Source organism: Pseudoalteromonas sp. M8 (assembly GCF_018141365.1).
In the GTDB taxonomy this organism is placed as follows: domain Bacteria; phylum Pseudomonadota; class Gammaproteobacteria; order Enterobacterales; family Alteromonadaceae; genus Pseudoalteromonas.
Genome location: NZ_CP047240.1, coordinates 3,270,713 through 3,501,398, shown reverse-complemented (window position 1 = coordinate 3,501,398; position 230,686 = coordinate 3,270,713). Strand labels below are relative to the sequence as shown.

The following is a 230,686-nucleotide window of genomic DNA, read 5'->3' as shown; positions in this document are numbered from 1 at the left end:
ACAATATCATTGGCGCTAGTCACAACAGAAGAAAAGTTATTTTCTAAGTTATTTGCAGCTTGAAAAGCACGTTTGTCAGCATCTTCTAAGCCATCCAAATCAATGATATCAACCGTCACCATAGTCGCATCTTCTGCGGCAACATCGATAGTAGATAACTGCTCTTTTAATTTGTCCCGTAACGAAAGCTCAGTTGTTTTCTCGTTTACCAAGCTGTTCATGGCTTTTACGAACGCATCATAACTTTTGCCAACATCACGACTGCTTGAGGCCAATTTATTATTAGCGGCAACGACCTGTTGCAGCTCTGAATAGGTTTTGTCGAAGATCTTCTGGCGCTCTTTAAATTGCTGTTTTAGCGTCGCCAGTTCAGTCTCTGAACGCGCGTAAAAACTTCCCTGAGCCATTTTGCTCATTAAAGTAAATTCTACTTGCAGCGCAGAGCTTTTAGAGAGTGCTGGCAAAGACAGGTTATTAACCTGTTGAGTTGAGTTGTCAATGTTCGCAATTCTAAATAAAGAATTGCCCCCGATAAGAAGAAGCAACAAGGTGATGGTAATAAAACCACCCCAAATACGTTGGCTAACAGTCAAATTCATAGCTGTCCTACAAAATTTACAAAGCAATACGGATACTTATCGGATTTATTGCGGATAAGTTAAGTATTTTATAGCAGATGTGACAAAAAAATTCAGTAAAAAAGGTCGGATTACAAAAAATAGCAGCTCAACGGATAAAAAGTATAAGCTTCACGTTTTCTTCGAGTGTAGCTTAGTTTTGTAAAAATTAAAGTGGGTGATTACCCTAGATTCGACTTAGGAAAGTTAAATAACCTGAGCTTCGGATAATTAATGCTTTTCTAGCAGCCAGTTTTAGCGCTAACTGCGTTGAATTCACTTCCAATAGCCAGCTATTGGTGCGTAAATTCGCCTGGTTATCCCCAAAACTCTCTGGCTAGATAAGGAAATAATTTAAAAACAACGAGTTAGCTCATTTCTTATCCAAACCTCAGGTTAAATAGCTTAATTGTGCTGGTACTTTTCACCACTGTTGATATTTATCATCGTCATAGGACCTCCCCACACGCAGCCAGTGTCTAAGGCTATAATATTTTTCTTGTTGGTTTCGCCTTCCAAAGCAGCCCAGTGGCCGAAAAGTAGGGTAGTTTCGGCTGGTGTTTGGCTGAGCTCAAACCACGGAGTGAGACCTGCCGCATCTTTTAGGCCAGATTTGTTCTTAAGATCCAGTTCGCCATTTTGTTTTAGAAAGCGCATTCGAGTGAAGACGTTAACAATGGCTTTAAATTTATCTTGTTCACTGAGCTTGTTGTGCTCAAGTCCTGGGTGAGCACCGTACATATTGGCGTAAAACTCAGGGGCTTTTGTTGATTGATAAATGGTTTCGGCAAAGCGTGCATATTCTAGCGCTTGCGTAATATTCCAGCTTGGATGAATACCTGCATGAGAAATAAAAGTTTGCTGTGTTTCAAGCCAAATAGCGAGGGGCTGTGCACGTAATAAGTCAGCATATTTTTGGCATTTAGGGCTGGCAAAAACCGCATCTAATTTATCTTTTGGGTTCGGAGCGACACCCAAAGCAAGACATGCTAAAAAGTGGAGATCGTGATTGCCGAGTGTAATGCTAATAGAGCCTGCGTGTTGATAGAGAAACTCTAGGCAAGCAAGTGAATCGGGTCCTCTGGCGATGATGTCACCGACAAAGTATAAATGGTCTTGGCTTGGGTTAAAGTTGACTTGATCGAGTAGCCCGATGAGTGGAGTGAAGCAGCCTTGCAAGTCTCCAATTGCGTATTTTGCCATTTATTACCTGTGGTTTTTTATAACTCAATGTTTTTATTCTGATGTCTAGCATGTATGAGGAACGCGGGGTAAGCCCGCTTCCGCAAAATAAAAATGGTATTAATGCAAAATATTTGGACAGGAAAGTCTAAATACATTGATTGGCGCTTTAAACTCAGTGCCAAACTCATTACGCATTAAATAAAACCCTTCCATTGTACCAACGGGAGTATCGAGCACCGCGCCGCTGGTGTACTGATAGCTCTCGCCAGGACGAATAGTGGGCTGCTCACCAACGACACCTTCACCTTCGACTTCAGTCTCTTTGCCATTAGCGTCGGTAATGAGCCAATAGCGGCTATGTAGCTTGGCATTACATAAGCTATGGTTTTTGATGGTAATTGTATAGGCAAACACATATTTATCCTTTTCAGGCTGTGATTGCGCTTCAACGTAAAAGGTCTCCACCGATACTTTGATAGGTGAGCCAATATTAGTTTGAGTTGTCATATATCCAATTTGCAATTTCAATAAACTGGTTAAGCGACAGGTTTTCAGCGCGAAGTGTAGGGTCGATACCTAAGTTTCGCAGCTGCTCTTCGGTTAACAGGTTCGATAAGCTATTTCTTAGTGTCTTACGACGTTGGTTGAACGCTTCTAAACAAACAGTGTTCAAAAGCTTAGTGCTCTTAGCTGTACGTTGCGACGGATCTTTTGGGATCAATCGAACAACGGCCGAGTCAACTTTAGGTGCTGGTTTAAAGCAATGTGGTGGCACTTCGATCACAGGAATAGCGTGACAATAGTACTGCGTCATTACGCTTAAGCGACCAAAGGCCTTGCTGCCAGGGCCTGCAACCATACGGTTAACCACTTCTTTTTGCAGCATAAAGTGCATATGCTCGACCTGATCTGCAAACTCAAATAAGTGAAATAGCAAAGGGGTTGATACGTTGTAAGGTAAGTTACCAAAGATCTTCAGTTTTTCCCCTTCTTTGATTAAAGAAGAGAAGTCAAACTTCATCGCGTCGCCTTGGTGAACCGTTAATTTAGGTCCCAAGAATGGGTGATGGATCAAGCGCTCGGCAAGATCTTTATCGAGTTCTACAACGGTTAGGTGGCCACTTAAATCACAAACAGGTTCAGTGATAGCACCTAAACCAGGACCGATTTCAACCAGATTGTCTTCAGGTTTTGGGTCGATAGCAGTTACTATCTTGTCGATAATATTGTTGTCATTTAAGAAGTTTTGACCAAAGCGTTTACGCGCTCTGTGTCCGAGATGTACTTTATCTGTCATGCATTCTGTGCTTTTTTGGTTGCGAGCTTAATTGCTTCGCGGATCGCTAATTCAAAACTACCCACTTCAACATCACCAGAGCCGGCTAAATCAAGCGCTGTACCGTGATCAACCGATGTGCGAACAAAGGGTAATCCTAGGGTGATGTTTACTGAGTTTCCAAAACCTTTATATTTTAACACAGGTAAGCCCTGATCGTGATACATTGCGAGCACAGCATCAGCATTATCTAAATATTTAGCTTGGAAAAGGGTGTCAGCTGGCAGCGGTCCAACCAAGTTCATGCCTTGTTTATTCAGCATTTCCAGTGTTGGCTCAATGGTTTCTATTTCTTCACGACCAAGATGACCACTTTCTCCAGCATGCGGATTTAATCCACAAACTAATACCCTGGGTTGTTCAATACCAAACTTGGTTTGTAGGTCGTGATGTAAAATATGAATGACTTTGCTGAGACGCTCAGGCGTAATTGCCTTTGATACGTACGCCAGTGGGATATGCGTAGTTACTAGCGCTACACGCAGCCCTTCGGTTGCGAGTAGCATTACGACATCAGCGGTATCAGACTGTTGTGCAAAGTACTCAGTATGGCCGCTAAACGAGATCCCAGCTTGGTTAATAATGCCTTTATGAACTGGGCCCGTGACTACCGCTGCAAATGTCCCATCCATATTCTTTTCAGAGGCAATGCGCAAGGTTTCGAGCACATAATGGCCATTGGCTTCATCTAATTGACCAGCGACCACTTCAGCACCTTTGTCTACTTGAAGGTAGTAAATGGCACCAGCAGGTGCCGCTTCAGGCGCAGCTTCGCTGTCAAATGGCAGCAACTTGATTTGCTCACCGAGTTCTTTGGCGCGTTTTTCTAGAATACTTTTATCAGCCACCGCAACCAACTGAGCAGGCCATGCGTGCTGAGCCAGTTTGATAACAAGATCTGGGCCAATACCTGCAGGCTCACCCGGTGTAATTGCGATTCTGAGTGTCATAGCCGTTATTCCGCTTCGATAATTTCAATATGCGCTTGGTCACGCATTTCTTTAATCCATTTAAAGCTTTCTTCTTTAAATTTACGGTTAAACAACAGACGGTGTGCGCGATTTAACTTGGCTTGTTCTGTTTTATCGGCTACGCGTTTATCTAGCAGTTGTACAATATGCCAGCCAAATGTACTTCTAAATGGTTCACTGATCTGATCTTTTTCTAGCGACAACAGAGTGTCTCTAAACGCAGGTACGTATGTAGTTGGATCTGTCCAATCGTACTCACCACCTTTAAGTGCAGAGCCTGGATCTTCAGAATATTCTTTAGCCAGCGCTGCAAAGTCAGCGGTACCTGCGCGCAAGTCTTTTACAAAGCCAGTTAGCATTGAGCGTGCTTTTTCTTCACTTAGGATAATAGACGGCTTGATTAAGATATGACGTGAACGCACCTCAACAGTTTCAACGACTTCACGACCACGAATATCTTGTACTTTTAGAATGTGGAAACCTGCACCTGAGCGCAGTGGACCAACGATGTCGTCTTTTTTCGCACCTTTTATGGCCTCAGCGAATAAGGTTGGCATTTCGTTAATTCCCATCCAGCCTAATTGACCACCATCGAGCGCTTTTGAGCCGCTAGAAGAAGCAATTGCGATGCGCTTGAACTCTTTACCTTCGTTCAAAAACTTAATCACGTTATCAGCGCGCTCACGAGCGTCTTCAATTTCTTCTGGAGTCGCTTTATTTGGGATCTTAATCAAGATATGGCCGATATCATACTCTTCCGAGTTACCCGTTTGCTCACTCAATATTTTTTGCAGGTTAGTCACCTCTTGAGGGCTAATATAAATACGGCGGTCAACACTGGCACGGCGCACTTGGCTTGTGGTTATTTCTTTACGGATCTCTTCTCGGTATGCCGGGAAGCTTTCGCCGCTAGCTTCAACTGAGCGACGTAAATCAGCGATAGTACCACCTTGGTCTTGGGCAATATTCGCAATGGTCTGATCCAATTGAGCATCTGAAATTTGCATACCCATACGGTCACCCAGTTGCAACATTAAAGATTGCTCAATGAGTTTATCGATGGCTTGTAAGCGTAATGTTCTATCGCTAGGAAGTTCGGTACCTTGCTGCTCAGCCTGTTCTTTTACACGATTTATTATTTGATCGACTTCGCTTTGTAAAATTACACCATCATTTACTGTGGCAACAACTGTATCTAGCTTTACACGCTCAGCATGTGCTTGAGTAAACAGGCCTGCACTTAAGGAGGCCACTAATAACAACTTTTTTAAATTCATACGGCTTTCTAAATTCTATTTATTCAAAAAATACGGTCTACGGTAACCAAAAATACCCTGTCGAAGGAGTTTACTCGCATCACCACTGCTTTGGCTTCCAAGCCCTGTAAGGACAAATTTCAGGCTGAAGCCAGAATCAAACACTGCTTCATCATTTGTAAGTGTTTGGTTTAAGTTTGTTTCAATTTGACGATTCGCAGTCACCTGAATAGCCCAACAACAAGACTGGTATTGAACACCAACAAAGGATTCAACACTTCTATTTGCCGTCATATCTCGGTGATAGCTTGCTACAAATTGCCAGTTATCGTCAATTGGTAAACTTGTAAAGAGACCGACTTGGTCAATTTCATAGTCTGAGACATCATTAACATAACGATGGTTCAATTGCACTAACTGCTTATCGTCACCTTTATAGTCCAAAGTAAAGTGAGACTGCACTAACTCTTTGCTATCCACATCATATTGCACCCCACCTGAGAGGTACCAGCGCTTATGCCAATGTAACATGGATTCAGCGGCAAATAGTGCATTATAGTTGGTATCATCAGTAAATAGCTGTTCAGAAGGCTTTACAGATGACTCAAGATAAATGATCTGACCTGCACTGAAGTTAAAGCGTTCGACATTACTGTTATCGAATACACGCGTGGTTGCACCCACGGTGAATTGATTGGCTTCTGCAATCCGGTCATAACCAGAGTAACGGCGTGCTCTAAACAGACCAATAAAGTCATCTTGTAACTTAGCGGTATCGTACCAGCCAATTTGGCTTTGTTCTCTGTGAGGTGTGTAAAGGTACTGAATTTGTGGCTCAAGCGTTTGCGTACCTTGTTCAAAAAAGAACTCGGTACTGCGTTCAAAATTCAGTTGTCCGTGTACCCTTAAACTAGGCAATGTACGCGTGACAGACTCCTCATACTCTGTATCAGGCATATCTATATTTTGTTCATAACGCGTGTGAAGTAGGCGTGCCTCGGAGGTAAATGACCAAGCGTAGTCGCTGCGTGAAAAAGACACGCGAGGCTCTAGGTGTAATCGCGACGCCTCTGAGATTGGCAAAGCATCATTTTGAAAATAGGCAAACTCACCCTCAAAGTCCCAATCAAGGCCAACAAGTTCATAGCTGTCCCGTGTACGGAAGCTAATTTGCGGTAGTGCAGTGTAGGATTCTCTGTGGTCACCCAACACTTCAAAATCTTGCAACTTTAAGTCGACTAACCAGTCTTCACCAAGGTAACTTAGACTGCCGGTGCGATATAACTGAGTGTCAGTTTCATTGGCGTATTCGGATGTTAAGTCAGTGAGATAGTTATCGTCACTCACATTTGTAACATCAACAAACGCACGCCATTTATCACTTAAATAGCTTTTTTGTTGCCAATGCACTAAATAGCGATCGTCTAGCTGTGGCTCGGAATCATCCTTACTGAGGTATTCGACGCCAATTTTACCTTGATGTTGTTCAGTTAAATATCTGAACTCGGTAATAAGCTGAAATCCTTTATTAGCCATGTACCTTGGTGTTAGGGTCGCGTCGTAGTTAGGAGCTAGATTGAGATAATAAGGGGTGATCAGCTCCAAGCCAAACTTATTTGAGCTGGAAATTGTCGGTGTCAGCAGGCCAGATTTTCGTCTATCATCGATTGGAAACGTAAAGTAGGGTAAATAGATAATTGGCGTGTCCATAATTTTGAACACCGTATTATAGGTTTCACCCCAACCGTCTTCTCGAGAAAGTACAATACTGCTTGCCTCGATACTCCAAAATGGGTCATCAGCAGGACACGTGGTGAAGCTAGAGTTGTCGAGTGAAATTTTGCTGCCAGAGGCATGCAACTTTTCTGCACCACCGCGCCCCAGCTGGTCTGTTAATTCATATTCAGCACCAAGCAAGCTCACGGTGTTAGCATTTAAATCCGCGAATAGCCCATTGCTGTGAACTTTGGTAAATTGGTCACGATAGAGTAGCGGTCCAGAAGCGCTGAGCAGGCCTTCTTTTTTATCGATTAGCGCACGTCTAGCTTCTAAGCTCATGGTTTCAGTGTTAATCACCACATTACCCGAAAACTCAGCACTATCAGTACCTTGTAGTTCTAAGTCATCGGCAACGATATCAATGGCATGTTTGGGCAGCGAGGCTAACGGCTTCCAGTTTTCTGGCTGCATATAGTCTTTACATTGTGCGGCGACAATGTTCGTATTAGCAAAAGCTGTAGAATGAATCGCGGATAATACAGCCAAGCCCCAAATTTTGCGCATTTAATAACCTATTAGCTGAGCATTTAATAATAAGCTCATCATGATAAATGAAAACTGTCGGAAATACAGTAGCATTTAAATATTTACAAGTAGAAGGTGTAATAGTTAATCCATGAATAGTCAAAACCAGCGCGTCGAGTTTATACAGCAAGCAATACATAGCGACGATTTTACGTGTGAGGCTATCACCTCGGATGCCAGTTTCCGGCGTTATTATCGCGTCAAACAACAAACGATGTCGTGGATCTTAATGGAGACACCGGTCGATAAACTCGATAATGCCCCTTTTATTGGTTTAAATACGGTGTTTGCAGAGCAAGACCTTAATGTGCCAGAAATTCTTGCGAGTAATGAAGAACAAGGGCTGTTACTGTTACAAGATTTAGGCTCTGAGCATTTGGCCGATAGGTTAGCATTGCCTTCTCGGCTAGAGGATTATCGTGCGTTGATAGCGCTTATTCCAGAAATAGCCAAAACACCAAAGAGTGAATGGATGAAGCCCTATGATGCTGAGTTCGTTGATATGGAACTTAATATCTTTTACGAGTGGCTTGTAACAAAATGGCTTGGTTTAACACCCACCGAATATCAACAAGTGCAATGGCATAATGTGAAGTTGAAACTCGTTGATGCGATGACTCGTCAGCCGCAGGCCACGATGCATCGAGATTTTCATAGCCGCAACCTGATATGTCATCAGTCTCAGTGGTATCTCATTGATTATCAGGATGCGGTACAAGGACCTGTCACTTATGATGCGGTTTCTCTGTTGCGGGATTGTTATACTCGTCTTGATGTACATGAGTTTACCGAGCTTCAGCAACATAGTTTTGATTGTTTAAAAGCGGCAAATTTATTAGGCGGCATGGATTTTAGCACCTATCAACATTACTTTGACTTAACGGGGATGCAAAGGCACCTTAAAGCTGCCGGGATTTTTACTCGCCTATTGCAGCGAGACGGCAAAGGCGGGTACTTAGAAAATATTTTGCCAACGTTACGCTACCTCGTTGAAGTAGCGAATAAGTATAAAGAATTTCAGTGGCTTGCAAGCTGGCTAGAGAATGACATAATGCCTCAAGCGCAGGCCAAATTAGGCACAAAATAGAAGCAACAATGAAAGCGATAATTTTATCTGCCGGTCGTGGTAAACGCATGATGCCACTGACCGCGAACCAACCAAAACCTATGCTTAACGTCGCAGGAAAACCACTACTTGAGCATCATATCGAGCGTTTAAAAGCGGCTGGGATCTGCGATATCGTGATAAATCTTGCATGGCAAGGTCAGGTGATAAAAGACTATTTCGGCAATGGTAGTCACTTCGGTGTCAATATTGAGTACAGTGATGAACCTGAGGGTGGATTAGAAACCGCAGGTGGAATCATTCAAGCACTGCCGATGTTATGTGAACAGGATGACAGCTTTATTGTACTCAATGGCGATATTTTTACGGACTATGATGTCAGCAGCCTAATGCAGTTACAGCTCGGCAGCACAGCAGAGGGCCATTGCGAGGCGCACATTGTGTTGGTAGAAAATCCCGAACATAATCCTGAAGGTGATTTTTGCCTTGCCCATCAACCGCTCAATCAGCAAAAGTATACCTTGTCTGGTATTGGCAAATATCACCAAAGTTTTTTTACCGAGCTTGGGACTGGCTTTATAAAACTAGGGCCGTTGCTGCGCAGTGGGCTTGAGCAGCATAAAGTTTCTACTGAACTGTATTTGGGCGCATGGGACGACATCGGCACGCCAGAGCGACTAAAAATGATCAACGAAAAGTTAGGGTATAGCGATGTGGGGTAAATTATTAGGCACAATTTTCGGCTTTTTATTTGGTCGTTGGTTAGGCGCTATTTTAGGGTTTTATCTCGGCCATTTATTTGATAAAAGTTTGCGTCAGGATTTTGATAAAGTCGGTGGCTTTCAAGGTTTCATGAAAGGTGAAGATCTGCATGAGCGCCAAGCCTTGTTCTTTTCCAGCTGTTTTTCTGTGATGGGACATATTGCGAAGTCTAATGGTCGAGTCAGCGAAATCCACATTCAAGCTGCGTCTGCATTTATGAGCGAAATGGGCTTGCAGGGTGAAGAGCGAAAAGAAGCACAACATGCGTTTACTGCGGGAAAAAGCAGTGACTTTTCGATAAAAGAAGCGGTTACCGATTTTAAAGAAGCTTTTGCCAGACGCTATGACTTGAGGCAGCTGTTTTTAGAGATTCAAATTCAAATGGCATTTTGTGATGGTCATGTGTCTGATGCGGAGAAGGCCTTACTTAAACAGGTGAGCAAGTATTTAGGCTTTGCAGAAACACACTTTTTATTCCTGCTAAAACGCTACCAAGCAGAATTTGAGTTTCGCCGCTCACAGGCGTCGGGGAGATCGCAACATCAATACCAGCAACATGGCGGCCGTCAACCAGCATCACAAGATAATGGCTTAAGCCGTGCTAAAGCTTTGGCTGTACTGGGATTGAGTGAAGAGGCAAATGAGCGTGATATCAAAAAAGCTTACCGCAAACTGATGTCGCAGCATCACCCTGACAAATTGGTGTCTCAGGGATTACCTAAGCATATGATGGAAGTTGCAAAGCGTAAAAGCCAAGATATTCAGTCTGCCTATGAATATTTAAAAAAGAGCTAACTTGAAACACTATAAGACGCGTAAAAAGCCGAGTAACTCCTTTCTGAGCCTTTGATGTTGGAGCGGATCGGTTTTTTCTCCAAAAAGCTCCCGTTGGCGATAATCAAATTTACTGTTTTTTCTCGCCCAGCGCGCTCTGTCCGGCGTATTGTCGACCACAATAGGATTGTCAAAACTGTAGTAAACATCCAGTAAAGCAGGGCTTATCAGAGAAAGGTTGGATGCTAAGTGCTTTTGCCGCGTTGCATTAGGCAGTTGTGGGCTAACAACGGCAAAGGCATCGATACGTAGATTGGGCAGGGTAGCTAAGTGCTCACCGAATAAACCTGCGCTATTACCAAATGCGACAACCACCAACTTTTCTGTTTGAGTCATGGACAGGGTGTTGTAAAGCACCTCAAAGCGGCTGATCAGGGCCATTTTATATTCGTCGAGATTAGATTCTGAAATGGGTGCAAGCGTTTGCTGAGCCGGTTTTTCAGCATCGGGGAGCGCGATGTCTTGCTCTAGCAGACTCGGTGCATAAGAAAGGTCCGGCGGAGTAAGGGTATAGGTGTCGTAGCCATCATCGCTTAAGCGCTTTGCAAGAAAGCTTATGCCGCTGTTATTGAGCGGTGGAGTTTGCATGTCTGGTAATAAGATCACGATGCCTTCACGAGCAGCTGCCATATATTCTTGATGAAATACATAAAAGCTTTCGTTTTCGCTTTCCAGTTTCATCAGTTGCGATGGCTCGTAGAAGCGATTAGCGTCTTGCTGATAAAGAGAACCAAGTGGTGCTGCGTCAATATGTTCTGCTGCAAAAGTCGTCGCGGGTAAAGCGGTAACAAGTAATAAAAGCGTTCTGATGATCATGGTACAAGCGCGTAAAATATCATAATTGGTTATCGACCAGTTAAGTGAAAGCTTTAGCTGTCGCTATTTTTTAGCGTTTTAAGTTAAACTGCTCGGCAGTGGAAATGAAAGGAGAAATTTGTGCAGTATAAAGATAGCAAGCGAGACTATCTCTTTATGTTTTTAAAAGGGGCCGGAATGGGGGCTGCGGATGTTGTCCCTGGCGTTTCTGGCGGTACTATCGCTTTTATTACCGGTATCTATGCACGTTTTTTAAATGCCATCAAAAGTGTGAACTTACAGGCTTTGAGCACATTGCGTCGTGACGGCCTAAAAGCAACGTGGCAGTACATTGATGGTAGCTTTTTACTGGCGGTATTTTCTGGTTTGCTCATCAGTGCAGCGTCTTTGGCGAAGGTGATCACTTATTTATTGGAAGCACACCAAACACTGGTATGGTCATTTTTCTTTGGTCTTATCGTCGCTTCTTTTATTTATGTTGCAAAACAGGTCTCTCATTGGAACGGCCAAAATATTATCGCCTGCGCAGTTGGTGCTGTCGTGGCCTTTGCTATTACTTCCCTTTCACCAGCTGAAGCACAAGCATCTCATTGGATGTTTTTTATCTCAGGTGCTATTGCCATTTGCGCGATGATCTTACCTGGGATCTCAGGGAGCTTTATTCTACTGTTATTGGGTATGTATGGCCATGTACTCAGTGCGGTGAACCAGCTTGAATTTGGCTTAGTGAGTCTATTCTTACTAGGTTGTATTGTGGGGTTAATGTCGTTTTCGCGTCTACTCAGCTGGCTATTGGCGCACTATCAGCAAGTAACGTTTTCGCTACTAGCTGGCTTTTTACTTGGCTCGCTTAATTTATTGTGGCCTTGGAAACAAGTGCTTACGACTTACGTGAATTCCAGTGGTATAGAAAAGCCATTGAGTCAGGCCAATATTTTGCCAGCACAATACAGTACGCTGTATGGTCAAGACCCGAATACGTTGGCATGTATTGCGCTTGCCATTGCAGGCCTTGCGCTGATCTTAACCATTGAAAAGATAAGCGAAAAATATTAATAACATAGACATCTAGAACAATAGGTACGTGTTGAGCTTACGTGTCTATTGTTCTAAACCACCCAGTCACAGAAAGTCGCGGCGCTTTTGTAAATGGCGCGACGTAAGTCACAGAATGAATTTTACTTACATCAAAAACCACCAGTGAATTGAACTTAGGTGCATAACTTTTAGTGGGTGTGCCATCACGTTCAAAAAACTGCAGTAGCCCGCCCCAGTCAGGGTGCCAACTTTTGCTTAGGCTAAGTACATAGGCATAAACCCGGCCCTCAGCTTCAACAATGTCATTATGTCGCGTTAAATACTGACCACCAATAAATCGTGTTGCTTGGGCAGAGGTACGGATAATGTTCTGTCCAGATATCGCGGAAAAGCAGGACTGTACAGCGCTACTATTGAGGTTATTGTAGAGCTTTTTCAGCGCGTCAGGGCTCGTCGATTCTATGGAGTGGCGGCCATACATAAAACCAACGCCACGTGATGCATAGCTATGTATATCTTCGAGCAAGGCTTGCTGCTCTTGCGGTGTTAAGGCAAGAATATCACTGTCTTTGACTGATTTTGCTGCCCCGTTATGAAAAAGTGCGAGTTGGTAGTCTAGGTTACAGAGGCACTCATGTAGTTGTTGAGCGTTTGTATCGTCTAGAATATTTTCAATCCGTGCAAAGCCTTCGTTGCTCAATTTTTGCTGTAATTTAATTTGTTGTTGCTGCGAAAGTTGAAGCATAAATACCTACTGCTGATGTATGGGCCTGTTTGTAATATTGTAAACAGTCTGCCTTAGACTTCAGTCCAATGCTGATTATTTTTTATCTATGCTAAAGTGAGTTTGGCTGAAATGCCATCCCTCTGCACTCATCGATAGGCAAAAAAATGAAAATCAATGGACTACTGCTATTCTGTTGCGCATGGGTCATATCCGTGATCCCATCACCAGCCTTGGCGGCTCAAGGCACTTTAGATCTTACCAGCTCGACACTCGGCTTGGTTTGTATTGTTGTCTTCGTTTTAGCATACGCACTTGTAATGCTCGAAGAAAAACTCCATATGCGAAAATCAAAGCCAGTGCTCGTGGCGGCAGGCGTCATTTGGCTCATGATTGGGGCGTATTACGTCAATCAGGGGCAACCCGATGTTACCGAGCATGCATTTCGGCACAATTTGTTAGAATTTGCGGAGCTGATGTTGTTCTTGCTGGTTGCGATGACTTATATCAACGCACTAGAGGAACGCCGCCTTTTTGATGCGCTACGAGCGTGGATGATCCAAAAGGGTTTTAGCTATAAGAATCTCTTTTGGATCACTGGGTTTTTATCCTTTTTTATCTCTCCAATTGCAGATAACCTAACCACAGCCTTACTGATGTGTGCTGTGGTGATGAAGGTGGCTGAAGGTGACAAAGAGTTTATCAATTTAAGCTGTATCAATATTGTGATAGCAGCCAATGCAGGCGGTGCATTCAGCCCCTTTGGTGACATTACCACTTTGATGGTATGGCAAGCTGGTATGGTACATTTCAGCGAATTTTTAGCGCTATTTGTTCCTTCACTGGTCAATTACATCGTACCAGCACTCGTAATGAGTTATTTTGTGGCGGATAGAAAGCCCAGTGCAGTTTACGAAAGAGTAGAGCTTAAACGCGGCGCTTTGAGAATTTTAACTTTGTTCCTACTGACTGTCGCAACCGCTGTGCTTTCACACAGCTTGCTGCATTTACCACCGGTTCTTGGCATGATGATGGGCTTGGGCTACCTACAGTTTTTTGGTTACTTCCTAAGAATGACATTGCCTGGGTCATTAGCAAGAAAGCGAGCGATGGCCGAGAGAGAAGGGGATCAAGAGCGTCTCGAGAAGTTAGGAAGTGTTGTGCCATTCGATGTGTTTAGCAAAGTTTCACGCGCTGAGTGGGATACCTTATTATTCTTCTACGGCATCGTTATGTGTGTTGGTGGTCTTGGGTTTCTCGGTTATTTAAGTTTAATGTCAGAGATATTATACGGTGAATGGTCTGCAACCTATGCCAACGTATTCTTAGGCATTATTTCTGCGGTCATCGATAACATTCCAGTGATGTTTGCCGTGCTGTCGATGCAACCTGAAATGTCACATGGCCATTGGTTGTTGATCACGCTTACGGCTGGGGTAGGGGGAAGTTTACTTTCTATTGGCTCTGCGGCAGGTGTTGCGCTTATGGGGCAAGCTAGAGGCTATTATACTTTTATGGGGCACTTAAAGTGGGCACCTGTGATCTTGCTTGGTTATATCGCGAGCATTTTATGTCACCTGTGGCTTAACGAATCTGCTTTTAGCGTGTTTGGCTAGCGCTTACACAAGGTGTAGTGAGAGTGAATAATCAATATGTGCTTCACTCTCACTGCTTTTATTGCTCGGCGAGGTAATGCCGATAACGTTGTACCCATTCCTGTGATACTGGTTTATCCATATTCAGCACTTTCTCTACTTCAGTAATTACAATTGCACCATGTATTTTTCCTACCATAACGGGCGTCGCAACATCAGTGTTTGGTTTGATGCTACCATTAATCACTTCCACGGCCGTTACTCCTAATTCCGTGGCGAGCATTCTATCTTCAACAGATGGTGCCCCACCTCGTTGAATATGGCCTAACACGCAAAGTGCACAATTGATATCGTCATTGCTATTTAACTCTGTCTTAAGCGCTTGAGCGCCGCCTGGCCATAAATTTTCGGCCAGTATTATCAAAAAGCTACCGTGTTGATGTTGTTGCTCTATGGCATTTTTGAGATGAGCTAAGACCTGAGAGGTATTCTCTACCGTGCAATTTTCAAATGAAATGATAGCCTCAGCACCTGTCGCAATACCTACATGGTAAGCAATATGCCCGTTATGACGACCCATCACCTCGGTGATAAAAACTCGCTCAAAGGCATTTGCGGTATCACGGATTTTATCTATTGCGGAGGTGGCAGTATTGATGGCTGTGGAAAAGCCAATGGTGTTGTCACACCCTGAAAGGTCGTTATCTATAGTACCGGGAATACCAATTAGCTGACCTTGCCAGTGAGCTGCCAGCGCCTGCATTCCCCTAAACGAGCCGTCACCACCAATCACAATAAGTACGTCAATATGGAGCTTTCTCAGGGCATTTGCTGCTTGCAGCACGCCTGAGGGTTCTAGCATCGCAGGGCAGCGGGCACTTTTTAGAATTGTGCCACCAAGTTGGGTGATATCGGTGACGGAAACCGCACTTAGCTCGGTGTACTCTTGATTAATTAGACCATTGTAACCATGAAAAAAGCCAAAGCACTGAAATCCAGACCTCAGGGCACTTAACGTGATAGCTCTAATCGCTGAGTTCATCCCCGGCGCATCACCGCCACTTGTCAATACTGCTATCCTTTTCGTCATGTCGTCACTCTAACATTGCTTGGTTATTCTTTTTGTATACTATCAGAGTGATTTGAAGACAAGTTGATCGACATTAAATATAGAGATTAAGTGCGAGGATATATATAGAAAGGTAAAACGGCATTTAGGTTTACCTAAATGCCGTTTTAATTAACGTTGCGTGACTTTGCTAGCAAGTTCTTCACGTTGTGCGGTCGGTAGGTTATCCACGACGATTTGATAAGAATCATCGATCATTTTCTTTATTTCGTCTTCTGGAATAGTGCCATCTAAGATGACTGTATTCCAAAGACGCTTATTCATGTGATAACCAGGCACAACAGACGAATACTTATCTCTAAGCAATAATGCTTCGTCAGGGTCGCATTTTACATTTAACCACCAAACAGGTTCACCATTTTCATTTACTTGCCCCTCTTTCCCCTCAGTCAGAGTTGCAAACATTTTATGTTGAACTTTGTACACATCTACGTCTTGCGCAAAAGGCTTAGTGATAAAGGTTGCAGGCTTGGCCTGCAAATATTCATGTACGCTTTTCTGATCCATAGCCCGTGTCCTTGAAGTAACAGTTAATACTACATGAGAGTAAGTTTAGCAGCTCTTGTGATAATACTGTAATCGTCTATCAGTAAAAACTATCAGAAAGTCTATACTATGGCGTTATAACGCAGACAATTATTGAATAACTGACCGTTTTATATCGGTTTAACTCACAGTTGACGATTAAAATAAGTACAGTGTGTAAAAGCACTAAAATTTCAGTCGTCTACAATATTAGAAAAGCTAACTTTTAATTTCCAGTTAAGGACAAAGTCTGCTCAACACAGTACGCTAAAAATACACTCATAACCTAAGTGGACTAAGCTAGGAAATCATTGGCATTTGACCGTAAAAAATTTCCCACTTGTCTCTATTTCCCAAATTAGGAAAGTTACGGCATAACACCCCTTGTGCAATGCTATACCTCTAAACAGTCCGCTATTAAATTAAATAATACAAAAATATGCAACAATAATTTCTTCATTGATTAAATATTGAACGTTGTGTAGACTCATCGCCCGCATTAGTAAATAGTATCGAAATGTGATGTTTCTTTCCCAATAAAGAATGTTTTAGTTTTCTTTTTGAATTAAAAAACCGAGGTGTATCAGTGGCTTTTGGAATTATTTCAGCTTTATGTGCGATGGCAATGTATCTTCAAACTCTGTGGACTGGAATGCCGAGAAAACGCTGGTTAAGTTTGGCTTTAGTGGCAGGTCCCGCGGCGCTGGTTCTTTTTCGAGTGCACTATCGCAGAGCGTGGATGCGTCGATGCGCAAATTTAGTTAGTTGGAAAGCATAAACGTAGTTAGGTCAAATGAAATAAGGCTATTGTACGAGCTGTAGGTTTGGTTTTTCACTCGGGGTGTGTTGCTTTAAAAATTGCTCAAATTCATTGCTTGAAAGCGGTTTTGAATAGTAATAGCCCTGAACTGTTTGGCAGTTTAACTGTTCTAAAATATTGAGTTGCTCTTCATTTTCAACACCTTCTGCGACAACATGAAGGTCTAAGTTGTGCGCGATAGTGACAATAGAGTCCACCATGTTTCTGCCGCGCTCGTTACCCATGTCATCGATAAATGCCTTATCGACCTTGAGTGTATTCAGTGGAAATTGCTTGAGATAAGCCAGTGATGAATAACCAGTACCAAAGTCATCCATGGCTAAGTGTATTCCTCTAGCACTGAGGGAGCGCATTATCGAAATTGCTTCTTTTGGATCGTCCATCACCGTTCCTTCTGTGATTTCTAACTCAAGAAAATAAGAAGGAAGTTGATTTTTTTGCAAGATAATGTCGATACGAGTGGTCAAATCCGGCAAGCTAAACTGTTTTGCTGATAAATTCACCGCAACTCTGCCATTAAACAATCCTTTATCAATCCAGCGCTTCACATCACGGCATGCTTTGTCTAAAACGACCTCTCCAATTTCGATGATCTGTCCAGTTTCTTCTGCGATGGGGATAAATACACCAGGACTTATCACCCCCTTTTTTGGGGTAATGAAACGTACTAACGCTTCCATACCAACCAGTTCGCCGGTTTTAATGTTCATTTTTGGCTGATAGTAGACAACAAAGTGATCCTCTTTGAGGCCATAACGCATTAAGTTTTCTATCTGCAGACGTTTAACCGCTTGCTCATTCATTGAATCATTAAAGAATAAATAATGGTTACCCTTTTGCTTGGCATGATACATAGCGGTATCTGCATTTTTCAGCAGGCTTTCAGGAGACTTACCATCTTCAGGGCATAGTACAATCCCAACAGAAGAGGTGATCACTAACTCGTGGTTAGCAATTTTAAAAGGCGTAGCAATCGCAGCTAGAAACTGTTTTGCAGTACGTGTAATAGTGTGAATATCATTGGTGCCTGAAATTACCAATGCAAACTCATCACCACCCAGCCGGTAAAAGGTATCTTGTTGGCGAGCAAGTTTATTTAGCCGCATTGCCAGTTTTGCTAGTAGCGTATCACCTAACTGGTGGCCCAGCGAATCGTTGATCTTTTTAAAGTTATCTAAGTCGAAGACAAGTAGGGCATGATGCGCCCCTTGTAACGATAGCTTTTGTAGATTGGTAAAGAACAGGTTGCGATTGGGGAGACCTGTCGTACGATCGCGATTTGATAAATTGTGGAGTTGTGATTCTGCTTTCTTACGTTCGGTTAAATCTGAGTAAACAACCACATAGTTGCTGATCTGGCCGTGATTATTTTTAATCTCGTCAATCGTAATTTCTATAGGCAAGAGTACGTCTGCTGCATTACGAAGTTTGAGTTCTTCTTGCCAATGCTCTGTTTGCTTTAGCTGAGCTTTTACTTGGGCGACAAACTTCTGATCATAACCCGGTAAGTTAAAGTGCTTATTCAGATAATGTTCCCGTTGACCACCAAATAGCTTCAAGTAGCTTGGATTTAGGTCGACTAAATTATAATGTTTGTCGTAAATTGCGATTGCGTCAGTAAGTGATTCAACACATTTTGCAAACAGATTTAACCTTTCTTCGGTACTCTTGAAGTGACTAATATCGCGAACCGTACCTGTCATTCTTAAGGGGTTGAGGTTGGCATCTTTCTCGATAATTTTGCCTCGGTCTAACACCCAATGATACTGACCTAGTTCATCTTTAATACGATAGCTTGCTTCAAAGAAAGGTGTCTTTTCTGCGAAATGCTGTTTCATCAGCTTTTCAACGATTAATAGGTCTTGCGGATGGATCCTATGCTGGTTGGGGATGATGCTGCCAGGCTTGGCAGAGTTCATGCCGTATTTGTCGTTGATCCGAACAATCTCACCTGATTGAATATTCCAGTCCCATAGTGTATCGCCACTGCCTTCAATCGTACTTTTAAATCGTTGTTCTGAGTGCTTAAGTTGAAGAGTGGACTTTTTGAGTTGGTGATTCGACCAAACTAAGTAAGGAATGCTGAGCAGAGCAATCACGCATGGTACAAGCCAGGCTAACTGGGCACCAGTTAATACACTTGCTTCACTGGCGTAAGTTACATGCGGAGTCAGTGATAAAAGTAGTGCATTGATTGTTATTGTTTTTATTTTTAGGCTCATATTATGCGTAATTCATAACTGCAATCTCTAATCTAAATCAAGCCATTGTAGTAGTCAAAAGGAAAACGTTGATTAAGGGTAAATTCAGGTTAATTGCGGTTTTTCACAACAGCGAAACAAAGTTTCAGATGAAATTCATTGCGCTAACGAATATGGTTGCGCATTTTTTGAGCTTCAGTTGAGACTTATATGGATGCGCTAGGTGAGGAAAGTCTTATTAGGTATCTGAAAACTTGATAAGCGCTCCTTGCTTACACTAAAGCATTAATTGCACTTTAAAATCAATCGTGGAGCATTTGGCTCTAGCATCTTATCTATATAGGCAAGGATGTCTTCTAGTTCCAAATCGGCCAAAGCATGGATTAATCTTTGTTGCATATCAAACTGGTGAAAGTCATTGGTAATTGAAATCCACAAACGCTGCGCTCTTAGCCTCAGGTTTTTGTCTTGCTCCGAAATATGTAACAACAAGCTTTCTTTAGAGCGCTGCCAACTTTTCTCATCTAACTGATGTAATTGCTTTGCAAATTGTTTAAGAAATCTAGTATGCCTTGTAAGTAGGTGTTTACTATCAAAGTTGGGGGATTGAATATAAAAAGCGATACCCGCACGCGTATTGAATGGTGCATATCCAGCGCCAACCAAATAACCAAGTTGTTCCTTCGTTCTTAATTGCTCAAAATAATCTTGATTAATGAGATTATTAACCGCCATCATGGTGACTTTTTCTTCAACAGAATCGGTACGTGATTGAAAATATTCAATGAAGGCATAATCACTGCCTTCACGTTCGATATGTTGTTCCGTTAGTTGCGTCAACTCGTTTAAGGGACGTTTCAGATCTTCCAAGATTTCGCTGCTTGAAAACAGCCCGTGTACTGATGTTTTTAATTTTTCAGCATGTTTTAGTTGCCAATTACCATGCATAAAAGCTTTGACGTGAATGGCTGAAAAAAACTGCTTTCTGAACAATTGAAATTCGTTAAAGCTGGCACTTTTAAGTGCGCTGGCTAAATCTTCAGGACTTGGATTCCATGGCATCAAGTGAGCCCCAAGTCTGCTAAATAGTTCGCTCACTGGTTTATTCTTATTGTGATTTTTCCAGTGGCGGATAAGTTGCTTTTTATATTCTGCAAAGCGAGCTGCATGGATAGGTTGGTTCAGTAGCGCCTCGACTAGCTCTAAAACCAAGGTAATTTGATTACCTGTAAGTCCTGCAGTGTGCAGGGTTAAGCCTCCTTGATGAGAATTAATATGATAACTAAGGCCTGCCAATTCTGCGCTATAAAAACGCTCTGCAACAGCATCCATAAAGAGATCGGCAAACAGGCGAGATAGTGCCATATGTTTATGACAGGTGACGGACGGGGCGGAGTCTATTTCGAGATAAAAATGCCCCTTGGTAACTCTAAAAGTCAGATCTTGTTTAAACCAAAATTCAAATCCAGGCTGATCAGCAAGGCGGATCGGCGTATCTTGATCGCTCTCTACATCATGAAGTGGATTTTTCGCGCTAAGGTATGGATTAATTAATGGCAGCGACATTTGTGGCAAAGGCATATGCACATTATAAAGAGACTCAATCCAGTCTGTAGCTATCGGCGAGACACTATATGGCGTGTTGTACCACTTGGCCTTTTTATTTACCTCTACATTAGGGTGGATAAGCACAAGGCGCATATTGGTAGGACACAAATGCATCAGTAGTTTTTCGTGTTGCTCTTGAGAAAAGCCATCCATGCGATAATCACCATAGAGAAAATCTTCTTCCTCATAGTGGTGCATATTAACGCTGATTGAATTTACCCAGTCTAACATGCGGCCAACTTCTTGGTTATCGAACGCGATATCCAGTAAAGTACTTTTGTCTTGGTAAAGGCGTGGTAGTGCGGCGGTATTTTGCTTAATTAATGCTATGTACTCGAACAGCATTTCCACTATGTCTTCATAGTATTCAATCCCTTCATCGGTAAGTGCAAAACTGATGTTAAAGTCTCTGAAATTACTACCCGTGATCCCACCACCAGCCGATAGTGCATTGATCCAACCTTGTGACTTGAGGATAGAGTACAGCGAGCCTTTACCTTCATACCCTAACAAATGGGCTAAAAAGCTCACACTCTTATGGCGGTATAAATCTGTAGGGTTGGGCATAGCAAAACTGACAATGAGTTTTTGCATATGCTTTCGGGGTTTGATTTTTAACTCCAATTGCAAGTCGCATTCACGATACATTGGAACTTGTATCGCTGGTTTTTCTTCTTTGGAGCCAATTATTTTCGCAAACGGTAAACTGTAGGATTCCAAGGCTGTCAACGGTTGTGGTCCGGCAACAACTAGTGTCATCCACTGAGCTTTATAATACTTATTAAAAAATGTGCGTAATTCACGGGCTATATTGCCATTACGATCCGCGAGAGTGTCTCGCGTACCAACAGAAAACTTGGCGAATGGGTGTTTAGGATTGATGGTTTCTTTATGAACTTGATAGATGCGACGGCCATCATCTTTGACTTTCATTTTAAACTCAGCGTCAATCGCCTCTCGTTCTTTTTCTGTGTCGCTATCACTCAATAAAGGAGATACAAAGAATTGGCTAAAACGCGCTAATGCTTCATCTAATCGTTCGGCGTCACAGTCAAAGTAATAGCTTGAATGCTCAGTACCTGTCCATGCGTTGCTTTGACCACCATATTGACTAATAAATTGCGAAAAACCACCAGAGTCAGGGTGTTCAACAGTACCAAGAAACAGCATATGTTCTAAAAAGTGTGCCATCCCTTGGCGATCTTCAGGATCGTCAAAGTGACCAACATTAACGGTTAATGATACGGCGCACTTAGCGGTTGAATCGTCATTGATCAACAAGACTCTAAGACCATTGTCCAGTGTTAGTAATTGGTACTGCCGACTATCATTATTACTCAGTTTCAATATGCTGCTGCCGATAAATTAGTTAAAAGATAACTGAAGGTAATTAGAATTTCATTTCATGTTAATCCTTCATTTGTTTTAATATAGCGAACAAACCAGTGAGATAGCTACCGGTTTAGAAGAAAATAATATCCAGCTGCATATATTGAGAAGTCAGCAAGCATAAGATCCTCTGTTGTGAGTGGTACAAAAGGGAAAGACCATTAGCGACAATAGTTTAAATGCGGATCTCATCACGCTTAAGTAAATATATGTAGGATGATATAAATAGAAGGTGCTGAACAGTATGAAGACTATCTTAATAATGCGTCATGGTGAGGCTGAACCTATGCAGGCTGATGATGCGAGTAGAAACTTAACCGAGCAGGGGCTAAAGCAAGCCAAGGATATGGGTCAGTGGTTGAAACAGTACTTTGAGATAGATGCTGCGCTTGTAAGCCCCTTCGTCAGAGCACAACAAACAGCGGAGCAAGTACTTGCACCTCAAACTCCCAAATTTATTGAAACCTGTTCAGACATAGTGCCGAGTGGTTCAGCACACACAGCTATCGATTATCTAGAAACGCTTATGTCTATGTATCCCGTATATCAAACTTGGATTTTGGTTGCACATATGCCGATTGTCAGCTATTTAGTCGATCGTTTGTGTCCTGATACGATGCCTATCTTCTCGACTGCTGCTGTAGCTATAATTGAATACAATGAACAGACTGGACGCGCCGAATTTACATCAATGCAGTTACCTTAAGCTTTTTATTCATAATTGGCATAGAAAGGCTAAAACTTCCCTTTAATCGGTCTAATGTCCTCTTTTTAATTTTGTTTGAACTTTATCATTACACCGGTGTCATATCATTGGCATTGCAATCATGGTTTCCGATATGGCCAATACGTTTGTTTGGGCGCAAATTTGTATTGTTTAGGTAACCGGCACAGTTTCGACCGCTGTGTTATGGTTCTGTTATCGGTAAAGGTGGTTTTTTTGAACTTATATACTATTAAGTTTAAAGGACAATTGTCCGCTTTTTTGTGTTTTTTGTTGCTAAATGTTGTAAACTGTCAGCTAACGTCGCTGAAAGTTGCAAAAAAATTGATTTTTTAGTTCGGTTTATAAAGCAAAGTAGAAATTACCTGCTATAATTACCGCCGTCTCGTTCAGCCTTACAAAGTTGTATCGCACTCTCGACTGTAAGGTCCGCGTTATTATATTCAAATCGCGAAAAATTGAACGTTCACGCCTAAGTGAAACGGCGCCCAAATTTTAAACCGTTGAACAAAGAGTGCACTAAAAGGTCGAAAACCAACATGAAAGCAATGAAAAGATCTACGTTAGCTACCCTTATTAATGCTACGTTGTTCTCTGCTGTGGCAGGTACTTCATTTTCTGCACTTGCTGAAGAAGAGCAAGCCAAAAAAAATCAACTAGAAGTTATTCAAATCACCGCACGTAAACGTGTTGAAAACGCACAAGAAGTACCTGTGTCTGTTTCAGCGCTCCAAGGTGATAACTTGAATGCTTACAGCTCAGCGGGTATGGACATTCGCTTTATGAATGCGAAGATCCCAAGTTTATCGGTAGAATCTTCGTTTGGTCGTACTTTCCCACGTTTTTACGTACGTGGATTAGGTAACACAGACTTCGATCTAAATGCTTCTCAACCTGTATCTTTGGTTGTTGATGAAGTGGTTCAAGAAAACCCTATTCTAAAAGGCTTCCCTGTATTCGATATTGCACGTATTGAAGTATTACGTGGTCCTCAGGGCACGCTATTTGGTCGCAATACGCCAGCAGGTCTTGTTAAATTTGACACAGTTAGACCAAGCCAAGAGTTTGATGGCTATGCTGCTGTTTCTTATGGTAGCCGCGGTGCGGTAGACTTTGAAGGCGCAGTAGGCGGCTCAGTAACTGACCGTGTATCAACGCGTATTTCTGCATTGTGGCAGGAACAAGAAGACTATATCGATGTAAAAGCGCCAGGCTTCGAAAAAGAAGATTCTCTAGGTGGTTACAGCGAGCAAGCCGTTCGTGTTCAATTCCTATATGAAGGCGATGATTTTAACGGCCTACTTAACTACCACTACCGTGATTTAGATGGTCGTCCAATTGCATTTCGCGCAAATTTAATTGAAGCTGGCACAAACAACATTAACCCATTGTATGACAACGATGTGGTATATCACGATGCAGCCTCTCGCTCAACGCAACAGGTTGAAACTCAAGGTTTGAGTCTAAAGCTTGAGTGGGATTTACCTGAGCATACTGTAACGTCAATTACTGCTTGGGAAAGTGCTGAAATCTATTCTCGTGCAGACGTTGACGGTGGTTACGGCCCAAATAATGCTGGCGTTTCAGGTCCTGGTTTGATTATTTTCACTTCTGAAACAGCTGATGTTATTCCTGAGCACAACCAGTATACGCAAGAACTTCGTTTATCAAGCAACTTTTCAGGCGACTATAACTATCAGGTAGGTCTCTTCTTATTTGAAGAAGATCTCATGATTGAAAGCTATAGCTTCGATACGAATGGCTATGATGCCGCGTATGCCCAGTATGGCGTGCAAAACGGTTACGCTTACCAAGATCAAGATACATCAGCATGGGCGGTATTCGGCTCTTTTGATTACACCGTATCTGATGACTTAAAAGTAACAGCTGGTTTGCGTTATTCTGACGATGAGAAAGAGTTTTACGCTAAACGTACTAAAAACCCAACACCTTGGAATGGCTCTCCTGATGTACTTGATGGTACCGCTAACCCAAGCGATAGCCATGTAAGCTGGGATTTAAGTGCCACTTACAAGCTAACTGATGACGTAAACTTGTTTGGTCGTCTTGCTAACGGCTTCCGTGCTCCAAGTGTTCAAGGCCGTATTTTGTTCGGTGATGAAGTAACTGTTGCTAAGTCAGAAACTACCAACTCGATTGAAGCTGGTATTAAGTCAGACGTACTTGATGGCCAAGGTCGTGTAAACGCGACGGTATTCTACTATCAGATGGACGACCAACAGCTAACGGCTGTAGGTGGCGGCTCAAACTTCAACCGCTTAGTGAATGCTGATAAAACAACAGGTTATGGTTTCGAACTTGATACAGAGTGGGTGTTAACGGATGAGCTAAATGCAACGTTTAACCTAAGCTACAACAAAACTGAGCTTGAAGATAAAAACCTTGCAGTTCAGGTTTGTGCTCAATGTACCGTCACAAACACAGTTAACGGTCAGGGCCTAGCAGTACTTGATGGTAACAGCCTACCTCACGCTCCTGAGTGGATTGCAAACGCAACACTTCGCTACACCAAAGAGTTAGAAGATGGCGAGTTCTTTGTATATGGTGATATGTCTTACCGTAGTGAAGTAGACTTCTTCTTATACAAATCAGTAGAATTTGAAGGCGAAGCGTTGTTTGAAACAGGTCTTCGTGCTGGTTATATGTGGTCTGAAGGCGATAACGAATATGAAGTATCTGCTTTTGTTCGTAATCTATTTGACGAGCAAGTGGTTATCGGTGGTGTAGATTTCAATAACAACACCGGTATGCTAAATGAAGCGCGCTTCATTGGTGCTGAATTCAAGGTGAAATTCTTCTAATTCACGCTACAGTGATTATAATAGAGTATCTAAAGCCCGCATTAAGCGGGCTTTTTAATGAAATTTTTATGTTAGGAGTGGATATGTCAGGTTTTTGGAATTATCGAGTGATATATTGTGAAGCAACAAAAGACGAAGCGGCTTTATATCAAATCCATGAAGTGGAATATAACTTAAATGGTAAGGTAACGAATTGGTCTGAAACGGGGGCTGCACCCTTTGGTCGTTCGATGGAAGAGTTGCAAGCGGACGCTGATAGACTGAAGTCAGCTTTCGATAAGCCAGTTCTAAAAGTGATTAGACAGCCACGAGGCTATACATTAGTTGAAGTTGATAGCGGTGAAGAAGCCACAGCTGAGCCACCAGCAGGGATCAATGGTTAATTAATACAACCAATTTAAGGAGTGTAAATGCGTTTTCAGGCAGTTTTATTTGATTTTGACGGTACATTAGTTGACTCAGAAGCACTCCATTACCAAAGTTGGATGAAGGTGTTAGCCCCGTATCAGATTACTTATACGGAGCATGACTTTTGTGATGAGTTTTCGGGTGTACCAACGCTTAAAGCCGCGCATATACTCAAAGAAAGACACCAACTTGCGCCTTCTGCCCGCGATTTATGTGATGAAAAAAATGTCGTCTTTGTCGCAACCGCTGCGGAAGTTCTCCCTAGATTGATGCATTTTGCAAAGCAAGTCGTTGAATTAACCTCAATGCGTTGTCCAATCGCACTCGTGACAGGAAGTAGCAAAGCGGAAGCGCTTCCTGTTTTACAACACTATCGGTTATTAGAGTTATTTTCTGTCATTGTGTGTAAAGACGATGTCGAACAGCCGAAGCCTCATCCAGAACCTTATCGCAAGGCGCTCGCTGCGCTAAACATTGCGCCACACGAAGCGGTGGCAATAGAAGACACCTGCACAGGACTAACCTCCGCCAAGGAAGCTGGGTTAACTGCGGTTGTCGTACCAAATATACACTCTAATAAACAAGATTTAAGTCTTGCTGATCATTCATTTATCGATCTCGAAGCGGTTTTTGACTGGCTTTGCCCTGAAAGGTAATAGCAATTGGTATAAACAGGGACTGTTAGTCAAAGCTATTCGATTTTACAAACGTCGATTCTTATGCAATCTTTAAGCATGAAATTTGTTAACTTTTGATATCAGTGACTCTAAACGGCTCAAGAGTATGCCAATCGGTATTAGTACAGGGCACTGGTCTTAACTATCCACTGCAAAGGATTATGCTATGCGATATGTACCATTCTTGTTCTGTCTATTATTAGGTTTTTCCAATCTCCTTTATGGAAATGAAACCCACACAAAAATCCAGCTCGCTTCGGTATATCAAGGCGACGAAGATATTTCTAATTATCTTGTTAGTGAAAAATTTGATGGTGTTAGGGCCATTTGGGATGGCTCGCAACTGCGTACGCGTGGCGGTCACTTAATTAAGGCGCCAGACTGGTTTACGCAAGGGCTACCTGATACATGGTTAGACGGTGAGTTGTGGGCTGGGTACAATAACTTCGCTTTTGTGAGCGCGATAGCAAGACGCCATTCGCCTAACAATGAACACTGGCGTCAAGTGACTTATTATGTATTTGATGCGCCAAATTCTACAGAAATATTCTCTCAGCGTCATGAGCGTTACTTAAGCCTACTAAGCCATATTGAGTTATCACACATTAAACCCGTCAAGCAGCTATCATTTGGCTCCGTTGATGAGCTAAACGACTATTATCATGGTGTCTTAAAGCGAGGCGGTGAAGGGGTTATTTTGCATGCTAAAAATGCAAAGCACGAAGATGGAAGAACAACCAACGTATTAAAATACAAGCCGTACCTTGATGACGAAGCCATCGTGATTAAGCATTTACCCGGTAAGGGAAAGTACCAAGGGATGATGGGATCGCTATTGGTGAGAGATGAACAAGGTATGGAGTTTAAAGTTGGGTCGGGGTTTAGCGACGAAGAGCGCGCATCACCACCACCGATTGGTAGCCAAATTACCTATCGATATCAAGGATATACTAAGTTTGGTAAACCGCGTTTCGCGCGATTTTTAAGAGTAAGGCCAAAATTATAGAATGGCACTACTGCTGCAAAGAAAACTTAGGGATTTTTAGACGCTAGCGAGCACTACGGCTCGCTATCAAAAGTGCAATGGAGTTATTCTGCACGGCCCATGAACTTAGATTCAGCAGTGTTGATCTTAATTTTGTCACCGCTTGAAATATGCTCAGGAACTTGAACAACAAGGCCTGTCGTTAATGTCGCTGGCTTTGTTCTCGCGCTAGCAGATGCGCCCTTGATTGAAGGAGAGGTATCTTCAATGACAAGCTCTACGCTGGAAGGCAAGTCGATAGAAACAGGCATGCCTTGAACTACGACGATAGATAAACCTTTAGTTGATTCATCGATAAATAGCAATTGCTCAGCAACAGACTCTTTATTTAGGTGGTATGGCGTGTAATCTTCATCATCCATAAACACATATTCATCACCATCTACATATGAAAGCATTGCAGGGCGGCGGTTAAGATCTGCAAGTGTCAGCATCTCTTCCGCTTTAAAAGTTTCATCTACTTTAGAGTTATCTACTACATCGTACATACGCATACGGTATAGGCTACCACCAGCGCGACCTTGTGGTACTGAGCGCTCAATGTCACGAACAATCATTACGCGGCCGTTATACTCGATCGCGGCATGTTTTTTTATTTCACTTGCCTTTGGCATAGCTTAATTCCTAATACAAATAAAGTTGGCACAATATAATCATTTTTCGGCTTTTTGGCGAGTTTCAAAACTCATTCTAAGCTTTAAATACCGTATAAAGTCGTCATTTCTGAGTACTTGATCCCAAAGTGCTGGTCAAACCAACGGTTGATATAATCATGCTCGGGCTCAAGCTTGGCACAGCGTAGAATATTTTCACCTTTATTGGTGCCAAGTGCCTGTCCACAGTAATTTTGCTTCCAAGTCAGCGTAAGATCTTGAGAGAACTTTTTGAGTAATTCGTCAAAGGTCTTTTCTGTTATCTGTGAAAGATTAAGAAAGTCGGGAGACAGCGGGGTGATATCAAGTTGCTCAAAATCAGCCTGATGTGCACGTGTTTTATTATGCTTACTATCGCTTGCACTGCCTTTGATATAACGATGGGCTAAACTCGCCTCATAATTAACATTGATATCAAATTTCTCATCATAGATGGTCACCGGATAAGTAAATTCTCGTGTGACTTCGACAGTGTGTGTGTTATCTGAATTATTTGGGTCTGGTCGTTCAACTTCCTGCTGATAATGCTTACGCTGAATATATTGGTTGCTATTGCGGTAATAGTCCGCATCAACGTATAGTTCTAATGAAAGCTGTTTACTGCCTTCGCTATCAAACCAGAGGCTATTATTAAATGCCGTATTTAGGCTTGAGATAAATGCACTGTATTGTCCTCTGATTGAGTTGCCAAAGCGCAAGCCAATATCAACACGATCTCTTATGTTCATTGCAAAATAACGACTTTTATCTTGGTTATCTACACGTAAACGCTTTGGAGTTTGCCACGCTAAACAGTATTTTTCCGTAAAACTTTTTAAATAGAAGCGCTGTCCGCTGACTTGTCCTGCAATTTCATCACACTTTTTCTGCGCTTGCGTTCTTAGCGTGTCATAGTGGGTGCTCATGGCGCTTGCTAATTGCGCATTGCTGATCAGATGGCGATAATTATGTTCAAACAGCTTAAACTTGTCGGGATAGGGCGTGTTTGATAGCGAGCGGGCTTCGTCGAGTAGCCATTGCCTCACGTAATCCAGCTCTTCTCTTTGGGTATTTGCCATTGCGCCATTCGGTTTCATTTGCCATTGAGCTTGGTTTTTTACGATTTCTTCTAGCCTAGTTGCAGCTGCGGTGTAGTTATTTGCCAAACGCAGCATACGGACATCGATAAGACCTTTATCTATAAGCTTATCTCGCGCCAGTGTTAAACCTTGTTTCGCTTCAAGATCCTCAGGGTCTTCCGCGAGTGCTTGTGAATAGTATTCAGCAGCTTGGCGGTACATTCCTGCTTCGTAAAGTTTATTACCTTTATAAACCAGCGATTTACAGCCGCTAATAGCAGCCAATATTGCAATGATGATGGCGGTTTTCTTGATCATAATATCATTCCATTCGCGCAAAAAGTTCCATAAGCACAGTTATTGATTTTAGTATCCATTCGCTTCAATTACAGGCGCACCCGTTCCAAAGCTTTTAACTGGCTTATAATACAGGGTTCTGGCGAAATCTACATCACTGAATTGTTAAGATTTTGTTTTGGGTAATATTGAATCATTATGCTCAACGTAGCCTAAAAGTTCAGCTGCTTAAGTAAGAACCGAGCTCACAAACTACAGCATTTTCCCTTCATCACACCCGAAAAACATAACAGCTCGGCGGGTGAACCACCTCCCACAAAGCTGTCTGCAATGCTAATTAGGAGGCTATGCTGATAGTTTTTGTAACCCTTGCAAACAGCTTCACCGTAAAAATCGTAGACGATCTCACAAGCAACTTATTCCCCCTCCATCACTCCCGAAAAGCATAAGCCGATATGCAATGTGCCAACAGGATGTCGGCCAAGTCTTGTCAGGCACAAGGACGTGCCTTACAAGGCGGTTGCACTATATCGGCTTAGGGTTTGAGGATTTAGTGTGATGCTGGGGCGACGTTTTCTTGGTTCGCTCGATCGCGTCGTTTCAAAAGAATGAACGAGGAGCGCATGGATGCGCTTTGATATTAAACATGGAGGTTTATGTTGCTAACGGCTGATAGCTTGAAATTTATCGTGAAGTCAGCCTGTCCTCCTGACTGGTTTCGACGCCCATCCATGGGCTACGACTTACTTTTCTTTGATGCCCAAAGAATCGTTGCGCAAAAGAAAGGGCACTCCCGACATTACACTGACTCCTCAAGTAAATTGCCAATATGAACGTCACCGCGGTGTAAGGGACATCCCTATCCCTGTCACAGCTTTTCACGCATCCATGCGTTGAAATGACTCATTGGTAATTTACTTTCGGGTGTGATGAGGGAGACACAAGGCGCTGATAGTTTTGTTTGGTGCTTGTAGGAAAATTAGCTGCTTTTGAGAGAAAAACTAGAACTTGCAGTCAATACTAATCCCCCTTTACCACACCCGAAAAACATAACAGCTCGGCGGGTAAACCACCTCCCACAAAACAATTTAGACTGTTAATTAGGAATTCACACCGATCGTTTTTGTGGTGCTTGTAAGCAACTTAATCATAAAAGCCGTAGAAGATCTTGAAAGCAACTTATTCCCCCTCCATCACACCCGAAAAGCATAAGCCGATATGCAATATGCCGACAGGATGTCGGCCAAGTCTTGTCAGGCACAAGGACGTGCCTTACAAGGCGGTTGCACTATATCGGCTTAGGGTTTGAGGGTTGAGTGTGATGCTGGGGCGACGTTTTCTTGGTTCGTTCTTTTTGGTCGTTTCAAAAGAATGAACGAGAAGCGCATGGATGCGCTTTGATATTAGCCAAGGAGGGTGTGCTTGATTAGGAGTGATTTGTAAAATCAAGCACTTAGCCTGCTTAATTGCTCAGGCTAACAGCCTCTGTACGCGTAAAAAATATAATTGCTTATTAAGGCAAATTTAGGTGTAATGAATACATAATAAGCGCTGAGCAATGTAGGGAAAGCTTACATAACACTAGCTAAACTGATTACACTAGCTAGGAAAGTGAGAGCCTCCGAAAAGCCTATTTTTTCTAAGTAAGCCATAGCATAAACAACACCAACTCTGTCACACCGAGCAGGTAGCAGCTCAGTCCAACAAGCGATTATGCAACACAAACTGTGTGTCGCATAAATACTAAAATGTTATTCGACTTAAAATTTGCGCAATGGAGGTTCAAGTTAATGCAGTTAATCGTTGGTACTGATTCGACATGGTCTTTGAGAGCCTGGATATGTGGTCAAATCGCAAATGTCGATTTTGACGTAAATGTGATTGACTTAGCCAAGACAGACTATTGTGATTCGTTGGGTAAGGTTTCTGATACGGGATTAGTTCCTCTACTAATCGACGAAGACTTGAAGGTTCATGACTCGCTTGCTATTGCTGAGTATTTTAATGAACTGTCAGAAGGTACACTATACCCCAAAGCTCGTACTGAAAGGGCTGTTGCAAGGAGTCTCTGCTCAGAGCTACATTCTGGGTTTGTTAACCTCAGAAATGCCTGTCCTTTCACTTTAGTTTCAGTGGCTCCCCTGCAAAATATTGGTGATGCTTTCAATCGCGAGTTAGGAAGAGTCGAAGAGATTTTTGGTTCAGCCAAACTTCCGTTTATGTTTGAATCTGCCAGTGCTGTAGATGCATTTTATTCAATCCTAGCGTTTAGGTTGAAAAGTTACGGGATTACATTTAACGGTAAGGCGGGAGAGTATCAAGCGAGCATGTTGAGTTGGCCAGTGTTAGAAAAAGCGATCCAGTCGGCGAAAGTCTGGAAAGGCGCATAACAAACACATATAGGGGCGTTACGCCGTAATCTCTTATTGCGATCTCATCGCTGCCTAAATCAGTCGATACAACTTATCGTTTAGGGCCACTAGACATTCATCGGTTAACCTTAATCTTGCACTACTCAAGGGGATGGCTTATTCGTCCAGTTTAGTTAAAGGCTCAGCTAAGGTGTAAACGATTCAATTCATTGCTAAATAAATGCGCACCAGTGGGGTGTCTAATCAAGGCCAAAGAGCTTATTACTTCGACAACACTTACCTGTAAAATTCAGCTATTACTGACAAAAACACAAATAATGCATGGTTTTTCGTGCTTCTCTAGTTAGGTGTAGAGCTCACCCCATTGTACGACTTAGCTTTTTAAAAAACGTTCATCGTCGAATACCGTTTTGTTCTTAAGCATAAAATAAACTAACACGATTCTTTTCTGATACACAGACAACCGGGTTTGATTAAATCTGATTAATCAAACCCGGAAGATAAAGCTAACCCCTGTTAAACCAAGAATTAAACCAAGAATTAAACCAAGATAAGGTTATGGTGCTAGTTTGTCTTGGGTGCTGGTATCAAAGTCGCTGGCGTCGTGCCTTTCATGAAGCTGCTCATGAGGTTCTCCCCATGTTTTATTTACCATTTTTCCACGTTTGACCGCTTCTCTTGAGGCGATGAGTCCAGCCCAGCGGATCACGTGTTCATAGCCATTGACGTCTAAAAACTCTGCCGCATCGTATAGGTGCCCTTGGGCTAGCACGCCATACCACGGCCAGATTGCCATATCAGCGATAGTGTATTCATCGCCACAAATATATTCTCTTGTGGCTAAATGTTGATTTAGTAAGTCCAGTTGGCGCTTCACCTCCATCGTGTAGCGGTTGATTGGATACTCGTAGTGCTCGGGTGCGTAGGCATAGAAGTGACCAAATCCACCACCAAGTAGTGGCGCAGCCCCCATTTGCCAAAATAACCAGTTGAGGCACTCTGTGCGTTTTGTAGGATCCTGAGGAATGAACTTTTGAAACTTTTCAGCTAAATAAAGCAAAATTGAGCCAGATTCAAAGATTTTGGTAGGTTCCTTGGTGCTGGTATCTAATAACGCGGGGATCTTAGAATTTGGATTAAGTGCAACAAACCCTGAGCTAAATTGTTCACCTTCCATGATATTAATTAAAAAGGCATCATATTCTGCTTCTTTTACCCCGGCAGCTAAAAGCTCTTCTAGCAAGATAGTCACTTTCACGCCGTTTGGGGTCGCGAGGGAGTAGAGTTGTAACGGGTGTTTGCCTTGCGGTAGGGACTTTTCGAATCTTGCGCCTGCAGTAGGGCGGTTGATATTCGCGAATTTACTACCATCGCCACTTTGCCATGGCCACTGCCAAACTTTAGGTGGTGTATAACCCGATGTACTCATTTCATGAACTCCTTCTGTGACTGTCCAAATCCATTATAGAGTGTAGAAGTGAAATGGAAATGAACAAATTTCTGTGGTCACAGGTTTACCCGTTTTATCCAGATCTTAAGAGAGATCCGAACAAGCTATCAACAAAAGATGGGGGAGAGTAGTAGAATAAAAAATGCCGATCAAAAGACCGGCATTCTTGAATTGGTTGGTTGGGAGTTAAAACACAACAGTTTGTGTTGCTGAACAGGCCGCAGTGCTACCTTGTTCGCACACTTGGTAGCCGTAAGTACCGCCGCCTTTAACACTGATGCTGTCTGTATGACTATTATCATTGTTAGTTGTGACAATTTTACTACCGTTACGATAAATATCGACTTGTGACGTGCTTGCACCGTTCCAGCTTAAGTCAACATAACTGTTACCTTTTTGCTTATAACCTGAAGCTGAAAGCTCAACGCTCGTTGTGTTATCACCGTCACCTGAACCACCGCCAGCACAGCCATTAGCGGTTAAGTAAGCGCTTGCATCTGCTGCTTTAACGATACCGTAACCAAAGTACACGTCTTTACCTACAGCGCCAGCATCTGCTGCGGTTGCTTTTAATGCACTACGGATTTCTTCACCAGTACACTCTGGGTGGTTAGACCATACCAATGCAGCAAGACCAGCAACAGCAGGAGTTGCCATTGACGTGCCGCTCATTAAGCCATAATCACTCGTACCAATGCTGATATTCGCGTTTGTAGCGGCCATCAACGCAGTGCGATCTTCAAATGCAGCGCCAACCGCTGGGATTGATGTGCTGTTAGTATCACCTAAAGTGCCGTATAGCATGCCAGCCTCATTATTTACGATAATCGCGCCGATACCACCAGATGCTTCACAGTTTGCTACTTTATCGTGGAATGAAACATTACCGCGGTCAATTAGGCACACCTTACCGATTGCAGCATCATCGGTTGCTTCTGCGGTGCCCATAAAGTAAAGCGAGCCTGAAGCGTTACCACTGTTTTCCATTGCTGAACTTGCAAACGCCGCACCGTCTGCGGTCATGCTTGAAGAAGTTGCCATATCTGCTGGGTAAGTTGAAAGTGTATCAACACCGCCTGCAGTTACCTCTACACAAATATGCTCGTCGTTAGTCGCGCGTTTTCCACGGCCAGAAGTACAGCTTGGATACTGGGAAAAGTCTGCAATTTGATTATCTGCATCGTTTGCACCGATCATCATTACTGAAGGATAGCCAGCAGGATATGAACGAACATTGTTGCCATCGTTACCAGCTGCCGCAACCACTAAGCCACCAGCATTACGGAAGTTTTCAAATGCGTTTGATTCTGTATTGTTTGAGCCACCACCACCCAAACTCATATTGATGATGTTTGCACCTGCTTGTGAGCATAGGTTTGCTGCGTGAGCAAGGTCAGAAGAGTAGCCCCAGCCTTCTGCGTTAAATACTTTAATAATGTGCATTGGCACGCCAGGAGCCATGCCGATAACACCAATATTATTGTCAGCAGCACCGATAGTACCAGCCACGTGTGTGCCGTGTGGGCCACCATTTTCATACCAATTACCTGTGCCGCTGTCATTATCACCGGTGATATTACCCCAAATGAAGTCAGGGTTTGATTGGTCAAGACCTGAGTCAATCACACATACTTTCATGCCAGCGTTCGCATCGAAAGTAAGTTGATTTGCTTGTGATTGGTACACAGCATAAGGCGTAACCTGTTGCTGCATTGGGTTACCTGCGTCGTCGTTATAAATCCCCAGTGGGTAACGCTTTTGGTCTGCTTCAACGAGTTTGATGTGTGGGTTGTTTAATAAGCCTTTTACTTGACTAAGATCTTTGCCAGTAAAAGTTGCAGCAAAGAAGCCATCGCCATCAACGTGCAGCTCAGCGCCAAGCTTTTTAGCAAGTGCTTTTACGACGCCTTTTTTCGAATTGTCGACCTGAATGATGTATCGATCGTCAGATGCCTGTGCTTGTGCCATAGCGCAAGCGCCAGCGATGAGTAGTGCCCCAGTTAACTTGTTTAATTTCATTGTTATTTTCTCAGTTACATTGCGTGAATATTGTTGTTAATAAAAACTAACAACTTCTTAACAGTGATTAGCATATAACCAATAACAAGAACTCGTAAAGAGTAAATTATGCAGATTTGTGGAATTAATAAGAATATTTAATTACTTTAATATAATGTATGGTTATGACAGGACGTCTAACCATACACCGTAGTTATTAATAAAGGAACTGTACTGATAATTGCTATTATATCAATTACAATTAAGCTGCACTGTGAAGCTGGTGGCGATGCTTCGTAGCCAGCAGCAGTAAGAAAGGTAATGCGAGTAGTAAGTGCAACGCGAGTTGCATCGGGGCATCCAATGCCAGTGGTTGCGTCATGGTTGCAAGTACCCCCGCGCCACTCATCTGTAATACCCCAATCAACGCTGAAGCCGTCCCAGCTTGTTTCGCAAACCCAGATAACGCTTTACCTGCCGCTGCTCCAATCGTAAATGCAAAGCCGACTGACGCCATATACATAGGCAGTACAAAATGCGCTATTTTAGTTTGTGGCAAAGCCAGTAACAACAGGCCACTAAAGCTAAAAACGGCGAGGCCAAAGGTGAGCGACTTCTGGCTATTGCGCTTGATGAAGTGGGGCGCAATGAAACTTGCGACAATACTCAGCGCTGCATTGCCAGTAAACCAAAACGTGAAGTCGGAAACACTGCCACCCATTTTTGCCATGATCCACCCCGGAGCTGAAATCACAAATACCAGCATGGCAGCCATACCAAGCATCGCTAAGGCGGCATTGTAAATGAAAGTCGTGCTACTGAGCATCGGCTTAAAACGTCTCAAATCTAGGATATGACCGCTGTAATGTGTATCTTCGGGGCGAGTCTCTTTATAGATAAGAGAAACCAAGATGAGACCAACAATAGCAAAACCAAACAAAAAGCTAAAATTACTCTGCCAGCCAAATTCGACAGTGAGCCACGCACCTAAAAGAGGCGCTAACGCTGGGATAAAACATACAATACCGTTGAGGTAAGTGATCATTTGGCCACTGCCTTTGTGTCCAAAGCTATCACGAACGATAGCAAAAGCGCTGACGAATGTGGCACAAGCGCCTAGGCCTTGTAACACTCGAGCTACCATCATGAGTGGCCAAGTGGAGACTGTGCTTGCCATCACTGCGCCAAGCGCAAATAAAATTATTCCAACCAGTGCAACCGGCTTACGGCCATATTTATCCGCAAGCGGACCTGCTATCAATTGTCCAAGACCCACAGCTAACATATAAATACTCACGGTTTGCTGAATTTGACTTTCTGATACTTGAAGGCTGGACTGCATGTCCACAAACGCAGGTAGATAGAGATCGATACCTAAAGGGCAAAAGATAACAAGTAAAGCGAGAATAAAAATCAGTGCTTTTGAATTTGATTGGGTCATGGCGTCTCCTTTTGGCCGTTATTGTATTGTGGAGAATGAGAAAAGACAGGACAAAGCGCCGATTTAGCAAATTTTTAAGATATTTTATTCGCTGAGAATTGCAGACGGTTGATTGACTGGTCAGATGTGTTAATTTTAAGCAAAATCATTTTAGAAAAATCTTATGTCTGCACCACTTTTAAAAATTTATAAAAGGATGAGTTGGTTGCCATTTGGTAAATGGATGTTCAGTAAGGCGGTATGTCGTAAGGCTCCTTACTTTGGCACCATTAAGCCTAAAATCACACAATTGAAGCCCGGCGTTTGTAGGGCCACAATTCGTAACCGTAAAGCCATTCATAACCACATAGGTACGGTTCACGCTATTGCTCAGTGTAATCTTGCGGAGTTGTGTGCTGGAGTCATGACAGACGCAACCATCGACCATAAAACCCATCGCTGGATCCCTAAGGGGATGTCAGTGCAATATTTAGCTAAAGCTGAGACCGATCTGCATGCCGTGGCGCAAATAGAATACCCGCGAGCATGGCAAGATAAAGAAGAGTTAGTTGTACCGGTGGAAGTTTTTAATACTGCGGGAGAGAAAGTGTTTCACGCCGACATTAACATGTATATCAGCGCGAAAAGATCTTAATTGTTTATGGTTTGATCACCGGTAGAGTCAATTGCCGTGACGTTATTGGTTCGCTCGTTACGGTGCGTCAGTTTACCATCGACATGCGCACCAGCTTCAATCGTTAAGGTCTCGTGTTCGATGTTGCCAAATACTTGAGCGCTAGGAAGCAGCGTGACCTGTTTGGCATGAATATCACCTTCCACTTTGCCTAATATCGTCAGTTCATTGGCTTGGATATTACCTTGTACTAAACCTTTATTGCCGATGATTAGTTTTTCGATGTCGAGATTACCATGGATGGTGCCATCTAATTGCAGTTCACCTTCACAGACAATATCGCCCGTGACTTTAGTGCTTTGAGCAATAATGGCTGGGACGTCGTTTCGTTGGTTTTTAAAAGAATTAAACACGAATGCCTCACTATCGCAGCGTAATTGCAATTAGATGTTACTTATTGAATGCGCGGGCGATTTTAATTGGGTTTAGGTGTTTTTTACCTTGAATCACTTCATAGTGCAAGTGCGTCGCTGTACTTCTTCCTGTGCTGCCCATTAGTGCAATTACGTCACCTTTATTGATTTGCTGGCCTTTTCTTACCTTGATGGTGTGAAGGTGGCCGTAGCGTGTGGTGATGTCATTTGCGTGCTCAATTTCAATAAAGTTGCCATAGCCGCCATTTTTCCCAGCTCGTTTAACAGTACCAGAAGCGGGGGCTACTATCTGTGTTTTGTGCCAACCTGCGAGATCGATACCTTTATGATAGGCACGGCGGCCAGTGATTGGGTCTTTACGAAAACCAAAAGCACTAGAGACATAATATTTTTCCTGAGCGACAGGTAATGTATCTGGCAGTTGGCCAATCATAGTCGATAACTGCGCATAAACTGCGTATTGGTCAATGGCATTAATAAAGCTGGCTTCTACCAATTCTAAGTCGGCTTGGAAGTAGGGGCCACCTTGCGCTTCTGAGAAGTCAGATGATAGTTGTAATCCCGCACTGTCGATGGACTCTTGCATCGCTGCAATTTCAGCGCCGAACGATTGCCCAAGTTGTTCGCTGAGCTGTCGTTGTTGAATGAGTAGGAGACTGGCTTGTGGAGCAAATTCGGTTGTGGTGCTTGGTTGTGAGCTACCAAGGTCTGTCGGTGTTTCTTCTAACTCGCTTTCCGCTACGTTGTCGTCAGTTGTTTGAGTCGAGTCAACCAATGACTCAAGCACACTGTGCTGCTGTGACAGTTGGTCAAGCATGCCTTTTTGCTGTGCTAATTGCGCTTGAAGCTGTGATTTTTCTGTTTGCCACTTGGCTTGCAGCTGCGCTAAGTTTTGTTGCTCTTTAGTAAGCTTGTCACCGTTTTCTTGTAATTTGAGTGAGGCATTGGCTATCCACATAGCGACAGCGAGCAAAATCAAAATCGAGCAAGCTTGAACCCAAGATGGTAATTTTAACATCTTGACAGTTGCGTCTTGACGAACAATTAATTGAGTCGGCTTAAACAGCTTTAGATATAGGCGCTTGAGTACTTGCAACATTCAACCTCAGATTTAAATCAGCGCTACACTCTAACAATTTTTAGTCAAATTTCCAGTTTTTAGAACTAAAAAAAGGCATGAAATCATCATGCCTTTGATTTAAAAGTAAATAAAATTGCGATTAACTCACGAATAATTGCGATTATTTTGCTGGAAGTACAGTGCCTTCAACACAGCCAAAACCGATACGGTTATAGCCTTGGGCTTCACACCAACCGCGCATAATCACTTTATCGCCATCTTCTAGGAACTTACGCTCTTCGCCGTTTGCAAGCGTGATAGTTTCTTTGCCGCCGCGTGATAGTTCGAGTAATGACCCCGCTTCTACATGCTCAGGGCCTGATTGCGTGCCTGAACCTAGCATATCACCCGGTAAGAAGTTACAGCCATTCACAGTGTGGTGTGTAACCATTTGCGCAACTGTCCAATAGCTGTGCTTGAAGCTGGATTCAGACAGTTTGCTTGGTTTAGCGCCTTCACTACGCATTTTTTCAGTCTCTAGTAAGACATCCATGCGAATATCAATAGCACCAGACTCGCGGTTTTGCGTTGATTCTAAGTATTCTAGCGGTTGTGGATCGTTTTCATCACGGTGCCATTGAGTACGGTATGGTGCAAGTGCTTCTGTGGTTACAACCCAAGGAGAAACCGTTGACGCAAAGTTTTTCGCAAGGAATGGACCTAATGGTTGATATTCCCAAGCTTGCAAGTCACGTGCAGACCAGTCATTGAATAAACAGAAACCAAAAACGTGATCTTCAGCATCTTTAATTGCAATAGAGTCGCCAAGTTCATTACCTTTACCTAGGTAAATACCTAGCTCTAATTCGTAGTCTAGACGCTTACAAGGACCGAATGACGGCGTATCTGCATCTGGTGCTTTGGTCTGGCCTTTAGGGCGAGGGAACGTTTGACCTGAAACACCAATAGACGATGCTCGGCCATGATAACCGATTGGTACCCACTTGTAGTTTGGTAGCAGTGGGTTATCAGGACGGAACAGGCTACCTACCGCTGTTGCATGGTAGATTGAGGTATAAAAGTCAGTGTAATCGCCAATGTGGCAAGGTAGAGCGTATTCTACGTCATCCTGTGCAACCAATGCACCTTCAAGGCTTGATTGCAGTTCAGAACCTTCACGTAATGCACGAGACAGGGCAAGTCGAAGTGCTGACCAGTACTGCTGGCCCATTCCCATAAATTCATTTAATGCAGGGGCATTTGCAGCTTCGGCGGCCTTAGCAGCGTCACCTGAAAATAGGTTAGCGTCAACAACTGCGCCAAGGTCTAGTACTTGATCGCCAATCGCAACACCGCCACGAAATTCTTCGTTACTGTTCTTACGACGGAATACTGCAAAAGGTAAGTTTTGAATAGGGAAATCAGTTCCAGTCGCATTCGCACTAGCTACCCAACTTGTTAATTGGATGTCGTGTGTTTCATTAATTTGAGACATTGCCTTTCCTTTAATTTTGGCTTTCAACTTGAGTTATGGTCAAAAGTGAAAAACTCAAGTCGTAATAGCAATTTGATAAACCACAAAAAGCAGCTATCGCTAGCTGCTTTTTTATTAATTTGATGTGTGTGTTTAGATTACACCACGGCGCTCTTGGTCGCGTTCAATTGACTCGAATAACGCTTGGAAGTTACCTTCACCAAAGCCGCCATCGTCAACACGTTGGATCATTTCGATGAAGATTGGGCCAAACAGGTTTTTAGTAAAGATCTGTAGTAGGTAGCAGTCTTCGCTTTGGCTATCTACTAGGATTTGGTGCTGCTTGATCTTTTCTTTATCTTCTTTAACCCAAGGCACACGGTCAAAGATAGTGTCGTAGTAGTGATCTACGATATCTAAGGTAGCAATAGTGCTCTTGTCTAGTTTATCTAGTGAACTAACCAAGTCGTCAGTCAAAAATGCTAAATGCTGAACACCTGGACCATTGTACTCATCTAAGTACTCATCGATTTGGTTGTTGTTGTCGTCTTTACCTTCGTTGATTGGAATAGAGAAGGTGCCACATGGTGACTTAAGTGCATAAGAAAGCAGCGCCGTTTTTTGACCTTTGATGTCAAAGTAACGAACTTCAGTAAAGCCAAATACGTCTTTATAGAAGTTAGCCCAAGTTTCCATCGTCCCTTTGTAAACATTGTTTGTTAGGTGATCGATGCGCTTAAAGCCTTTGTCTTCAACAACCTTTTGCTCGTCTAGGTCAACGAAGTCTTGCTCGTAGATTGACCCTTTATCGCCAAAGTTTTCGATGAAATAGATAAGGCTATCGCCGATACCGTAAATCGCTGGGTATGGTAAGTCTTTGTGTGTTGAATCAGTCGCAGGTTTTGCACCACGCTCAACTGCGGTTTCAAACGCTTTTTGCGCATTTTCTACACGCCAGCCCATAGAACAAATAGCCGGGCCGTGACTTTTAGCAAACTGTGCTGAGAAGCCTTCACGCTCGTTATTCAACAAAAAGTGAATATCGTGCTGGTTGTAGTAAACGATATCTTTATCTTTAAATTTCTTTAGTTTTGAGAATCCAAAGTCAGTGAATACCTTATCCATGTAATCAGCGTCTGGTGTTGCATATTCTGTAAACTCGATGCCGACTAGGCCTAGTGGATTATTTACTTCACTCATTGTTTTACTCCCGTATTAAGCACTGGGTGACTTGTTAGTATTTATGACTGGATGATTAATCAAATTACTGCAAAGGGGAAGCTAGAGGCAGTAAATAGCAGTATGAGACTTTGTAAATTTAGTTGCACAATTGCCATGTAAAAGACACAAAATTGACACAGGCGTGACGATAATTATTTTTGCTTGAATTTTGACTAAAAACAGCAAGGAGTTTTGTGGGGTATTTTGTAACTTTGTTTTTGTATTGTTTTGATTTTATTTGCTTTTTATGTTTTTGATTGGTGAGTTATATGAGAGGGAGGATTTTTATCACACGACTAAATTGAGAGGGGAAATGATGCTAAGTGTATTCAAAGCTTTACATTTGGCTGTTGTGGGAGAGGTAAACCACGCTAAATCAGCGTGGTTTACAGCAAATATTATTGCTTCTCAGCGGATACTTCTAGTTCTTCCGCTAGGTAATGCTCTTGCGTATGAGGCTCGTGCTTGCCCTCAGCGCCGTGCATCCAATCTACAAGCTTGTTGCTTAATAGATACATTAACACAGCAGACAGCAAGGCTACGCCGCCTAAACCAATGAAGATGCTCATCGCATTTTCCATTGCTTCTTGGCCTTCACCGATGAAAGAGCCAACAAGACCTGCAAGCTTGTTTGCAACAGCCGTACATAGGAACCAAATACCCATTAGCAGTGATGCTAAACGTAGCGGTGCCAGTTTACTTACCATAGAAAGACCGATTGGTGATAAACATAGTTCACCAAGTGTGTGGAACATGTAGAACAACACTAACCAAATCATGCTGATCTGAAGTGTGCCACCCGCTTCACCACCTTCTGTTGCAAGCGCAAGCATCATGGTTAAGAAACCAAGTGCTAAGAACACCAGACCAATTGCGAATTTCACTGGAGAGTTCGGTTCTTTGTTATCTAGCTTTAACCAGATCATCGCTACTAATGGCGCAAATACAATGATGAAGATAGAGTTAAGCGACTGGAACCAAGAAGCCGGGATCTCAAAGCCCATAAACATACGGTTGGTATAGTCGTTTGCGAATAGGTTCATCAGACCACCAGCCTGCTCGAAACCCATCCAGAAGATAATTGAGAAAACACTCATGGTGAAAATAACACGGATACGATCTTTTTCTTTCTTCGTAAGCGGTTCTTTAGTCTGTGAGTCAGACATCTGTTGAGAAAGTTTAGCCGAAGGTACTTTACCGATATCGCCAAGGTATTTCTGGCTTAAGATAAGCTGCATAACCACAGAAATGATCATACCAACACCGGCTGCGATAAAGCCTGCCTGCCAGTTAACGACTGCTGCTACATAACCCGCAACAAGTGGACCTAATGCACCACCTAAGTTGATACCCATATAGAAGATAGTAAATGCACCGTCACGGCGCTTATCACCTTCTTGATATAGATCACCAACCATTGTTGAGATGTTTGGCTTGAATAAGCCATTACCTAAACAAAGCAGTGCTAAACCAAGGTAGAAGACATTTACTTCTTGTCCTGCCACAACGCTGTGAGGAATACCCATAATAAAATGGCCTGTAGCCATTAAAATACCACCAATAATGATGGCTTTGCGCTGACCTAATACGTTATCTGCAAGCCAACCACCAAACAGTGGGTGAGATAAACGGCCATCGTAAATGTGCCGTAAAGGCTTAGTGCGTCGGCATTGCTCCAACCGAAGCCACCATTTTGAACTTGTGCTACAAGATAAAGAACTAAGATGGCACGCATACCGTAGTAGCCAAAGCGCTCCCACATTTCGGTACCAAATAATAAGAAGAGGCCTTTAGGGTGACCCAGAAATTCTCCGGCCTTCGGAACTGAATTCATATGTACTTCCTAATCTAATCAATGTGTTGTATCTGGCCATTTTTATAAAGGATGCGTTATTGCATCTAATGTTTTTCAATCAACACTGAATAATGAGCCATGTACTTAACATGCAACGTTTGAAGCGATGCGCGGTAAATAGAACACTTTTCAATGCAGATTGGCATTGCTCATCGAGTCACCGAGTAAAAATCTTAATCAGATATTTGCTTGTATGAACTCTGGCATGCCTGTACTTTTTTTGAACGGGTGACCAGTACCTATTTCAACTAGCGTTTGTTGTATGTAACGACTAACTAATTTAAAAAAGTGCGTCAGTATACTCAGTGAGAATTAATAGGGGAAGTGTTTGGAGTCAGAAAGCGCATAAAATGCGGTCAGTGATTCAGGGGAGGATCATTCTTTTAGGTGGCGGTTATATCTCAATGAATGGCGTAACCATTAAGGTTATGTATCTTTTTATCGCTGATATTTACCATTTATTGCAGGTGTGGGAGCAGGTTGTCCCTGCGATCCATTTATCTTTACCTAGTCGAGAAAAACGCTTCCAACCAATTAGCGATAAGATTTGTGGGGGCAGTGCTACCCACCCCCATATCATTACGCTTCTTGACTCAAATATTGTTGAATAAACTCGGTTGCAGCTAAAAAGTCCTGCTCCAATTTATCACGCATTTGGATCAGCTGATCGGTGGTCAGCGTGCCTTCCTTACATAAAGTCTCAAACTCTATGGCAGTTTCTGCTACTTTTTCGGCACCGATAGTTTTGGAGATGGACTTAAGTTGATGACAAGCTTCAATGATTTCCTCTTGGCTCATCGTGATCACCGCACCATTTACATCTCGTGTTAACTGGCTACTTTGTTCTAAGTACATTCGGAAAAAGCGATTTCGTTTCGCTTCATCATGGTTCACATACTTGTTGAGCATGTCCATATTGATAGCGGGAGCTGGTTCGCTGGCCTCAGCTTCAATAATTTCAGACTCTACAACTATAGCCTCATCAACAACTGGCTCTAACTCAGCCGCTTGCTCTGATCCTACTGGTACTTGGCTAACGGCTACTGGTGCGACAGTTGATGGCTCAGTACTTTGTCGTGGTTGCTGTGTTTTTGGTAAGCTTTCAATACATTTATTGAGCGTTGCTTCTAGTACATTTAACTCTACTGGTTTGGTGATATAGTCATTCATACCACCCGCCTCACAACGTTCTCGTTCACCTTTTAGTGCATTAGCTGTCACGGCAATGATGTATGGTTGCTCAATGGTATCGGTTGCGGTTTCTACATAGTCTCTAATATGTTTTACCATGTCGTAGCCTGACATCTTAGGCATATGTAAATCAGTTAGTACGATTGGGAAGTGCTCTTTTTTCCAAAGTTCTAAGCCTTCCTCACCATTTTCTGCAACCTCGACACCATAGCCTAACAGGTGTAATTGGTCGGTCAGCACTTGCTGATTTAATACGTTATCTTCAACTAACAACACCAGCTTGTTGGTTGCTCTGGCTTCATCAACGCTTAAAAAGTCGTTGATGGTGCGAGAAGGTTTAATTTCCTTTGGTTTATGCAAACCAGCAGCGACCAAGATAGCCGTCATAAAGCTAGACTTACACAACGGTGATGCATTGAGATAGAAAATATTTTTGTGATTAAGCGCTGCTTCGTCCATTTTACTTAAGACAACAACTTGCTGTTCGTTTTTCTCAAGCGAGTAGACTACGGTTCTTAGCTCTTCATTGACTTTATCCATGCCGTCTAAACCGTCTAACACCCAAATCAATTTGTCCTCGTGTTGGTGTTCGGCTATCTCGCTTTCATCAATAGTAATCACGTTCGCACCCATAAATGAAAGGTAGCGATTTAAAATGGTGCGTCTCTCATTATTTGGGGTGAGCAGAGCAACAGTGCGACCGTTTAACATTTGTTTGTTTACGTAATTAACTTTGCCATCCACACTAAATGGTAATTCCACAACAAACTCGCTTCCCATGCCAATATCTGAGTTAACATGGATACTACCTAGCATGAGTTCGATTAAACTTTTACAAATAGAAAGGCCAAGTCCTGTACCGCCAAATTCTCGGGTGATAGAGCCTTCAGCTTGAATAAACGGATTAAAAATTTCTCTCAACTGAGCTTTTGTCATGCCTTTACCATTGTCAGTGACGGTAAAGCGTAGGGTGTAATGCTCCGAGGTGTTTTGTGCAACTTCAACGGAGATTTTTACATAACCTTGGGTTGAGTCGTCTGTAGTCGTGAATTTAATGGCATTACTGCAAAGGTTATAAAGTACTTGTCTAACGCGAACTGTGTCACCAACTAAATTTGTTGGAATGTCAGGAGCAACAAACAGCTGTAAGTCTAATTTACGCTTTTTCGCTACTGATGAAAGCACACGTGCGACTTCCTCTGTGGTTTCAGCCACCGAGAAAGCACTATTGTCTATACGTAATTTACCTGCCTCAATTTTAGAAAAGTCGAGAATATCATCAAGAATACCAAGTAAAGAAAATGCCGAGTCGCGAATAATCGTGGTGAGGCGGTGTTGAGCACCGTCAAGATCGGTTTGGCGCAGTAAATCAATGGTACCAATGACGCCGTTCATTGGTGTGCGGATCTCATGGCTCATAGTGGCTAAGAAAGTGGTTTTGGCATCACTTGCACGCTCCGCATTTAAAATCGCTTTTTCCAGCGCCAGCGTGCGGGCTTGAACTTCGGTTTCGAGACTTTCTTGAAGCTGTTTTAACTCGTTTTGCGTTGCTTGATCGGACTCTATGGATGACTGTACTTGCTTTAACAGTGCATTTATTGCTTCTGCAACCTCAGCCAGACCGCCACTATAATAAGTACCAACCGTCGACTTGTAGTTTTTATCCATCGTTAGGTGATTGATTTCTGCGATGAGTTCTTCAGTATCGTTGCTTGATGCGCCAGAAAGCCGACGTGCTGCAATCACAACGATCATCAAGGCACTAATAATAGCAGCAGCGAGTAATACATAAGCAATGAATGGGTCGCTTGATGGCGCAGCTGCAACGGGTGGCGTATAGGTCAAAATGAGTTCACCGACGTTTTGCTCATCTAGTAGCAGTGGCATGTGATAAACCTGCATTGTGTCTTTGTTATAAGACTCTTCACGATTCAATGCAGTGATTCGCTCACTTGCACTTTGTTGAAATACCAGGTTTGGTTGCCCCATCCCTGTATTGACATACAAATAGGCGCCCAAATGCTCGTTAGAAGCTAATAATGCGGATACAATTTGCTTGGCACTGTCAAAACCGTGTTGTGTGACCACCTTAGCAAGGGGAGTTGCAACTGTTGTTGCTTGCTGCTGCAGATTCACGGTTGGTGCGGTAGGGACGTCAGCCTGCTTTGGCAGTAGGTAAGCACCTACGGCGCTGCATAGTCCAACAATCAATATTGCGATAAATAAAAAAAGTATCCGTCCATTTGCATTGGTGTTCGCGCTATTTGGCATGCTTAATCCCGAAAGAATTATTTATACTTATTAGTTGTAGCAATCCTATCACCTTCGGCAAGTTTTTACCTCTCGTTTTTCAATCAATAGTGGCAATAGCCTAAGATTATCTGATTGTTTTAAATCTTAAAATAATCAGGTTGTTATCTCGATAATTTTCACTACGCCTGCGATGTGCAAAGCAGTAAGCTTTAATAAAAATTAAATTTTACGTAACGTTTTTATAAAGTAGTATTCGTTCAACCTAATACTTATAAGGATATCTCATGTTTCTACGTCAAAGTCGGCTGGCGTTTGGTTGGCTTATTACACTGCTGGGCTGCGCCTTACTAACAGGCTGTAATAACAGTGACAATTCTATTGTTATTGAAAAGAGTGCTCGCGAAGACATAGCCGTCACTCCGCCGCGCTATGGCAAGGTGGGAGACGGGCTACTCAACGAACAACTGGAAGCAATCCGAGCTGAGTTTGCTATGCCCGCACTTGGCGGGTTTATCGTTTATGGGGATGAGTTGATTGAGCTTGATGTAGCTGGTGTGCGAGTGAGTACAGGGCAAGCTCTGGTCACCAAACTTGATAAGTGGTCGATTGGTTCGTTCAGTAAATCCATGACAGCAACCGTCGCTGCTCGCTTGGTTGAGCAGGGGTTAATTCAATTTGACAGTCGGGTGAGTGATGTTTTTCCTGAGTTAATCGGAAAAATTAACCCTGAATTTGAGTCTGTTACATTAACGGCACTGCTTTCGATGACTTCGGGCTTAAAGCGTGATCTTGACTCCATGTATTCTGGTAAGTGGCATTTAGATCAACGTGGCATGGTCGAGCAAAGATATGCCTGGACTCAAGAGGTGTTAACGACGCAACCAGAAGTGACTCACGGAACCTATCTATATAGCAATGCAGGTTATGTTGTTGCAGGCCATATGTTGGAGCGTGTGACGGGGCAATCATGGGAAGCGTTAGTGAAGCAAGAAGTATTCATTCCTCTTGGAATGGAAAATATTGGATTTGGGCCTGCTAGTTATGGAGACCCAGAAGGACAGCCGAGTGGTCATCAGATGCGAGAAGGGCAGTGGCATCCAATAACACCGGCCGACAGGGTCGATCTACCAAACGTTGTTGGACCTGCTGGGTTAGTCAGTACGACCTTGACCGATTTGTCATACTATTTACGTGCTTATCTCGCGGGTGCCAGAGGTGGTGATAATTTGATTGGTGCTAATTCATATACGCGACTGCTCACACCGGTTAGCCCAGAATATGGCTTAGGCTGGATCCTTACTCCAAACAACAATAGCTTTCATCACAATGGCTTTACTGGGACCTTCTATTTAGACAACTTAGTGTTGCCAGAAAAGAACATCGCGATACTAGCGGTAACAAATGGCGATACAAGTAATGCAAAACAAGCGGTAGAAAAAGCGATACAGGTCATGCAACAAAGATTTGAAGCTCAACATAAAGACAATCTCTAAACAGGATTGATAAACCTTGCTGCCGAGCTTCGCTATAGGAATGAGATAGAATATGTATTTCCATTCTATTTTATTCCTTTAAGCACATATTCCTCTTAAGTGACGCCTTTTTCTTTGTTATAGGCCTAGAGCAGTTTGCGTTATTTATAGATATAAGTCGATAAATACAGTAAAACATGGCTAGCCGGGTGTTTTTTCATCGAAAAAGCGGTATTTTAACCGCTTTGTCTGAAAACTGTGCAAACGATAAATGTATTTAAAAAAAGGGTTGACTTAGAACCGCAAAACCCGTTTAATACGCCGCACGCCCAGATAGCTCAGTCGGTAGAGCAGAGGATTGAAAATCCTCGTGTCGGTGGTTCGATTCCGCCTCTGGGCACCAGATTAAAATCATTGCATTAGCAATGTGGTGCATGCAGAAACTGCATGGTACACGAATTAGTGTGCCGACTTAGCTCAGTTGGTAGAGCAACTGACTTGTAATCAGTAGGTCATCCGTTCGACTCGGATAGTCGGCACCATTTAATTTAGGCGTCAGCCAATAATTTCTAGTTAGCTTAGTAAGAAGAGTTTCCTAGACATTAAAAAAGATTTGCCCAGATAGCTCAGTCGGTAGAGCAGAGGATTGAAAATCCTCGTGTCGGTGGTTCGATTCCGCCTCTGGGCACCAATAATTTAGTGTGCCGACTTAGCTCAGTTGGTAGAGCAACTGACTTGTAATCAGTAGGTCATCCGTTCGACTCGGATAGTCGGCACCACTTTATTTAGGCGTTAGCCTGTGTTTTCTAGATAGCTTAGTTATTTAGATACTAAAAAATTTGCCCAGATAGCTCAGTCGGTAGAGCAGAGGATTGAAAATCCTCGTGTCGGTGGTTCGATTCCGCCTCTGGGCACCATCCTTTAAAAAGCCTCGCAATTGCGAGGCTTTTTGCTTTCTGGCATTTGCAAACCATAACTTAGTGCGGGATTCTACCTACACTAAGCTACAACTCTTATTAGCCTATCACTCAATTCCCATGCAGCTGGCGTAAAAGCTGGTAGTCGCAGGCCAGTCACTAAATACAGCAACTACGCCAACTTGTTTTGCCAATATGTCCAACACCCTAAGTATATCGCCATCATGCTTAACTGCGTTTTTTACAGATTGATAATACCAACCGCCGCCGTTCGTTAAAGGGCCTGAGCGCTCTAAAGACCAAGCAACTATCTTTAATCCTGCACGTTTAGCGGCTAGGGCGTACTGCGACGGAATGATATCGCCGTTTTTATCTTCGCTAATTAACATCCAAATTGGTGGGGCGATAATTTTTACCTTATTTTTGGCTAAGTCTTCCATTGACGGTTGCCAAGTACTTGGTTTGTTAATATCAAAATGTTCGCCAGCTTCTCTACCATCAAGAAATACGGCATGGTTTGCAAACTCTGGTGCATGCTTTATCCAGTACTGAATATCTTGGTAAGAAAAGGATTGTGGAAAAACTTGAGATGGGGGGACATTGTGCTCAGTATATTCGTCTAACATTTTTTGTGCGAGCTGGTTTTGGCTTAACCCATTAAATGGCATTGGCACTTCTGGTGTTTTTAACTCAGGAGTCATATTTACACCAAGTTGCTTAAATAAAACAATGCTTTCACTGTGGGTCATTAAGGTTCCAGAACTGGCATAAAGATCTGTACGCCAATTGGGAGTGCCTTTGACAAACTCTGCTACTGTGGTTGCTTGAGTATTCACACCATCCATTTTTCCTTTTAGTTGCTTGAATTCTGCTAAGGTAATGTCTGAGGTGCAGCATTGAGCAGACGCAAGTTTACCAGAGTCTGGATCCGCTGGTGTGAAGGGTTGTCTACACGTGCTAGCAAGCTTAGGTTGTAACAAGATATCGGTTGTCGCATGAAGGTCACATTGTGCATGGCGGCAAACGAGAGTCTTGTCTTTCGTAAAAGTAACATCACATTCGAGCGTGCCTGCTCCCATTTTTGCGGCGGCAATGTATGATTCTTTGGTGTGCTCAGGGTAGAAAAGTGGTGCACCGCGATGTCCAATGGAAAAACGTGTGCGCTTGATTGGTTTATCTAAACAGCTTGCAAGCTTTTCCTTAAGCTCACCGTCTGGAAGTTGCGAGACTAAAAATTGAGTCCGTGTACCGACATCAAACTGCTTTGTTGCCTGGCATCCCGTTAGCGTAACCACCAACCACGTCATCCATATTATTTGGCGCATACCTGCCTCATTCTAACAAAGCGTAAAAGGCGTAAGTAAATCATGGAATTTTTACAGTCCGATGTCATACCTCAATTTGTTTAACGATATTGTTGACGATAGTTCTCTACCCACAATTTAGTGGCGCCACAAACGGCAACGGGCATCACTATGAGGTTAACAAATGGGATTGAGGTTAGTACAAACACCGCAAAGCCAAAGCCATAAGACAGCCCTTGTTTACTCTTCAAATCATCTTTCATTTGCTTGAAATGAATTTTATGGTTATCAAACGGATAATCATTGTATTGCACGCTGTACATCCAACACGTAAACATAATCCATAAAATTTGCCCAACGATAGGCAGCATCCAAAGTAAGATGAAAAAGCCGAGTGCACGTGGAAGGTAGTAGCAGAGTTTGGTCCATTCTCGACCTAACATTCGCGGCACATCTTTTATGGTATCAATTAACTTATCATCATTGATATGTTGGTTGGTCAGGTAAAGTTCTACTTTTTCGGAGAGTAAGCCATTGAAAGGTGCAGCAATAAAGTTGGTTATCACCGTGAAAATCATACTATAACTGAAAAGTATCACTAAGATAGCAATGGGCCACATTAGCCATTCCAGCCAACTGAGCCAATCTGGTAATAATCCGTTGAGATAAGTAAATCCTTGAGTCAGCCAGTCATAAAGAAAAAAGAGTGATGCACCAAATAGCAGTACATTGATTGTTAAAGGAATAAATACAAAGCGTTTTAATCCTTTTTGGGTGATTAAAGAAAAACCAGCAATAAAGTACTCGATACCGCGTGATAGTTGCACTGTACACCTCGTGTTGTAATACCAATTAGTCTTAATACTTGCTCAATTTGAAGGAGCAAATCTGACGCTAACTGCGTTAAAAATTTCTCATTTAAAACAAATAAATAGTAAAGTTTTCGCCTGGTTATCGACAAGGTTTTCTCGCCCCAAAATAGCTCACTTAATTAAGCAAATTGGTATGATTTAATTCTTTTGATTTAAGGCACATATCAAAAATGTCAGCGTTAGTATAACGCTAAACAGCGCGCCACAAACAGGAGATTAGTAACAATTCATCTCAGCTCACACAGTGCCTGAGTGTGCGTATGAAAATTAACCTTAGTATATTTAGAAGCTTAGTAAATAGATTAGAAATAATACTTGTAAACGCAAGAAACTGCCCATACACTCAAAGTAAGGCAGTAGAAGTGAGAATACTATGCGGTTAATTCGTTGGATGATTACATTTTGTATGTTGAGTCTGTTGACAGTGTCAACGGCCGATGCTGCTAAATGTGATACCACGCTTTCAATCGCGCCTATCGTTGTTGACCTAGACAATTCGAACTCCAGCCCTGATTTAGATGATTGCGTTGTATCAACAACCCATCGTTTCGTGGTTGCTAGTAGCTTTATCATAGCGCAATCGCAACCCACCTATTCTTATTCAAACTCAGTATGTGAGTCTATTAGAGCACCACCTGTCGCAAATTAATTTAGTCCTTTTCCGTGCTTAATTAATTTTAAAGATAGAGGTGATCTATGAACACTTACACAGTATTGAAAACTCAACCTGTTGCAAATTATGAACTTGCTGAAAATAACTTCCCAGCTTGTAACACTGACAACCTAGAGCAAGCGCCAGCACATTGCCTAATGCACAATCTACATTTAGCACCTATGCAGCATATTGATGAAAACAGTAGCATAGATGAAGCTACGTTAGTGCTGGATAAAACGCACCGCAGAGCAAGCTTTGTCGTTGATAGCAAAGAAAAGCTTATTGGTATGATCTCTAATGCAAGAATTGGCAGTCGCTACGTGTTGAGTATTGCAGAAAGACGCGGTTGTACAAGACGTGATTTAAACGTCAATGATGTCATGATCCCACTATCAGATCTTCGTCAAATCACCTTAAAACAAACTAGCCAAACTGTGGTTGGCAATGTGCTAAAAACAATGGAAGAAGGTGGCTTCGAGTTTTTACTTGTTATTGATGAAGTGACTCAGCATCCAGTCGGTTATTTTGACCTAATCGATATGATGAAAGCCTGTGGACGTGCAGTAAATTCAATGAAACCAGCAAATAAATTCAGTGATATTGTTGGTACGATTTTGCACCACGCAGAAATTTAAAAGAATCCCTATAGTTAATGTAAATTAAAGTTAGCAAGGCGTCGTAAGGCGCCTTTTTTGTGCCTCAAGTTTGCTCCTATGCAGCAGAGGCTAGGCGCTATTTTTACTTTGCGCCAGCAAACCCAAGTTGTCGCCAAGACTCATAGACAAAAACGGAAACAGCATTAGATAGGTTCATACTGCGACTATCGGGGCGCATTGGAATGCGGACTCGCTGAGGCTCAGGCAGTGAAAAAATAATGTCTTCTGGCAAACCACGAGTTTCAGGGCCAAACAATAGGCAGTCACCTGCTTCATAGGCTACTTCATGATGGTATTTGCTACCTTTTGTCGTGCAAGCAAATACTCGCTTTGGATTTCGTTTGGCTAAGTATGCTTCAAAGTTTGGGTGGCGCTCTACTTCGCTAAATTCATGATAATCAAGGCCTGCACGTCTTACCCGTTTATCATCCCATTCAAATCCTAGCGGCTCTATCAGGTGTAGTGAATATCCTGTATTGGCACACAAACGAATAATATTGCCGGTATTAGGCGGGATCTCGGGTTGGTATAAAACGATATCTAACATGATAGGCCTCAATTAAATTTTGCCCGGCAGTATAGCTGATACTTGTCGACATTTATATGTGCTGCGTTCGATAGAGCGAAATCCATTACCCAGTTTTTAAAGTACGACTGTTGAGAAAAACTATACAACCGTAATCTGTTTTTCATTTCAAAGCATTACCCTGTAATATAACAGCATCGCGATGCCGTGGCATTTTGCGAGTGGTTTGACGACTAATCATTTCAGTTAGCCAAACGTCAGATTAAATAATATGAAGAAATGAGGTGCCAGTGGATCGCAGCTATGAGTTTTGGGTTAGGTTTTCAAGTGTCTTTACCATCATAATGGTGGGATTGATGATCGCAGCTAAGTGTTGGGCTTGGCTGTCTTCAGGTAGTGCCGCTATGCTCGGTTCTTTAACTGATTCACTGCTTGATATTAGCGCCTCTTTAATGAATTTCTTTGTACTGAGCTACGCACTGCGTCCTGCGGACGATGATCATCGATTTGGTCATGGAAAGGCAGAAGCATTAGCTGGGCTTGGACAAGCGGCCTTTATCGCGGGCTCTGCGAGTTTATTGGCTTTTCATGGCGTAGAGCGCATTATCAATCCAACCCAAATTCCACATTCGTTGTTTGGTGTGTGGGTGAGTTTATTTGCGATAGTTTGTACTTTGTTGGTGGTTGCGGTGCAGTATCAAGTCGTTAAACGCACGCAGTCCATCGCCATTAAGGCCGACTCGTTACATTATAAGGGCGATATTTTATTAAACCTCGCGGTGCTCCTAGCGGTATTGCTTAACTTTTATGGTGTAGGTTACGCCGATCCGATTTTTGGTATTTTGGTGGCGATGTATTTACTTTATAACAGTTGGGATATTGCCAAGGAAAGTGCTGCGCACTTAATGGATAAAGAGCTGCCAGATGAAGAAAAAGCACAGATCATACTTATCGCGTCGAGTCATGAGGACGTTTATGGAGTACATGATTTGCGTACCAGGCAAGGTGGCAAAATCAAGTTTATTCAACTGCATCTAGAGCTTGATGATGATATGCCGCTAATGCGAGCGCATCAGGTTGCGGATGAGGTGGTTGCTAGCATTAAAGAAGAGTTTGATTGTGAGATGGACGTGCTTATCCATCAAGACCCAGTTTCTTTAGCGCTAAGTAGCTCGGCTGTAAACGCATAAAAATCATCTAGCACGGCTTTGCGGGTATTATCTTGCTCGCAAAGTAGTTCGTGTTTCCCGATAAACTCTGTAACTGTCACATTGTCTCTGTGCGCGGCAAATTGACTTTGCGCCTGATTATCAACAATGCTGTCTTCACTGGCTGTCGCGATACGGATTGGCAGATCTAGCTTAATATCTTGAAACGAGCGGCATTTATGTAGAGCCGTGTATAACCAAGCAAAGCTAACACCACCGAGTTGTAGCTCGGGAAATTGATCGTACAAACCTCTAAATAGCGCATATCTAATTGGACAATCAGTAAGGTCATTATCTTGAAAAGGTTTGTTGTGGTAGTGCACCTGTCCCAATGCATAATGCTTACCTAGTCCAAATAAACAAGCTGAGCCCGCAAGTCCCTCGGCAAACCAAGTCGGGTAGGGAGTCGTATTGATCCCAAGCATCGGGGCTGATAAATAGACTCCCTCTATGTTATGAGGCGCAAATAATGTTAAATAATCGCAGGTAATGGCACCGCCCATTGAATGTGCCAATATAAAAAGTGGCAAGGTGTTCTGCTTGGCAACGATTTGATCCATAAAGCAGTGCAGCGTTGCAGCATAATCTTCAAAGCGTCTAACATAGCCGATTTGCTTATCTTTAAGTAATCGCGGCGAGTAGCCTTGTCCTGGATGGTCATAGGTAAATACCGCTATGTTGTTTTGCGCAAACTCCCACAGCAATTCTCTGTATTTATGAGCAGACTCAATACGGCCATTAACCAACACCAGGCTGAACGTTGCCCTTTCTGGAATGTGGTAGGCGTAAAATAGCCTACCATGAGGGGTATCAAAAAAGCCTTTTTGGCAGCCTTGCCAGTGCTCATCAATTTCCGGAAGGTGTGATTCAAGTTGCTGACTTTGGCTATAAAACATGGCTACCTGTGTAATGGAATTCGAATGCTGACTTGCAAACCAACATTATTACTAAATTCGATATGGGCATCATGTACTTTTAACGCGTGCTGCGCAATGGCAAGACCCAGCCCAAACCCGCCCATTTGATTTTTGCTTGGCGTACGTGCGCTCGACACTCTGAAAAATGGAATGCAAAGCTTGTCGAGCATGTCTTCACTTACGCCTTTACCATCATCACTGATAGTGCATAGCAACTGATTACCGTCACTCTCAATATCGACATTAATAAGGCTAGTCGCATACTTAATTGCGTTACGAATAATGTTTTCGAATGCGCGGTTAAGTAGCATTGGGTCGCCATAAAGTGTTGCCTCGGGTAGTGCTGTGACGACAAGGTCCTTCCCTAATTGTTGTGCCTCAAACAGTGCATCTTCCAATATCGGGTCGAGCAGCTCATTGAACTTAATTATCTGCTTATCGATTGGCACTTGATCCGCTTCGAGCTTAGATAAATGCAAAATATCGCTGAGCATATTTTCAACTAACTGAGCTTCACGTTCAATGCGCTCGATATAACTTTGGCTTTGCGCTGTGGCATGGCCTGCAGCGAGGCCTGTGGCCATTTGTAAGCGGGTGAGCGGTGAGCGTAGTTCATGGGATATATCAGCAAGCAAGCGTTTTTGATTGTTAACTAAAGACTCTAATTTATCAGCCATTAAGTTAAAATCATGACCCAGTTGACCGAGCTCGTCTTGGCGCTTGGTATTTATATCGGCTCTGCTCGACAATTCTCCACGGGAAAGTTTTGCAGCGGCTTTTTGTAGCTCTTTAATTGGCGACAATAGATCTCGAGTAAACCAAAAACACAGTAATAAGCTTGCGCCTAGCACGACCGCGATTTTTACCCAAAGCGGTAGGGTTCTTAATTTGATGAGTGCACTTGGGGTATGGTTTTCAAAAATTAAATAAAGACGATAACTTTCACCTTGAAGTGTAAGTTCTAGGGGGCCAAAAGCCTTGTACTCTGGGGTAAAAATAGCGACCGGTTTGGCATCTTCGGTAAAGCTGAGTAAATCTAAATTCAGCGTTTTTATATTGGGATCGGCGGCAACGCTTTTTTCTGCATCGCGGTGGCTCAAGTAGATATTTCGAGCCTTTCTTTTACGCAGTTTGGCAACCTTATTCAACTCAAAGTTGGGGCGCTCGCTTGCGCGTATTAACGCTTGTTCTAATTGTTTTAGATTTTGCAGCATGGGTTTTGAGATGCGGTGAGTTTCTACAACATCAGGTTGTAGCATGCTGATCCCAAGCAACAACAACATAGTGGCAATGATAGTGAGCCAAAACCAGGCAAAAACCTTAACAAGTAAGTACCGCTTCATTCATTACGCCTTTAGGAAAATATAGCCAGCGCCGCGGATCGTTTTGATATAAGTGTGTTCACTTAATGCGGCAATTTTCTTGCGAACGTTAGAGACATGCATATCGATAGAGCGATCATAAGGCACGAGTGGCCGGCCTAATACTTGTCGTGAAATTGTCTGCTTGTCGACCACTTCTCCTGCAGTTCTGACCAGCAAGTGTAGTACCTCGTATTCGGTGCCCGTCAGCGACAGCACCTCGCCATTAACAGTAGCGCTTCTCGAAGCAACATCTAAACGCAGCTGGTGGATAGTAAAGGTATCATCCGGGCTGTGTTGTTTATAATGATCGACGCGACGGGTAATAGCTTTAACGCGTGCGAGTAGTTCGCGGTGGTTAAACGGTTTTGGAATATAATCGTCAGCACCTAGCTCCAAACCAAAGATGCGGTCAAAGTCATCGCCTTTTGCCGTTAGCATAATAACAGGTGTCATCTTCTGGACACGTAACGCCTTTAGTACTTCAAAACCATCCATTTCGGGAAGCATTACGTCTAACAATATCAGGTCGAAATTTTGCTTTAATGCCAGCTGTAGACCTTCTGTTCCTGTGTGGGCCATCGCCACTTCAAAGCCTTCTGCAGTAAAGTATTCTTTTAACAGGCTGCAAAGTTCTTGGTCATCATCAATAAGTAAAATGGAATGTTTCATTGTCATACTTAGTCCAGCATTGTTGATTGGCGTTGGCCTGAATAGTTCGGCTCTAGCATATTACACCTTACTTCAACGCCTTATGTAAATTGCCTTTGCTTTTTTTTGCAAAGCACTGACAAAACTTTACCTCTGTCTGACGTTCCTTTTCTTTGTGCTTGCTAAATTTGGAAGTGACAAAGCAATGGCGAACAAGGAGCCAATACCATGAAATTACTATCTACTTTAGCATTAGTTACAGCACTTGGTGTATCGACTTTTAGCTTCACTGCAAACGCGGGACCTATGGGCGGGCAGCTTGAGCACTCAGCAAGGTTGCTACTATCTGATAAAGGCCAGAAGTTATTAGAGCTAACAGAAGCGCAGCAAGACCAACTAAAGACAATTTATGCGGATTACAAAACTGCAAAAAAAGCGCTAAAAGAAAGCGGGAAAGAAGCACATTCAACTTATCGTGAAGAAATGAAAGCACTTATGGCAGCCCCAGCCTTTGATAAGGTTCAAGCGCAACTTTTACTGGAAAAAGGCCAAGATAAAAAGCAAGCGTGGGCGCTACTTTCAATGGAAACTCGTCACAAAGTATTCCATGTATTGAATGAAGAGCAGCGCGATAAGCTCCAAGCACTTAAGTCACGTCGTAGCCACAAAGGCCATAAAAAAGCAAATTAAGTCTTTCTAACTTAGTCCTTACCTTCCCAGTAAGGACCTTATCATTTTCAAGCCTTTGTCACCTTCCTATAAAATGAGAGCTTGTATTCCAGATTGATGTAGAGAACTGACTCCTTGGAATCAGTGTATAAAATATTACAACGGTTTGTACTGGTTTAAGTTACATGTTGATAACATGTTTGCGTTGTGATATTTTTCGATTAAGAGTACATCTAGCAAGTCTGCGGACAACTCTTTGAAATAGTGTCGAATTGAAAAATTCTTAATTTACGCGCACAAACTTTCCAATAACTTTTGCTTTCTTCTGAGTAACTAAGGGTATTCTTTGTTGTTGGCTGTTTGTTACTAGGTATCACTGAGGGAGACATGCAGACACCTGAAGAATACGAGGTGACACTTAGGATCCGAGAACTGCTAAAAGAACTCAAAAAGCGTAAAGGCTATACTAAAAAAACCATTAGCCAGAAGCTCGGAATAGGTCTCACCACACTAGACGACTATCTTAACGGAACAAGCTCATTTCGCTTAGGTACCTTAATTAAATTGTCGGAAATTTGTCGGATCCAATTAAGTGATATTTTGGAAGGAGCAGGGCATATTGCTAAAACTTACCAAAATGAAGTGAGAAGTTCAGAGTCAAAGACGGAAGAAGAGCAAGTAGAACAAGGTGACTAGTGATTTTACTGTGCTTGGTTTTTGCTTTTCTAAGCAAGTAGTTATGAGTGAGTAAAGGCCGAGATACTCGGCCTATAGATTTATTCTTTAAAAAAGTTTTCGTTGTTTTTTGCCAGCATCGCTTCTATATCTTCAATCAAACTTTCCGCATCTTGAGGCGTAAGTTCACCACTTTTCATCGGTGTAGAAATCGTATTTGATTCGTCAGACCAATCACCTAAATCAATTAATTGACAGCGTTTTGAGCAGAACGGACGAAATGGACTTTTATCCGACCATTCAACAGCCTGTTGGCAGGTTGGACACTTTACTGTGGTTGTCATAATACACTTACTTTTTACTTCGTGATTGTGTAAGTCTAATCGCATTTTATCGCTTTGTGAACTGAACGCATATCTACTCTGAACAGCTTGCATGCTAGGTGGGGATCCGTGATAGGATGGTAAAGCTAGGTAAAAGGAGAGGATGTATAAAAGGTGGAGAAGTTCGAAGCAACACTAGACAATTGTCATAAAGAGCCAATTCATATTCCAGGTTCAATTCAGCCGCATGGCTATTTATTGCTATTCGACACCAACACATTAACACTACGCTACTTTAGCGAAAATTTTGCCGAACTTGTAGGGCTTGAGCCTAGCGCTTTAGTCAATACTCATGCTGAAACGATTTTTGAGTCTCCTTTTTTTGAGTTGTTAGCCAGTAATGCTAACTCCTCTGAAATCCATCGTTTGAATCCGATGACGGCCACCATAAAAACCAAGGATGCAAAGTGGGTTGAACTTTCTGTAGTTGCAAGTCAAAACGAAGCTGGTCTCATTTTAGAGCTTGAGCAAAACACGGCGCAAGGCGTTGAAATCAATCATTCAATGCAACACCTTATGAAGCACTCACTGTCTAGTATGGTTGACTCTCAATCTTTACAAGCTTCGTTCGAGATGGCTGTGGAAGAAATTAGAGAGTTAACGCAATTTGACAGGGTGATGCTGTATAAATTTGATCACGAGTATAATGGTGAGGTGGTCGCAGAATCGAAGCGTAATGATCTTAATTCCTTTTTAAACCAACATTTTCCTGAGTCTGACATTCCAAAGCAAGCAAGAGCGCTATATTTAAGAAACCCTATTCGTTTGCTTGCTGATGTTGACAGTGAAAATTCACTGCTTTATCCGCAAGATAAGCCAATTGACTTAAGTGCCTGTATTTTACGTAGTGTTTCGCCAATTCACTGCCAATATTTACGCAATATGGGTGTTCAGGCAACCATGTCTATCAGCATTATCGTTGCTGGTAAGCTTTGGGGGCTGATTGCCTGCCACCACTACGAAAAGCACGTAGTGCCATTTAACATCCGTGAAGTCGCTCAGTATATGGGGCTGATGCTATCTTACTTAATTTCTCTTAAAATTTCGTCTTTAGAAGCAATGGCAGAAGCCAAAGCCCTGACATTGAGCTCGTCTGTTACTGAGCGTATGGCAAAAGAGATCTTTTTTGTAGATGGCCTGCGCTATGAATCCGCGGCATTGCAAGAAATGATGAAATCCAGCGGTGTTGCGTGGCGTGTTGAAAGTGATTTGGAGTGCTACGGGCAAACTCCTGCAAAGGCGGATATTGAGAGTATCTACCGCTGGCTTGCGGAGCATCAACTTGGTGATGACTCCATTTTTTATTGTCATAGCTTAGGTGAACTTAACGAAACATTTAAAACATTTGCGAAAACGGCGAGTGGCGTGCTATTGATGCCACTTTCTGCGGATGCTAATCACTTTATTATGTGGTTTAGAAAGGAAGTTATTCAAACCAAAAACTGGGGAGGGAAGCCTGAAAAATCCATTGAGTTTTTGGATGATGGTAGCCACCGTTTAATGCCGCGTAGTTCGTTTAAGTTGTGGGTCGAGAATGTTAAGTGCAAATCTCACCCTTGGACGGAAGCTGAAGTAAGTTGTGCATTGAAGTTTCGTAATACGTTGGTTAATTATGTGCTGGCTAAATCTGAGCGATATAAAAAGCTTAACGCAATTCTAGAGCAAAAAGTTACCAAGCGTACCGAGGCGTTGGAAAATGAGATCACTTCGCGTCGTACTGCTGAGCAATTACTGACGATAGCACTTGAAAAAGCACATGAGTCGAATCAAGAGCTGGAGCGTTTTGCCTTTTTAGCATCCCATGATCTACAAGAGCCGCTTAGAAAAATCCAAATGTTCGGTGATCGGATCCAATGCTCTGCAGAGGGACTAAATGAAAGACATGCGTCCTACCTTAAGCGTATGATGGATTCTGCGGAGCGAATGCAAAAGTTGATCAAAGGGCTACTAAGTTTTTCACGGATTGACCGTAAAGGTGAGTCATTTAAATCATTTGATGGCGATAATGCGTTAGCTGAAACCTTACTGGATCTTGAGTTAGTGATTAAAGAGTCAAACGCTCAAGTGGATACCACAGGGCTTGGTGATGTTTTTGGAGACCGTAGGCAGTTGCAACGCGTGCTGCTAAACTTAATCAATAATGGGATTAAATTTAGTGCGCCAGAAAGAACGCCGCGGGTCTCGATTAGCAGCGAACGTAAAGCAAATGAACTGATCGTTGCCGTTAAGGATAACGGGATTGGTTTTGATCCTGAATTTAGTGAGCAGATCTTCAATCTTTTTGAAAGATTACATGGTCGTAGCGCATATGCCGGTACAGGACTTGGACTTGCTATTTGTAAAAAAATCGTCGAAAGACACCATGGTCGCATATGGGTCGAAACGGAAGTAGGGAGAGGCTCTACTTTCTATTTTAGCTTGCCGATTTCGGCGCAAGAGAGTTAACTTAGCTGTAGAACCATTGATGCGGTTCTGATATCAGCATACAAACTCGAGGTTAATGCGAGTTTAAGGAGAGTGTGTATGGTTCATCATCATGATTTAATTAAACAGCTTCACTCTGTAAACTATATCTTGGTTGCGGATGATGATTTCGACGACCAAGAATTAATCCGTGATGCATTTGAAGACAACGGCGTGATGGAGGCTAAGTTACAATTCGTAAGTGATGGCGTTGAGTTGATTGAGAAACTCAATAGCACTGAGCTATTACCTAGCCTTATTATTCTTGATTTAAATATGCCACGAAAAAGCGGTAAAGATGTATTGGCTGAGATGCGCGGGGCTGCAAACCTTAAGCATATTCCGGTTATTATGTTCAGTACATCGGATTCTGAGCTAGATATAAAACAGTGTTACTTGCTTGGGGCAAATTCTTATATGACCAAACCGTCTCAATATCATGAGCTGGTTGATTCAATGAAGTCCTTGCTGTCCTTTTGGCTTGGCACTGCAAAGCTCGTGATCGATTAGAAGTGAAGGGCCAGAATAACTAGCTGGCCCTTAAGCTGTTATAGCACTAAATAGCTTCGTTGGTATGCTTTTGCTTTAACAAGCGACTTGTCACTGTACCTGCGGTCATTGAGCCCGATACATTGAGTGCCGTTCTTGCCATATCAATTAGTGGCTCAATAGAAATAAGCAGCGCTGCAATTGTCACTGGTAGTCCCATCGCAGGCAGTACCACCAACGCCGCGAAAGTGGCACCACCTCCAACACCCGCAATACCAAACGAACTAATTGCAACCATAGCCACTAATGAGACAATAAAGTCGAGTGCGAACGGGTCAATTCCTACAGTCGGCGCAACCATTACAGCAAGCATTGCAGGATAAATGCCAGCGCAGCCATTTTGTCCGATTGTCGCACCAAACGATGCAGAAAGGTTTGCAATCGCAGGGGGAACATTAAGCTTGTGGATCTGCGCTTCAACATTCAATGGGATGGTTGCCGCGGAGCTTCTAGAGGTGAAAGCAAAAGTTAAAACAGGCCAAATTTTTTGGAAGAAATGCTTTGGGTTTTCACCAACCAAAGTAACTAGTAAGCCATGCACCACAAACATCAGTAAAATGGCAACGTAAGAGGCAATAATAAAACCGAGTAAGCTAATAATGTCAGCCATGCTTGATGTGGCGATCACTTTGGCCATCAAACCAGCTACACCATAAGGTGTAAGGGCGATGATCATACGTACTAATCTCAACACAACTGCCTGTGCGCCTTCAACTGCATTTTTTATTGGACTACTTAAATCTGACTCTTCCATGATGGCTCTACGAGCAGCAATACCAGTTAACACACCAAAAATCACCACTGCGATAATCGAGGTCGAGCGCTCGCCAGTCAAGTCAGCAAACGGATTGGTTGGTACAAAGCTAAGCAGCATTTGTGGAATGGTTAAATCGGCAACGGTTGTTGCACGTTCTTCAAGTACCGCTATTCTGGCCGTTTCGCGTGCACCTTCAACTAAGCCTTGTGCGCTTAAACCAAATGCTTGAGTGATAAAAATACCAATGAGCGCTGCAATGGCCGTGGTAAAAACTAAAATTGCGATGGTGACAAACGAGATCTTTCCAAGAGAGCCTTGATTATCTAATTTTACGACCGCGGCAATCATAGAAACTAAGATCAATGGCATAATCACCATTTTGAGAAGATTGACATAGCCGCTACCAACAATCGCAACCCAATCTAGTACGGTCTGTTTGGTGGTTAAATCACCTGAGAAAACAAATTGTAAGGCGAGTCCAAATAGGCTACCCGCAACTAAGCCTAGTAATACCGTTCGTGACAGGGTTTCGGAGCGCTGTTGAAAGCGATAAAGACCGAAAAGTATGGCAATAAAAACCGCAAACGCGGCGATAACAGCAAAAGACATCAGAATACCTTTCGAAATATATGAAAATAACGCGCTACTATAGAGGTTTTGTTGATTTGGCTAAAATATTCTTTGACTATGGAATAGAACAAAAGGTTATCAATAAAAATGAAAGTTTTTAATGGTTTTTCCTTTCATATAAAGATGTTTTGTAGTGAGTTGGTACTAACTCATAGTAATTAAAAAACACTGAGATATGCGCTTAGCTTACAATAATCTTTCGTAGCAGCGAGTTTATCTCGCGACTCTTTTCTAGCGTTATCTCGCGACTCTTTTCTAGCGTTATCTCGCAATTTCTTTTGCTTTACGACGTTAACCGTGTAGCTGTTTTTAGTATGAAGTTGAACATGTGGTTTATTGAGTATATGTAAAAGCGAGTTAGCTTTGAGGCGATGACATGCGTAGAGTGGGAAAGGTTGTTCCCCGGCTTCGCGGATGCCGATGTCAGCCCTTGAACCCTGAGGTTCAAGGCGGAGAGCAACAGCCTACCGTAGGCTTCTCGGTACATGCCGAGCATGCTCAATAGTAAACAAACTGCTATCCTAAACGAAATTTATCGGCTCAGGGACTTAATCAGCTGTCCTACGAGCTAGGGAACAATTACAGTATATAAAACATCTGCCGATCACGAAACCATAGTAATGCAATTTATGTGTTAACCGCGTGCTTTTTACTCGCTTTGTTTAGTGACTAAGCAAACGTTAATCTGAGCGTTTGCTGGCAACGCTAAATTTGCTTAATTTTTCGAAGGCCACAGTTTCTGGACCGTTTCTAACTAACAGAGTAAACAGGTTACTTAGAAAGGAACCGGTGCGGTAAAGGCCATCATCTCAGCAGTTGTTGGATGCGAAATTTGCAGCATCTCTGCATGCAACTGTAGACGTGAAGCCGCCGCTAACGCCTCTCCCGTAGCGTATAGCCTATCACCTAGGATAACGTGCCCAAGCGAAAGCATATGTACTCTGAGTTGATGAGAACGTCCTGTGATGGGGGTTAGCTTTACGCGTGTTGCTTGTGCTTCATATTCCATGACTTCAAAATACGTTAATGAAGGTTTTCCGGTCTCATGACAAACCATTTGCTTTGGGCGGTTAGGCCAATCACACACCAGCGGTAAATCAACAGAACCCGTTTGCTGTTGTAATTTACCATGAACTCGGGCGATGTAGTGTTTGCGGGTTAAGCGGTCTTGAAATTGAATGCTCAGATGGCGATGCGCTGCTTTATTCATAGCAAGGCACAGCACGCCGGATGTTGCCATATCAAGGCGATGCACAATTCTTGCCGTAGGGTAGACAAAATTCACTCTGGCGATAGCGCTGTCCCAATGCTTTGGATCTTTACCAGGTACGGTGAGTAACCCGCTTGGTTTGTTGATCACCAGCATATCTTCATCTTGGTACAAAATATCAAGATAGGGAGAAAGGGGGGAGCGTAATTTAGTAACACCAGCTGCCTCAGCATGAACAGAACGAAGCCGGGTATTATATATGAGTTGCTAAGTGAGCGGTAGCGAGAAAGAGAGCCGCAGCTCTCTCTCGGTGTGGGAGGTTTACTGGTTTGCAACCACAATTAAACGAATCGCATCCAACTTAAGCTGCGCTTTTTCAATGTGTGTGCTCAGCTCAGCTCTTTGTTTATCAAATACTTGAACTTCTTCATCACGGATGTTCGGATTGATAGCCTTAAGTGCTTGTAAACGACCTTGCTCATCACCTAATTGCTTTTGCATTTTATCCATCGCGTTGGCTTGAATGCTTTCAAGTTGAGTTTGTGCAATATCGCCAGCTTGAGTAATAAGTGGGTGAATAGCACTTTGTAGCGCATTAACTAGCTTACTGCCGGTTTGTCTGCCAACGGCAGAAAGCTGTTGATTGAATGCATCAAACGCCACGTTTTGGGCTAAGTCATTGCCACCTTTATCCATTAGAACACGAATTGGTGTTGGTGGTAAAAAGCGGCCTACCTGGAGAGACTTAGGCGCAGAAGCTTCTGCAACGAAGATCATTTCAACAAAGAAAGTACCGACAGGTAACTTGTTGTTTTTAAGCAGTGCTACCGACGCACAACCAAAGTCATCGTTACAGATCATATCCATTACGCCGCTGACCATGGGGTGATCCCAGCTGATGAAATGCGCGTCTTCTTGTGACAGTGAGGTGTTACGGTCAAAAGTCACTGTGATGCCATCGTCTTTCAAACAAGGGAAAGAAGGATTTAGCATGTGCTCGGTTGGTTTGAGAATAATCGTATTCTCGCCTTTGTCTTCTTGGTTAACACCAAAAGTATCAAACACATTAATCATAAACGCAGGCAAAATTACGTCGTTATCAAGAGCTTCAAGTTCAGCAACGATATTATCTGTTTTACCTTGACCACTTGAGTGAAGCTCAAGTAGGCGGTCTCGACCTTGCTCCATCTTTGTGCGCAGCTGTGCGTTTTCTTTTGCGGCTTGCTCCAATAGAGGATCTAATTCGTCTTCGTCACAGTTGTGCTCAGCGATCAGCGCTAACAAATCATCAGAGAAAGACTTATACAGCATTTGCCCCGTGGTGCTGGTGGTTTCAAACGCATCTAAGCCCTCGTGATACCAACGTAGTAATACTTCTTGTGCGGTACTTTCAAAGTAAGGCACGTGAATATTGATGTCGTGCTTTTGACCAATGCGGTCAAGACGACCAATACGTTGCTCAAGTAAGTCAGGGTTAAGCGGTAGATCAAATAGCACCAAATGATGTGAGAACTGGAAGTTACGACCTTCAGAGCCAATTTCAGAGCAGAGCAATACTTGCGCGCTATCATATTCATCAGCAAAAAACGCTGCCGCGCGGTCGCGCTCGATGATAGACATGCCTTCGTGGAACACCGCCGCTTTAATCGCTTCGCGCTCACGTAATACTTGTTCAAGGCTAATTGCGGTTTCCGCTTTGGCACAAATAAGCAGTACTTTTTCGTGCTTTAACTCTTTTAATTTAGCAATCAACCACTCGACGCGCGGGTCAAACTGCGCCCAGCTGCTTCCTTCACCTTCAAACTCTTGGAAGATTTTTTCAGGGAACAAAGCACGCATCGCGTTAAATTCAGGACTTTGAATACCACCAATGTTACCCATTACCGACATTGCTGTTTTGTATTGCTTTGGTAAAGGTACTGGGTATTGATGTAGCAAACGACTTGGGTAGCCATCAATGCCACTGCGGCTATTTCTAAATAGAATACGGCCAGTACCATGACGGTCTAGTAACATAGACAAGATTTCAGCTTTGGCGTCGCTATCGCCACTTTGTGCCTTTGCTAGTAGCTCAGAAATATCGGTTTCTTTTAGCAGTGTACAAAGTGTTTGTTCTTCTTTTGCATCTAACTTTTTGTCTTGCAGTAAGTTGTTCGCGGCTTCTGCGACTTCTTTATAATGACTTTCTTCTTCAACGAACACGTCGTAGTCGTAGAAGCGGTCTGGATCGAGTAGCTGTAAACGCGCAAAGTGACTGCGGTGACCCAGTTGGTCAGGTGTTGCAGTCAACAAGATAAGTCCAGGAATGTCCTGAGAAAGCTCAGCAATACGTTGATATTCAGTGCTTGGCTTTTCCTTTGTGACCGTCAGATGGTGTGCTTCATCAACAATCAGTAGATCCCAATCAGCGAGTGTGGCTTGTTCAAACCAGCGGCGCTTTTTGGTAATAAACTCTAGGCTAACCAGTACTAGTTGTTCTGTTTCGAATACATTCGGTGCATCTGCATAAGCTTCGCTACAACGCTCTTCGTCAAAAATAGAGAAGTGTAGGTTAAAGCGGCGTAGCATCTCAACTAACCATTGGTGTTGTAAGTTTTCTGGAACCACAATCAACACGCGGTTGGCACGACCAGAGAGAATTTGCTGGTGTAAAATCATGCCTGCTTCAATGGTTTTACCTAGGCCCACTTCATCAGATAGAAGTACGCGAGGTGCAAAGCGCTTACCGACTTCATCGGCAATATAGAGCTGGTGTGGAATCAGGCTAGCGCGCTGACCTATCAATCCTTTAAGGTGAGATTGTTCTTTATCAAACTGGTGTTGCCAAGTTTGATAGCGCAGTGTGTAGCGATCAAAACGGTCGATTTGGCCTGCAAATAGACGATCTTGAGGTTTATTGAACTTGAGGAAGTGATCAAGAAAGGTCTCTTTGAATGAAGTCTCTTCTTCATTATCAACTCGAGTACCATGATAGCAAAATAGTCCATCTTGCTCTTCCACGCTGTCAACACGTAGTTCCCACTCTTCAACATGGCGGATCACATCGCCTGGGTTGAATACAACTCGAGTTACAGGCGCTTCCTGTACTGAGTAAACACGGTTTTCTCCGCTAGCGGGAAATAAAATAGTCACTTGACGCCCCTCAAGTGCCACTATTGTACCTAATCCCAAATCTGATTCCGTATCACTGATCCAGCGCTGACCTAAGGAAAAATTCATGGTTATCTCGTCTATGCAGAAAAAAGGCGGCTATGTTACCTATTCATGTCGGTTTGTTCAATACACAACAGTGACTCAAGCCTTTATTTATCAAGCGCTGACGCCTTTTCTATTTAGTTGGCATGGCAATCGCTAACTAGTTGTTTTTTATAAATATGCAAGTTGGATTTTCTACTGTCATAAAAGCGACTTTTGCGACAAATAGACTAAACTTGAACTATACCCAAAACATAATTAACCGCAGTGTTGTGTATTGGGTATAGCATAATAATCTGTAAACAACAGGAATGCGCTATGGTAAAACAAGACAAAGACCATAAAGTGTACGTGCTCGACACCAACGTACTTCTCCATGAACCACTCGCTTACCTTTCTTTCCAAGAACACGATGTTGTGATTCCCATGACTGTCCTTGAAGAACTCGATCACATTAAAGATCGAAAGAGTGACGTGAGCCGAGACGCAAGAGTTGCCATTCGTGGGTTAGATGATGTGCTTCGCGATGCAACACCAGAGCAAATGCTAGAGGGGGTAGCGCTACCAACATTGAGGATAGAAAGTCACCGAACGCCTTGTTCAGGTAAATTGATTATTGTAAACGATCACTTGTTTCCTGATTCCATCTCCGGGTTACCCGGCAACGAAAATGATCACCGCATTATTAATTGTGCGGTACATTTGCAAACTCAGTACAGCGACAAAAAAGTGGTGCTGGTTACCAAAGACATCAATATGAGACTGAAAGCGAAAGGCGCTGGACTCAAGTATGTTGAAGATTATCGTACCGATCAGCTGATTGACGACATTGCGCTGTTAACCAGTGGCTTTAAAAAGGTTGAAGGCGATTTTTGGCAAAATGTTGGTGAGTGTCAAACGCAGCAGGAAGGGCGATACACGGTTCATGATGTGCCAAAATCACTCGTACCAGATGTGTTCTGTAATGAGTATCTGATAGATGATACTAATCACTTCGCAGCTCGGGTTGTGGGATACGATTCTGAGCACATTCGATTAAAAGACTTAGGCGTTGAACGTTTGATGCACCGTCAAGCATGGGGAGTGAAACCGAAGAATATCAACCAAGGTATGGCGCTGGATGCATTACTTGATACTGACATTGAGCTGGTGATATTAACAGGACCTGCGGGGTGCGGAAAAACAGGTATTACTGCAAGCTTTTTTTCAATATTTGTGCAGACCTCTTCGAAAGCCAATAGATTACTTAATAATTTAAGTTATAGGTTTAAGCTAAATCAAACTTCAGCTTGTCTTTCATTAGGCGTCGCTTAATTAAAGTAGTCGCTATACAAAAAATAAATCAAGGATTTAACCTGCAAGAAAGCACTAATAAAAATAATAAGCAAAGGTAAATCTTAAATGCTAGTTAATCAAAATTGTTCTCAAAGGAGAACTAATATGAAGAATTCAAATGAAAATAGAAGTCCACGTGTATTAGATACATCTGCATTGGTACATGATCCAAAATCTCTTCTTAGCTACAAAGATGATATTTACATCTGTCTAACGGTTCTTGAAGAGCTTGATAACCTAAAAGAAAGAACCAATAAATCTGTAAGTGCTGATGCTCGTGTTTGTATTCGAATGCTTGAAGATATAATAAATGGGCACAGTGCGGAAGAGATGGAAGCTGGCATTCCACTGCCTTCTACTGAAACAGCTAAAAGAGGCAAGCTATTTATTGGAATTGATACCCAACTCGATATGGCTAAAGAGTTAAAGCACGGTATTGGAAGTGACGCTGACAATAGAATAATCAACTATGCACTGTATCTTCAGAAGGATTTAGATAAAGACGTAACAATTGTTAGCCGTGACATTAATATGCGCTTGAAAGCCCGAACCGTAGGGGTCATGGCAGAAGATGTTGCTGTAGATAATCAAATTGCAGATATAGATTTGTTGTATACGGGAGTGCAAGCTTTTGACGGCGATCTGTTTGATCGAATTCAATCAGATAAGGATTTTAAAGTTTCGGGAGAGGTTTATACATTCCCAATAAGCTTGTTTAACGACGAAGTGCAGCCCAACATGTATTGGTATGATGAGGCTGGGCATATTGGGCGGATTTCAGAAGTAACTGATACTGAAGTTTACACAAAGTTATTGCCGCGTAAATATGAAAAAGTATGGGGCATTTTGCCTAAAAACCAGCGTCAAGCTGTAGCTTTAAGTCAATTAACAGACCCTTATTATGACTTAAATATCATCCTTGGCCCTGCTGGCTCCGGAAAAACTTTTTTAGCAGTTGCGGCGGGGCTACATCAAGTATTGGAGTTGAAAAAGTACAAAAAAATAGTCGTTGTGCGCTCAAGAGACTTCATGGACGACGATCCGGGATTCTTACCGGGGGATTTAACAGAAAAATCGATGCCTCTTCTTGCGGGCATTACAGACGCGCTTATTTCGATGCACTCTAGTGATAATCATGAAGGAAATATTCACGCTACAGTTGAACATGTGATCGAAAGAGCTAATATAGAATTTACCAGTATGGCTTACTTTAGAGGTCGTTCAATAGACGATGCTGTGTTAATTATTGATGAAGCTCAAAACATGACACGTGCTCAGATCAAAGGGATGCTTAGTCGGGGAGGAAAGAACTGTCGTACAATCGTACTCGGTAACCTAGCTCAGATAGATGATAAGTTCGTAACAGCCGCCTCAAGTGGAGCCTCTGCTGCCGTAAATGTATACCGTCATTATGAAAAAGGATCAGTTCTTATCTTTGATGAAGTTGAGCGCAGTAGCTTGGCTGAATTCACCGAAAAGAACATGTAGAGATCAAACTACAATTCACTTTTCATTATAATATTGCGACAATAGCCACTGCTTTTTGCAGTGGCTTTTCAGAGAAGCCTGTTTCCACATATGCGGACGAAATGGATTTACTCTGGGTTTAAAAGATTAATCATACATTGAAGATGTAATGACTTAGGTGCTGTGGACCTTAGTTGTTATATTTTGGTGTGCGTATGTCTTTTGAATCAGAAGCGCTTATAAGCAATGTAAAGCGTCAGGCAAAGAGGTTGTCAAAAAAATTATCAATTCCCCTTGGGCAGGCCCAAGAAGGAGTATCTATTTGTCTTTATGGTTGTGATAGTTACAGCGATTTACTAGTAAAAATAAAAGCTGAATCTTTTGACAATCCATTGATAGCACTGTCTGCTCTCTCACCAAACTCGGAAATATTTTTGGTAAAAATATTAGCTAGCCACCTAGATAGCATCATTGGAAATTTTGAAAAAAAATTTCCCGGTTCCAATATAAATGAAGAAATGGTCGTATCCCTTTTTGGGCTTGAGTTTGACGAGTTTAAAGGCAAATTATCTACCTGAGAATTGTACAAATACGTAAGTTGTCATTTTATTTATTTGAGATAATATGAAATTAAGGCTGATCGGACAGCCTATGCCTACACATGATTTTCAAAGCGTTAATCATGAACAATGAAGCGGAGCATCCGAAAAAATTTGGTGATTCAAACTGAGTAAACATCGTGTCCTGTAGGCCGTTGTTTGTTCGTAATTTCGTTTGGAGAACTAAATGATTTCACTTGAGCAATTGCATACTAAACTTCAATATCAGACTAAGCTTTTTGCTTGGTTACTTGAGATTCCCGAATTGATAGCAGAAGGCTTATTCGCGAGATGTGTTTATAATTTCGCTAATTTCTCGGCTGCTGAACAAGCCCTGCGACTAGAGTATTCAAAAAATCATCTACATGGGATTTTTGAACATGACTCACTCAAATATCTTTTCATAGGTGAAGTCGATGACGATGAGTTGATTGATGAACTTCATGAAAAAATAGAAGTGATGTCAGCGCGTATATTGGCTCTTAACCTCATAGAGAAGCCACAGTTAAAATTAATATCTGCTATCTACAAATCAATGGGTTTACTTGATGAATCTCGGTTTATTGTAAATACAGGCGCTGAATTCGAGTTAAATTGGAAGCCTTATTTTAATACTCTTATTGATACTACAGAAGTGCTATTTGCTGATTTATTGGTTAATAGACGAACATTTAGATTAATAGCGTCAAAATATCCTCTGAGCAAATTATCTTACGACAATTTAAATACATATCTTTCAAGAAGGCTGAAACAAGACAGTAATCTCCATAAGGCTACTTTAGGCGCAGAAAGAACTAAAATAGAGAAACATAAGAATTGGCTTCAGAGCAATTTGAAAAGTGCCTTTGGTGATGTGCTACAAAACGGTGGTGAAACCCCTTCATTTTACAATATACAACGTAAGCGATACCTCATATTTGGTTTTATGTTGCTCTCAGAAAAAGCTAGAAAAGTAGATGAAGAGCTACCAAAGTTAAATCTATTGATCAAAAACACGAAGGAATTTCAGAAATATCTTATTAAGATTGAACAAGAGTCTTTAATTTTTGAAACGCATCGTATCAGTACGTCATTCGCAAATCATGACGTTCTCACAGATATGCAAATTGAGCAAAAGAAAAACTTAATGTCACACACTGATGCTAGCAGTGACTGGTTTGCGTTAAAAGGTAATTGCTTTTCCGTGGGTTTTAGACCGATCAAAGTAAAAGAAGTGGTATGAGTTAGATAGCATACTCCGGTTCTAATCGCGCATTAGCTCAGATTAGACGGTATTTTAATTCAGCAAACAAATTTCCTTGGGGAAACTGATCACACTGAAGGAAAAAATCAGGATTAGCTCCATGCATTTGATATGTTTTTAATCCATATTTTTCTACCATAAATCATCAAGCAAAAAGCGAGGGGCCGCTTATGATCACCTCAGTAAGAAATTGGTATATAGTTGCTGTAATGAATGGGGAACAATTGGTAGGTGAAGTGTTACACGGTACGGTTGCAGACGATCAAACTTTTCGTTTTTATGAAGGGGACTACGTTACAACATCTCGGATCGTATCTATGGACGTTGTGGCTCAGCAGGTAATAACTTCCAGTAATTCTTATTATGCGCTTAGGGGAAGCGGCAAACGGGCCATTATCGATTTAGATGATTTCGAACTCCTTCGTCACGGATTTTCGCCAGAGCAAATTAGGGCGTTAGACAGCTCATCGCCTCTTTTAGCCCATTAACTTTGACACCAAGTGGATTTTCATCAATTAACCACAACTAAGCTGGAGCAAATGATGCCGACAAACAATATTGATTTTCACAATGCTGAATGCTCGGCCTGCCATAAAAAGCATGTCGATATTAGAACTGAGATAGTTGCACCATCACCTGATAGACCAAACGCTATTCGCAAGAAAATTATCTTTCGATACAAAGATAATCTCGATTGCGATGTTGATGAGATAGAAAAGCTTGCGCTAGTCAAAAAACGTTTTCAAAATCTAGACGAAAAATGACCTTGTTGATGGCGAAACATTCTTTAATCAATTGGACTCTGAGTAGATAGAGAAGGACCTGCCAGCCTTGGCACCAAAGCAAAGGAAGCTAAACGCCAGATACATTCAAACTAAGGAGATAGAGGACGTTCAACCAACCCATTTGTGGAAATAGATGAGTTAAAATGTAAGCGTGCTATGTGGTATGTAAAACGAAGCGTAGTAAGCTCACGAATCCGACTTTATTGCTTTGTTAGAATAATATGCTGAATAGTGGCTTAAATTATTTGAGGCTATTAAACCCCAAACAATCGAGAGTACTCACTAAAAATAAAAAGGTCTAGACAGTTAACAGTGATTAAACTTAAAAAACCAAAGATCGTGCAAAGATTTCCTACCATAGTTACCTCCTCTCGAATGCCAGTTATTGAATCGAGTCCCCACTAATTTCCTATACTTTTCAACCTCTCGATTGAATGGGGCGGGACGGGATTCAGACTACCTTTATCGACTTGCCTTGTCAATTGCGTTGCATAATCCATTAGCAGTAACGATACGATATGGTAAATTACCATTAAGCTTTTTGAGACCTATAACAAGCTTCTCCTCACCAAGCCGCTCAAGAAGGCTAAATAGTGTTAATGAATTTAGTTTTCCTCCTTTTAAATGCAATACACGGCTATTCTGAATTTTTGGATGGAACCTCAGTTCTTCAAGTAAACTTATTGTACTTGCTGATACAACGGGTAACGGGCGCTGTGGAAAAAAGCGATTACTATCGCTAATAATCATATTCTTAGCAACATTCACGTTTGTATTTACAAAAATACAGTTTTCAAATGTACTGCCTTTGAAATTACTTTTTTTCAGTAATGCTGCTGAAAACACACAATACTTAAACTTAGCATTAGTAAAATTAGATTTTTTCAGATTAGAACCCAAAAACTCAACCTGCGAAAACTCTGCGTTTTTAAAGTTACTACTAGTTAAAATAGCCCCTTTAAAGTTTACATTTACAAATGAAGCATTTGAGAAGTTAGCTCGAAAGCACTGAGCTTTAGAGTAAAACTTATTCCGTATATTTTTGACCCGACTTTTGCGGTAAAACAGAGATAAGCGGCTCAAACCTTTTTGTTTTTTTGGAAGCATATTACTCTCATATTACGAATTCTTCTAACGCACCACTTAAATAGTGAACATCGCTATCACAGCACTCAATTATTACACCATAATTAACCTAACGCCTGTCTAACCGACGCAAAATAGTAGGCTAAAATTAAATTAGCTACGAAGGAGCGCAAGCCTACTGTTTTTCGTCCTTTGGTTTAGGCATTTTTTAAAAGTTAGTAGTTCGGCTCAATATTCTACCGAGCTTTTTATTAGCGATAGCTAGTTCATCAGTATTTTTCTCTAAATGTTTTAGAAACTGTCTAGATGCCTCAATTAATCCAACATGCAAATGGCCAACATTGACATAGACTTGTTCACTAGAGTTTTTTGCTGTTACTTCAATTTGGCCACCATAATAGAAAACAGAACGAGCTTTACCACTTTTTACGTCTCTTGCTTCTGCTGTTCCAGTATGTAATAAAGCACAGCGTGATGCCCAAAGATCATTTGCATTACATGGTAATGTTTGACCTTCAACAAAAAGATAAGTGTTTAGCCAACGTTTGAAATCTTGACCAGTAGAGTGTTCATTTTTGATAGATAACCACGCCAATCTATCAACCCATGAAAATAATAAAATTAGAGCTGATTCATGATGCTGATTTCGGAATAAAACTTCCATAGCCGTGTTTGACTTAACAATATGCTCAGCCAAACTTTTTGCACTTTGTTCCAAGAGTCCTCCTGACTTTTAACAATTTTATAATGCTCGTCGCGTATCTTTCTGTCGAGATCACGCTAATGTATTTAATAAATCTACTATTAATAATTAACGTAATCCATTACCAGTTATAAATTTTTTATTGATGATGACATGAAAACACGCTCTCCACTTCTAAATTAGATATTGGTGCTGTAACTGTTTTGTAAATCAATTGATTAGCGATTTATAAACTCTAATACATCTACCATCAGTGTCATGCAGCTCGCTAACTTTACTTGGGTGTTGAGTTGAACCTTACCGTGAATAACAGCTTTGTGCCTTGAGTCAAACAACTCACTTCTGGACAATTATATGTTAGACCAGATTTTAAAAACGAGTTTGTTCAATCGTATCTCCTCCTCAGATACCTACTATCAGATGAGTGCCGAAAGCGGGCAGTGATAACACTTGCTTTAGGTGTCAAAATCATTACTAAATGCATAAGAATTATCTACTAGCTCAGGTATTGTAATCGGTGATACACAAAAATGTGCAACAGAAGAGGTTGATGCAGCAGAAAAATTTAAACGAACCTTTATAGCTAAAGTGAACTAGCTAAGACTCAAACTGACTGAGGAGAGGTTGCCATTGACAATTATCAGCTCAAGTTTTAGCTAGTAAATTTAATGAAATTATAACAATATAATTATAAACATCATGTCATATCATATCATATTGTAAAAGTTAAAATACCATCCTTGCACCCAACATAATAACTCGACCCGGTGCAACCGTTGTATCAGAACGATCCGAATCTTGATCTCTAAGCAGGTTATCTACACGAGCTAATAATGTAAGTGTATCATTTATTGGCTTCTCAGCTCTTAAGCTCACGCGTTTTAGTTCTGGTAAGTAACCTCCGTAATTCTTAGGTCTCTCACCTAACCAATAAGCATTTGCACTGACAGTACCACCCCAAACATCAACGCTGGCTGTTAAGCTTGCTGTATAATCAGGGACACCAACGCGCTTATCACCTTCCTTAAAGTCTTCATAAGGGTCATTTATATATACGTCACTTAAATGCTCTATACGATTGTCGATAAGTGTTAAATTACCATTTAATGAAAATGGACCGTGGTGTAAGTCAAGGTCAAACTCCCAACCTTTATTTGAGACAACACCGACATTCTGATATTGGTGAACAGGAGGAACGGCATCGGCGTCTAGGGCAACAGGCATAATAAGAGAGCGGCCTTCTTCATCAAAATGAGTGATAGAGAAAGAACCAATACCGCGCCAATATAAGTCTACCCCGGCATCCCAGCCAACTTTTTCTTCTGGACCAATATTATAATTAGGAGTGAATTCAGGTACTGTTGGATACCAACTACTACTTCCAATCATTGGGTTTTGATTAATCGGCGGTTTAAAGCTTTTACCCCATTGACCTCTGACTTTTACAGTTGCATCTCCTTGCTCTATGACATACGTTAAACCTGTTCGAGGCTGAAACTTCTTATCATTTTTTGCACCGACGTTACGAATATCATCGTCAACACGAGCAGCGAGAGTGAAGAATAACTTATCCTGATACCCAAACTCAGCTTGTCCAAAATAGCCAAACTTGTTCCATTCTCCATCACCGTGGCTATGAGGTGGGTTATAAGGGTCTATAATCATTTCTCCATTTTCTCCCCACGTAAACCCTGATATTTCTAATGATGTGCTTTCATACATTACTGAATCCAACCCTGTAATGTATGTTGCTGTAAGATCAGGATTATAATCAACATCATAAGTATGCGAATAACGAACTGTTCGCATTCGATAGTTTGATTTTGAATAGAAATTAGTTGTTGGGTATGCACCAAAATATGAAAAAGTATTTTCATTTTGTCCCACAGTCAAAGTGTGAGTTGAGTTTTCACTTGCTTGAAAATTTGTTGTTAAAGCATACAAATTTTCTTCCATTGGGTAATCTAAGCCGTATTGAGAGTTTTTCCCTGACTGTCTCTGCTCTTTGCATCGCTCTGAGTCATAATTTTCTGGTTTTGTGCATGACATAGAAAAGTCAGCTTTTGCCAAATCACGATCATTTTTAAATGCAGTGAAATCAAACGAGAATCGTCCTTTTTCACCATGAATTCCTGCGGAGTAAGCTGTTCCTGATGAGTCATATCGATGAACCCACTCACCCACAGATTGATGACTAACACCAAATCTATAGGAAAACTCTTCAGAGCCACCGGCAACTTGAATATAGTGGTCTTCAACTTTTGGTGTAACACCATCAGGTGTATATTTGCTGTCCATCACACCCCCGTTTAATTGAAGAGTAATCTCAGGTCGAGTCAGCGTTCCTCCATAACTCCCTTTCTTGGTTTTTATTTTCATCACTCCAGATGCACCTTCAGAACCATATAACAGCCCCGAAGTAGGTCCTCGTACAACTTCAATAGATTCAATCATGCTTGGTGATAGCGTAGACAGCAAGGTGGGGCGAACTAATTCAATACCATCTATGAAAATCTTCATGTAGTCTTCATTTAAATCACTAGTACCATAATTCCAAGAGGTATTACCGCGAGAAAACACCTGTGTAGTCCAGTCATTCATGCCTGAGTTAAGGGCAAATATCCCTTCAAATTCACCACGAAGCAAATCAGTCATAGTCGTGACTTGCTTTTTCTCTATATCTACCGATGTCATGACTGAGACTGGGCTAGGTGAAGCCTTCTCTGATTCATTCAAGAGCCTACTATGCACCTCTATTCTTTCAAATTCTTTATCGTCTTTAGCTTTATTAGAAGCATCTTCATCTGCATTTGCCACAGACGTTATTGTTAACGATAATAATGCATAAAAAGCGGCTTTAAGCTTTCTATTTGAACGCTTTGTTGCGTTTGCACTAAACCTGTTGTATTTCAATGTTACTCTCCAGAATTCAATGATATAACATAACTGTTTGGTTTGAGTTTTATTTAGATTTTAAAACCTAACCCACTCTAAATAATTGACCTTCTGAGGCCCAAAACACTATTTAAGAGAATTAAAAACGACCTCTAAAACCGACACTGAAGCTTCTTCCAGCCCTTGGTGCTACATCTTTAAGAAAAGAAGTATGTACTCGAGCTTCTTCATTCGTCAGATTTTTTATTTTAAAATACATTGCTGTAGAGTTATTAAAATAGGGAAGATCATATAAAACATCAGCATCAATCATCGTATAGCCATCAGTTTTTGTTTCCAAATAAGATACGCGATCTGCTTTTTGATATCTAATAATATCTAAATTTGCACTCCAGTCTGTTTGTTGGTAATTGAACTTTGCACCAAAACGTAAAGGTGGGGTTCTTGGAAGATTATCTCCGTCCTTAATACGTGCACGTACATAGTCACTAAAAAGAGTAGTGTTCAATGACTTAGTAGCTTGCCAAGCTAACTGTGCTTCAAAACCATTTAAAGTGACGTCGTCAGATTTAAATGCATAGACAGGCAGGTCATCAGAGTGTTCATCTGCTGAACCATCATCGTGTTCGTGGCCACTTGGCGCAAAAAGGCCTGTAGCACTTTGATAATAAAAATTATCTACTTCGTTGTGAAATACGTTTAAAATTAGACCAATGTCTCCATCCGTTTTTCTAAACGTTAAATCAATGTTGTTTGAAGTTTCAACATCAATACTTTTATCTGATAGCTCAAAGTATTTTTGCCCACCTTCTTCATTCAAAGAAAATAATGCACCAACTTCGTAAGATCCTGCTCCGATGTGAGGACCAAAAGAAAATACTTCAGAGGCTGAAGGTGCACGCTGTGACCGAGATAAAGAAAGCCCTAAGTTATAGCCCTCAGTGAAATCCCATACAACTCCACTTGATAAACTTACCGGAGAAAAGTCATACTTATCATTAAATGTAGTTGACTGTTGAATGTTAATATCAGATTGTTCACCTTCATTATGAGAGTGAATGTTTACCTGAGGTAAACGAATTGACTTCGCAGACAGCTCAACATGCTCAGCTCGACCACCAAGTTGAACCAAAAACTGACCAAAACGTTTCTCTTCCATTAATGCAAAAGCAAATAACGTATCTTCTGAAGGTGGTGTGAATGCCTCAAGCCCTTGCGCTGATACTTCACTGTTTTTGTAGTGAAAACTTAGAGCACCATCCCATTCGTCCCAACCGTTATGTTTCAGATCAACACGCAACTCTTTACTTTCATTCTTGAAAGTTGTGCCAACTTCCCCATGTTCAATTTCAGCGTGTTCGTAGTCGGTATAAGCTGCTCGTGTATTTAGTTGGCTAAAAAGGCTATCATTAAATCGTATTTCACTTTGAACTTGAACTCGTGTTTGATCGAGATCTGCAACAACTCCCTCGTTCTCATGATTATGATCATGAGCACCTTCGTGGTTGTGTTCATGAGTATGTCCCGGTACGCCATAATTACGGTTAAACTCTTCAACAGCAACTCCTAAATAACCATTGTTGAATAGGTAACTGGTGCCCACTGTAAATCCACTTGATTTTTCTTGGCTATTTTCGACCTTGAAACTATTTTCTATCGACGTGGTTCCTGCTTTTGCTGGAACAGGTATGGTGTAACTATCAGATTCACGCCAATATCCATCAGCATATACTGCAAATGACCCAGCACCACTCGTAACATTAAATGATCCTTGCTTACTATTATCAACGGAAGTTGTTTCAACTAGCCACTCACCTTGCGTTTCATTACTTGTAGGCACTCTAGTATCAACCACATTCACAACACCTCCGATAGCTCCACTTCCAAACATTAGAGTCGAAGGCCCTCTTAAAATTTCAATCTGCTGAGCAGTCGAAACTTCAGAAGCTACAGCATGATCTGGCCCTACGCGCGAAACATCACCAACATCCAAGCCGTTCTGTGCGATGAGAACTCTCGGACCACTAAGTCCTCTAATTATAGGTGTACTAGCGACTTTTCCATGAAAACTACTTTGGACACCGACAGTTTTTTCTAAAGTATCCCCCAACGTGGCACTTTGTTGTCGGCGTAGCTCTTCACCAGCTAAAACACTCACAGGCATAGCTGATTCCATATTAGAAAGGTGCAATGGTGATGCGACCACATCAATAATTTCTATCGCTGAGCGCTTAAGAGTAAGTTCAAGAGGTAAAGCTCCATCTTTATTTTTGACAACATGCGTCAAGTGACTAAAACCATCAGCTGTTATATTTAGCTCTATTGTATCACCATCGATATTTTCAATTTTAAAAGCACCAGAGTTATCTGTCTCAATTCGATTAGGCATACCTTCAACAGTAATGTTTGCGTGAGCGATTCCATTACCTTTTACATCTTTTATACTGCCTTGTATCGTCTGGGCTATCGAGTTTGTAGATAAAAGTGCTCCCATTGCAAGCGCAATAGGTGTTAGTTTGTTCATTTATACCTCAAAATGAAATGTTATACTGTAATATAATATAGTATAAAATTGTCCTTAACTTGGCTACAGTTAATTTTTAAAGGTGTTGAATCAAGTAATTTGGGTACTTATGTTAGATATGAAAGTAGTTTTAATAGATTAGGTTTAAAGGCTGCTTCTAACTCAAAGCAACCTTTAGAGTATTTACGTTAACGCGTAATGGGGCAGAATGTATGGTACGCCCCGTTTTGCAAGTTAATAATTAAAAATAACGGAGATGGTTTGCGCTAATGTATTCAGAGTCTATTAGAGACTTTCATTAGTCCCAGCTCTACGATGAGATCCGCGCCAGATTGTCCTCATAAACGAGAAAGCATTTTTTTATGCTGCTCTGCCCCTCAGGTTTTCAATCTGGTGGTCTAACCGTTTTGTCATCAATAATTATCATTGCAAATCTGACTTTTACACTTTTAATTCGAATGGTTGTTTTGTTGACATCACTGACCACGCAATTCGGGCCAATTTATTAGCTAAAGCAACAACTGCTACATTAAAGGGTTTTCGACATTTAAGGTCTAATAACCACTGTCCAAAAAACTTATTGGCGGTGTTATCTCTCCATATTACTGCTCGTGCTGCATGAACAAACAACTCCCTTAATTCCTTGTTACCTCGCTTGGATATTCCAAGGAGTCTTGGTTTTCCACCTGTACTATGCTGATATGGAACCAAACCTATCCATGCTGCAAAATTTCGGCCGTTCTTGAAGTCATTTGCATCCCCAACAGCAGATACGCAGCATGAAGCTGTCATTGGCCCTATACCCGGAATTGTTTGAAGTAGTGCAACAACTTCATTCTCTTTATTTAATAGCTTTAATTTAGCTTCTTGCTCTTTAATTAAGTGATTCAAATGATGGTAGTAATCCATTTGACTTTTTAGTTCAGCTATAAGTAAAGCAGGTAAAGACTCCCCTGATCTGCTAACCATTGAAAAAGGTTTTTCATGTGATGGTGACCTCTAGGAAAACTTAGGCCAAACTCTGTCAAGATAGAGCCAATTCTGCTCATGCAAGCTGTTCGCTCTTTGATGAAGCCAGAACGAATACGTCTAATCACGATCCCTAATTGAGCTTCTTCTGTTTTAGGAGATACAAATCTCATACTCGGTCTAGTAGCAGCTTCGGCGATTGCGTTTGCATCTATAAAGTCATTTTTATGTGTCTTAACGTAGGGTTTTACATACTGGGCGGGTATAAGTTTAGCCTGATGACCCATTTGGATACATTTCCTAGCCAACCAATTTGAACCACAACAAGCTTCCATTGCAATTAGAGTGCTTGGAAAATTTGAAAGAAAACTAATTAACTTTGCCCTAGAGAACTTGTGACGAAAAACTTCTCGACCAGCGTGATCATGGCCACTTAAATGAAAAGTTGATTTACCTAAATCAATACCTATAACTTTAACAACTGACATAATGGTTTCCTCCAATAATAGCCAACTCTGTTAGTTTAGCTAATGGGTGGGGCGTACCATCTAATTAACGTGTTATCCGAACGTCCGCTTTATGGAGTTAATTCCACCAGATTACTTTGATTGTCTTTTACTCTTTCATAGCTGGCTGTCAAAATAAAGTCAAAAGCTTAATGACGGTGAAAAATTAAATTGAGCATTCATGAGAACAATATTTTTTGTTGGATGAACGAAAGTTTGGATTTTTTATCGTTCATGTACGTAATTTGTTTTATTGACTTACGTACATCTGATTGATAGTGTGTACGAAAGTTATAGGTTTCGTACATATGAAAGTTGGTTTTGCACGAGTATCAACTCAAGAACAAGATTTAGCAGCTCAACTGTCAAGATTAAATGACTTCGGTTGTGAAAAGGTTTTTCAAGGAAAGCAGTCAGGTGCTTCAGTTATAAATGAAGAAAAGCTTAAGGAACTTGTCGATTTTATCAGGGAAGGTGACGAAGTTATTGTTACTCGCCTCGACCGTCTTGGACGGTCGTTAAAATCTATTCTTGAGGCTATTGAAAGCATCCACAATAAAGGTGCTTGTTTAAACATTATTGACGGTTCACTCAATACAAAGAATGATAATCCGTTTTCCACCGCTATGATTAACTTGTGTGGAGTATTCGCTCAACTTGAGCGGGATTTAATAAAAGCAAGAACCGCAGAGGGAAGAGCAGACGCAAAAGCCAAAGGCAAACATATGGGAAGATTGCCAGCTTTATCTGATAAGCAAGCGAGAGAATTATACAAAGATAAATTAAATGGTGAATCTATATCAGGATTAGCTAAAAAGTACTCTGTTAGTCGCCCAACAGTTCACCGTACTATTGAAAGAATTGGAACTCAAAATAATAAAAGTAAGGAATAGCTATGTGGTCTGATAAAGAATCTGATATTGATTTTCTTAATTTTAATGAGACAGCAGAGTCGATAAAAGATTTAATTACTGAAAAGAATTTAATGCCAATATCAGTTGGTGTATTTGGTGACTGGGGAGCGGGTAAGTCAACAATACTAGAGCTAACAAAGCATTTATTAGAAAATGACACGAAGGATTATATTCAGGTTCATTTTGATGCGTGGACTTTCCAAGGATACGATGACGCTAAAGCTGCATTATTAGAAACAATCGCATCAACTTTAATTAAAAAAGCGGAAGACGACAAAGATCTTAAAGCTAAGGCCAAAGAATTTGCAGGACGAATAGATAAGATAAGGCTAATGGGATTTCTCATGGATGGAGGTGCGGCGTTAGCTGGTATACCAACAATGGGAGGCTTTCAGAAGTTTTTAGGATTATTCAGTGGTGGTGAGGATGGTGAACTTGATGCTGGTGATGTCAAAGGTGCAGTTGATGGCGCTAAAGATATCGCTAAGCAAAATAAAGATCTAATCAAAGCCAAAAAATCATTCTCCCACCAAAAGAAATTAAAGAATTTCGAAAAGCATATTCAGATCTCCTAAAAGAGTTTGATAAGCCGCTTATTGTCTATGTTGATAATTTAGATCGTTGCTCTCCGTTTAATGCTATTTCTACATTAGAAGCGATCCGATTATTTTTATTTTTACCTAACACGGCATTTGTTATTGCAGCAGATGAGGACATGATCCGGTTAGCTGTCCCTGAGTACCACAAAGGCGCATCGCAAAGACATCAAACTGACTATTTAGATAAGTTAATCCAAATTCCTGTTCATGTGCCGCGTCCGGGCACATATGAAATCAGAGCATACTTAATGATGTTAACTGCTTTAGATCATGGTATCAGTAAAGAAGCTATTGAATTGTTAAGGTCTCAACTTGAGGGGTCATTAAAGCTGTCTTGGAAACAACCTCAAGTCACAGTTGATGAATTATTGGATGGTGCAGATATAAATGAGCTAGATGAGTTTAGAAGTAAGCTTAAATTAGTTGAAAAATTAGCACCTTTACTCGCAGAGTCTACTAACATCAATGGTAACCCCAGAATTGTTAAGCGGCTTCTTAACCAAGTAAAAATGCGCAAAAAGACCTCATTGCGCAGAGGGATGAACCTAGATGAAAAAACTATAACGAAACTGGTTATATTTGAGCGATGTCTTGGTACTGAGGCTACCAATAAACTTTATGAGTTAATTGACCAACAGCAGGGCAAGCCTAAGGTACTGGCAGATCTAGAAAATCCAGAAATAAGCTTTGATGATATAGATATACCTAAAGAATGGGAAAATGATTTAATCTTCCTTGATAAATGGTCAAAATTACCCCCTCTATTTTCTGATATAAACCTAACACCCGCAGTATATTTAAGTCGTGAGAGCATTCATATGGGTGTTGTGAATGCAGTTATGTCAGGTGCAGCACAAAAACTTGTTGAAGAATTGACCAAGCAAACAACTAGATTAAGTCAAGCTAGTGAAAATGCAATAAAAACCACACCTAGAGAAGATTACTTGGCTGTAATGGATAGTTTGATAGAAAACTTCAGAAGGATTACTGACTGGTCAGTTGCACCATCAGGAATATATGGTGCAAGACTCTTGGCAATTAAAGAACCAAGGTGCAAAAGTGCATTGTTAGCTTATATAAAGGAGCTACCAAAACAAAGGTGGCTAAATACTATAATAAAAGAATTAGAAGGAACTAAGTAATGGGTACGTCCGCTTCATCAACAGGGCCTAATGGTCAAAGCCCTTTAATACCATCATGGGCTGAACAAGGCGAACCAGTTATAGTAGAGCCTGCGTCAGGTACTGACGGGGATGGTCAATCGCAGGATGGCAATGATGGTGACCAGAATAATCAAACAGATAATGAAAAAGTGCAAAATGAGATTGGTGGCCCTACAGCTACGCCGTCTCCCAATCGATTTGCGAATGCCAGAAGGGAATTCGGCAAGTATGCCAGATCAGGTGGTTCAACGTCAGACTTACGTAGATCACTAAAAAGTTATTCTAGAAAAGGCTCTGGTGGTGGAAAAAGCACAAGTAGAAGGTTAGCTAGCGGTATTACGGCTGGTAGTGGTCTTCTAGGGGTAATGCGTGGCGATACGGTTACCATTAATAATAAAAGCTTATCATTAGGTGACTTAAAAGGACTCTCAACAGACCAAGCTATTGATAAAATTGCATCTCACTTAGCTCCTGAGAATGCCGACTCTGATTCTGTAAGAATCGCACTGGACTATGCGTTGGAGGAAGCTCTGCCTGATACGGAAGAATTTGATCCAAACAGCTTTACAGATGAAGTAATTCAGGAAGTTATCGGTTGTTATCTCACAGACTTAATCTTTCAGGATGTGGTTGAAGGAATGGGGAAAGCTTGGTTTCACGTTGAACCTGCAAGTAAACACCACAGTATGGAAGTTGAGTTAAGAGAACTTATAAAGGTAATAACTCAAGAAAAATTAGATAAAGAAACAAATGGAAATCCAAGTAGTGTCACAAGAGATAATATTGTCAAAATTCAAGCTGACACTATAACTGCGACAGTAGAAGAATGGGAGAGCTTCGATGACTGATTTTTATTTTAACCACGATCCTGCTGAGTTACCTGATTTTTCTGAAACTTGTCATCCAGTTCAATTATTTCACACACACCAGCATAATGCATATAAGCACAGTATTGCCTCAAGAGCATTGCTTCAAACAATTCGTGATCTTGGAATCAATATAGATGCTGATGCAATAGACTTAATTACTATCGCCTCGGCTGTAACTGCTGCTGATACATTTGAATTAAGAGATAAAGCAGAAAATGCATGGGCAAGACGCATGCAATTATATATACCAGTAACAGAACCCGATATGTGGAACTTTGAGGCCGATGAGCTAAGTTCGATCCTTAATTTCCTTACTGGTGATCAATGGAGCTTTACTTTTAATAAAACCAAATTAGAAATGCCAAAACCCAAGACAAGTGAGCAGGCAAAAGCAAAAGCCAAAACTCTAATTGGAAAGAATGCAGTTTGTTTATTCTCAGGTGGATTAGATAGCGCTGTAGGAGCCATTGATATACTCAATGGTAAATCACAATATAAGCCATTATTGGTTAGCCATGCTTATAGAGGGGATGGTGCTAAACAAGAAGATATTAAATCCCTATTGTCATCATCATTTGCAGAACTCTCTTACTCGATTTCTCCACGTATTATCAAAGAGTTGGAAGGTCAAACTGATATCAGCATGAGGGGAAGAAGTTTTAACTTCTTAGCAATGGCTGTATTAGGTATTTCAGCATTAAGAAACGCCAATTGTGATGGTAAAATTGATACTATAATTGTGCCCGAAAATGGCTATATATCAATTAACCCTCCTCTGACTAGAAGGCGCATTGGAAGTCACAGCACGAGAACTACGCATCCCAATTTTTTAGCAAGATTTGAAGGATTATTAAAAAGAACGGGATTCAATGTAAGATTTTTCAATCCATACCAGTTTAAAACTAAAGGTGAAATGTTAATTGAGTGTGTAGACCAAGATGCAATTAAAAAAGCAGTTCCTTTGAGTGTATCCTGTAGCCACTGGCATCGAGAACACATTCAGTGCGGTCATTGTGTACCATGTTTGATAAGACGAGCCTCAGTTCATCATGCAGGCTTTAAATCGGATACACCATACAAGACTAAGCGACTAAAAGGGCTGATAAAAGAAAAAGTCACCAGAGATGATCTGCAAGCTGTTCAAACAGCCATAATAAGATTGAAACAAACTGGTAATTACCGCTCATGGCTCAGAAAATCAGGCCCTATACCACAAGATGCGGATATGCGTGAAAAGCTAGAGTCAACAATTAAACGTGGCTTGGCGGAAGTTGAAGCTTTCATTCAGGCAGATTTAAAATCATGATGGATATGCATTGTCATGTTGATTTATATCCTGATCATGCGCGGATATTAAATGACATACAACAAAGTGATTATTACGTACTATCAGTAACAACAGTACCCTCTGCTTTCGAGGGTACTGAAGCACTGACAAGAGACATGTCTAAATGCAAAACTGCACTAGGTTTGCATCCTCAATTAGCACATTTACGAAAAAACGAGTTGGCGTTATTTGATCAATTAGTACCTAGAACTAGATATATAGGAGAAATAGGTCTCGATGGTTCAAAAGGGTATAAAGAATACTTTAATGATCAAATTGAGGTATTCACACATATTTTGAAAACATGTGAAGTGTATGACGATAAGATACTAACAATTCATAGTCTAAACGCTACTGCTGAAGTTCTTGATAAATTAAAAGCATACCCAAAAGCTGGAATCCCGGTTCTTCATTGGTTTTTAGGGACTAAGAAACAGGTTGTTGAAGCAGTTGAGTTTGGTTGCTTTTTTTCAATCGGACCTGCTATGTTGACTTCAGCTAGGGCAAGAAAAGTAATATCATGGTTACCTCAAGATAGGATTCTATTGGAAACTGATGGGCCATTTGCAAAGGTTAATGGGGAGTTGATTTTTCCATCAAACGTTGATTCAGTCATCGATTATTTGACATCTGAGTGGGGTGTTAATAAAAATCAGGTAGTTAAGCTATTGCTGAGTAATTTAAACTGTTTAGTCTCTTTGAAAGGAAAATGATTGCATTGAAATACACAAAGTGATCCCCAATAAGTAAGTTAAAGGAATAAGAATCTAATAAAATGGCAGCAACAATTCAATTTAAGCCGCAGGTTAAAGATCGCTGGGTATCGGGTTACCAACTTGAGCAGTTATTAGCTAACGTTAAAGAAAAAATTTATAAAAATAAGAAAGCGTTAACTATCGTTATCCAATCTAGGGCAAATGCACCCATAAATACACTAATACGTTTGATTAATGTGGTGAATCAGCTTGATGAAAAAGGTGTTAAAGTCACTTTAGATTTCAGCGGAAAAACTAATAAGTTACTTGGTTACTGCGAAACGATGGGGTTCTTTGACTGTTTAGCCGATGGAGTAAAATTTAAATCTCCAAATGGTGTGAATACGGTTAGCCGTGTAAAAAAATCCGGCAACTCCTATATTTCAATTAATAAAATTTCTGGTTCGGTGCATGACAAAACTTTGCCTCAAAAGTTAGCAAAGAAAATTACCGATAAAATCCCGAATATTTCAGAAGACCAAAGAAGTGAGTTATATATTCAGTTTTTTTCACTGTTTAGTGAGCTAACACGAAATGTTTGTGAGCACAGTAAAACTGAATTAAACGGCTTAGCTGCATTACAAATCTACAAAAATAGAGCCGAAATTGTTGTATGTGACAGCGGTATTGGATTACTAGAATCACTTAAGCCAAGCTTAGCTAGCCACAACACCAAATATGCTGGGTATTCGGATATAGAGCTTATTTTGGAAATGTTGACTAAAGGGATTTCAAGTAAAGAAGGTGACCAAGGTGGTAACGGGCTTTGTACTTGCTTTCATCATGCAAAGCTAACCAATTCAGACATGCATATAAGACTTGCCGATACTTACTATCACTTTTTTAAGGTCGCTGAAAAACCGAATCTAGTGGATTCACTGAAGATTAGTGAAGAGTTACTTGAATTGTCGGGAACATTCATTTCTTTTGCAGTTCCGTTTAACAAATAATATTGACAATATCCCAACTTATCTGCTTCAATATAAAATATGAAACAGAATGAAAATGTTATAAGTCTCGCAAGAATTTTTAGCGAAAATTCTTTGACAGGGATCGGGGACGATGAAGGCAAGCAAGTTTTTAACGAGCTTGTTTTTTTTATCGAGAAAAAACCTGAATATAAGATCTTTTATATCTCAATTAAGGATGTTGTGTTTGACGCATCCTTTGCAAGAGAAGCTCTTGTTCGCCTAGCTAAACACTATAGAAAAAACCGTGGAATCTGCCTTGTTGATGCTGAGAAAGAGATGTTAAGACTTAACATTTTAGCTCCAGTTCTAAGTTTAGATCAGCCCATGCCTTTTTATGCTGGAGATCGTTTTGATCATATTAAAATGGATAAAGTAGGCAGTCCCTCTAAAACAAATAAACCGATATTTGATTTCGTTTTTAAAAATGGCATTTCTACAGCAAGTGATGTTGCCGAATACCTTGATTTTAAAGTAAATAATGCAAGTACAAAGCTTAAGTCGCTTTATGAAGAAGGTTTCTTACTTCGTGTAGAAGATAAGTCAGAAACGGGTGGTGTCGAGTTTAAATATTACGCCATAAAATAACCCATCAAAAAAAACTTTGATCCTTTTGTTCAAATATGTATACTGAGACCATCAAAATTTATTTTGATGGTCTAGCTTTGTTGAACATTAGATTGAATCTCTAGATTTATGAAAGTCAAAGAAGCTTATCAAGGAAAGGACTGCCTGATCGAGTTACCAGCAAGATCAGGCAAAGATGAACCACACTTGAGAGGCACATCTAAGGAATTTTTTACGTTCCAAGCACGGCTAAATTTAGTCTATTTCGTAATTAATTTCAACCTTTAGCCTCTCTTTAACACTTTAAGGAGTCGGCTATGGCTGATAAGAAAAAGAAGATCCGTGTCCCCAAAGGCATGAAGTTGATTTTTCGCAGATACCGAAAAGACCCCAAGTCTAAACAACTATTAGATGCTAGAAAATATGGTTGCAAGGCTTGGCCTATTTTGGTGCCAGCGAAATAAAACTAACTGAACTAGGGCATTAAACCTGAAGTTTTATGCCCATATTCTTTTAAAATTTACGGAGTAGTTATCATGACTAACACAAAACAATCATCTAAAGCGCTAGCTTCAAAAGCTGCATCTACGTTAAATGATCCATCTGCATCTAAGGTACAAAAATCACTTGCTGCATCTGTACTGAGTCAGTCAAGTACTGGAAACCAGACAAGTAGTGAGATGGAAACCAAAGCCTCTGAAGTATTAAAGAGTAGTAAATATAGCGATGAAACTAAATCATTTGCTGCGTCAGTGCTATCTCAGGCAAATAAAGCTCGATAGTTAATATTCAATATTATGAACTGCGCTTTTTAAGCGCAGAAGGGGGACGAATGTCTGTAAATAATTCAGCAGCAAATATCAATAGCTCATCTAATTGGGAAGATAAATTTAAACGTTGGTCAACTGGTCCGGGTAAGACAGAACAGGAACGCTGTGAAAATGCAATAAGCATGATTAAAAGTGCGATTGACGCATCTGATAAGTTGAAAACTAAATCTATTCGAGTGTTTCTACAAGGGTCATATCGAAACAAGGTAAATGTTCAAGCTGACTCTGATGTTGATGTTGGTATTGTTTGTTCCGATGTTTTTTATGGGGATTACCCTAAAGGGTATACCAGAGATTCATTTGGCTATGTCGCTGCATCTTACAGTTTTGATGATTTTAAAGATGATGTTGAGGCTGCTTTAGTAGCAAAATTTGGTAGGGCTGCGGTTACTCGTGGTAGTAAGGCGTTTGATATTAAAGCCAATACTTATCGAGTTGAAGCTGATGTTGCGCCATTTATGGAGCATAGACGCTTTAGAACGGATGGTAGCTACATAACGGGCGTTCAACAGTTTTCTGATGATGGCAAAAAGATCATAAACTGGCCTGAGCAACATTACGAAAATGGCGTTGGCAAAAATAATCTTACGTCACGGAAATATAAACGAACCGTGCGCGTACTAAAAAAATTAACAAATGAAATGGCGGCATCTGGAATCGATGAAGCCAAGAATGTTCCGGGCTTTTTATGCGAGTGTTTGATTTGGAATGTGCCCAATAATTACTTTAACTGTGCAACGTATTACGATGTTTTACGCAACGCAATCATATACTTGTATCAAGAATTAGGAAAAGACTCGTCTGATGATTGGGGAGAAGTGAGTGAACTAAAGTACTTGTTTGGGCCTAGCCAGAAATGGACTAAACAGCATGCTCGGCAATTATTAGTTGCAGCATGGAATTACGTGGGGTACGAATGATGAAAAATATCGTACTTAAAAGCACGATTTACTTATTAATTGGCGTATCAGCACTTATATGGTTTGGACTCGCTTGGGCAAGTGATCTTAACCTGTCCTTGGCTAAAGACTTTTTTAGTCTTGTGCCTAAAGTCGTTAGTGCAGATTTATTGCTGATAGCTATTTTCGTTAAATGGGGTTGGAAATTTAAAATATTCAGAGGCTGGTTAGTTCCGTTTCCTGACTTAAATGGAACATGGGTTGGTTACATCTACTCAAACTGGGTTGATGATGCCACAGGTAATAAAATAGCTCCTATCCCCGCAATGCTTACAGTAAAGCAGACATTTTTCACAACATCATATGTTGTTCGAACCTCTGAGATGCAAAGTGATTCGTATGTTGAAGGATTTTTAATTGATGAACAACGTCAGCAAAAAGAGCTTACTTACAGCTATACGAGTAAACCTCGTGTTAGTTTGGCCCACAGGAGCAACCCTCATGATGGTGCTTGCGTCCTTTCAATAATTGAGAATCCAAAGCGTAAATTAAAAGGTCGTTATTGGACTGAGCGAAAAACGACTGGCGAGATGATTTTCGATTTCTACAGTGATGAATTATTAGAAGAGTTGCCTGAAGAACAAAATAAGCATCCCAAAACTGAACTTGAAAACAGGAGGTAGGATGAAACGTATTCTGAACCATGCACCTGTTCTCATCAGTCTTGTACTCGCGACATTTTATGCGCTTGGCTTAATGTATCATCATAGTTTCTCAAAGGCTTTTGGTATTGAGGAAACTCAATTTCCGCTGTCTATCGACAGAATTTTCTATCAGGGGTTCTTTGCGTTTGCTGAATTAACTGCTCCTAATGTGCTTTTTGTCGTTTTCTGTGCATCAGGAGTCGTAATAACAGCGTATTTGGCGATTTTAGTTGTTGAATTAGCTAAGCGAGTCAATGTTGTAAAGCCAATTCTTTCAACGTTACAAAAAGCATTTAAAAAAGACACAAATAAAGTCGAATTCTCTCCTGCACTTGAAAATTTTGCAGAGTTTTCGACCAAGGTGTTTTGGTATGTCTGCGCTGGTGTGCTTGCTTATATGTCAGTTTTACTCGTATTGATTGCTGCTGAGCATGCAGGAAAATCCAACGCTAAACGTTACAAAGATAAAATCATCAACAACCAAGTTGCAATCGATAGATTAATGGTTGAAGTGTCCAAAGGTGAATTTGAATCATTTGAAGGTTACTCAATTATATGTAATAGCTTGCAATGCGCATATTTTGACGGTGTTAACTCGTCTGTATTCAACCATAGCGCGGTATATTCTCTGCGCTCAAAGCCCATATCACAGTAAATATCTCTCATCCGGTGTACAAATCTAAAGGAATTAAAAATACGATGACACAGCCGTTAATTAACACTCAGTCTCACCAAGCTATGGCAGCAGCCTTTTCCATGTTGAAATTTCCTCACAAGTACTTTGCTAACCCTGACAACATTCCTAAGTTGAAAAAAATATTAGAAGGCAATGAACCTGCGGAGAGACTTATTGACTTGCTCAATGAAGTCCAACTTACACATGCTCAATATATGGATTTCTCGTCTAAAGACGTGGACGGGTATAAACGAATTAAAGATGTGATTTCTGATCAAACTACTAAATACGTGAATATCCGCTCGGAAATCAAAAATGATGCACCTAAAGAATTAACTTTAGCTGGGTTTGATAGTCATATCCGTAACGTAAATATGAATGTAGCGGAACTCATTAACGACCAACAGATTAAATTAATTAATGGAGGATTAGATGCTGATGTGTTGTCAAAAATTGTAGATGTCTCTTGGGTTGTAGAGCATTTTGCGATGTTGGTATCTGGTACATTGACATTAGAAGTACTAGAAGATGGTTCACTTGTATTTAAGCAAAGAGAGCCTGAATTACTAACGCCTATATGGTTTGGTAGCGCATTGGAATTTATCTCTTTAAAAGCTGCGACCAATGCGATTGGAAGTTTTGCAGTTGCAACACATCAGAAAAATGGACCGATGGATGAATCTATTGCCCAGTTGCACGCTAGAGTACTTTCTATTATTCCTCAGCACTGGAGATTAGGTTTTGGCCGCAAGACGCAGGAGCTGTTTCCTGAGATAGCAGATCTCGTTATTTTCCTAACCAATATTATTCAAAGAAGGGAAATTGATAAGATAGAAAAACCTTTGAGTAGAGGTGAAGTTAAGCGAATGGTTCGACAATATCCAGAGAGAAAAGGATTGTTGAAAACCTATGAGTTAATTAAAGAGTTTCAGAAAAGCAATAAACCCGAAGATAGACTGTTTGATATCAGAAATGGTGGGCTAGTGTTAGGACCACTTCAATTGGTTCGCGGCCTAATCCAACAGATGGAATATTTTGCTTTGAAAAAGCAAGGACCAGATTGGCATTCATTGCTTGAAGACGAACAAACCCGATTTCTACTAGATGATTTAATAAAATGTGATCACCTTGATGTTCTAGAGTTTGAATTAAAACCTGAAAAGTTTGACGCTTCAGATTTTCCTGAATTAAGACTTGATGTTGATTTTTTTATCCGAGACAAATCAACCAAAATTGTATATGCGGTTCAACTAAAACATGTTACGACTGATAATGAAGCTGGTTTATTGTCTTGGTTCAAACTAATTGGAAAGAAAAATTCCAAGTTAAATAAAGGGCTTCTTCAAATAGAGCGGTTAAATGAGGTAGTAGCTAACTCTAGCTCAGCTAGGGAGTATTTGATTAAAAATGGATTGACTCAAGATGAAGTTTTAAACCTAAAACCAATAGTCGTTCACAATGTCGGCACTCTAGATTGTGTAAGCCTTCACAATGGCATCTGCCTTTACGATTTATATACATTTAAAAACGTACTCTCTGGAAATTGGGGATCAATTGAGTTCTACAGAAATGGCTACTACGAAAGTAATTTTACTGAGCAAAAGAATAGGAATAGTGTTGATCTATCTAATCCAAGCAATGTTATCGATGTTTATATTAACGAGGCTAGATTTTCCGAAATAAAGTATTTTGATGGTGCTAAATATATTACGAGGAGCGTAAACATAAACGGAATTAAGATTAGTGCTGAAGGAATTGGTATTTAATAAATATCAACAGCCAGAATGAACAAAGGAGAGCAAAAGCTCTCCTATAGTTACAAATACGACAACAAAAAAGTTGAAGGGTTAGCCGCTGCCTAACCTGCCAAATACGCGCTCTTTACGAACCGACCTTTAGCAAAGGTGCCTACGCGGGTCTCGTCTGGATTTTAAGAGCGGGGAGACTCAAGCACACTCTGTATATAACATTATGATGATAATTGACGCATTCGTCAAGATTATTTCGTAGATGAGCTTATTAGACTCGCACCATGAATTTCAGCATAAGGAAAGCAAGATTGTACTAGATCATGCGCTGTTTTCAATGTGGTTCCTGTTGCAAGCAGGTCATCAACCAGAAGAATTCGTTTTGGCTCTAAGTTTTCTATTTCTATATTATTTAGGCATAAAGGTGGGAACTCTGATCTAAATTCAACAGGAATTCCTTTGAGTGAAAATGCTCCTTGAAATCCACTTTCCTGTCTTTGCTTTCTTAACCTAAAAGATAAAGCCTTGTGTTCATCTACACTGATGTCAGCTCTATCCAAAAGATTAAATGCTTCATCAATTGTCAATTTACGTAAAAAATCATCGGAATGGTGAGCTGAAAAAGTTCCTGCCAAACGTTTCCCGATAATACGGCTTATATTATGTGCAGATGGCATTGAAATGACCAGATCGTAACCGTTTGGTTCACGAGCTTGAAAAATACTTATAATAGAGTTGTAGCTAATTCTAAGTTTTTTAATGCTCGTTAAATCTGTAGTTAGGTTATCTTTACCTTTGAGTGCGTAGATGATGGGACAGTTATCACCGGGAATTTTGTTTCGATATTTTCTTCGAATTTTATTAGAAGTTCGTAGTCTTTTAAATAGAGAATAAACAGTAAGCCCTTCTATAACTTCTTTAGTGGGATTTCCGTGAGGTGTTGTTTTTAACCACTCTTTGTTACTGTGGTCAACCTTAACTACGTTCCCGTGTACTATTAATCCCAATTACAGCCTCTTTCGCCTAACACTTTAACAATTCAGTCTAACCATTTATTAATTAAAAATAAATTTATATAATTATTTGCACTAACTTTGTTGTGTCAAATTAGCTTTTAACCTTTCTATCTCTAATAGTAATTTCTGATTCTCACTATCTTTCTGTTCGGCAATTTCAATCATTTTTTTCTTTTCCAATTCAAGACGTGTTTTATCTGATTCTAATTCACTAATCTTCAATGCCTTTTTAAAAGACTCCGTTTTTTGCATTGTTCTTTTTCGACTTGAAATATAATCTTCTAAGGAGCCTGAACTGCGATGGGTCATTTCTCTTTCCAACTGAAGTGCAATAGCGGTTTCACTTGCACTAAAACCTAACTCTATTGCAGCGTCCAGATGTTTATCAAGGCTATTTCCTGCAAACTTATGACGTAAAGAATAAATTGATTTACCTTTAGGCCAGCCAAGTTCTGTGGTGATTTCACTAAAGATCTTGCTAATATTCTCTGCCGTTAGTGGTTTAAAGCTGTTAGGGTCTAAAAACAAGTGCCCTTCATAGCTACCTGTATCAACATTGCTAAGAAATTCATTCAAATCATTCTTAATGAAATGACTAATTGCTAGCACAGTAGATAACCTAAAGTTTATCGGCATAGTATTACCTTGCTTTGCTAGCTTCGGAACAATCGACAAGTAATCTTGTTTGTTTAGGTCGAATTCTTTAGTGATAATTTCATCTGAAAATTGAAGTCTTTTATAACTACTAACTGATATTGGGCGACTACCAGTTTCATTCATAATCTGCGCAATTAGCAACAATGACGTGCGTTCATAACCATCATATTCATTAATGATATAATTGTTTAATTCTTCTAGTTCGTATTCGCTAGCATCCTTCTTTTGTCTACTTCTTTTATCACAATCTCTGAATAATTCTGGATAAAGTGAATCATTGTTTGGCTTTTCGTTTCTAGATACGGCGATTTCCTTCAACAATAATGATGATGTTATTTGATATGAGAACTTATTAGCCGGATCAAAACCAAGAATATTTGGGTGATATGTTCCTTGCTTTTGAACCCAATGATAAAAGTTATAGATCGGCATCAAAAAATCACTATTGACTGTTTGCTTGGCAATGTTTTCATTACCTCTGTAGCGTGAATCTGACATTGTTTCATTTAAACAAAATAACCTAAACTCCTTCATGCGTGAGTCGTTCATCTCAAGCCAGTTCACTCTATGCTTACCAGAGTTTAAAAACTTAAATAATCGTCTAAACGCTTTTCTATAGGTACGCTTGGTTTTAGGATCTCTATCAAGATCGATTAGAAAATCAGTAGGTCCCCAAAGGACCTCTCCGTTGATATCTTGGTAAACATAGTGGTCTTGACGATCATAGCGTACCTTTGTTTCGGTAATCTTGCTACTCACCTGAAACCTCCAATTTCAAAGGGATGCCGTGATGTCTTTTAGCACTAAAATCAGTTGTATTAACTTGACCGACTAGCTGGCTCTTATTGCCGATAAACAGAATGGAATCACTAGAAGCGTTAATACATGTATAAAGCCAAGGTTTATTAATCAAATAGAAATTATCCAAAACAACTAAGGAATGAGTAAATTGATTAGTTTGAACCTTATGCGCCGTAATTGCATAACACAGCGAAATACTTTCAATATCATCTGATGACAAATTGATACAATCATCGCCAATGTTTATCTTCATCCAATACTCACGCCCATATATAACGACAGGCTTTTCGTATATCTCTGCTATGTTTGCCAACGTACCAACTGGTACATCAACAAACTTATTAGATTTAGCAAAAATAATAGGCTCCCCCGCATAGAAAACAGATTCTCCAATTTCTAGCTTTGCTACTTTTTTTCGGTTAAAACGAATACGCTGAATTTGAGAATTTATGTCATCGCACAATTGTGGACTAGAACAAATGATCTTAGGTACATCACTTAACATTGGAGTCAATTCGAACCAAATATTGATTGTAATGGCACTAAGCATCTCGTGAGATTTATCTTCAGTATGGTAAATACTTAGGCTTTGTTCTTTTGACATGTCAAATGCAGGAATAGCATCAAATACTGATGATGCCGTGCTGCCCATTAAAGAGCGATACAGCCGCTGGATATTAGGCTGGGACTCGGCACCATTGACCTCAACTAACTCTGTTACGGCTTCACTTTTCCATTCAACAGCTTGTTTAAAAAACGATCCCGGACCTATAGGCGGTAATGTAAATTTGTCACCAATAAAACAAATGTGAGTGTTAAGAGGAACTACCTTTAACAGTTTATACAACGTGAACATATCAATTGAATTTGAATTTTCTACCAGTATAAGTGTCCCAGACAATGTGCCTTTTAGGTTTCGCTTTTTTGCTTTTGAAATAAAGCGATTAATAGATTCGCCCTTCAAATTAGGCAGTATATTTTCATTATTACTAACAACTGAATTAACTTTCCAAATGTTAAAACCATTATTAAGGCTTACATCAATGATGATCTGAGATAGTAAAGACTTTCCTGTTCCGGCTTGTCCTACAATGAAAGAAATAGGTAAATTGAAAACATTATCCAAGGCTTTTAACTGAAGAGAATTAAGCTCAACATTGTTGTGATCTAATATTGATAATGTTTCGTCAAACGCCAACGAATTTGTATCAAATAGCTGCTTTATCTTAGATAAACGACTGTGAAATAATGTATTAATTGCTTTTTCAATAGCCTGATGACCCAAGATTTGTATAGTGGTATTTTGTTTGTTGAAACAAAGAGTCTGAAAGGCACTATCTTCAATTTTATTAAGTTCAAGCTCAATGCCAGCTTCCATCAGTTCAGCTTTTACTTCATCAGCAGGTAATGCCATATCACCGTTATTGCTATGTGCGGAATAAAGTAGTGATTCAACAAATGAAATAGCTCTACGCTTATCGTTTAAATTGATATCAAAATTAGTTCTTAATTTTTTGTCTAGTGATTTCCATTTTTGCTTTGGAGCACTCACCGAAATTATTGGATAGAGCAGATATGGGTTCTTTTTTAACAGGCTAGTTGCGTCACGCCCTAATAGCTGACGAGTAGTTTCAACATACTCAACTGGTAAGTTGTATCGTTCAAAAAATTGATTTAACTCATTCTCACCAACTGCTTTGGTCCAACCATCGCAAAGATTTTGAGCCATAATGGGTGAGATTTTTAACTTTTTACAATTGGATAGCTTTTTAGCTGAGTAACTTTGTAAAACTGCAAATAAGCCTTCACCAAAAGCAATCTTGAGCTTTTTAGTCCAATAACTATTTATCCCGACAAAATGAGGGTTGTAGATAAGGAAATCACACAGTACATCAGTTGAAACTTTTGCACTGGGATGCTGCTTTACAGCCTCGTTAACAACAAACTGTGAACCATATTCCTTATCAAAGAAATAATCACCTGCCACTTTCCAAATCTCCCCAGTTTGCGGTACTGAGGTGATTGCGCCGAATTCAGCCTTAACGACTATTTTCTCGCTCGTAACCTTTAATAAAAATATGGATGAAATGCCACGTTTATCTTGTGTATAGTGTCGAATTAAAGTGACTACGCCTATTAATTGCTTAACTTCTTCGTTAAACGATATATTATTTATTTGCATCACACGTCACCAACATCCATGTATAGCTTTGGAATATACCGACCTGTTGCCAACAAAAACTGTTCCGAAGCAAGATCTAGTTGAATAGAGTTAAGCTGGGTCTCTAATGCCTTAACTTTCAATTCAAGCTCATTATTGGAAACCGTGTTTTCTACTTCTTCTTTTGCTGAATTTTCTTCTAGCACATCATCAGGTTGCTCAATCTCCAGCCTTTTTTGTTCTTGTACTAGCTTTTCTATTGGACCATCAGGCGCAAATATCTTTTGTAGATCTTCATTTGTATCAAGTGTTGATTTAGGCACATTATGCATCTTGAAAATTTGAGTCTTGTTAACTCGACCTTGATACAAAGGGATAACAGGTGAAGTATTTACCCAATCTGCTATCTTTTTAGCATTCTGTTTACCGATATCCTGAGAAGATTTTCTGCGCTTATTCACCATGATTTACTTCCCCGGAAAATCAATAATAGAGGTGATTTCGTCAGCATTTTCGTAGTCGATACCATGTTCGTCTAAAAGCTTTTTCAGCTTTGCATTTTCGATGCTAAGCTGCTTGCTCTTTAGATCAGACTGCTTAAGCTGTTTTTTCTTGAGATCAAGCTGGGATTTTATAGACAAACGTACACTTTCAATCTGGTTCTCTAGCGTGCTGTTTTCTTCTTCTAAGTGCCTGTTAGTCACTCGAAGTTCAATTAACTCGTATGCCAGCCCTTGGTGATTAGCTTTAGATATTTTCAGCTCTTCCTCTAGCTCTTGTAGAGCGTTCTTTTCTTTAGTGTTGGCTTGCAGCTTGGCCTTAAACTTCAGCCTTTCCCAAAGGTTAAGTTTATTTTTATCGCCATAAATTTTTAATTTTAAGCTCGCGGGTATAGCATCTAAAGACTTTGCAGACGTTGTATATGGCGGAATATCATATTGCTTAACAACTTCCTTACTATTTTGTTTACCGTTCCACTTTCTAAGTCCTGTAGGGCTGGTAGGAAAGAATTCAAGGACATATTTTCCTTTGTCATCAACTTGTTTATTACCTTGAACCAATACAAAGGGGATGCCTTCGTTTGCCCACTTTTCAAGTATTTCTACTTTTCGTTCAATACGCTCAAAGGCTTCTTTTTGTTGAGGATCTTGGTTTTGATTTGTCTTAGCCATTAGGTTGCCCCCTTTGAAAATACTTTTACTTCTTTCCATTGCGCGTTCATGGCTTTCTATCAAAATAGATAAGTTATCGCTTTGCTCCTTTGCACGCATACGTTCAATAGGAAGCATTGAAAAATCAGTTAGGACAGCCTTTAGCGCGATTAAGTCTTCTTTCATTATGTTTAGTTGAGTTCGTTTTACTTCTTGGTATGCACAGCCCTTACAAACAGAAGGCTCACAAGGAGACTTATGCTTTTTAGCTTCATTCTCTTTTTTATGGCAAGTTGCGTGTGGTTTAGGTTTGTGTTTGTGGCCTCTAGCATCAAGAACTTGAGCCATTTCATTACTTTTTTCTTCGTCAGGTAATTCGCTAAAGTCTTTCCCATATTTGTCTTTTGTATAGTTATTGAACCTGACACTCTTCTGTAAAACCCGGTAAACCTTTTTCAAATAAGATGTATATTTGCCAGCCATCTCTTCGGTGCCCATGAGCAAAGTCAGAATGTCTTTTGCCGTTGTTTCAACGCCTACTTCAGCAATGACTTTATCTAGAGCCTTATTTTCTTCTTTTATCGCAATGGTTGATTCTGCTTTCTCATTTCGAGTCAGTTTAGTTTTATGATGAAGTTGCTCATGTGTTTCTCTTGCTGCTGGCTCTGTCACATACACCGTTGTTTGTTCGGGATCGATATGACCTAGTTGATGACATAAGGCCAATAAGTCTGCATTTTTATATTGATAGTGGTAAATTACAGCGTAGATACGTCTGAATGGGTGGCTTTTCATATCCACTTCAGCATCACCTAGCATCATTTTTAAGAAGGCATTGCCAGTGATTTTTGAATCTTTACCCTTATTAAAATGATATTTGTAGTGTTTGAAGTTACCCTGTTCATCAATTCGAAAACTTGGCACATTAAACAAACCGTCAACATCAACAGCGCCCCATGCTTTTTTCAATTTGATTAAACATTGAATTGCTTTAGTGCTACCGTTATTAGTTGTGTACCAACGGCGCTCACCATTTTTTTCGTTATAAAAGCATGCTTGATACCAATTGAATTTTTTATCTTTGCAGCGGAAGAACTCTTCCGTAATACCAATTAGAGGGTGCTGGATTTCTGCTTGTCTTCTTGCGTTGTAAGTTTGCAATATGACATAACATGCAGTCATCAATAATGTGATTACCTCAGTTACAGAGAGCGCCTCAGAATCTATATTTGAAGCGGTTAAACTCGATTTATGGATTTCAATGCCGAGCAGCTTTTCAAGCTCCTTAACTTTTTTCGAGCTAACTAAATATTCTGGAAACTTATGTTCGGTAAGTGTTCGATGGCGAAGCCCTTCAGCAATATAATGATTTTTCAAGCTGGTAATCTCATTTACCAAAGAGATTATTTTGGATGAGTATTCGTATACCCAAAGATGCGACCCACCCAATAGATCAACAACATGTTCTAAATCCAAATTTTTTGTGCGACCAGCAACTTTACCTAGTTTTTTAGAAAGCTGGTTAGGGTTAGGAAAAGGAATAAATTGCATCCGATCTTCATTATCTAGTTTTGCAAACCTATTCCAAGTTCCAAACCAGTTATTCAAAGATTTAACGGCTGGCTGAGAAGGTGCGGATGTGCCTTTGGAAGCTAAATGAGTACCAACTTTAACTCCCTTTGATTTTAGGTGTTCTGTTATTTTTTGGTAAACACTAGTTGGAACTTGATTTTCAAGACTAACAGCACCGATACACTGAGCAATTTTAGGTACTCTTATGCTAGTTACTTTAGAGTTTACGGTGTTACCGTCTTTGATTAAAAATGGCTCTATTTCGTCATTCTCGATTAACAAATCGACAAATGAATTAACTCGTTCTTGCAAGGCTAGTGTAGTTGGGATTCCGCCTTCTTTTAGCGTTACCTTCATCTTATCAATTTGCTTTTGATTTACTCCATTTAAAACGAGATGACCATGTAAACACATATATTCAATGAATTGCGCTGCAATGTTGAGTTGCGACATTACCCCTGTTTTTACAAATGTTGGCGTATGCTTGGCCCTGTTTGCATAAATATCGACGATTTCAATAAGCGCCTTTGCGTAGTCAGGGTAAACCAATATAGGCACTGGGTGCTGCCATCCCGCAGCACCGGGAACCCATATATCACGTAGATCTACAGAGCCTTTTTGCAATACCGTTTCATTGGCTTTCGCGCCAGTGATCTTCGCATGATAATGTAAAACAGTACCTTCAATAGCGAGTTTTTCATCTGTAACTTGCAACAGTTTTGCATTTTCTAAAAGTAGATCATCATGTTCTTCCAGTATATCTTCTGGCTTTATATCTTTTAAGAATTGGTACTTAAGATTACTGTTCATTTTCTAATCTCCATTTAGCATCTTTGAACATTAGAGGATTGGATAACTCTACATATTTTACTAATCCAAACGTAAATCGCATTTCCGGTGCAATATACTCATCAAAATATTCTCTACCATACTTTGCTAATAACACCTCTCCACGTGCAATGTAATAAGCCTGATGTCGCAGGGTTCGTACAAATTCATCAACACCCAGTTCAACGCGATTGAACTCGCAACCTTCTCCTGAATGGCATTTTCGACCTTTGCAGATACTGTCCTGTTTAGATTTATCAACACCAGCAAAGATATCTGTGCATGATGAGCCGTCCGCTAAAATGAACCAGTCGGGCAATTCTTCTTTATGATCGGCTGGTGCTACGATCAAATCCTCGTCAATGTTGTTGCGATCTAAGCCGTATTTCTTTATTGATGCTTCTTTATGTCTAAACTGAACGGTTGTCTCAAATTTTCGCTGAAAGTCTGCATTGTTGGCTTCATATTCAATTACAGCGATAGGGTGAGTAAGATAACCAGAAGTTACTCTACTGGTTGCATGATTCCGCTCTCGTTGTGAATTAACCAAGCTACCGTCGATACCTTTTCTAAGATTCATTTGATGTTTGGCTAATAACTCCATCCGAAAATATGGAAGGGTGTAGTGATCACGTAGCCTGTCTATAATACTTGCCGATAGGAAATTTAGTTTTGTCGAACCCGGAGTATCCCAAATACTCTCTGGTTGAAAGCCCATTCGTACCATGTTGGCATGATGTTGGGTAAGAAAACTAACCACCTCACGAATTTCTTTTTCATGTGGTTCAATCGTAACAGGCGAAGTATCTTTACCTACTTTTCCTTTGAATCCAGCAAGTACAAAAGCACCTTCTGATAATTGCTCTGGAAAATTTGCACGAGTCAATGTTGCTATTACATCTTTATTCCAAGTAGTTCTGATAACTAATCTTATAAAGCACACAAGCAGAATATTTTTAGGCAAAAATAAACCAGACCAGAAAAATTCTTTCATACCAGTGCCAGTGCTACGAAACCAATGTTGCACATATGGTGGAATTAACTCTGATTTTTGTAGGCAGTAAGTGGTATTTGTTACCCCTTTTGATAGTTGATGCCTTAGGTAGGCTCCCATTACCAATTCACTAGTAAATTCCTTTTTAATCGCGCTTACTCGTGATTGTAGGACTTTCCTTCCGTCTTCAATTTGGTTGTCATTAACTAGCTTTGTAACTGTTTCTGGAATATCTTTGATATAAAAGCCGTTTACGTCTTTTTTCGTGTATTTGTCAAAAGTGGCTATAAGCTGCTTGTAGTATTCAACCTCTTTCTTACATGCACTCAGTATCTGGTTTATTGGCTTTTCAAAATACTCCTGTACATTTTTTCGTAGTTCAGATAATGATTGTTGCTGATTAAGAATAGGACAAGGTAAGACATCTCCATTTTCATCGACAGGTTCTATTAATTTTTGCGAATCCAGCTCTTCGGATGCACTGAATCGAGATTTAAATCCACAGTTTTTTATTTCGATTTGATTGTTAATTTTTCCTGCATGTTTACTTAGGAATGTTCGTATAGATTGGCTTTTAGCTGCCTTTAGTTTTATATCCTGTTTTTCAATGATATCTTCAAGCTGAGCAAAACCTAATCTGAAATCTCTTTGTTCTAATTCAGATATTGGGCTAGAAAGGATATGTCTTACTTGAGCCACCTCAAATGAAGTATCAACGATATAGCCTAAAGTTCGCTCTATGTCAGATAAAGACGTGGAAGGCATCGGCGTGGTTGTTGTGTAAGTTTGTAGGTTGTTTAACGCTGTTACTAGCACGCTGTTCAGTTTTAATAAGGGCTTTAATTTGGTCAGGTTAAATTTAACGGTCACATCACTCTTTTTGCCGTTAGTTTTGGAATAACCTTGAAAAGCCATTGTGTTAATTTTTTCTTTTGGATTAATAGTCGAATCAATCTCAAAATCTTTTAGTAACCTTCCACTTTTAGTTGGGGTTTCGCATAGGTTCAGAAAGCCACGAATGAGTTTTAGTCTTTCGAACTTGTCGTCAGGGAAGTGATTGGTGATAAACAACTCTAGCTCTATTAAACCCTTGGAAACATTATAAGTAATCAAGTCTTCGGGCTTTTTAGCAATAAGTAATCGAGCGTAGTTGTAGCCTTCTTTTCGAATCAGCATTAGGACTTCTACTAGCTTTTTTACCTTATCGCTATCATTAGGGGTAACAGTTGAGTCAGCCTCTAGCTTGTTTAGGCAGCATTCACCAACACTTCCAGATGGTAAAATAGATCCTATTAAGAAAGTGTCAATTCTGTGATCTACGTCCGAACAATTTACGGTATATTGTGGCTTAAATTTTAACTGGCCTGAGCTGTTGAAATTGGTTTTGAAGAGGTCTTTTGCTTTTTTTAGCTCAGGAGCAATTAGTCCATGATCAAATAGTTTCTGTCTAAATAGTGTACTTAGCTGATTCAACTTTCTCCTTGGCAATGCCTTATGTAAATTTTTCTCAAAATCGATTAGCGCTTCGATAATGTTATCTGGCGTTAATTGGCTTAATGGAGAGTTAAGTAATGTTTTTATTTGAGAGTTTTTAGGCCACTGGTCAATTTCACGCAACAGTTTTTTAAAGCTCGCAATGACGGAGTATTCAAAGGGCTGTTCTTTCGAGGCATTTTCTAAATTGATTAGAAGATTGTGTAAAACCGATTCCTTAACAAATAGGTGTGGGAAAATATCGGGATCTATAACCGTAAACTTAATCTTATTTTTTACATTAATGGTAAAAAGGTCTATGTTAGGGTTTTTCTTAAAGTCTACATTTGTTGATAGCAGTGTTGCATAAGCTAATTCTGATGCATTAAAACCATTTTCTATAGGAACACTGAATGAGTTGAAAAAGTTTCTTACAGCGGTGCTGTAGCTTTTGGCGCCAGTTAAAGGAAAGTGGTTTATTAATGTCAATTCAATTGACTTATAACCTTGGATGAGATCTGTGATGGTTATAGCCTCTGGTTTACTTACTAATAAATGGATTAACGCTTGGTGATCTTCTTCGTCAGCATTTATTAGTTGCAATAACTTTGATATCGCTAATCGTACATTGTAATGCGCAAGAGATGAGGTTTTTTCGTTTTCATCATCCCATTTAGAATTAATTAAACAATGTTGTAAAAAGCTGCCTTTGGGGGCTAATCTTTGGAAAATGGCATTGTCGATGTTGAGGATGCTTTTATTTTTATAGTTTTTCATGGGGCTGACTTAGGTATACCTTAAAGTTTACATCGACTTTCAAATAAGTGAATAAAAATAATAGCATTTAATCGGTCGGTCGGTGTGTCTATTTTTAATTTATAATACCTAAAAACCTTATTGGCGCTTGCCAGTGCGCTTGAAATGATCATCGAAAAAGGAATTTACGATAAGGTAATTGTGACGCGAAATACGCCTGAGATAGCTGAAAGTATTGGCTTTTTACCAGGCACGGAAGAAGAGAAAATGGCCCCTTGGCTTGCGGCAATCACAGATACCTTAGAAGTGCTTCACAAACACGATGAAAGCCCAGTGACTAGCCGAAACTATATTATGGAAAAGGCGAACATTCAGTTCAAATCGGTGAACTTTATGCGTGGCCGAAGTATTCAAAATGCGGTCGTTATTTTAGATGAGAGCCAAAACTTAACGGCATCACAGTTAAAAACCATCATCACTCGCTGCGGTGAGGGAACCAAATTAATTTGTACGGGAAACCTCGCCCAGATTGATAGTAATTATCTCACCCCAGTGACATCAGGGTTAACTTATATTGTCGAGCGCTTTAAAGACTTTGAAGGTAGCGCTACCATTAACTTAAACGGTGTAGTACGAAGCCGCTTGGCAAGTTTTGCTGAAGAAAATTTATAACTTGCCTTGAGCCGACTGGCTCGTTACTCTTTTGCTAACACTGTGTGCAAACGGGAACGAGCCAGTAAATGGATGCGACAAAAGAATTTTTACCACTAAAAAGTTACCGAAAGGGAATTTTAGTGGCGGTAATAATACCCATCCTACTTGTCCTCGTCTTAGCTTACCATCTCTATCAAATTAAACTCGAACGCCAGTACAAAGTACGTTTTGGTCAGTATGAATATGTTTCTCAGCAGCTGAAACAAGAGTTTTATGCTGCACATGTCGTTCTTGATAGTATCGCCGTTAACCTAGCGCAGCCCATTTCTTTTCAAAAGCCACCAGAGTGGTTAGAAGATATAGAGCAACACCCTGAACATTATTATCATGCGTTACCAAACAATGGTGGAGAGATTGTTGGTCGTGGGCAAGTCAGTGAAGCGCTTTTTGCCACTAAACGATGGCAAACCGTATTATCGCTTAATACCGCTTTTGATGCCGCACTCGCATTGCAAGGTGGATTGTATGCGGTCGCATACATAGAAGATGATGGTTTTGCGTATGTTAAGCGTCGAGATGCGTCAAGCAGCCATTTCATCACCCGGTTAGTTCAAGGTAAGTTCGAACCCGACTTTAGCTTGGGCAATATAGTCGTTGGTCCACCCGTGAAGTTTTTCGATAGACAAATGTTTGCGCTCGGCAAGAAACTATCAACGGTGGATAACGCTCATGTATTGATGATCTATGATAGCGATATTATTGATAGGTGGTTGTTAAACATCGGCTCCTTAGACGGTACGATGGAATTTAAAAACCAAAGTGATGAGATTATCGCGGGGAAGCGTTATGACCACGACCACGATGGGCTTGTAAACTCATCAGCACCTTGGCAGTACGGACTGCACTTTATTGCAAAACCCGCCAAAGAGCCTATTAGTTTAAACTATCATGAAAGCTATGAGCAGTTTGCCGCTCCGCTACAGCGGGAGATCTTGCTCGAACTTGCACTATTACTGTTTTTTATTCTTTTTACCTTTGTGACTATTGTATGGTTAAGCGGACAAGTATTTGTCCGACCTCTAAAGCATTTTGTGAATTATCTATCTTTGCAAGAGCATACACCACAAGCCACTTTAAACTATCCTATCCCCTCAGAATGGCAACCTTGGTTTATACAAATCAAACAGGTGGTGGAGCAAAAATCGCGCTTAATGCATGCCCTTAAGCAACATAATCAAGAACTAGACGACGAAATTAAGCGTAAACAACAGGCATTAAAGCAAAGCTTTGAGGCAAAAGAGCGTCAAGCTGCTTTGCTAAATGCAGTGCTTGACTCTGTGCCCGATATTATCTATTTCAAAAATATAGACGGTTCATTCATAGGCTGTAATCGCGCGTTTGAAGAGTTTATGGGGGTTGATAAGTCGGATTTAGTTGCGAAAACACAACCTGAAGTGACATCTGGATTAACCATTTTACTTGAGCAAGAAGCGGCGATGGAGCGCTCGCAAGAACAAGTGGCAACTAATTTTGTCCTTGGGGCAAATACCTACTTTTTGACTATCACGCCATTGAAATCGGAAACTGGAAAGCTCATCGGTTGTTTGGGGGTTGCGAGAGATATTACTGCCGCACAAGAGGCATATAATGCCCTAAGAGACTCTGAAGAAAACTTTAGGGCAGCGACTGAGTTTGCACCTAATGGCGTTATTCTAGCTGCGATCAGCGGTAAAATTTTGGAGATGAACAAGGCTGCCAAACGTTACTTATCACTTGATAAGAATACCGGAGAAAAGCAGCTGGAACGCTTGTTTGATGAACAAAACTGGCAAGAGCTGAAGCCTGTCTTGGCTGGGCTATTAAAAGAGCAAAAGAAAGTCGTTGAGCACATGATTTCACAGTCGGGTAAGCACCGCTGGTTACAATTGAGTATTTCTTTAGTTTGGGATAAAAATAAGCGCCCTAAGTATTACGTGATCCATATTCAAAATATCACTGGTCTGCTGTTAGCGAAGCAAGATGCTGAGCGCGCAACGCTTGCCAAAAGCCGCTTTATCGCGAATATCAGCCATGAAATTAGAACGCCAATTAATGCCATATTAGGTCTGGCGGATATGATCAAAAGTGAGGCGCTGACTCGAGTTCAGAGTAAAAAATTGCAGCAGCTTTCTGGGGCTGCAAACGAGCTGCTTACCATGCTCAACAGTATTTTAGAGTTTGCCAAAGTAGAAAGTCATCAAGGCACAATTCAATACGAGACATTTCAAACCTGCCATGTATTTACCACTATAGAATCACTGATTAAGCCTTTATGTATACAAAAAGGCTTGGAGTTTGAGTTACAGGTCGACCCTCAAGTTTGGCCTTACCTTTACAGTGATGAAGATAAAGTAAAGCAAATCTTAGTAAACCTACTTGGTAACGCCGTAAAGTATACCAACCATGGTAAGGTGGGTCTGAAAGTAACGTTAACTAATGATAGAGCTGCAAAACAAACCATAAAGTTTGCTGTTTGGGACACTGGCGTTGGGATCAAATCGCAAGAAATTGAACACCTTTTTGATGCATTTACCCAAGGTGATGAAAGCTTCACACGTCGTCACGAAGGCATTGGTTTGGGGCTTGCGATTGTGAAGCAAGAAGTTGCACTCTTAGGTGGCGATATTGCGGTTAACTCAACCCCGAACGAAGGAAGCTGCTTTTTCTTCGAATTGGTGCTAGATAAAGGCGCTTGTCCAGTTGTGGATAGTCACAAAGAAGTTTACTGTCTCACCACCGAAGCACATAGCTTACCAAGCTATTTTGCAGGTCTTGCGGAACCTTTATCTGTTGAGCGATTGCACGGGATGCATGCTCAGCTCGACAAGTCTATTGTTGTTATTCCACCAGAAGCAGCACTTGACCCCGCTTATACGCTACCTGGAAATACCGCATTACTACTGCATTGTGAAGGGGAGTTTCCTGAGCAAAGTAACCATATTGCGCTTAATCAAAGTGTGTTTTACCAATCAGCTTATACTTGGCTTGCTGAATTTGCCCATATGACGCAAACCGTCGACAACGTGTGTATGCAGGTTGCCGGTGCACTTTGCTTGGTGGTCGACGATAACAACTTAAATTTAGATATTACTGAAAATATGTTGAAGCAGAATGGTATTTCTACCGTAGGGCTCCAAAGCGCCGAACATATTGAGGAAGTTTGTCGCTCACTGCAACCCGATATCATCCTGATGGATATCCATATGCCAAATATTGATGGCTATCAAGCGACCAAGCAGATCAGAGCCGTGTGGTCTGAAACTGAGCTTCCCGTTATCGCCTTGACCGCCAATGCAAGCAAAGAAGAGCGGGCGAAAGCCACAGCCGTTGGCATGAATGATTATTTGGTAAAACCAATTAATAGCACACAGGCGTGCAAGGCATTGGCAAGTAATATTTTCCAGTCGGATAAAACAGAAGAAGCCTTTTTTGATTATGAGTTTGCTTTATCACAAATGATGCAAAATGAAACGTTTTTGCAAACAATGTTAGATAAATTTGCTAAACTTTGCCATGATTACCTAGAACAGGTTGCTGAAATAGAGCAAGGTTCAGCATTATTTGAGTTAGCACACGGAATTAAGGGCGCTGCTGCAGGTCTGGGCTTTAAGCGACTAGCGAAAGTTGCAAAAGACCTTGAAACGCAAAGCAAAACGATCACAACAATAACAAATCGCACTGACTTGGATGTGTTAACAAATGCACTTTCACAGGTGGTGTGCTTTATCGAGCTAAAAAGGTAGCGTCATAAGATGCAGCAAGCTGAGCACATTTTTATTATTGATGATGACCCAATAAATAAGATGGTCCTAAGCAATACATTAGGTGACGGCCATCGGTTATCCCATAGCACTGACGCTAAGTTATGTATTGATGAACTAAAAGCAAGTAAACCAGACCTTATTATTTTAGATGTGTTAATGGCTGACGGCGCTGGATTTTCTGTTTTAGAGTGCCTAAAAAAGGATGCGAGCACTTACGGTATTCCCGTTGTCGTGATCTCTGGTAGTGTGAGCTTTAAAGATGAAGCACGAGGTTTGGAGTTAGGGGCTGTGGATTATATTACTAAACCCTTTAACCCTTTGATTGTAAAAGCCAGAATCAAAAACCATTTAGCAATAAAAAAGAAAAATGACCTGCTAGAAAAGCTAGCCTCTATCGATGGTTTAACGGAGTTGCCCAATCGTAGATATCTAGATGAAGCGATGAAATCAGCATTAGAAAGCGCAAAAGCTGATGGCAGTGCGTTTACCGTTATGCTGGTTGAGGTGGACTATTTTAAAACGTTTAATGAGCATTATGGCTACATGCACGGTGATGATTGTTTATTTAAGGTCGCCAAAGCGCTAGAAGAAGGCGCTACCCGACGTTCTTTATTTATTGGCCGTTTTGATGGTACTCGTTTTGCGTTGGTACTAACTCAGCATAATATCGACGTAATTAATGAGATAGCAGAAGCGCTGCACGACTCGGTTAATGCGTTAAAAATCCCCCATATTGCTTCACCGATATGTGCGCATGTGAGCGTTAGCATTGGTGCAGTTCATATTGAAAATCACTGTAGTAGTGAGCTTAGTGAGCTGATAAAAATGGCCGATAGCGCACTTGCCGTTGCACAAAAACAGCAAAGTACGGTTTTTATTAAAGTGTTATAAATATCTAAAGCCATATGCGGGGGCTAAAGCATATCCGCATTATTCACCATCCTTGGTGCGATAAAGTCTTACTGAATTTGCTTTAGTGCGTTGTCGCCAAAGCCAACCAGTTGGTTGTTTTTGAATACCAATGGCGTGCACTCATCTTTTGTTACTTTGCCGTCTGAGTGTTTGCTGTTGGTTGCATAGTACAGCACTTGATAGTTGTCGCCGTCTTTTGACACCAACTCGCTAAAGTCAGGAGTTGCAAACATGTCTTTTACTGATGAGTAAGACGCGCCCATTTCAAGGTTAGCAATCTTTTCACGATTTTTACGCTGTTTATGTTCCCAGTTAGACGAGTTGTATTCAGAAGCCCAACTGTGTTCTACTTCACCGTCGGATACAGCAACGATACAGCCTGATAATAGAGTAGAGCTAAGCGCAGCCACTAACATTAATTTTTTCATTGTTGTTTTCCTTTTTAATTTTGTTGCTGAGCAAGTAATGCAAACAGCCATTTATTTTTTGCTTGAATTATCACAAGAGTTGCAAACTCTTTGCCAACTAATAAAGTTTATAAATATCAGTTTGTTGTTGTTTTTTAATCAGTTTGTGGTTGATGGTTTTCACTAACTTTTAGCGATATCACTCACTAAAACAATAATCTAGACCACTCGGTTTCTCGTTGTGCCTGCCACAAAACTTTCAATATTAATGGCAATTTCGCCGACTAAACGTTCGATGGCTTCTTTACTTGCCCATGCCGTATGCGGTGTTAAAAGCAAGTTTTCCCCTTGGTATTGAACAAGTGGGTTGCTTGCTTGGGCCGGCTCTTGAGTGAGGACATCCACAGCAGCACCAGCTATTTGCTTGTTAGTTAGCGCATCCACCAGCGCTTGCTCATTGACTATTCCGCCTCTCGCGGTGTTGATAAGATAAGCATGATTTGGAAGTAGAGCGAATTCAGCTCTCGAAATCAGGTTTTCTGTTTCAGCGGTAAGCGGGCAGTGAATCGATACAATATCCGCAATCTGCAGTGCTTCTTCAAAAGCCATTCGTCCTGCTCTAACCTCAGTTACGCCCCTACGTTCGGCAACAATTACCTGAGCTCCAAATGCTTGTGCGACTTTTGCAACGGCTTCTCCTAACGTTCCATGGCCTACGATCACAAAGTTTTTGCCTGCAATTTCGTTGATGCTGTAGTCCAAGCGACAAAACATATCACTTTGCTGCCAAAGCCCTGCACGGCAGTCTTGCTGGTAACGATGAATATTTGTCATTAAGTTACCAAGCATAGTAAAGGTGTGCTGCACGACAGAAGGGGTCGAATAACCAGCCACATTAGCCACCGCAATTTGATGGGCTTTTGCGGCTGCCAAATCGATGTTGTTGACGCCTGTGGCCGCAACACAAATCAGGCGTAATTGCGGTAACGCCGCGATTGTTTGTTCAGTTAACTGTACTTTATTGGTGATGATGACTGCTGCATCTTTACAGCGTGTGATGATGTCCTCACTGGGTGTGGTGTCGTAAGACGTTAATGTGCCTAGTTTGGCAATGGGGGAAAGATCGGTTCCTGCAAGGGTTTTAGCGTCTAATACCACGATTTGCATTATTTTTATCCTTTTCTTGACTTTGGAGTTAACTCTAAGGTTTATACTTGTGATGTCGACTAGGATAATCTTCAGGACTTGGGAGTGTAAAGTGGTAAAGATTGGTGAGCTGGCAAAGCGGCTTAACGTATCAACTGACACGTTAAGGTATTATGAAGCAAACGATCTTCTACACCCTTGCACAAGGAGCGAGGGCGGGTATCGGTTGTTTGATGAGCAAAGTGAAAAGCAAATGCGCTTTATTCTTCGCGCGAAGGAAGTAGGGTTTAGCCTCAAAGAAGTGCAAGACTTGCTGAAGATAAAGTTTGAAAAGCATCAGCACAGTTGCGAAGAAGTGAAAACGCTGACTATCACTAAACGGGACTTAGTGAGAGCGCGGATCGCTGAGTTACAAAAATTTGAACAATCATTATCGACGCTAGCAGAGCAATGCTGCGGCGGTAAGGAAGCGGCAGTGAGCTGCTCGATTTTAACGGCCTTGGAGGCTATCGATGAATGAACTGATAGTAAATTTTTGGCAGCTATTTTTAGTATCTGCCCCGTGGTTACTGCTTGGCCTAATATTGGCTGGGTTACTTAATGTATTTATTCCAAAAGATTTATTGCAAAAGCACTTAGGAAAAGAAGGATTTTGGACAACGATAAAGGCAGCGCTGATTGGGGCGCCTATGCCACTGTGCTCTTGCGGCGTTATTCCTGCTGCGGTGGGACTGAGAAGAGCGGGGGGCTCGAAAAGTGCGACAACCGCATTTTTAGTCTCAACGCCTGAAACTGGAGTGGACTCTATCTCAGTTTCTTATGTACTACTTGGTCCTTTTATGGCGATAATTAGGCCAATTGCGGCTGTGGTTAGCGCAATTGCGGCCGGGTTACTCGTTGGCAGTGAGAAAGATGATAAGCCTGTGCCACTAAAGCACCTTAATACCTCAGAGGAACCAAGCGCGACTAGCGGTTGTTGTGACGCTAATCATCACTCAGAGCCAAAGCCTGCTGAAAAGCATCACAGCCATAATAGCTGTTGCGCCAGCGCTAAAGTGGAAACCGCAAAAGTAAGCTCAAGCTGCTGTGCGCCTGCAAGCCCGCAATTAGCAATGGTAGGGACGAATATGTCTTGTTGTGATACTACGGAGCCTACCGTAACCAGTTGTTGCGATTCTTCATCAGCCACGACAAGCTGTTGTGAGCCAGCTCCTAAGCCTAAAAATCAAGGGGCTTTTGGCAAAATTATGGAAGCTGTTAAGTTCAGCTGTAATCAATTACTGTCCGACACCGCAGTTTGGCTACTTATCGGTTTATTCTTTGCAGCGTTAGTGCAAACCTTTGTGCCTGAGTCTTTCTTATCTCAGTGGGGCGACGGTATTATCGCCATGCTAGTGGTTATTCTTATCAGTATCCCAATGTATATTTGTGCGACCGCTTCAACTCCAATCGCTGCGGGTTTATTAATGGCAGGTGTGTCACCCGGTGCTGTATTGGTATTTATGCTCGCAGGCCCTGCAACTAACATCGCCACAATTGGGGTGGTTGGTAAAGAATTAGGGCGTCGTGCCGTGTTTGCCTACTTGGGCGGTGTCATCGGGATTGCACTTATCTTTGGCTATTTAACTGATTACTTAGTCAATACTTATGGTTTTGTTGTAACGCCGATGATAGGTGAGGAACACGAAGTGCTACCACATTGGTTAACAGTATCGATGGGCGCATTATTAGCAGCACTCTTACTAAGATTAGCTATACTCAAATTAGGTAAAGTTGTTAGAAGATAAACTATTGTGGTACTTTTTACCGTATTACAATTGCATGACGCTTAAGCATTTATTGTTCCAACTTGGTATATTGCCTTGGTGGTCAGACATGAAATGCTTAGCGTCTGTTTATTTGACACGATAGAATGCGTTCCAGTATTCGTTAATCCGACAATTTGAGAAGTAGAGTGGATAAATACGCTGACATTAGACCGTATAATGATGATGAAGTAGTGCCAGCACTGGCACGTCTACTAGGTGATGATCAATTCATTGATGTGATCGCCAAATATAACCTGCCAGCTTGGTTAAATGCTTGGCCTGCTATTGCACGCCCACTCGTAAGAATGAAACTAAAAAAGAAGTGGGGAGATTTTTGTACGATTGAACAAGTACAAGATGAAGTGGCGTACTATCTGCAAATTTTAATCAATAAAACGACGTCTAAAGTGACTTATTCTGGCCTTGAAACATTAGACTCGAATACCTCGTATTTATTTATTTCAAATCACCGTGACATCGTATTAGACCCTGCACTTGTTAACTGGGGCTTGCATCAGCAAGATATGCGCACGGTGCGTATCGCTATTGGTGATAACTTACTGCAAGTACCTTATATCACTGAGCTTATGCGCCTTAATAAGAGTTTTATTGTAAAACGCTCGGCAAAGGCGCCGAAAGAAATGCTAAAAGCATTAACCCAGCTTTCAGCCTATATTTCTGACTCATTAAGTGAAGGTAACTCCATTTGGATTGCGCAAAAAGAGGGGCGTGCGAAGGATGGAGTGGATCAAACCGATCCGGCACTGTTAAAAATGCTACAGCTCAATGGCCGCAAACAGAAGCTAGATTTTTCAGAATATGTAAAGCAGCTCAGGATAGTGCCCGTTGCCATCTCCTATCAATATGAGCCATGCGCGGTTGCTAAGGCTAAAGAGCTATACCATAAAAAGCAGTTTGGCCAATATGTGAAAGCACAAGGCGAAGACATTGCTAGCATTGTTGAGGGCTTTAGTTCAGATAAAGGCCATGTGCATATCGCATTTGGCGACCCTATCACTGCGGATGTTGAAAACCCAGATGAGCTGGCGAATGTCATTGATAAACAGATTTTAGATTTATACTATCTGCATTCAACCAATCACCTAGCAGCAGGCGATGATGCGCAAGTTAGTCCAGAAGATAAAGAGGACTTTATCTCTAAACTAGAGTCTGTACCGGAAGAGCTGAAGCAATTGGTGTTGAGCATGTATGCCGAACCACTGCGTCGCAAAGGCATTTAATAGTAGTGAGCATGCGCAACCGTGGTGTTAAGTGGTTGCGCTTTTGTTCGGTTAATTAAGAGCTTTATGATAATAAACGACTTCCATATCTCCTAAAATATCTTTGTGAAGCCCTTTTTTCACATAGCTCATCCCAAGTTTTTTCATAATATTGATGGAGCCAAGGTTCTCTTCTTCAGCGATAGCGCTCAAGTGTGTCAAAGTAGGATTTACTGCTATTAGGTCTGGAATAAGATGTTGTGCGGCCTCTGTTGCAAACCCTTTGCCCCAAGACGCTTGTTTAAAACGCCAACCGAGCTCTAAATCCTGATCGTTTCTTTGTTCTGAAAAGAAGTTAGCAGGGCGAACCAAAATCCAACCAATAAATGCCTTGTTTGGCAGCTCGAAACAGCCCCAAAGCCCCCAACCTTTGATCTCGTCCGTATACTCGGTTAAACGTGGAATATATACGGCTTTTACTTCTTCAAGTGAGTTAGTCTGACCGCCTGTGATGTATTTCATTACTTCAGGATCGCTATCAAGATCGGCGAGTAGCTGTGCATCTTGTGGGGTGAGTAGGCGATAACTCAGTCTTGCAGAATCCTTTACTTGCATTTTTTACTCCTAATGAAACCCAATAAAACTTTAGAGTACAAAAGCTTATGTCATGAGTAAATATGTTACATAAGTTTGCGTAGACGCCAGCCGAGCGCTTTACTAAAATACGCCGGCATTTTTAGAGGGGGAACAGAGTGAATAATTCAGTACTAGCGCTTAGACAGCGTCAAATCGCTGCGGCTCAACGCGAATATAAGGCAAGGGGATCAAAGCTTGCGCGTTGTGAATGCTGCTTATTAGCCACGACTCTATGTATTTGCGATAAAGTCGAAATGGCCAAAGCAGACTGTGCAGTGTGTTTGCTTATGTATCATAATGAAAGCTTTAAGCCCTCTAACACTGGACGCTTAATTGCCGATGTGATCCCTGATAATCATGCCTTTCGTTGGGACAGAACTGAGCCTGACGCTGCGTTATTAGCGCTTCTTTCGGACGAGCAATATGCACCAATAGTCGTTTTCCCAGAGCAGGGCGTAGAGCCTGAACGAGTAATTACTAAGGTGACTCGCACTGAAAGTAAAACACCACTATTTATCTTTTTGGATGGCACATGGCGTGAAGCTAAGAAAATGTTCAGAAAGAGCCCCTACCTCGATAATTTACCTGTGTTATCCATCGCCCCTGAAAAGCTCTCGGATTACAAGCTTCGAGTAGCGCCGCATGAACATCAACTTGGTACGGCAGAAGTCGCGTGTGTATTGTTTGCCGAATGCGGCGAGCAGGATGCGGCAGATAAATTAACCGCGCATTTTATCGATTTTAGAGATGCCTACTTAAAAGGTAAGCGCAGCAAACTGTAGGTCGAAATTTATTTCGACAAAAAGCTGAATTGTTTAGGCGCTACAGCGAGCAAGATGATGGTAGGTCGAGATTTACCTCGACAAAAACAGCATTGTTTACGCGGTATGGCAAGCTGATGACGGTCGGTCGAAATTTATTTCGACAAAAAGCTGAATTGTTTACGCAGTACGGCGAGCAAGATGACGGTCGGTCGAGATTTATCTCAACAAAAAGCTGAATTGTTTACGCAGTACGGCGAGCAAGATGATGGTAGGTCGAGATTTACCTCGACAAAAACAGCATTGTTTACGCGGTATGGCAAGCTGATGACGGTAGGTCGAAATTTATTTCGACAAAAAGCTGAATTGTTTACGCAGTACGGCGAGCAAGATGACGGTAGGTCGAGATTTATCTCGACAAAAAGCTGAATTTTTTACGCTGTACAGCGAGCAAGATGACGGTAGATCGAGATTGATCTCGACAACACACACCTCGACAACACAAACGTAATATCACGCGATAGATAGGAATAAAATAAGAAGCGCGCGACTCATTGCTGAGTCGCGCTTACGGAATCTTCTAAATGCATCCTGCAAAGTTGAGTAGTTCAACGTCCTGAATCTTTCCTCTTCCATGGCATCGCTTGGTGTTCTCGTTTTGCGAATAAAGGCATCTTGCCCTGTGTCCATCTTCCTTTTACACGTCCGCTGTCTTATCCATTGCCATCCACTTGCTAAGAACAAGCCCTTGTTCTAATTGTCCTTGTTTGCTACTTTCCAAAATAGCAGTGCCAATCATCACCTTGTTTTACCTTGGCACTTGGTAGCCTGAACGTGTTGCTTCAAGCTAGGTGTTGCACTGTTAATTGCAACAATTGGCATCTCCTAAGCCACATTTTACCAGTACATCCAATGTACCTTCCTTCCTCATCCTTAACCACCTGCATATCCAATGCAGTAACGTTATCCCTCAACGTTTAGCCTCTCCCCTGAAGCAATCCTTAGGTTCATCATGAACCTTTAATCCCTGTCCTTTAATGTAATCACACCATGTGACATACAATCTCGCTCGCTTTTCCCTATATTCCTTTAAGTGGGTGCTTATCCATTAGCAAATCCTGCCCTGAGCGTATCCTGTGTATCCTTTATCTCTCTTCCTGAGATGTTTTTAAGTATAAGCAGACTAAAAAAAATCGGGAGCAGTGAAATTCAATCTTTTTTGCGTCTTTTTCTAGTAATAATAAATAACTTTTTATTTTTTAATTAGTTACCTTAATTCTGAGTGTTATTTCAACACGTCTTTACTCAATTTCGGGTAGCTAAGTGAGATATATCTCACAGGTAATTCTCCCGTTTTCTACAACGCTAATTTTATCTTGAGCGTAGTTTCAAATATTCAGGGTGTAAAACGGCACAATTACAGGTAGAATTAGTTGATAATAATTATTGTTTACCTAATGGAGTCTTTATGAAAAAAGCACTTGTTACTATACTGGCAACGCTTACTTGCCTACCAGCAATGGCTGCAGAGGAAGTTAATATCTACTCGTTTAGACAACCTTTTCTGATCCAACCTATTTTGGATGACTTCACCAAGCAAACCGGTATCAAGACCAATGTGGTTTTTGCAAAAAAAGGCTTAATCGAGCGTGTTAAGCGTGAAGGCAAGCATAGCCGTGCCGATCTTGTACTCACTTCAAACTTCAGTGCGCTAATTCAACTTGAAGACGAAAACCTAACACAAGCAATTAACAGCGAAACCGTCACTAAGAATATCCCAGCGAACTTCAGAGATCCTGAAGGCCAGTGGGTTGCGCTTACTAAGCGTGTACGCAATATATATTCTGCAAAAGACCGTGTAGGCAAGTTAGATGCGCTTACGTATGAAGCGCTAGCAGATGAACAATACCGCGGAAAAATATGTACGCGCTCAGGTAAACATCCCTATAACCTTGGTTTAGTGGCCTCTATGATTGCCCATCATGGCGAAGCAAAAACCAAAGAATGGCTTGAAGGCGTGAAGAAAAATTTAGCTCGTAAGCCTCAAGGTAACGACCGTGCACAAGTCAAAGCGGTAAAAGAAGGACTGTGTGATTTGGCCATCGGAAACAGCTATTACTTCGGTAAGATGATGGAAGATGAGAAACAAAAAGCCTGGGCCGAAGCGGTATATATCAACTTCCCAAATCAACAAGGTCGTGGTTCACATATCAACGTTTCTGGTGTTGTCTTGACCAAGCACGCTAAAAATACAGAAAATGCCTTGAAACTCATTGAGTTTATGACCGACAATAAGGCGCAAAATATGTATGCGTCGATGAATATGGAATACCCGGTTAAACCTGGCGTCGAGTTATCGAAACTTGTGGCATCTTGGGGTGAGTTTAAGGAAGACAGCCTACCATTGTCAGAGATCAGTAAATACCGTCCGTTAGCGCTTAAGCTAATCGATGAGGTAAAATTTGACCTTTAATGCAATTATCATTTTCACTGTCTAAATGGCAGAGTTTTGCGTGGCTGATAGGGCTTAGCCTATCAGTCCCGCTGATGTTTTTAATCTTTGAGTCGCTACAACCTGACTCCGAAGTCTTTGCTCACCTTTGGGATACCGTTCTGTGGGATTATGTCCGCAATACGATTTTGCTGATTGTGGGGGTATGCATCCTTTGCGCTTTAATCGCGCTACCACTTGGCTGGCTAACTGCATATTGTGAGTTTCCTGGACGGCGCTTTTTCGAGTGGTCGTTGATGCTACCCCTAGCGATGCCAACCTATTTGATTGCTTACGTGTATACCGATTTGCTAGATTATGCAGGGCCTGTACAAATAGCGCTGCGAGAGTGGTTTGGTTGGCAATCTCCAGACGATTATTGGTTTTTTGATATTCGCACTTTGTCAGGTGCTATCGTGATGATTGCACTGGTGCTTTATCCTTATTTGTTTTTGATTTTTAGAACGGCGCTAAGAGAGCAGTCGTTTAAGCTGGTGCAAGCCAGCCAATTGATGGGCAAGTCGCCTTCACAGAGCTTCTTTAAGGTAAGTTTACCTTTGTCGCGAGGGGCGATTGTGGCGGGGCTGGCACTGATCGCCATGGAAAGCATGGCAGATTTTGCAACCGTACATTACTTTGCTGTGAGCACACTAACCACCGCCGTTTACGATACTTGGTTGGGCTATTATTCACTTACCGCAGCGGCTAAAATTTCAGGCATTATGTTACTGTTTTTATTTTTAGCCCTAACACTGGAGCGAGTGAGCCGCCCAACTCAGGTAGTGCATGAGCGCCAGTCGAGTGTTAACAGTACCACGCTTTATCATCTTAAAGGCGCGCAGGCTTGGCTCGCTAGCGCTTTTTGTTGGCTTATTCTTATTGCGGCTTTTATCGTGCCTACATGGGTGCTTGCAGATTACGCCGTCGACTATTTTGAACAAGCTTGGAATGACGATTTTTTCTTGTATGCGTGGCAAAGTTTAAAAATAGCGTTTTGGGTGAGCGTGGTATTAATTATCATGAGCATGCTGGTGGTGTTTAACCAGCGAGTTAGCAGTGGTAAACGGGTCACGCTACCGGGCAAGCTTGCAAGTACCGGATATGCGCTACCGGGCACGGTGCTGGCAATTGCGGTACTTATTCCACTCACTTTATTAGACGACAAGCTAAATGCTTGGCTTGAAGGTACTTCATTTGAGCCTGGCTTGCTGTTCAGCGGGACGATTTTTGCGCTGGTTTTCGCTTACGTTGTACGATTTTATGCGATTGCGCAAGGCGCGGTCGAATCGAGTTATCAGCGGATCAGCCCAAGTCTAGATATGGCAAGTTTTTCGTTGGGTCGCAATCGTTTCAAAACCATGTTATCAATACATTTGCCATTGCTGCGTCGCGGTATTTTAACCGCAGCACTGCTGGTTTTTATTGAGTGTATGAAAGAACTTCCAGCGGCATTGTTATTACGACCCTTTAATTATGAAACACTAGCAACACATGTTTTCCAATATGTGAGTGATGAGCAGCTGGAGTTGGCTTCTGTCTCTGCGTTATTTATTGTGTTGGTTGGTTTAATTCCGCTTTATGTTGTAAACCGTTCTATGGAGCAGCGAAGTTAATGCATAGTTTAGTGCTTGAAAATCTCTCTTATCGCTATGACGGTGAAGCCGTTGTGGATAGCCTAAATCTGACTGTAGAACAAAACGAGATTGTTTGTTTGCTTGGTGCCAGTGGCTGCGGTAAAACGACCACGCTGAAGGCGATAGCGGGCTTGATTGAACCATTTCAAGGCTCGGTGAGTATTTTAGGCAAAGCCATGAATGGTCATGGCACTTTTGTACCTCCACAAAAACGCAATATTGGTATGATGTTTCAAGACTATGCGCTGTTCCCACACCTCACTGTGGCGCAAAATGTGGCGTTTGGTTTAACCTCAAAAAGCAAGCGTGAACGTCAAGACCGAGTAGCTGAAATGCTCCATTTGGTGCAGCTGCAAGACTATAGCGACCGCTTTCCACACGAGCTTTCAGGTGGCCAGCAACAACGTGTGGCAATTGCGCGAGCACTGGCGTACAAGCCAAATCTGTTGCTGCTTGATGAGCCGTTTTCAAATATAGATGCTCAAGTGCGGTTTCAGTTAATTAACGATATTCGCCGTATAATCAAAGATCAGCAAGTTTCCGCGATTTTTGTTAGTCACTCGAAAGAGGAAGCTTTTGCTTTTGCCGATCGGTTGGCAATTATGGATAAAGGGAAGATCGCACAAGTGGGCGAGCCGAGAACGTTATTCCAACGACCAAAGAGCAAAATGGTTGCCGAGTTTTTGGGTCAGGGAATTTATATTCCTGCACAGCGAGTGAATGGCGCTTCGGTAGAAACCCAATTTGGTGCCGTAAAATCACTCGTTGAGCTCGGTAATATCGACGCGAAAGGTGAAATGTATGTGAGGCCACAGCACATTACGTTAGAAAACGCTGAGCTTGGCAGCGTTAAAGTACTCAATCAACGCTTTATGGGAACAGAGTACATTTATCGTGTTGCATTAGAGGGACAAGAGCTCGAAATCCCGCATCCAGCGCATGAACCGCTCGACTTAAATCAACCAATCTCTTTAAAAATTAAGGCACATGCTGTAAATTTCTTTTCTTAATAGCAAATGAATAAACGCAGGGAGTAGAGCATGGCGCTTGCCCAATCAGGTGTGTGTGCTGAAGCCAATTTGCACGGCTTACACTTGTTCTTCAATGTGCTTGAAGGACAAGACGAGGCGCTAAGAGCGGCGCTCGCCAATTGTGGGCGCTTGCAAGAGGAGTTAGAAGATAGATTCTCTGAGTCTATGCTGTCGAGCTTTGTCGCGGTTGGTGCGCAATACTGGCCGCACATTTATCCTGAGTTTATTCCTAAAGAGCTGAAAAGCTTTCCACATATTGTTGAGGCTGAGCACACCGTGCATACTCAGCCTTTTGACTTGCTTTATGTGATCCGCTCCGACCGAGAAGACGTTAATCATATCTTTGCTCAAAGTGTGCTACACATGCTAAATGGCCTAGTCGAAATGGTGGCACATGTGCGAGCTTTTCGTTTCTTAGACGGTCGAGATTTTAATGGCTTTATTTATGGCGCAGACATCCCTAGAGGGCGTAACAAACGGGAAGTTGCACTTGTGCACAACCCAAATGCAGCCGACCACCTTGGTAGTTATATTCACGTACAGCGGGTGAAGTTTGATTTACTGCGCTGGCAGGCGTTGCCGCTCGCTGAGCAAGAGCAATTGATGGGGCGTACACGTCTAGACAATGACCTAATTGAAGATTGCGAACCCTGTAATCATGCAGCATTAACCGAATTGAAAGACCTAAATGGTAATGCACTACTGCTTAACCAAAGCATGCCATTTGGTGATGTATTTGAACAAGGAAGCCTGTCGCTAAGTTGCAGCGCCAAAGGCGATGCTTTTGAGCAGGTACTAAGAAGCCGATTGGGTGAAGGGGATGAATACGACCCCATATTAGATTATTCCAGTGCCGATATGGGTTCTGCGTTTTTTGCACCCTCACTAGAGTTTTTGGCGGTGATGGCAAAAATGCCGGAGTAAGTTACTTTTTAACCCGAGTTCAGGTTTTTTAGCTTTACATCTCCAAAGCCCATCCATGGGCTTTGACTTGTTTCGCAAGCGTTTTTTTGCCGTTACAACATATACGGGTTTTTCGCAGGTGATCCGTTACTAACACCAGGTCTTGATTGAATATCCTCCAGCTTTTGTAAAATGTCTTTTAGCTGTTGCTGCTGGACTTGTTCAGCGCTTGAGTTTGCTAAGGTATTTGTCAGCAAAGTGGTAACGGCTTCAAGCGCTTTTGTACTGCTATCATCAACGTGATTGTCGACTTGAATATGCGGTTGTGCCACCGCTTCTAAGCGCTCAGACAGGTTTTCAAATAGCGTATTTTGCTGCTGACCTTGTTGACCCAACGCTTGTTGTATTTGCGCTTGGGTGCTGAGTAAGTCATTGAGTTTGCCAAGGTTAGCGAGTAGCTGCTCGTTGTTCGCAGTGCGTTTGATAGCGTTTTGCAGCCCCGCAATTTCTTCTGCGACTTGTTGCTGTGAAGCTATCAATTGCTTTAGCGGTGTAGCGTAAGGTTGCTGCGTTAAGGCCTCACGTAGCTCAGTTAACTGCGTGGCAAACTCTTGCTCGTTAAGCACTTGAGCCAATTGTTGCAACAGCGCACTGTAATCAAAGCTAAGCTGCTCTTTATCGAGTTTAGCGGCGATTTGCGAAAGGGATTTATTGACAAAGCTCAGCTGTTCAACGGCCAGCTGCGCTGGGCTTCTCTCATCGCTATTGCGGTGCAGGCGGGCATATTCGGCCTTGATGTCATGCCAGCGCGTTGCTTCTTCAGCCGTTAAGGTACCGCGTAATTCAGCCAGTTTCAGTAAGTTTTCTTCGCTGCCTTTGCTAAGTGTTTGTGCTTCACCGCGATAGTGATCTTGAATTAGGTTTTCAAGTTCACTGTCATTCATGGCAGCAACCACCTTTTCAGCCATCTTATTCATGTTACGGTAACTGCCTTGTAGCTTAAACGGCGGCTCGGTTCGATAGTTATCATCTTGCGCTGCTGAGGCTATATATTGGGCATTTACTTTGAGCACGGTGTTGCGAATGGTGAGCAGCTTTTTCAGTACGCTGACAATTTCATTCACTTGCGCTTGAGAGTAATTAAATTCCAATTCATTGATGGAGATGCCTTCTCCGTCGGCAATACGTACTAGCTTGTACAAGTCTTCCATACCACGATTGGCAAGTGGCGCGAGCACCGCATTGGAAGTAAGCGTATTTTCAATAAAGCTCATGGCAAATTCTTGTTCGCAGCCACTGAGGGTGTCACCGAGGTTGTAAATATCAGCACGGTTGGCAAGCATATCTGGGATCTTAAAAGATTCACCGGATTCGGTGTAGGGGTTTCCTGCCATCACAACGGCAAATTTTTTGCCTCTCAGATCATAGGTTTTACTGCGGCCATTCCACACACCATCTATGCGTCTTGAGCCGTCACATAAAGAGATGAACTTTTGTAAAAATTCGGGGTTGGTGTGCTGAATATCGTCAAGGTACAGCATCACATTATTGCCCATCTCAAAGCTTTGGTTGATCTTCTCAATTTCTTTTGCGGCGGTCGCGTTGATGGCTTGAGCAGGATCCAAAGAGACTTGGTCGTGACCAATGGATGGACAGTTGACCTTAACAAAGGTGAGTCCTAAGCGGTTGGCCACATACTCTATTAACGTGGTTTTACCATAGCCCGGAGGGGAGATAAGCAGCAACATGCCCATTAAGTCGGTGCGTTTATTGTTTCCTGCAGCCCCTATTTGTTTTGCTAAGTTATCGCCAATAATAGGGAAGTAGACTTTGTCAATCAGCTGGTTACGTACAAATGAGCTTAGTGGTCTGGGTTTAAACTCATCCAATTGCAAGCGCTGCTTTTGTGCCTCAAGCACTTGTGCTTTTAACTGTTGGTACTGTTTGTAGGCCGGAACATGAACCGTGAGATACTCGTTACTACGGGCAAAAAAGTCTGCGTAATCTAGGTGTAGCACTTGGTTCTCGATCCGTGGGTGTTGGCCCATTAAACCTGAGATCTCGGTTTTTATTTCGGCTTCTTTGACTTGGTAGGTGATATCTAACTGGGTGGAAAGCAAAATGCAGTTAGCTGCCTCAAGCAAGGTCTCAGCACTTTCATTTTGCTTACTGCCATAGGCGCGCAGCCAGCTGCTTAACAGGCGGCATTTGTCCGCAAGTTTAGTCAAATGTGTTAATGAGTCTTCAAGCTGTTGCCAGACGCCTTTGGCCTTTGCCATCGAGATAAACTGCTCGCTGGTGTGTTTTGCAGGTGAAGCCAAATCAAATTGTCTCGGCTTGACTTGCTTAGCAAGGGCTTTAATTAAGTAAGTTGCGCTTAACTCGCCTGAAAAGCGGTGTAGCTCGGTTAAATAGCTCGATAAATTTTGTTGGCAAAATGCCGTGATTTTTTCACTTAATTCTTTGCTTAGCTGTTGGCTAAAACTATGGTCATCTAACTTCGTTGCCATCAGCTCTGCTTGTGTGGCCTGAAACGCCAATTCAGCTAGCTCAGCCTTGCTTTGTTGAGTATAAAATAGCTGTGCCGCAATTCGACAGCTGGCAGGGTAGACGAGTAACTCAAGCTGTCGTTTTTGTTTTAGTAAATTTGCTAAGATCAGGCTGGCATCTTGATCATGAATGCCTTTTTCATAGCCTTCTTGATATCGAGGTTCTGCAAATTTTTGTACGATAGACAGTAAACTTCCCTCATCAACGGCAAGTTCTAAATCCGCTAGACTAAAGTCGTTGCCATCTTGCTCTGCAGCCGCTAATACTTGAGCTGCAAGGTACTCGCCTCGATATAAGTGACGATTTTCTGAGATCAGGTTTTGCTGCCAGTATGTGCTTGCGTCATTGAGTTGTTGATTGACCTTGGCGTCAGGAATGGTATCAAAATACTCAGTGCCAGTGAGGTGTAACATCAGCTGTTCACCACGAGGCAGCAAAGTCAAATCAAGGATTTGTTTATTGAAACTAAACGCATGTTTGCCGACTTTAACGGTATTGCCACCATCAATATAAATATCTTGCTTGTCTCGCAAAGCGCGGATCGCTTGAACTTTGCAGGCCTTGAGTTTGGCTTGAATATCATCCGCCTTCACTTCATCGCTTAGGCTTTTTAGCTCTTGCGTTAAATCGCGAAGCTTGCCAATCATAGGATCGGAGGCAAAATAGCTATTGATGTCATCTAAGGTTTTAAAACTTTGCGAGCGTCGCGTCACCCCCTGTAAAATCCGCTCTGCTGCGTTTGCTAGGCTCAGCGCGCGGCGCTGTCTTTCGTCAATGAGCTGCTGTTTGTGCGCCTCAAAGCTTTCATAAACGTCATCACGTTTAGCCAAGATCTCCGTTAAAAATTCATCATACTGACTAAATTGAGACTCGAGCTCTTCTAATTGAATGAGTAAGCGAGATAGTTGGTCGTCACATTGCTCTGGGGTTTTGGCAGCGCTTAGACCGCTGGTAATACTTTGGCTGAAAAGCTTAAAACGAGCCGCAAATTCGGCTTTTGCTTCAACACTGCCCACGCTCTTTTTCTGGATTTCTAACGCTGCTTTGGCGCGGTTTACTTGACCATAAATGGCGCTGACATCTTCCAAAATTTTAGTGCGAATGCGGCTATCGTCAATGTCGAGATCCAGCATGGTATGGTTGAGCAAATCAAGTTCAGCGCTTAAGGTTTCCAAGGTCGCCAAAAAGCCGTTAAGCTCGGTGACACTCTCTGTTTGCGCTCTGGCTTGCTCTAAGGAGTCTAGCTGCTCGTAGTAGGGCGCCAAAGCACTATCTTGCTGCAAAAACTCCGCGGTTTTATGGCTTAAGCTTAAGGTTTGCTCATCAACCTGCTGCTGCATGGCAGATAGCGCGTCAAGATTGATATACTTCACTTCTTCAAGGCTTATCACTTTGCCTTTTAAGCGTTTGAGAGATTCTAAGCTCTGAACGAATTGCTCTGCTGTTTTAAAGCTATCAGGTCTCACCTCGCGAAGCACATCTTGCATGGCTTGCTCTATTTCGGTTTCTGCGCGCCGAGCGTCGGCCTCAATTTGGCTTACCTTTTCAAATTCGTCTAGTACCTGCTCCGAGGTTTCAAAAATTTCATGTAGTTTTGCTGTGACATCTGCAAAGTCCGCTTCAGCAAGCCAATGATAGCGGTCTAAAATACTGCGGGTGAGAGCAATTAAATCTTCATAATGAAAGACTGTGGGGCTTTGTTCGTTAATGGCCTTGAACACACTGTATAAATCAGAGATTGCGCGTACTAAATCCGGGTTGCCGATCCGGCCAAATAAGCCGGTTGCGCGAGGGGCTTGTGCGGCAAACTCGCTGCCACAAAATGGGCTTTGCCAGATCTGAATAGGGTGCACGCGCTCAGGCTCAGGCTCTGCTTTAAAGGTTAGCGTTAAGCCATCGTCATAAATTCCATAGCCATGACAATAAATGGGATTTTGCAGGTTTTTCTCAATAATATTGTAAGAGAAAAGTGCGTAACGACCCTCGTTTGGTTCGTAGAAGATATACAGTACATCTTCACCATTGGGTGATTTGATCTGGCGATGGAAAATTAAATCGTCCAGTTGGTCGTCAAAATAGCGTGTTTGCCCAGATTGTAAATAATAGCCACCAGGAAAAATAATTCCCTGGTTCTCAGGTAATTGAACACAGGCACCACCCAATGCATCTTGGCGCAATACCTGCTGGGTGCGGCAATTATAAATAAAATAACGCCACTGTTTTTCTCGGTAGGGAAGTAATTTTAACAACACCATTTCGCCAACTTCGGCAAAACGTAAATCGCAATCTGCGAGTGATTGACTGGCGTCATCAACGGCTTCTTGATAAATACCTTCACCGCTTTGGGTATTGTTTTCTATTTTTACGGTGAGTTTGCCACTCGATACTTCAATAAATACTTTGTCGTTTACATTAATATGTGGGTGACGGCCTTCGACGTGATCGGCGCGATCGGTTTTTTGCCATTCAAAGTCAAAGTTTTCCACTTCGCCTAGGTCACGCTCTCCTCGATTATCAATATAATCTAAGGTGTCATCTTTGGCGATTTGCCAGCGGAACACACGAACATCGGAGAGTTTTTCGCCAATCTGAAATAGCGCAAAGAGCTTGTTTGATTTAACAAATAGGTGTTGTAGCCGGGTGTCTTTGTAATACGTGTATAGTTCATCAAAGTCCCGTAAGAAACGCTGGTCAGTGAGGAATTTGGTTTCTTGCGGATAAGGTTCTATTTCGTAGTGGTCTTCTTGCAAGTGTAGCTTTTGTACGGTGAATACATCGCTGACTTGGGTATTTTGTTTAAGCCCCATAAAGACATTATAAGCAAAGATAAGCTTGTCGCCGATCAGTACGATGTCGCGCGGTACGCAGTTATGCTCAGTACGAACTCTTGCTCGACCTTTCACTTTAAGCTCGGTGCTGCCAAAAGTATCAACACGCTGTTGGTTGAGTTTATCTATTTGACTTTTCAGTTCGCTGCCAAAGTTACTAAGTCGGCGTTTAATCAGTTGATAAGAGTCTTGTTCGAGCGTTCGCTCTGGCGCTTGTTGCGTTGCTTCCGTCATTCTTTGCTTTCCTATGTGCGCTGTCGCAAATGGGGGAGAGGAGCCAAGCAGATTGACTCCTCAGGGTTAATTACTCTAGTGGTTCGCTTTGTTTACTGCCATTTAACGAGCCGCCAAGTAACTTGAGTAGCTGCTGTTTGTCCGCATCTGAGCTATTGCTTAGTTGTTGGAAGAACTTACTCATGTTGATGTTTTTTAGCGTTTCCGACGACGCATTTGCACCAGCCAACACCCCTTTTAGGTCGTCCATCAAATTACGCTCACCGTTTAGGTGATCTTTAAATACTGTTTGTACCGTCTTACTTTCGCCGACTAAGCCGTCAATTGACTTGCCCACTGTGATGGCATTCATAAACTGGTTAAAGAACTGGCCGTCGCCGCCCATAAAGTTGATATCAGCACCGCTTAGTGCTTTACCTAATACTTCAGCCTGACTTGCAGAAACTTGTTTGTTTGCCTCGATACTCGCAAGCGTCAGCTCTTTCTGTTGATTTAGCTGTAGTGTAAAGCCTTCGTATTCACGGGCGTCTTTATCCATCTTATTAAGTGCTTCCAGCTTCTCTGTAAGACCTTTGGCTTCTGCTGACATCTTACGCTCAAGGTTGATAGCTTCTGCTTCACCTTGTTTTTCAATTGCTTCAGCCATTGCTGATTGAACCTCAGCTTCTGCTAAACCAATTTCACGTTTGCCTTGTGCCTCGGCTTCACTTTGCTTCTTGGTTGCCTCTGCCATTGCAGCTTGTACTTCGGCTTCGGCGCGGCCAATATCACGTTTGCCTTGTGCTTCGGCTTCTAGTTTTTGCTGTAGCACTTTAGCGTCTGTTTCGCCTTGTATCGCACTAGCAGTTGCTTTTGCCTTGATGATATCTGCTTCTGCAAGACCAGGCGCAGCCGCTTCAACTTGGGCAGCTTCGGCAAGAATCTTCTTCGACTCTGCGGTTTGGTTCGCAATACGTAGTTCTGCTGCGGCCATTTTTTCCATTTCACGGGCTTTAAATTCGGCAGCTTGCTCTTTAGCTTTAGCCGCTTCAATATCTTTAACCAGCGCTTCTTCGGCCTCAGCTTGAGCAAGAATAATTTTCGCTTGCTTCTCACGCTCGGCTTCAGCAATACATTGCACGTCTTTGATGCGCTCTTGTTCCTCGGCAACGGTTTTCTCTACGGCAACCCGTTCACGCTGAACATCGGCGATTTCTTTTTGCTCGACTTCCAGTGCTTTGGCTTTTTGGATACGTAAAATTTCGGTTTCGCGTTCGCGTTCGATAATTTCAATTTGGCGAGAACGCGTGACTTTTTCTTCTTCTATGCCGAGTAAGCGAAGGCGATTTTGCTCTGCAACATCGATTTCGCGTTGTTTGTTGTGTTCTGCAATTGCAATTGCTTCGTCTGCTTTGAGGCGTGCTTCTTCGGCTTTTAAGCGCTCTTCATGCTTAACACGTTCAGCTTCAGCGGCTTCACGAGCGCGCACTGATTCGATTTCACGGCGCTGTCTCGCGCTGGCATCTTCTCGTTGACGCTCGACTTCTGCGGCTTTTTCAAAGGCTGCTTGGTTTTGGTTGTCGATTTGCGCTTTTTCATCGCATTTAAGTTGGTTAGTTTCCACGTTTTGGCGCGAGGTTTTTTCGGTAATACGGCGAATACCTTCAGCGTCAAGAATGTTATTTGGATCTAACTTTTCGATAGAGGTTTGTTCAAGATAATCAATCGCCACATCCTCTAACGTATAGCCAGATAAATCTTGTCCAATCACTTCTTTAATAGAATCTCGGAACTCATTACGATGTGTAAATAGCTCCTCAAAATTCATGCGCTTACCAACGGTTTTCAAGGCTTCGGAGAATTTTGCCTCAAATAATGCTTGTAAGGTTTCTGGTGCAGATGCGCGGGCACAGCCAACTTGTTTCGCAACACGTAGGATATCTTCTTTGTTTTCGTTTACGCGAATGTAAAAAGTAATGGCGATGTCAGCACGGATATTATCTTTACAGATCAGGCCGCTGTTTTCACGACGCTCTAATACCATGCGATTAGTTGAAATATCCATGACTTCCATTTTATGGATCACAGGTAGTACGATGCCGCCCGTTGTCGTAACATCAGGTTCGTTTTTCATCTTGTTGATGATCAGTGCCTGACCTTGTTCAACCTTGCGGTAGAACTTTCCAATCAGAAGTAGAATGGCAAAAATAATGACGATGGATATACCCACGATTGTGAGCACTGGTCCGAGGTTGTTTAGAAATTCCATGTTTTTTCCTGCGTTGCGCTATGTTGTTTGAGTTGGTATTAGCTGTATCAACTCGTTCCTAAATTCCGTTATTTTCTGTATTATTACCAAGGTTTAGCCACAATAGTGTAGCTATGTGTAAGGGGGTCGTGTTCGATAAGTAAGGCACTGTCTCCTAGTGTGAAGGTGTTATCTTCATCCGAGCGTACTTCAATGAGTTGATCCGTTCCTTGAATATATACTCGGGCTTGGCCAAAAGTGTTACTGACTCTTGATGTTGCAATGACGCATTCGAGCCCAACCAGCGCTTGCTTCGATGTGGTTTCTTGGCTTTCGAAAAAGCGCCGTAATGGCCGTACAATCACGGCGGTTAGTGGTAGTGCAACAATGAGGCTGACGAGCATAAATGCCGTTCCCACCAGGTAGTAAAAAATGCCATTACCCAGTAGGTAAGCAAAAAATTGTTGTACATAAATACTGACAATCCAGCCCAGCGCGATGATTAGGCTCAGTGAAATACTCACTGGGACGCCACCAAAAGCAACCTCCCAAAAAGAACCAGAACTTGCGCCTTCGGCTTCAATATCAACATCGCCTTCTAAGATATCGATATCAGCAAAACCGAGTAAAGCAATTAACCAGAACAATAGCACTATGAGTAATAGTGTTGAAAAAATAACAGTGGGAAACGTAAATACAGTATTTAAAAATTCCATTGTTGCTCCTTGACTCCTTGCTTTTCCTTTTTAAGTGGTTAAGTAAGCAAGTAAACTGGCCCACTCAACGTCATCAGGCGCTTTTTGGGCCTATCAAAGCGGTGAGTTCCGCATCATAGGATAGTGAGATGAATGAGTGAAAAGAATAGCGTGCGTGTCCGATGGGTTATCGACATCGCAGGAAACAAGTCCGAGAAGCTAGTCAATCAGCTTAAAAACTATCCATGCGTAGTGAGAAAAATCTCACCTTGCGTTTCTAAAGTTGCCACACAAGGACATATTATGTCAAACATTTTTTTGCTGTAAAGATAAGCAGTTTATTCTGTTTATTGTGATAGTGGGAAAGCGTGTTTGTTGGGAGGAAAGTACCAGAGTAAGTGCTAACTTGTGAGTTAGCACCGATAAAAATAATAGACTAAACGTTATCGAACAGGGTTTTTACTTTATCTAAAGTAACGTCGATTTCAGATACTTTGGCAGGGGCAATAAAAATCGTGTCATCGCCAGCGATGGTACCTAATACGCCGTCTGCGGTGCCTAATGAGTCAAGTAGTCTCGCAATTAACTGTGCAGCACCAGGACTGGTTCGAATAATAATCATCATTTCGTTGTGCATAATATCAACGACTAACTGACGCAAAGGGCTTTTTGCTGTTGGCACGCTCATTTCTGCGGGTAAACAGTAAACCATTTCTTGCTTAGCATTACGTGTACGTACAGCACCAAACTTGCTCAGCATGCGCGATACTTTACTCTGACTGACGTTGTCAAAACCTTGTTGTTTTAGAGCATCAACAATTTCACCTTGAGAGCCAAAGTTTTCTTCTTTTAAAATGGCTTTAAATGCTTTGATCAGTGCTTCTTGTTTTTCTTGCGGCTGCATAGTCTGTCTTCTTTTACGGCTAATCTTTAAATTCTACACAAAACCACCGAGATTCCCAAATTTGCGCGACCAAAATGGCAGTCGTAAAGCATAAGTGGACAAAGTGTCGCGATCTTTACACTTTTATTTAAGACATTAGTCAAAAAATCTCGAAAATAACCGTGATTAATTTGTGTTTAACAGCGCTTTTCATTATCTTTACTGCACACTCAATTCCACCTTCAAATTATGGAGAATTCAAATGAAAGTTGCTGTATTAGGTGCCGCTGGCGGTATCGGTCAAGCTCTATCTTTATTGCTTAAAAATGGTCTTCCAGCTGGCTCGGAGTTAGCGCTTTATGACGTTGCACCTGTTGTACCTGGTGTTGCAGTTGACTTATCTCACATCCCAACTGCGGTAAAAGTAGCGGGTTATGGTAAAGACGACCTAGACCCAGCTCTTGCAGGTGCTGACGTAGTGCTTATCCCTGCTGGTATGCCTCGTAAGCCTGGTATGGACCGTGCTGACCTTTTCAACGTTAACGCAGGTATCATCAAGACACTTGCTGAAGGTATCGTTAGAAGCTGCCCTAAAGCACTTGTTGGTATCATCACAAACCCAGTAAATGGCACGGTACCAATCGTTGCTGAAGTGTTCAAAAAAGCAGGTACTTATGATCCAGCTCGCGTATTCGGTGTAACAACCCTTGACGTTATCCGCGCTGAAACCTTCATCGCAGAGCTTAAAGGTCTAGACGTTGCTGAAGTTAAGATCCCAGTAATTGGTGGTCACTCAGGTACTACAATTCTACCTCTACTTTCTCAAGTTGAAGGTGTTGAGTTCACTGACGAAGAAGTTGCTGCACTAACGACTCGTATCCAAAACGCGGGTACTGAAGTGGTTGAAGCTAAAGCGGGTGGCGGTTCAGCTACACTTTCAATGGGTGCAGCAGCAGCACGTTTCTGCTTCTCACTAGTGAAAGGTCTACAAGGTGAAGAAGTACTTGAGTACGCATACGTTGAAGGTAACACAGGCGATGCAACATTCTTTGCACAGCCAGTTATCCTTGGTAAAAACGGTGTAGAGAAGTTACTTCCTTACGGTGAGCTAAGCGCGTTTGAGCAAAAAGCAAAAGACGACATGCTAGCGACACTTGAAAAAGACATCAAAGAAGGTGTTGATTTCATGGCGTAAGCCAGATTGATATAAAAAAACCAGTCGCCTCACAGTGACTGGTTTTTTTATGTGTGATTATTCTTAGTGAAGAATACGTGCTCTGATAGTTCCTTCAACTGCACTTAACTCTTTCAACGCCACTTCAGAGTGGTCGCTATCGACGTCGATAACCACGTAACCAATAGATTCATCCGTTTGTAGGTATTGCGCCGCAATATTGATACCGTGCTGAGCGAACGCTTGGTTGATTTGCGTTAGTACACCTGGGCGGTTTACGTGTACGTGTAATAAACGACTTCGGTTTGATAATTCTGGTAGAGAAACCTCGGGGAAGTTGACTGCCGTGACTGTTGAACCATTATCTGAATACTTCGCCAACTTACCCGCGACTTCTACACCGATGTTTTCTTGTGCTTCTTGGGTAGAACCACCAACGTGTGGGGTTAGCAGTACATTGTCAAACTCGCGTAGTGGTGAGACGAATTCTTCATGATTAGATTTTGGCTCAACGGGGAATACATCAATAGCAGCGCCGGAAAGTTTCTTTGCCGCTAATGCTTCAGCTAAGGCGTCGATATCAACAACCGTTCCGCGTGATGCATTAATTAGGATTGCGCCTTGCTTCATCACTTCAATTTCGGCCATGCCGATAAGGTTTTTGGTCTGCGACGTTTCTGGTACATGCAAACTGACCACATCCGCTCTTTGTAGCAGTTGCGTAAGCGTGTGTAACTGGGTTGCGTTACCAAGCGTGAGCTTATCTTCGATGTCATAAAACTCGACGTTCATCCCGATATTCTCAGCCATAATGCCAAGCTGGGTGCCAATGTGACCATAACCGATAATACCCAGCGTTTTACCACGAGCTTCGTATGAACCGTCGGCAGATTTATCCCACTCACCGCGATGCGCCTTTGCGTTACGCTCAGGAACACGGCGCAATAACAAGAGAATTTCACCTAGTACGAGCTCAGCCACAGAGCGGGTGTTAGAAAATGGTGCGTTGAATACGGCGATACCACGTTTTTTAGCGGCATCCAAATCCACTTGGTTGGTGCCGATGCAGAAACAGCCAACAGCGACCAGCTTTTCAGCCTGTTCTAATACTGCTTCCGTAAGGTGGGTACGTGAGCGGATCCCGACAAAGTGAGCATCTTTGATCCGCTCGATCAGCTCAGGCTCCGGTAAGGATGTTTTAACGTAGTCTATGTTGCTATAACCGTTGCGCTTTAGTGTCTCAACGGCGCTTTGGTGCACGCCTTCTAACAACAAAATTCGAATTTTATCCTTTGATAACGAAACCTTGCTCATCTGTAATCTCACTAGTTGATTTTAGGCCCTTCTGGAGTGCCTGTTATTACAACGTCAGCGCCACGCATGGCAAATAAGCCATTAGTCACGACGCCAACAATCTGGTTAATTTTTTCTTCAAGCGCTTTTGCTGCGCTAATTTCTAGGCCATGCACATCAAGAATGACATTGCCGTTATCAGTGATAACGCCTTGGCGGTAAACTGGATCGCCACCTAATTTTAGTAACTCTCTTGCCACGTAACTACGCGCCATTGGGATCACTTCAACAGGTAGTGGAAATGCGCCTAGCGTCTCAACATGCTTCGTATTATCAACGATACAAACAAATTTCTTGGCAACGGCTGCAACGATTTTCTCGCGTGTCAGTGCTGCGCCACCGCCTTTTATCATTTCATTGGTGCTGTTGATTTCATCTGCGCCATCAACATATACCGCAAGCTCTGACACATCGTTTAGCTCGAAAACTTCAATACCAAGTGCTTTTAGCTTCTCTGTTGAAGCTTCAGAGCTTGATACTGCCCCTTTGATTTGATCCTTGATACTGCCAAGCGCATCAATAAAGTGGTTTACCGTTGAGCCTGTACCAACCCCAACAATGGTGTTTTCTTCTACATAGTTCAAAGCTGCCCATGCCGCGGCTTTTTTCATTTCATCTTGAGTCATAACGCTACACTTAGTTGTCATTGAAGTTGTATGGAGTATAACTCAATCAAAGTGTCAGCGTCATGGTCAAAAGCGCCTCAAAATGCGCTTAACTATTTGCCTGCTCAATTATTTTTTGGCCAAGTGTATAGTTGGGTTGGAGTGAGGATAGTTGGGAGCGGTACATCCCAAGCTGCTGTTGGTAAGCTCGGAACTTGCTGGCAATCATGAGCAAGGCCAACAAGTGCTGGTTTAGCTCGCTGCTCAGCGTAGTGTAACGCCAATGTTCTATCGTAGTACCCACCGCCCATACCGAGGCGATTACCTTGCTCATCAAAAGCAACCAGAGGCATCAAAAGTAAATCCAATGACGCAAGCGGTGCCACTGCTGAACAATCTAACTTAGGCTCCAAGATAGCATAGCGATTTGCCTTCATGGGTGAGTTTTTTTCATACTTCTGGAAGAGTAAATTAGCAGGGTTGAAGGGGTGGATTACGGGTAAAAAAACCTGGTGATTTTTATCCCAAAGTGATTGAATTAAAAGGGATGTATCTAGTTCGCCATCGTTTTGAATATAGACCCCTATATTGGCATTTTTTGGGAGGTTTATTTGTTGAAAAAAATTAATGTTTAGATGTGCCGCGGCTGTCTTCTGTTGCTCTGCTGATAGCGAGTTTCTTGCGTTTCTAATCATTTTTCTCAAATCAGCACGAGTAACTTGAGATTTATTTATGTTGTTATTAGTTTTATTCATTCTAACGCGAGCCACTCAGGGAAAAACAAACTTACACCAAGCAGAATAAATAAAATAATTAATACAGCGAGCAGATAATATAGCCAAGTTTTAGATTTAGCCGGAGGGCTAGGCTCAAAGTCCAGCTCATCGAATAGCTCCTTCGTCTCCCACTCTTCGTCAGTTGTATCTTCAATTTCAGTATGAGCGGTTGGTGCTACGCGTTGCTCAAGTTCTTCTAATCGCTCTTCGATACGTATTAGACTGCTTGTGATGTAATCCAGCGCTTCAAATACGCGCTCTTGATCTGCGTTAGTTGGGGTAGCGGCTGTTTGGCTTTGTAGCTTGGCGTTGATCCCCGCGCTTGCAAGTAATTTTACCTGTTTTAGTGCTTTGGCTTTATCTGCAGGAGCAAACAAGTTCTTGCCAGCGTAAAATTGCTGGATCTTTGAAGGTGAGGTTTTCAACCTGTCTGCCATTGCGATAGCGGCGCTTTGTTGATCCTTACCGTCGGCCATGCCAACGAAGACGACTTTAAACTGCTCGTTCATGGTGCGTGCCTAAGTTGTAGAGAGATAGTATTGAGTATATCTAGATTATAGGTAACTGTAGAAGGATAAAAGGAAATTTTTACAACCCGGTGAGCATTAAGATAAGTGACCGCTTGCGCGGCCACAATGGGTTGGGAATTTAGTAAAGCGCTGACTGATCTGCTTTGGGTGTTGTTTTTAAGATAAAGTCGCGGAGATCTTCGTTCGATTTTTGTAAATCTTCATGACGCAGGTACATCATGTGCCCGGAGCGGTAACCTTTAAAGCTTAAGCGATCACGCATTTTTCCGCTCGGATCGAGTTGCCACATATTGTACTTGGCATCAAAGTAATTCGTTGCGCCATCGTAGTAGCCAGACTGGATCATCACGTTTAGGTAAGGGTTTTGTGCCATCGCTAATCGTAATTGTTCACCGACATTATTATCGCTGCTATCCCAAGGGTGAACTGAACCAAACATATTATATTTTACATCGGTTTTATAGTTGAGTTCTGTAGCGAAGTAATGATTAATCGCTGGCGTAAATGAGTGCAACCAAGAGGTCAGCTCAGGCCAATAATCAGGGCGAGAACCTGCATCTCTTTTATCAATACCAAGATAGCGTGAGTCCAACCGACCTAGGGTATAGCCACGCTCACGCAATAGCTCTTTCCAAAATGCGGCAGTAGGAATATCTAGGTTGTTTTGAGCTACAAAGCGCTCGCTTAAGCCACTATATTTAGCAACGGCCTGTGTCACACTTTGCTTTTCTTGGGCACTGATAAATGCGCCTTTGGCGAGTGCGGGAAGATACTGATCAACCGTATATTGTTCAACCTCTGCAAGTACTTCGAGTAAATCTTTATTTTGCAATTCAGAAGACAGCGCTTTGTGGTACCAAGCGGCGGCAGCGTAATACGGTAAACGGTTTGCCACTTCAACCGGACCTTCTCGTTTAATGCCGATTTCTGTAGGAGATACCAACACCACGCCATTGAGATAAAGCCACTGATTGTTTTGCATCGCGTGCGCAAGACCTGACACTCGAGTCGTGCCGTAGCTCTCACCAATCAGGTACTTAGGAGAAAGCATACGCTCATTGCGATGAATAAATGTATTGAGCCATTCGGCTAAGTACTTCACGTCCGCGTTGACGCCAAAAAACATCTTTGTTTGTTCGGCTTTACCCGGATATTTACCTTCAGCATTTTTGAGTACGCGAGAATAACCTGTGTTGACTGGGTTTACATAAACAATATCGGCAACATCTAGCACTGAATATGGGTTGTCTTTCAAGCCGTAAGGTTGCAGTGGATATCCTTCGTCATCAATTTTTAATACTCTTGGGCCAGTATAGGCAATGTGCATCCACACGGAAGCCGAGCCCGGACCACCGTTAAATGAGATCAGCAGCGGACGTTTGCTCATATCTTTGATTTTTGTGCGCTTGTAGTAGGTGTAATGCAACGTTGCAACTGCGTCGCCGTTTTCATTCCACACCGGCTGCGTGCCTGTTGTCGCGGTGTAGTTAATACGTTCACCTTTTATTTCGGCTCTATGCTCAGTTGTTATTTTATGATCTATCTCAATTGCGCGGTTGTGCTCCTCAGCTATGCTTGGTGCTGAGAGTAGGGCACAACTCATGAGCAATAGTGGTAGTAGTTTTTTCATTGCTTCCTCGGTATTGCATTAGGTATGTCTGCATTAAAGAAGTATTTCATCTGAAATTCAAAGCCGTTGAGACAAACTCAACAAAAAAAACGGCAGGTTTGAAAAATAGGCTGTTGTAACCTCGTTTATCGAAAAGTAACGAATTTGAGCCGATTTGGTTTTTTTTAGTGCAAGATTCGCGTATATTTAATACTTAATTATGTAGTAATAAAGTATTTAGCCTCGTTAAATTCTTGTTTCACTGCGCTTCTCGTTGTACTTAAGAGATCTCAATCCATGCAAAGAATTTTAATTGTTGAAGACAGTAAAGTCGTACAACAGGTATTGCGACACCTTGCTGCTCAGCATCTAGATGTCGAAATCGATTTTGCTTGGTCCCTCAAGGAAAGTAAGGACTTCTTAGCACAGCACCAATATACATTGGCGCTGGTAGATTTAACGCTGCCCGATGCGATGGACGCAGAGGTCGTGCAGCTCACGCTTAGCCACAAAATACCCACCGTGGTGTTGACCTCAAAAATAGATGAATATAGCCGCCAGCAAATGCTTGAAATGGGTGTGGTGGATTATGTGATTAAAGATAACCGCGATTCATACCTATACGCGGTCAAGTTAGCATCTAGACTATTGAGAAACCAAGGTTGCAAGGCGCTGATCGCCGATGATTCTGTGATCAGTCGCGCGGTAATGAAGCAGATGCTTGAAAAGCAATTATTTACAGTGCTTGAGGCGCAAGATGGCGAACAGGCATTGGAGATGTTGCTATCTGACCATGAAATTAAGCTACTGCTGACGGACTTTGCGATGCCGACGATGGATGGCTTTGAGTTGGTAAAATCCGTTCGTAATAGTCGTGGACGAGATGAGTTGGCGATTATTGGTCTGTCTGGCGCAGGAAGTCATGGTTTGTCAGCAAAGTTTATCAAATACGGCGCCAATGACTTTTTGGCAAAACCTTTTATGAGTGAAGAGTTTCATTGTCGTATCATGCAGACGATGGAACAGCTCAATTTGATCGCAGAAATCAAAGAATACGCGCATCGAGACTATTTAACAGGGCTTTATAACCGCCGCTATTTTTGTCAGCAAGCAGAGCGTTTAATCAAGAACAAACCGAGCCAGCATATATTGGCATTGTTAGACCTCGATCACTTTAAGTCTATTAATGATCAATATGGCCATGAAAGCGGTGATGATGTACTTAAACAAGTTGCTGATTTACTGCGTAGTGCATTTGGTCACTACATTGTCGCACGTATCGGTGGGGAAGAGTTTGCTTTGCTTATTCCAAGCTCAGATATGAAGATGGCAAAGCACATGCTAGAAGACTTTAGAGAGCGCCTTGCACAGCAAGCATTCAAAATTCCTGAGGGTAAGCATTATTGCACCATCAGTATTGGCCTCGCGGCTTGCCAATCAAAGAGTTTAAGCGAAGTAATGCGCAAGGCAGATAAGGCGCTCTACAAAGCGAAGGACAAACAACGAAATTGCGTTATCGCGCATTAGCTTTTCGTTATTTGGGTGTTTATGCACCAATTCAGTTCAGACTTAATATCAATGCACCTAGATGGTGCATTTTTTATGCGTGAAATTCCACCTCTCACTTTAATTCATTGTTAATTAAGGAATAAAAAATTTGGCATAAAGGTTGGATTACTGCATACAACAGGATCAACTGTCCTAAGGGGACTCAGCATGAAAATGATAAGTGCAATAATAAAACCATTTAAGCTTGATGAGGTACGTGAAGCGTTAGCCGATCTAGGGATTGAAGGTATGACGGTTGTTGACGTTAAAGGGTTTGGACGTCAGCGCGGTCATACCGAACTGTATCGCGGTGCAGAATATCAAGTCGATTTCATTCCAAAAATAAAAATAGAAATTGCGACATTAAGCGAAAACGCCGAGCGCGTTGTGGAAACGGTTACAAAGGCTGCGTTCACTGGAAAAATTGGTGACGGAAAAATCTTTGTTTACGACTTAGACCAAGTTGTTCGGATCCGTACCGGCGAACTTGATGAAGAAGCCATTTAAGGGGAGCCGAACAATGGAAAATACAATAATAGAACTAAAATTTTCATTAAATACCTTTTACTTTTTGATCTCTGGTGTCTTAGTTATGTGGATGGCTGCCGGATTCGCTATGCTTGAAGCGGGATTAGTACGCTCAAAAAATACCACTGAAATCCTTACCAAGAACGTCGCACTGTACGCCATTGCTTGTACTATGTATCTGCTTATTGGTTACAACATCATGTATGTCGATAATGCCGAAGGTGGGGTTTTACCAAGTCTCGGTGCGCTCATTGGCAGTGCAGCTGATGATGCCGACCATGCACTGCAATCCGACTTTTTCTTCCAAGTGGTATTTGTTGCAACGGCTATGTCAATTGTCTCTGGCGCTGTTGCCGAGCGTATGAAATTGTGGGCGTTTTTAGCATTTTGTGTGGTGTTAACTGGTTTTATCTACCCGTTAGAAGGCTATTGGACGTGGGGCGGTGGTTTCTTATCTGAGCTTGGCTTTGTTGACTTTGCCGGTTCAGCCATTGTGCATGGTGCCGGTGCTGCTGCGGCACTAGCGGGTGTTCTGTTACTTGGTGCGCGCAAAGGAAAATATGGCAAAAATGGTGAGATTTACCCAATTCCTGGTTCCAACATGCCACTGGCTACACTAGGCACCTTTATTTTGTGGATGGGATGGTTTGGCTTTAACGGTGGCTCTCAACTGTTCCTTGCCGACAAAGAAAATGCCATCGCGGTCAGCCAAATCATGCTAAATACCAATGCGGCGGCGGCGGCAGGTGCGGTTGCTGCACTGTTGGTGTGTAAATTAATGTGGGGCAAGGCGGATTTAACTATGGTACTTAATGGTGCGCTAGCAGGTCTGGTGACTATTACCGCTGAGCCTGCCTCTCCAACACCTGTATTAGCGCTTATTCTCGGTGCCATAGGCGGTGCATTGGTGGTGTTTAGTATCGTTGCACTAGATAAGGCAAAAATTGATGATCCTGTCGGTGCTATCTCTGTTCACGGTATATGTGGTGCGCTAGGTGTGATGATGGTGCCATTTTCAAACTCAGACGCTACTTTCCAAGGTCAGGCTGTGGGACTTATCACTATTTTAGGTTTTGTTTTCATTGCTTCTTATATTGTCTGGAGTGTATTGAAAGCGAGCATGGGGATCCGCGTTGGCGAAGAAGAAGAACTAAGCGGTATGGATCAACATGATTGCGGCGTAGATGCCTATCCCGAGTTCGTGACAGTTCGCGGACAATAATACCAATTTGGCTCTCAGTCAATATTGTAAAGTTCTCGTTGTCTAAACAAAGTGAGTCCAACAGGGCTCACTTTTCTTTATATATATTATTCTACTTTCAGCAGTTGTTAATTTAGGTTACCCTACCATCTTGCGATTCATTTTTTAGTTTTACTTGGGTCATGACGGATAAAAAGAAACGAAAACCTGCCAACAAATCAAACGTCAAAGCGAACACTTCGCGTAAAAACAATACCCAGCAAAACGGTTCTAAGATGCAAAGAGTTAAAAGCCGTGTACTGAGCACGTTGTGGTCTTTCTTTTGGAAAGGGACTATTGCGGCGATATTCCTTGTTGCAATCTATATCATCTACTTAGACGCCAAAATAAGCCGGCAGTTTGAGGGCAATAAGTGGGAACTTCCCGTTCAGGTTTATGCCAGATCGATGCAGTTTTTCCCCGATCAATTCCTTAATGAGGATGAAGTGCTGTGGGAGCTGAAGCGGCTTAACTATTCTCGTGTAAATCGTATCAGCCGTACCGGTCAATATATCGTTCAAGGTCGCACAATCACCATCCATCGTCGCGCGTTCGAATTCTACGATGGCCCAGAAGTGGCGCGTATTTTTACGCTTAATTTTGCTGGTAAAAAGCTTGCCAATATTGTTGATAATCAAGGTCGGCGCTTAGCCGGCGCTCGCTTAGAGCCGGTGCAGATTGCTCGGATCGGCAATGAATCGCGCCAAGACCGAGAGTTTGTTCCGTTCGATAAATTCCCTAATATTTTAAAAGAAACACTGCTGGTGGTAGAAGATCGAGACTTTTACGAACATCATGGTGTTTCTGCGCTGTCTATTTTGCGTGCGCTGTATGCCAACATCAAAGCGGGGCGAACTGTGCAAGGTGGCAGTACGCTTACGCAACAGCTCGCAAAGAACTTTTATCTCACCAGAGATCGCACCTTAATCCGCAAGGTGAATGAAGCATTCATCGCATTGATTTTAGATTTCCGTTATAGCAAAGATGAAATCCTTGAAGCCTATTTAAACGAAGTGTTTTTGGGACAAGCCTATAATCAAGGCGTTCATGGTATGGGGCTTGCGGCCGATTTTTATTTTGGTAAACCAGTGGACGAGCTTGAGTTTGACCAAGTCGCTATGTTAGTTGCAATGGTTAAAGGACCGTCTTTTTATAACCCAAGACGATATCCTGAGCGGGTAATGGAAAGGCGCGATTTAGTCTTAAGGTTGATGGTGGAAAATGGCCTCATCACAACCCCTGAGTATCGCGCGGCGCTCTCTAGGCCGATTGATGTACAGCCTTTAAAAGCGAGCCGTATGCAGTCTTATCCTGGATATTTGGAGTTGGTGAATCGCGAGTTAAAGAAACTGGTGCCTGATGATGACATTGTCGACTCTGGAATTCGGATTTTTACTTACCTAGATTTACAAAAGCAAACGGCGATGGAAGATGCTGTTAAAAAGGGCTTACCTTACTTAGAGCGCCGTTTCAAAACGGAAGAGCTAGAAACCGCGATGCTGTCAGTTAATGTTGAAAAAGCGGGCGTATCGGCGTTAGTTGCTGGTCGCCAGTTGAAGTTTTCAGGTTTTAATCGGGTATTAGACACCGAGCGCAATATAGGTTCACTGGTTAAACCCGCTATTTATTTGAGCGCTTTGTCGAATCCAAACTACCATTTGGGTATGCTACTTGATGACAGTCCACTCGAAGTGACTGACGGTTCAGGTAAAGTTTGGTCTCCAGAGAACTTTGATCATAAATTCAGAGGCCAAGTACCAATGTTTGAAGCGTTCAGCAATAGTATCAATATTCCAGCAGTAAACCTTGGCTTGGATGTGGGTGTGAATCGAGTCGCGCAAACTTTGAATGACCTTGGTGTTTCTAAGTCGATTCCACTTTATCCTTCTTTATTGTTGGGCGCGTTAGAGTTATCCAGTTTTGATGTTGCACAGGCGTACACCACACTTGCTGCAGATGGTAAGCAGAGCGAGTTGACTAGTGTCATGGCGATCACCGATTCACTGGGTAAGCTGGTATACGAACATCCCGTGCAAAAAAACCAAACGCTAGACAGCGATGCGGTATACATGACGAAATATGGCATGAAGCGTGTAACTAAAAAAGGCACTGCTAAACGTCTTAACCTTCACTTCCCCTCAATTCAACTTGCAGGGAAAACGGGGACTAGTAATGATTTAAGAGATAGCTGGTTTGCAGGTTTTGACCAAAATACGGTCACCGTGGCTTGGATTGGCCGTGATGATAATAAGCCAACGGGATTAACGGGCAGTCAAGGAGCGCTTGAACTTTATATTCGGTATCTCAAGCCGCTGAATCCACAAGCGATTGTTGATGAGCGTCCAAAGTCCATTCGCTGGGCCTTTATCAATCCGAAAACGGGTAAGCAGTCGCCTCCGAGTTGTGGTCCTGTATTACAGCTACCTATTAGAGAGAGTATGTTTGAACCCAGACCTGGTTGTTAGTAATTTAGGAACTTGAAAGTATTTTTGTAAACTAATCTTTAATTATTCTCTTGTTTGTCATAGTATATTTCCGTTCAGGGAACAGAAACTGAACATATAACAATTACAATGTTCAAAGGAAATATAATAATGAAGACATTTCAAAGAAATATCCTTTCTTTGGCTGTAGTTGGTGCCTTGGTTTCAGGTACCGCGATCGCAGCCGACGCCACATCTTCAGGGTTTCTATACGGTGTTGTAGAGAACACTGCGGGAGAATCAGTATCAGGCGTTACTATTGAGATACTTAATAAAGATACTGGACTGCAGCGTGTAGTTACTACAGGTAATAACGGTAGTTACCGATTCCCGTTGTTGCCAGCGGGTACCTATGATGTGACCGTTAAAAAGAATGGCCAAATATTACACCAGCAAACAGATGTAAATGTTAGAGTGGGTACACGTACAAATATTCCACTCTCTGTTACTTCTAGCAATGGTACTGAAGTGATTGAGGTTGTAGGATCTCGCATTAGTTCGATAGATGTGGCATCCAGTGAAGCGGTGACTATTGTCGACCAAGAGTTCCTTGCTCGAGTTCCTGTTTCGCGAGATATTGCCTCAGTTGCAATGTTAGCACCAGGCACGACAAAAGGTGATGAATCATTCGGTAATATCGCTTCGTTTGGTGGGTCATCAGTAGGTGAAAACAGCTACTATGTTAACGGTATGAATGTCACAAACTTCCGTAATGGTCTAGGTGGTGCAGATGTTCCGTTTGACTTTTACGATAGCTTTGAGGTGAAAACAGGTGGTTACTCTGCCGAGTTTGGTCGCTCAACGGGTGGTGTAATTAATGCCACAACACGTCGCGGTAGCAATACTTTTGAGTACGGTGGCGGGGTAGTTTTAGAGCCAAGCTCACTGCGCGAGACTAGTCCTCAGGCTTATCGTTCGGCGGAAGGTGAAGCTCTTTATGGTACGGATATTTATCACCGTGACCAAGAAGAACGAAAAGTAGGTAAAAACGAATATACACTGTACGCTGGTGGTGCGTTGATAGAAGATAAACTTTTCTTCTTTGGCCTTGCTAATTATAACGAACGTGATTCTGATTACGCAGAGGAGTCAACAAAATACGTTCGTGAATCAGGCGATTTGTTCCTTGCTCTTAAATTAGATTATTACATTACAGATGATCACATTATTGAGTTTACTGGGTGGGATAGCTCAAGTGATCTTGATAGTGTGAAATATAACTGGGATTCAAAAGCGCACAAAACGACTTCTCGTCGAGGAGACTACACTCAAAAGCGTGGTGGTAAAACTTACTCATTCAAATATACAGGTATTTTGACTGATACATTCACAATGAGCGCAATGTATGGTGTAAATGAAGCAAACTACAGTAACGTTAACGCAGGTAGTTCACCTTTTGGTGAGTATCCACGTGTATACGAGCGCTTCTCTAGTACTGATCTGGGTGATTGGGCACTAAGTACACCTAGCTTGGAAGAAGATAAACGAACAGCTTACCGCTTAGATTTTGATTGGTATGTGACGGATAATCATACTCTACGTTTTGGTATTGATAGAGAAGAGTTAGAGGCGGTTAACCAGACACAGCGTGCTGGCGGTGCTTCATATCGTTACGAAGGCTGTGCGGATATGGACGCTGTACGTGCAGGAGACCCTTCATCGTGTACGTCAGTACGTAAAGAGATATACCGCAATATCGGTGATTTTGAAACCAATAGTTCAGCCTATTATATTACTGATACGTGGACTGTCACTGACGATCTAACTGTTACTTTAGGCTTAAGAAACGAAACCTTTGAAAACTATAATAAAGCAGGTGAAAAGTTTATTGATGTGAGCGACCAATGGGCTCCTCGAGTTGGTTTAAGTTGGGACCCATACGGGGAAGGTGAGTTTAAAGTATTTGCTAATTTTGGCCGCTATTTCTTACCGGTTGCAACGAATACAAACGTTCGTATGGCAGGTGATGAGCTTTATACTCGCCAGCAATTTGAAGTACTTGGTATCGCCGATGATATTTCTAAAGAGCCAATTTTAGGTGAAGCGACAGGTGGCTTATTGGTACTAGCAGATGGTACTTTGAAAAACACCGCTGAAACCGTTAATCAAGACCTAGATCCTATGTATCAAGATGAATTTATTTTAGGTTTTCAGATGATGCTTGATGATGATTGGAGCTTAGGTGTTAAAGGGACTTACCGTAATCTTGGTAGCTCGCTTGAGGACATTGCGGTTGACAAAGGCTTTGACGACTATTTAAAAGCTGAGTTTGGCAGTGGTTGTACAGTGTGTGATGGTTTCCATTACTATGTGCTAACCAACCCTGGTTCAGATGTAACCTTTGCGACTGACCCTGATGGTGATGGACCGCTAGCAAACCAAGAGTATACTATTCCAGCTTCATACCTAGGTTATCCAGAGTCAGAGCGTCAATATGGGGCAGTTGACATCAACCTTAGCAAAGCTTGGGGCGATGGTTGGATGTTAGATCTAACGTATACTTGGGCGCATAGCTGGGGTAATAATGAAGGTTTCGTACGCTCAGATAACGAGCAAGATGATGCGGGTGCAACAACCAACTTTGACCAACCAGGCTTGACTGATGGTGCAAAAGGCAACTTGCCTAATGACAGACGTCATCAGATCAAAGCTCAGTTTGCTTACGAAATCACAGAAAATATTCTGTTAGGTTCAAACTTCTTATGGCAGACGGGTCGTCCATATGGGGCTTATGGATATCACCCGACAGATGTATTCGCATCTTACTACGATGCAGAGTCATTTTATCGCGGTGGCGAGCTCGTACCTCGTGGCTCTTTAGGGACTACCCCTAACACTTGGAGTCTAGACTTGAGCTTACAATATAACACGACTGTTTATGATCACGATCTGACATTCAGAGCGGACGTGTTCAACGTGTTTAATAACGATAAACCGACCAAGTATAATGAAGTTTCTGAAATTAGAAAAACAGTACCTGATGAAGGTGATAATTTCGAAGGGTATCGTGGTGATCCAGATCCAGACTACCTGTTACCTAAGTACTTCCAAGAGCCTCGTAAGATTCGCTTGAGTGCGACATTTAAGTTTTAATACTTAATACCATGTTATAGGGGAAGCTTAGCTTCCCTTTTTTATTCCGTTTTGTACTTAGTTATATTTTCCTCCATAACGGCTGCAGTATCGGTAAGTAAGAACGCATTAGCTTGAGTTTCTCGTGCTGAACTCAATGTGTGTTGAGCAAGCTCGTTAATCTCAGAGGATTCATTTAAAGCCTGCTCTGTTGCTTGAGTTTGTTGTTGTACCAGCTGACTTATCAGTTTCCCTTGCTCGTCTATGTCTCGCATGCTTTGCTCGGCGTGCTGTAGGACTTCATTAGTATCATTCGCGGCGATAACGCTTTGTGCCATATTGTCTTCACTGCTGCGCATTTTGTCTTGCGTGTCTCTGGATGCAGCTTGTAAAGATTGAATAATATTGTGTATTTCCTCTGTTTGTTGCTGCGTTCTTTGCGCAAGCGTTCTAACTTCATCCGCTACTACTGCAAACCCTCGGCCCTGTTCACCTGCACGAGCAGCCTCAATTGCGGCATTGAGCGCGAGTAAGTTGGTTTGCTCGGCAATTTCTCTAATCGCGGAACTCACCTGACTAATGTTTTGCGTGTCTTCTGCGAGCTTATCTAAGGCCGCACGACTTTGTTGAAACTCAGTTTGTAGCTCGGTCATTTGTTCTGCTAGGGCTGTGGTATTGACACTACTTTGCTTTACTTGTTTGGCTGCTACGGAGGCCAGCTCTGTGGCGTTAAATGCGGCATCCTCAACCGAGCGAGCGGATTGTGCCATATTCTCGAGTGAGTGGTGAATAGACTGGATTTTATTCTCTTGCTGGGCGACGTCCTTCTCAGTATCTTGGCTTATCTTATTGAGTGTTTTTGTTGCTTGCTGTAGCTCGTCACTACTTAATCGAACGCTACCAAGTAAAGAGATAAAGGCATGTAGTACCGCATTAAATTGTTCAATAATTTGGCTAAGCTCGTCAGAGCCAGTTGCCTGCGCTTTGATGCTTAAATCCCCTCGAGAGGCGGCCTGCGCGGCATGTGAGAAAGTCGTGATGGTGCCCATGACCGACAAGTAAAAGCCAACCATAAGATAAATAGCGATGATCAGTGAGAGTAGCGAAGCCATGGCAACGGTGTTTCTGATCCACCGTTGCTGGTTTTGTTTTTCGGCGACAAGCCCGGCAAGCGTGGGTGTTGCAACATTAACAAACTGCTTGATAGCATCACTTGCACTTTGGTAGTAACGGTTAAATTGCGCTTGTGAGAGTGCCAGTTCATCAGGGTCTAACAAACCTGTTTTCACCGCTTGCTGGTAATCAGAGAGGCTAGACTCAAGCTCAGCTAAGGGCTGACTAAGCTGCTTTTTGAGTCGCTGATTATCATTGATAGCAATGTTAAGCTTGCCTGAAAATAGTGTCGTGACGCCTGGCAATCCTTTGTTTAAATTGGACAGCGCAATAAAACTATCTGGAGTAAAACTGCCTCTACTGATGATATCGCTTGCTTGCGCTTCAATTGCATTGATTTGCGACATAAGTCTTGGCGCAGACTCAACAAGTGTGCGATTCAGGTAACTGCGTCCAAGATCATCATCGACGGCAAGTTGAGAGGCAATTGAGAGCTGCTCAAGGGCGCTTGCACCTGCGGCGCTCACTTTGGGTAACTTAGCGCGTTGCAATAAAATTGAATTATCGGAAGCTTTACCCGCTAAAATGTTTTCCAACATACTAGGGTAAAGCGTGAGCCCTTGCCTTTGCATCTCACTGACAGAAATAGAATGGTTAAGTACACTGTTTAGAAAAAACAAGCTGAGGCTTAGCGGTAGTAATAAAATACCAAATACAACGGCCATTTTGGTTTTGTATCGCAACCGCGCCATCAAACGGGTTGCAGGATTAATTAGTGTATTAAATCCAGCCATCACTTCCTCTGTATGATAGTTTTAACTTAGCACAGCGTTATTAATTAAGTACGCCTTGGTTAACTAGACCGAAGCTTTTGAAAAGCTTATTCAAAGCGTAGCTGAAAAAACAAAAAAAGCCCTGAACGGGCTTTTTAAATACAAACTAATGTGGGTTACAATCAGTGATTACAACTTGGCAAATGCACACTTTGCAGCATTAATAGTGTTAGCAATTTCTTTGTCAGAATGCATTGTGCTCACGAAACCCGCTTCGAATGCAGATGGGGCCAAATAAACGCCTTCATCTAGCATCAGATGGAAGAACTTTTTGAAGCGCTCTAGGTCACATTCAGTTGCTTGTTGATAGCTGGTTACTTTCTTAGCGTCAGTAAAGAAGAAGCCAAACATACCACCTGCGTAGTTAGTCGTAAGTGCGATACCTGCTTCATCAGCAGCCGCTTGGAAGCCTTCACACAGGGCTTTACTCTTAGCTTCAAGCTCTGCGTGTAGCCCTTCTTTGGAAAGCAGCTCTAGCGCTTTTAAACCGGCAGCCATAGCAATTGGATTACCAGATAGCGTACCTGCTTGATAAACGGGACCAACAGGTGCGATGTAATCCATGATCTCTTTTTTACCACCAAACGCACCCACTGGCATACCGCCACCAATCACTTTACCTAAACAGGTCAAGTCTGGGGTGATGTTGTAGTATTGTTGAGCACCACCAAGTGCAACACGAAAGCCTGTCATGACTTCATCAAAGATAAGCACACTTTGATTGTTAGTACATACTTCGCGCAGGCCTTCTAAAAAGCCTTCTACCGGTGGAATACAGTTCATGTTTCCAGCAACTGGCTCGATGATCACACAGGCGATTTGATCTTTGTACTGCTCAAAAATCGCTTTTACTTCATCAAGATTATTAAATGAAACCGTTAGCGTATGCTTGGCAAAATCGGCAGGAATACCCGGTGAGTTAGGCACGCCCATGGTTAGAGCTCCTGAGCCTGCTTTAACAAGCAAAGAGTCAGCGTGACCATGGTAGCAGCCTTCAAACTTTAAGATTTTATCGCGGCCGGTGTAACCACGAGCAAGGCGAATAGCGCTCATGGTCGCTTCTGTACCAGAGCTTACCATGCGTACTTTTTCAATAGATGGTACTAGCGCTTTTACTTTTTCCGCCATTAGGATTTCAGTTTCCGTCGGCGCGCCGTACGATAGGCCATTTTCAACCGCTTCAAGCACTGCTTGTTTAATCTCAGGATGGTTATGACCTAAGATCATCGGGCCCCAAGAACCCACATAATCAATGTACTGTTTACCATCGGCATCAAAGGTGTGAACGCCTTCGGCTTTGGTGATAAATAGTGGCGTACCACCTACACCATTAAAAGCGCGAACAGGAGAGTTAACGCCTCCAGGGATTGAGTTTTGGGCGCGTTTGAATAAGTCTTGACTGATTGTCATTGTCGATCCTTTTTAGCTTTCACGTTTGCGGCTAAACCAAGGTACTTCTACCTCGTGTTTTTCCACTTGGTTTTCAACACCTAGCGTTAGGGCAAAAAGTGCCATACGGATCAATACACCATTTTGAACTTGGCGGAAGATAGCTAGGTTGTCATTGTTATTTAGGTCGTTGTCTAGCTCGTTTGCATCGCTACGGCTGTCGCGAGGTAATGGGTGCATTAATACTGAGCTAGGTTTACAGTGAGCGTCATAAATCGCTTGGCTGATCCTAAAACCACCACGGTATTTGTTTGCTTCTTCTTGAGAAGGGAAACGCTCTTCTTGAATACGGGTCTGGTAAACGATATCGGCAGCTAAATTGCCTTCCATCTTAGACACTACTTCGACACGGTGACCGGCATTGTCTACGACATCTAAAATAGACTGAGGCATTTGTAAGCCATCCGGTGCAACCATTGTAAAGTGGATATCTTTGTAGTGGCTAAGTAACTTTGATAAAGAATGCACGGTGCGGCCGTATTTTAAATCCCCGACTAGGGCGATGTGCATGTTATCAATTCCAGTACCAAAGCGGCTAAGCTCCCGGTCAATTGTCAGTAAGTCCAACAGAGCTTGGGTAGGGTGCTCATTAGGGCCATCGCCCCCGTTTATGACAGGAACATCGGAACCGGTTGCAAACTCGGCTACTGAACCTGCATCTGGGTGGCGCATTGCCACCGCGTCAGCATAAGCGGAAATCACACGGGCGGTATCATACAACGATTCGCCTTTTGTCAGTGCTGAGCTTTGCATACCTGTGGTTTCACGGACTAGGCCGCCGAGCAGGTTAAATGCGGTGCCGAAACTTACGCGTGTTCTCGTACTTGGTTCAAAGAATAGATTTGCCAAAATCGCCCCATTGAGTACTTGGGTACGTTTTTGCTTTTTAGCATAGGGTTCCATTTTTTTGGCAATGGAGAAGATGTGTTCAATAGAATCTCTGTCTAATTGATTGACAGAAAGAATGTTTTCACCTTGGAAACTGAACATTTGGCGATTCCTAAAGACAAATTGACTACCGGGTTGCAGGTCGCTTACCCAACCAGATAACACGCAGATTGTGGGCGGTTACTTGGGCGCATATTATACCCAAGTACCCCCAATAATGCACGGTTACAGTGCAGGTTTTAAAACGGCAAGAAAGACAATGGCTAATAGGATTAGCACGGGAAATTCGTTGAAAAAACGATAGAACTTGTCACTTTTACGATTGCGATCATGTTTGAAATCGGCAAGCAATTTAAAGCAATAGCCATGATAAATATAAAGTAAAATCACTAAAGTCAGCTTGTAGTGCAGCCACATACTGTGCTTAAACCATTCGCGTCCGTATTCTGTAATCGTTAAGACCCCAAACACAGCGGTGAGAATAGCAAATGGGGTTACAAAATAGAGTAGGCGGCGCTCCATGATTTTGAGCATTGAGCTGCAAGATTTTTCTTCAGTCATCGCGTGATATACAAAGAGACGTGGCAGATAAAAAATCCCTGCAAACCAGGCAATCATAAAAAAGATATGTAAGGCTTTATACGTTAGCAATAAGCTCATTAGAAATTCCACTTTTTAGGCTAGAGTAAACTGTTTCTGGTGGTGAGTATGTGACGAATTTGGTCCCATCGCAATAATCCAAGTATTTGTTTATCATCCTTTTGATTGTATATATACACCGCGCCTGAACGTTTATCTTTTAGCACATCAAAAGCATCTGCTAAGGTCGCTTGTGTGCTTAATCCTTGCAGCTCGATATAAGAGACCGATACGCTGCCCTCGGAGATTAAGTTCAAATCGTATTCGGCTAAGCGGTAGCCGCTTTGTTCGTCATAAACAATAAGCGGTGTTTGGCTATCAACCGCGGATAGGGTTTCTTTTATTTGCTCTTTGTCGTCGGAATAGAGCAGTTTAAAATTCTCATCCATCTCAGCCACTATCCCCACTTTCTGCAATGCCTCTTTTGCGGGCGATACTTGGTAAGGTAGTCCTTGAAAGTCCAGTTGTTGAATAAAAATGGAGCGATTGCCAAACGCCTGTAAAGCCGTAACGTAAGCGGTGGTGATCACCAGCATAGCTGGAACGATTATTTTTGGGTTTGAAGTCAGCTCCATCACCGCAGTAAGCGCAGCAAGCGGGGCGTGCAAAGTCGCAGCAAGTAAGCCTGCCATACCGAGTACACCATAAGTTCCTGCAACATCAACGCTTGGTTCTATAAACTGGGCAAAGAAAGACATTAAGGTGCCCATGATAACTCCAAGCCCAATCACTGGACCAATAATACCACCGGGAATACCAAGTCCAATCGCAAATAAAGTTGCCATCAGCTTGGCAATCAAAATTGTGGTAAGTAGTTGTAAATTATGCGGAGATTCAACTGCTTGGGTGATAGCGCTCATACCTGAGCCCATGGCCCCTGGTACGGCATAGCCAATTAATCCCGCAATTAAACCCGCTAATAGAAGACGAGGAAACATACTGATGGGCTTAAAAGTTTTGATGATCAGCATTAGATTTTGATTAAAGGCAAAAGCAACCGCCCCTAATGCTGCACCACAAATAATTAAATAAGGGTAATGCCAAAAACTCAACGGGGTGATATGAATGAGTGCCAGCTCGGAACTGTTACCAAACACATATTGCGTGCTCATCGCACCGATCACTGAAGCCAACATCACGGGAACGAAAATGTGGATTTTATACTCCCGGAGCACGACTTCCATGACGAATATCACTGCCGCGAGTGGGGTATTAAATGAGGCGGCAATACCTGCAGCTACACCGCATCCGGCCAAAGTTCGCGCAGCATTGAGTGGTAGATGTAAACGCTCTGATAGAACGCTTGCAGCTGTAGCCCCCATGTGTACAGATGGTCCTTCTCGACCAACAGAGAAACCACTGATCAAAGCAACAGCACCACCAAAAAACTGGTTGGCAGAATTCCAAATTGGCATATGACCGTAGTGGTGTTTGATCCGATTGATCACATATGGAATGCCCAAACGGTAGTGCTTAAACCCTGTCAAAGCAGCAAAGACAGCGATGAGTAGCGCGGCAAGGACAGGCAAAAATAGTCGATGTAGCTCAGAAAGCTCAGTAAAGTCATCTGGTTTATCGAGAAATGTGCCTTGGATTAATTCAATAGTAAGACGAAAAGCAATGATAAGTATCGCTGCAAGCAGGCCTGCACCGGCACCAAGTAGGCACAGTTGCGCTGAAGTTTTAGGTTTTGCAAGGCTTCGTCTTAATGTATCCAACGACATGAACGTCATTCCACAATAGTAAACCGTTTAAGAATATCAAATTTTTTATACTAAGTCCTTGTGCCAACGCAACTTAACTAAGGCAATAGTCATATTTTCCTTGGTTAAACGTGCTGTTACCAATTTATATCAATATGGGCGCATAAGTTTGCAGCACATAGAGTTAAAAGTTTCTCGATGGGAAAAAGTAGAAAAATTTTGCGGTGTAATCAATGGGGCTCTCTTTTTCTTTAAAAAAGAGGTAGCTTAACAAATGTGACTGGTACAAACGCTATACTTGATTAAAATACTCAGGTATTAGATAATTTGCAGATTACAGGATTAGGGGTCTAAATCTATGTCTGAACAATTACCAATTCAGTTTTCTGACGCTGCTGCAAGCCGTGTAAAGGAACTTATTGAAGAAGAAGAGAATGCCAATCTTAAGCTACGCGTGTATGTAACGGGTGGCGGTTGCTCAGGCTTTCAATATGGTTTCACTTTCGATGAAAAAGTAAATCCAGGTGATTTGGAAATCGTAAAAAACGGTGTCACTATGGTTGTCGATCCAATGAGTATTCAGTATCTAATTGACGGTATCGTAGATTATACCGAAGGGCTTGAGGGCGCACGTTTCTTTGTGAATAATCCCAATGCAACAACCACTTGTGGCTGTGGTGCAAGTTTCAGCGTCTAGACATTATTCGCACTACGTTCTGCTAAGCTAAAGAGTCATGCTTTTGTCATGGCTCTTTTTGTTTCTGCCCATCAAAACTCAATTTGCTTTATTTGTCACAAACTACCTGTTAGATACATCATTAAGACAAAAAAACCTAAAACAAAAGATGAAAATACTAAGATGTAGATAAAGCCTTTTTTCCCTTGCTTGAGCGGCACGCCGTTTGAACGAAGGAAGTAAACCCAGCCTAAGCACAATAGAATTGGCAGTAAAAACAGTAATCGAATCATCTAGTAATAGCCTCTTTTTTAACCACTTGGTAAATGTTAGCTGTAAGTTTTTATTTTTTAAAGAAAAATAATTTATTTCAAATACTGGTACATTTTTTAAAAAATTTGTTAAAGTGTTACTGGATATTACAACCCTTAATGAATTAATAAAAAGTAAAAATTAATTAGGTGTTACGCGTGTTTTAGTCTATACCTAATTGGGTACATAGGGACAAGTTAACATTTTGTCTACGTGTCACTGGTTTGGCACAATTTATCGCAGCTAGCTGGTAAGTTGTACCGCATTCGGGGTAAACTGTAGGCTTGATCGAGTTCTAAAGACAAAATGCTGAGTTCATACAGGCTTAACATTTTGCATTGTAGAGTTCTTCGATAAGCTACAACTGTAATATTTAGATAATAGCTAAATGAGACGGGCATATTTCATTTAGATAATTTAGTCTTTCATCTAGTAGGAGATGTTTAATTATGATGGGTAAAACGGTTTCTTCTGAAGAAAACGGCAAACTAACGAAGTGGCTAAAATCGAAACGCCACGAGAAAGGTCACACAATGCGTAGTCTTGCGCAGGTGTTGGGTACGCCTCATTCATTCATCGGTAAAATTGAAAACCAAGAGCGTCGATTGGATGTCATTGAGTTTTTACGTTACTGCGAAGCGTTAGAAGTTGATCCTTATGAGGGCTTACAGCTAATCAAAGAAGATCAATAAGCGTTTAGTTAGCAATAACGTAAAAGGTGCAAGGACCTGCACCTCTAGTCTTTGTTAGCATGATACGCCTTTTCAATAGCATAAAGCTTGTGCCGAATTAAATATAAAAACAATAACGACGGAAGCACCATAAGCGCAGTTAGCGCGAAGAAGAGTGCCCAATTACCTCCAAGCAAATCATCTATCACAAAACCACTATAGCCTGACAGCACAGTACGGCCTAAACTGCCAAGTGATGCAAGTAAGGCATAGTGGGTTGCGCTAAACGCTCTATCACAGAGCATAGAAATAAATGCTACCATCGCTACTAGTGACCAAGCTTGGGTAAAGCCATCCACTACAATTGCCAGTGCGTAAAGGTGTTCTTTAGGTCCTGCAATTGCAATCCAAGAGAACATTAAATTTGATGCGGCCATAGCAACGCCGCTAATAAATAAGCCCTTTACGATACCGTATTTATGGTTAAAGATACTGCCAAGAAAAGCAAATACGATAGTGATCACACCGGTACCAAGCTTAGAATATTGCCCAATTTGGGTGTTTGAAAACCCCACTTCTTTATAAAATACGATGGACATACGGGCTAAGAAAGCTTCTCCTATCTTAAATAGGAAAATAAAGGCGAGTAGTGCACATGCAGTTTTAACCCCATTCTTTTCAAAAAATCGCTTAAAGGGTTCAACCAGAGTCACAGCAAGCCAGGCATAGATCTTTTTAGAAGCATTTGATGATGCGCTGTGGTTAAGTTTATGCTCGTAACTCTTCTGTAGCTGTGCTTGTACTTGCTCCCGATGAGATTTTGGTTCTTTTGCCAACAAAGTGACAACTAATAAACACACTACGATGACGCTTAGCATCTGATAGATAATGGGCCAACTAAAGCCAGGTAAATCAGCCATAAAGAATGGAATTGCACCAAGTAAGGCATAGCCAGACCACCAACCTGAAGTCGCCATCGCTGCCGCTGCCGTTGCCTTTTCACTTTCGTCTTCTGGTAAAATGTCGATGCGATAAGCATCTATTGCAATATCTTGGGTAGCTGAAAATAACGCAATAATAAAGCACAATAATGCGGCATGTGAAAGATGGTCTTTAATTGAAATAGTGGCTAATGCAAAGGTGGCAATAATAATAATAAACTGACAACCTGCTATCCAACTTCGTCGTTGCCCTAAGCGATTGTACAGCAGGGGGATTTTTATTCGGTCAACGAGTGGGGACCACAAAAAGTTGATTGTATAGGCACCATATACTAGGCCAAATAGGCCAATGGTGCTACGGCTTAACCCTTCATCTTTAAGCCAAGCTGACATCACAGAGCCAATCAATACCCAAGGAAAACCGCTACTTATTCCAAAAGCAAAGACAGTTAATAGACGTTTGTCTTTGTAATAACCGAGATATTGCGAAAAGCTAGATGATATCAACATAAAAGGTAATTACTCTGGCTGCTTTAATACTTCAACTGAAAGAATAATGACGGGCTCTTTAGGTATAAAGGTATAGCCAAGTTTTTCATTGTAGCCGGTTTCCACCTTCATAATTGCGTCCAGTGTTTCATAACCTTCAGAGACGTTCCCGAATACGGCAAAACCCCAGCCTCTACCCGGGTTCAAGTGATCGTTGTCATCCATATTAAAGAAAAACTGCCTAGTACCTGAGTGTGGTTTGTTGTCTTGGTAGGCCATGGCAATAGTATACATATCATTTTTCAAGCCGTTACCGCTTTCATTGAAGATAGCTTCGCGCTCAAACATACCATCGTACTCTTTGTCGTAACCTCCACCTTGGATAACAAAGTCTTTTTCGTTGGCTTCATCACGCTCAACTCGATGAAAGACAGAGCCGTTATAATCTTTGTTAATAACGTAAGTTAAAAAGTTATTTACTGTTATAGGCGCTCTCGATCTGTCTAGTTCGACAATAATAGGCCCTTTACTAGTATTGATTTGAACTCGAGGGAATAGGTTATTCTTTTGTACAAATTTACCGTTCATTTCGGCAAATACATTCATACTTAATAATAGGATGGTTAAGCTTAGAATTATTTTTTTCATTAACTTCCTCTCACAAATTGAATAAATTCAGGATCTTGAATGATTCGAGTAACAACCTGTTGAGCTAGATTGTTGAGCTGTTCTTCGATTTTAGCTTGGTCGTGTTTTAGTGGACCATTTAAATTAGCGCTACCTTTATATTGCTTTTTGAAACTGCGAGTGCCTTGCTTTATCAGTACGGTGACGTCAGCTTCAGCATCACTTTGGTGAGTCGAGAAAGACTCCTCAATAATGGCTTTAAAGCGATTGATATCCACAGTGACTTGCGTTGCTGCAACCGGTGTTATTTGCGCGCCATGTGCAGTGAGTGCTTGCGTTAATACCTGATTGAAGTTAACCGGTAAATTAGCATCAGGTACGTAAAGTGCGGGTTCTTGGTTCTTCACGCGAATGGTGTATTTTGTAGTCCGTAGGTCGTTTACTTGTACCGCCACGTTGGCGGCAAGCGCGTTTGACGAAGGACCTTGATATTCCGGATGAAGAATGACACTGCGTGGTGAGCTTTCACAGCCCACGAGTATCAAGGTTAGCAGAATAATCAGCAATGAAAAACGCATGAAGTTAGCTCCTTTTTATTGCACTTAAAACAGTGAATTTTTTGTTGTTGCCTAGTGTCTTGCTGTTACCGAATAAGCGCTTGAGTTTGTCGTCATATTCCAAGTGGCGGTTACCGATAATTCTTAACTCTCCCCCATGGCGAAGCGCTGCCTTAGCTTGTAAAAACATCTGCCAAGCGATGTGATCGGTGATTGCATTGGCCTGATGGAATGGCGGGTTACACAGTATCAGATCCGCACCGTAATTTTCAAAACCCGTAAGGCAGTCGTTTTGTACGAACTGACAATCAGCAACACGCTCGGGTAGGTTATTGACGATATTTTGCTCCGCGCTATGCACTGCCATCGCGGACTCGTCGATAAAGGTGACGGTGGCATTTGGCATTTTTGCGAGCGTCATCAATCCAATAACACCGTTACCACAGCCGAGATCAATGACCTTCAATGGTTTTTTCCCCATAGGAAGGTAATTGATAAAAAAACGTGCGCCAATATCAAGAGAATCTCGTGAGAAGACATTTGCTTCATTCGACAAGGCAAAATCGGTTTTTTCCAGCGGCCAAGACACAGGGAATTTACTATCAATGGCTTTGGCTGACGTCTTGCTGAACACTAAACGCGATTTTTTTACCGCTAAGCTAGTCGTTGGCTCCGTCAAAAAGTGGCTAAAGCTTTTTAATGTTGAGGTGTGAATTTCTTTTGCTTTGCCAGCCGCAATTACGGGAATGTCTGTAGTCAGTTTACTTAATTGTGCAAGTTGCGATTGCAATAGCCCTGAATTTTTGGGAATTTTTATTAATATCAGATCGATATCTTTTGGCAGCTCATCCATGCTAGTGAGTACATCAACCTTAGCGTCCGCAAGTTCGTTGGCCTCTAAATTATACTCATAGGCGAGGGTACTTACATAAGAGTCGGTCACTACCGTACAGTGCTTGTCAGCAAGTGCACAGCATAATGCGCCAAAACTATCGTTGAGAATGAGAATACGATTTGCATCGCGGTGATGTTCAAAGACATAATCTAACAGGTATTCGTCGGCTGAATCCCAAGCTTGTAAGCTACGATTTTTTTGATCGAGTGGAAACCTATGTAGCGTAAAAGGGTTTCCGGCTAGAATTGCATCAGTCGTCATGTGAATGTTCTATAAATAAAAGCAGCGGGTAGTTTAACATGAGAGCAGTAGACAAAGCACGGAACTTGCCGTGCGGTTTTAGCTATCAAGCACAGGCTATTAGCTTCGATAAAAGTCTAGCGCTATATAATGTACTACTGAATAGCCTTGCGTGGCAGCAAAATACCATCACCTTATTTGGTAAGACCCATCAAACGCCTCGACTTGAACGATTTATTGCCGACCCTGACGTGCATTACAGTTATTCTGGAAAGCGACTTGAAAATGCTCCTTGGCCTTCGGTATTGCTTGGGATGAGACAAACGCTAGAACGCAGATTTAATATTCCTTTTAATGCGGTATTGGCTAATTTTTATCGTGATGGTCAAGACAGTATGGGCTGGCACAGTGATGATGAACCCGAACTTGGTTTGACGCCCACAATCGCTTCACTGTCGCTTGGCGCGACCCGCAAATTTAAAATACGCCACAAAGTAAGCCACTCTGTAACCGACATTTTATTGGAAACTGGCAGCCTATTGGTAATGCAAGGTGATAGTCAGCGCGACTATCAACATGCTTTGCCAAAGCAGGCCAAGGTGACTCAGGGGCGTATTAATCTTACTTTTCGAAGTGTTGGAAATACGCGCTGAACGGCGTATAGTAGCGTCACGAATTGCTCAAGGAGACAAAGTATAATGTCAATGCAATCACAGATTTATGACAAAATAGCTGAAGCCGTTGCGTGCAAGCATCTGAACGTTATCAATGAAAGCCATATGCACAGCCGTGGCGAAGAGTCTCATTTTAAAGTCATTGTTGTAAGCGAACAATTTATCGGCCAGAGGTTGCTGCAACGTCACCGAAAGATCAATGAAGTGCTAAAAGATGAATTACAAAACCATATTCACGCTTTGGCCATTCATGCCTATACACCAGAAGAGTTTTCGGACAAAGAAGGTCAGACGCCAGAGTCACCAAAATGCTTGGGTGGCTCTAAGTTCGATAGCTGATCAGATGTGTGTTTTACATATCTGCCAGTACACTACGCAGTAATTTTAATAAAGTGAGACCAATCTCACTTTTATTTTGTATCAAATCAATGGATAGGATCTCTTATGGTCATCAAACCAAAAATTCGTGGATTTATTTGTACTAATGCGCATCCAGTAGGCTGTGCTGCACACGTTCAAGAACAGATTGAATACGTAAAACAACAAGGCCAAATCGAAAATGGTCCTAAGAATGTATTAGTAATTGGTGCATCGACAGGCTATGGCTTGGCGTCGCGTATCACCGCTGCATTTGGTGCCGGTGCGAAAACGCTAGGTATCTTCTTTGAAAAAGAAGGCTCAGAGAAGAAAACCGCGTCAGCGGGTTGGTATAATACGGCTGCATTCCAGCAAGCTGCAGAAGAAGCGGGTTTATGGTCTAAAAATATCAATGGTGATGCGTTTTCTGATGAGTTGAAGCAAAAAACTATCGACATAATCAAAGCTGAATTGGGTAAAGTAGATTTAGTGGTATATAGCCTTGCGTCTCCTCGTCGTAAAGACCCTAAATCTGATGAAGTTTACTCTTCAACACTTAAGCCAATTGGCTCAGCTATCACAACTAAAAACCTAAATACTTCAAAGCGCGTCATTGATGAAATGACAGTTGAAGCTGCTAACGAAGACGAAATTGCTAATACGGTTAAAGTGATGGGTGGTGAAGACTGGGAACTTTGGATTGATGCGCTTAAGCAAGCTGATGTACTGGCTGATGGTTTCAAGACAACGGCATATACTTATATTGGTAAAGAGCTGACTTGGCCGATATACGGTCACGCGACTATTGGTAAAGCAAAAGAAGACTTGGACCGTGCGACGCAGGCAATTCGTGAAACCACAGCGGATATTAAAGGCGAAGCGTATGTGTCTTCACTGAATGCAGTAGTGACGCAGGCAAGCTCTGCTATTCCAATTATGCCTCTTTATATCTCTGCGCTATTCAAAGTGATGAAAGGTGATGGAACTTATGAGGGCACAATTGAGCAAATCCATGGGTTGTTTACTGAAAATCTATATAGTCAATCACCACGCTTTGATGATGGCGGTCACTTGTTCCAAAACTATAAAGAACTAGAAGACGGCGTTCAAGCTCGTGTGCAAACTATTTGGGATACTGTTGACACAGATACAATTGATGAATTGACGGATTATGTTGGTTATCACAACGAATTCTTGAAGCTATTCGGCTTCGGGGTTGATGGCGTAGATTACGAAGCTGATGTGGATGCAACGGTAGAAATTAATCACCTCGTTTAATTTCACGGTTTTTGATCTCACTGTTTTTGATTTTGCGGGCAAAGTGCTAATTGGTACTTTGCCCGTTTTTGTTTGACCGTGAATTTTTACTTATTTTGCAGATTAGGGTAAGAAAAATTTTATCTATGCAACTTTGGTCTATACTCCTTCCAGTGATGGATTTTTCAACTAATCTAAATCCACGTTAAAGTCGTATTAATTTCATAATTCCACTCGCATACTCAGTACGATTAATGTTAAAATCAGAGAAATATGTGAGGACTTTTATCACGACGCTGCTTTTTTGTGCGCGTTGAGAGGTATTTTAAAGGGGCTTGTTTGGGAACCCTATCCGGACTCATAACTTTCTGCTCTTTATACCTAATACTTAGTACAAACGAGGTGGCGCTGTGGTGACTAAAGATATTTTCAGTTTCTTTCCGTTAATGTAATGCAAGTGCGTATGATCAACATAAAAAAAGGTCTGGACTTACCAATAGAGGGCGCACCTCAGCAAGTTATTCATGATGGTTCTGCTGTCAAACGAGTAGCTGTGCTAGGTGAAGAATTCATCGGTATGCGTCCTACCATGCATATTCGTGTGGATGACCAAGTCAAAAAAGGCCAAGTTCTTTTTGAAGATAAAAAGAACCCAGGCGTCAAGTTTACTGCGCCAGCTTCTGGTGTAGTTAAAGAAATTAACCGTGGTGCTAAGCGTGTACTTCAATCCGTTGTGATCGAAGTTCAAGGCGACGAGCAAATCACTTTCGAGAAGTTTTCAGCTGCTGATTTAAGCAACTTAGACTCTGAAAAAGTGAAGGAAGTGCTAATCGAGTCTGGTCAATGGCCAGCGCTTCGTGCACGTCCATTCAGCCGTGTCGCTGTGCCGAGTGCAACACCTAGCTCAATCTTTGTGACAGCAACAGATACTAATCCGTTAGCAGCAGATCCTGCTGTTATCATCGCAGAAAACGTGGAAGCGTTTGAAGCGGGTCTAGCGGTTGTATCTCGTTTGACTGAAGGCAAAGTATTTGTGTGTAAGAAAGCGGGTGCTAACGTACCTAGTTCTTCTATCTCACAAGTAGAAGTTCATGAGTTTGCAGGTGTGCATCCAGCAGGTAACGTGGGTACTCACATTCACTTCCTAGATTCTGTAGGTACAAACAAGCAAGTTTGGCACATTGGTTACCAAGATGTCATCGCGTTTGGTAAGTTGTTCCTGACAGGTGAAATCTACTCAGACAGAGTTATTGCTCTAGCAGGTCCTCGAGTTAAGAACCCTCGCTTAGTAAAAACTCATGTCGGTGCGTCGCTAACAGATTTAGTTGCAGGCGAGCTTGAAGACGGTGATAACCGAGTCATTTCTGGCTCTGTGTTAGCTGGTAAAACAGCAACTGGCCCTCACGCTTACCTTGGTCGTTACCATACTCAAGTATCAGTTTTACTTGAAGGTCGCGAGAAAGAGCTATTTGGCTGGATCGCTCCGGGTAGTGACAAATTCTCAGTAACACGTACATTCATTTCACACTTAACACCTAGCCGTTTGTTCAAGATGACAACGTCTACTGGTGGTTCTAAGCGTGCGATGGTACCAATCGGTAACTATGAGCGTGTTATGCCACTCGATATTTTGCCAACGCTATTATTACGTGATCTTATTTCACGTGATCTAGATTCTGCGATTTCGTTGGGTGCACTAGAGCTAGATGAAGAAGATTTAGCACTATGTACTTACGTATGTCCGGGCAAATATGAGTACGGTTCAATCCTGCGCGATTGCCTGACTACTATCGAGAAGGAAGGTTAAAAATGGCCTTAAAGAAATTTTTAGAAGACATTGAACCTCACTTTGAACCTGGTGGTAAACACGAGAAGTGGTACGCGCTTTACGAAGCCGTAGCAACTATCTTCTATACTCCTGGTTATGTAAACAAAGGTGCAACGCACGTTCGTGATAACATCGACCTAAAACGTATTATGATTTTAGTGTGGATGGCGACGTTCCCTGCAATGTTCTTTGGTATGTTCAACATCGGTCACCAAGCTGCACTTGCACTAGGTAACGGTTTTGAGCTTGCTAATACTTGGCAGGTAGCTATTTTCCAAGCGCTTGGTGGTGAATTAACTGCTGATGCAGGTTGGGGCGCCAAGATGTTCTATGGTGCGTGTTTCTTCTTGCCTATTTACGCAACCGTGTTTGCGGTTGGTGGCTTCTGGGAAGTGTTATTCGCGTCAGTTCGCAAGCACGAAGTAAACGAAGGCTTCTTCGTAACCTCAGTGTTATTCGCGCTTATCCTGCCTGCAACAATTCCGCTATGGCAAGCTGCTTTAGGTATTACGTTCGGTGTTGTAATCGCGAAGGAAATCTTCGGTGGTACAGGTCGTAACTTCCTAAACCCAGCACTTGCAGGCCGTGCGTTCTTATTCTTCGCATACCCTGCTGACATTTCTGGTGACACAGTGTGGACAGCTGTTGATTCGTTCTCTGGTGCAACTTACTTAGGTCAAGCGACTGCAGGTTCACTAGACTACAGCAATATGGACCTTTGGTTTAACGCGTTTTACGGCTTTATCCAAGGCTCTGTAGGTGAAACATCAACACTGGCAATCTTACTTGGTGGTTTGTTCCTAGTTTATGTTCGTATCGCTTCATGGCGCATCGTGCTAGGTACATTCATTGGTATGGTTGTAATGTCATTCGTTCTAAATGCAATTGGCTCTGAAACAAATGCTGCGTTTGCTATGCCTTGGCACTGGCACTTAGTACTTGGTGGTTTTGCATTTGGTATGTTCTTTATGGCAACAGACCCAGTATCTGCGTCTTTCACAGACAAAGGTAAGTGGTTATACGGTGCGCTAATCGGTGTAATGGTTGTGCTTATCCGTGTTGTTAACCCGGCATACCCAGAGGGCATGATGTTAGCAATCTTATTCGCTAACCTTTTTGCTCCACTATTCGACCACTTCGTAGTGCAGTCAAATGTGAAGAGGAGATTGGCACGTGTCAACTAATAATGAATCAATGGGCAAAACGCTCGGCGTAGTTGTTGGCTTATGTTTAGTGTGTGCAATCGTAGTATCTTTTGCTTCGGTTCAGCTTCGTCCTATGCAGCAAGCAAACAAAAACGAAGATATTCAACGTAACATTTTAGCCGTTGCTGGCTACGATAAAGTTAAAAACGTATCTGAAGTTTTTAACCAAAATATCGAATCACGTGTTGTTAGTCTTAAAACGGGTGAGTTTGTTGAAGACGTTAAAGCGGAAACTTTTGATTTTGAAGCGACTAAGTTTGATGCCAAACGTAGTTACAAGCTTTCAAAAGAAGAAGACAAAGCGGGTATTCAACGTATCACAAATAACTCTCCAGTTTATTTTGCAAAAGATGACCAAGGTAAAGTGTCTACTATCATTCTACCAATCCAAGGTTATGGCCTTTGGGGTGTGATGTATGGCTTCCTTGCGCTAGAAGCTGATGGTGAGACGATTAAGTCAATCAACTTTTATAAGCACAGTGAAACTCCTGGTCTTGGTGGCGAAATCCAAAACCCTAAGTGGACTGCACTTTGGGAAGGTAAAGAGCTTCCTATCGACGTTGTTAAAGGTAGTGCTGGCGGTAACGAACACAAGGTAGATGGTCTATCTGGTGCGACACTTACTTCTAATGGTGTTGATCATACAGTAGATTTCTGGACAAGCGACAAAGCGTTTGGTCCATTCCTTGCGAAAGTACGTAAAGGAGCATTGAACTAATGGCTAATGCAAAAGAAATGAAGGAAGTCTTGTTTGGTCCTGTTTTTGCGAACAACCCGATTGCACTGCAAGTGTTGGGTATCTGTTCTGCACTAGCGGTAACTTCAAGCCTTAAAAATGCACTTATCATGTCAATTGCGTTGACATTGGTTACGGCGTTTTCAAGTTTATTTATCTCAATGATCCGTAATCACATTCCTTCAAGTGTGCGTATCATTGTCCAAATGACGATTATTGCATCTTTAGTAATCGTTGTAGACCAAGTGCTTCAAGCCGTTGTTTATTCAACAGCAAAAGAACTATCAACGTTCATCGGCCTTATCATTACTAACTGTATCGTAATGGGCCGTGCAGAAGCATACGCAATGAAGTCACCACCAACAATGTCGTTCCTTGACGGTATTGGTAACGGTTTAGGCTATTCTGTTGTGCTTTTAACAGTTGGCTTTATTCGTGAGCTATTCGGTGCGGGAACATTGTTTGGCGTTGAAATCTTACCACTTATCTCTGAAGGTGGTTGGTATCAGCCTATGGGTCTACTAGTTATGCCATTCAGTTCGTTCTTCATCGTAGGTGCATTTATTTGGGCACTACGTACTTGGAAGAAAGAGCAAGTAGAAGCGAAGGCATAAGGGGAGAGAGATGGAACAATATATCAATTTATTTATAAAAGCAGTTTTCATTGAAAACTTAGCTTTGTCTTTCTTCTTAGGTATGTGTACTTTCTTGGCGGTATCTAAGAAAGTAACAACGTCGCTAGGTCTAGGTATTGCGGTAGTTGTAGTTCTTGGTATCTCTGTACCAGTAAACAACTTGGTTTATCACGCAGTGCTAGCGCCGGGCGCATTGGAATGGTTAGGCTTCCCTGAAGTGGATCTTAGCTTCCTACGCTTCTTGACGTTTATCGGTGTAATCGCAGCGCTTGTTCAAATTCTAGAAATGACATTGGATAAGTTCTTCCCTGCGCTATATAACGCACTAGGTATCTTCCTACCGCTAATCACAGTTAACTGTGCGATTTTCGGTGCGGTATCATTCATGGTTGAGCGTAACTTAAACTTCGGTGAATCTGTAGTTTATGGTCTAGGTTCAGGTGTGGGCTGGGCACTTGCTATCGTATTGTTAGCAGGTATTCGTGAGAAGATGAAGTATGCAGACGTTCCTGATGGATTACGTGGCTTAGGTATTACCTTTGTTACTGTAGGTCTAATGGGCTTTGGCTTCATGTCATTCTCTGGTATTTCACTGTAAGGTAGCGAGGAAACTATACGATGGAAACTATTGTATTAGGCGTAAGCATGTTCATCGCTATCGTTGTGATGCTAGTGCTTATCATCATTGCAGCGAAATCGAAGCTTGTAGCAAGCGGTGACGTTACAATTGATATTAACGGCGATCCTGAAAAAGCGATCAAGACTCCTGCTGGCGGTAAGCTACTAGGTGCACTTGCAAACGCGGGTATTTTCGTATCGTCTGCATGTGGTGGCGGTGGCTCATGTGGTCAGTGTCGCGTACATATTAAAGAGGGTGGTGGTGATATTCTACCAACCGAACTTGACCACATCTCTAAAGGTGAAGCACGTGAAGGCTGTCGTCTAGCGTGTCAGGTTAACGTTAAAAACGACATGGAAATCGAAGTTGAAGAATCAATCTTCGGTGTTAAAAAGTGGGAATGTACTGTTATCTCTAACGATAACAAAGCAACTTTCATCAAGGAGCTAAAACTAGGCATCCCTGAAGGTGAAGTTGTACCTTTCCGTGCCGGTGGTTACATTCAGATTGAAGCACCAGCTCACCATGTTAAATATGCAGACTATGATATTCCTGAAGAATATCGTGCTGACTGGGAACGTTTTGGTTTCTTTAAGCTAGAGTCTAAAGTTGACGAAGAAACGATCCGTGCATACTCAATGGCTAACTACCCAGAAGAGTTTGGCATCATCATGCTAAACGTACGTATCGCAACTCCGCCGCCAAATAACCTAACATTACCTTGTGGTAAGATGTCATCATTCATCTGGTCACTTAAAGAAGGTGATAAGGTTACTATTTCTGGTCCATTCGGTGAATTCTTCGCGAAAGACACAGATGCAGAAATGGTATTTGTTGGTGGTGGTGCTGGTATGGCGCCAATGCGTTCACACATCTTCGATCAGCTTAAGCGTCTTAACTCTAAGCGTAAGATGTCTTTCTGGTACGGTGCACGTTCTAAGCGTGAAATGTTCTACGTGGAAGACTTTGACGGTCTAGCTGAAGAAAATGATAACTTCCAATGGCATGTTGCCCTTTCAGATCCTCAACCAGAGGATAACTGGGAAGGTTACACGGGCTTCATTCATAACGTACTTTATGAAAACTACTTGAAAGATCATGAAGCACCGGAAGATTGTGAGTTCTACATGTGTGGTCCTCCAATGATGAACGCGGCAGTTATTAACATGCTTAAAGACTTAGGTGTTGAAGACGAAAACATCCTACTTGATGACTTCGGTGGTTAATTAGGTTTCGGTCTAACAATGAACTTAAGTTAGAATATCAGCCCTCCAGCAAAATGCTTTGCTCGAGGGCTTTTTTATACCCGTTGGTACTAAACTCAGGAAGTTCTGATGCAAGCAAGTTACGCTTTTTTATCTCGATTTTTTATTATTTCGTTTTTATTCGTTTTTTTAACAGGGTGCCAAGACGCCAAACCTGAAGCCAAGGAGATCGTGCTGTCTGGTAAAACCATGGGCACGACTTACAACATCAAGGTATTCCCCGGTGAAAAGCCGCTCGAACAAGCGCAGTTGCACGAGGAGGTTGAGCAAGCATTAAAGGCTGTTAATCAATCTATGTCCACCTATATCCCAAATTCTGAGATTAACCAGTTTAACCGTTTAGCCGCAAATACCGTTATGCCTATCAGTGAAGACTTTCGCTTGGTAGTTGCTGAATCTATCCGCCTTGGAAAGTCGACCAAAACGCTTGATGTTACGATGGGACCGCTTATCGATTTGTGGGGATTTGGTCCTGACAAAAGACCAACAATGCGTCCGTCACAGGTCGAGTTAGACGATATGCGCACTCGTATCGGTGTTGATAAGCTTATTTTAAATGACCGTGGTCTTGCGAAAACAGTTACGGGGCTGGAATTATCATTTTCTGCAACCGCTAAAGGCTATGGCATAGATAAGGTGGCAGAGGTGATTGAGAGTCATGATATTCATGACTATATGGTAGAAATCGGTGGCGAGCTTCGCGTTTCTGGCAAGAAGCCGGATGGAGAGTGGCGTATTGCTATCGAGAAACCCGATGCGCCTGTTGGTCAACGCCAAATTCATCGCGTGATAGAGCCTGGCAAAAATGGCATTGCAACTTCAGGTGACTACCGTATTTTTTATGAAATGGATGGTGAAACCTTTACACACCTTATTGACCCTACAACGGGTCGCCCAGTTAAACATGAGCTGGTGTCGGTAACGGTACTACATCCATCTGCGATGACGGCTGATGGCCTAGCGACAGCATTGACTGTGATGGGCACGGAGCGTGCAAAGGCGTATGCCACTGAGCATCAACTCCCCGTGTATTTGATGTATAAAAGTCCTGAAGGGATCAAGAGTTACGCGAGTGAAGCATTTCAGCCGTACTTGAATTAAGCTGTACAACACCCCATAATTTAATTGTGAGTGACGCCATGAAAGCGTATAATTTGCGCGTCGTCACTCAATTCAATGTAGCAATAAAAGGGGCTAGATAATGTCTTTATTCCTCCTTACTTTCGGTTTACTTATGCTTATCGCTGTTGCGATGGCAGTAGGCGTTATCGTACAAAAGAAATCCATGGCCAGTAGTTGTGGTGGTTTGGGCTCAATGGGCATTGACAAAATTTGTGATTGCGACGATCCATGCGATAAACGCAAAAAGCGGTTAGCAAAAGAAGAGATGTGGAAAGAAAACCAGATCCTATAACCGTAGAATGGTATTAATTGAAAACGCAAGCTTAGCTTGCGTTTTTGCTTTTTGGGTAACAAACCTTAGGTTAAGTAAAAATGCAGCGGCAGCTATATTTTGTTCGTCATGGTGAAACGACCCTATCAGGCCATTTACTTGGAGTGACAGATCCCGAACTCAGTAGTACTGGTGCTCAGCAATTGCTGCAATCGTTAACGAGCCTAAGTGGCCTGCAGGGTATTATTAGCTCTCCAAGGAAGCGCTGCCTGAATACAGCCACAGCCTTTGCAAAGCAGTATCAACTCCCCGTTGAGGTGGAGCCAAATCTCGCCGAATTTGATTTTGGATTATGGGATGGACAACCTTATGATACGCTTTGGCGAGAAACCCAATTTCCAAGTATTGGTGACTTTTGGCAAAACCCTTGGCTGCACACGCCTCCTGAGGGCGAGTCTATGTATGATTTTCATCATCGGGTCGCCACGTGGTGGCACAGTATTTTGGCGTCGCCAAGTGAAGAGTGTACCGCCGTCGTAGCGCATGCCGGAGTAATAAAAGCGCTTGTAGCACTTATTCTTGACCTATCGCCTGAGCTTACTGCATACCAATCGAAGATAGATATTCCTTATGCGGGTATAGTAAAAGTTGAGGTGTTTTACGACAGCAGCCAAACTGCTTGGCCAAAAGTTGTATTTTAGACGTCTAGACTTCATAATATTGCAAATTTCGTGATAGGCAGATATTGGGAATGAGGTGTGAGTCCTCAACTGTCCCCGCAACTGTAAGTGTATGAGTGTTACCTCTTGCATAAGTCAGATACCAAGGCCTATCTATATACTTAAGCGGGCAGACTTAAGTCAAAGTTGTCGCTTGTCTATAAGCTACTACTTTGCCGTGCCCAATCAGAGGTGCTATGGCAGTTACTCCACAGTTTCAAGTCGATAAACTTAGCGTGCAGCTTGGTGGTAAAGCCATCTTAAAGGCACTCAGCTTTGCTATTAATTCGGGTGAATTTATTGGTTTGCTCGGACCGAATGGTGCTGGAAAGTCGACTTTGCTGCGCACTTTATATCAATACACAGCGCCAAGTTCTGGGTCGCTACTTTTCAATGGTAAGCCGCTAGCTAGTTATGGACGTAAAGCCTACGCGAGACATGTTGCTGTGGTGCTACAAGAGATCCCCGCTGAGTTTACTCTGCCATTATTTGATATGGTATTGATGGGGCTAACACCGAACAAATCACTGCTCGCGACAACGACGGCTGCTGAAAAACAGGCAATCTTACATGCCATTGAGCAGGTTGGATTGAGCCATAAATTAGAGCAATGTTTTAGCTCCTTGTCTGGTGGGGAGAAGCAAAGGGCAATGATCGCACGTGCCATGGTGCAAGCGCCTCAAGTATTGATAATGGATGAGCCCACCAGCCATTTGGACATTAAATATCAAATCCAAATTATGGAGCTGGCCAAACAGCTTGGTGTTACTATCATTGCGTCTTTTCACGACTTAAATTTGGCTAGCGCCTTGTGCGATCGCTTATTAGTATTAAATAACGGTGAGCTTGTTGCAGATGGGTCGCCACTTGAAGTCATTAACGAAACCCTATTAAGCCAAGTTTTTGGGGTATGCGCAGAGGTTTCTACTGTCCGTCATCCGCCAAATAACAGTGAGATCCCACATATACGCTTTCATTACGGGTATCAATTATGATTGCCGCAAAGCGGATCGCGTTGATATCGATACTGCTATTGGCCTTGTGCTGTTTTAGCATGCTGATGGCACTTAAGATCGGTGCGATTGATTTATCTTGGCATACGGTTATACAAGCGATTATTAATTTCGATCCCAGCGTACTTCAACAACGGGTGGTAGTTGAGCTTCGTCTGCCACGGACGTTACTGGCGATGAGTGCGGGAGCAGGACTGGCGATAGCGGGTCTTATTTTACAAACCGTGACGCGTAACCCTCTAGCTGATCCTTATTTATTTGGTATTTCTTCAGGTGCTTCATTCGGTGTGGTGGTGCTTATCGCGCTATTTGGTGCACAGTCTAGCCTAATGATGTCTGGGGCTGCATTTGTCGGAAGTTTGCTGTCTATCTTGCTGCTTTTATTTGTGGCAAAACGCAATGCACTACAGCAGGTAGAAACTATGCTCTTGGCGGGCGTCGCACTTTCTTTTCTGTTCAGTGCCTTTACTAGCTTGTTGCTCTATTGGAGTGACCCTCAAGCCATCAGTGCAATCTTGTTTTGGAATCTAGGCTCGTTTGCAAGGGCGAGCTGGCAATGGCTATGGCTTCCATGTTTGGTCGTGTTGCTGAGTTTTATCACGCTTTTAGTGATGCGTCGGCCGCTCAACGCCTTGTTACTCGGAGATGAGAGCGCCACCACGCTTGGCGTGAATGTAGGACGAGTGCGAATAGGTATGTTGTTATTGAGCTCCTTACTCACCGCAGTACTTGTGGCTGCGTGCGGCGGAGTCGGATTTGTAGGCTTGATGATCCCGCATATCGTACGCTTTTTTATCTCGCAAGCAAAGGTCATTGGGCTTGTGGCCACCGCGCTTTGCGGTTCGCTTTTGATGCTATGGGTGGATGTATTGTCGCGCACTCTTATCGATAATCAGGAACTTCCTGTGGGTGTGATCACCGCCGCCATTGGCAGCGTGTTCTTCTTAGCATTGCTTATTTTCAAAAATCGCCGCTCTGGAGGCGTCGGAGTTACCCATGGTTAAACCGTTAGATACTCGCTTAAACACGCTTATTCAACAGCGCATTGACTTAAAAACCAAACCGCTAGGTGCGCTTGGTAAGCTTGAAGCCTTAACTGCGCAGCTAGTACAGATCTTCTCACAAGGGCAGACGCAATTAGACATAGAGCAGTTAGCAATAATACGCCCTGCAATGTTTGTTTTTGCGGGCGACCATGGTATTGCAAGCCAAGGAGTTTCTATTGCGCCAAGCGAAGTAACTGGGCAAATGGTTGCAAACTTTGTGCAGGGGGGGCCGCGATCAACGTCTTTTGTCGACAACTTGGTTGGCAGTTAACCGTAGTAGACTGTGGCACATTAGTGCCATGTGAGCCTGCGCCGAATTTGCGCTCACAGCGACTTGGCGATATTACTCATGCCTTCCATAAACAACCCGCGATGAGCGAAATGCAGCTCAAGCAAGGACTTGAATATGGAGAGCAAGTGGTGATGTCCGCTATTGAAGCGGGTAGCAACGTGATTGCTTTTGGTGAAATGGGGATTGGCAATACCAGTTCTGCAGCTGCAATTTTAGCGGCGCTCAGCGGGGCGAGTGTGGAATTGTGTGTGGGGCGCGGTACAGGCATTGACGATGAAACGCTTTGCAAAAAACGGGCACTTATCAAACAGGCTCTAGAATATCATCAAGATAAGCTTGCGACACCAGAGCAAATTTTGCAGCGCCTAGGTGGCTTTGAAATTGTGCAAATGGTTGGTGCCATGCTGGCGGTTGCTCGGGCACAAAAAGTAATCATAGTGGATGGCTTTATCTCCACCTCAGCGGCTATGTTGGCAAGTAGAATAGCACCGCATAGTAAGCAATATATGGTGTTTGCTCACGGCTCTATGGAGCAAGGTCATAAGTTAATGTTGGAGCAGTTAAACGCTGAGCCATTACTGCATTTAGATATGCGCTTGGGTGAGGGAACGGGCGCCGCTCTAGCGCTTCCATTATTACAAGCTGCGCTAGGCTTTTTTTGCGAAATGGCAAGCTTTGCCGATGCCCATGTTACGCAAGTGGTAGACGCATAATGCAGTGGCAACAAGAGTGGCGACTGTTTAAGCTTGCCGTGGTGTTTTTAACGCGGGTGCCAATTCGTTTGGATCCTGCCCCTTCATCTGATGAACTCAACGAAGTGAGTGGTTACTTTGCTTTAGTTGGTTTATTTGTTGGTGGCTTCTCGGCCATACTTGGCTATGTTGCTAGTAGTAGTGTGTCACTAATGTTCGGCGCCGTCGTTGCACTGGCTGCGAGTATTTTACTTACCGGCGCTTTCCATGAAGACGGTCTTGCCGATGTTTTTGACGGTTTTGGCGGTGGCTGGAGTCGTGAACAAAAGCTTGAGATCATGAAAGATAGCCGTCTTGGTACTTACGGTAGTTGTGCGCTGATATTGCTGCTATTGGCCAAATTTTCGCTTTTGACCATGCTCTTTAATGACTTTGCAGTGGCACTCACTGCACTTATTTTAGCCCATAGCCTAAGCCGTGCCTTTGCGGTGTCTTTAATCGGTGCGCTTAACTATGTACAGGCTGATGAGCAGAGCAAAGTTAAGCCGGTAGCGAAACATCTATCAAGTGCTACGGCGACTCGCCTTACGCTCACTACCACCGCGATTTTAATTTTCTGTTGGCCATGGCTTGCGCTTTCACTGTTCGACTTGCTGATGTTGTGCACTTGCTTATTTGTGTTAAGGCTTGTGTGCATTAAATGGTTTAACGCTCAGCTTGGTGGTTACACCGGAGACTGTTTAGGGGCCGCGCAGCAACTCGCTGAGCTTGTTATTTTGCTTTTTATTGTGGGTCATCTCTAATGGCACAAATACAGTTAATACTGGGCGGTGCTCGCTCAGGCAAAAGTCGCTTGGCAGAGCAGCGCGCTATTCTATTGTTAGAGCAAGGTGCGGTGAACGAACTTTACTATGTTGCAACTGCAAAAGCCCAAGATGAAGAAATGAAAAGCCGAGTGTTTGCTCACCAGATGCAGCGTGATAGCCGCTGGCAGCTAGTGGAAGAGCCGTGGCATATTGATAAGCTTATTGCTACTGCACGCGAAGATGCGCTGTTACTTATCGATTGTTTGACCTTATGGCTGAGTTTTGGCTTATGCGAAATGGGTAAGGCCGCGACCATAGACAAAAAAGAACATGTGCTGGCGGCACTAGAAAGCTGTGCTGCCACTGTTATTTTGGTGAGTAACGAAGTGGGGCATGGGATAATTCCGCTTGGCGAGCTAAGCCGTGAGTTTGTTGATGAATCTGGTTGGCTCCATCAAGACATTGCTAAAGTGGCCGACAGAGTCGATTTTGTTATTGCAGGCTTGCCACAATGTTTAAAAGGTCAAGACGTATGAAAACCTTAATGGTGCAGGGTACCACGTCGGATGCCGGTAAAAGTACACTGGTTGCGGGACTTTGCCGGGTGCTGCAACGAAGAGGCTTATCTGTTGCGCCTTTTAAGCCGCAAAATATGGCACTAAATAGTGCCGTCACACCGTGCGGCGGTGAAATTGGTCGGGCGCAAGCACTCCAAGCCGAGGCCGCAAAAGTCCCACTATCCACAGACTTTAATCCTATTTTGCTTAAGCCAAACTCTGACACTGGCGCACAAGTGATCATTCACGGCAAAGCCATTAGCAATATGGAAGCAGCCGCTTATCATGATTACAAAAAGGTAGCGATGGAGGCCGTACTTTCCTCACATCAACGCCTCAGCGAACAATTTGAGCTGTGCATAGTGGAAGGGGCGGGGAGCCCTGCTGAGATCAATCTGCGTGAAAATGACATTGCCAATATGGGGTTTGCCTGTGAAGTTGCATGCCCCGTGATCATTATCGCTGATATCGACAAAGGCGGGGTGTTCGCACACTTGGTTGGCACACTTGCGCTATTAAGTGACTATGAACAAAGCTTGGTTAAAGGGTTTGTGATCAATCGCTTTCGTGGTGATATTGCGTTATTGCAATCTGGACTTGACTGGCTCGAGCAAAAAACGGGTAAGCCTGTACTTGGGGTATTGCCCTATTTGCATGGCTTAGCGCTCGATGCAGAAGATGCGGTGACGGTGGACAATATTTGTGAACGGGGATCGTTAAGCGTCAGGGTTTTACTATTTCCTCATATTAGCAATCACACCGACTTTGACACCTTGCGCTTAAACCCTGAAGTGGATTTGCGTTATGTACGCTATCAAGAATCTATCGGTCCTTGTGACTTAATCATTCTGCCCGGCAGCAAAAATGTGTTGAGCGATTTAACCTTCTTACGCAAACAGGGTTGGGCAGAAGAAATCAAACGGCACCTGAGGTACGGTGGTAAGGTACTAGGTGTGTGTGGCGGTTTGCAAATGTTAGGTAAGTTCATCAGAGATCCAAATGCGGTGGAATCAACACTCGGTGAAGTCGCTGGGCTTGGTCTGGCTGACTTTGAGACCACACTCTCAGAGCAAAAAGTACTGACGCAAGTGTCTGGCATTTGCCAATTGGATGAGCAAAGTGCTGAAATTTGTGGTTACGAGATCCATGCGGGGATCTCTTCTGGAGCGGCACTAGAGGTGCCATTCTTGCGATTTAACACACATCCAAATAACAGTGTGCAGGACGGTTTTATCTCCCGAGATAATCAAATTGCAGCCACCTATTTACATGGTTTATTTGATACGGTCGCCGCCACACAGGCTATCTTGTCTTGGGCCGGTAGTAAGCAAGCGGGAACAGCCGCGATTGATTTAGCGAAGCACAGAGAGCAGCAAATTACGCGTCTTGCCGACAGCTGTGAAGCACATTTAGATTGGCAAAAATTGATGAAAATAATTGAGGAATAACATGAGCGAACAACAAGATAAGCATCAGCAACGACAGCAAAAAGTAAAACAACAAGTCGATGAAAAAATTGCCGCTGCGCAGCAAGAGCAGGGCATTTTGCAAGTGATCACAGGTAACGGTAAAGGTAAGTCAACATCTGGTTTTGGCACCGTTGCGCGTTGTGTCGGTCATGGTATGAACGCTGCGGTTGTACAGTTTATTAAAGGAACCTGGGATTGCGGTGAACGCAATTTGCTCGAAAAAGCCGGCGTTCCATTTGCGGTCATGAAAACGGGCTTCACATGGGAAACGCAAAACCGTGAAACCGACACTGCCGCCGCGCAGGCGACGTGGCAACAAGCAAAAGTATGGCTACAAGATGAAAGCATCGACTTGGTATTGCTCGACGAAATTACGTATATGTTGAGCTATGATTATCTAGATTTGGACGAAGTCATAACGGCACTAGAAAACCGTCCTACCATGCAGTCGGTGATTGTAACTGGGCGCGGTGCACATCGACGTCTGACTGAGCTTGCAGATACCGTGAGTGAAGTGCGTAATGTGAAGCATGCGTTTGAGGCCGGCATTAAGGCGCAAAAAGGGTTTGACTACTGATGCTAAAATTCGCCTTATTTATTGTTCTAGGTTTTGCCTTTAGCGTTAGTGCTAAGCCCGCAGAGCGGATCATCGCGCTTGCGCCTCATATTGTCGAAAATCTTTATGCAATAGGTGCTGGGGAGCGGATTGTAGGCACGGTCGCCTATGCCGATTATCCAGAATCAGCCAAGCAACTGCCTCAAGTTGGTGACTATCAAGGTATTTCGGTTGAGAAAATTTTGGCACTTAAGCCTGATCTTATCATTGCGTGGAAAAATACAAGTCACGTTCCTATGCTTGAAAAGCTCGAAAGCTTTGGTGTTGAGGTGATTTATAGTGAAGCGAAATATCTAGATAAACTACCCGATGAGTTGCTACGCCTAGGTAAAATTACTGGCCTTGGAGCTCAAGCTCAGCAACAGGCTGATTTATTTGCTAAACGTTTAAATGAACTAAAGGCCCAGTATAAACAAAGCGCTAGCTTAGCTGTATTTTATCAATTGTGGCCATCACCGCTGATGACCGTAGGAGGCGAAAGTTGGTTACAGCAAGTCTTTACTGTGTGTAATGTGAAAAATGTTTTTGCTGACGCCACCACGGACTATCCACAAATTAGCATTGAAAATGTTCTGTTGAAATCACCGCAAGTGATTGTGATCCCTGAAGAAAAGACCAAACAAGAGGTTAAAGCAATTGCATGGCAGCAATGGCCGTCGATCCCTGCGGTAAAGTATCAACAAACTATTTCGGTAGATGCCGATCTGCTCCATCGTTACAGCTATCGTATGCTTGAGGGAATATCGGATTTATGTGGTAAACTCGACGTTTCTCGAAGCCATTATAATATGATGAAAAAAGGTGAAGCATGACAACGTGGAGTGACGTGTTAGGTCAGGAAAAACAACAAGATTACTTTAAACAAACCATGGATTACGTGGCAGAGCGTCGTGCTCAAGGTATAAATGTGTTTCCGCCCCATGAACAAGTATTTGACGCGTTCAAAGTCACGCCTTTTGATCAGGTTAAAGTGGTGATTTTAGGGCAAGATCCCTATCACGGCCCCAATCAAGCTCATGGTCTATGTTTCTCTGTGTTACCAGGGATTAAGCCGCCGCCGTCGTTAAATAATATGTATAAAGAATTAGTGCAGGATATTAACGGCTTTCGCATACCTAATCACGGCTACCTAATTGACTGGGCTAAACAGGGCGTACTGCTGTTAAATACAGTGTTGACGGTAGAACAAGGCCAAGCCCATTCTCATAAGCATTTGGGCTGGGAGCGCTTTACTGATGTAGTGATTGAAAAGCTGAATGCCCACAGCGAAGGTGTGATTTTCTTACTTTGGGGCTCACACGCTCAGAAAAAGGGTAAAAGCATAGACACAAATCGTCACCATGTTTTACACGCGCCACATCCTTCGCCGCTCTCAGCACATCGCGGCTTTTTTGGTAGTGGCCATTTCAGCAAAACTAATCAGCTGCTCACCCAAATGGGTAAGCTGCCAATCGACTGGCGATTGGCCGAGCTATAGCAGATAACAACAAAAAAGAGCGCCGTGAAGGGCGCTCTTTTTAGTTAAAATCAAATTCGTCTAAATCAACATTGTCTGCGAAAATATCCAATTCCTGTAATTCTTTGCGTAGTCGCTGTTTATCTTTTAGCGCTTCAATTTCACGCCATTTTCTTTTTTTGCCCTTAGATGAAGTTTTTTTCCTAGTATCCGGACTTTCTAATAATTCTAATAACTCGTCTAGGGTATCCATGAAAATCTCCTATTGATAAAAACAACCTAAAGTGGCATTTGCTTTGGCTGTTGTTAGCACTACAACTGCAATGACACCGTTGATTTCTTCATACTATTTGGCAAACCTCAACATGAGGAACCGATAAAAGTCTGATAGCTAAAGTACGCTACAAACAACCCCGCGTTGCTTGCTTTTTGTACCAAAACCAGAAAGTAGCGGCATCAATTTTCACTTCAAGTGATATTGATATACCACAGACGGGATAAAAATAAAACACAATTGTGTCTTTTGGGTTAAAACCAAGTGACAGTTTGATGAAGGTCAATTCGGGTGATATCTAGGAGGTGTTCAGAAGGGTTTGTATTGAGAGCGATAACAAAAACGCCGCAATATGCGGCGTTTCGAAATCGAATGTTTAAGGCACTTACAGTGCTTTAAAGCGTGCGACTAATGTTTCTTGTGCATCGGCAAATGAGCGAATACCTTCAGCAAGCTTTTCTGTGGCCATTGCGTCTTGGTTATGTAACCAACGGAACTCACTTTCGCTAAGCGCAGCTGGTTTTGCTTTAGGCGCAAAGTCAGCCTCAAGTAAGTAATTTTCGTTTGCAGGCATTGCGGCAAGCTCTTCTAATAGAGAAGGGCTAATCGTGAGCTTATCACAACCCGTTAGGGCTAGAATTTCACCTGTATTTCTGAAGCTGGCGCCCATTACAACGGTTTTATAACCGTGCTGCTTATAGAATTCAAAAATACTACGAACAGATTGCACACCCGGATCTTGTAGTGGGTCAGTTGGTTTTTCTAGGCCGTTGGCAACGTGCCAATCTAGAATACGCCCAACAAATGGTGAGATTAAAAATACGTTTGCATCGGCACATGCACGTGCTTGCGCTTCGCTAAATAGCAGCGTTAGGTTACACTTAACACCTTCTTTTTCCAGTGCTTCAGCGGCTTTAATACCTTCCCAAGTCGATGCAATCTTAATCAAGATTTTGTCTTTGCTTACGCCCTGCGCTTGATATAAATTTAATAGCGTTTTTGCTTTTGCGATAGTCGCTTCGGTATCAAAAGATAAACGTGCGTCTACTTCGGTTGAGATATATCCCGGCACAGAGTTCGCGATTTCTTTGCCAATCACAACGGCAAAATAGTCACAAGCAAGCGCTAACTGCTTGTCGGCGTCACTTTCATTGGCTTTGGCATAATCCCAAGCTTCTGTTAGATAAGGCTGATAAGCAGGCGTCTCCGCCGCTTTAAGTAAAAGAGAAGGGTTAGTTGTTGCATCCTCAGGCTGTAGCTTGCGGATGGCTTCAATGTCACCGGTGTCAGCGACGATTGATGAGTGTTGTTTTAGCCTATCTAATGCTGAAGTCATGTGTTCCTCATTCCAATATTGATAACAGCGAAGTGATATTAGACGCCTTATGTTGCAACACCATTAAATAGCTGAATAGGTCATATGTCCGTATCGGGCGACATATCACACTCGTTATTTAGGGTTATTGTTATATAAGGTCGAGTTGTAAAGCGAAGCTGTATTTTAACAGCGAATTGCTTAAGCCCAAGTGAAAGCGGACAAACACTTGAAGTTACTTGGGGATAGTGTTGAAATTGACATTAATTACTAGCTAAGTCAATAGGCAAACCATGATCACAGTTATCTCTCCAGCGAAAAACCTAGACTATGAAACACCTGCGCCAACCAAGATGCACACACAGCCAGAGCTGCTGGAGCATAGCGAGTCACTTATTCAAGTTTGTCGCGATTTATCACCACAGCAGATCGGTAGCTTAATGAAGATAAGCGACAAGCTCGCGGGCTTAAATGCGGCAAGGTTTGCCGAGTGGTCAGAGCCTTTTACACAAGACAATGCTAAACAAGCTATTTTTGCTTTTAATGGCGATGTGTATGTCGGTTTAGAAGCGCAAAGCCTAACTGAGGCTAATTTAAATTATGCGCAAAATCATTTACGTATCTTATCTGGGCTGTATGGCATCCTAAAACCACTTGACTTAATGCAGGCCTATCGTTTAGAAATGGGTACAAAGTTAAGTAACCCGCGTGGCAAAAACCTGTATGAGTTTTGGGGCACGATTATCGCTGAAAAACTGAATAAGGTCATGGAAGGGGCACAAACACAATACTTGGTGAACTTAGCTTCAAATGAGTACTTTAAAGCGGTAGATAAGAAGGCGCTGAAAGGTGACATTATCACTCCTATCTTTAAAGATTGTAAAAATGGTCAATACAAAGTCATCAGTTTTTACGCGAAGAAAGCGCGCGGTATGATGGCAAGGTATATCATTGAGAACCAAGTATCGGATTTGGAAAGCCTGAAAGCGTTTGATATTGCAGGATACCGCTTTAGTGAAGAAGCAACGCAAAAGGCTCAAGAACCGGTGTTTTTGAGAGCAGAACAATGACAACAAAATTATGTGTAGCAGCAGTGTTCGCCGCTGCGTTTGTGAGTGGCTGTAGTGGACATTTTACAACTAGAGTCAGCAATGTGCCGGTCGATTGCGAAGGTGATTCACGTTCGTGTTCTATGAGCTGTCGCAAAGATTACTCGGATCCGATGCAAGTACAAAATTGTGAGGACAGGTGTTTCCAACAGCAAAATCAATGTCGAGTGGATAGACCAACAGAAGACAAATGGGAAATTACAGACGAAAAACCGACTTATCCCACTTCCTTTTAATATGCCGCGCTACGCGCCTTTGGGTAAGCTCATATAGGCGCGTACGACCCTATCCCTAAATGCTAAATCCGTTGCCTTTTCGGCAGCTCTGTATAGTTGGCAAAACCCCTCGGGCTTTCCTGTTTGCAATAAGATGTCATCTAAAGCATCGATGCCAGTTAGGGTCTGTTGCCAGCGAGATACGATAACAGAGTCAGGCTCTGGCAGCTGACAGAGGATTTGCTCAGATAGCCTAAACTCACTGTTGGTAGCGACCTTGATCATATCGTCATTGGCCGCAGCTAACCAAGTAGCGCCTTTTGCGTTGACACAAATTAACGGTAAATAAGGCGCGATGGCTGGAAAGGCGGTGTTTTTAAACACCTCCACTTGCCAGTAAGCGCGAGCAATCTTAACAAACTGCTCGAAATTAGTGATGGCTGAAAAGCCTGATTGTGCGATGGGTTTGATTTCAACTCTGGGTTTGTTTGCATTCACGGTATCGTTTGCGGTATCTATATACCAATCTCCCACCAACATCGCATTTTGAAAGTACTCATCGCGTAGCGAACCCCATACTTTTTTCAGCTCGGCATTCTCTTTAAGCATGTAATTTCTGAGCACAGATAAACGTTCTGAATTTTGCTTGAGCTCCGTGGTGACGAGTTTAAACATTTCATCGCGAATTTCTAGGCAGCGACCAAGCGGGTAGGGTTTATCTGAAAAATAACTGTACTTTGGTGCGAGCGTGAGATCGGCATTGAGACGAAGGTTTGCCAGCTCAAAAGCGAGTAAATCTATTTCCTGTTGTGTCAAAACAAAGCCACTGGGTAGATACTAGATGGCACTAGTATAACCACAGTGGCGAATTTGGCCTATTTAATTGAAGAAATTAAATAACTTAGGATTGCATCTGGCTCGGGATCTCGGCTCGTATCCGGCAGATATTTAGGCCTTGTGAATATGCCTTGTTCTACTAACGCGTCCAGTGCATCTAAGTGCGCAATGCCCGTTTTACCGAGATATAAATTATCTAAGCTGCGGGTATTGGCAAGCTGCACTATGTCTTTAAAGCCTTTTAAGTAGAGATGATCTTTAGTAAAGCCACCACCACGGAAAATTCGAGTGGTCAGCGCAAAGGCTTCATTGACGTTTAATACACCCGAGTCAGCTAAAAACTCATACACTTGATAGAATTTATCGCCTTTAAGTAGCATGTTAACCGCAATCACCCTAAGCGCTAATACTTTCAATCGTGTCAGATTTATTTGCCCAGATTGATACTCGCGGTAGATGGCAAGGCCCTCTTGAGTATAGGTATTGCCAGGTAAACCTAAGTGCAGCACTTTAAGTTGCTGGGCGTCAGCATTTAAAGTCGTGAGTAAGTGCACGCCAATTTCATGCTCTATCAAGGCATTGATATCAAGCTCAGATAGCATCGCACTGCTATTTACAAGCAGAAGACGCTTACTATTGTCGACCATTGCTTTGGCAACGAGCTTGCTTGATATAGCGACCTTACAAGGTAAGCCCATAGCCTCAATCGCTTGATTAAAACGTACCAAGGCTTGCTCGGCTGTAATGTCTTTTTTTGGCAAGGTCTCTGTTTCGCGCGCGTGCAGCAAGAAGGTCGCATTATTTATATCGTTGTAATCCGGCTCACCATAATAGCGTAGCGAGTTATACAAAAAGGCTTCGCGACCAATTTGGGTGATCAGTTCGATTTTAGTCGCGTAGCTGTCGATCACTTTACGATATAAATCTTTTACGATCGGATCTTGGATTTTTCCAACGGGCAAGCGATAGAGTTGCTCTTTAAACTCATACGGGTCAATTTTCAGCGGGCGATATTTAAACGCAGGCTGATAATGACGTTTCGAGAAAAAGCGACGTTTCTCTTGGGCGATATTGCTTGGGTTAACATAATGCAGCGTTTCAAGGTTTCTGGCTATGCGGTACAGCGCAGAGTCCACGTTAATCAGCGCAGGGTCAAGCTGCGACGTTGATTTTGCTTTGCGAAGTGGCTTATAGCAGTGATTTTTAGCAAATGTTTTTGCCGTTTTACTCAAAGCAACATGCATGTTGCGCTGTAGTTTTTCAAACACCACAGGGAATAATTCGCCGCTGTTTTCGTCCATAAAGACTTTTTTTACTTCAAGCGGTACCACTAAGGTGTTATCAAAGTGGCTGGTAATATATTGCGCTTGATAACCATGGCCCTGAAAGACGGTATTTTCAGCACAATCCACCAGCTGGCCTGCCAGTTTTTTCAGTCCTAGCTGTTTTTTCAGCTCATCTAATACGGCGCGAAAACGCAAGGTATCAAGTTGTGCAGTGCCAATATTAAAGGTTGGTGCATAAGGGTAGCTACGAATTTGATAATTATAGCTGTGCACATCAAATAGCAAGCAGGCACCAAACTTGCGCTCAAGCGTGGTTAACAGCGCACTGAGCACACGGTAATAGGCTGCATGCTTAGACAAGCTAACATCTATGTCTGCATTTGGTAGCGCTTGGCTCCACACTTGTTTACCCCATGCTTCTTTGTATATCGCAAGCTCTGGCGCACGGTTAAGATCGTATTCGTAACGTGAGTCACGCGCGATAAGCGTGATGGGTAATGATTCAATCATGCCGTCGGTAAACGGATCTTCCTCTTGTAAACGCTCAGCATCGCTAATGGCGAACAAGCCTTTTAGGCTAGCACGGGTGCGGTGGCCTGCGTGTACAGCAGTGGCGACATAAGGCACGTATTCCCTCACTTCGAGGTGAAAAGCACCTTCAGCAAATTGTCCACTGATGGGTTTGCCGGCTTCAAGCGCGGCAATGATGGCTTGTTCAGATAGCATGAGCATCTTCTATTACTTGACGGAATTGGTTTTTGCGATGCGTTACTAGCTCTTTGGCGTGCACCACACTCTCTACAAAATCGATAACTTGCACTTGCAGCTTACAGCGGTTTAAACGGTTAATACGGGTTATCCCGCCAGGCGAGAGTACGTTAACTTCGATAAGCTTGCCGCCTATCACGTCAATGCCAACAAAATACAAACCATCACGCACAAGCTTAGGACCGATGTGCTTACATAGCGCTTTTTCTTGGTTAGTGAGTTTGTGTTTCACCACTTTGCCACCGGCATGTACGTTGGCACGTACTTCATTTGCTGCAGGCACACGTTTCATGGCGCCAATCGGTTCGCCGTTAAGCATTAGAATACGAACATCACCCTCGTCGGCACCTTCAACATAGTCTTGTAAAATGACGTAGTTGCTGCCTTTACCAGCCTCGTCGCCACCAATATAAAACTCAAGGAGTGAGCTAAAGCTTTGTTTCGCGCGTTTTTCAACGACGATAACACCGCGACCGCCAAAGCCATCAAGCGGCTTTAAGATCATTTTCTCTTGCTCTGATTCAGAGAATATACGCTCTAAATACTCTTTGTTTTTAGATACATGCGTATTTGGAATAAATTCTCTCGCGATGCCTTGGAAAGATGCCGTGTATAGCTTGTTATTTGCGATACGCAGGCCATCGATGTCGTTGATGATGAAAGTATCATCACGAACAGAGTCTAAAAAGTTCATCGCTAAGGTATCAAGCGGTGGGTTGGCGCGCATAAATATTGCGTCAAAACCTGCCAAAGGAAGCTGTACTTTTTTAAACTCAGCTTTGTTGTAAAAGCTCACTAAGTTATCAGATACTTTTTGGCCCGCAACAAATACATCACAGAAGGCACTGGCGACACTTTCGCGAATAGTGAGGTTGTTTACGGTGGTGATGGCAACGACGTGACCGCGCGATACGGCTTCGTGGATAAGTCTTAGCGTGCTGTCGTTTTCAGCTTCTACACGCTCCCAAGGGTACATAATAAAACAGATTTTCACGGGCTATTTTTGCTCAGCAAATAAATTGGCAATATAGCGGTAAAATAGCTTAGACGCTCACGGATTATTTTTATCGACAAGATAAGGAATATCAATCATCTATTGGGCAAGAAGCAGAGCACTGACAGGTGCTCTGCAGGGTGGATATCATACTCTAAAGCGGTTAACTATGTCACTCAATTCGTGACTTGCTCGTGTTAGTTGCTCACTGGTGTTGTTGAGCGAATGCGTGGTATCCAAAGAGTGATGGGTGGAGTCAGAAAGCTGAGCTATTCGCTCATTAACTTCTTGTGCTGCAAGACTTTGCTCGTCGGTGGCTTTGGCGATGTGGGTACTCATATCCGAGATAGCGTCAATTAGGTGCTCAATTTCGGTTAATGCGTTATCGGCAAGCTGTACCTGCTCAACCGTTTGCTCCGAGATTTGTTGGCTAACTTTAACTGCTGCTACGGCCTGCTGCGCTTCTTTTTGCAGTCGCTCGATCATGTTGTGGATTTCATCTGTGCTTTGACCTGTACGACTTGCAAGGGTGCGAACTTCATCTGCAACTACGGCAAAGCCTCGTCCTTGTTCACCTGCTCGAGCGGCTTCTATTGCCGCGTTTAGTGCAAGTAAATTGGTTTGCTCCGCAATACCTCGAATAACATCGAGCACCGATCCTATATGCTGACTCTCTTGTGCAAGGCTTGTCGTTGTCACGCTCACAGATTGAATTTGCTCCGACAGCTTTTTAATGGCGGCAATGGTTTGAGAAATCGTTTGTTTGCCTTTTTCACTGTAATTGCGTGCGTCTGCGGCGGAATGTTCTGCAGTATCTGCATTGCTACTGATCTCGCGAACTTGCATGGTCATTTGTTCGGCAGCCGTGGCGACTTGGCGGCTATTGTCATTTTGCGACTCAATAAATGCCAAGTTTTCTTCGCCAGCCGCTTTTACCTGATTAGCCAGTGTTTCAACTTCTTTAGCGTTATGGGCCACTGTCGCGATGGAATGACGCATCTTCTCAGTATACAAGTTAAAGTATTTGGCAAGCGCGGTTATCTCATCTTTACCGCTTTCGTCGAGTTGTCGAGTCAAATCGCCTTCGCCTTGAGCGATATCTTTCATCATGTCTTTGGCTTGTTGAATGGGGGTGATTATGCTCTTACTAATGACTGCGCTAAACGGGAATAGCAGCACGATGAGTACAGCCATCTCAATTAATAGCAAATTTCGAATATAGGCAAACTCAGCTTCGATAGTGTCGAGGTACACACCGGAGCCGATGATCCAACCCCAAGGTGTAAACGCTTTGATGTAAGATATTTTTTCGACAGGAGCTTCTTTACCGGGCTTTGGCCAAAGGTAGGGAACAAACCCCGCACCACTTTTTTCTGCCACTTGTACCATTTCAACGAATAAGCGCTTGCCGGTGGGATCTTTTGATTGGCTGAGATCTTTGCCGTTGAGCTCGCTTTTAAATGGGTGCATCACCATTTTGGGATGGTAGTCGTTGATCCAGAAGTAATTGTTACCTTCGTATCGTAAAGCGGCAACGGCATCAAGAGCTGCGGATTTCGCTTGCGCTTCTGGGAGTTTCCCTGATACATATTGTTGATGAAAGTAAGCCACTAAACTATAGGCATTTTCAACAAGGTTTTGAGTTTTATGATATTGCTGCTTTTCGAGAGCATCATACTGTTGCGATAAGCTTACTGCGCTTTGAAGGATAACGCCGATAATAACGACAATGATCAGTAACGCGAGGCGCTGGAAAATGGTGAGATTTCGAAAAAACTGTTTGGACATAACGCAATCCTTATGTCGTTTTTATTATTGAAAGTAGCAAGCGCGAACGCCTCATCAATTCATACTAGTTAATCTTAGTAGTAATACCAATTGCGTTAATTCTCCAACCAATTTGAAGGGTGAAATACCATATTAGCTTAGTTAAAAATTTCTCATTTAGAACAACTAAATAGCAAAATTTTTGCCTTGCTACTAAAGCTATTTCTCCGCTTCAAATAGCTCATTTACTTAATGCAATTGATATATAACTTGAGATAGAACAATAATTTCAGTTTTTCTTAGTCTTGAAGAATAAACAATTAGACCAATGGATTAGAACTAAATGGAGAGAAAAGAAGAAGCGCCCAGCTCATAGGAAGCTAGGCGCTATTAAGTGTTTACTTAGCTTCAACCTCAAAATGACGATTAAAGAAGTCAGTAATGGTTTGATGCAAGTGGGTTTGTACTTTTTTGCCACGTAAACTGTGCTTCGATCCAGGGTAAGTCATCATTTCAAATGGCTTAACCTCGTCCTGCAACTGCTTAAATAGTTTCGTTGCATGGGTAAATAGCACGTTATCGTCCGCCATACCGTGATAGATCATCAGCGGGCCTTTTAGTCCATCAGCATAAGGGAACACCGCGCTTTGCTCATAGCCCTTAGCATTTGTATCTGGGTGACCCAAGTAACGCTCAGTGTAATGGGTGTCATATAGAGCCCAATCTGTTACTGGCGCACCAGAGACACCAGCTTTAAAGTAGTCGCCTGCTTTAAACATTGTCATCAGCGCCATATAACCACCATAGCTGTGACCATAAATACCGATACGCTCAGGGTCGACGTACTCTAGTGTACGTAAGAACTCAACGCCTTTAATTTGGTCAGCCACTTCCACTACACCTAAGTGCTTGTAGATTGGATCTTCAAACTTTTTACCACGGTTGTAAGAACCTCGGTTATCTAATTGGAAAATCACATAACCCTGCTGGGCAAGATATTGGAAGTACAAGTTTTTACTACGCCAGCTGTTGGTCACGCGTTGTGCATGAGGTCCGCCATACACGTTCACAATAACAGGATATTTCTTACCGTTTTCAAGCTTTGCTGGCTTAAATAAGCGGTAATACATAGTTTGACCATCTTCCGCTTTAAGTGTGCCATATTCTGGCGTAGCTAGATTGCTCAAATAAGGCGTTAACGGATGTTCGTTATTCAGCGCATTTTCTTCAAGCCAGGTCACAAAGTCACCATTCACTTTGCGTAGCGCAACCGCTGGTGGACGGTTTACAGAAGAGCTTTTATCGATAAAGGTACGGTTATCTTTTGCCAGTACGACACTATGATAGCTGCCTTTTTCGGTAATACGTTTTGTATCGCCATCTTTAAAAAGTGGTACGCTGTATAGGTGGCTTTCAAGCGGCGTGTCTTTGCGGCCGGAGAAGTATACGATGCCTTTTTTCTCATCAATTCCCTGAAGGCTCTCAACAATCCAATCGCCTTTAGTGATTTGGCGCACAAGTTGACCATTGGTTCTGTACAGGTAAAGGTGTTTAAAGCCATCGCGCTCAGATGCCCAAACGAAATGCTTTTTGTCCTTTAAGAATTCAAGGTCAAAGTGTAGGTTAATCCAAGTATCACTGGTTTCGGTTAGGGCGACTTGCTGCTTTTTGCTTTTAGTATCGTAAAAGCGCAGTTCCAGTTTTTGCTGTGAGCGATTTTGCCACTGATATGACAATGTTTTATTGTCTTTTAACCAATTTGCACGGGCAATATAGATATCTTTATCTTCGCCTAAATCAATCCAATCCACCTTTTGGTCATTGATCTTTACAACACCTAATTCAATCTCAACGTTAGCAGTCCCGGTGTATGGATAACGTTGATTGAATAGCTTGACCTCTTCGGCATAGATTTCGTTACGAATGGCTTCCTGAACTGGGCTTTCATCAATGCGAGTAAAAGCAATTTGTTGCTCATCACCCGACCACCAATAGCCTGTCATACGGCTCATTTCTTCTTGAGCAACGAACTCAGCCATGCCGTTTTTAATTACGCCACCGCCGTCTTTAGTTAATTGCGTTTCTTTACCCGATTTAAGATTAATGGCATAGAGGTTTTGCTCACGAATAAAAGAAACAAAATTGCCTTTTGGCGAGAAGCGAGCGTCGGTTTCGAATGCTTCAGTTTCCGTTAGTTTCTTACTCTTACCAGAAGTGATTTCATAGTAGTACAAGTCGCCATTGAGTGGGAAAAGTAGCGCTTTGCCATCTTTTGACCATTTGTATTCTAAAATACCACGGCCAAAAATACGTTGACGCTCACGACGTGCTTTTTCTTCATCTGAGAGGTTCTCTGGGCCAGAAAATAGTGCCGCAGAATCTACCAACAAGCGGTTTGTATTGTCTTTGAGATTGTATTCCCAAAGGTCGTAACGGTTATAGTCTTCTTTTTTACCTTGAAGATAAGTAACACGAGAACCGTCAGGAGAAAATTGCAGTTTTACAGGTGCTTTACCTGAAAGAGACGGATCGTCAAAAAGTCGCTCTAGCGTTAGTTGCTCTGCGCTAGCGGTGACAGAGGCAAGTGCTAATGGAAGAGCGATGGTGTAGTGTTTAATGCGAGAGTGCACGGTAGCCACCTTGTTATATTTTTAAAGTCTGATTGGATGGTAATGAAGCCGCTTTGCAATAGCAACAAATTCGGATAGAGTGCCGTGTAAATAGGATTTATAGAATTTCACTATGTCATTTGAATTAGCTAAAGAATTACAACGAGACTGTATCTTAATTACCGAGTGGCCGCTGTGTAGCGTGTTGTTAATGAATGATGTTCAGTACCCTTGGTTTATCTTAGTCCCTAGGGTTGTGGGCGCGAAAGAAATTATTGATTTACCTGAGTCGCAGCAAGTTCAATTTTGGCAAGAATCGGCCAAACTTAGTCAGCTGTTACAAGACACCTTTACCCCAGATAAATTAAACGTGGCTGCGCTTGGTAATATGGTGCCACAACTACATGTGCACCACATCGCACGATTTAAAACCGATATTGCATGGCCAAAACCGGTTTGGGGGCTCTATCCAGCAAAACCCTACAGTGATGAGGAAATTGAGCAGCTAAAGGCGAGTTTTGCTTAAATCCTCAAAAAGGCAATGAGACTGTAAACACATCAAGCGCTTTACAAACTTTTAAGTTCTACGTGTTTTGTGTTTATATCTGGAACTGTTATAACTGAAATTGACTTTTGCCGTTTTAAATCAAGGAGTACGCGATATGAATAAAAGTTTAGTTGTTATTTTGGCAGTATCATTATTATCCGCCTGTAAGGCGACTGTGCCAGAGCCTTATCAAAAAGATCGTGAACCAGAGTCCAGAACTGAATATAGTGGTGTGGAAGGGTTGGCGCAGCAACAGCAAGATCAAAACTATTTAATGCGCAAAGAGCTACAAGACAAATGCGCTGATGCGAAAGTAAATTTAGCGATTGCTAAATCTGACAAAGCCACAAAAGCCATCAAAAAACACCAAAGAGAAATCAAAGATTATTGTATCTAGGGTTAATTACCGAGCAACTGTTATCTTGCTTAAAGGTAACATCAACAGGAATATTCGTTTGTTAGTATCTGAATTAGCTTATTTTTTTATAGTTTGATGACTCTTTTATGAGAGGCAAAGTAAAAGTAAGATGTTGATACTGTTGTTTCGTAATTAGATGGTGTTTTCAAGTTTAAATTATAATGAGTTTTGTTTGGCGAGAATTTTTTGATAAGACGGGTTACCTTTTTTGGGTAATTTAAAGGATGAAAATATGAAACTTGTTTTGCTTGTATTACCTTTGACTCTAATCGGCTGTACCTCTTCTAACAATGTTCAATTAGTAGAAAAACATGCTGAGATGGCTGTTGTAGAGTGTGGCAAGGGTAATGTTAAATCGGTATCAACGACAAGCTTTACCTGTAAAGAAAAAGCTTAAGCGTGAATATTGGATTAAAAGGCGTTTCATATGAAGCGCCTTTTGTTTTTGATGATACTGAAGTTACAGTCCTAGCACCTGCTTACCTTGCTTAAAGGTAACATCAACAGGAATGTTCGCTTTGGAAAGCTTATCTAGATCTTTTTGCAGTTCCGCTTTGATATCGCCGTGTGTGGCGATCAGTTGATCTACTTTTTGATAGTCGCCGTCACCTTGTAGCGTTAGGATAAGGTTAGACAGTTTCTCCATCGCTGCGCCCATCTTTTCCATATTCACTTGATATAGACCATCCGTGTTCTTAGAAAATGCGCCTTCTTCTTTAAAGAAGTTAAAGCGGATCATGTTCGCTTTACCATGTGCACTGGATGCGCCAAAACGTACTGAGCGGAAGATACCAGCCATAAAGGTGATGTAGTAATCCTCAAGCGTACCTTCGGTGATCTCGCCTTTTTTAAGCAATTGCTCGACCATGTATAGACCTAGGATATCGGCTTTACCTTCTTCAAGCGCACTGGCGTGTTCTTGCAGTGATTGGCGCACGGTGCCTTTACCTGTAATGGTATTTTTAATGCCTAGACCATGGGCCACCTCATGGAACATGGTATTAGCAAAGAAAGCATCAAAGGTGATGTGCTTACGTTGCTCAGGGACGATAAGTTGGTCAGCAATTGGTACTAAGATCTTATCGAATTTTGCGCGCATGGCGTTTTTAAGCTGTAGGCGACGTGTACCTTTTTGGAGTTGCACTTCTTCGTCATTTGGCAGGTTAATCGCAATGGTTTTACTACCCGCGTTTGAATGGCCTGCATAATAAATGACGTCATATGCGTTTAGGTCGGCATCAGAGCCTGGTACTTCTTGCTTGTATTTATCATCAACAGGCAAGCCGGTTTGTAGCTCAGGTAAGAAGGCGGCAAATTTAGCGAGACGCTCACTCCACGCTAAGTCTTTAACCAGAACGTAAGACTCAAAAGCGGCGCGATAGCCAAATAGCTGGTCTTCATAGGTTTCAATTGGGCCGATCACCACATCAATCGGGTTATTCTTCATGTCCATCCAAGCAAAATCAGACGCTTGGTAGCTATTATTGACTAACGCATCTGCACGCAAGTTTAAGTAGTTTGCAAACTCTTTGTCTTGTGCCAGTTTACTTGCTTGGCGTAAAAGCTCTGCGGCTTTATCCAATTCAGCTTTATACGCGGATGAGTAAGAAGTGCTGTATAGCTTGCCGTTTTCATCGCGGCGGATAACAGAATACAATCCTGTTTTATCTTTTACTTCGGCGTTATTTAGCTCGTCTTTGGTAATGTCGCTTGGGTAAAATTCTGCACCCAGTGCTTTTTCTTCAAAGCCAGAAAGAAAAACTTGGTCGCCATTTAAACGATCCCAAGGCCCATAGTTAATGTCCGCGAATTGGCGTACTTTTTCGTCTGAGATTTTGCTTAGGAATGTTGCTTTGTCTTCGCCGAACGCTTGCTGCCAAAATAAATCATCCATAATAACCGAAGCATCGATGAGTAAAGCTAGCATCTTTTTCTGGTTATCGTTTAAGTGACTCAAGTCTGTTTCGAGTGTTACTGGGGTATAAATATCTAGCCGGTCTTGAGATGCATTAACTAGCTTATAGCCTGATTGTTTAGTATCAACTTGTGCTTGCTCAGTTTGTGCACTAGGTTTCTCAGAAGAGGTTGATGGCTCAGAGCAGCCAGTTAGGGTGAGGCCTGTTGCAAGTGCGATTGCAACCGAAATCATTGAGTGTTTCATAATGCTCCCTTGTTGTCTTAATTATGTGGCGATCACCTTACACGATTTTGTATCACAATACTTAGTTAACTTAGGTTGGCGTGTGATACGCAAGCTGCTGTTAACGTGAAAGGTCATCATTTGTGTCCAGCTATGGGTCATTTTCAGTATTTTTGCGGCAAAGTTTGCCACAAAGCACCATATGCTATGAATTCTAACTTGCTAATTATTGAGGGTATATAAATAAAATATTATTTTTTTAGATTTTCTTAACTTTATCCGAAAGTTAGACAATACTTACGTCATAGATACTAAAAATCAGCAGTGTGACCTCCAGCAAGCAAGTGCTTACTTTTGCCATAAGCTTACGCTTGTAGTCGGGTCTTTTATTCAGTTATTAAGGGATTTGGTTTCATGTCTACAGAAAATGCTTTGCTCACGATTCTAACTGACAGAATCAATAACGACACCTTGGTATTGCCGACATTACCTGAAATCGCAGTGCGGGTTAGGCAAGCGGCAGATGACCCTGAAATTAACTTGATGCAGATGGCAGATGTTATTTCTCACGACCCAGCCCTTGCAGCACGTATGATCAAAGTTGCCAACAGCGCATTTATGGGCCGTTCGGTGAAGGTAAACACCTTAAACCAAGCAGTAACTCGTATCGGTCTCAGACAAATCAAGAATATAGCGACTGCAATGGCGATGGAGCAGCTATTTGTTTCTAATAACAAGCTTATCAAGACTTACATGGACAAAGCTTGGCAGAAAACGCTAAAAGTTGCTTGCCAAGCGATAACAACGATGGATTTTTATCTTCGCGTCAATAAGCACACGTCGCTTAACAAAGATACAATCACGCTGGCTTCTTTGGTGTTTAATATCGGTGTTTTACCGATTTTGACGGAGGCCGAACGTCACCCTGAAGTGTTTGCCAATCCAAGCTTTTTGGCTCATGCAATCCAGAAATTAGGCGGCAAAATTGGGGGGGCAATAATGCGAGAGTGGGAATTCACCGATGAGTTTGTTGAAGTTGCAGAAAGCTGGGCAAATCCTAATTATCGACCTGAACATGTTTGTTATGTCGACTTTATTCGTGTTGGTGCGATTGTAGAAGGTATTTTGCAGGTGTCGGATAAGTCTGCAGCGCTAAAGCAATATGAAGAAAAGGGGGTAATAAGAGAGGTGAATATGTTTGCTGATGACACTTATTTGCATGTACTCGAAGACGTTAAAACAATGTTTGCCTAATCCTTGTAACTTAATGCGCAGTTTCAGCGCCTTCGTTTGCCGTGAATATAAAGACCTCTGTTGAGGTCTTTACCGTTTAGGGGATAGCCTCGGCCTGGGGCTTTCTAAATATTTTACTTATCCGAGCACCTGTAACTGAAATCGTTAAGCCACATAAAATAAAACTACCCCCGATGGCTTCAATTAGCATCAATCGCTCATTAAGTAATAAGGCTGAACCTACAATGCCGACAATAGGGATTAATAAAGCAAAAGGCGTCACTGCTGCGGCCTTGTGATTTTTAAGTAGCCAACCCCATATTGCGAATGCAATCAGTGTCGAGATATAACCCACATAGGCAATGGATAACCAAGACTGTGTTGTAGTGTTTAGTAGTAAGGTCAATGGGGCGTCAGTTTCAATAAAATAAGACAGTGTAAAAAGTGGCAACGGCGGCACTAGGCTTACCCAAACAATAAAATGGAGTAAATTCACGTCTTGCAAGCGCTTCATAATGAGGTTTGAAAACGACCAAAATAATGCCGCGAATAGAATGAGTACCGCGCCCAACATTGTCGTTGACCCAGAGGAGTTGATAAAAAACAAACTAAAGCCAAACGTTGCAATGCTAATCCCTACCACTTGAAAGCGATTCATGGTTTCCTTTAACAACAAAACACTTAGCAAAATCGTGAAAATGACTTGGGCTTGTAGCAGCAAAGAAGCAATGCCAGCTGATGCATTTGATTCCATCGCAATAAACAGCAAGCTAAACTTAAGCACACCTAAAAATAGCCCAACCCCGAGTACGTTCCATACCGACGTGTTAGGAAAAGGAATGAAGAATACTGCTGGGATCGCGACTACCAAAAAACGCAAGCCTGAGAATAAAATAGGAGGTAACTCTGCTAGGCCAAATTTAATGACCGAAAAGTTAAGCCCCCAAATTATCACTACTATTAAAGCCAATGAAATGCTTTTTACATTCACGCGCGTCAAACTCCGTTTAATTGTACGAGTTACCGTTTTCGGGTATCGGACTACTGGCGTAAACTGTCTTCGATGCCTGAAATTCAGGTTAGCAAAGCGTTACTGCCAAAGCCGAATTGCTATCATGCCATTGAAGAGTAAATAAAGCGCGACAAATACGTTGGTTAGTGCAAATAAACTCGCGAGTCAGTAACTATACGCTCGTACTTGAGTGCGTGCAATCTGCTTGCTATTGGCGCAAAGTGACCTTGTGAAGATAGCGTATTGAGCTGGATAAAGAAAAATTGATAGCTATATCCGCTATCAATTTTTCGTACCCAAAGCTCAACAGACTATAGATGGTAAAATTAAGACTCTAGGCCTTCGTCGTCACCAAGACCTTTGGTTAGATCTTCTAACAACTCTTTGATTTCTTCCGATACCAAAATAAAGTCAGCATCAAGTTTAACGGCTAGATCTTCTTTTGGGATATCTGCATTTTGGTCTTTAAGTGCTTCTGCATAGCTTAAACGTTTTAATGTGCCATCGTTTTGTAAAACGAATTTCACGCGCTCACGCCAATCTAACGCGAGTTTAGTCACACGTTTACCGTTTTCTAGGTGCGTTTTGATTTCGTCTGATGAAAGGTCATGTTGTTTTAACTTGACTTGAGCGCCGTTGTCGTCTGGCTCTTGCAACTCTGCGTCGGTGCCTATTGCAAAGCCTTCAGGTGCACTAAACTCGGTGAGCCAGTGTGTTAGCTGTAAGTCTAAATCATAGTTTGCAAACGCAGGTACAACAGGAAGCGTGCCCAGAGACTTACGCAGTAATGCAAGTAGTTCTTCCGCTTTATTGAAGCTGGCACTATTTACAATCACCCAACCTGATTTTTGGTCGATAAAAGCAAATTGCAGGCTCGATTTTTTGAACGCTTGAGGCAATAAAGTGGCTAGGATATTTTCCTTGATATCGTCTTTTTCTTTTTTCTTTACTGGACGATTTTCTTGTTGCTCTATTTGCTCAATTTTTTCGGCGACCATTTCATTGACTACGGCTGCAGGAAGCACCTTTTCTTCACGCTTAGCACAAACTAAGATACTGTCTTGAGAAAAATGTGAAAGCATCTGACCATGTTTACCGAAGGCTTTTGTCCAGCCAAAAGTGGTCATGTCTTGGCTACCACAAGGACGAAAAATATCCTGCTCGAGTGCTTTTTCGAAATCTTCTTGTGCGTAAGTTACATCTTGTTTGAATTTGTAGCAGATTAAGTTACTGAACCACATAGAAATATGCCCGTCTGGAATAAAATTGCGGTCATCATAGCAAAAAGGTCACAGCTTGTATTCCACTAGATGATGTTTGGTGGTGGGGGAGATATCTTGCGCCAATACGCCACTTTGCAGTATGGCGTATTGGATGGTTGTTGTGCTCTAAACTTGGTTAGCTAAACATCGCCATTGGTTTTTGTAAGTCTTTTGGGAAACTGATGTAGTAGGTGAGGCCTTTGCCTTCTTCACTATTTACTTCGATATCCCCATTCAAGGTTTGTTTTACGAGGTTTAAGGTAATATGGGTACCGAGCCCACTGCCACCTTGATCGCGTTTGGTCGTAAAGAAGGGGTCAAACAACCGGTCTAGTTGGGCTTTACTTACGCCCTTGCCGTTGTCTTTGTAGACGATATTTACCATACCATTGTCTTCTTTAATCTTAATATCTATTTGTCCTTGGTCTTGATTTTCAAAACCGTGGATCAAAGAGTTCATGATCAGATTAGTGAATATTTGGCTAATTGCCCCAGCCGGTAAATTTAGCGTCATGTCTTCAGGGCACTCAATATTCACTTGATGATGAGTTTTCTTCAATTTTGGATGTAATGAGCGGATCACTTCACCAAGGTATTGCTTCAGGTTAATGGTACGAACCGCCTCACTGGCCTGATCGACTGCAATTTGTTTAAAGCTTGCGACAAGCTCAGATGCGCGGTCTAAATTGGTTGTAAGTAGGCTAGCACTTTGCTTTGCTTCGCTAATGAATTCTTCTAACGCTTTTGGTGATAAGGTTTTTCCGTTGTAAGCCGCCTCAAGCTGATCTAAACGCTCCTGTAAGAACGACGTCGCAGTCACGCCAATACCAACGGGGGTATTAATATCGTGCGTAATACCGGCAACGAGACCACCAAGTGCCGCCATTTTTTCAGAGCCGACTAAGCGCTCTTGTGCCATGTTCAGCTCATCTACGTATTTCTCAAGTTCTTTTTGTTTCGTTAATAGTTCTTCTTCTGTTTGTTTTCTTAAATCAATCTCTTCTGTGAGCGTTAACTTCTGCTTTTCTAATTCATATTTTTGTTGCTGAAGATCCATCATCGCTTGGCTCAGGTTTGAGGTCTTACGTGCGACTTCTTGTTCCAGCTGAATGTTATGTTGATCAAGTTTTTCATTGCTGATCAAAAGCTCTTTTTGAGTTTGATCGAGCTTTTTACGATATTCAGAGACCTTATCAATTAGCTTATTGAATGCCTCTTCCATGATCTTTAGTTCATTACGCTCTTTTGCGCCGATATCTATTTTATGGCCATCAACGTTGTCGACCTCAAAGTCTTCAATTTGTTCGGTGAGATCGCTTAATGGTTCGGTAAGTAGCTTTCTGAAGGCAATTAAAAATAGAATAATCAAGAATGTTGTCTTGATCATCGCATTACCTATCAAAAAGTAGATAGAGATCATGATGCGACTAAAGACCACCTCTCGGCTAGAAAATAATGTTACGTCGCCGACTTGCGTTGCGCGTCCCGAGAATTCAAAAATCAACGGAAACGTATAACCAAACAAACCGGATGGCGTATCTTCGATTATTGCTTCTTCTTGAACAAGCTGTTGGCTATACAGCTCGTGAATATCTAGTGAGCGGCCAAGCTGTGAAATAATTTCGCCGCTGTCATCTCGTACAATAATTCCTTCGATCATGGGGATCGCAAGTAGCCCCTCAGCCGTAGTAACGGTCTGCTTCGTATTGAGTTCCCATATGGCACGGGTCAAACTGCGGCTAAAGGTTTTTTGCAGCATAGTAAGTTCATTGCGAATATAGTCTTTAGTATTGACGTATTCGGCAACGATTTGACCACATGTGACGACAAAGGTTAGAAGGAAGTAAACCGACAGCACATTGGTGAGCAATTTTTTTGAGAGGCTTTTTTGCAGCATGAATTAAGCTGAGCTCCTACGGTAAGTTCATCGCCTTTGTATAATCTGTTTTTAAAGTTAGCCAATAAATGGTTAAAAATAAATAATTATCTTCATTAATTATGCTTTTTAGCGCCTTACCTAGGAAAGTTTAATGTGTTATAAGATAGCGATATCCAGTGACCGTTTTATTAACGATAGTACAAGACTGACCACTTTATGAGTTATTCCGTCTTAGTTTGCGATGATTCGGCTGTCGCCCGTAAACAAGTCATTAAAAACTTACAAAGCAAATTAGACCTGACCTTGCACCAAGCACAGAATGGCCAGCAGGCGATTGATTTACTGAAAACCCAGCAAATAGATTTATTGTGCCTGGATTTAACCATGCCAATACTTGATGGGATTGCTGTGTTAGAGGCAATAAAAGCACACCGAATTGAATGTTTCGTGGTGGTTATTTCGGCAGATGTTCAGACCAAGATGAAAGAAAGAGTAGCAAATTTGGGGGCGTTAGGGTTTTTAGAAAAACCGGTTAAAGCAGAGCAGTTATTAGGATTACTGCACCAGTTTGGTATCCGATAACTTATCTATGCAAATTACAAATGTCACTATTAAAAATTTGCATAATCTATTTTGCTCTTTCGTATTGACAGCGCGGCTAAACTTCAGGCACTCTAAAATTATGAAAACGAATATTATCACTACGACCATTATTACAACCACCATCCTAACGGGATAGTGGCATAGGTCAGTGCGAGTTTGAAAAAGGCCTGTGTTCACTAAGAACACAGGCCTTTTTTGTTTTTGGAATGAGGAAAAATGATGCGAGTACTAAAGTTTGGAGGGTCTTCCCTCAGAGATTTTGCCTGTTTACAAAGAGTCAGCGAGCTAGTTAAAGACCACGGCCAACAACAAGCGCTTATCGTGCTGTCGGCTCCCGGTGGCATGACAGATCAGCTCGTTGAGCTTGCTGATTTGGCTGGACGAGGAGAAGCGTTTGACTCCCTGTGGCAGTCATTTACTTCCCGCAGCCAAGGCTTATACGATGAAGTACAAGCGGTGTACGGTGGTGTTGTAGGCTGGCCTGACTTTGAATTACTTAAGGATAAATTAGATGGGGCCAAGTTACTGGGACATTGCCCAGATCAAGCAAGAGCCTATGTCATTAGTTTTGGCGAACGCATTAGCGTTGCGCTGATGGACACCATGCTGCAATCAGATTCAGTCGCGCTTAGTGCTGACGCTTGTGTAAAAACGCAGGGCGGGTATCTCGATGCTGAAGTTGACCTTAAGCTAAGTAAAGTATGTTTTGCAGAGTTAGTGCGTGCCCAAGCGTCGCGTTTTTATATCATGGCAGGATTTACGGGAAGCAATGAAGCGGGCGAGCTGACAACGCTTGGTCGCAACGGTTCTGACTACTCTGCAGCTGTCGCAGCTGCGTGTCTTGAAGCTGAAATCTGTCAAATCTGGACTGACGTTGATGGCGTCTACAGTGCAGATCCTCGTCTGATAAAGAAAGCGACTAAGGTCGACGTGCTATCTTATAAAGAAGCCATGGAGCTATCTTATTTTGGCGCCAAAGTGCTTCATCCAAAAACCATTTTACCTTGCGCCAAAGCAGATGTGCCTTGTGAAATTAAAAATACGCATGACCCAGAAGTGCCGGGTTCACTGATTTGTGCTCAAGGCGGTGGCGAAGCTCCAGTGAAAGCGCTTTCGAGTCTTGATAAACTGGCTATGTTGACCGTGGCAGGACCTGGAATGAAAGGCAAGGTTGGCATGGCTGCTCGGGTCTTTTCTGCACTGGCAGCAGATAACGTATCCATCGTACTTATTACGCAATCTTCTTGTGAATTCAGCATCAGTTTCTGTGTCCATGAGCAAGACTTAACACTTGCGCTGGTTGCGCTTGAACAGGCATTTGAGCTTGAAACGCAAGCAGGATTAATCGACCCAATTGAAGTGCAACGTAACCTTGCTATCGTTACTTTGGTTGGCGACAACATGAAAGCGCACAAAGGTCTTGCGGCCAAATTCTTTGCGTCACTTGCACAGGCTCAGGTGAATATTGTTGCCATCGCGCAGGACTCAACGGAGAGTTCTATTTCGGCGGTGGTTGATGGTGAACTTTGCCAAGATGCAGTAAAAGTGTGCCACGAAAACTTCTTCACGCACGTGCCATCCATCGATGTATTCTTGATTGGCTGCGGTCTAGTGGGTCAAGAATTAATGAAGCAGTTTCATAAGCAGCAAGCATGGCTTGAAAAACGCAATATCCGTTTGAACCTCTATGGCATTGCAAACTCAAGTAAGTGTTACTTAGACCCTGAAGGCGTTCCGTTTGATAACTGGGAATTGGCGCTTGAGAAAGCGGAGTCGGGCTTTGATTTACAACAGGTTAGCCAGTTTGTTAGACAAAATCATTTAATTAACCCTGTGATTGTCGATTGTAGTGCGGCTCAGTTTGTTGCCGATGGCTATTTAGACTTTCTTAACGCGGGCTTTCATGTCGTTGCGGCTAATAAAAAAGCCAATACTGGCAGCTATGAGTATTATCAGTCACTGCAGCAGGCTGCACTAGCTAAACGCCGTCACTTTCTATACGAAACCAACGTTGGCGCCGGACTCCCTGTATTAGACAACCTTAAATTGCTGTTTGGCGCAGGAGATGAATTGCTTTCATTCAGTGGTATTTTGTCTGGCTCGCTATCGTATATTTTTGGCGTATTGTCGGATGGTTTATCGCTATCGGAAGCGACAGAGAAAGCCAAACAAAGCGGTTTTACAGAGCCAGATCCGCGCGATGACTTATCTGGTACGGATGTCGCACGTAAGCTGCTTATCATTGCCCGTGAATCGGGACTGCCGTTGGAACTCAGTGATATTGAAGTTGAATCAGTATTACCTGAAGGGTTTGCTGAGGGCGCCAGTGTTGATGAATTTATGGCGCAATTACCGCAATTAGATGATGCTTTCGCAGCGCGTATTGCGGCGGCCAAAGCACAAGGCCAAGTGCTACGCTATGTCGGTTCAATTGTTGACGGTAAATGCCGCGTTGGCATTGAAGCGGTAGATAAAGAGCACGCTTTGTACGATATTCGTGACGGTGAAAACGCACTGGCTATTTTGAGCCAATATTATCAACCAAAGCCTTTTGTGATCAGAGGTTATGGCGCGGGCGCAGAGGTAACCTCTGCAGGCGTATTTGCTGATATCCTAAAAACGCTGTCGAGGTAGGAGCTATGAAAACATTTTATGCACCAGCGTCAATGGGGAATTTTTGTGTTGGCTTTGATGCCCTTGGCGCCGCACTCCAGCCTATTGATGGCAGTTTACTGGGTGATCAGGTCAGCGTTGAAGCCGCAGAGCGTGATACGTTCAACTGTATTGGTCCATATGCTGAAAAGCTCTCCGCTGATCCTAAAGACAATTTAGCGTTTCAGTGTTTACAGCACTTCAAACAGCATGTGGCACCCAACATGCCGGCGGTTGCCATGACCTTGTATAAAGGCCTTCCTGTTGGTTCAGGTCTAGGCTCTAGCGCTTGCTCTGTGGTTGCCGCTTTTGCTGCACTCAATGATTTTGCCAATACGCAATTAAGCCAAGAGGCGCTTATTGAATTAATGGCCGACTTTGAAGCTAAGGTCAGTGGTGGTCGTCACTACGACAACATCACGCCCTGCTACCTTGGTGGGCTACAACTGACAGCAGACTGCATTCCAAGTAAAGCAATCAGCGTTGCGCATGATGAAAGCTGGTTTTATGTTATTGCATATCCTGGCTTTGCCTTGAATACAGCGAAAGCAAGGCAAGCACTACCACAGCAGTTTTCTTTGCATGATACGGTGGAGTTTGCCCAGCGACTGTCGGGCTTTTGTTTATTGATGCAGTCAGGTCAATTTGACAAAGCACTGTCGATGATGAAAGACAGCATTGCCGAGGAAGCGAGAGCGCCACTCATTGCTGGCTTTAGTGAAGCAAAAGACGCGCTACCAGCTTTAGGTGCCGAGCTGGTGAGTATTTCAGGGGCAGGGCCCACACTATTTAGTATTTGTAAGTCTGAGCAACAGGCAAATGCCGTGCAGCAATGGTTGCAACAAAATTACGTTAATGAAGCGGGTTTTAGCCATATTTGCCGATTAGATACGCTAGGCACAAGAGAATTAAAGGATCAAAAGTAATGAAATTAGTGAATTTAAAAGACGAACAGCAGATAGTCTCATTCGTTGAAGCGGTAAAAATTGGTTTAGGTCGTAACCAAGGGTATTTTTCCCTCCTACATTTGAGTGTATTGCGGATGTTGATGCATTACTTGAATTACCTTTTGCTGAGCGTAGTGCCAAGGTATTACATCACCTTATTGGTGATGAACTACCACAAGATACCCTCGATGCGATGGTAAAACGCGCCTTTAATTTCCCTGCTAAATTAGTCGAAGTTGCTAAAAATCAGCATTGTTTAGAGCTTTTTCATGGGCCAACATTGGCGTTTAAAGACTTTGGCGGCCGCTTTATGGCGGAATGCATTAGCATGTTTAATCAAGGTGAGCGCGTGACTATCCTCACCGCAACAAGTGGTGACACGGGCGCCGCCGTTGCCCATGCATTTTACGAAAAAGAAAATGTCGATGTTGTGATCCTTTATCCTCATGGCAAAATTTCGCTTGCCCAACAAAAGCTGTTTACAACACTTGGGAAAAACATTCATTGTTATGCTGTAGATGGCAGCTTTGATGACTGCCAAGCGATGGTGAAGTCTGCATTCCTTGATGACGAAGTAAAGCAAAAGCTTGGTCTTAATTCGGCAAACTCCATCAACATCAGCCGTTTAGTGGCGCAAGTGTGTTATTACTTTGAAGCGCTAGCACAATTACCTAAATCTCAGCGTGATAAAGTGCATGTTTCAGTGCCAAGTGGTAACTTCGGTAATGTCTGTGCGGCGATGATTGCGGCCGCGATTGGACTGCCTATTGCCAAGTTAAGTGCCACGACAAACCAAAATGATACTGTGCCCCGTTACATAGCCTCGGGTGAGTGGCAACCAAACGACACTTTGGAGTCACTCTCTAATGCGATGGACGTGAGTAAACCTAATAACTGGCCTCGTGTTGAAATCATGCTAGAAAGAGGGGATTTTAACAAACATGACTTTTATTCACGTTCGGTGACGGAAGCGCGAACTCAGACAGTAATGCAAGAATTACATGATAAAGGTTACTTGGCTGAGCCGCACACAGCGATAGCCTACGAGGGATTAGCGTTGGACTCTCAAGCGGATGAAACTGGAATTTTCCTTGCCACTGCGCATCCTGCGAAGTTTAAGGAATCTGTAGAAGGTGTTTTAAATCAGCAGCTTGATATGCCGAAACCGTTGGCCGATGCATTGCAAAAACCATGTTTGGCAGAGCCGCTTAGTGCAGATTATGATGCTTTGAAGGCAGCAATGTTAGCAAAACTCAACTAAATCAGAGTGCCTATCTGAGTGGGTAGAACGGCCACTCAGATAAGGTCAATTTCAAGACTATATTAGCTTTTCAAATGCAACTTAGGTTGTCTTATTTAAAATATTAATGTTTAAATAAAAAAATATCATCGCGATAGGGGTGTGAAATAAATTCAATCCCTGCTTAAATATGCCCATGCTGATTTCATAGGCAAACTGGTTATCTTGTGATGCTAGATTGTCTTTAAAAATACCCTTACGTTTACCTAGGAGAAACCATGTTAGAACGTAACATGAATATTGCAGATTTTGACCCAGAACTATTTGCAGCGATTGAAGCAGAAACTTCACGTCAAGAAGAGCACATCGAGCTTATCGCTTCTGAGAACTACTGTAGCCCACGTGTACTTGAAGCGCAGGGTTCTCAGCTAACAAACAAGTATGCTGAAGGTTACCCAGGTAAGCGTTACTACGGCGGTTGTGAGCACGTTGACGTGGTTGAGCAGCTCGCGATTGACCGTGCCAATGCGCTATTTGGTTCGACTTACGCAAACGTTCAGCCTCACGCTGGCTCACAAGCAAACGCGGCGGTATTCCAAGCGCTACTTCAGCCACATGATACCGTGCTAGGTATGAGCCTTGCTCACGGTGGTCACTTAACGCACGGTTCACACGTAAACTTCTCTGGTAAAACGTACAATGCTATTCAGTACGGTCTAAACGAAGAGACTGGTGAAATCGATTACGCGCAAGTTGAAGCGTTAGCACTTGAGCACAAGCCAAAAATGATCATCGGTGGTTTCTCTGCGTACTCAGGTATCGTTGACTGGGCTAAGTTCCGCGAAATCGCTGACAAAGTAGGCGCTTACCTACTTGTTGATATGGCGCACGTTGCAGGTCTAGTTGCCGCTGGTATTTATCCAAGCCCAGTGCCTCATGCACACGTTGTAACAACAACAACGCACAAAACGCTAGCGGGTCCTCGTGGTGGTCTTATCATCTCTGCTTGTGATGATGAAGAAATCTACAAAAAGCTAAACTCTGCCGTATTCCCTGGTGGCCAAGGTGGCCCTCTATGTCACGTTATCGCTGCAAAAGCGGTTGCGTTCAAAGAAGCACTACAGCCAGAGTTCAAGTCATACCAAGAGCAAGTGGTTAAAAATGCACAAGCTATGGTTGCGGTACTTCAGGAGCGTGGCTATAAAGTGGTTTCTGGCAAAACTGAAAACCACCTGTTCCTACTTGACCTGATTGATAAAGACATCACAGGTAAAGATGCAGATGCAGCGCTTGGCCGTGCAAATATCACAGTAAACAAAAACTCTGTACCAAACGATCCACGTTCACCGTTCGTTACTTCTGGTCTTCGTATCGGTTCTCCTGCGATCACTCGTCGTGGCTTCAAAGAAGCTGAGTCGAAAGAGCTTGCTGGCTGGATCTGTGACGTACTAGACAACATCAATGATGAGTCTGTACAGGCACAAGTGAAAGAAAAAGTAAAAGCAATTTGCGCTAAATTACCTGTTTACGCATAATTTCGCTCACAAAAAAGCAGTTTTTTGTTATGATTAAGGCCGCATTCAAGCGGCCTTTTTTGTTTTTGAGTCAACGAGAGCGTCTATGCATTGTCCATTCTGTACAGCCAAAGATACCAAAGTGATAGATTCACGTTTGGTTGCTTCCGGCCACCAAGTCCGTCGCCGTCGTGAGTGTATTTTATGCCACGAACGTTTTACTACCTTCGAGGGCGCAGAGCTCTTAATGCCGCGCGTGATAAAGCAAGATGGTACTAGAGAGCCTTTCAATGAAGATAAGTTACTCAATGGCATGCACCGAGCGCTGGAAAAGCGTCCCGTCAGCACAGAACAAATAGAAGAAGTAGTACATCAGATTAAATCTCAAATTCGTGGTACTGGCGAACGTGAAGTACCAAGCGACATGATTGGCGAATGTATTATGGAAGCCCTTAAAAAGCTCGATAAAGTGGCTTATGTGCGATTTGCTTCAGTATATCGCTCTTTCGAAGATATTCGTGAGTTTGGTGAAGAAATTGCGAGGTTGGGGGATTGAGCCAGTTCACAACGCAAGACCATGATTATATGAGCCGCGCCATCACGCTTGCAAAGCGCGGTAAATACACCACAACACCAAACCCAAACGTCGGTTGTGTGATTGTAAAAGACGGTGAAATAGTCGGCGAAGGCGCACACTTAAAAGCAGGTGAAGGCCATGCTGAAGTACATGCGCTTAAGCAAGCTGGAGCTAAAGCCGCAGGTGCAACTGCCTATGTAACGCTTGAGCCATGTAGTCACTATGGCAGAACGCCGCCGTGTGCAAAAGGTCTGATTGACGCAGGCGTCAGCAGAGTGGTTGCAGCCATGGTTGATCCCAACCCACAAGTTGCAGGGCGTGGATTGGCAATGTTAGAAGCCGCGGGAATTGCAACGGCTTCTGGTTTGTTAGAGCCACAAGCAAGGGCACTGAATACCGGATTCTTGAAGCGAATGGAGTATGGGTTGCCGTTCGTGACTTGTAAGCTAGCCGCTTCTGTTGATGGTAAAACCGCATTAAACAATGGCCAGAGCAAGTGGATTACCTCAGCGGAAGCGCGCTTAGACGTACAGCGCCACCGCGCGCAGAGCTGTGTGGTCTTGACCGGAGCCGATACAGTTATGGTAGACAACGCAAGACTCAATGTTCGTGAAGAGTTTTTGCAAGACACCGATTATCCCCAATCTGAGCTACGCCAACCGATACGTGCGATTATTGACTCACAAAATCGTCTGACACCAGATCTTGCGCTATTTAAAATTGCATCTCCAGTGATTATTTTTCGCCGTACTATTGATAATTCAGCGCAATGGCCTCATTTCGTAGAGCAAATTGTCGTGCCTGAAATCAACGGTAAGCTCGACCTAAAAGCCGTTCTCAACAAGTTGGCTGAAAAGCACTGTAATTATGTTTGGCTAGAGGCCGGTGCCACCCTTGCGGGGGTAATGCATGAACAAGGGCTAATCGATGAATATATCATCTATTTGGCACCGAAAATAATTGGCGCTGGAAAAGGGCTGTTTAACACCACACCACTGAGTGCCATGTCGCAAATACCTGAGTTAGTGTTTGGCGACGTTTGCCAAGTGGGGCCTGATCTCAAACTTATCGCGACTAAAGAGAAGTAAAATGTTTACAGGTATTATCGAAGCAACAGGAACATTAACTCAATTGCAGCTCAAGGGCGGCGATTTAATTGTTCGTGTGACCACGACATCTCTTGATATGAGTGATGTAAACTTGGGTGATAGTATTGCCACGAACGGGGTTTGCCTGACCGTAACTGAGAAGTTTCATGATGGCTTCAAAGCCGATGTTTCTAACGAAACCTTAAGTTTGACGCGTTTTGCCGAGTACAAACAAGGCCAAAAGGTAAATCTTGAAAAGGCACTGCAGCCGATTTCACGTCTAGGCGGTCATTTGGTGTCAGGCCATGTGGATGGTATTGCTGAAGTGGTTGAGATAACCGCTAATGCCAGAGCGACTGACTATTGGTTAGCTGCGCCGTCATCGCTAATGAAGTATATTCCGTATAAAGGTTCGGTTGCCATTGATGGTATCAGTTTGACGGTCAATGCCGTGGAACAAAATCGCTTTAAATTGACCATAGTGCCACACACGGCGCAAGAAACGACGATTGCAGGTTTTCAAGTTGGGTCAAAATTAAACCTAGAGGTTGACCAAATCGCCCGCTACCTCGAAAGACTAATTCAGGGTGAGCCAAGCGCTGCCAGCGAGTCCACTCTCACAACCAGTCTATTGGTGAAAGCTGGCTTTATAAAGTAGCCATAGACAAAGTAAAAATGGGAAAACTATGAGTTTAAATAGTGCTGAGGAAATCATCGCGGACATTAAAGCCGGTAAAATGGTTATTTTGATGGACGATGAAGACCGAGAAAATGAAGGTGATCTGATCATTGCAGCAGAGCACATTACACCAGATGCAATTAATTTCATGGCAACATATGGTCGCGGGTTAATCTGTTTGACCATGACACAGGAGCGCTGTGAGCAGCTGAACTTGCCACTAATGGTGAAAACCAATGGCGCTCAGTTCTCTACCAACTTTACTTTGTCTATTGAAGCTGCGAAAGGCGTAACGACAGGTATTTCAGCGGCAGATCGCGCCCGTACAGTACAAGCTGCAGTTGCCAAAGGTGCAGTACCTGAAGATATTGTACAACCAGGTCATATCTTCCCAATCATGGCGCAACCAGGCGGCGTTTTAACGCGTGCAGGCCATACTGAAGCCGGATGTGATTTAGCGCGTTTGGCGGGACTGGAGCCTGCATCTGTGATTGTTGAAATTCTCAATCCAGACGGCACTATGGCACGTCGCCCACAACTAGAAGTATTCGCAAAAGAACACGATATTAAAATCGGCACCATTGCTGATTTAATTGAGTATCGTAACTTAAACGAAACCACTATCGAAAAAGTAGCAGAGTGTAAACTGCCTACTGAGTTTGGTGAGTTTAATCTAGTGACGTACAAAGACACCATTGATAATCAACTGCATTATGCGATGGTAAAGGGCGAGATCAAATCGGAAGAAGCCAATTTAGTACGTGTGCATTTGCAAAGCACGTTTAACGATATTCTTCATTCAGATCGCAGCGCGGATAGAAGCTGGACACTGCAAAGTGCCATGAAGCACATCGCCGACAACGAAGGCGTATTAGTCATTCTTGGTAAGCAAGAACGCAGCGAAGAGATGGAAGCGCTGGTTAAGGCATTTGCTGCGGAAGATGCGGGTGAACAGGTGAACTACCGTAAATTCCAAGGTACTTCGCGCACCGTAGGTGTGGGGTCGCAAATTTTGGCTGATTTAGGCATTCAGAAAATGCGCCTAATGAGTCTACCTAAAAAATATCATGCACTGTCTGGTTTCCATTTAGAAGTGGTTGAATACGTCGAACCAAAATAATTCCAAAATGCCAAATTGATTGCAATCGCCTATATTCAGATAGTAGGCGATTGCCACATTACTGTGCTATCATGCGCCTCAATTTGGCAATTGCTCATACAGATTAGGAACATCTAATGAAAGTAATCGAAGGTAATAAATACGCTCCTGGCAAAAAATTTGCCATTGTCATTTCACGTTTTAACGATTTTATCGGTAGCAGCTTACTTGAAGGCGCTGTAGATGAATTAAAACGTACCGGTGGTGTTAGCGATGAAGACATCACGGTTGTATATGTACCCGGAGCGGTTGAACTACCACTAGCAGCAAAACGCGTTGCGATGAAAAAAGAGCACGACGCGATTATTGCGCTAGGTGTGATTATTCGTGGTGGTACACCACACTTCGATTTAGTTGCTAACGAGTCTAACAAAGGCTTAGCTAGCGTTTCATTAGATTATGACATCCCTGTTGCTTTTGGTGTACTTACTACTGAAAGCATTGAGCAAGCTATCGAGCGCGCGGGCACTAAAATGGGCAACAAAGGGGGAGAAGCCGCCCTTGGAGCTCTAGAAATGGTGAACGTGCTAGAGCAAATTTAAGAGGAATCTCAGTGAAACCAGCAGCTAGACGCAAAGCACGTGTACTTGCTTTACAAGCTATTTATTCTTGGCAGCTAAGTGGTAACCCAATTGCCGATATCGAACAGCAAATGCTGATCGAAAACGACGTAACGAAAGTCGATGTAGAATACTTCAAAGACTTAGCGCGTGGTGTTGTTGTTAACCAAAAGCAGCTAGACGAAGCAATTCGTCCGCATTTAGCTCGTCCACTTGAAGAATTGGATATGGTTGAGCTTGCCGTGTTACGTGTTAGTGCTTATGAGCTTAAATTCCGTGAAGATGTGCCATACAAAGTGGCTATCAACGAAGGTATTGAGTTAGCGAAAATGTTTGGCGCTGAAGAGAGCCACAAATTCGTTAACGGTGTACTAGACAAAGCGGTTAAGTTTATTCGCAAATAAGCTTTACTATAGGAATAGCCGGCCTTGGCCGGCTTTTTTGTGTATGAAAGAATTTGAGCTAATCAATCACTACTTTAAAGGCCGTGGCATTACTCGCCGAGATGTAGAGCTTGGGATCGGTGATGACTGCGCCTTGGTTTCAGTTCCTGCTGGCAATCAACTTGCGGTAACTACGGATACGCTAGTTGCGGGTGTGCACTTTTTTGAAGATATTCCACCTCGAGCACTAGGCCATCGGGTTATCGCTGTGAATCTTAGCGACTTAGCTGCTATGGGTGCAGAACCTACTTGGGTGTCACTTGGTTTAACGCTACCTAAGGCTGACTTGGAGTGGTTAGAAGCCTTCACTGAGGGCATGCATGAAATTGCTGAGTACTATAACGTACAAGTAATAGGTGGCGATACAACGCAAGGTCCATTGACTATCACTGTATGTGCAAAAGGTATTGTACCAACTGGTAAAGCACTCAAGCGCTCAGGAGCGCGGGTGGGTGATTGGATTTATGTAACAGGTCCACTTGGTGACGCAGGGCTTGCTATTGAAGCGCGAAAACAGGGCTGGACACTTGAGCCAAAACATTACAAAGCGGCGCTTGAAAAGTTTAACTACCCAGCACCAAGGGTTGCTGCGGGCCAAGTTCTTAGGGGTCTTGCTACCTCTGCAATTGATATCTCAGACGGTCTACTCGCGGATCTTAAGCATATTTTACGTAGCTCGTTAGTTGGCGCTAAGATAAACGCCGATAAAGTTCCTCAGTCTGATGCGCTGCGCTCAAGCCTTGATGAAGATGCACGCATGCGGCTCGCGCTCGGTTTTGGCGATGACTACGAGTTACTCTTCACGGTCAATGATAATAACAAAAATGCCGTGGAAACCAGATTGAAGCAATATGGTGTTGAGCCAGTTTGTATTGGCCAAATTACGGCTAATAATGGCGAAATTCAATTGCTCAAAAAAGGTCAACCTTACCAGCTCTCAGGGTTTGGTTTTGAGCATTTTAGCTAGGAGTTGGTTTGGCTAAGCAGTATGTATTTAATTTAAAGAAGCCGCATCAATTCTTTGCACTCGGGTTTGGTCTTGGTTTAGCGAAAAAAGCACCTGGTACTTTTGGCACCTTCGCCGCATTACCGTTTATTTTTGCAACCCAAGGCGCACCAATTTGGCTGCAATGTCTGGTTGCGATTGTCATGACGTTATTTGGGATCTGGGTGTGTGGTAAAACAGCAGACGATGTTAATGTTCATGACCACCCAGCCATTGTCTGGGATGAAGTGGCAGGTTTTTATATTACCATGATAGGGGCGGCGCTTAGCTGGCAGTCATTAATCGTTGGCTTTATTTTGTTCCGCTTTTTCGATATTTTGAAACCGGGTCCGATAAGATGGCTCGATAAACGTTTGCACGGTGGCTCGGGGATTATGCTAGATGATGTATTAGCTGGCATTTTTTCATTGATTTGCGTGCAAGCTTTGTTTAAAACTGGCATTTTAGTCTAACTGTGCTGATGTGATGGAATCGAGATGACAAGGCTATTGTTTTTCATTTTCACTTTGCTGCTACCAATTACGAGTTTTGCGGCGATAGATGATTACGTAGTTAAACAGTGGAATATCCAAAGTGGGTTACCGTCACAAAGCGTTAAGAGTGTCGTTCAAGACAATCAAGGCTACATTTGGCTCGGAACTCAGTTTGGCTTAAGTCGGTTTGATGGTCATCAATTCCAAAACTTCAACACCCAAAATACCGAGTTTTTAAATAGTAATGCCATTAATAAATTGGTGGTGGATCGATTTGGCATGCTCTGGGTTGGCACGCGTCGAGGATTGTTAAGACTCAATCCCCAAACCTTAGAAGCTCGGCGTTTCGATCTGCAGGGGCCTGTACGAGATATCTTGCAAGATGAAGATGGCGGGATCTGGATTGCTGCGAATGGTCTGTATTATGTTTCTGCGAAAAAGCTGACGTTAGCCGCCAATAACATCGAACAAAGTACGTTAGATGTGACTCAAATAAACCAAATCGTAGGTTCTGTGACTAAAATGGCGTTGGTGCCTGATGGTATTTGGCTAGTGAATGAACGTCACCTACTTAAAATCAGTGAATCAAGCAATCGCAACGGTGATGGCGTTAGGCTTGAGCTGGCGAGTAAGGTTTCACTACCTGAGCAGTTAGCGCAAACCATTATACATGACTTAGCTTGGGTCGATGGTAAGTTGTTCTTAGCATCAGAGTTGGGTGCGTATTTTCTAGATATTGACGAAGTACTACGCCGTTATCAAGATGCGGGTAACAATGCCGTATATAAGTTTCTAAATGATAAGGAAGGCGGGCTATGGGTCTCTACTTATGGTCGGCTGTTATATCGACAGAATAATGGTGTTTGGCAAGCTGTCGAGCCAATTCAGTTGGATCAAAGTATCTGGTTTGCAGATATCTTTATGGACAAAGATAATAATATCTGGCTTGCCAGTTTAAATGAAGGCTTGTGGCTGGCCCACTCAGGAAAAGTGGAGCGGCATCATATTGGTCCTAGAGTAAACCAAGCAATTTCAGCCATCACACAGGGGCCCTCTGGTCAGTTATGGGTCGCTAGTCGTGAGGGGCTTGGCATTATGGGATTGAATGATAGTTATCAACCCGTGCTAACTAGTGCGCAGTTAAATCGTTCCGTGATACACGACTTGGAGTTTATTGGCGAAAAACTCATTCTTGGGACAGACCGTGGTGCACTTATCTACGAAAATGGCACACTACAAAAATTAACTGAGCGAGAGCTCAGACAGAATCCAGTCTTTTCACTAAGCCCTTCAAACCGAGGGGGAATGTGGTTTGGTACAGGGAGAGGTTTGTATCGTCTTGATTACAAGGGGATAACGCCATTTGCCTACAACGCTTTTCTTGGTAGTCAATTTGTTACTTTTGTTGAGGATTTTCCGAGATATGGTTTTATCGGTACTAACAAAGGTGCGTATCGCTACAATGATAAAGGCATCGAAAAAATAGGCTCGCAAACTTCGTTAGATACAGCTTATATCACCAGCATATTACACTTAGATACCGTAACGACTTTGGTGGGTTCACTCAATGACGGATTATTCTATCGTACCTCAGATGGTGATTGGTATCAGCTTGATGCTTCAAATGGATTGCCTTACGGATCGATATTTTCTTTGCATTATGACAAGAGCAATCAGCTCATCTGGGTGAGCACAATGAAAGGGGTATATCGCATGCCCGTTGCGCAATTTGGTCACGTTATAGAGAGTTTGCAAGTTGAACAAGTAATAAGCCCATTCGATAGGCAGCTTGATGGCAGACCAAGCCAATGTTGTTCAGGCCTTGGGCATGATGCCGTGGTTGAAACCGAGTCAGCTATTTTTTACCCCAGCTTACAAGGCGTTGTTGAGATCCCTAAAAATGTCCAGCTTTTTGGCGGTGGGGATTTATTGCCAAGGCTAGAGTCATTGTCTACCCACGATAGAGTATTTAGTACAGAATCATTAAATCAAGTGATCCAGCTTGAAACATCGGAACGCGATTTAACTATCAATTATACAGCCATCGATTTTTATGCGCCTCATAGCATTGAGTTTAGATACAAACTAAATGGCCATGATACACAATGGCGGGATGCACAATCACGGCGTGAAGCCATTTACACCAATTTGCCTCCAGGCAACTTTACCTTTGTGTTAGAAGCTAAGCGCCAAGGACAAGATTGGGAAAAGGCTAAAGTGCTAAGCTTATCAATTGTACTACCTCGGCGCTTCGACGAAACGATTTACTTTAGATTGTTTATTACTTGTGCATTTATCTTTATGTTCTATCTGATTTTTTGGGTGTTTAGAGCACAAGAAAGAAGAAAGCAGGCCGCATTAGAGGCGTTAGTTGCAGAGCGTACAACGGAGCTTAGAAAGGCAAATGAAAAGCTAAATCAAGTTAATACACAACTTAAGCTGGTTAGTCATTCCGATGAGCTGACAGGCTTGCGAAGTCGTCGCTTTTTGTTTGATCAACTTCCTAAAGATGTTGAGCACTACCAGCGCAATGCTCAATCACTACAAGCCCAAAATAAGAGCCTAGTGCTCATGATCATGAATATCGATGACTTTAGTAAGATTAACGATTCTTATGGTCCTATTGGTGGCGACAGTTGCTTACAACAGTTAGCGACACTTTTAAATACCCGTACTCAAGGTTCAGACTATGTTGTTAGATGGAGTGGGGATGAATTCTTATTGTTATTGCGTGATTTCAGTCGAGATGACATTGAAGAGTATGTTAGTGATTTATGTAAAGCCATTGCTGAGACGGACTATCGACTTCCTAATGGAAAAACCACTAAGCTGACAGTTTCTATGGGGTGGTCTTATTACCCTCTACCACTACTCGGTGGCAAAGTGATTGGTTGGGAATCATCAGTGAATTTGGCTGATATTGCGCTGCATCAAGTTAAACAACGCGGTGGGGATGGTGCTGCAACAATTACTTTTGATGATCAGTTAGATGCTTTTGAGTTTGAACAAAGTGCGAATATAGAGTCTCAATTACAGTTATTACAAAGTAATGGGCTTGCTGAAATCAGTGTATGGATGAGGTAAAACTCATAGCAAAAAGGCTTCCAAATGGAAGCCTTTTTTAGGTTGAATGCAGACTCACGCAAGCCAAGCCTTAATTTGTTGACTGATGCCTTCGCTGTTTAAGCCCAGCTCGGCATGGATCTCAGTTTGTGAACCATGCTTAATAAACTCGTCAGGTAGACCAAGAAGTTTAATTGGTTTTTGATGGCCTTGAGCAATTAAATACTCGCTTACTGCGGAGCCTGCGCCACCGGCAATAGCATTATCTTCAAGTGTGACGAAGCGCTCGTGAGTTACAACCAACTCTTCGATAAGGGCGCAGTCTAAGGGTTTGACAAAACGCATATCTACAAGTGTGGCATTTAGCTCTTCGGCTACGGCTTGAGCGTTTTCAAGCAATGTACCAAAGCTTAAAATAGCCAGCTTTTCACCTTCTCTTACTACCTTGCCCTTACCAACTTCTATTGCGGTCATTTCCGTATCAATCTCGGCGCTTCCCGCACTACCTCTGGGGTATCTCACTGCTGCTGGCCTATCTAGGCGATGACCTGTGTAGAGCATTTGGCGGCACTCATTAAGGTCGCTTGGTGCCATGATCACCATATTCGGGATACAGCGCAAGAAACTTAAGTCGTATGCGCCTTGGTGCGTCTCACCATCCGCACCAACGACACCGGCACGGTCAATAGCGAACAACACTGGCAGATTTTGTAGTGCGACATCATGAATGAGTTGGTCGTATGCGCGTTGCAAGAAGCTAGAATAGATTGCAACCACTGGGTTGAGGTCTTCACAAGCAAAACCCGCTGCCAGTGTCACAGCATGTTGCTCAGCAATGGCAACATCAAAATATTGAGCAGGGTACTCTTTAGAAAAGCGTACCATGCCCGAGCCTTCACGCATTGCTGGTGTGATTGCCATGAGCTTATTATCTTGTGCAGCCATATCGCAAAGCCAATCTCCAAACACCTTTGAAAAGGTTGGTGCACTAGGTTTTGATTTGGGTAAGCTATGGACGCTTGGATCGAACTTAGGCACGGCATGATAACCAATAGGATCTGCTTCTGCAGGTTTATAACCTTTCCCTTTTTGGGTTTTAACGTGTAATAGTTGAGGGCCTTTTAGGTTACGCATATTACGCAGCGTATCTACCAAAGTATCTACGTTATGTCCGTCAATTGGGCCAATATAGTTAAAGCCTAGCTCTTCAAAGAAAGTACCAGGGATTATCATCCCCTTTAAATGCTCTTCCATACGGCCTGCAAGCTCTTTTACCGGCGGCACACCAGACAGCAGTTTTTTGCTGCCTTCTCGAATATTGGTGTAAAAGCTACCAGAGAGGATCTTCGCGAAATGATTGGTGAGTGCGCCAACGTTTTCAGAGATAGACATTTCGTTGTCGTTTAGGATCACTAACATATCTGGATTGATGTCGCCTGCGTGATTCATGGCTTCAAACGCCATGCCCGCGGTCATTGCACCATCACCAATAACGGCGACGGTCTTACGTCCAATCCCTTCTTTTTCAGCTGCGATAGCCATACCAAGTGCCGCTGATATAGAAGTGCTTGAGTGGCCAACACTAAACGTATCGTATTCGCTTTCTTCTCTATAAGGGAAAGGGTGCAGGCCATCTTTCTGGCGGATCGTATGCATCCTATCTCTTCTACCTGTAAGTAGTTTGTGCGGATAGGCTTGATGACCTACATCCCAAACGAGCCTATCGCTTGGTGTGTTATACACATAGTGTAAAGCTACAGTAAGCTCTACAGTGCCTAAACCAGATGCAAAGTGACCGCTGCTTTGAGAGACTGAGTTCAGCAAATACTCGCGAAGCTCATCACTAAAGGCGGTTAACTTGTGCTGGGGTAATTGACGGAGTTGACTTGGCTCGTCAATTAACGCGAGTAAGGGATACTTGCTACTATCAAGTTTCATGGTATTTATCAGAGTCCTAAGTGAATCTCAGCGCAATTACTCACGTGGTCCACTTCATAATTATTAAAATTCTTCACTAACTTGTCATAATATTATGTTAGCCAGCGTTTACAAAGTTCTTGTGAATATTTTCTTAGCTTGGCGTAGCTATTTTATACGTCAGCTTAATATTCTCGATCTATGATGTATTTTGCTAAATCTGCAAGTATTTCTGTATTACCGTTGATACGTGTAAGCGCTTCTAAAGCTTCATCTATCAAATGTTCAGCTTTTTCTTTTGCTTGTTCTAACCCCAATAATGCTGGATAGGTAGATTTATTATGTTCTAAATCAGAGCCTTGAGGTTTACCAAGCACAAATGTGTCACCTTCTACATCAAGAATGTCATCTCTGACTTGAAATGCAAGGCCAATTGCACGTCCATAAGTACGTATCGCATCACGTGCTTGCTCTGAAACACGTTCCGGATCGCTACATAAGATCCCAAGTTCTACTGCACAGCTTAGTAGTGCACCTGTTTTTAGCTTATGAATACGTTCGAGCTCATCTATCGTAATTAAACGATTGGTTGCTGCTATATCGAGTGCTTGACCGCCTATCATACCTTGTAGACCCGATGCCTTGGCTAGCACTGAAATCATTTTTATTTGGGCATGGTGGCTTACCGCGAATGAATGTTCACTTAGCAGTTCAAATGCCAGCGTTTGCAGAGCGTCACCAGCTAAAATCGCGGTCGCCTCATCGAATTGGATGTGGCAAGTTGGACGGCCGCGTCTGAGATCATCATCATCCATAGCAGGTAAATCGTCGTGCACCAAAGAGTAGCTATGCACACACTCTATTGCGGCTGCAGCTTTGTCTAAATCTTCTGGAGCAGCACCAAATAATTCACCAGTACAATACACTAAAAACGGTCGCAAGCGCTTGCCGCCGTTTTCTATACTATAGCGTGTAGCCGCTTTTATATTCTCTTCAGTTTCAAGCACACTATCAAAATAGTGTAAAATGGTGTTTTCTACACGAGTTTTAGCAAACTGGAGCTTTTCTTGTAATTTTTTCGACATTAGGCTTCGTTATCAAATGGCTGTAATTGTGCTTGTTCATCCTCGCCCATTAAAATAGCGACTTGTTGTTCAGCTTGCTGAAGTTTCTGATTTGAAGCTTTTGCGAGTTTTATCCCGCGTTCAAACTGTTTAAGTGCTTGATCTAAAGGTAAGCTACCGTTTTCCATGTCTGCAACGATTTGCTCCAGTTCTTGCATGGCTTCTTCAAAGCTCAAGTTGTCTGGTTTTTTTACTGCCATATGTCACGCTGACCCGTAAAGTAAAAGTGTGGCAATTTTAGGGTGATTGTGCGCCAAGGTCAAAAAAACCAGTGACTTTTTGATCTGACCGAGTATCAGCATTACAAGATCTGCTATAAACTCGCATTTTAAACACTTTTTAATATAATAGTGTTAAGTTGTAGAAAAACTTGCCGATAACTCAAACAACAATAACTGCGTGATTTATCACAAATAACTTCCCCGGAGGACATGTGGATTTAGCAACGGTAATAGGGATCCTGGGTGCCATAGGTTTAATTGTAATGTCCATGGTACTAAGTAGTGATGGCCAGATCGCTATGTTCTATAACACGCCTTCCGTCGTTATCGTATTTGGTGGTTCAATTTTTATCGTATTGTCTAACTTTACGCTTGGACAGTTTTTCGGAATTGGAAAAGTGGCCGGGAAGGCCTTCATGTTCAAGATTGAAACTCCGGAAGAGCTGATTGAAAAAGCCGTTGAGCTTGCTGATTCAGCTCGCAAAGGTGGTTTTTTAGCGTTAGAAGAAGCCGAAATCCCCAACCAGTTTATGCGTAAAGGTGTCGATATGTTAGTCGATGGGCATGATGCTGATGTTGTGCGTGCCACATTGCAAAAAGATATTGCCCTAACGTCCTCAAGACACGAGTTAGGCGCTGGCTTATTTAAGTCCCTCGCCGATATCGCTCCTGCTATGGGGATGATTGGAACGCTCATCGGCCTAGTAGCGATGTTATCTAACATGGACGATCCAAAAGCAATTGGACCTGCTATGGCTGTTGCACTTTTGACAACTTTATACGGTGCGTTTTTGGCTAACGTGGTTGCGATCCCAATTCAGGTTAAGCTTGAACTTCGTAAAGATGAAGAAGAGCGAAACCAGCGCCTTATCTTAGATGCAATCTTAGGCATTCAAGATGGCCAAAATCCAAAAGTCATTGAAGGTATCTTGAAAAACTATCTGCCAGAATCTAAACGTGGCGCTGAGGCTGAGGAATAATCATGTCAGATGAGAAAGAATGTAAATGTCCCCCCCCAGGTCTTCCTGCCTGGATGGGAACGTTTGCTGATCTCATGTCGTTGTTAATGTGCTTCTTCGTACTGCTATTGGCATTCTCCGAAATGGATGTACTGAAGTTTAAGCAAATTGCAGGATCGATGAAGTTTGCTTTTGGTGTGCAAAATAAAATTGAAGTAAAAGATATTCCTAAAGGTACCAGCGTGATTGCGATGGAATTTACTCCAGGAAAGCCAGAACCAACACCGATTGAAACGATTCAACAGCAAACCGTAGAAATGACGCAGCAAATGCTAGAGTTCCAAGCTGGTGACGAGGCTTCGGCGGGTGGCAGACAGGAGCAACGAGGCAATAAGCGTGGTGGTGAGTCTGCCAGTACTGCACAGGAAATGGCGTCAACCCAAGCAGTTGCTTCTGCGGACCAAGAGCAAGTAAACGAGCTCGTTAAAAAGATTGCACAGCAGCTAGAAAAGCAAATTATGGATGGTGCAATTGAACTCGAGTCATTAGGGCAGCAAATTATTATTCGCATCCAAGAAAATGGTTCTTTTCCTGCGGGAAGTGCGTTTCTACAACCTAAATTTGAACCTGTGATTGCCGAAATTGCAGAGCTGCTCAAAGATGTACCTGGTGAAATTACAGTGTCGGGTCACACTGATGACTTTAGAGTGACTAACGAACTTTATTCGAATAACTGGGATTTATCGGCAACTAGAGCGGTAGCCGTTGCGACTGTAATGGAGCGTGTCCGTGGCTTTGATAAGAACAGAATGGTTGTAGTTGGTCATGCAGACACTAGACCTTTAGTACCTAATGACAGCGATGCAGATAGGCGCCGAAACCGGCGTGTCGAAATCTCGATTTTACAGGGTAAAGCGAAAGAATCAGACCCTATTGAAGTTAGGAAAAATTAGTTACAGTTTGTTGCCAAATTACAGGGAATTCGCTATTGTTCCGTTTGGTTCTACTTAAAGGAGAAATAGAATGATTTCAATAAAAAAGCCCCAAAATTATAGATTGCCAGGTGGTAACGGCGATGGTGGTGACGCCGATGATGGTTCTGTAGAAAAGAAGCCAGAGTAGCGTTTAGCTATGTTAGAAGCTTGGGAACCTATTCGTATATTTTTTGCACATAACAGTGTGTGGATTGCTTTGCTTTCTGTTTTTCTTTGCTTTGTGTTAAAAGATAAAAAGGCGCTTAGATATTCACTACTTGTTGCGATTTTTTATATTGTGGGTACGTTCTCGAGCGACTTTGTTCGCTCTATTGATGAGCACCAAGTCATCCGTTACGTATACTGGGCCTTGAATGACATCCTATTTATGGGGATTGTTGCGTATTGGGCTGTAAAAGATAAAATGTATATGTGGCAGAGTATATTAGCCCAGCTCGTTGTTTTACCCGCGCCTATTTTACAACTGTTTAGATTAACTGATTACCATTTAATGGATTTGAGTTATTCGACTTATTTATACGCAACTATCATACCCATCACCAATGTGGTGACTTTGTGTTTGGCTTTTGCTCCAATAATTATGTTTTGGAAGCTTCATTACATTAGCGATGATATGGAAAAAGCAGGAGCTAGCCGATAGTGTTCGGCCAGCTATTGAAAAATACTCACCCCAAACTAGGAATAAGGCCAGCCATTTGCATTAGCTGAGAGGTGATGATCATCACACCGAAAACAGCGGCAAGTCCTAGTCCAAGCGTACCTCCTTTAACCTGATATCCATCATTACCTCTGGTTTTTCTCTGTTTCCATACCATAGCAACTGGTAGAAATACCGCTAACACCACGAGCGCAATCGCTGCATATCCCAGTGCCATAATAAAGCCCTTTGGATAAAAGAGGGCAAAGCCAAGCGGTGGTAAGAAGGTAATGAATGCCGTCTTGATGCGGTCTTTCTTAGTATCTTGCTTCTTAAAGGCATCTGCAAAAAAGTCGAATAAGCCGAGACTCACGCCTAAGAATGAAGTCGCGAGAGCAAGATCTGCAAACACAGTTACAAATAATTGTACGTTGTCGTTGTGTGCGATAGAAGAAATACTGGTTACAAAACCCGGCAGTCCCTCACTTGCCATTAAGCTCTCTTGCCCCATAACACCTTGGCTTAGTAATTGCCAAAACACATAAATGATAAGGGGGAGGGAGGCACCAAACATCATCACTTTACGTAATTGACGAATATCTACACCAACGTACTTGACGATTGAGGGGATTGAACCATGAAACCCAAATGAAGTGAAAATTACAGGAATTGCCGCAATTACAAGCCCTTGCTCCACAGGCATATCGATAAGATGTTGGCCATGAACATAGGGAGTCAGGATAAAAAATAAACTCGCGAGCACGATAACTTTAATGGTAAATAGTAATTGGTTAAGCTTATCGACGGTACTTGTGCCTAATGTCACTATGGTTGCAATGATAACAGCAAGTAGTACTGAACCGAGTTGGGGAGTGATCCCGTCACCCAATACACTAATCAGTTTGCTTTGAAGTTGTGCACCACCTCCCGCGATATAAGCTGCACACAGCGCATAGAATAAAAATACCATAGAAAAGTTAGCGACATATTGGCCCGATTTACCAAGTAAGTTTTTCGCCAGTGTATTTAGCGTAGCGTCTTGATCCGCGTACTGATGTATTTCCAGCATAAGTAAAGCGGTATAGGTCATTAGCAACCATGTGATTGTTAATAACGCGATAGCGGTAGAAAAGCCGAGTCCTGCGGATGCAATCGGGAGGGCGAGCATACCTGCGCCAATTGTAGTACCTGCTACAATTAGCATGCTGCCCAAAGTTTTATTCTTAAGCACGTTTTGCCCCTGATTATTATTATCTGGTGAGGCAAGATATAACGAATAGCACGGAATTGAAACCGTTTTGCTGCTAATACCAATTTGCGTATAAAATTCATGTGTCAAAAACAAAAAAGCCGCATATCAATATGCGGCTTATTCTAATCACCAGTATTTCCATCCAGTGAATTTGTGCTTGTACCCTTAACTTTTATATAAAGTCTTCATCTCTCATGAAAATGCACCGTATCAAGCTAACTTACCTAAGAGTCTATTGTGCTCGTACTAAATTGTCAAACCAATCTTGACCTCTCGCACTGAGCGACTTTAGCACAATAAGGTCACTTTCACCGTCAGGTAGCTTCAACCTTAGATGCTCATCAAGCGCAATTGCACGTTCCAAATGGCTGCGGATCTCACCCAGCGTCCGGACCATACAATCTAGCTCCTCAGGTAAGCCTTCGCTAAAATCTATACGAGTCTGATAACAGGCTATATTCCAATGCATACGAGCTCTGACGGACTCACTCATATCTGAAATGGAAAGTGCGCTTTCTAGCAACTTGATGGCTTCTGCGAGCTTACCATCTCGGCTGAGTGCTCTGGCTTTTATGCCAATTGCTCTTGCATGGTTTGGGTGAATGTTGGTAAGAATGTCATCACAAACCTTAATTGCTTCATCGTATTGTGAGTTTGCAATCAATTCCCTAGCACGTTGGAGTGCGATCTCTACGGTATTCTTACGTGCTATTTCATACTCTTCTTTAACCTTTTGTTGGATGTCATTGAATTCATCTTCGCCAACGTAGCGTTTGTAGGCGCTAGAAACGAGTCCTACACCGCCAAAACCGCTTAAAATAGAGAATGAAAAGATCTTAATCCAAGTCCAAAATGCTTTATCAGAACCGGTAATTGAGTCATTTTCCCGTTTCAGATTGTGCTCTACGACCACTTTGATAATGCGGTTGATCTCAACGGCATTATCGTTATGCGCAGATGAAAACATTGCCACGGGAATGAGTATCTCGTCATTGTTTTGATGGTGGGAGTCGTGCTCACCATTTTGATATGATTTAAATGCATACTTACTGACTGGGCTGAAGTCTGCAGCGCCCGCCATGGTGAGCACACCGATTGCCATAAATGCTGAGATCACACCGGCTAGAATGACACCGAATCCACCTAAGTCCCAATACTCTGGGGCGGCGCTATTCGCACTCTTAAACTTAGGTTTGCGAAACTTATATGACGACGTTGAACGCATCGCTTGTAAGAGCCCACCTAAGCTGCCTCCAAGCACCACAACGGCAATAAAAATAGCGTAAAAGCTGATTGGTCCGTATTTCATATTAAAGTTATGTCCGAAAATTAGGGAGCAGTTCTCTCAGGTTAAGTAACTGAACTTTGGCTATTTTACATTGAATTTACAAAAATGCGTAGGGGGAGAGTGGAAATTGCATGGATATTGCTCCTACTTACGGCTAGGAGCAATATACGTTTTACTTGAACTTAAGTTCAGGAGCAGCAGTTATTTTACTTCTTTACCGGCGGCTTGCTGATCTGCATGGTAGCTAGAGCGTACAAATGGTCCGCAAGCTGCGTGGCTAAAGCCTATTTCGTCGGCATACTCTTTTAGCCCATCAAACTCTGCCGGTGGCACGTAGCGCTTTACCGGTAAGTGGTGCTTTGAAGGTTGTAGGTACTGGCCTACCGTAAGCATATCTACGTTATGCTCGCGCAAGTCTCTTAAGACTTCTTCAATTTCAGAGATTTCTTCGCCCAGTCCAACCATTAAGCCAGACTTAGTTCTTACCTCTGGATGCGCTTCTTTAAAACGGCGTAGCAATTCGAGTGACCACTTATAGTCGGCACCTGGACGCGCTAGCTTGTAAAGTCTCGGTGCAGTTTCAAGGTTGTGGTTGAATACATCCGGTGGTGTTTCACTCAAAATTTCAAGTGCTCTGTCCATACGGCCGCGGAAATCAGGCACAAGAATTTCGATTGTAATACCTGGGTTATGCTTACGGATCTCACGAATACAGTCAGCAAAATGTTGTGCACCACCGTCGCGTAAATCATCACGGTCAACAGAGGTAATAACAACGTAGCTTAACTTCATGTCTTTGATAGTGAGCGCTAGCTTTTCAGGCTCTTGGGCGTCAGGTTTTAGTGGACGACCATGAGCCACATCGCAGAATGGACAGCGGCGAGTACAAATTGCACCTAAAATCATAAAGGTTGCTGTACCGTGATTAAAGCACTCAGAAAGGTTAGGGCATGACGCCTCTTCACAAACAGAGTGTAAGCCGTGCTTACGCATTGCTTGTTTAATGCCATCGATACGTTCACTTGATTTTGGCAAACGGATCTTTAACCACTCAGGCTTTCTCAGCATTTCTTCGCGTTCTGTTGGCATGACTTTTACTGGGATCAATGCCATTTTTTCAGCATCGCGGAGCTTTACCCCAGGCTCCATTTTGACTGGTTTACTCATACGTTTTCAAACCCTTCAGTGTATTCGACATGCTCAGCATTAATGCGTTTTAGCATGTGTTTTACCAGACCGGCCCCCGCATCAGCGACGGTTTGAGGTCCATTAATTTCGCTACTTTGCACCATATTCATGCCCGCGTAACCACAAGGGTTTATTCGTAAAAATGGACCAAGATCCATATTGACGTTGAGTGCGAGCCCATGAAATGAGCAGCCACGACGGACTCTAAGTCCAAGAGATGCTATCTTGCTATCGTTGACGTATACACCTGGTGCATCGGCTTTAGCATAAGCCTCTATCCCATATTCTTTTAGGGAGTCGATAATGCTTTCTTCTAGCCAAGTGACGAGCTCACGTACCCCTATTTTCAATCGTCGTAAGTTGAGCAGCACATAAAGCATTTGTTGCCCAGGACCGTGATAGGTAACTTGACCGCCGCGATCCACTTTTACGACGGGAATGTCACCTGGCGCCAAAACATGCTCTTCTTTACCTGCTTGACCTTGCGTAAAAACAGGCTCATGTTCCACCAGCCAGATTTCATCCGCTGTGGTGTCATCACGCTCGTCGGTAAAAGATTGCATTTTGTGCCAAATTGGTTCGTAACGACAAAGGCCAAGTTGGCGCACAATTAACTTACGAGATTCCATAACTAGGGTCCTTACCAACTACAGGATGTAGCGGACGTCTTCGATGCCACCGATCTCGGTATAAATCTGCTCGATATGCTCTTTGCTGGTTACTGTAACGACTAGAGATACGGCTTCATAGGTGCCTTTACTGCTTGGTTTAACCTTTGGTGCATAATCACCAGGTGCAATAACCTGCAGTTTGGCTAGGATCTGATCCGTCAAATTGACATTTGCTAGGCCCATAATTTTGAATGTAAATGGGCAAGGAAATTCTAAGTATTCATCAAACTTAGTATTTTTAACTGGTTTTACCACGACGGTATCCTCACAACGAACTACTTGCTGACGCCTTTATTTGGTCACTTAGGGACTCTTTCAAGCCTTGAGTTTCCAAGGTCGTCATTTATTGGCCGCATTCTATCATTTTTAAGACAAAAAAAAACGTCCATACGCAGGACGTTTTTGCTAAGCCGTATAGAGCTTAGTGAGTGTTAGAGATTAAACCCTTACAATCATCGAAAACTTCTGAGGTGAGAATGAGAAGAAAAAAATGACTATTGTTAGCAAAGGTTAGATCATCAAAGAAAAATTGCAATACCGTCATTACGAATAGTAGCAGTAAAATTCCTGTTTTTTTTCGTTTAAAACTATTAATAATATTTTCTTTAGATTGTAAGAACTTAGTATTTAAAACGAGTATTAATTGATAGATGATAGCGGCAATCACCATAAAATTGATTACTGTAACGAACACAGGGCGAAGTGGAAAAGCAATAAGACCAAAAAATATTACTACGAAAGCAAATAAATATCTCAAGTGTCCAAAGTTGTGACTTGATTCTAAGCTAGCATCGCTATTTTTTATTAAAGAACTTAACTCATAGAGCATGGAATAGAGTATTAAATAAAATCCAATATATGAAAGTTCTGGCATCTTTAAATGGTAGCTTAACGCAAGGAAGGTAAGATAAGCCATCATGCTAATGTAGATATAAAATGGAGTGGACTTTATTTGTTCAATGAAAGTCATTAATTTATCCTTTTATTTTTCCATTTGATTCTATTGTTTTGTTTTATATAAATTAATTTAATGCTTGTCAGAGGTAAAAACCTTATAAAGAAAAGATGATTACATTCGATATTTGCGCTGTTTATCTAAATAGGCTAGTGCGAGAACTCTAAACTAGTTTAATCAGTTTCAAAAATATCCTCACTAATGATATGGTTTAAGTACTGCATGTAGCAGCTAAAAATAACCATATAATTAGCAGCCAACGCTTCTACGGGTATAGATAGAAAAGGTGTGGTGCACATCACAACAATGAGTACCAGGTTAACAGAAAGAATAAACCTCGACTTGGTTTTTAACCTCTCCTTTATCGCGTCAATAGCGGACATTTTTCTTATTTTATACACAATTCTTATAACATGGGCTGCTAATAACATAGCGAATGCAATATTAAAAAGTGTAAGTAGTAGGTATTCAAGGTGCAGCCCGGCAATACTTATACAAGCAAACGCTAGCATAAGTAGCAACTGTATCCAGTGCTGTTTACAGTAAGCTATGAGCGTAACTTTTGCACAAGCTCCTTGTTCTTTTGCCACTACGGATAATAAATCCCAAGTAGGTACAATTAGCGCCATATAAAAACCAATATATAAAAGTAGGCTTGACTTGTATAAAATAGCAGAGAAAAGCAGTAATACTGCAATAGTCAACTTGGCTACTGGTAAGCCTGGTTTTAGGTATATATGATCTATGTAGTTCATAGGAAAGCCTTTTGTGTATCACCTCTTAGATTAACATCTCTCTACTTCTTCTCATTCATAACAGTCATCACCGGTACAAGTCAGGATACTCTGCTGAACAAAAATCTCCGAAGAGCTACTGGGACCGCTGTCATTATTTCCACAGTCACAAGGAGTTTCTACACTTCATCATTATTACCGCGATTGTCGCCATCATCACTTAAATATCCTTTTATTTATAATTCGAGTTTGTACCCGAAATTGATTATTACAAATTGTTTTTAAATTGTAAACTTAAAGTGAGTTTTCAGCCGTGTGGTATGTTGAAAAGGGGGCTAGATTAGAAAGTATGAATGTCAGGAAAGTGAAGGGAAATAAATAAGCTTTATAGGAAAGATAAGCCAACCAGTTTGTCTCGGCTGGCCTATCAGATAAGGAATTACTGCGAGATCTGTAAACGTAGGTAGTCGTAGATCTTGCTAAAGAATCCACCTTCTTGGATCTCTTCAAGCGTAACCAGCGGGTATTGTGCTACGTCTTCACCTTCAAGCTGTAAGAACAAAGTACCAACTTTAGTACCTTTTGCTAGCGGCGCTTCGAGTGTTTTATCTAACTCAAAGTTAGCCTTTAAGTTCTTGCTTTGACCACGTGGAATAGTGATTGGCGTGTCTTCCATAATGCCAAGCGATACGGTTTCTTTGTTACCCATCCATACGCGCTGATCGGCAAAAGCGTCACCGGCTTGGTAAGGAGTAATGGTTTCAAAGAAACGGAAGCCGTAGTTAAGCAACTTTTTGCTTTCAACTTTACGTGCTCGCTCACTCTCAGTACCCATGACGACTGCAACAAGACGCATATCATCTTTAACCGCTGAAGTAACAAGGCTGTAGCCGGCATCTGAGGTGTGGCCGGTTTTAATGCCGTCCACTTCAAGGCTTGCATCCCAAAGTAGTGAGTTACGGTTATATTGCTTTATACCATTGTATGAAAAAGACTTTTTCTTGTATAAAGCGTATTCGTCAGGTACATCACGAATAAGTGCGGCACCTAGAGTCGCCATGTCTCTTGGAGTGGTGTAATGCTCATCGGTGTCTAGGCCATGGCTATTGATAAAGTGACTATTCGTCATGCCTAGCTTTTCAGCATGTGCATTCATCAGATCGGCAAACGCACTTTCGCTACCAGCAATGTGCTCGGCCATTGCAACACAAGCATCATTGCCAGATTGAATAATGATCCCGTGGTTTAAGTCATCGACACTGACCTGCTTACCGACTTCGATAAACATCACCGACGAACCGGGAAAATTCTTAGCCCATGCTTTTTCACTAATGGTGACCTGATCAGATGGACTAATGTTACCTGCCGCGATTTCAGTACCAATAACATAACTGGTCATCATTTTGGTTAAACTTGCAGGCGCTAGCTTAGTATCGGCTTCACCCTCTGCAATCACCTTTCCTGTTGTGAAATCTACAAGGAAATAGCCTTTCGCATTGATTTGCGGCGGTGAAGGAATAATTTGTGCACTGGCACTCATAATAGAGAAAGTGCACACCAGTCCAAGGACTTTTTTAACGATTTTTGGTTTGATAGAAGTCATTATGCTCGCTTTTTTGTTTATCGGCATTCATTGCGGTTATTCTAAAGTTCCTGCTCACTGTAAAGCAAGAAAGCACGACTAAATTGACCTTGTTGTAAGGTTTTTAGTAAAGATTGTGCTTGATTGTCGTCGGTAATTGGGCCGACTCTAAGCTTGTACAGGTTGTTTTCAAACGTGATGGGTGTACCTAACCCCAATTCTTGTTTTAACTGACCTGCTAATAACTGTATGTTCTCAAGTTTACTGCCAGCAGCAACTTGTACATAGGTTAGCCTTGGAGACTCGCGCGATAGAGTAATGGCTTCGACCTTAACGCGCGCTGTACCCTGAAGGTGATAGCCTAGCTTGTAGGCGGCAGCGTAAGACAGGTCGATTAATCTATCGTCGTGGAATGGACCTCGGTCGTTAATTCTAACGATAGCAGAGCGTCCGTTGTCTAAGTTTGTTACTTTAGCAAAGCTAGGGAGTGGCAGCGTTTTATGTGCCGCTGTCATATCGAACATATTAAAAATTTCACCATTGGAGGTGTGGTAGCCATGGAATTTACGGCCATACCACGAGGCAATGCCTTGTTGTTGATACCCATGTTCGTCTGAGATTGGTGTGTAACGTTTACCAAGAACAGTGTAGGGGCGATTGGCACTCACGCTCTTTTTCTCATTGGTGACAATGGCATCTTGCATTTCCAGTTCGGTAGGTTCGCGCAGTGGCGCTTTATCATGGCGAATATGATAGCGGCTTCCACAAGCGCTGAGCACGCTTAACAGGGCAAATACTAAAACCAGTTTTGAAATTAGGGTAATACGAACTGTCATTATTTTAACAACATCCTCTTATCTGTTGCGATTGCCATAATAATGCCAAAACCGGCCATTAAGGTCACCATCGATGTGCCACCATAGCTAATTAGGGGCAGAGGTACACCGACTACTGGCAAGAGACCAGAAACCATTCCGATATTTACAAAGACATAGACGAAGAAGGTCAACGTCAGTGCTCCTGCAAGCAGTTTACTGAAAGCGTCTTGTGCTTGCACCGCGATATACAATCCGCGACCAATTATAAAAAGATACAAGCTGAGTAAAATGGTGACACCCAACAAGCCAAATTCTTCGCTCAACACCGAGAAGATAAAGTCGGTATGGCGTTCGGGTAAAAACTCTAATTGAGATTGTGTTCCATGTAGCCAACCTTTGCCCTCCACGCCACCGGAGCCTATCGCAATTTTCGATTGGATAATATGGTAACCAGAGCCCAGCGGGTCGCTTTCTGGATCTAAAAAGGTCAGAACACGTTGCTTTTGATAGGCATGCATTCCGTAATGCCAAAACGCATAGCCACCGGGGACCGCAAGTAATAAACCAGAGCCGATTAAACGCCAACTTAACCCAGCTAAAAAAAGTGCAAAAATACCAGAGCTGGCGATTAAGATAGAAGTACCCAAGTCAGGTTGCTCTTTGATCAGGATAGTTGGCACTAACACAATCACAAAGCCGATTGTTAAATTCAAAATACTAGGAGGTAAGTGAGAGCGGCCAATAAACCAAGCGACCGTCATAGGCACTGCTAGCTTCATTATTTCAGAAGGTTGAAAGCGGGTAACACCTAAGTCGAGCCAGCGCTGAGCCCCTTTACTACTGACTCCAAAAAACAGCACGGCGACGAGCATACCAAGCCCTAAAAGGTAAACGGGAATTGCCACACGCTTAAGTGTATTAGGGGAAAACTGCGCCATAAATAGCATGGCAACTAATGCACCAAACATGCGTGTGCCGTGGCGCATCATCATGCCCATATCTTGTCCACTAGCACTATAAACAATCGCAAGGCTACCAATCATCATAGTGAGCAAGGCTGCAAATAATGGTAGGTCGATATGGACTTTTTCAAATAGCGAACGCGGCTTATTCAGCGGGCTCATTGCTGTTGCTCCTTCTCAAGCGGGTAGGCTGAAAAGTAATAATCCATCACTTGTCTTGCCATTGGCGCTGCGATAGCACTACCACCACCTTGGTTTTCGACAACCACAGTGATAACAATTTGAGGGTCATCAAAAGGTGCAAAACCTACGTAGATACCATTGTCTCTGTGTTTTTCTTTTAGCTTTTTGGCATCGTACCTTTCGCCCTGAGCAATGCTGACAACTTGTGCGGTGCCTGTTTTACCTGCGTGGTCATAGGTCACGCCCTTAAATGCGCTTTTCGCGGTACCTATTTTTACTGTGTTGTGCATGGCTTTTAATGCGATATCCCAGTGATAAGGATTTTTCAACACAACGGGTGGTTTTTCTTCCGTAAATAATTGTTCTACTTCAGTGTCTTGCTTAGATATTTGTACTAAGTGCGGCTGGCGGTGTATGCCTTTATTGACCAAAATGCTCAGCGAGTTCGCTATTTGCATTGGAGTAGCAGTCCAGTAGCCTTGTCCTATCCCAACAGAAATCGTATCTCCTGGATACCACGACTCTTTAAAACGTTCTCTTTTCCATTCAACGGATGGCAAAATGGCGGAGGTTTCTTCATGAATATCAATACCCGAAAGCTCACCAAAGCCAAACTGGTTCATAAAGTCGCTAATTTTAGTTATGCCGAGTTTATATGCGGTTTCGTAAAAATAGGTATCACAAGACTGCTCAATAGCCTTATACACATCAACATGCTCATGACCCCAAGGACGCCAGTCACGCCATTTATGTTTTACATTGGGAATTTGAAAAAAGCCAGGATCCCAAATTTTGGTTGTTTCGGTGACAACACCTTCTTCCAGCGCAAGCACAGCGAGATGGGGTTTCACCGTGGAAGCAGGTGCATAACGGCCTTGAGTTGCACGGTTGATAAGCGGTCTGTCTGGGTTGAGCAAGGCTCGGTAATCTTTGCCGCTGATCCCGTGAACGAACAGATTCGGGTCGTAACTTGGGTTAGAATAGAGCGCTAAAATTCCTCCGTCGCGTGGATCCATAACGATGATCGCGCCTCGGGTGTCTTTTAGCACATGCTGGACGATTTGTTGCAAGCCGATATCAAGCGTTAGCACCAAGTCTTTACCTGGTTGTGGCGTTTCCATGCTTAATGTGCGAATGATACGGCCGCGATTATTCACCTCGACGCGGCGAGAGCCCACAATGCCGTGCAGCTGTTCTTCATAAAACTTCTCAACGCCGAGCTTACCGATATCATGGGTGGCACGATAGTTCGTGTCCTTGCCTTCTAGCTCTAAGTCAAAGAGTTCCTCT

The 230,686-nt window shown here is 42.5% G+C and carries 191 protein-coding genes, 5 tRNA genes, 1 other RNA gene, 6 pseudogenes and 1 riboswitch (2 of these 204 cut by a window edge); of the genes and pseudogenes, 111 read left to right on the top strand and 92 right to left on the bottom strand.

Going from position 1 to position 230,686, the window contains the following annotated elements; genetic code table 11:
• The 7 genes from GSF13_RS20570 to lptD all read right to left on the bottom strand — a co-directional run.
• On the bottom strand, positions 1-599 hold the 5' end (the start) of the coding sequence (locus GSF13_RS20570) for a methyl-accepting chemotaxis protein (protein ID WP_211866947.1). The gene continues 1,417 nt to the left of window position 1, outside the view; the window shows 599 of its 2,016 coding nt (coding positions 1-599); the start codon lies at positions 597-599; the stop codon falls past the left edge of the window.
• Positions 600-1,022: 423 nt separating this feature from the next.
• Positions 1,023-1,820, bottom strand: a complete 798-nt coding sequence (locus tag GSF13_RS20565; protein WP_174169781.1) for a symmetrical bis(5'-nucleosyl)-tetraphosphatase — start codon at positions 1,818-1,820, stop codon at positions 1,023-1,025.
• Positions 1,821-1,919: 99 nt separating this feature from the next.
• Positions 1,920-2,309 carry a Co2+/Mg2+ efflux protein ApaG gene (apaG, locus tag GSF13_RS20560; protein ID WP_010606005.1) on the bottom strand — a complete coding sequence of 130 codons (390 nt, stop codon included), beginning with the start codon at positions 2,307-2,309 and terminating at the stop codon, positions 1,920-1,922.
• Positions 2,293-3,099 carry a 16S rRNA (adenine(1518)-N(6)/adenine(1519)-N(6))-dimethyltransferase RsmA gene (gene rsmA, locus GSF13_RS20555; RefSeq protein WP_010606006.1) on the bottom strand — a complete coding sequence of 269 codons (807 nt, stop codon included), beginning with the start codon at positions 3,097-3,099 and terminating at the stop codon, positions 2,293-2,295. Before rsmA ends, apaG begins: the two co-directional genes overlap by 17 nt.
• Entirely contained in the window at positions 3,096-4,088 is a 993-nt protein-coding gene (pdxA, locus tag GSF13_RS20550; RefSeq protein ID WP_174169782.1) for a 4-hydroxythreonine-4-phosphate dehydrogenase PdxA, read from the bottom strand. The genes rsmA and pdxA overlap by 4 nt, the downstream gene beginning before the upstream one ends.
• Before the next feature lie 5 nt (positions 4,089-4,093).
• Positions 4,094-5,386, bottom strand: coding sequence for a peptidylprolyl isomerase SurA (surA, locus tag GSF13_RS20545; protein ID WP_010606008.1), 1,293 nt, complete (start codon positions 5,384-5,386; stop codon positions 4,094-4,096).
• A 15-nt stretch (positions 5,387-5,401) separates the two neighbouring features.
• Positions 5,402-7,648 (bottom strand): LPS assembly protein LptD, encoded by a 2,247-nt coding sequence (gene lptD / locus GSF13_RS20540; RefSeq protein ID WP_174169783.1) that lies wholly within the window; start codon positions 7,646-7,648, stop codon positions 5,402-5,404.
• 112 nt (positions 7,649-7,760) lie between these two features.
• Between lptD and GSF13_RS20535 the strand changes: the two genes are divergently transcribed.
• The 3 genes from GSF13_RS20535 to djlA are packed head-to-tail and all read left to right on the top strand — an operon-like array spanning position 7,761 to position 10,292.
• Entirely contained in the window at positions 7,761-8,756 is a 996-nt protein-coding gene (locus GSF13_RS20535; RefSeq protein ID WP_010606010.1) for a phosphotransferase, read from the top strand.
• A gap of 8 nt (positions 8,757-8,764) precedes the next feature.
• Entirely contained in the window at positions 8,765-9,457 is a 693-nt protein-coding gene (gene murU / locus GSF13_RS20530; protein WP_211866945.1) for an N-acetylmuramate alpha-1-phosphate uridylyltransferase MurU, read from the top strand.
• The gene (djlA, locus tag GSF13_RS20525) at positions 9,447-10,292 is read left to right on the top strand and encodes a co-chaperone DjlA (protein WP_010606012.1); all 846 of its coding nucleotides are present in this window, start codon (positions 9,447-9,449) and stop codon (positions 10,290-10,292) included. The genes murU and djlA overlap by 11 nt, the downstream gene beginning before the upstream one ends.
• Positions 10,293-10,301: 9 nt before the next feature.
• Here djlA and GSF13_RS20520 read toward each other — a convergent pair whose 3' ends face one another.
• Positions 10,302-11,147 carry a DUF3530 family protein gene (locus tag GSF13_RS20520; protein WP_010606013.1) on the bottom strand — a complete coding sequence of 282 codons (846 nt, stop codon included), beginning with the start codon at positions 11,145-11,147 and terminating at the stop codon, positions 10,302-10,304.
• A gap of 120 nt (positions 11,148-11,267) precedes the next feature.
• Here GSF13_RS20520 and GSF13_RS20515 point away from each other — a divergent pair, with 120 nt between their 5' ends.
• Positions 11,268-12,203 (top strand): DUF368 domain-containing protein, encoded by a 936-nt coding sequence (locus tag GSF13_RS20515; RefSeq protein ID WP_010606014.1) that lies wholly within the window; start codon positions 11,268-11,270, stop codon positions 12,201-12,203.
• A gap of 37 nt (positions 12,204-12,240) precedes the next feature.
• On the opposite strand, the gene GSF13_RS20510 is transcribed toward GSF13_RS20515, so the two are convergent.
• Complete coding sequence (locus GSF13_RS20510; RefSeq protein WP_211866942.1) at positions 12,241-12,930, bottom strand: 2OG-Fe(II) oxygenase family protein; 690 nt, start codon at positions 12,928-12,930, stop codon at positions 12,241-12,243.
• Between the two features lie 146 nt (positions 12,931-13,076).
• Between GSF13_RS20510 and nhaD the strand changes: the two genes are divergently transcribed.
• Entirely contained in the window at positions 13,077-14,525 is a 1,449-nt protein-coding gene (gene nhaD, locus GSF13_RS20505; RefSeq protein WP_029215836.1) for a sodium:proton antiporter NhaD, read from the top strand.
• A 58-nt stretch (positions 14,526-14,583) separates the two neighbouring features.
• On the opposite strand, the gene GSF13_RS20500 is transcribed toward nhaD, so the two are convergent.
• From GSF13_RS20500 to GSF13_RS20485, 4 genes are all read right to left on the bottom strand, one after another.
• Complete coding sequence (locus tag GSF13_RS20500; RefSeq protein WP_211866941.1) at positions 14,584-15,594, bottom strand: ATP-dependent 6-phosphofructokinase; 1,011 nt, start codon at positions 15,592-15,594, stop codon at positions 14,584-14,586.
• Between the two features lie 150 nt (positions 15,595-15,744).
• Entirely contained in the window at positions 15,745-16,140 is a 396-nt protein-coding gene (locus GSF13_RS20495) for an MmcQ/YjbR family DNA-binding protein (protein WP_010606018.1), read from the bottom strand.
• Positions 16,141-16,962: 822 nt separating this feature from the next.
• Positions 16,963-19,200 (bottom strand): bifunctional diguanylate cyclase/phosphodiesterase, encoded by a 2,238-nt coding sequence (locus GSF13_RS20490; protein WP_010606019.1) that lies wholly within the window; start codon positions 19,198-19,200, stop codon positions 16,963-16,965.
• A gap of 264 nt (positions 19,201-19,464) precedes the next feature.
• The gene (locus tag GSF13_RS20485; protein WP_211866939.1) at positions 19,465-22,134 is read right to left on the bottom strand and encodes an insulinase family protein; all 2,670 of its coding nucleotides are present in this window, start codon (positions 22,132-22,134) and stop codon (positions 19,465-19,467) included.
• 286 nt (positions 22,135-22,420) lie between these two features.
• Here GSF13_RS20485 and sixA point away from each other — a divergent pair, with 286 nt between their 5' ends.
• The 5 genes from sixA (at position 22,421) to GSF13_RS20460 (ending at position 27,813) form a co-directional block, all read left to right on the top strand.
• Positions 22,421-22,882, top strand: a complete 462-nt coding sequence (gene sixA / locus GSF13_RS20480; RefSeq protein ID WP_010606021.1) for a phosphohistidine phosphatase SixA — start codon at positions 22,421-22,423, stop codon at positions 22,880-22,882.
• A gap of 557 nt (positions 22,883-23,439) precedes the next feature.
• The gene (locus tag GSF13_RS20475) at positions 23,440-25,722 is read left to right on the top strand and encodes a TonB-dependent receptor (RefSeq protein ID WP_174169792.1); all 2,283 of its coding nucleotides are present in this window, start codon (positions 23,440-23,442) and stop codon (positions 25,720-25,722) included.
• Between the two features lie 83 nt (positions 25,723-25,805).
• On the top strand, positions 25,806-26,105 hold the full coding sequence (locus GSF13_RS20470; RefSeq protein WP_010606023.1) for a hypothetical protein: 300 nt from the start codon (positions 25,806-25,808) through the stop codon (positions 26,103-26,105).
• A gap of 27 nt (positions 26,106-26,132) precedes the next feature.
• The gene (locus GSF13_RS20465) at positions 26,133-26,786 is read left to right on the top strand and encodes an HAD family phosphatase (protein WP_010606024.1); all 654 of its coding nucleotides are present in this window, start codon (positions 26,133-26,135) and stop codon (positions 26,784-26,786) included.
• Positions 26,787-26,973: 187 nt separating this feature from the next.
• Positions 26,974-27,813, top strand: a complete 840-nt coding sequence (locus GSF13_RS20460) for a DNA ligase (RefSeq protein ID WP_010606025.1) — start codon at positions 26,974-26,976, stop codon at positions 27,811-27,813.
• 83 nt (positions 27,814-27,896) lie between these two features.
• Here GSF13_RS20460 and yeiP read toward each other — a convergent pair whose 3' ends face one another.
• Both yeiP and GSF13_RS20450 read right to left on the bottom strand, forming a co-directional pair.
• Positions 27,897-28,466, bottom strand: a complete 570-nt coding sequence (gene yeiP, locus GSF13_RS20455; protein WP_211866937.1) for an elongation factor P-like protein YeiP — start codon at positions 28,464-28,466, stop codon at positions 27,897-27,899.
• A gap of 83 nt (positions 28,467-28,549) precedes the next feature.
• Entirely contained in the window at positions 28,550-29,881 is a 1,332-nt protein-coding gene (locus tag GSF13_RS20450) for a tetratricopeptide repeat protein (protein ID WP_206472160.1), read from the bottom strand.
• Positions 29,882-31,650: 1,769 nt separating this feature from the next.
• On the opposite strand from GSF13_RS20450, the gene GSF13_RS20445 reads away from it, so the two are divergent.
• Positions 31,651-32,250 carry a glutathione S-transferase N-terminal domain-containing protein gene (locus GSF13_RS20445; RefSeq protein ID WP_174169795.1) on the top strand — a complete coding sequence of 200 codons (600 nt, stop codon included), beginning with the start codon at positions 31,651-31,653 and terminating at the stop codon, positions 32,248-32,250.
• 538 nt (positions 32,251-32,788) lie between these two features.
• Here the strand turns inward: GSF13_RS20445 and yghU are convergent.
• The 3 genes from yghU to GSF13_RS20430 form a co-directional block, all read right to left on the bottom strand.
• Entirely contained in the window at positions 32,789-33,661 is an 873-nt protein-coding gene (yghU, locus tag GSF13_RS20440) for a glutathione-dependent disulfide-bond oxidoreductase (protein ID WP_130163505.1), read from the bottom strand.
• Positions 33,662-33,868: 207 nt separating this feature from the next.
• Positions 33,869-35,701 (bottom strand): S8 family serine peptidase, encoded by a 1,833-nt coding sequence (locus GSF13_RS20435; protein ID WP_211866935.1) that lies wholly within the window; start codon positions 35,699-35,701, stop codon positions 33,869-33,871.
• A gap of 241 nt (positions 35,702-35,942) precedes the next feature.
• A complete protein-coding gene (locus GSF13_RS20430) occupies positions 35,943-37,121 on the bottom strand; it encodes a multidrug effflux MFS transporter (protein ID WP_102057410.1) in 1,179 nt (392 codons plus the stop codon).
• A gap of 163 nt (positions 37,122-37,284) precedes the next feature.
• On the opposite strand from GSF13_RS20430, the gene GSF13_RS20425 reads away from it, so the two are divergent.
• Complete coding sequence (locus GSF13_RS20425) at positions 37,285-37,755, top strand: hotdog fold domain-containing protein (protein WP_010606036.1); 471 nt, start codon at positions 37,285-37,287, stop codon at positions 37,753-37,755.
• Here the strand turns inward: GSF13_RS20425 and GSF13_RS20420 are convergent.
• The 5 genes and pseudogenes from GSF13_RS20420 to GSF13_RS20400 all read right to left on the bottom strand — a co-directional run bounded on the left by GSF13_RS20420 (position 37,752) and on the right by GSF13_RS20400 (position 43,757).
• Entirely contained in the window at positions 37,752-38,147 is a 396-nt protein-coding gene (locus GSF13_RS20420; RefSeq protein WP_211866933.1) for a polymer-forming cytoskeletal protein, read from the bottom strand. The two genes, GSF13_RS20425 and GSF13_RS20420, sit on opposite strands and share 4 nt — an antisense overlap.
• Before the next feature lie 37 nt (positions 38,148-38,184).
• A complete protein-coding gene (locus GSF13_RS20415) occupies positions 38,185-39,267 on the bottom strand; it encodes a M23 family metallopeptidase (protein ID WP_211866931.1) in 1,083 nt (360 codons plus the stop codon).
• A gap of 142 nt (positions 39,268-39,409) precedes the next feature.
• The gene (gene fahA, locus GSF13_RS20410; RefSeq protein WP_211866923.1) at positions 39,410-40,723 is read right to left on the bottom strand and encodes a fumarylacetoacetase; all 1,314 of its coding nucleotides are present in this window, start codon (positions 40,721-40,723) and stop codon (positions 39,410-39,412) included.
• 132 nt (positions 40,724-40,855) lie between these two features.
• The gene (gene hppD / locus GSF13_RS20405) at positions 40,856-41,902 is read right to left on the bottom strand and encodes a 4-hydroxyphenylpyruvate dioxygenase (protein WP_095726715.1); all 1,047 of its coding nucleotides are present in this window, start codon (positions 41,900-41,902) and stop codon (positions 40,856-40,858) included.
• A gap of 419 nt (positions 41,903-42,321) precedes the next feature.
• A pseudogene (locus GSF13_RS20400) lies at positions 42,322-43,757 on the bottom strand (peptide MFS transporter).
• Positions 43,758-44,128: 371 nt separating this feature from the next.
• Between GSF13_RS20400 and GSF13_RS20395 the strand changes: the two are divergent.
• Entirely contained in the window at positions 44,129-44,389 is a 261-nt protein-coding gene (locus GSF13_RS20395; protein ID WP_029215839.1) for a hypothetical protein, read from the top strand.
• On the opposite strand, the gene GSF13_RS20390 is transcribed toward GSF13_RS20395, so the two are convergent.
• Positions 44,358-47,240, bottom strand: coding sequence for an ATP-binding protein (locus GSF13_RS20390; RefSeq protein ID WP_211866920.1), 2,883 nt, complete (start codon positions 47,238-47,240; stop codon positions 44,358-44,360). The genes GSF13_RS20395 and GSF13_RS20390 overlap by 32 nt on opposite strands.
• Before the next feature lie 266 nt (positions 47,241-47,506).
• On the opposite strand from GSF13_RS20390, the gene GSF13_RS20385 reads away from it, so the two are divergent.
• From GSF13_RS20385 to GSF13_RS20360, 6 genes are all read left to right on the top strand, one after another.
• Positions 47,507-48,715: a serine hydrolase domain-containing protein gene (locus tag GSF13_RS20385; RefSeq protein WP_010606043.1), complete on the top strand. Its 1,209-nt coding sequence runs from the start codon at positions 47,507-47,509 to the stop codon at positions 48,713-48,715.
• Positions 48,716-49,021: 306 nt separating this feature from the next.
• Positions 49,022-49,097: transfer RNA gene (locus GSF13_RS20380), tRNA-Phe, on the top strand.
• A 63-nt stretch (positions 49,098-49,160) separates the two neighbouring features.
• A tRNA-Thr gene (locus GSF13_RS20375) sits at positions 49,161-49,236 on the top strand.
• Positions 49,237-49,309: 73 nt separating this feature from the next.
• Positions 49,310-49,385, top strand: a tRNA-Phe gene (locus GSF13_RS20370).
• Positions 49,386-49,397: 12 nt separating this feature from the next.
• Positions 49,398-49,473: transfer RNA gene (locus tag GSF13_RS20365), tRNA-Thr, on the top strand.
• Between the two features lie 62 nt (positions 49,474-49,535).
• Positions 49,536-49,611, top strand: a tRNA-Phe gene (locus tag GSF13_RS20360).
• A gap of 107 nt (positions 49,612-49,718) precedes the next feature.
• On the opposite strand, the gene GSF13_RS20355 is transcribed toward GSF13_RS20360, so the two are convergent.
• Positions 49,719-50,918 carry a glycerophosphodiester phosphodiesterase family protein gene (locus GSF13_RS20355; protein WP_249122799.1) on the bottom strand — a complete coding sequence of 400 codons (1,200 nt, stop codon included), beginning with the start codon at positions 50,916-50,918 and terminating at the stop codon, positions 49,719-49,721.
• A gap of 98 nt (positions 50,919-51,016) precedes the next feature.
• Entirely contained in the window at positions 51,017-51,742 is a 726-nt protein-coding gene (gene cysZ / locus GSF13_RS20350; protein ID WP_010606045.1) for a sulfate transporter CysZ, read from the bottom strand.
• Positions 51,743-52,160: 418 nt separating this feature from the next.
• Between cysZ and GSF13_RS20345 the strand changes: the two genes are divergently transcribed.
• Together GSF13_RS20345 and GSF13_RS20340 are read left to right on the top strand one after the other, a co-directional pair.
• Positions 52,161-52,436: a hypothetical protein gene (locus tag GSF13_RS20345; protein ID WP_010606046.1), complete on the top strand. Its 276-nt coding sequence runs from the start codon at positions 52,161-52,163 to the stop codon at positions 52,434-52,436.
• Positions 52,437-52,483: 47 nt separating this feature from the next.
• On the top strand, positions 52,484-53,077 hold the full coding sequence (locus GSF13_RS20340) for a CBS domain-containing protein (protein WP_211866916.1): 594 nt from the start codon (positions 52,484-52,486) through the stop codon (positions 53,075-53,077).
• Between the two features lie 103 nt (positions 53,078-53,180).
• Here the strand turns inward: GSF13_RS20340 and trmL are convergent, their stop codons facing one another.
• A complete protein-coding gene (gene trmL, locus GSF13_RS20335) occupies positions 53,181-53,645 on the bottom strand; it encodes a tRNA (uridine(34)/cytosine(34)/5-carboxymethylaminomethyluridine(34)-2'-O)-methyltransferase TrmL (protein WP_010606048.1) in 465 nt (154 codons plus the stop codon).
• A gap of 335 nt (positions 53,646-53,980) precedes the next feature.
• Between trmL and GSF13_RS20330 the strand changes: the two genes are divergently transcribed.
• The gene (locus GSF13_RS20330; protein ID WP_045987716.1) at positions 53,981-54,814 is read left to right on the top strand and encodes a cation diffusion facilitator family transporter; all 834 of its coding nucleotides are present in this window, start codon (positions 53,981-53,983) and stop codon (positions 54,812-54,814) included.
• Here GSF13_RS20330 and GSF13_RS20325 read toward each other — a convergent pair.
• Genes GSF13_RS20325 through GSF13_RS20315 form a run of 3 tightly spaced genes read right to left on the bottom strand, consistent with a single transcriptional unit; the run spans position 54,766 to position 57,782 of the window.
• On the bottom strand, positions 54,766-55,728 hold the full coding sequence (locus tag GSF13_RS20325) for an alpha/beta hydrolase (protein ID WP_211866902.1): 963 nt from the start codon (positions 55,726-55,728) through the stop codon (positions 54,766-54,768). The two genes, GSF13_RS20330 and GSF13_RS20325, sit on opposite strands and share 49 nt — an antisense overlap.
• A gap of 2 nt (positions 55,729-55,730) precedes the next feature.
• Positions 55,731-57,092, bottom strand: a complete 1,362-nt coding sequence (locus GSF13_RS20320; RefSeq protein WP_102057399.1) for an ATP-binding protein — start codon at positions 57,090-57,092, stop codon at positions 55,731-55,733.
• A 3-nt stretch (positions 57,093-57,095) separates the two neighbouring features.
• The gene (locus GSF13_RS20315; RefSeq protein ID WP_102057398.1) at positions 57,096-57,782 is read right to left on the bottom strand and encodes a response regulator; all 687 of its coding nucleotides are present in this window, start codon (positions 57,780-57,782) and stop codon (positions 57,096-57,098) included.
• A 207-nt stretch (positions 57,783-57,989) separates the two neighbouring features.
• Here GSF13_RS20315 and GSF13_RS20310 point away from each other — a divergent pair, with 207 nt between their 5' ends.
• On the top strand, positions 57,990-58,451 hold the full coding sequence (locus tag GSF13_RS20310; protein ID WP_102057397.1) for a Spy/CpxP family protein refolding chaperone: 462 nt from the start codon (positions 57,990-57,992) through the stop codon (positions 58,449-58,451).
• Positions 58,452-58,817: 366 nt separating this feature from the next.
• Positions 58,818-59,126 carry a helix-turn-helix transcriptional regulator gene (locus tag GSF13_RS20305; RefSeq protein WP_010606054.1) on the top strand — a complete coding sequence of 103 codons (309 nt, stop codon included), beginning with the start codon at positions 58,818-58,820 and terminating at the stop codon, positions 59,124-59,126.
• 80 nt (positions 59,127-59,206) lie between these two features.
• On the opposite strand, the gene yacG is transcribed toward GSF13_RS20305, so the two are convergent.
• Positions 59,207-59,449: a DNA gyrase inhibitor YacG gene (gene yacG / locus GSF13_RS20300; protein WP_029215840.1), complete on the bottom strand. Its 243-nt coding sequence runs from the start codon at positions 59,447-59,449 to the stop codon at positions 59,207-59,209.
• 153 nt (positions 59,450-59,602) lie between these two features.
• On the opposite strand from yacG, the gene GSF13_RS20295 reads away from it, so the two are divergent.
• Together GSF13_RS20295 and GSF13_RS20290 are read left to right on the top strand one after the other, a co-directional pair.
• Positions 59,603-61,933, top strand: coding sequence for an ATP-binding protein (locus tag GSF13_RS20295; protein ID WP_211866900.1), 2,331 nt, complete (start codon positions 59,603-59,605; stop codon positions 61,931-61,933).
• A gap of 78 nt (positions 61,934-62,011) precedes the next feature.
• A complete protein-coding gene (locus GSF13_RS20290; RefSeq protein ID WP_010372351.1) occupies positions 62,012-62,461 on the top strand; it encodes a response regulator in 450 nt (149 codons plus the stop codon).
• Between the two features lie 46 nt (positions 62,462-62,507).
• On the opposite strand, the gene GSF13_RS20285 is transcribed toward GSF13_RS20290, so the two are convergent.
• From GSF13_RS20285 to rapA, 4 genes are all read right to left on the bottom strand, one after another.
• Positions 62,508-63,866: an L-cystine transporter gene (locus tag GSF13_RS20285; protein WP_211866898.1), complete on the bottom strand. Its 1,359-nt coding sequence runs from the start codon at positions 63,864-63,866 to the stop codon at positions 62,508-62,510.
• Between the two features lie 416 nt (positions 63,867-64,282).
• Positions 64,283-64,465: non-coding RNA, 6S RNA (gene ssrS, locus GSF13_RS20280), on the bottom strand.
• Positions 64,466-64,662: 197 nt separating this feature from the next.
• Positions 64,663-65,253 (bottom strand): pseudouridine synthase, encoded by a 591-nt coding sequence (locus GSF13_RS20275; RefSeq protein WP_249122718.1) that lies wholly within the window; start codon positions 65,251-65,253, stop codon positions 64,663-64,665.
• 165 nt (positions 65,254-65,418) lie between these two features.
• Entirely contained in the window at positions 65,419-68,316 is a 2,898-nt protein-coding gene (gene rapA, locus GSF13_RS20270) for an RNA polymerase-associated protein RapA (RefSeq protein ID WP_211866896.1), read from the bottom strand.
• Between rapA and GSF13_RS20265 the strand changes: the two genes are divergently transcribed.
• From GSF13_RS20265 to GSF13_RS20235, 7 genes and pseudogenes are all read left to right on the top strand, one after another.
• A complete protein-coding gene (locus GSF13_RS20265; RefSeq protein WP_227386905.1) occupies positions 68,315-68,452 on the top strand; it encodes a hypothetical protein in 138 nt (45 codons plus the stop codon). The genes rapA and GSF13_RS20265 overlap by 2 nt on opposite strands.
• Before the next feature lie 158 nt (positions 68,453-68,610).
• Positions 68,611-69,477 (top strand): annotated as a pseudogene (locus GSF13_RS20260) (PIN domain-containing protein); the annotation flags it as partial.
• 255 nt (positions 69,478-69,732) lie between these two features.
• Complete coding sequence (locus GSF13_RS20255; protein ID WP_211866892.1) at positions 69,733-71,115, top strand: PhoH family protein; 1,383 nt, start codon at positions 69,733-69,735, stop codon at positions 71,113-71,115.
• 194 nt (positions 71,116-71,309) lie between these two features.
• Positions 71,310-71,672 (top strand): hypothetical protein, encoded by a 363-nt coding sequence (locus tag GSF13_RS20250; protein ID WP_211866890.1) that lies wholly within the window; start codon positions 71,310-71,312, stop codon positions 71,670-71,672.
• Positions 71,673-71,880: 208 nt separating this feature from the next.
• On the top strand, positions 71,881-72,915 hold the full coding sequence (locus GSF13_RS20245; protein WP_211866888.1) for a hypothetical protein: 1,035 nt from the start codon (positions 71,881-71,883) through the stop codon (positions 72,913-72,915).
• A 191-nt stretch (positions 72,916-73,106) separates the two neighbouring features.
• Positions 73,107-73,424 carry a hypothetical protein gene (locus GSF13_RS20240; RefSeq protein WP_211866886.1) on the top strand — a complete coding sequence of 106 codons (318 nt, stop codon included), beginning with the start codon at positions 73,107-73,109 and terminating at the stop codon, positions 73,422-73,424.
• A 51-nt stretch (positions 73,425-73,475) separates the two neighbouring features.
• Positions 73,476-73,700, top strand: coding sequence for a hypothetical protein (locus tag GSF13_RS20235; RefSeq protein WP_249122717.1), 225 nt, complete (start codon positions 73,476-73,478; stop codon positions 73,698-73,700).
• Between the two features lie 483 nt (positions 73,701-74,183).
• Here GSF13_RS20235 and GSF13_RS20230 read toward each other — a convergent pair whose 3' ends face one another.
• The 5 genes and pseudogenes from GSF13_RS20230 to GSF13_RS20210 all read right to left on the bottom strand — a co-directional run bounded on the left by GSF13_RS20230 (position 74,184) and on the right by GSF13_RS20210 (position 82,386).
• Positions 74,184-74,828 carry a pentapeptide repeat-containing protein gene (locus GSF13_RS20230; protein WP_211866884.1) on the bottom strand — a complete coding sequence of 215 codons (645 nt, stop codon included), beginning with the start codon at positions 74,826-74,828 and terminating at the stop codon, positions 74,184-74,186.
• A 187-nt stretch (positions 74,829-75,015) separates the two neighbouring features.
• Complete coding sequence (locus tag GSF13_RS20225) at positions 75,016-75,525, bottom strand: hypothetical protein (protein WP_211866882.1); 510 nt, start codon at positions 75,523-75,525, stop codon at positions 75,016-75,018.
• Between the two features lie 711 nt (positions 75,526-76,236).
• Positions 76,237-78,423 (bottom strand): TonB-dependent receptor, encoded by a 2,187-nt coding sequence (locus tag GSF13_RS20220; RefSeq protein ID WP_211866880.1) that lies wholly within the window; start codon positions 78,421-78,423, stop codon positions 76,237-76,239.
• 121 nt (positions 78,424-78,544) lie between these two features.
• A complete protein-coding gene (locus tag GSF13_RS20215; protein WP_211866878.1) occupies positions 78,545-80,929 on the bottom strand; it encodes a TonB-dependent receptor in 2,385 nt (794 codons plus the stop codon).
• A 441-nt stretch (positions 80,930-81,370) separates the two neighbouring features.
• A pseudogene (locus tag GSF13_RS20210) lies at positions 81,371-82,386 on the bottom strand (IS110 family transposase).
• A 326-nt stretch (positions 82,387-82,712) separates the two neighbouring features.
• On the opposite strand from GSF13_RS20210, the gene GSF13_RS20205 reads away from it, so the two are divergent.
• The 14 genes from GSF13_RS20205 (at position 82,713) to GSF13_RS20145 (ending at position 94,441) form a co-directional block, all read left to right on the top strand.
• A complete protein-coding gene (locus tag GSF13_RS20205; RefSeq protein WP_211866876.1) occupies positions 82,713-83,297 on the top strand; it encodes a recombinase family protein in 585 nt (194 codons plus the stop codon).
• 2 nt (positions 83,298-83,299) lie between these two features.
• Positions 83,300-83,893 (top strand): P-loop NTPase fold protein, encoded by a 594-nt coding sequence (locus tag GSF13_RS24945; RefSeq protein WP_282961446.1) that lies wholly within the window; start codon positions 83,300-83,302, stop codon positions 83,891-83,893.
• Positions 83,836-85,059: a P-loop NTPase fold protein gene (locus tag GSF13_RS20200; RefSeq protein ID WP_349251769.1), complete on the top strand. Its 1,224-nt coding sequence runs from the start codon at positions 83,836-83,838 to the stop codon at positions 85,057-85,059. Before GSF13_RS24945 ends, GSF13_RS20200 begins: the two co-directional genes overlap by 58 nt.
• Positions 85,059-85,928, top strand: coding sequence for a hypothetical protein (locus tag GSF13_RS20195; protein WP_211866874.1), 870 nt, complete (start codon positions 85,059-85,061; stop codon positions 85,926-85,928). The genes GSF13_RS20200 and GSF13_RS20195 overlap by 1 nt, the downstream gene beginning before the upstream one ends.
• Entirely contained in the window at positions 85,921-87,255 is a 1,335-nt protein-coding gene (gene qatC / locus GSF13_RS20190) for a Qat anti-phage system QueC-like protein QatC (protein ID WP_211866872.1), read from the top strand. Before GSF13_RS20195 ends, qatC begins: the two co-directional genes overlap by 8 nt.
• Positions 87,252-87,989 carry a Qat anti-phage system TatD family nuclease QatD gene (gene qatD / locus GSF13_RS20185; protein ID WP_211866870.1) on the top strand — a complete coding sequence of 246 codons (738 nt, stop codon included), beginning with the start codon at positions 87,252-87,254 and terminating at the stop codon, positions 87,987-87,989. Before qatC ends, qatD begins: the two co-directional genes overlap by 4 nt.
• Before the next feature lie 62 nt (positions 87,990-88,051).
• Entirely contained in the window at positions 88,052-88,981 is a 930-nt protein-coding gene (locus GSF13_RS20180; RefSeq protein ID WP_211866868.1) for a hypothetical protein, read from the top strand.
• Between the two features lie 39 nt (positions 88,982-89,020).
• Positions 89,021-89,587: a hypothetical protein gene (locus GSF13_RS20175; RefSeq protein WP_211866866.1), complete on the top strand. Its 567-nt coding sequence runs from the start codon at positions 89,021-89,023 to the stop codon at positions 89,585-89,587.
• Positions 89,588-89,883: 296 nt separating this feature from the next.
• A complete protein-coding gene (locus GSF13_RS20170) occupies positions 89,884-90,030 on the top strand; it encodes a hypothetical protein (RefSeq protein ID WP_211866864.1) in 147 nt (48 codons plus the stop codon).
• Positions 90,031-90,102: 72 nt separating this feature from the next.
• Entirely contained in the window at positions 90,103-90,348 is a 246-nt protein-coding gene (locus tag GSF13_RS20165) for a hypothetical protein (protein WP_211866862.1), read from the top strand.
• Between the two features lie 50 nt (positions 90,349-90,398).
• Positions 90,399-91,316 carry a nucleotidyltransferase gene (locus tag GSF13_RS20160; protein WP_211866860.1) on the top strand — a complete coding sequence of 306 codons (918 nt, stop codon included), beginning with the start codon at positions 90,399-90,401 and terminating at the stop codon, positions 91,314-91,316.
• Entirely contained in the window at positions 91,313-91,978 is a 666-nt protein-coding gene (locus tag GSF13_RS20155; protein ID WP_211866858.1) for a hypothetical protein, read from the top strand. The genes GSF13_RS20160 and GSF13_RS20155 overlap by 4 nt, the downstream gene beginning before the upstream one ends.
• Before the next feature lies 1 nt (position 91,979).
• Positions 91,980-92,654, top strand: coding sequence for a hypothetical protein (locus GSF13_RS20150; protein WP_211866856.1), 675 nt, complete (start codon positions 91,980-91,982; stop codon positions 92,652-92,654).
• Positions 92,655-92,698: 44 nt separating this feature from the next.
• A complete protein-coding gene (locus GSF13_RS20145) occupies positions 92,699-94,441 on the top strand; it encodes a hypothetical protein (protein ID WP_211866854.1) in 1,743 nt (580 codons plus the stop codon).
• 233 nt (positions 94,442-94,674) lie between these two features.
• Here GSF13_RS20145 and GSF13_RS20140 read toward each other — a convergent pair whose 3' ends face one another.
• The 6 genes from GSF13_RS20140 to GSF13_RS20115 form a co-directional block, all read right to left on the bottom strand.
• Positions 94,675-95,430, bottom strand: coding sequence for a phosphoribosyltransferase (locus tag GSF13_RS20140; protein ID WP_211866852.1), 756 nt, complete (start codon positions 95,428-95,430; stop codon positions 94,675-94,677).
• Positions 95,431-95,511: 81 nt separating this feature from the next.
• Positions 95,512-96,855: a hypothetical protein gene (locus GSF13_RS20135; RefSeq protein ID WP_211866850.1), complete on the bottom strand. Its 1,344-nt coding sequence runs from the start codon at positions 96,853-96,855 to the stop codon at positions 95,512-95,514.
• Positions 96,848-99,079 carry an ATP-dependent RecD-like DNA helicase gene (locus tag GSF13_RS20130; protein ID WP_249122798.1) on the bottom strand — a complete coding sequence of 744 codons (2,232 nt, stop codon included), beginning with the start codon at positions 99,077-99,079 and terminating at the stop codon, positions 96,848-96,850. Before GSF13_RS20130 ends, GSF13_RS20135 begins: the two co-directional genes overlap by 8 nt.
• Positions 99,079-99,522, bottom strand: coding sequence for a hypothetical protein (locus GSF13_RS20125; protein WP_249122716.1), 444 nt, complete (start codon positions 99,520-99,522; stop codon positions 99,079-99,081). Before GSF13_RS20125 ends, GSF13_RS20130 begins: the two co-directional genes overlap by 1 nt.
• Positions 99,523-99,525: 3 nt before the next feature.
• Positions 99,526-102,591, bottom strand: coding sequence for a hypothetical protein (locus GSF13_RS20120; protein WP_249122715.1), 3,066 nt, complete (start codon positions 102,589-102,591; stop codon positions 99,526-99,528).
• Positions 102,581-105,853, bottom strand: coding sequence for a hypothetical protein (locus tag GSF13_RS20115; RefSeq protein WP_211866846.1), 3,273 nt, complete (start codon positions 105,851-105,853; stop codon positions 102,581-102,583). Before GSF13_RS20115 ends, GSF13_RS20120 begins: the two co-directional genes overlap by 11 nt.
• Before the next feature lie 111 nt (positions 105,854-105,964).
• Here GSF13_RS20115 and GSF13_RS20110 point away from each other — a divergent pair.
• The 3 genes and pseudogenes from GSF13_RS20110 to GSF13_RS20100 all read left to right on the top strand — a co-directional run.
• A pseudogene (locus GSF13_RS20110) lies at positions 105,965-106,504 on the top strand (PhoH family protein); the annotation flags it as partial.
• 122 nt (positions 106,505-106,626) lie between these two features.
• A complete protein-coding gene (locus tag GSF13_RS20105) occupies positions 106,627-110,268 on the top strand; it encodes a response regulator (protein ID WP_249122714.1) in 3,642 nt (1,213 codons plus the stop codon).
• Positions 110,269-110,277: 9 nt separating this feature from the next.
• On the top strand, positions 110,278-111,180 hold the full coding sequence (locus tag GSF13_RS20100; protein ID WP_211866842.1) for a diguanylate cyclase: 903 nt from the start codon (positions 110,278-110,280) through the stop codon (positions 111,178-111,180).
• A gap of 68 nt (positions 111,181-111,248) precedes the next feature.
• Here GSF13_RS20100 and GSF13_RS20095 read toward each other — a convergent pair whose 3' ends face one another.
• The gene (locus GSF13_RS20095) at positions 111,249-111,629 is read right to left on the bottom strand and encodes a DUF3192 domain-containing protein (protein ID WP_211866833.1); all 381 of its coding nucleotides are present in this window, start codon (positions 111,627-111,629) and stop codon (positions 111,249-111,251) included.
• 198 nt (positions 111,630-111,827) lie between these two features.
• Entirely contained in the window at positions 111,828-112,775 is a 948-nt protein-coding gene (locus tag GSF13_RS20090) for a D-2-hydroxyacid dehydrogenase (protein WP_206472216.1), read from the bottom strand.
• Between the two features lie 91 nt (positions 112,776-112,866).
• On the opposite strand from GSF13_RS20090, the gene zntR reads away from it, so the two are divergent.
• From zntR to GSF13_RS20075, 3 genes are all read left to right on the top strand, one after another.
• A complete protein-coding gene (gene zntR / locus GSF13_RS20085) occupies positions 112,867-113,274 on the top strand; it encodes a Zn(2+)-responsive transcriptional regulator (RefSeq protein ID WP_010606066.1) in 408 nt (135 codons plus the stop codon).
• Positions 113,267-114,541: an SO_0444 family Cu/Zn efflux transporter gene (locus GSF13_RS20080; RefSeq protein ID WP_211866831.1), complete on the top strand. Its 1,275-nt coding sequence runs from the start codon at positions 113,267-113,269 to the stop codon at positions 114,539-114,541. The genes zntR and GSF13_RS20080 overlap by 8 nt, the downstream gene beginning before the upstream one ends.
• Before the next feature lie 167 nt (positions 114,542-114,708).
• Positions 114,709-115,803 (top strand): 1-acyl-sn-glycerol-3-phosphate acyltransferase, encoded by a 1,095-nt coding sequence (locus tag GSF13_RS20075; protein WP_010606068.1) that lies wholly within the window; start codon positions 114,709-114,711, stop codon positions 115,801-115,803.
• 51 nt (positions 115,804-115,854) lie between these two features.
• Here GSF13_RS20075 and GSF13_RS20070 read toward each other — a convergent pair whose 3' ends face one another.
• Complete coding sequence (locus GSF13_RS20070) at positions 115,855-116,397, bottom strand: GNAT family N-acetyltransferase (protein ID WP_211866829.1); 543 nt, start codon at positions 116,395-116,397, stop codon at positions 115,855-115,857.
• Between the two features lie 137 nt (positions 116,398-116,534).
• Here GSF13_RS20070 and GSF13_RS20065 point away from each other — a divergent pair, with 137 nt between their 5' ends.
• From GSF13_RS20065 to GSF13_RS20040, 6 genes are all read left to right on the top strand, one after another.
• The gene (locus GSF13_RS20065; protein WP_206472219.1) at positions 116,535-117,200 is read left to right on the top strand and encodes a DTW domain-containing protein; all 666 of its coding nucleotides are present in this window, start codon (positions 116,535-116,537) and stop codon (positions 117,198-117,200) included.
• 180 nt (positions 117,201-117,380) lie between these two features.
• Positions 117,381-117,608, top strand: a complete 228-nt coding sequence (locus GSF13_RS20060) for a hypothetical protein (protein ID WP_211866827.1) — start codon at positions 117,381-117,383, stop codon at positions 117,606-117,608.
• A gap of 1,090 nt (positions 117,609-118,698) precedes the next feature.
• The gene (locus GSF13_RS20055; protein WP_249122797.1) at positions 118,699-119,652 is read left to right on the top strand and encodes a Fe(3+) ABC transporter substrate-binding protein; all 954 of its coding nucleotides are present in this window, start codon (positions 118,699-118,701) and stop codon (positions 119,650-119,652) included.
• Positions 119,652-121,283, top strand: coding sequence for an iron ABC transporter permease (locus GSF13_RS20050; RefSeq protein WP_174169830.1), 1,632 nt, complete (start codon positions 119,652-119,654; stop codon positions 121,281-121,283). Before GSF13_RS20055 ends, GSF13_RS20050 begins: the two co-directional genes overlap by 1 nt.
• Positions 121,283-122,314 (top strand): ABC transporter ATP-binding protein, encoded by a 1,032-nt coding sequence (locus GSF13_RS20045; RefSeq protein ID WP_010606073.1) that lies wholly within the window; start codon positions 121,283-121,285, stop codon positions 122,312-122,314. The genes GSF13_RS20050 and GSF13_RS20045 overlap by 1 nt, the downstream gene beginning before the upstream one ends.
• Positions 122,315-122,344: 30 nt before the next feature.
• On the top strand, positions 122,345-123,259 hold the full coding sequence (locus tag GSF13_RS20040) for a Dyp-type peroxidase (protein ID WP_211866823.1): 915 nt from the start codon (positions 122,345-122,347) through the stop codon (positions 123,257-123,259).
• 92 nt (positions 123,260-123,351) lie between these two features.
• Here GSF13_RS20040 and GSF13_RS20035 read toward each other — a convergent pair whose 3' ends face one another.
• From GSF13_RS20035 to argR, 4 genes are all read right to left on the bottom strand, one after another.
• On the bottom strand, positions 123,352-128,850 hold the full coding sequence (locus GSF13_RS20035) for a DNA repair ATPase (RefSeq protein WP_211866821.1): 5,499 nt from the start codon (positions 128,848-128,850) through the stop codon (positions 123,352-123,354).
• 70 nt (positions 128,851-128,920) lie between these two features.
• Positions 128,921-131,098 carry an SPFH domain-containing protein gene (locus GSF13_RS20030; protein WP_102057381.1) on the bottom strand — a complete coding sequence of 726 codons (2,178 nt, stop codon included), beginning with the start codon at positions 131,096-131,098 and terminating at the stop codon, positions 128,921-128,923.
• Between the two features lie 83 nt (positions 131,099-131,181).
• On the bottom strand, positions 131,182-131,793 hold the full coding sequence (locus tag GSF13_RS20025) for an OB-fold-containig protein (RefSeq protein WP_010606077.1): 612 nt from the start codon (positions 131,791-131,793) through the stop codon (positions 131,182-131,184).
• Positions 131,794-132,208: 415 nt separating this feature from the next.
• Positions 132,209-132,676 (bottom strand): transcriptional regulator ArgR, encoded by a 468-nt coding sequence (argR, locus tag GSF13_RS20020; protein ID WP_010372285.1) that lies wholly within the window; start codon positions 132,674-132,676, stop codon positions 132,209-132,211.
• Between the two features lie 241 nt (positions 132,677-132,917).
• Between argR and mdh the strand changes: the two genes are divergently transcribed.
• Positions 132,918-133,850, top strand: coding sequence for a malate dehydrogenase (gene mdh / locus GSF13_RS20015; RefSeq protein ID WP_010372282.1), 933 nt, complete (start codon positions 132,918-132,920; stop codon positions 133,848-133,850).
• Between the two features lie 63 nt (positions 133,851-133,913).
• Here the strand turns inward: mdh and serA are convergent, their stop codons facing one another.
• From serA to GSF13_RS19990, 5 genes are all read right to left on the bottom strand, one after another.
• Complete coding sequence (gene serA / locus GSF13_RS20010; protein ID WP_039493776.1) at positions 133,914-135,143, bottom strand: phosphoglycerate dehydrogenase; 1,230 nt, start codon at positions 135,141-135,143, stop codon at positions 133,914-133,916.
• An 11-nt stretch (positions 135,144-135,154) separates the two neighbouring features.
• A complete protein-coding gene (rpiA, locus tag GSF13_RS20005; protein ID WP_130163537.1) occupies positions 135,155-135,808 on the bottom strand; it encodes a ribose-5-phosphate isomerase RpiA in 654 nt (217 codons plus the stop codon).
• Positions 135,809-135,912: 104 nt separating this feature from the next.
• The gene (locus GSF13_RS20000; protein ID WP_010606078.1) at positions 135,913-136,542 is read right to left on the bottom strand and encodes a 5-formyltetrahydrofolate cyclo-ligase; all 630 of its coding nucleotides are present in this window, start codon (positions 136,540-136,542) and stop codon (positions 135,913-135,915) included.
• Positions 136,539-137,072, bottom strand: coding sequence for a hypothetical protein (locus GSF13_RS19995; RefSeq protein ID WP_010606079.1), 534 nt, complete (start codon positions 137,070-137,072; stop codon positions 136,539-136,541). Before GSF13_RS19995 ends, GSF13_RS20000 begins: the two co-directional genes overlap by 4 nt.
• A gap of 139 nt (positions 137,073-137,211) precedes the next feature.
• The gene (locus GSF13_RS19990) at positions 137,212-138,723 is read right to left on the bottom strand and encodes a carboxypeptidase (RefSeq protein ID WP_211866819.1); all 1,512 of its coding nucleotides are present in this window, start codon (positions 138,721-138,723) and stop codon (positions 137,212-137,214) included.
• A gap of 276 nt (positions 138,724-138,999) precedes the next feature.
• Between GSF13_RS19990 and GSF13_RS19985 the strand changes: the two genes are divergently transcribed.
• The 5 genes from GSF13_RS19985 to GSF13_RS19965 all read left to right on the top strand — a co-directional run bounded on the left by GSF13_RS19985 (position 139,000) and on the right by GSF13_RS19965 (position 147,594).
• Positions 139,000-140,229 carry a diguanylate cyclase gene (locus GSF13_RS19985; protein WP_010372263.1) on the top strand — a complete coding sequence of 410 codons (1,230 nt, stop codon included), beginning with the start codon at positions 139,000-139,002 and terminating at the stop codon, positions 140,227-140,229.
• Between the two features lie 189 nt (positions 140,230-140,418).
• Entirely contained in the window at positions 140,419-140,757 is a 339-nt protein-coding gene (locus GSF13_RS19980; RefSeq protein ID WP_010372259.1) for a P-II family nitrogen regulator, read from the top strand.
• A gap of 13 nt (positions 140,758-140,770) precedes the next feature.
• Positions 140,771-142,000, top strand: coding sequence for an ammonium transporter (locus GSF13_RS19975; RefSeq protein WP_010606081.1), 1,230 nt, complete (start codon positions 140,771-140,773; stop codon positions 141,998-142,000).
• Between the two features lie 161 nt (positions 142,001-142,161).
• A complete protein-coding gene (mrcB, locus tag GSF13_RS19970) occupies positions 142,162-144,483 on the top strand; it encodes a penicillin-binding protein 1B (protein ID WP_206472230.1) in 2,322 nt (773 codons plus the stop codon).
• Positions 144,484-144,612: 129 nt separating this feature from the next.
• Entirely contained in the window at positions 144,613-147,594 is a 2,982-nt protein-coding gene (locus GSF13_RS19965; RefSeq protein ID WP_174169839.1) for a TonB-dependent receptor, read from the top strand.
• A gap of 41 nt (positions 147,595-147,635) precedes the next feature.
• On the opposite strand, the gene GSF13_RS19960 is transcribed toward GSF13_RS19965, so the two are convergent.
• From GSF13_RS19960 to GSF13_RS19940, 5 genes are all read right to left on the bottom strand, one after another.
• On the bottom strand, positions 147,636-149,480 hold the full coding sequence (locus tag GSF13_RS19960; RefSeq protein ID WP_206472231.1) for a methyl-accepting chemotaxis protein: 1,845 nt from the start codon (positions 149,478-149,480) through the stop codon (positions 147,636-147,638).
• A 168-nt stretch (positions 149,481-149,648) separates the two neighbouring features.
• A complete protein-coding gene (hemL, locus tag GSF13_RS19955) occupies positions 149,649-150,929 on the bottom strand; it encodes a glutamate-1-semialdehyde 2,1-aminomutase (protein WP_211866817.1) in 1,281 nt (426 codons plus the stop codon).
• Between the two features lie 12 nt (positions 150,930-150,941).
• Positions 150,942-151,958, bottom strand: a complete 1,017-nt coding sequence (locus GSF13_RS19950) for an aspartate carbamoyltransferase (RefSeq protein ID WP_174169842.1) — start codon at positions 151,956-151,958, stop codon at positions 150,942-150,944.
• A gap of 123 nt (positions 151,959-152,081) precedes the next feature.
• Entirely contained in the window at positions 152,082-152,516 is a 435-nt protein-coding gene (locus tag GSF13_RS19945) for a CopD family protein (RefSeq protein ID WP_010606087.1), read from the bottom strand.
• 20 nt (positions 152,517-152,536) lie between these two features.
• A complete protein-coding gene (locus GSF13_RS19940) occupies positions 152,537-154,219 on the bottom strand; it encodes a chloride channel protein (protein WP_010606088.1) in 1,683 nt (560 codons plus the stop codon).
• Between the two features lie 337 nt (positions 154,220-154,556).
• On the opposite strand from GSF13_RS19940, the gene erpA reads away from it, so the two are divergent.
• Both erpA and GSF13_RS19930 read left to right on the top strand, forming a co-directional pair.
• Positions 154,557-154,895 (top strand): iron-sulfur cluster insertion protein ErpA, encoded by a 339-nt coding sequence (gene erpA / locus GSF13_RS19935; protein ID WP_010372235.1) that lies wholly within the window; start codon positions 154,557-154,559, stop codon positions 154,893-154,895.
• A gap of 740 nt (positions 154,896-155,635) precedes the next feature.
• Positions 155,636-155,878 carry a helix-turn-helix transcriptional regulator gene (locus GSF13_RS19930; RefSeq protein WP_017216404.1) on the top strand — a complete coding sequence of 81 codons (243 nt, stop codon included), beginning with the start codon at positions 155,636-155,638 and terminating at the stop codon, positions 155,876-155,878.
• 44 nt (positions 155,879-155,922) lie between these two features.
• Here GSF13_RS19930 and GSF13_RS19925 read toward each other — a convergent pair whose 3' ends face one another.
• Genes GSF13_RS19925 through GSF13_RS19910 form a run of 4 tightly spaced genes read right to left on the bottom strand, consistent with a single transcriptional unit; the run spans position 155,923 to position 159,627 of the window.
• Entirely contained in the window at positions 155,923-157,308 is a 1,386-nt protein-coding gene (locus GSF13_RS19925; RefSeq protein WP_010606091.1) for an MFS transporter, read from the bottom strand.
• Positions 157,309-157,317: 9 nt separating this feature from the next.
• A complete protein-coding gene (locus tag GSF13_RS19920) occupies positions 157,318-157,935 on the bottom strand; it encodes a peptidylprolyl isomerase (RefSeq protein WP_010606092.1) in 618 nt (205 codons plus the stop codon).
• On the bottom strand, positions 157,935-158,492 hold the full coding sequence (locus tag GSF13_RS19915; RefSeq protein WP_010606093.1) for a YajG family lipoprotein: 558 nt from the start codon (positions 158,490-158,492) through the stop codon (positions 157,935-157,937). Before GSF13_RS19915 ends, GSF13_RS19920 begins: the two co-directional genes overlap by 1 nt.
• A 4-nt stretch (positions 158,493-158,496) precedes the next feature.
• A complete protein-coding gene (locus GSF13_RS19910) occupies positions 158,497-159,627 on the bottom strand; it encodes a methyltransferase (protein WP_010606094.1) in 1,131 nt (376 codons plus the stop codon).
• A gap of 38 nt (positions 159,628-159,665) precedes the next feature.
• On the opposite strand from GSF13_RS19910, the gene GSF13_RS19905 reads away from it, so the two are divergent.
• The 21 genes and pseudogenes from GSF13_RS19905 (at position 159,666) to ung (ending at position 178,262) form a co-directional block, all read left to right on the top strand.
• Positions 159,666-160,259: an alpha-ketoglutarate-dependent dioxygenase AlkB gene (locus GSF13_RS19905; RefSeq protein ID WP_010606095.1), complete on the top strand. Its 594-nt coding sequence runs from the start codon at positions 159,666-159,668 to the stop codon at positions 160,257-160,259.
• A 45-nt stretch (positions 160,260-160,304) separates the two neighbouring features.
• The gene (locus tag GSF13_RS19900; protein ID WP_010372214.1) at positions 160,305-160,619 is read left to right on the top strand and encodes a BolA family protein; all 315 of its coding nucleotides are present in this window, start codon (positions 160,305-160,307) and stop codon (positions 160,617-160,619) included.
• Between the two features lie 105 nt (positions 160,620-160,724).
• Entirely contained in the window at positions 160,725-161,915 is a 1,191-nt protein-coding gene (gene fabV / locus GSF13_RS19895) for an enoyl-ACP reductase FabV (RefSeq protein WP_211866815.1), read from the top strand.
• Between the two features lie 442 nt (positions 161,916-162,357).
• Complete coding sequence (locus tag GSF13_RS19890) at positions 162,358-163,701, top strand: Na(+)-translocating NADH-quinone reductase subunit A (protein WP_010372207.1); 1,344 nt, start codon at positions 162,358-162,360, stop codon at positions 163,699-163,701.
• Positions 163,702-163,703: 2 nt separating this feature from the next.
• Positions 163,704-164,906: an NADH:ubiquinone reductase (Na(+)-transporting) subunit B gene (locus GSF13_RS19885; RefSeq protein WP_017216396.1), complete on the top strand. Its 1,203-nt coding sequence runs from the start codon at positions 163,704-163,706 to the stop codon at positions 164,904-164,906.
• Positions 164,896-165,645: a Na(+)-translocating NADH-quinone reductase subunit C gene (locus GSF13_RS19880; protein ID WP_095729564.1), complete on the top strand. Its 750-nt coding sequence runs from the start codon at positions 164,896-164,898 to the stop codon at positions 165,643-165,645. The genes GSF13_RS19885 and GSF13_RS19880 overlap by 11 nt, the downstream gene beginning before the upstream one ends.
• The gene (locus tag GSF13_RS19875) at positions 165,645-166,277 is read left to right on the top strand and encodes an NADH:ubiquinone reductase (Na(+)-transporting) subunit D (RefSeq protein ID WP_010372200.1); all 633 of its coding nucleotides are present in this window, start codon (positions 165,645-165,647) and stop codon (positions 166,275-166,277) included. Before GSF13_RS19880 ends, GSF13_RS19875 begins: the two co-directional genes overlap by 1 nt.
• A gap of 10 nt (positions 166,278-166,287) precedes the next feature.
• Complete coding sequence (gene nqrE, locus GSF13_RS19870; RefSeq protein WP_010372198.1) at positions 166,288-166,896, top strand: NADH:ubiquinone reductase (Na(+)-transporting) subunit E; 609 nt, start codon at positions 166,288-166,290, stop codon at positions 166,894-166,896.
• A gap of 20 nt (positions 166,897-166,916) precedes the next feature.
• Complete coding sequence (gene nqrF / locus GSF13_RS19865; RefSeq protein WP_174169844.1) at positions 166,917-168,143, top strand: NADH:ubiquinone reductase (Na(+)-transporting) subunit F; 1,227 nt, start codon at positions 166,917-166,919, stop codon at positions 168,141-168,143.
• Between the two features lie 108 nt (positions 168,144-168,251).
• Positions 168,252-169,283 carry an FAD:protein FMN transferase gene (locus GSF13_RS19860; RefSeq protein ID WP_174169845.1) on the top strand — a complete coding sequence of 344 codons (1,032 nt, stop codon included), beginning with the start codon at positions 168,252-168,254 and terminating at the stop codon, positions 169,281-169,283.
• Positions 169,284-169,383: 100 nt separating this feature from the next.
• Positions 169,384-169,596, top strand: a complete 213-nt coding sequence (nqrM, locus tag GSF13_RS19855) for a (Na+)-NQR maturation NqrM (RefSeq protein WP_010372193.1) — start codon at positions 169,384-169,386, stop codon at positions 169,594-169,596.
• Positions 169,597-169,676: 80 nt separating this feature from the next.
• Positions 169,677-170,276 (top strand): histidine phosphatase family protein, encoded by a 600-nt coding sequence (locus GSF13_RS19850; RefSeq protein WP_206472235.1) that lies wholly within the window; start codon positions 169,677-169,679, stop codon positions 170,274-170,276.
• Positions 170,267-170,422, top strand: a riboswitch (cobalamin riboswitch). (Overlaps the previous gene by 10 nt.)
• Before the next feature lie 69 nt (positions 170,423-170,491).
• A complete protein-coding gene (locus tag GSF13_RS19845) occupies positions 170,492-171,289 on the top strand; it encodes an ABC transporter ATP-binding protein (RefSeq protein ID WP_045987680.1) in 798 nt (265 codons plus the stop codon).
• The gene (locus tag GSF13_RS19840; RefSeq protein WP_010606104.1) at positions 171,286-172,311 is read left to right on the top strand and encodes an iron ABC transporter permease; all 1,026 of its coding nucleotides are present in this window, start codon (positions 171,286-171,288) and stop codon (positions 172,309-172,311) included. Before GSF13_RS19845 ends, GSF13_RS19840 begins: the two co-directional genes overlap by 4 nt.
• Positions 172,304-173,358, top strand: a pseudogene (cobT, locus tag GSF13_RS19835) (nicotinate-nucleotide--dimethylbenzimidazole phosphoribosyltransferase). The gene GSF13_RS19840 and the pseudogene cobT overlap by 8 nt, the downstream one beginning before the upstream one ends.
• Positions 173,358-174,140, top strand: coding sequence for an adenosylcobinamide-GDP ribazoletransferase (locus GSF13_RS19830; protein ID WP_211866813.1), 783 nt, complete (start codon positions 173,358-173,360; stop codon positions 174,138-174,140). The pseudogene cobT and the gene GSF13_RS19830 overlap by 1 nt, the downstream one beginning before the upstream one ends.
• On the top strand, positions 174,140-174,679 hold the full coding sequence (cobU, locus tag GSF13_RS19825) for a bifunctional adenosylcobinamide kinase/adenosylcobinamide-phosphate guanylyltransferase (protein ID WP_010606107.1): 540 nt from the start codon (positions 174,140-174,142) through the stop codon (positions 174,677-174,679). Before GSF13_RS19830 ends, cobU begins: the two co-directional genes overlap by 1 nt.
• Positions 174,676-176,148 carry a cobyric acid synthase gene (locus GSF13_RS19820; RefSeq protein WP_130163552.1) on the top strand — a complete coding sequence of 491 codons (1,473 nt, stop codon included), beginning with the start codon at positions 174,676-174,678 and terminating at the stop codon, positions 176,146-176,148. Before cobU ends, GSF13_RS19820 begins: the two co-directional genes overlap by 4 nt.
• Before the next feature lies 1 nt (position 176,149).
• Positions 176,150-176,746: a cob(I)yrinic acid a,c-diamide adenosyltransferase gene (gene cobO / locus GSF13_RS19815; RefSeq protein ID WP_211866811.1), complete on the top strand. Its 597-nt coding sequence runs from the start codon at positions 176,150-176,152 to the stop codon at positions 176,744-176,746.
• A complete protein-coding gene (locus tag GSF13_RS19810) occupies positions 176,746-177,597 on the top strand; it encodes a cobalamin-binding protein (protein WP_211866804.1) in 852 nt (283 codons plus the stop codon). The genes cobO and GSF13_RS19810 overlap by 1 nt, the downstream gene beginning before the upstream one ends.
• Positions 177,594-178,262 (top strand): uracil-DNA glycosylase, encoded by a 669-nt coding sequence (gene ung / locus GSF13_RS19805; protein ID WP_211866802.1) that lies wholly within the window; start codon positions 177,594-177,596, stop codon positions 178,260-178,262. Before GSF13_RS19810 ends, ung begins: the two co-directional genes overlap by 4 nt.
• Positions 178,263-178,302: 40 nt before the next feature.
• Here ung and GSF13_RS19800 read toward each other — a convergent pair whose 3' ends face one another.
• Together GSF13_RS19800 and tal are read right to left on the bottom strand one after the other, a co-directional pair.
• Complete coding sequence (locus tag GSF13_RS19800) at positions 178,303-178,494, bottom strand: DUF3545 family protein (protein ID WP_010606112.1); 192 nt, start codon at positions 178,492-178,494, stop codon at positions 178,303-178,305.
• Positions 178,495-178,900: 406 nt separating this feature from the next.
• Positions 178,901-179,851, bottom strand: coding sequence for a transaldolase (tal, locus tag GSF13_RS19795; RefSeq protein ID WP_211866801.1), 951 nt, complete (start codon positions 179,849-179,851; stop codon positions 178,901-178,903).
• 272 nt (positions 179,852-180,123) lie between these two features.
• Here tal and yaaA point away from each other — a divergent pair, with 272 nt between their 5' ends.
• Both yaaA and GSF13_RS19785 read left to right on the top strand, forming a co-directional pair.
• Positions 180,124-180,900, top strand: coding sequence for a peroxide stress protein YaaA (gene yaaA / locus GSF13_RS19790; RefSeq protein ID WP_010606114.1), 777 nt, complete (start codon positions 180,124-180,126; stop codon positions 180,898-180,900).
• Entirely contained in the window at positions 180,897-181,175 is a 279-nt protein-coding gene (locus GSF13_RS19785) for a hypothetical protein (RefSeq protein ID WP_158299126.1), read from the top strand. Before yaaA ends, GSF13_RS19785 begins: the two co-directional genes overlap by 4 nt.
• 9 nt (positions 181,176-181,184) lie before the next feature.
• On the opposite strand, the gene GSF13_RS19780 is transcribed toward GSF13_RS19785, so the two are convergent.
• The 5 genes from GSF13_RS19780 to GSF13_RS19760 all read right to left on the bottom strand — a co-directional run bounded on the left by GSF13_RS19780 (position 181,185) and on the right by GSF13_RS19760 (position 189,436).
• The gene (locus GSF13_RS19780; RefSeq protein WP_102057359.1) at positions 181,185-181,970 is read right to left on the bottom strand and encodes a hypothetical protein; all 786 of its coding nucleotides are present in this window, start codon (positions 181,968-181,970) and stop codon (positions 181,185-181,187) included.
• Between the two features lie 59 nt (positions 181,971-182,029).
• Positions 182,030-184,009, bottom strand: coding sequence for a flavohemoglobin expression-modulating QEGLA motif protein (locus GSF13_RS19775; protein WP_174169853.1), 1,980 nt, complete (start codon positions 184,007-184,009; stop codon positions 182,030-182,032).
• A complete protein-coding gene (gene gshB, locus GSF13_RS19770; RefSeq protein ID WP_010606117.1) occupies positions 183,993-185,039 on the bottom strand; it encodes a glutathione synthase in 1,047 nt (348 codons plus the stop codon). Before gshB ends, GSF13_RS19775 begins: the two co-directional genes overlap by 17 nt.
• Before the next feature lie 147 nt (positions 185,040-185,186).
• Complete coding sequence (locus GSF13_RS19765) at positions 185,187-186,827, bottom strand: methyl-accepting chemotaxis protein (protein WP_206472246.1); 1,641 nt, start codon at positions 186,825-186,827, stop codon at positions 185,187-185,189.
• 377 nt (positions 186,828-187,204) lie between these two features.
• Entirely contained in the window at positions 187,205-189,436 is a 2,232-nt protein-coding gene (locus tag GSF13_RS19760) for a S9 family peptidase (protein ID WP_211866799.1), read from the bottom strand.
• A gap of 112 nt (positions 189,437-189,548) precedes the next feature.
• Between GSF13_RS19760 and GSF13_RS19755 the strand changes: the two genes are divergently transcribed.
• From GSF13_RS19755 to GSF13_RS19745, 3 genes are all read left to right on the top strand, one after another.
• Positions 189,549-189,941: an HIT domain-containing protein gene (locus GSF13_RS19755; protein WP_010606120.1), complete on the top strand. Its 393-nt coding sequence runs from the start codon at positions 189,549-189,551 to the stop codon at positions 189,939-189,941.
• 136 nt (positions 189,942-190,077) lie between these two features.
• Positions 190,078-190,359, top strand: a complete 282-nt coding sequence (locus GSF13_RS19750) for a hypothetical protein (RefSeq protein ID WP_211866797.1) — start codon at positions 190,078-190,080, stop codon at positions 190,357-190,359.
• A 253-nt stretch (positions 190,360-190,612) separates the two neighbouring features.
• A complete protein-coding gene (locus GSF13_RS19745; RefSeq protein ID WP_211866795.1) occupies positions 190,613-190,777 on the top strand; it encodes a hypothetical protein in 165 nt (54 codons plus the stop codon).
• 63 nt (positions 190,778-190,840) lie between these two features.
• Here GSF13_RS19745 and GSF13_RS19740 read toward each other — a convergent pair whose 3' ends face one another.
• Positions 190,841-192,541: a Zn-dependent hydrolase gene (locus GSF13_RS19740; protein ID WP_211866793.1), complete on the bottom strand. Its 1,701-nt coding sequence runs from the start codon at positions 192,539-192,541 to the stop codon at positions 190,841-190,843.
• A 393-nt stretch (positions 192,542-192,934) separates the two neighbouring features.
• Here GSF13_RS19740 and GSF13_RS19735 point away from each other — a divergent pair, with 393 nt between their 5' ends.
• Positions 192,935-193,774 (top strand): HDOD domain-containing protein, encoded by an 840-nt coding sequence (locus GSF13_RS19735; RefSeq protein WP_010606124.1) that lies wholly within the window; start codon positions 192,935-192,937, stop codon positions 193,772-193,774.
• Positions 193,775-193,850: 76 nt separating this feature from the next.
• Here the strand turns inward: GSF13_RS19735 and GSF13_RS19730 are convergent, their stop codons facing one another.
• The 3 genes from GSF13_RS19730 to GSF13_RS19720 form a co-directional block, all read right to left on the bottom strand.
• Positions 193,851-194,723: an EamA family transporter gene (locus GSF13_RS19730; RefSeq protein ID WP_249122713.1), complete on the bottom strand. Its 873-nt coding sequence runs from the start codon at positions 194,721-194,723 to the stop codon at positions 193,851-193,853.
• Positions 194,724-195,091: 368 nt separating this feature from the next.
• Positions 195,092-196,006: a recombination-associated protein RdgC gene (rdgC, locus tag GSF13_RS19725; RefSeq protein ID WP_010606126.1), complete on the bottom strand. Its 915-nt coding sequence runs from the start codon at positions 196,004-196,006 to the stop codon at positions 195,092-195,094.
• Between the two features lie 157 nt (positions 196,007-196,163).
• Positions 196,164-197,924 (bottom strand): HAMP domain-containing sensor histidine kinase, encoded by a 1,761-nt coding sequence (locus GSF13_RS19720; RefSeq protein WP_010606127.1) that lies wholly within the window; start codon positions 197,922-197,924, stop codon positions 196,164-196,166.
• A 198-nt stretch (positions 197,925-198,122) separates the two neighbouring features.
• Here GSF13_RS19720 and GSF13_RS19715 point away from each other — a divergent pair, with 198 nt between their 5' ends.
• From GSF13_RS19715 to GSF13_RS19650, 14 genes and pseudogenes are all read left to right on the top strand, one after another.
• Complete coding sequence (locus GSF13_RS19715) at positions 198,123-198,488, top strand: response regulator (RefSeq protein ID WP_102057351.1); 366 nt, start codon at positions 198,123-198,125, stop codon at positions 198,486-198,488.
• 240 nt (positions 198,489-198,728) lie between these two features.
• Positions 198,729-201,143, top strand: a complete 2,415-nt coding sequence (gene thrA, locus GSF13_RS19710) for a bifunctional aspartate kinase/homoserine dehydrogenase I (protein ID WP_211869050.1) — start codon at positions 198,729-198,731, stop codon at positions 201,141-201,143.
• 5 nt (positions 201,144-201,148) lie between these two features.
• The gene (gene thrB, locus GSF13_RS19705; RefSeq protein ID WP_211866789.1) at positions 201,149-202,087 is read left to right on the top strand and encodes a homoserine kinase; all 939 of its coding nucleotides are present in this window, start codon (positions 201,149-201,151) and stop codon (positions 202,085-202,087) included.
• Positions 202,087-203,369, top strand: a pseudogene (thrC, locus tag GSF13_RS19700) (threonine synthase). Before thrB ends, thrC begins: the two are co-directional and overlap by 1 nt.
• A gap of 257 nt (positions 203,370-203,626) precedes the next feature.
• Positions 203,627-204,883 (top strand): serine hydroxymethyltransferase, encoded by a 1,257-nt coding sequence (gene glyA / locus GSF13_RS19695; RefSeq protein WP_010372111.1) that lies wholly within the window; start codon positions 203,627-203,629, stop codon positions 204,881-204,883.
• An 85-nt stretch (positions 204,884-204,968) separates the two neighbouring features.
• On the top strand, positions 204,969-205,418 hold the full coding sequence (gene nrdR / locus GSF13_RS19690; RefSeq protein ID WP_010372109.1) for a transcriptional regulator NrdR: 450 nt from the start codon (positions 204,969-204,971) through the stop codon (positions 205,416-205,418).
• The gene (gene ribD, locus GSF13_RS19685; RefSeq protein WP_211866787.1) at positions 205,415-206,527 is read left to right on the top strand and encodes a bifunctional diaminohydroxyphosphoribosylaminopyrimidine deaminase/5-amino-6-(5-phosphoribosylamino)uracil reductase RibD; all 1,113 of its coding nucleotides are present in this window, start codon (positions 205,415-205,417) and stop codon (positions 206,525-206,527) included. The genes nrdR and ribD overlap by 4 nt, the downstream gene beginning before the upstream one ends.
• Position 206,528: 1 nt before the next feature.
• On the top strand, positions 206,529-207,185 hold the full coding sequence (locus GSF13_RS19680) for a riboflavin synthase (protein WP_211866785.1): 657 nt from the start codon (positions 206,529-206,531) through the stop codon (positions 207,183-207,185).
• 28 nt (positions 207,186-207,213) lie between these two features.
• Positions 207,214-208,326: a bifunctional 3,4-dihydroxy-2-butanone-4-phosphate synthase/GTP cyclohydrolase II gene (ribBA, locus tag GSF13_RS19675; RefSeq protein ID WP_010606133.1), complete on the top strand. Its 1,113-nt coding sequence runs from the start codon at positions 207,214-207,216 to the stop codon at positions 208,324-208,326.
• Between the two features lie 116 nt (positions 208,327-208,442).
• Positions 208,443-208,907, top strand: a complete 465-nt coding sequence (ribE, locus tag GSF13_RS19670) for a 6,7-dimethyl-8-ribityllumazine synthase (RefSeq protein ID WP_010372096.1) — start codon at positions 208,443-208,445, stop codon at positions 208,905-208,907.
• Positions 208,908-208,918: 11 nt separating this feature from the next.
• Positions 208,919-209,329: a transcription antitermination factor NusB gene (gene nusB, locus GSF13_RS19665; protein ID WP_010372094.1), complete on the top strand. Its 411-nt coding sequence runs from the start codon at positions 208,919-208,921 to the stop codon at positions 209,327-209,329.
• Between the two features lie 43 nt (positions 209,330-209,372).
• A complete protein-coding gene (gene thiL, locus GSF13_RS19660) occupies positions 209,373-210,335 on the top strand; it encodes a thiamine-phosphate kinase (protein ID WP_010606134.1) in 963 nt (320 codons plus the stop codon).
• A gap of 8 nt (positions 210,336-210,343) precedes the next feature.
• Entirely contained in the window at positions 210,344-210,826 is a 483-nt protein-coding gene (locus GSF13_RS19655; protein ID WP_010606135.1) for a phosphatidylglycerophosphatase A, read from the top strand.
• A gap of 24 nt (positions 210,827-210,850) precedes the next feature.
• Positions 210,851-213,931: a ligand-binding sensor domain-containing diguanylate cyclase gene (locus tag GSF13_RS19650; RefSeq protein WP_010606136.1), complete on the top strand. Its 3,081-nt coding sequence runs from the start codon at positions 210,851-210,853 to the stop codon at positions 213,929-213,931.
• Between the two features lie 54 nt (positions 213,932-213,985).
• On the opposite strand, the gene dxs is transcribed toward GSF13_RS19650, so the two are convergent.
• The 3 genes from dxs to xseB form a co-directional block, all read right to left on the bottom strand.
• Positions 213,986-215,848, bottom strand: coding sequence for a 1-deoxy-D-xylulose-5-phosphate synthase (dxs, locus tag GSF13_RS19645; RefSeq protein WP_102057344.1), 1,863 nt, complete (start codon positions 215,846-215,848; stop codon positions 213,986-213,988).
• A 164-nt stretch (positions 215,849-216,012) separates the two neighbouring features.
• Complete coding sequence (ispA, locus tag GSF13_RS19640) at positions 216,013-216,912, bottom strand: (2E,6E)-farnesyl diphosphate synthase (protein ID WP_174169864.1); 900 nt, start codon at positions 216,910-216,912, stop codon at positions 216,013-216,015.
• Complete coding sequence (xseB, locus tag GSF13_RS19635) at positions 216,912-217,151, bottom strand: exodeoxyribonuclease VII small subunit (RefSeq protein WP_010606139.1); 240 nt, start codon at positions 217,149-217,151, stop codon at positions 216,912-216,914. The genes ispA and xseB overlap by 1 nt, the downstream gene beginning before the upstream one ends.
• Positions 217,152-217,384: 233 nt before the next feature.
• On the opposite strand from xseB, the gene pomA reads away from it, so the two are divergent.
• From pomA to GSF13_RS19620, 3 genes are all read left to right on the top strand, one after another.
• Positions 217,385-218,152 (top strand): flagellar motor protein PomA, encoded by a 768-nt coding sequence (gene pomA / locus GSF13_RS19630; protein ID WP_010606140.1) that lies wholly within the window; start codon positions 217,385-217,387, stop codon positions 218,150-218,152.
• 2 nt (positions 218,153-218,154) lie between these two features.
• Positions 218,155-219,084, top strand: a complete 930-nt coding sequence (locus GSF13_RS19625) for a flagellar motor protein MotB (RefSeq protein ID WP_174169865.1) — start codon at positions 218,155-218,157, stop codon at positions 219,082-219,084.
• 178 nt (positions 219,085-219,262) lie between these two features.
• Positions 219,263-219,766, top strand: a complete 504-nt coding sequence (locus tag GSF13_RS19620; RefSeq protein WP_147389350.1) for a hypothetical protein — start codon at positions 219,263-219,265, stop codon at positions 219,764-219,766.
• 25 nt (positions 219,767-219,791) lie between these two features.
• Here the strand turns inward: GSF13_RS19620 and GSF13_RS19615 are convergent, their stop codons facing one another.
• The 11 genes from GSF13_RS19615 to mrdA form a co-directional block, all read right to left on the bottom strand.
• Positions 219,792-220,994 carry an aromatic amino acid transport family protein gene (locus GSF13_RS19615; RefSeq protein ID WP_211866783.1) on the bottom strand — a complete coding sequence of 401 codons (1,203 nt, stop codon included), beginning with the start codon at positions 220,992-220,994 and terminating at the stop codon, positions 219,792-219,794.
• 253 nt (positions 220,995-221,247) lie between these two features.
• On the bottom strand, positions 221,248-222,324 hold the full coding sequence (locus tag GSF13_RS19610; RefSeq protein ID WP_211866781.1) for a tetratricopeptide repeat protein: 1,077 nt from the start codon (positions 222,322-222,324) through the stop codon (positions 221,248-221,250).
• A 180-nt stretch (positions 222,325-222,504) separates the two neighbouring features.
• Positions 222,505-223,470, bottom strand: coding sequence for a lipoyl synthase (lipA, locus tag GSF13_RS19605; RefSeq protein ID WP_010606145.1), 966 nt, complete (start codon positions 223,468-223,470; stop codon positions 222,505-222,507).
• Positions 223,467-224,120, bottom strand: coding sequence for a lipoyl(octanoyl) transferase LipB (lipB, locus tag GSF13_RS19600; protein WP_174169868.1), 654 nt, complete (start codon positions 224,118-224,120; stop codon positions 223,467-223,469). Before lipB ends, lipA begins: the two co-directional genes overlap by 4 nt.
• An 18-nt stretch (positions 224,121-224,138) precedes the next feature.
• Positions 224,139-224,417, bottom strand: a complete 279-nt coding sequence (ybeD, locus tag GSF13_RS19595) for a DUF493 family protein YbeD (RefSeq protein WP_010606146.1) — start codon at positions 224,415-224,417, stop codon at positions 224,139-224,141.
• Between the two features lie 166 nt (positions 224,418-224,583).
• Positions 224,584-225,132 (bottom strand): hypothetical protein, encoded by a 549-nt coding sequence (locus tag GSF13_RS19590; RefSeq protein WP_211866779.1) that lies wholly within the window; start codon positions 225,130-225,132, stop codon positions 224,584-224,586.
• A 158-nt stretch (positions 225,133-225,290) separates the two neighbouring features.
• Positions 225,291-225,872 (bottom strand): hypothetical protein, encoded by a 582-nt coding sequence (locus GSF13_RS19585; protein ID WP_211866777.1) that lies wholly within the window; start codon positions 225,870-225,872, stop codon positions 225,291-225,293.
• Between the two features lie 418 nt (positions 225,873-226,290).
• Positions 226,291-227,454 (bottom strand): serine hydrolase, encoded by a 1,164-nt coding sequence (locus GSF13_RS19580; protein WP_102057334.1) that lies wholly within the window; start codon positions 227,452-227,454, stop codon positions 226,291-226,293.
• A 41-nt stretch (positions 227,455-227,495) separates the two neighbouring features.
• Positions 227,496-228,269 carry a septal ring lytic transglycosylase RlpA family protein gene (locus GSF13_RS19575; RefSeq protein ID WP_010606150.1) on the bottom strand — a complete coding sequence of 258 codons (774 nt, stop codon included), beginning with the start codon at positions 228,267-228,269 and terminating at the stop codon, positions 227,496-227,498.
• Positions 228,269-229,375, bottom strand: coding sequence for a rod shape-determining protein RodA (gene rodA / locus GSF13_RS19570; RefSeq protein WP_010606151.1), 1,107 nt, complete (start codon positions 229,373-229,375; stop codon positions 228,269-228,271). The genes GSF13_RS19575 and rodA overlap by 1 nt, the downstream gene beginning before the upstream one ends.
• A protein-coding gene (gene mrdA, locus GSF13_RS19565; RefSeq protein ID WP_206472260.1) for a penicillin-binding protein 2 crosses the window boundary here: on the bottom strand, positions 229,372-230,686 show its 3' portion. It continues 554 nt past the right edge of the window; the window shows 1,315 of its 1,869 coding nt (coding positions 555-1,869); its start codon lies off the right edge, out of view; it ends in the stop codon at positions 229,372-229,374. Before mrdA ends, rodA begins: the two co-directional genes overlap by 4 nt.

What these genes read in the sequence shown, in the direction of transcription:
- lipB (WP_174169868.1), bottom strand. Translation starts at nt 224,120, where the DNA reads ATGGAATCTCGTAAGTTAATTGTGCGCCAACTTGGCCTTTGTCGTTAC.
- GSF13_RS20305 (WP_010606054.1), top strand. Translation starts at nt 58,818, where the DNA reads ATGCAGACACCTGAAGAATACGAGGTGACACTTAGGATCCGAGAACTG.
- GSF13_RS19765 (WP_206472246.1), bottom strand. Translation starts at nt 186,827, where the DNA reads ATGTCCAAACAGTTTTTTCGAAATCTCACCATTTTCCAGCGCCTCGCG.
- nqrE (WP_010372198.1), top strand. Translation starts at nt 166,288, where the DNA reads ATGGAACAATATATCAATTTATTTATAAAAGCAGTTTTCATTGAAAAC.
- GSF13_RS20535 (WP_010606010.1), top strand. Translation starts at nt 7,761, where the DNA reads ATGAATAGTCAAAACCAGCGCGTCGAGTTTATACAGCAAGCAATACAT.
- GSF13_RS19860 (WP_174169845.1), top strand. Translation starts at nt 168,252, where the DNA reads ATGCAAGCAAGTTACGCTTTTTTATCTCGATTTTTTATTATTTCGTTT.
- GSF13_RS20275 (WP_249122718.1), bottom strand. Translation starts at nt 65,253, where the DNA reads ATGCTGGTGATCAACAAACCAAGCGGGTTACTCACCGTACCTGGTAAA.
- apaG (WP_010606005.1), bottom strand. Translation starts at nt 2,309, where the DNA reads ATGACAACTCAAACTAATATTGGCTCACCTATCAAAGTATCGGTGGAG.
- GSF13_RS20430 (WP_102057410.1), bottom strand. Translation starts at nt 37,121, where the DNA reads ATGACCCAATCAAATTCAAAAGCACTGATTTTTATTCTCGCTTTACTT.
- ung (WP_211866802.1), top strand. Translation starts at nt 177,594, where the DNA reads ATGACAACGTGGAGTGACGTGTTAGGTCAGGAAAAACAACAAGATTAC.
- GSF13_RS19940 (WP_010606088.1), bottom strand. Translation starts at nt 154,219, where the DNA reads ATGTCGTTGGATACATTAAGACGAAGCCTTGCAAAACCTAAAACTTCA.
- GSF13_RS19920 (WP_010606092.1), bottom strand. Translation starts at nt 157,935, where the DNA reads ATGAAAAAAATAATTCTAAGCTTAACCATCCTATTATTAAGTATGAAT.
- GSF13_RS20520 (WP_010606013.1), bottom strand. Translation starts at nt 11,147, where the DNA reads ATGATCATCAGAACGCTTTTATTACTTGTTACCGCTTTACCCGCGACG.
- GSF13_RS20095 (WP_211866833.1), bottom strand. Translation starts at nt 111,629, where the DNA reads ATGAAAAAATTAATGTTAGTGGCTGCGCTTAGCTCTACTCTATTATCA.
- lptD (WP_174169783.1), bottom strand. Translation starts at nt 7,648, where the DNA reads ATGCGCAAAATTTGGGGCTTGGCTGTATTATCCGCGATTCATTCTACA.
- GSF13_RS19980 (WP_010372259.1), top strand. Translation starts at nt 140,419, where the DNA reads ATGAAAATGATAAGTGCAATAATAAAACCATTTAAGCTTGATGAGGTA.
- GSF13_RS19945 (WP_010606087.1), bottom strand. Translation starts at nt 152,516, where the DNA reads ATGAGCTTATTGCTAACGTATAAAGCCTTACATATCTTTTTTATGATT.
- GSF13_RS20195 (WP_211866874.1), top strand. Translation starts at nt 85,059, where the DNA reads ATGGGTACGTCCGCTTCATCAACAGGGCCTAATGGTCAAAGCCCTTTA.
- yacG (WP_029215840.1), bottom strand. Translation starts at nt 59,449, where the DNA reads ATGACAACCACAGTAAAGTGTCCAACCTGCCAACAGGCTGTTGAATGG.
- GSF13_RS19585 (WP_211866777.1), bottom strand. Translation starts at nt 225,872, where the DNA reads ATGAACTACATAGATCATATATACCTAAAACCAGGCTTACCAGTAGCC.
- GSF13_RS20080 (WP_211866831.1), top strand. Translation starts at nt 113,267, where the DNA reads ATGAATGAACTGATAGTAAATTTTTGGCAGCTATTTTTAGTATCTGCC.
- GSF13_RS20215 (WP_211866878.1), bottom strand. Translation starts at nt 80,929, where the DNA reads ATGAACAAACTAACACCTATTGCGCTTGCAATGGGAGCACTTTTATCT.
- lipA (WP_010606145.1), bottom strand. Translation starts at nt 223,470, where the DNA reads ATGAGTAAACCAGTCAAAATGGAGCCTGGGGTAAAGCTCCGCGATGCT.
- GSF13_RS20170 (WP_211866864.1), top strand. Translation starts at nt 89,884, where the DNA reads ATGGCTGATAAGAAAAAGAAGATCCGTGTCCCCAAAGGCATGAAGTTG.
- rapA (WP_211866896.1), bottom strand. Translation starts at nt 68,316, where the DNA reads ATGAATTTTTCCTTAGGTCAGCGCTGGATCAGTGATACGGAATCAGAT.
- GSF13_RS19785 (WP_158299126.1), top strand. Translation starts at nt 180,897, where the DNA reads ATGACAACAAAATTATGTGTAGCAGCAGTGTTCGCCGCTGCGTTTGTG.
- GSF13_RS24945 (WP_282961446.1), top strand. Translation starts at nt 83,300, where the DNA reads ATGTGGTCTGATAAAGAATCTGATATTGATTTTCTTAATTTTAATGAG.
- GSF13_RS20425 (WP_010606036.1), top strand. Translation starts at nt 37,285, where the DNA reads ATGTCTGCACCACTTTTAAAAATTTATAAAAGGATGAGTTGGTTGCCA.
- rpiA (WP_130163537.1), bottom strand. Translation starts at nt 135,808, where the DNA reads ATGACTCAAGATGAAATGAAAAAAGCCGCGGCATGGGCAGCTTTGAAC.
- GSF13_RS20165 (WP_211866862.1), top strand. Translation starts at nt 90,103, where the DNA reads ATGACTAACACAAAACAATCATCTAAAGCGCTAGCTTCAAAAGCTGCA.
- GSF13_RS20175 (WP_211866866.1), top strand. Translation starts at nt 89,021, where the DNA reads ATGAAACAGAATGAAAATGTTATAAGTCTCGCAAGAATTTTTAGCGAA.
- GSF13_RS19750 (WP_211866797.1), top strand. Translation starts at nt 190,078, where the DNA reads ATGAATAAAAGTTTAGTTGTTATTTTGGCAGTATCATTATTATCCGCC.
- GSF13_RS19830 (WP_211866813.1), top strand. Translation starts at nt 173,358, where the DNA reads ATGCAGTGGCAACAAGAGTGGCGACTGTTTAAGCTTGCCGTGGTGTTT.
- GSF13_RS19950 (WP_174169842.1), bottom strand. Translation starts at nt 151,958, where the DNA reads ATGTTCAGTTTCCAAGGTGAAAACATTCTTTCTGTCAATCAATTAGAC.
- GSF13_RS20120 (WP_249122715.1), bottom strand. Translation starts at nt 102,591, where the DNA reads ATGAACAGTAATCTTAAGTACCAATTCTTAAAAGATATAAAGCCAGAA.
- GSF13_RS19610 (WP_211866781.1), bottom strand. Translation starts at nt 222,324, where the DNA reads ATGAAATACGGACCAATCAGCTTTTACGCTATTTTTATTGCCGTTGTG.
- GSF13_RS20160 (WP_211866860.1), top strand. Translation starts at nt 90,399, where the DNA reads ATGTCTGTAAATAATTCAGCAGCAAATATCAATAGCTCATCTAATTGG.
- GSF13_RS20100 (WP_211866842.1), top strand. Translation starts at nt 110,278, where the DNA reads ATGCAGCAAGCTGAGCACATTTTTATTATTGATGATGACCCAATAAAT.
- GSF13_RS20345 (WP_010606046.1), top strand. Translation starts at nt 52,161, where the DNA reads ATGCGGTTAATTCGTTGGATGATTACATTTTGTATGTTGAGTCTGTTG.
- GSF13_RS20235 (WP_249122717.1), top strand. Translation starts at nt 73,476, where the DNA reads ATGATGCCGACAAACAATATTGATTTTCACAATGCTGAATGCTCGGCC.
- GSF13_RS20490 (WP_010606019.1), bottom strand. Translation starts at nt 19,200, where the DNA reads ATGAGCCTAAAAATAAAAACAATAACAATCAATGCACTACTTTTATCA.
- djlA (WP_010606012.1), top strand. Translation starts at nt 9,447, where the DNA reads ATGTGGGGTAAATTATTAGGCACAATTTTCGGCTTTTTATTTGGTCGT.
- GSF13_RS19910 (WP_010606094.1), bottom strand. Translation starts at nt 159,627, where the DNA reads ATGACGACTGATGCAATTCTAGCCGGAAACCCTTTTACGCTACATAGG.
- GSF13_RS19890 (WP_010372207.1), top strand. Translation starts at nt 162,358, where the DNA reads ATGATCAACATAAAAAAAGGTCTGGACTTACCAATAGAGGGCGCACCT.
- GSF13_RS20240 (WP_211866886.1), top strand. Translation starts at nt 73,107, where the DNA reads ATGATCACCTCAGTAAGAAATTGGTATATAGTTGCTGTAATGAATGGG.
- GSF13_RS20340 (WP_211866916.1), top strand. Translation starts at nt 52,484, where the DNA reads ATGAACACTTACACAGTATTGAAAACTCAACCTGTTGCAAATTATGAA.
- GSF13_RS20145 (WP_211866854.1), top strand. Translation starts at nt 92,699, where the DNA reads ATGACACAGCCGTTAATTAACACTCAGTCTCACCAAGCTATGGCAGCA.
- glyA (WP_010372111.1), top strand. Translation starts at nt 203,627, where the DNA reads ATGTTAGAACGTAACATGAATATTGCAGATTTTGACCCAGAACTATTT.
- hppD (WP_095726715.1), bottom strand. Translation starts at nt 41,902, where the DNA reads ATGAGTGAAGTAAATAATCCACTAGGCCTAGTCGGCATCGAGTTTACA.
- GSF13_RS20495 (WP_010606018.1), bottom strand. Translation starts at nt 16,140, where the DNA reads ATGGATCAGAAAAGCGTACATGAATATTTGCAGGCCAAGCCTGCAACC.
- GSF13_RS20055 (WP_249122797.1), top strand. Translation starts at nt 118,699, where the DNA reads ATGGCTGCAGAGGAAGTTAATATCTACTCGTTTAGACAACCTTTTCTG.
- GSF13_RS19850 (WP_206472235.1), top strand. Translation starts at nt 169,677, where the DNA reads ATGCAGCGGCAGCTATATTTTGTTCGTCATGGTGAAACGACCCTATCA.
- yghU (WP_130163505.1), bottom strand. Translation starts at nt 33,661, where the DNA reads ATGAGTACATCGGGTTATACACCACCTAAAGTTTGGCAGTGGCCATGG.
- GSF13_RS20385 (WP_010606043.1), top strand. Translation starts at nt 47,507, where the DNA reads ATGTTTCTACGTCAAAGTCGGCTGGCGTTTGGTTGGCTTATTACACTG.
- argR (WP_010372285.1), bottom strand. Translation starts at nt 132,676, where the DNA reads ATGCAGCCGCAAGAAAAACAAGAAGCACTGATCAAAGCATTTAAAGCC.
- yeiP (WP_211866937.1), bottom strand. Translation starts at nt 28,466, where the DNA reads ATGCCAAAGGCAAGTGAAATAAAAAAACATGCCGCGATCGAGTATAAC.
- murU (WP_211866945.1), top strand. Translation starts at nt 8,765, where the DNA reads ATGAAAGCGATAATTTTATCTGCCGGTCGTGGTAAACGCATGATGCCA.
- GSF13_RS19580 (WP_102057334.1), bottom strand. Translation starts at nt 227,454, where the DNA reads ATGACTTCTATCAAACCAAAAATCGTTAAAAAAGTCCTTGGACTGGTG.
- GSF13_RS20230 (WP_211866884.1), bottom strand. Translation starts at nt 74,828, where the DNA reads ATGCTTCCAAAAAAACAAAAAGGTTTGAGCCGCTTATCTCTGTTTTAC.
- rsmA (WP_010606006.1), bottom strand. Translation starts at nt 3,099, where the DNA reads ATGACAGATAAAGTACATCTCGGACACAGAGCGCGTAAACGCTTTGGT.
- GSF13_RS20310 (WP_102057397.1), top strand. Translation starts at nt 57,990, where the DNA reads ATGAAATTACTATCTACTTTAGCATTAGTTACAGCACTTGGTGTATCG.
- qatD (WP_211866870.1), top strand. Translation starts at nt 87,252, where the DNA reads ATGATGGATATGCATTGTCATGTTGATTTATATCCTGATCATGCGCGG.
- cobO (WP_211866811.1), top strand. Translation starts at nt 176,150, where the DNA reads ATGAGCGAACAACAAGATAAGCATCAGCAACGACAGCAAAAAGTAAAA.
- GSF13_RS20510 (WP_211866942.1), bottom strand. Translation starts at nt 12,930, where the DNA reads ATGCTTCAACTTTCGCAGCAACAACAAATTAAATTACAGCAAAAATTG.
- GSF13_RS20265 (WP_227386905.1), top strand. Translation starts at nt 68,315, where the DNA reads ATGGTTATCTCGTCTATGCAGAAAAAAGGCGGCTATGTTACCTATTCA.
- GSF13_RS19715 (WP_102057351.1), top strand. Translation starts at nt 198,123, where the DNA reads ATGAGTTATTCCGTCTTAGTTTGCGATGATTCGGCTGTCGCCCGTAAA.
- GSF13_RS19930 (WP_017216404.1), top strand. Translation starts at nt 155,636, where the DNA reads ATGATGGGTAAAACGGTTTCTTCTGAAGAAAACGGCAAACTAACGAAG.
- serA (WP_039493776.1), bottom strand. Translation starts at nt 135,143, where the DNA reads ATGAGCAAGGTTTCGTTATCAAAGGATAAAATTCGAATTTTGTTGTTA.
- pdxA (WP_174169782.1), bottom strand. Translation starts at nt 4,088, where the DNA reads ATGACACTCAGAATCGCAATTACACCGGGTGAGCCTGCAGGTATTGGC.
- fabV (WP_211866815.1), top strand. Translation starts at nt 160,725, where the DNA reads ATGGTCATCAAACCAAAAATTCGTGGATTTATTTGTACTAATGCGCAT.
- xseB (WP_010606139.1), bottom strand. Translation starts at nt 217,151, where the DNA reads ATGGCAGTAAAAAAACCAGACAACTTGAGCTTTGAAGAAGCCATGCAA.
- GSF13_RS20255 (WP_211866892.1), top strand. Translation starts at nt 69,733, where the DNA reads ATGAAGAATTCAAATGAAAATAGAAGTCCACGTGTATTAGATACATCT.
- trmL (WP_010606048.1), bottom strand. Translation starts at nt 53,645, where the DNA reads ATGTTAGATATCGTTTTATACCAACCCGAGATCCCGCCTAATACCGGC.
- ribBA (WP_010606133.1), top strand. Translation starts at nt 207,214, where the DNA reads ATGAGTTTAAATAGTGCTGAGGAAATCATCGCGGACATTAAAGCCGGT.
- GSF13_RS20245 (WP_211866888.1), top strand. Translation starts at nt 71,881, where the DNA reads ATGATTTCACTTGAGCAATTGCATACTAAACTTCAATATCAGACTAAG.
- GSF13_RS19995 (WP_010606079.1), bottom strand. Translation starts at nt 137,072, where the DNA reads ATGAACGAGCAGTTTAAAGTCGTCTTCGTTGGCATGGCCGACGGTAAG.
- nhaD (WP_029215836.1), top strand. Translation starts at nt 13,077, where the DNA reads ATGAAAATCAATGGACTACTGCTATTCTGTTGCGCATGGGTCATATCC.
- GSF13_RS20040 (WP_211866823.1), top strand. Translation starts at nt 122,345, where the DNA reads ATGGCGCTTGCCCAATCAGGTGTGTGTGCTGAAGCCAATTTGCACGGC.
- rodA (WP_010606151.1), bottom strand. Translation starts at nt 229,375, where the DNA reads ATGAGCCCGCTGAATAAGCCGCGTTCGCTATTTGAAAAAGTCCATATC.
- nqrM (WP_010372193.1), top strand. Translation starts at nt 169,384, where the DNA reads ATGTCTTTATTCCTCCTTACTTTCGGTTTACTTATGCTTATCGCTGTT.
- GSF13_RS20205 (WP_211866876.1), top strand. Translation starts at nt 82,713, where the DNA reads ATGAAAGTTGGTTTTGCACGAGTATCAACTCAAGAACAAGATTTAGCA.
- yaaA (WP_010606114.1), top strand. Translation starts at nt 180,124, where the DNA reads ATGATCACAGTTATCTCTCCAGCGAAAAACCTAGACTATGAAACACCT.
- GSF13_RS20115 (WP_211866846.1), bottom strand. Translation starts at nt 105,853, where the DNA reads ATGAAAAACTATAAAAATAAAAGCATCCTCAACATCGACAATGCCATT.
- nqrF (WP_174169844.1), top strand. Translation starts at nt 166,917, where the DNA reads ATGGAAACTATTGTATTAGGCGTAAGCATGTTCATCGCTATCGTTGTG.
- GSF13_RS19915 (WP_010606093.1), bottom strand. Translation starts at nt 158,492, where the DNA reads ATGCGTTTTTCATTGCTGATTATTCTGCTAACCTTGATACTCGTGGGC.
- GSF13_RS19575 (WP_010606150.1), bottom strand. Translation starts at nt 228,269, where the DNA reads ATGACAGTTCGTATTACCCTAATTTCAAAACTGGTTTTAGTATTTGCC.
- GSF13_RS19990 (WP_211866819.1), bottom strand. Translation starts at nt 138,723, where the DNA reads ATGAAAAAACTACTACCACTATTGCTCATGAGTTGTGCCCTACTCTCA.
- GSF13_RS20445 (WP_174169795.1), top strand. Translation starts at nt 31,651, where the DNA reads ATGCAGTTAATCGTTGGTACTGATTCGACATGGTCTTTGAGAGCCTGG.
- GSF13_RS20050 (WP_174169830.1), top strand. Translation starts at nt 119,652, where the DNA reads ATGCAATTATCATTTTCACTGTCTAAATGGCAGAGTTTTGCGTGGCTG.
- GSF13_RS19820 (WP_130163552.1), top strand. Translation starts at nt 174,676, where the DNA reads ATGAAAACCTTAATGGTGCAGGGTACCACGTCGGATGCCGGTAAAAGT.
- GSF13_RS20465 (WP_010606024.1), top strand. Translation starts at nt 26,133, where the DNA reads ATGCGTTTTCAGGCAGTTTTATTTGATTTTGACGGTACATTAGTTGAC.
- surA (WP_010606008.1), bottom strand. Translation starts at nt 5,386, where the DNA reads ATGAATTTAAAAAAGTTGTTATTAGTGGCCTCCTTAAGTGCAGGCCTG.
- GSF13_RS20035 (WP_211866821.1), bottom strand. Translation starts at nt 128,850, where the DNA reads ATGACGGAAGCAACGCAACAAGCGCCAGAGCGAACGCTCGAACAAGAC.
- GSF13_RS20070 (WP_211866829.1), bottom strand. Translation starts at nt 116,397, where the DNA reads ATGCAAGTAAAGGATTCTGCAAGACTGAGTTATCGCCTACTCACCCCA.
- GSF13_RS20045 (WP_010606073.1), top strand. Translation starts at nt 121,283, where the DNA reads ATGCATAGTTTAGTGCTTGAAAATCTCTCTTATCGCTATGACGGTGAA.
- thrB (WP_211866789.1), top strand. Translation starts at nt 201,149, where the DNA reads ATGAAAACATTTTATGCACCAGCGTCAATGGGGAATTTTTGTGTTGGC.
- GSF13_RS20130 (WP_249122798.1), bottom strand. Translation starts at nt 99,079, where the DNA reads ATGCAAATAAATAATATATCGTTTAACGAAGAAGTTAAGCAATTAATA.
- GSF13_RS20475 (WP_174169792.1), top strand. Translation starts at nt 23,440, where the DNA reads ATGAAAGCAATGAAAAGATCTACGTTAGCTACCCTTATTAATGCTACG.
- GSF13_RS20330 (WP_045987716.1), top strand. Translation starts at nt 53,981, where the DNA reads ATGATCGCAGCTAAGTGTTGGGCTTGGCTGTCTTCAGGTAGTGCCGCT.
- GSF13_RS19740 (WP_211866793.1), bottom strand. Translation starts at nt 192,541, where the DNA reads ATGAAACACTCAATGATTTCGGTTGCAATCGCACTTGCAACAGGCCTC.
- GSF13_RS20435 (WP_211866935.1), bottom strand. Translation starts at nt 35,701, where the DNA reads ATGAAATTAAACAAGTTAACTGGGGCACTACTCATCGCTGGCGCTTGC.
- GSF13_RS19845 (WP_045987680.1), top strand. Translation starts at nt 170,492, where the DNA reads ATGGCAGTTACTCCACAGTTTCAAGTCGATAAACTTAGCGTGCAGCTT.
- rdgC (WP_010606126.1), bottom strand. Translation starts at nt 196,006, where the DNA reads ATGTGGTTCAGTAACTTAATCTGCTACAAATTCAAACAAGATGTAACT.
- GSF13_RS19680 (WP_211866785.1), top strand. Translation starts at nt 206,529, where the DNA reads ATGTTTACAGGTATTATCGAAGCAACAGGAACATTAACTCAATTGCAG.
- GSF13_RS19775 (WP_174169853.1), bottom strand. Translation starts at nt 184,009, where the DNA reads ATGCTCATGCTATCTGAACAAGCCATCATTGCCGCGCTTGAAGCCGGC.
- GSF13_RS20460 (WP_010606025.1), top strand. Translation starts at nt 26,974, where the DNA reads ATGCGATATGTACCATTCTTGTTCTGTCTATTATTAGGTTTTTCCAAT.
- GSF13_RS19800 (WP_010606112.1), bottom strand. Translation starts at nt 178,494, where the DNA reads ATGGATACCCTAGACGAGTTATTAGAATTATTAGAAAGTCCGGATACT.
- GSF13_RS19745 (WP_211866795.1), top strand. Translation starts at nt 190,613, where the DNA reads ATGAAACTTGTTTTGCTTGTATTACCTTTGACTCTAATCGGCTGTACC.
- GSF13_RS20290 (WP_010372351.1), top strand. Translation starts at nt 62,012, where the DNA reads ATGGTTCATCATCATGATTTAATTAAACAGCTTCACTCTGTAAACTAT.
- GSF13_RS20470 (WP_010606023.1), top strand. Translation starts at nt 25,806, where the DNA reads ATGTCAGGTTTTTGGAATTATCGAGTGATATATTGTGAAGCAACAAAA.
- GSF13_RS19925 (WP_010606091.1), bottom strand. Translation starts at nt 157,308, where the DNA reads ATGTTGATATCATCTAGCTTTTCGCAATATCTCGGTTATTACAAAGAC.
- GSF13_RS19735 (WP_010606124.1), top strand. Translation starts at nt 192,935, where the DNA reads ATGTCTACAGAAAATGCTTTGCTCACGATTCTAACTGACAGAATCAAT.
- GSF13_RS20180 (WP_211866868.1), top strand. Translation starts at nt 88,052, where the DNA reads ATGGCAGCAACAATTCAATTTAAGCCGCAGGTTAAAGATCGCTGGGTA.
- sixA (WP_010606021.1), top strand. Translation starts at nt 22,421, where the DNA reads ATGAAGACTATCTTAATAATGCGTCATGGTGAGGCTGAACCTATGCAG.
- thiL (WP_010606134.1), top strand. Translation starts at nt 209,373, where the DNA reads ATGAAAGAATTTGAGCTAATCAATCACTACTTTAAAGGCCGTGGCATT.
- GSF13_RS20155 (WP_211866858.1), top strand. Translation starts at nt 91,313, where the DNA reads ATGATGAAAAATATCGTACTTAAAAGCACGATTTACTTATTAATTGGC.
- nrdR (WP_010372109.1), top strand. Translation starts at nt 204,969, where the DNA reads ATGCATTGTCCATTCTGTACAGCCAAAGATACCAAAGTGATAGATTCA.
- GSF13_RS20320 (WP_102057399.1), bottom strand. Translation starts at nt 57,092, where the DNA reads ATGAAGCGGTACTTACTTGTTAAGGTTTTTGCCTGGTTTTGGCTCACT.
- qatC (WP_211866872.1), top strand. Translation starts at nt 85,921, where the DNA reads ATGACTGATTTTTATTTTAACCACGATCCTGCTGAGTTACCTGATTTT.
- GSF13_RS20500 (WP_211866941.1), bottom strand. Translation starts at nt 15,594, where the DNA reads ATGACGAAAAGGATAGCAGTATTGACAAGTGGCGGTGATGCGCCGGGG.
- cobU (WP_010606107.1), top strand. Translation starts at nt 174,140, where the DNA reads ATGGCACAAATACAGTTAATACTGGGCGGTGCTCGCTCAGGCAAAAGT.
- GSF13_RS19755 (WP_010606120.1), top strand. Translation starts at nt 189,549, where the DNA reads ATGTCATTTGAATTAGCTAAAGAATTACAACGAGACTGTATCTTAATT.
- GSF13_RS19875 (WP_010372200.1), top strand. Translation starts at nt 165,645, where the DNA reads ATGGCTAATGCAAAAGAAATGAAGGAAGTCTTGTTTGGTCCTGTTTTT.
- GSF13_RS20395 (WP_029215839.1), top strand. Translation starts at nt 44,129, where the DNA reads ATGCGGTCAGTGATTCAGGGGAGGATCATTCTTTTAGGTGGCGGTTAT.
- tal (WP_211866801.1), bottom strand. Translation starts at nt 179,851, where the DNA reads ATGACTTCAGCATTAGATAGGCTAAAACAACACTCATCAATCGTCGCT.
- GSF13_RS19590 (WP_211866779.1), bottom strand. Translation starts at nt 225,132, where the DNA reads ATGACTTTCATTGAACAAATAAAGTCCACTCCATTTTATATCTACATT.
- thrA (WP_211869050.1), top strand. Translation starts at nt 198,729, where the DNA reads ATGCGAGTACTAAAGTTTGGAGGGTCTTCCCTCAGAGATTTTGCCTGT.
- GSF13_RS19840 (WP_010606104.1), top strand. Translation starts at nt 171,286, where the DNA reads ATGATTGCCGCAAAGCGGATCGCGTTGATATCGATACTGCTATTGGCC.
- erpA (WP_010372235.1), top strand. Translation starts at nt 154,557, where the DNA reads ATGTCTGAACAATTACCAATTCAGTTTTCTGACGCTGCTGCAAGCCGT.
- GSF13_RS20565 (WP_174169781.1), bottom strand. Translation starts at nt 1,820, where the DNA reads ATGGCAAAATACGCAATTGGAGACTTGCAAGGCTGCTTCACTCCACTC.
- GSF13_RS19650 (WP_010606136.1), top strand. Translation starts at nt 210,851, where the DNA reads ATGACAAGGCTATTGTTTTTCATTTTCACTTTGCTGCTACCAATTACG.
- GSF13_RS20315 (WP_102057398.1), bottom strand. Translation starts at nt 57,782, where the DNA reads ATGAAACATTCCATTTTACTTATTGATGATGACCAAGAACTTTGCAGC.
- GSF13_RS20030 (WP_102057381.1), bottom strand. Translation starts at nt 131,098, where the DNA reads ATGGAATTTCTAAACAACCTCGGACCAGTGCTCACAATCGTGGGTATA.
- GSF13_RS20415 (WP_211866931.1), bottom strand. Translation starts at nt 39,267, where the DNA reads ATGTTGCAAGTACTCAAGCGCCTATATCTAAAGCTGTTTAAGCCGACT.
- mdh (WP_010372282.1), top strand. Translation starts at nt 132,918, where the DNA reads ATGAAAGTTGCTGTATTAGGTGCCGCTGGCGGTATCGGTCAAGCTCTA.
- GSF13_RS20090 (WP_206472216.1), bottom strand. Translation starts at nt 112,775, where the DNA reads ATGCAAATCGTGGTATTAGACGCTAAAACCCTTGCAGGAACCGATCTT.
- GSF13_RS19620 (WP_147389350.1), top strand. Translation starts at nt 219,263, where the DNA reads ATGTTAGAAGCTTGGGAACCTATTCGTATATTTTTTGCACATAACAGT.
- GSF13_RS19885 (WP_017216396.1), top strand. Translation starts at nt 163,704, where the DNA reads ATGGCCTTAAAGAAATTTTTAGAAGACATTGAACCTCACTTTGAACCT.
- GSF13_RS19965 (WP_174169839.1), top strand. Translation starts at nt 144,613, where the DNA reads ATGAAGACATTTCAAAGAAATATCCTTTCTTTGGCTGTAGTTGGTGCC.
- mrcB (WP_206472230.1), top strand. Translation starts at nt 142,162, where the DNA reads ATGACGGATAAAAAGAAACGAAAACCTGCCAACAAATCAAACGTCAAA.
- GSF13_RS19905 (WP_010606095.1), top strand. Translation starts at nt 159,666, where the DNA reads ATGAGAGCAGTAGACAAAGCACGGAACTTGCCGTGCGGTTTTAGCTAT.
- fahA (WP_211866923.1), bottom strand. Translation starts at nt 40,723, where the DNA reads ATGTCTCAAATTAATGAAACACACGACATCCAATTAACAAGTTGGGTA.
- GSF13_RS19625 (WP_174169865.1), top strand. Translation starts at nt 218,155, where the DNA reads ATGTCAGATGAGAAAGAATGTAAATGTCCCCCCCCAGGTCTTCCTGCC.
- ribE (WP_010372096.1), top strand. Translation starts at nt 208,443, where the DNA reads ATGAAAGTAATCGAAGGTAATAAATACGCTCCTGGCAAAAAATTTGCC.
- GSF13_RS19985 (WP_010372263.1), top strand. Translation starts at nt 139,000, where the DNA reads ATGCAAAGAATTTTAATTGTTGAAGACAGTAAAGTCGTACAACAGGTA.
- GSF13_RS20125 (WP_249122716.1), bottom strand. Translation starts at nt 99,522, where the DNA reads ATGGTGAATAAGCGCAGAAAATCTTCTCAGGATATCGGTAAACAGAAT.
- GSF13_RS19720 (WP_010606127.1), bottom strand. Translation starts at nt 197,924, where the DNA reads ATGCTGCAAAAAAGCCTCTCAAAAAAATTGCTCACCAATGTGCTGTCG.
- GSF13_RS19810 (WP_211866804.1), top strand. Translation starts at nt 176,746, where the DNA reads ATGCTAAAATTCGCCTTATTTATTGTTCTAGGTTTTGCCTTTAGCGTT.
- GSF13_RS19960 (WP_206472231.1), bottom strand. Translation starts at nt 149,480, where the DNA reads ATGGCTGGATTTAATACACTAATTAATCCTGCAACCCGTTTGATGGCG.
- GSF13_RS20150 (WP_211866856.1), top strand. Translation starts at nt 91,980, where the DNA reads ATGAAACGTATTCTGAACCATGCACCTGTTCTCATCAGTCTTGTACTC.
- GSF13_RS20355 (WP_249122799.1), bottom strand. Translation starts at nt 50,918, where the DNA reads ATGACGTGGTTGGTGGTTACGCTAACGGGATGCCAGGCAACAAAGCAG.
- GSF13_RS20450 (WP_206472160.1), bottom strand. Translation starts at nt 29,881, where the DNA reads ATGATCAAGAAAACCGCCATCATCATTGCAATATTGGCTGCTATTAGC.
- GSF13_RS20025 (WP_010606077.1), bottom strand. Translation starts at nt 131,793, where the DNA reads ATGGAATTTTTAAATACTGTATTTACGTTTCCCACTGTTATTTTTTCA.
- hemL (WP_211866817.1), bottom strand. Translation starts at nt 150,929, where the DNA reads ATGACAATCAGTCAAGACTTATTCAAACGCGCCCAAAACTCAATCCCT.
- dxs (WP_102057344.1), bottom strand. Translation starts at nt 215,848, where the DNA reads ATGAAACTTGATAGTAGCAAGTATCCCTTACTCGCGTTAATTGACGAG.
- GSF13_RS20390 (WP_211866920.1), bottom strand. Translation starts at nt 47,240, where the DNA reads ATGCCAAATAGCGCGAACACCAATGCAAATGGACGGATACTTTTTTTA.
- GSF13_RS20000 (WP_010606078.1), bottom strand. Translation starts at nt 136,542, where the DNA reads ATGAATAAAACTAATAACAACATAAATAAATCTCAAGTTACTCGTGCT.
- GSF13_RS19975 (WP_010606081.1), top strand. Translation starts at nt 140,771, where the DNA reads ATGGAAAATACAATAATAGAACTAAAATTTTCATTAAATACCTTTTAC.
- ispA (WP_174169864.1), bottom strand. Translation starts at nt 216,912, where the DNA reads ATGTCGAAAAAATTACAAGAAAAGCTCCAGTTTGCTAAAACTCGTGTA.
- GSF13_RS20325 (WP_211866902.1), bottom strand. Translation starts at nt 55,728, where the DNA reads ATGTTTTATAGCCAAAGTCAGCAACTTGAATCACACCTTCCGGAAATT.
- GSF13_RS20285 (WP_211866898.1), bottom strand. Translation starts at nt 63,866, where the DNA reads ATGTCTTTTGCTGTTATCGCCGCGTTTGCGGTTTTTATTGCCATACTT.
- GSF13_RS19900 (WP_010372214.1), top strand. Translation starts at nt 160,305, where the DNA reads ATGTCAATGCAATCACAGATTTATGACAAAATAGCTGAAGCCGTTGCG.
- GSF13_RS20060 (WP_211866827.1), top strand. Translation starts at nt 117,381, where the DNA reads ATGACGGTCGGTCGAGATTTATCTCAACAAAAAGCTGAATTGTTTACG.
- GSF13_RS20250 (WP_211866890.1), top strand. Translation starts at nt 71,310, where the DNA reads ATGTCTTTTGAATCAGAAGCGCTTATAAGCAATGTAAAGCGTCAGGCA.